The sequence below is a fragment of the Flavipsychrobacter sp. genome, from assembly GCA_041392855.1.
Classification (GTDB): domain Bacteria; phylum Bacteroidota; class Bacteroidia; order Chitinophagales; family Chitinophagaceae; genus UBA5543.
The window spans coordinates 2,092,474-2,323,159 of the sequence record JAWKLD010000001.1 but is presented as its reverse complement, the minus strand read 5'-3'; the positions used below and the strand labels follow the sequence as shown (position 1 = coordinate 2,323,159).

232 protein-coding genes, 2 tRNA genes and 1 other RNA gene (1 of these 235 cut by a window edge) are annotated in these 230,686 nt (G+C 37.2%); 151 read left to right on the top strand and 84 right to left on the bottom strand.

The genetic code is table 11. The annotated features are described in order from the left end of the window. The 32 genes from R2800_10820 to R2800_10665 form a co-directional block, all read left to right on the top strand. Window positions 1-476 carry the 3' portion of a UpxY family transcription antiterminator gene (locus tag R2800_10820; GenBank protein MEZ5017534.1) on the top strand. The gene continues 19 nt to the left of window position 1, outside the view, so 476 of the gene's 495 nt are visible here — the last part of the coding sequence; the start codon falls outside the window, past its left edge; its stop codon occupies window positions 474-476. Between the two features lie 12 nt (window positions 477-488). Then, window positions 489-1,478: an SDR family NAD(P)-dependent oxidoreductase gene (locus R2800_10815; GenBank protein ID MEZ5017533.1), complete on the top strand. Its 990-nt coding sequence runs from the start codon at window positions 489-491 to the stop codon at window positions 1,476-1,478. A 19-nt stretch (window positions 1,479-1,497) separates the two neighbouring features. Further along, on the top strand, window positions 1,498-2,643 hold the full coding sequence (locus R2800_10810; protein ID MEZ5017532.1) for a DegT/DnrJ/EryC1/StrS family aminotransferase: 1,146 nt from the start codon (window positions 1,498-1,500) through the stop codon (window positions 2,641-2,643). 6 nt (window positions 2,644-2,649) lie between these two features. Further along, window positions 2,650-4,542 (top strand): asparagine synthase (glutamine-hydrolyzing), encoded by a 1,893-nt coding sequence (gene asnB, locus R2800_10805; GenBank protein ID MEZ5017531.1) that lies wholly within the window; start codon window positions 2,650-2,652, stop codon window positions 4,540-4,542. Beyond that, a complete protein-coding gene (locus R2800_10800) occupies window positions 4,526-5,080 on the top strand; it encodes an acyltransferase (GenBank protein MEZ5017530.1) in 555 nt (184 codons plus the stop codon). Before asnB ends, R2800_10800 begins: the two co-directional genes overlap by 17 nt. Before the next feature lie 2 nt (window positions 5,081-5,082). Next, window positions 5,083-6,264 (top strand): N-acetyl sugar amidotransferase, encoded by a 1,182-nt coding sequence (locus R2800_10795; GenBank protein MEZ5017529.1) that lies wholly within the window; start codon window positions 5,083-5,085, stop codon window positions 6,262-6,264. Further along, a complete protein-coding gene (gene hisH, locus R2800_10790; GenBank protein MEZ5017528.1) occupies window positions 6,261-6,872 on the top strand; it encodes an imidazole glycerol phosphate synthase subunit HisH in 612 nt (203 codons plus the stop codon). The genes R2800_10795 and hisH overlap by 4 nt, the downstream gene beginning before the upstream one ends. Window positions 6,873-6,874: 2 nt before the next feature. Next, entirely contained in the window at window positions 6,875-7,636 is a 762-nt protein-coding gene (locus R2800_10785; GenBank protein MEZ5017527.1) for an AglZ/HisF2 family acetamidino modification protein, read from the top strand. Next, complete coding sequence (locus R2800_10780) at window positions 7,636-8,367, top strand: hypothetical protein (protein MEZ5017526.1); 732 nt, start codon at window positions 7,636-7,638, stop codon at window positions 8,365-8,367. Before R2800_10785 ends, R2800_10780 begins: the two co-directional genes overlap by 1 nt. Before the next feature lie 53 nt (window positions 8,368-8,420). Beyond that, a complete protein-coding gene (locus tag R2800_10775; GenBank protein ID MEZ5017525.1) occupies window positions 8,421-9,359 on the top strand; it encodes a DapH/DapD/GlmU-related protein in 939 nt (312 codons plus the stop codon). Between the two features lie 4 nt (window positions 9,360-9,363). After that, on the top strand, window positions 9,364-10,581 hold the full coding sequence (locus tag R2800_10770; GenBank protein MEZ5017524.1) for a glycosyltransferase: 1,218 nt from the start codon (window positions 9,364-9,366) through the stop codon (window positions 10,579-10,581). Between the two features lie 81 nt (window positions 10,582-10,662). Then, on the top strand, window positions 10,663-11,451 hold the full coding sequence (locus R2800_10765) for a polysaccharide biosynthesis/export family protein (protein ID MEZ5017523.1): 789 nt from the start codon (window positions 10,663-10,665) through the stop codon (window positions 11,449-11,451). 10 nt (window positions 11,452-11,461) lie between these two features. After that, the gene (locus tag R2800_10760) at window positions 11,462-13,894 is read left to right on the top strand and encodes a polysaccharide biosynthesis tyrosine autokinase (protein ID MEZ5017522.1); all 2,433 of its coding nucleotides are present in this window, start codon (window positions 11,462-11,464) and stop codon (window positions 13,892-13,894) included. A gap of 31 nt (window positions 13,895-13,925) precedes the next feature. Continuing rightward, window positions 13,926-15,218, top strand: a complete 1,293-nt coding sequence (locus R2800_10755) for a nucleotide sugar dehydrogenase (protein MEZ5017521.1) — start codon at window positions 13,926-13,928, stop codon at window positions 15,216-15,218. A 10-nt stretch (window positions 15,219-15,228) separates the two neighbouring features. Beyond that, complete coding sequence (locus tag R2800_10750; protein ID MEZ5017520.1) at window positions 15,229-15,804, top strand: DapH/DapD/GlmU-related protein; 576 nt, start codon at window positions 15,229-15,231, stop codon at window positions 15,802-15,804. A 66-nt stretch (window positions 15,805-15,870) separates the two neighbouring features. After that, window positions 15,871-17,358 carry an oligosaccharide flippase family protein gene (locus tag R2800_10745; protein ID MEZ5017519.1) on the top strand — a complete coding sequence of 496 codons (1,488 nt, stop codon included), beginning with the start codon at window positions 15,871-15,873 and terminating at the stop codon, window positions 17,356-17,358. Between the two features lie 101 nt (window positions 17,359-17,459). After that, window positions 17,460-18,284: an FkbM family methyltransferase gene (locus R2800_10740; protein ID MEZ5017518.1), complete on the top strand. Its 825-nt coding sequence runs from the start codon at window positions 17,460-17,462 to the stop codon at window positions 18,282-18,284. A 2-nt stretch (window positions 18,285-18,286) separates the two neighbouring features. After that, window positions 18,287-18,898: a hypothetical protein gene (locus tag R2800_10735; protein MEZ5017517.1), complete on the top strand. Its 612-nt coding sequence runs from the start codon at window positions 18,287-18,289 to the stop codon at window positions 18,896-18,898. Then, window positions 18,898-20,634 (top strand): hypothetical protein, encoded by a 1,737-nt coding sequence (locus R2800_10730; GenBank protein ID MEZ5017516.1) that lies wholly within the window; start codon window positions 18,898-18,900, stop codon window positions 20,632-20,634. Before R2800_10735 ends, R2800_10730 begins: the two co-directional genes overlap by 1 nt. 14 nt (window positions 20,635-20,648) lie before the next feature. Continuing rightward, window positions 20,649-21,848 (top strand): glycosyltransferase family 4 protein, encoded by a 1,200-nt coding sequence (locus R2800_10725; protein ID MEZ5017515.1) that lies wholly within the window; start codon window positions 20,649-20,651, stop codon window positions 21,846-21,848. Then, complete coding sequence (locus tag R2800_10720; GenBank protein MEZ5017514.1) at window positions 21,841-23,430, top strand: glycosyltransferase; 1,590 nt, start codon at window positions 21,841-21,843, stop codon at window positions 23,428-23,430. Before R2800_10725 ends, R2800_10720 begins: the two co-directional genes overlap by 8 nt. Beyond that, the gene (locus tag R2800_10715) at window positions 23,430-24,548 is read left to right on the top strand and encodes a glycosyltransferase family 4 protein (GenBank protein ID MEZ5017513.1); all 1,119 of its coding nucleotides are present in this window, start codon (window positions 23,430-23,432) and stop codon (window positions 24,546-24,548) included. Before R2800_10720 ends, R2800_10715 begins: the two co-directional genes overlap by 1 nt. Continuing rightward, entirely contained in the window at window positions 24,545-25,663 is a 1,119-nt protein-coding gene (locus R2800_10710) for a glycosyltransferase (protein ID MEZ5017512.1), read from the top strand. Before R2800_10715 ends, R2800_10710 begins: the two co-directional genes overlap by 4 nt. A gap of 5 nt (window positions 25,664-25,668) precedes the next feature. Then, the gene (locus tag R2800_10705; GenBank protein ID MEZ5017511.1) at window positions 25,669-27,081 is read left to right on the top strand and encodes an O-antigen ligase family protein; all 1,413 of its coding nucleotides are present in this window, start codon (window positions 25,669-25,671) and stop codon (window positions 27,079-27,081) included. Then, window positions 27,074-28,096, top strand: coding sequence for a glycosyltransferase family 4 protein (locus R2800_10700; protein MEZ5017510.1), 1,023 nt, complete (start codon window positions 27,074-27,076; stop codon window positions 28,094-28,096). The genes R2800_10705 and R2800_10700 overlap by 8 nt, the downstream gene beginning before the upstream one ends. Next, window positions 28,096-29,496, top strand: a complete 1,401-nt coding sequence (locus tag R2800_10695) for a hypothetical protein (GenBank protein MEZ5017509.1) — start codon at window positions 28,096-28,098, stop codon at window positions 29,494-29,496. Before R2800_10700 ends, R2800_10695 begins: the two co-directional genes overlap by 1 nt. After that, complete coding sequence (gene wecB / locus R2800_10690; protein ID MEZ5017508.1) at window positions 29,496-30,569, top strand: UDP-N-acetylglucosamine 2-epimerase (non-hydrolyzing); 1,074 nt, start codon at window positions 29,496-29,498, stop codon at window positions 30,567-30,569. The genes R2800_10695 and wecB overlap by 1 nt, the downstream gene beginning before the upstream one ends. Before the next feature lie 4 nt (window positions 30,570-30,573). After that, complete coding sequence (locus R2800_10685) at window positions 30,574-31,800, top strand: glycosyltransferase family 4 protein (GenBank protein ID MEZ5017507.1); 1,227 nt, start codon at window positions 30,574-30,576, stop codon at window positions 31,798-31,800. Next, window positions 31,800-32,507 (top strand): methyltransferase domain-containing protein, encoded by a 708-nt coding sequence (locus R2800_10680; GenBank protein MEZ5017506.1) that lies wholly within the window; start codon window positions 31,800-31,802, stop codon window positions 32,505-32,507. Before R2800_10685 ends, R2800_10680 begins: the two co-directional genes overlap by 1 nt. 22 nt (window positions 32,508-32,529) lie before the next feature. Continuing rightward, window positions 32,530-33,546 carry a Gfo/Idh/MocA family oxidoreductase gene (locus tag R2800_10675; GenBank protein MEZ5017505.1) on the top strand — a complete coding sequence of 339 codons (1,017 nt, stop codon included), beginning with the start codon at window positions 32,530-32,532 and terminating at the stop codon, window positions 33,544-33,546. Between the two features lie 4 nt (window positions 33,547-33,550). Beyond that, entirely contained in the window at window positions 33,551-34,765 is a 1,215-nt protein-coding gene (locus tag R2800_10670) for a DegT/DnrJ/EryC1/StrS family aminotransferase (protein ID MEZ5017504.1), read from the top strand. Beyond that, a complete protein-coding gene (locus tag R2800_10665; GenBank protein ID MEZ5017503.1) occupies window positions 34,762-35,355 on the top strand; it encodes a sugar transferase in 594 nt (197 codons plus the stop codon). The genes R2800_10670 and R2800_10665 overlap by 4 nt, the downstream gene beginning before the upstream one ends. 32 nt (window positions 35,356-35,387) lie before the next feature. Here the strand turns inward: R2800_10665 and R2800_10660 are convergent, their stop codons facing one another. Next, window positions 35,388-37,319: a nucleoside-diphosphate sugar epimerase/dehydratase gene (locus R2800_10660; GenBank protein ID MEZ5017502.1), complete on the bottom strand. Its 1,932-nt coding sequence runs from the start codon at window positions 37,317-37,319 to the stop codon at window positions 35,388-35,390. 268 nt (window positions 37,320-37,587) lie between these two features. Between R2800_10660 and R2800_10655 the strand changes: the two genes are divergently transcribed. Further along, window positions 37,588-38,001 (top strand): Hpt domain-containing protein, encoded by a 414-nt coding sequence (locus R2800_10655; GenBank protein MEZ5017501.1) that lies wholly within the window; start codon window positions 37,588-37,590, stop codon window positions 37,999-38,001. Window positions 38,002-38,044: 43 nt separating this feature from the next. On the opposite strand, the gene R2800_10650 is transcribed toward R2800_10655, so the two are convergent. The 3 genes from R2800_10650 to R2800_10640 are packed head-to-tail and all read right to left on the bottom strand — an operon-like array spanning window position 38,045 to window position 40,189. Then, on the bottom strand, window positions 38,045-38,866 hold the full coding sequence (locus tag R2800_10650) for a hypothetical protein (GenBank protein ID MEZ5017500.1): 822 nt from the start codon (window positions 38,864-38,866) through the stop codon (window positions 38,045-38,047). 13 nt (window positions 38,867-38,879) lie between these two features. Continuing rightward, the gene (locus R2800_10645) at window positions 38,880-39,704 is read right to left on the bottom strand and encodes a hypothetical protein (GenBank protein ID MEZ5017499.1); all 825 of its coding nucleotides are present in this window, start codon (window positions 39,702-39,704) and stop codon (window positions 38,880-38,882) included. Window positions 39,705-39,706: 2 nt separating this feature from the next. Next, window positions 39,707-40,189 (bottom strand): sigma-70 family RNA polymerase sigma factor, encoded by a 483-nt coding sequence (locus R2800_10640; GenBank protein MEZ5017498.1) that lies wholly within the window; start codon window positions 40,187-40,189, stop codon window positions 39,707-39,709. Window positions 40,190-40,298: 109 nt separating this feature from the next. On the opposite strand from R2800_10640, the gene R2800_10635 reads away from it, so the two are divergent. Both R2800_10635 and R2800_10630 read left to right on the top strand, forming a co-directional pair. Further along, entirely contained in the window at window positions 40,299-41,255 is a 957-nt protein-coding gene (locus R2800_10635; protein ID MEZ5017497.1) for a pseudouridine synthase, read from the top strand. Between the two features lie 2 nt (window positions 41,256-41,257). Further along, entirely contained in the window at window positions 41,258-42,403 is a 1,146-nt protein-coding gene (locus R2800_10630; protein ID MEZ5017496.1) for an amidohydrolase family protein, read from the top strand. Window positions 42,404-42,458: 55 nt separating this feature from the next. Here R2800_10630 and R2800_10625 read toward each other — a convergent pair whose 3' ends face one another. Then, a complete protein-coding gene (locus R2800_10625) occupies window positions 42,459-43,283 on the bottom strand; it encodes a hypothetical protein (GenBank protein ID MEZ5017495.1) in 825 nt (274 codons plus the stop codon). A 140-nt stretch (window positions 43,284-43,423) separates the two neighbouring features. Here R2800_10625 and R2800_10620 point away from each other — a divergent pair, with 140 nt between their 5' ends. The 5 genes from R2800_10620 to R2800_10600 are packed head-to-tail and all read left to right on the top strand — an operon-like array spanning window position 43,424 to window position 48,147. Further along, window positions 43,424-44,632 (top strand): DegT/DnrJ/EryC1/StrS family aminotransferase, encoded by a 1,209-nt coding sequence (locus tag R2800_10620; protein MEZ5017494.1) that lies wholly within the window; start codon window positions 43,424-43,426, stop codon window positions 44,630-44,632. 6 nt (window positions 44,633-44,638) lie between these two features. Beyond that, a complete protein-coding gene (locus tag R2800_10615; GenBank protein ID MEZ5017493.1) occupies window positions 44,639-45,508 on the top strand; it encodes a DUF58 domain-containing protein in 870 nt (289 codons plus the stop codon). A 6-nt stretch (window positions 45,509-45,514) separates the two neighbouring features. Next, the gene (locus tag R2800_10610; GenBank protein MEZ5017492.1) at window positions 45,515-46,456 is read left to right on the top strand and encodes a hypothetical protein; all 942 of its coding nucleotides are present in this window, start codon (window positions 45,515-45,517) and stop codon (window positions 46,454-46,456) included. 5 nt (window positions 46,457-46,461) lie between these two features. After that, complete coding sequence (locus tag R2800_10605; protein ID MEZ5017491.1) at window positions 46,462-47,460, top strand: VWA domain-containing protein; 999 nt, start codon at window positions 46,462-46,464, stop codon at window positions 47,458-47,460. A 27-nt stretch (window positions 47,461-47,487) separates the two neighbouring features. Then, complete coding sequence (locus R2800_10600; protein ID MEZ5017490.1) at window positions 47,488-48,147, top strand: NAD-dependent epimerase/dehydratase family protein; 660 nt, start codon at window positions 47,488-47,490, stop codon at window positions 48,145-48,147. 2 nt (window positions 48,148-48,149) lie between these two features. Here R2800_10600 and uvrB read toward each other — a convergent pair whose 3' ends face one another. Together uvrB and R2800_10590 are read right to left on the bottom strand one after the other, a co-directional pair. Further along, entirely contained in the window at window positions 48,150-50,177 is a 2,028-nt protein-coding gene (gene uvrB / locus R2800_10595) for an excinuclease ABC subunit UvrB (GenBank protein ID MEZ5017489.1), read from the bottom strand. A gap of 31 nt (window positions 50,178-50,208) precedes the next feature. Beyond that, window positions 50,209-52,734, bottom strand: coding sequence for a DUF5686 family protein (locus tag R2800_10590; protein MEZ5017488.1), 2,526 nt, complete (start codon window positions 52,732-52,734; stop codon window positions 50,209-50,211). Between the two features lie 237 nt (window positions 52,735-52,971). Between R2800_10590 and R2800_10585 the strand changes: the two genes are divergently transcribed. Beyond that, entirely contained in the window at window positions 52,972-53,379 is a 408-nt protein-coding gene (locus R2800_10585; GenBank protein ID MEZ5017487.1) for a TerB family tellurite resistance protein, read from the top strand. A 41-nt stretch (window positions 53,380-53,420) separates the two neighbouring features. Here the strand turns inward: R2800_10585 and R2800_10580 are convergent, their stop codons facing one another. The 6 genes from R2800_10580 to rplU form a co-directional block, all read right to left on the bottom strand. Continuing rightward, window positions 53,421-55,121, bottom strand: a complete 1,701-nt coding sequence (locus R2800_10580; GenBank protein MEZ5017486.1) for a tetratricopeptide repeat protein — start codon at window positions 55,119-55,121, stop codon at window positions 53,421-53,423. Window positions 55,122-55,172: 51 nt separating this feature from the next. Beyond that, window positions 55,173-56,078 (bottom strand): substrate-binding domain-containing protein, encoded by a 906-nt coding sequence (locus tag R2800_10575; GenBank protein ID MEZ5017485.1) that lies wholly within the window; start codon window positions 56,076-56,078, stop codon window positions 55,173-55,175. 110 nt (window positions 56,079-56,188) lie between these two features. Beyond that, window positions 56,189-56,422 carry a hypothetical protein gene (locus R2800_10570; GenBank protein ID MEZ5017484.1) on the bottom strand — a complete coding sequence of 78 codons (234 nt, stop codon included), beginning with the start codon at window positions 56,420-56,422 and terminating at the stop codon, window positions 56,189-56,191. Window positions 56,423-56,618: 196 nt separating this feature from the next. Further along, window positions 56,619-57,056: a hypothetical protein gene (locus tag R2800_10565; protein MEZ5017483.1), complete on the bottom strand. Its 438-nt coding sequence runs from the start codon at window positions 57,054-57,056 to the stop codon at window positions 56,619-56,621. Window positions 57,057-57,115: 59 nt separating this feature from the next. Continuing rightward, window positions 57,116-57,385, bottom strand: a complete 270-nt coding sequence (gene rpmA / locus R2800_10560) for a 50S ribosomal protein L27 (GenBank protein MEZ5017482.1) — start codon at window positions 57,383-57,385, stop codon at window positions 57,116-57,118. Window positions 57,386-57,422: 37 nt separating this feature from the next. Next, window positions 57,423-57,719 (bottom strand): 50S ribosomal protein L21, encoded by a 297-nt coding sequence (gene rplU, locus R2800_10555; protein ID MEZ5017481.1) that lies wholly within the window; start codon window positions 57,717-57,719, stop codon window positions 57,423-57,425. A gap of 562 nt (window positions 57,720-58,281) precedes the next feature. On the opposite strand from rplU, the gene R2800_10550 reads away from it, so the two are divergent. Further along, window positions 58,282-59,778, top strand: a complete 1,497-nt coding sequence (locus tag R2800_10550; GenBank protein MEZ5017480.1) for a GH3 auxin-responsive promoter family protein — start codon at window positions 58,282-58,284, stop codon at window positions 59,776-59,778. Window positions 59,779-59,780: 2 nt separating this feature from the next. Here R2800_10550 and R2800_10545 read toward each other — a convergent pair whose 3' ends face one another. Then, entirely contained in the window at window positions 59,781-61,466 is a 1,686-nt protein-coding gene (locus tag R2800_10545; protein MEZ5017479.1) for a S41 family peptidase, read from the bottom strand. 235 nt (window positions 61,467-61,701) lie between these two features. Here R2800_10545 and R2800_10540 point away from each other — a divergent pair, with 235 nt between their 5' ends. Both R2800_10540 and R2800_10535 read left to right on the top strand, forming a co-directional pair. After that, on the top strand, window positions 61,702-62,352 hold the full coding sequence (locus R2800_10540) for a hypothetical protein (GenBank protein ID MEZ5017478.1): 651 nt from the start codon (window positions 61,702-61,704) through the stop codon (window positions 62,350-62,352). A 30-nt stretch (window positions 62,353-62,382) separates the two neighbouring features. Next, a complete protein-coding gene (locus R2800_10535) occupies window positions 62,383-63,243 on the top strand; it encodes a leucine-rich repeat domain-containing protein (GenBank protein ID MEZ5017477.1) in 861 nt (286 codons plus the stop codon). 78 nt (window positions 63,244-63,321) lie between these two features. Here the strand turns inward: R2800_10535 and R2800_10530 are convergent, their stop codons facing one another. The 4 genes from R2800_10530 to radA form a co-directional block, all read right to left on the bottom strand. Then, window positions 63,322-64,629: an SGNH/GDSL hydrolase family protein gene (locus R2800_10530; GenBank protein ID MEZ5017476.1), complete on the bottom strand. Its 1,308-nt coding sequence runs from the start codon at window positions 64,627-64,629 to the stop codon at window positions 63,322-63,324. Window positions 64,630-64,640: 11 nt separating this feature from the next. Continuing rightward, window positions 64,641-65,873: an outer membrane protein transport protein gene (locus R2800_10525; protein ID MEZ5017475.1), complete on the bottom strand. Its 1,233-nt coding sequence runs from the start codon at window positions 65,871-65,873 to the stop codon at window positions 64,641-64,643. 120 nt (window positions 65,874-65,993) lie between these two features. After that, a complete protein-coding gene (locus R2800_10520; GenBank protein ID MEZ5017474.1) occupies window positions 65,994-66,695 on the bottom strand; it encodes a phosphoribosyltransferase family protein in 702 nt (233 codons plus the stop codon). Then, window positions 66,696-68,063, bottom strand: coding sequence for a DNA repair protein RadA (radA, locus tag R2800_10515; protein ID MEZ5017473.1), 1,368 nt, complete (start codon window positions 68,061-68,063; stop codon window positions 66,696-66,698). It abuts the gene before it with no gap. A gap of 390 nt (window positions 68,064-68,453) precedes the next feature. Between radA and R2800_10510 the strand changes: the two genes are divergently transcribed. Continuing rightward, window positions 68,454-70,190: a M3 family oligoendopeptidase gene (locus tag R2800_10510; protein MEZ5017472.1), complete on the top strand. Its 1,737-nt coding sequence runs from the start codon at window positions 68,454-68,456 to the stop codon at window positions 70,188-70,190. A gap of 46 nt (window positions 70,191-70,236) precedes the next feature. Here the strand turns inward: R2800_10510 and R2800_10505 are convergent, their stop codons facing one another. Next, on the bottom strand, window positions 70,237-71,007 hold the full coding sequence (locus tag R2800_10505) for a nucleotidyltransferase family protein (GenBank protein MEZ5017471.1): 771 nt from the start codon (window positions 71,005-71,007) through the stop codon (window positions 70,237-70,239). Between the two features lie 44 nt (window positions 71,008-71,051). Between R2800_10505 and R2800_10500 the strand changes: the two genes are divergently transcribed. Further along, a complete protein-coding gene (locus R2800_10500; GenBank protein MEZ5017470.1) occupies window positions 71,052-71,975 on the top strand; it encodes a PfkB family carbohydrate kinase in 924 nt (307 codons plus the stop codon). A 65-nt stretch (window positions 71,976-72,040) separates the two neighbouring features. On the opposite strand, the gene R2800_10495 is transcribed toward R2800_10500, so the two are convergent. The 3 genes from R2800_10495 to R2800_10485 all read right to left on the bottom strand — a co-directional run bounded on the left by R2800_10495 (window position 72,041) and on the right by R2800_10485 (window position 75,710). After that, a complete protein-coding gene (locus tag R2800_10495; GenBank protein MEZ5017469.1) occupies window positions 72,041-72,547 on the bottom strand; it encodes a hypothetical protein in 507 nt (168 codons plus the stop codon). Between the two features lie 81 nt (window positions 72,548-72,628). Continuing rightward, on the bottom strand, window positions 72,629-74,338 hold the full coding sequence (gene recJ, locus R2800_10490) for a single-stranded-DNA-specific exonuclease RecJ (GenBank protein ID MEZ5017468.1): 1,710 nt from the start codon (window positions 74,336-74,338) through the stop codon (window positions 72,629-72,631). Further along, complete coding sequence (locus tag R2800_10485) at window positions 74,328-75,710, bottom strand: NAD(P)/FAD-dependent oxidoreductase (protein MEZ5017467.1); 1,383 nt, start codon at window positions 75,708-75,710, stop codon at window positions 74,328-74,330. The genes recJ and R2800_10485 overlap by 11 nt, the downstream gene beginning before the upstream one ends. A gap of 168 nt (window positions 75,711-75,878) precedes the next feature. Between R2800_10485 and lepB the strand changes: the two genes are divergently transcribed. From lepB to R2800_10450, 7 genes are read left to right on the top strand one after another with little or no spacing between them, the layout of a single operon-like run. Then, window positions 75,879-77,069: a signal peptidase I gene (gene lepB, locus R2800_10480; protein MEZ5017466.1), complete on the top strand. Its 1,191-nt coding sequence runs from the start codon at window positions 75,879-75,881 to the stop codon at window positions 77,067-77,069. A gap of 3 nt (window positions 77,070-77,072) precedes the next feature. Beyond that, window positions 77,073-77,456 (top strand): cytochrome c, encoded by a 384-nt coding sequence (locus tag R2800_10475; protein ID MEZ5017465.1) that lies wholly within the window; start codon window positions 77,073-77,075, stop codon window positions 77,454-77,456. A 53-nt stretch (window positions 77,457-77,509) separates the two neighbouring features. Beyond that, window positions 77,510-78,601: a class I SAM-dependent methyltransferase gene (locus tag R2800_10470; protein ID MEZ5017464.1), complete on the top strand. Its 1,092-nt coding sequence runs from the start codon at window positions 77,510-77,512 to the stop codon at window positions 78,599-78,601. A 40-nt stretch (window positions 78,602-78,641) separates the two neighbouring features. Continuing rightward, entirely contained in the window at window positions 78,642-79,877 is a 1,236-nt protein-coding gene (locus R2800_10465) for an NAD(P)/FAD-dependent oxidoreductase (GenBank protein ID MEZ5017463.1), read from the top strand. Window positions 79,878-79,891: 14 nt separating this feature from the next. Further along, on the top strand, window positions 79,892-80,503 hold the full coding sequence (locus R2800_10460) for a hypothetical protein (GenBank protein ID MEZ5017462.1): 612 nt from the start codon (window positions 79,892-79,894) through the stop codon (window positions 80,501-80,503). Then, window positions 80,504-81,700 (top strand): beta-ketoacyl-[acyl-carrier-protein] synthase family protein, encoded by a 1,197-nt coding sequence (locus R2800_10455; GenBank protein MEZ5017461.1) that lies wholly within the window; start codon window positions 80,504-80,506, stop codon window positions 81,698-81,700. 2 nt (window positions 81,701-81,702) lie between these two features. Further along, window positions 81,703-82,716 (top strand): beta-ketoacyl synthase N-terminal-like domain-containing protein, encoded by a 1,014-nt coding sequence (locus R2800_10450; protein MEZ5017460.1) that lies wholly within the window; start codon window positions 81,703-81,705, stop codon window positions 82,714-82,716. On the opposite strand, the gene R2800_10445 is transcribed toward R2800_10450, so the two are convergent. Further along, window positions 82,705-83,421 (bottom strand): FAD-binding oxidoreductase, encoded by a 717-nt coding sequence (locus tag R2800_10445; protein MEZ5017459.1) that lies wholly within the window; start codon window positions 83,419-83,421, stop codon window positions 82,705-82,707. The two genes, R2800_10450 and R2800_10445, sit on opposite strands and share 12 nt — an antisense overlap. 30 nt (window positions 83,422-83,451) lie before the next feature. Continuing rightward, on the bottom strand, window positions 83,452-84,171 hold the full coding sequence (locus R2800_10440) for a carboxypeptidase-like regulatory domain-containing protein (protein ID MEZ5017458.1): 720 nt from the start codon (window positions 84,169-84,171) through the stop codon (window positions 83,452-83,454). Between the two features lie 158 nt (window positions 84,172-84,329). Here R2800_10440 and kbl point away from each other — a divergent pair, with 158 nt between their 5' ends. Beyond that, window positions 84,330-85,520, top strand: a complete 1,191-nt coding sequence (gene kbl, locus R2800_10435) for a glycine C-acetyltransferase (GenBank protein MEZ5017457.1) — start codon at window positions 84,330-84,332, stop codon at window positions 85,518-85,520. A 73-nt stretch (window positions 85,521-85,593) separates the two neighbouring features. On the opposite strand, the gene R2800_10430 is transcribed toward kbl, so the two are convergent. Continuing rightward, window positions 85,594-87,174: a choice-of-anchor V domain-containing protein gene (locus R2800_10430; protein ID MEZ5017456.1), complete on the bottom strand. Its 1,581-nt coding sequence runs from the start codon at window positions 87,172-87,174 to the stop codon at window positions 85,594-85,596. 237 nt (window positions 87,175-87,411) lie between these two features. On the opposite strand from R2800_10430, the gene mnmH reads away from it, so the two are divergent. Together mnmH and selD are read left to right on the top strand one after the other, a co-directional pair. Beyond that, window positions 87,412-88,458, top strand: a complete 1,047-nt coding sequence (gene mnmH / locus R2800_10425; protein MEZ5017455.1) for a tRNA 2-selenouridine(34) synthase MnmH — start codon at window positions 87,412-87,414, stop codon at window positions 88,456-88,458. After that, window positions 88,440-89,495, top strand: coding sequence for a selenide, water dikinase SelD (selD, locus tag R2800_10420; GenBank protein MEZ5017454.1), 1,056 nt, complete (start codon window positions 88,440-88,442; stop codon window positions 89,493-89,495). Before mnmH ends, selD begins: the two co-directional genes overlap by 19 nt. Before the next feature lie 57 nt (window positions 89,496-89,552). On the opposite strand, the gene R2800_10415 is transcribed toward selD, so the two are convergent. From R2800_10415 to R2800_10400, 4 genes are read right to left on the bottom strand one after another with little or no spacing between them, the layout of a single operon-like run. Further along, complete coding sequence (locus R2800_10415; GenBank protein MEZ5017453.1) at window positions 89,553-92,954, bottom strand: efflux RND transporter permease subunit; 3,402 nt, start codon at window positions 92,952-92,954, stop codon at window positions 89,553-89,555. A gap of 34 nt (window positions 92,955-92,988) precedes the next feature. Further along, window positions 92,989-94,095, bottom strand: a complete 1,107-nt coding sequence (locus R2800_10410; GenBank protein ID MEZ5017452.1) for an efflux RND transporter periplasmic adaptor subunit — start codon at window positions 94,093-94,095, stop codon at window positions 92,989-92,991. A 37-nt stretch (window positions 94,096-94,132) separates the two neighbouring features. Then, complete coding sequence (locus tag R2800_10405; GenBank protein MEZ5017451.1) at window positions 94,133-95,476, bottom strand: TolC family protein; 1,344 nt, start codon at window positions 95,474-95,476, stop codon at window positions 94,133-94,135. After that, window positions 95,473-96,099 carry a TetR/AcrR family transcriptional regulator gene (locus R2800_10400; GenBank protein MEZ5017450.1) on the bottom strand — a complete coding sequence of 209 codons (627 nt, stop codon included), beginning with the start codon at window positions 96,097-96,099 and terminating at the stop codon, window positions 95,473-95,475. The genes R2800_10405 and R2800_10400 overlap by 4 nt, the downstream gene beginning before the upstream one ends. A 184-nt stretch (window positions 96,100-96,283) precedes the next feature. On the opposite strand from R2800_10400, the gene mscL reads away from it, so the two are divergent. The 6 genes from mscL (at window position 96,284) to R2800_10370 (ending at window position 99,061) form a co-directional block, all read left to right on the top strand. Beyond that, the gene (gene mscL, locus R2800_10395; GenBank protein MEZ5017449.1) at window positions 96,284-96,715 is read left to right on the top strand and encodes a large conductance mechanosensitive channel protein MscL; all 432 of its coding nucleotides are present in this window, start codon (window positions 96,284-96,286) and stop codon (window positions 96,713-96,715) included. A gap of 75 nt (window positions 96,716-96,790) precedes the next feature. Continuing rightward, window positions 96,791-97,552 carry a geranylgeranylglyceryl/heptaprenylglyceryl phosphate synthase gene (locus R2800_10390; protein ID MEZ5017448.1) on the top strand — a complete coding sequence of 254 codons (762 nt, stop codon included), beginning with the start codon at window positions 96,791-96,793 and terminating at the stop codon, window positions 97,550-97,552. Window positions 97,553-97,638: 86 nt separating this feature from the next. Continuing rightward, window positions 97,639-97,794 (top strand): 50S ribosomal protein L34, encoded by a 156-nt coding sequence (gene rpmH / locus R2800_10385; protein ID MEZ5017447.1) that lies wholly within the window; start codon window positions 97,639-97,641, stop codon window positions 97,792-97,794. 11 nt (window positions 97,795-97,805) lie between these two features. Beyond that, window positions 97,806-98,207, top strand: coding sequence for a ribonuclease P protein component (locus R2800_10380; protein MEZ5017446.1), 402 nt, complete (start codon window positions 97,806-97,808; stop codon window positions 98,205-98,207). Next, a complete protein-coding gene (yidD, locus tag R2800_10375; GenBank protein ID MEZ5017445.1) occupies window positions 98,200-98,421 on the top strand; it encodes a membrane protein insertion efficiency factor YidD in 222 nt (73 codons plus the stop codon). The genes R2800_10380 and yidD overlap by 8 nt, the downstream gene beginning before the upstream one ends. A gap of 40 nt (window positions 98,422-98,461) precedes the next feature. Continuing rightward, a complete protein-coding gene (locus R2800_10370) occupies window positions 98,462-99,061 on the top strand; it encodes a transferase hexapeptide repeat family protein (GenBank protein ID MEZ5017444.1) in 600 nt (199 codons plus the stop codon). A 69-nt stretch (window positions 99,062-99,130) separates the two neighbouring features. On the opposite strand, the gene R2800_10365 is transcribed toward R2800_10370, so the two are convergent. Together R2800_10365 and tsaB are read right to left on the bottom strand one after the other, a co-directional pair. Continuing rightward, window positions 99,131-99,493 (bottom strand): metalloregulator ArsR/SmtB family transcription factor, encoded by a 363-nt coding sequence (locus R2800_10365; protein MEZ5017443.1) that lies wholly within the window; start codon window positions 99,491-99,493, stop codon window positions 99,131-99,133. Window positions 99,494-99,668: 175 nt separating this feature from the next. Further along, entirely contained in the window at window positions 99,669-100,373 is a 705-nt protein-coding gene (gene tsaB / locus R2800_10360; protein MEZ5017442.1) for a tRNA (adenosine(37)-N6)-threonylcarbamoyltransferase complex dimerization subunit type 1 TsaB, read from the bottom strand. A gap of 39 nt (window positions 100,374-100,412) precedes the next feature. On the opposite strand from tsaB, the gene R2800_10355 reads away from it, so the two are divergent. After that, window positions 100,413-100,793: a RidA family protein gene (locus tag R2800_10355; protein ID MEZ5017441.1), complete on the top strand. Its 381-nt coding sequence runs from the start codon at window positions 100,413-100,415 to the stop codon at window positions 100,791-100,793. 42 nt (window positions 100,794-100,835) lie between these two features. On the opposite strand, the gene R2800_10350 is transcribed toward R2800_10355, so the two are convergent. Continuing rightward, on the bottom strand, window positions 100,836-102,500 hold the full coding sequence (locus R2800_10350) for a glutamine--tRNA ligase/YqeY domain fusion protein (GenBank protein MEZ5017440.1): 1,665 nt from the start codon (window positions 102,498-102,500) through the stop codon (window positions 100,836-100,838). 38 nt (window positions 102,501-102,538) lie between these two features. Then, window positions 102,539-103,246, bottom strand: coding sequence for an outer membrane beta-barrel protein (locus R2800_10345; GenBank protein ID MEZ5017439.1), 708 nt, complete (start codon window positions 103,244-103,246; stop codon window positions 102,539-102,541). Window positions 103,247-103,350: 104 nt separating this feature from the next. On the opposite strand from R2800_10345, the gene R2800_10340 reads away from it, so the two are divergent. The 11 genes from R2800_10340 to paaD all read left to right on the top strand — a co-directional run bounded on the left by R2800_10340 (window position 103,351) and on the right by paaD (window position 119,561). Then, window positions 103,351-103,776, top strand: a complete 426-nt coding sequence (locus R2800_10340) for a cobalamin B12-binding domain-containing protein (protein ID MEZ5017438.1) — start codon at window positions 103,351-103,353, stop codon at window positions 103,774-103,776. A gap of 13 nt (window positions 103,777-103,789) precedes the next feature. After that, window positions 103,790-104,569: an enoyl-CoA hydratase-related protein gene (locus R2800_10335; GenBank protein ID MEZ5017437.1), complete on the top strand. Its 780-nt coding sequence runs from the start codon at window positions 103,790-103,792 to the stop codon at window positions 104,567-104,569. A 33-nt stretch (window positions 104,570-104,602) separates the two neighbouring features. Continuing rightward, window positions 104,603-105,565: an outer membrane beta-barrel protein gene (locus tag R2800_10330; GenBank protein MEZ5017436.1), complete on the top strand. Its 963-nt coding sequence runs from the start codon at window positions 104,603-104,605 to the stop codon at window positions 105,563-105,565. A 172-nt stretch (window positions 105,566-105,737) separates the two neighbouring features. Then, window positions 105,738-106,316: a Holliday junction branch migration protein RuvA gene (gene ruvA, locus R2800_10325; protein ID MEZ5017435.1), complete on the top strand. Its 579-nt coding sequence runs from the start codon at window positions 105,738-105,740 to the stop codon at window positions 106,314-106,316. A 15-nt stretch (window positions 106,317-106,331) separates the two neighbouring features. After that, window positions 106,332-113,780: a cell surface protein SprA gene (gene sprA / locus R2800_10320; GenBank protein ID MEZ5017434.1), complete on the top strand. Its 7,449-nt coding sequence runs from the start codon at window positions 106,332-106,334 to the stop codon at window positions 113,778-113,780. Between the two features lie 80 nt (window positions 113,781-113,860). Continuing rightward, window positions 113,861-114,820, top strand: a complete 960-nt coding sequence (gene paaA, locus R2800_10315; GenBank protein MEZ5017433.1) for a 1,2-phenylacetyl-CoA epoxidase subunit PaaA — start codon at window positions 113,861-113,863, stop codon at window positions 114,818-114,820. A 20-nt stretch (window positions 114,821-114,840) separates the two neighbouring features. Further along, window positions 114,841-115,137, top strand: a complete 297-nt coding sequence (gene paaB, locus R2800_10310) for a 1,2-phenylacetyl-CoA epoxidase subunit PaaB (protein MEZ5017432.1) — start codon at window positions 114,841-114,843, stop codon at window positions 115,135-115,137. 25 nt (window positions 115,138-115,162) lie between these two features. After that, entirely contained in the window at window positions 115,163-115,981 is an 819-nt protein-coding gene (gene paaC / locus R2800_10305) for a 1,2-phenylacetyl-CoA epoxidase subunit PaaC (GenBank protein ID MEZ5017431.1), read from the top strand. Window positions 115,982-116,039: 58 nt separating this feature from the next. Beyond that, window positions 116,040-116,735, top strand: coding sequence for a glycosyltransferase family 2 protein (locus tag R2800_10300; GenBank protein ID MEZ5017430.1), 696 nt, complete (start codon window positions 116,040-116,042; stop codon window positions 116,733-116,735). Between the two features lie 2 nt (window positions 116,736-116,737). Continuing rightward, on the top strand, window positions 116,738-119,062 hold the full coding sequence (locus R2800_10295) for a hypothetical protein (protein MEZ5017429.1): 2,325 nt from the start codon (window positions 116,738-116,740) through the stop codon (window positions 119,060-119,062). Between the two features lie 13 nt (window positions 119,063-119,075). After that, window positions 119,076-119,561, top strand: a complete 486-nt coding sequence (gene paaD / locus R2800_10290) for a 1,2-phenylacetyl-CoA epoxidase subunit PaaD (GenBank protein MEZ5017428.1) — start codon at window positions 119,076-119,078, stop codon at window positions 119,559-119,561. Here the strand turns inward: paaD and rnc are convergent. From rnc to R2800_10270, 4 genes are all read right to left on the bottom strand, one after another. Continuing rightward, window positions 119,548-120,150, bottom strand: coding sequence for a ribonuclease III (gene rnc / locus R2800_10285; GenBank protein ID MEZ5017427.1), 603 nt, complete (start codon window positions 120,148-120,150; stop codon window positions 119,548-119,550). The genes paaD and rnc overlap by 14 nt on opposite strands. Before the next feature lie 125 nt (window positions 120,151-120,275). After that, window positions 120,276-121,538: a beta-ketoacyl-ACP synthase II gene (gene fabF, locus R2800_10280; GenBank protein MEZ5017426.1), complete on the bottom strand. Its 1,263-nt coding sequence runs from the start codon at window positions 121,536-121,538 to the stop codon at window positions 120,276-120,278. 28 nt (window positions 121,539-121,566) lie between these two features. Next, window positions 121,567-121,803, bottom strand: a complete 237-nt coding sequence (locus tag R2800_10275) for an acyl carrier protein (GenBank protein ID MEZ5017425.1) — start codon at window positions 121,801-121,803, stop codon at window positions 121,567-121,569. A gap of 113 nt (window positions 121,804-121,916) precedes the next feature. Continuing rightward, the gene (locus R2800_10270; GenBank protein ID MEZ5017424.1) at window positions 121,917-122,588 is read right to left on the bottom strand and encodes an ABC transporter ATP-binding protein; all 672 of its coding nucleotides are present in this window, start codon (window positions 122,586-122,588) and stop codon (window positions 121,917-121,919) included. Window positions 122,589-122,749: 161 nt separating this feature from the next. Here R2800_10270 and R2800_10265 point away from each other — a divergent pair, with 161 nt between their 5' ends. The 4 genes from R2800_10265 (at window position 122,750) to R2800_10250 (ending at window position 128,133) form a co-directional block, all read left to right on the top strand. After that, complete coding sequence (locus tag R2800_10265; protein MEZ5017423.1) at window positions 122,750-122,971, top strand: DUF2795 domain-containing protein; 222 nt, start codon at window positions 122,750-122,752, stop codon at window positions 122,969-122,971. Between the two features lie 106 nt (window positions 122,972-123,077). Continuing rightward, window positions 123,078-124,706 (top strand): T9SS type A sorting domain-containing protein, encoded by a 1,629-nt coding sequence (locus R2800_10260; GenBank protein MEZ5017422.1) that lies wholly within the window; start codon window positions 123,078-123,080, stop codon window positions 124,704-124,706. A gap of 80 nt (window positions 124,707-124,786) precedes the next feature. Then, window positions 124,787-126,415: a T9SS type A sorting domain-containing protein gene (locus R2800_10255; protein ID MEZ5017421.1), complete on the top strand. Its 1,629-nt coding sequence runs from the start codon at window positions 124,787-124,789 to the stop codon at window positions 126,413-126,415. Window positions 126,416-126,495: 80 nt separating this feature from the next. Then, window positions 126,496-128,133 (top strand): T9SS type A sorting domain-containing protein, encoded by a 1,638-nt coding sequence (locus tag R2800_10250; GenBank protein MEZ5017420.1) that lies wholly within the window; start codon window positions 126,496-126,498, stop codon window positions 128,131-128,133. 38 nt (window positions 128,134-128,171) lie between these two features. Here R2800_10250 and truB read toward each other — a convergent pair whose 3' ends face one another. After that, complete coding sequence (truB, locus tag R2800_10245) at window positions 128,172-128,864, bottom strand: tRNA pseudouridine(55) synthase TruB (protein ID MEZ5017419.1); 693 nt, start codon at window positions 128,862-128,864, stop codon at window positions 128,172-128,174. 83 nt (window positions 128,865-128,947) lie between these two features. Here truB and R2800_10240 point away from each other — a divergent pair, with 83 nt between their 5' ends. Both R2800_10240 and R2800_10235 read left to right on the top strand, forming a co-directional pair. After that, window positions 128,948-130,027 (top strand): bifunctional 3-deoxy-7-phosphoheptulonate synthase/chorismate mutase type II, encoded by a 1,080-nt coding sequence (locus R2800_10240; GenBank protein ID MEZ5017418.1) that lies wholly within the window; start codon window positions 128,948-128,950, stop codon window positions 130,025-130,027. A 26-nt stretch (window positions 130,028-130,053) separates the two neighbouring features. Then, entirely contained in the window at window positions 130,054-130,842 is a 789-nt protein-coding gene (locus R2800_10235) for a class I SAM-dependent methyltransferase (protein ID MEZ5017417.1), read from the top strand. Here R2800_10235 and R2800_10230 read toward each other — a convergent pair. Together R2800_10230 and R2800_10225 are read right to left on the bottom strand one after the other, a co-directional pair. Then, complete coding sequence (locus tag R2800_10230; GenBank protein ID MEZ5017416.1) at window positions 130,839-131,579, bottom strand: shikimate dehydrogenase; 741 nt, start codon at window positions 131,577-131,579, stop codon at window positions 130,839-130,841. The genes R2800_10235 and R2800_10230 overlap by 4 nt on opposite strands. Window positions 131,580-131,582: 3 nt before the next feature. Next, window positions 131,583-132,344, bottom strand: a complete 762-nt coding sequence (locus R2800_10225; protein ID MEZ5017415.1) for a phosphosulfolactate synthase — start codon at window positions 132,342-132,344, stop codon at window positions 131,583-131,585. A 99-nt stretch (window positions 132,345-132,443) separates the two neighbouring features. On the opposite strand from R2800_10225, the gene R2800_10220 reads away from it, so the two are divergent. From R2800_10220 to R2800_10205, 4 genes are all read left to right on the top strand, one after another. Continuing rightward, window positions 132,444-132,737, top strand: coding sequence for a hypothetical protein (locus tag R2800_10220; GenBank protein ID MEZ5017414.1), 294 nt, complete (start codon window positions 132,444-132,446; stop codon window positions 132,735-132,737). A 15-nt stretch (window positions 132,738-132,752) separates the two neighbouring features. After that, the gene (gene lpxB, locus R2800_10215; GenBank protein MEZ5017413.1) at window positions 132,753-133,865 is read left to right on the top strand and encodes a lipid-A-disaccharide synthase; all 1,113 of its coding nucleotides are present in this window, start codon (window positions 132,753-132,755) and stop codon (window positions 133,863-133,865) included. Between the two features lie 48 nt (window positions 133,866-133,913). Beyond that, window positions 133,914-134,609 carry a methyltransferase domain-containing protein gene (locus R2800_10210; protein MEZ5017412.1) on the top strand — a complete coding sequence of 232 codons (696 nt, stop codon included), beginning with the start codon at window positions 133,914-133,916 and terminating at the stop codon, window positions 134,607-134,609. A gap of 12 nt (window positions 134,610-134,621) precedes the next feature. After that, window positions 134,622-134,695, top strand: a tRNA-Ala gene (locus R2800_10205). Between the two features lie 29 nt (window positions 134,696-134,724). Here the strand turns inward: R2800_10205 and R2800_10200 are convergent. Both R2800_10200 and R2800_10195 read right to left on the bottom strand, forming a co-directional pair. Continuing rightward, window positions 134,725-135,816: an acyltransferase gene (locus R2800_10200; GenBank protein ID MEZ5017411.1), complete on the bottom strand. Its 1,092-nt coding sequence runs from the start codon at window positions 135,814-135,816 to the stop codon at window positions 134,725-134,727. Then, window positions 135,816-137,237, bottom strand: a complete 1,422-nt coding sequence (locus R2800_10195) for a dicarboxylate/amino acid:cation symporter (GenBank protein ID MEZ5017410.1) — start codon at window positions 137,235-137,237, stop codon at window positions 135,816-135,818. Before R2800_10195 ends, R2800_10200 begins: the two co-directional genes overlap by 1 nt. Before the next feature lie 172 nt (window positions 137,238-137,409). On the opposite strand from R2800_10195, the gene R2800_10190 reads away from it, so the two are divergent. Next, the gene (locus tag R2800_10190; GenBank protein MEZ5017409.1) at window positions 137,410-140,046 is read left to right on the top strand and encodes a PAS domain S-box protein; all 2,637 of its coding nucleotides are present in this window, start codon (window positions 137,410-137,412) and stop codon (window positions 140,044-140,046) included. 36 nt (window positions 140,047-140,082) lie between these two features. Here the strand turns inward: R2800_10190 and R2800_10185 are convergent, their stop codons facing one another. Both R2800_10185 and R2800_10180 read right to left on the bottom strand, forming a co-directional pair. Beyond that, the gene (locus tag R2800_10185) at window positions 140,083-140,739 is read right to left on the bottom strand and encodes a PspC domain-containing protein (protein MEZ5017408.1); all 657 of its coding nucleotides are present in this window, start codon (window positions 140,737-140,739) and stop codon (window positions 140,083-140,085) included. Between the two features lie 10 nt (window positions 140,740-140,749). Continuing rightward, window positions 140,750-141,082, bottom strand: a complete 333-nt coding sequence (locus tag R2800_10180) for a PadR family transcriptional regulator (protein ID MEZ5017407.1) — start codon at window positions 141,080-141,082, stop codon at window positions 140,750-140,752. A 142-nt stretch (window positions 141,083-141,224) separates the two neighbouring features. Between R2800_10180 and R2800_10175 the strand changes: the two genes are divergently transcribed. The 6 genes from R2800_10175 to hpt all read left to right on the top strand — a co-directional run bounded on the left by R2800_10175 (window position 141,225) and on the right by hpt (window position 148,193). Continuing rightward, on the top strand, window positions 141,225-142,628 hold the full coding sequence (locus R2800_10175) for an FAD-linked oxidase C-terminal domain-containing protein (GenBank protein MEZ5017406.1): 1,404 nt from the start codon (window positions 141,225-141,227) through the stop codon (window positions 142,626-142,628). Window positions 142,629-142,684: 56 nt separating this feature from the next. Further along, the gene (locus R2800_10170; GenBank protein ID MEZ5017405.1) at window positions 142,685-143,356 is read left to right on the top strand and encodes a hypothetical protein; all 672 of its coding nucleotides are present in this window, start codon (window positions 142,685-142,687) and stop codon (window positions 143,354-143,356) included. 100 nt (window positions 143,357-143,456) lie between these two features. After that, window positions 143,457-144,929, top strand: coding sequence for a sodium:solute symporter (locus R2800_10165; protein ID MEZ5017404.1), 1,473 nt, complete (start codon window positions 143,457-143,459; stop codon window positions 144,927-144,929). Window positions 144,930-144,940: 11 nt separating this feature from the next. Continuing rightward, window positions 144,941-145,591, top strand: coding sequence for an O-methyltransferase (locus tag R2800_10160; protein MEZ5017403.1), 651 nt, complete (start codon window positions 144,941-144,943; stop codon window positions 145,589-145,591). 18 nt (window positions 145,592-145,609) lie between these two features. Beyond that, window positions 145,610-147,655 (top strand): glucosaminidase domain-containing protein, encoded by a 2,046-nt coding sequence (locus R2800_10155; GenBank protein MEZ5017402.1) that lies wholly within the window; start codon window positions 145,610-145,612, stop codon window positions 147,653-147,655. 1 nt (window position 147,656) lies between these two features. Then, window positions 147,657-148,193, top strand: a complete 537-nt coding sequence (gene hpt, locus R2800_10150; protein MEZ5017401.1) for a hypoxanthine phosphoribosyltransferase — start codon at window positions 147,657-147,659, stop codon at window positions 148,191-148,193. On the opposite strand, the gene R2800_10145 is transcribed toward hpt, so the two are convergent. The 5 genes from R2800_10145 to R2800_10125 form a co-directional block, all read right to left on the bottom strand. After that, window positions 148,190-149,017 carry a 1,4-dihydroxy-6-naphthoate synthase gene (locus R2800_10145; GenBank protein MEZ5017400.1) on the bottom strand — a complete coding sequence of 276 codons (828 nt, stop codon included), beginning with the start codon at window positions 149,015-149,017 and terminating at the stop codon, window positions 148,190-148,192. The genes hpt and R2800_10145 overlap by 4 nt on opposite strands. A gap of 32 nt (window positions 149,018-149,049) precedes the next feature. After that, complete coding sequence (ygiD, locus tag R2800_10140) at window positions 149,050-149,895, bottom strand: 4,5-DOPA dioxygenase extradiol (GenBank protein MEZ5017399.1); 846 nt, start codon at window positions 149,893-149,895, stop codon at window positions 149,050-149,052. 174 nt (window positions 149,896-150,069) lie between these two features. Beyond that, window positions 150,070-150,143, bottom strand: a tRNA-Pro gene (locus R2800_10135). Between the two features lie 10 nt (window positions 150,144-150,153). Then, complete coding sequence (gene folE, locus R2800_10130; protein ID MEZ5017398.1) at window positions 150,154-150,699, bottom strand: GTP cyclohydrolase I FolE; 546 nt, start codon at window positions 150,697-150,699, stop codon at window positions 150,154-150,156. An 81-nt stretch (window positions 150,700-150,780) separates the two neighbouring features. Continuing rightward, window positions 150,781-151,191, bottom strand: coding sequence for a 6-carboxytetrahydropterin synthase (locus R2800_10125; protein ID MEZ5017397.1), 411 nt, complete (start codon window positions 151,189-151,191; stop codon window positions 150,781-150,783). A gap of 67 nt (window positions 151,192-151,258) precedes the next feature. On the opposite strand from R2800_10125, the gene mqnB reads away from it, so the two are divergent. Beyond that, window positions 151,259-151,939, top strand: coding sequence for a futalosine hydrolase (gene mqnB, locus R2800_10120; protein MEZ5017396.1), 681 nt, complete (start codon window positions 151,259-151,261; stop codon window positions 151,937-151,939). Window positions 151,940-152,077: 138 nt separating this feature from the next. Next, a complete protein-coding gene (locus R2800_10115) occupies window positions 152,078-152,533 on the top strand; it encodes a DUF3276 family protein (protein ID MEZ5017395.1) in 456 nt (151 codons plus the stop codon). Between the two features lie 78 nt (window positions 152,534-152,611). Here the strand turns inward: R2800_10115 and R2800_10110 are convergent, their stop codons facing one another. Both R2800_10110 and R2800_10105 read right to left on the bottom strand, forming a co-directional pair. Next, a complete protein-coding gene (locus R2800_10110) occupies window positions 152,612-152,896 on the bottom strand; it encodes a DUF3098 domain-containing protein (GenBank protein MEZ5017394.1) in 285 nt (94 codons plus the stop codon). Window positions 152,897-152,922: 26 nt separating this feature from the next. Next, entirely contained in the window at window positions 152,923-153,780 is an 858-nt protein-coding gene (locus R2800_10105) for a permease-like cell division protein FtsX (GenBank protein MEZ5017393.1), read from the bottom strand. A gap of 180 nt (window positions 153,781-153,960) precedes the next feature. Here R2800_10105 and R2800_10100 point away from each other — a divergent pair, with 180 nt between their 5' ends. From R2800_10100 to rseP, 5 genes are all read left to right on the top strand, one after another. Continuing rightward, window positions 153,961-155,091: a formimidoylglutamase gene (locus R2800_10100; protein ID MEZ5017392.1), complete on the top strand. Its 1,131-nt coding sequence runs from the start codon at window positions 153,961-153,963 to the stop codon at window positions 155,089-155,091. Window positions 155,092-155,165: 74 nt separating this feature from the next. Continuing rightward, a complete protein-coding gene (gene hflX / locus R2800_10095; protein MEZ5017391.1) occupies window positions 155,166-156,353 on the top strand; it encodes a GTPase HflX in 1,188 nt (395 codons plus the stop codon). A 100-nt stretch (window positions 156,354-156,453) separates the two neighbouring features. Then, window positions 156,454-156,702 carry a hypothetical protein gene (locus tag R2800_10090; GenBank protein MEZ5017390.1) on the top strand — a complete coding sequence of 83 codons (249 nt, stop codon included), beginning with the start codon at window positions 156,454-156,456 and terminating at the stop codon, window positions 156,700-156,702. Window positions 156,703-156,910: 208 nt separating this feature from the next. Further along, window positions 156,911-158,077, top strand: coding sequence for a 1-deoxy-D-xylulose-5-phosphate reductoisomerase (locus R2800_10085; protein ID MEZ5017389.1), 1,167 nt, complete (start codon window positions 156,911-156,913; stop codon window positions 158,075-158,077). Window positions 158,078-158,093: 16 nt separating this feature from the next. Next, entirely contained in the window at window positions 158,094-159,479 is a 1,386-nt protein-coding gene (gene rseP / locus R2800_10080) for an RIP metalloprotease RseP (GenBank protein ID MEZ5017388.1), read from the top strand. A 23-nt stretch (window positions 159,480-159,502) separates the two neighbouring features. On the opposite strand, the gene R2800_10075 is transcribed toward rseP, so the two are convergent. Further along, a complete protein-coding gene (locus R2800_10075; GenBank protein ID MEZ5017387.1) occupies window positions 159,503-160,408 on the bottom strand; it encodes a histone deacetylase in 906 nt (301 codons plus the stop codon). A gap of 113 nt (window positions 160,409-160,521) precedes the next feature. Between R2800_10075 and ssrA the strand changes: the two genes are divergently transcribed. Continuing rightward, window positions 160,522-160,893: a transfer-messenger RNA gene (ssrA, locus tag R2800_10070) on the top strand. Here the strand turns inward: ssrA and R2800_10065 are convergent. From R2800_10065 to R2800_10045, 5 genes are all read right to left on the bottom strand, one after another. Continuing rightward, window positions 160,894-161,823 (bottom strand): alpha/beta hydrolase, encoded by a 930-nt coding sequence (locus R2800_10065; protein ID MEZ5017386.1) that lies wholly within the window; start codon window positions 161,821-161,823, stop codon window positions 160,894-160,896. A gap of 148 nt (window positions 161,824-161,971) precedes the next feature. Beyond that, a complete protein-coding gene (locus tag R2800_10060) occupies window positions 161,972-162,493 on the bottom strand; it encodes a hypothetical protein (GenBank protein ID MEZ5017385.1) in 522 nt (173 codons plus the stop codon). 80 nt (window positions 162,494-162,573) lie between these two features. After that, window positions 162,574-163,176, bottom strand: a complete 603-nt coding sequence (locus tag R2800_10055; protein ID MEZ5017384.1) for an SRPBCC family protein — start codon at window positions 163,174-163,176, stop codon at window positions 162,574-162,576. Between the two features lie 57 nt (window positions 163,177-163,233). Beyond that, on the bottom strand, window positions 163,234-163,839 hold the full coding sequence (locus tag R2800_10050) for a TetR/AcrR family transcriptional regulator (protein ID MEZ5017383.1): 606 nt from the start codon (window positions 163,837-163,839) through the stop codon (window positions 163,234-163,236). 639 nt (window positions 163,840-164,478) lie between these two features. Next, window positions 164,479-164,967 (bottom strand): hypothetical protein, encoded by a 489-nt coding sequence (locus R2800_10045; GenBank protein MEZ5017382.1) that lies wholly within the window; start codon window positions 164,965-164,967, stop codon window positions 164,479-164,481. Window positions 164,968-165,051: 84 nt separating this feature from the next. Here R2800_10045 and R2800_10040 point away from each other — a divergent pair, with 84 nt between their 5' ends. The 24 genes from R2800_10040 to R2800_09925 all read left to right on the top strand — a co-directional run bounded on the left by R2800_10040 (window position 165,052) and on the right by R2800_09925 (window position 176,345). Then, on the top strand, window positions 165,052-165,345 hold the full coding sequence (locus R2800_10040) for a hypothetical protein (GenBank protein MEZ5017381.1): 294 nt from the start codon (window positions 165,052-165,054) through the stop codon (window positions 165,343-165,345). A gap of 7 nt (window positions 165,346-165,352) precedes the next feature. Continuing rightward, complete coding sequence (locus tag R2800_10035; GenBank protein MEZ5017380.1) at window positions 165,353-165,532, top strand: hypothetical protein; 180 nt, start codon at window positions 165,353-165,355, stop codon at window positions 165,530-165,532. A 7-nt stretch (window positions 165,533-165,539) separates the two neighbouring features. Next, on the top strand, window positions 165,540-167,552 hold the full coding sequence (locus R2800_10030) for a Mu transposase C-terminal domain-containing protein (GenBank protein ID MEZ5017379.1): 2,013 nt from the start codon (window positions 165,540-165,542) through the stop codon (window positions 167,550-167,552). 18 nt (window positions 167,553-167,570) lie between these two features. Beyond that, a complete protein-coding gene (locus R2800_10025; GenBank protein MEZ5017378.1) occupies window positions 167,571-167,939 on the top strand; it encodes a hypothetical protein in 369 nt (122 codons plus the stop codon). A 62-nt stretch (window positions 167,940-168,001) separates the two neighbouring features. Beyond that, a complete protein-coding gene (locus tag R2800_10020) occupies window positions 168,002-168,859 on the top strand; it encodes an AAA family ATPase (GenBank protein ID MEZ5017377.1) in 858 nt (285 codons plus the stop codon). A gap of 11 nt (window positions 168,860-168,870) precedes the next feature. Further along, on the top strand, window positions 168,871-169,260 hold the full coding sequence (locus R2800_10015; protein ID MEZ5017376.1) for a hypothetical protein: 390 nt from the start codon (window positions 168,871-168,873) through the stop codon (window positions 169,258-169,260). Next, window positions 169,253-169,711, top strand: a complete 459-nt coding sequence (locus R2800_10010) for a hypothetical protein (GenBank protein MEZ5017375.1) — start codon at window positions 169,253-169,255, stop codon at window positions 169,709-169,711. Before R2800_10015 ends, R2800_10010 begins: the two co-directional genes overlap by 8 nt. Further along, window positions 169,692-170,069, top strand: a complete 378-nt coding sequence (locus R2800_10005) for a hypothetical protein (GenBank protein ID MEZ5017374.1) — start codon at window positions 169,692-169,694, stop codon at window positions 170,067-170,069. The genes R2800_10010 and R2800_10005 overlap by 20 nt, the downstream gene beginning before the upstream one ends. 24 nt (window positions 170,070-170,093) lie before the next feature. Further along, window positions 170,094-170,600 (top strand): host-nuclease inhibitor Gam family protein, encoded by a 507-nt coding sequence (locus R2800_10000; GenBank protein MEZ5017373.1) that lies wholly within the window; start codon window positions 170,094-170,096, stop codon window positions 170,598-170,600. A gap of 19 nt (window positions 170,601-170,619) precedes the next feature. Continuing rightward, window positions 170,620-170,895: a hypothetical protein gene (locus tag R2800_09995; GenBank protein MEZ5017372.1), complete on the top strand. Its 276-nt coding sequence runs from the start codon at window positions 170,620-170,622 to the stop codon at window positions 170,893-170,895. Between the two features lie 139 nt (window positions 170,896-171,034). Then, a complete protein-coding gene (locus R2800_09990) occupies window positions 171,035-171,325 on the top strand; it encodes a hypothetical protein (protein MEZ5017371.1) in 291 nt (96 codons plus the stop codon). A gap of 82 nt (window positions 171,326-171,407) precedes the next feature. Next, complete coding sequence (locus R2800_09985) at window positions 171,408-171,614, top strand: hypothetical protein (GenBank protein MEZ5017370.1); 207 nt, start codon at window positions 171,408-171,410, stop codon at window positions 171,612-171,614. Further along, complete coding sequence (locus R2800_09980) at window positions 171,614-171,775, top strand: hypothetical protein (GenBank protein ID MEZ5017369.1); 162 nt, start codon at window positions 171,614-171,616, stop codon at window positions 171,773-171,775. The genes R2800_09985 and R2800_09980 overlap by 1 nt, the downstream gene beginning before the upstream one ends. Before the next feature lie 17 nt (window positions 171,776-171,792). After that, window positions 171,793-171,942, top strand: a complete 150-nt coding sequence (locus R2800_09975; GenBank protein MEZ5017368.1) for a hypothetical protein — start codon at window positions 171,793-171,795, stop codon at window positions 171,940-171,942. A gap of 27 nt (window positions 171,943-171,969) precedes the next feature. Further along, window positions 171,970-172,326: a hypothetical protein gene (locus R2800_09970; protein MEZ5017367.1), complete on the top strand. Its 357-nt coding sequence runs from the start codon at window positions 171,970-171,972 to the stop codon at window positions 172,324-172,326. After that, entirely contained in the window at window positions 172,319-172,537 is a 219-nt protein-coding gene (locus R2800_09965) for a hypothetical protein (GenBank protein MEZ5017366.1), read from the top strand. The genes R2800_09970 and R2800_09965 overlap by 8 nt, the downstream gene beginning before the upstream one ends. Window positions 172,538-172,658: 121 nt before the next feature. Next, a complete protein-coding gene (locus R2800_09960; GenBank protein ID MEZ5017365.1) occupies window positions 172,659-173,060 on the top strand; it encodes a hypothetical protein in 402 nt (133 codons plus the stop codon). A 3-nt stretch (window positions 173,061-173,063) separates the two neighbouring features. Next, entirely contained in the window at window positions 173,064-173,390 is a 327-nt protein-coding gene (locus R2800_09955) for a hypothetical protein (protein ID MEZ5017364.1), read from the top strand. Beyond that, window positions 173,391-174,086 (top strand): hypothetical protein, encoded by a 696-nt coding sequence (locus R2800_09950; protein ID MEZ5017363.1) that lies wholly within the window; start codon window positions 173,391-173,393, stop codon window positions 174,084-174,086. 12 nt (window positions 174,087-174,098) lie between these two features. Further along, entirely contained in the window at window positions 174,099-174,533 is a 435-nt protein-coding gene (locus R2800_09945) for a hypothetical protein (protein MEZ5017362.1), read from the top strand. Window positions 174,534-174,560: 27 nt separating this feature from the next. After that, window positions 174,561-174,965 (top strand): hypothetical protein, encoded by a 405-nt coding sequence (locus R2800_09940; protein MEZ5017361.1) that lies wholly within the window; start codon window positions 174,561-174,563, stop codon window positions 174,963-174,965. Window positions 174,966-175,007: 42 nt separating this feature from the next. Next, on the top strand, window positions 175,008-175,676 hold the full coding sequence (locus R2800_09935) for a hypothetical protein (protein ID MEZ5017360.1): 669 nt from the start codon (window positions 175,008-175,010) through the stop codon (window positions 175,674-175,676). 10 nt (window positions 175,677-175,686) lie between these two features. Beyond that, window positions 175,687-176,043, top strand: coding sequence for a hypothetical protein (locus R2800_09930; GenBank protein ID MEZ5017359.1), 357 nt, complete (start codon window positions 175,687-175,689; stop codon window positions 176,041-176,043). A 119-nt stretch (window positions 176,044-176,162) separates the two neighbouring features. After that, window positions 176,163-176,345 carry a hypothetical protein gene (locus tag R2800_09925; GenBank protein ID MEZ5017358.1) on the top strand — a complete coding sequence of 61 codons (183 nt, stop codon included), beginning with the start codon at window positions 176,163-176,165 and terminating at the stop codon, window positions 176,343-176,345. Here the strand turns inward: R2800_09925 and R2800_09920 are convergent. The 9 genes from R2800_09920 to R2800_09880 form a co-directional block, all read right to left on the bottom strand. After that, window positions 176,342-176,926, bottom strand: coding sequence for a hypothetical protein (locus R2800_09920; GenBank protein ID MEZ5017357.1), 585 nt, complete (start codon window positions 176,924-176,926; stop codon window positions 176,342-176,344). The two genes, R2800_09925 and R2800_09920, sit on opposite strands and share 4 nt — an antisense overlap. Before the next feature lie 11 nt (window positions 176,927-176,937). Then, window positions 176,938-177,480: a phage virion morphogenesis protein gene (locus tag R2800_09915; protein ID MEZ5017356.1), complete on the bottom strand. Its 543-nt coding sequence runs from the start codon at window positions 177,478-177,480 to the stop codon at window positions 176,938-176,940. 4 nt (window positions 177,481-177,484) lie between these two features. Further along, window positions 177,485-179,395 (bottom strand): phage tail tape measure protein, encoded by a 1,911-nt coding sequence (locus tag R2800_09910; GenBank protein ID MEZ5017355.1) that lies wholly within the window; start codon window positions 179,393-179,395, stop codon window positions 177,485-177,487. Window positions 179,396-179,407: 12 nt separating this feature from the next. Continuing rightward, the gene (locus R2800_09905; protein ID MEZ5017354.1) at window positions 179,408-179,920 is read right to left on the bottom strand and encodes a M15 family metallopeptidase; all 513 of its coding nucleotides are present in this window, start codon (window positions 179,918-179,920) and stop codon (window positions 179,408-179,410) included. Window positions 179,921-180,061: 141 nt separating this feature from the next. Beyond that, window positions 180,062-181,336, bottom strand: coding sequence for a phage minor head protein (locus R2800_09900; GenBank protein ID MEZ5017353.1), 1,275 nt, complete (start codon window positions 181,334-181,336; stop codon window positions 180,062-180,064). Continuing rightward, window positions 181,320-182,660 (bottom strand): DUF935 family protein, encoded by a 1,341-nt coding sequence (locus R2800_09895; protein ID MEZ5017352.1) that lies wholly within the window; start codon window positions 182,658-182,660, stop codon window positions 181,320-181,322. The genes R2800_09900 and R2800_09895 overlap by 17 nt, the downstream gene beginning before the upstream one ends. Window positions 182,661-182,692: 32 nt before the next feature. Beyond that, window positions 182,693-183,112 carry a phage protein Gp36 family protein gene (locus tag R2800_09890; protein MEZ5017351.1) on the bottom strand — a complete coding sequence of 140 codons (420 nt, stop codon included), beginning with the start codon at window positions 183,110-183,112 and terminating at the stop codon, window positions 182,693-182,695. Window positions 183,113-183,135: 23 nt separating this feature from the next. Further along, window positions 183,136-184,680, bottom strand: a complete 1,545-nt coding sequence (locus tag R2800_09885) for a hypothetical protein (GenBank protein MEZ5017350.1) — start codon at window positions 184,678-184,680, stop codon at window positions 183,136-183,138. Between the two features lies 1 nt (window position 184,681). Continuing rightward, window positions 184,682-185,137: a hypothetical protein gene (locus R2800_09880; GenBank protein MEZ5017349.1), complete on the bottom strand. Its 456-nt coding sequence runs from the start codon at window positions 185,135-185,137 to the stop codon at window positions 184,682-184,684. Between the two features lie 170 nt (window positions 185,138-185,307). On the opposite strand from R2800_09880, the gene R2800_09875 reads away from it, so the two are divergent. The 21 genes from R2800_09875 to galE all read left to right on the top strand — a co-directional run bounded on the left by R2800_09875 (window position 185,308) and on the right by galE (window position 202,564). Next, window positions 185,308-186,411 (top strand): hypothetical protein, encoded by a 1,104-nt coding sequence (locus R2800_09875; protein ID MEZ5017348.1) that lies wholly within the window; start codon window positions 185,308-185,310, stop codon window positions 186,409-186,411. Window positions 186,412-186,441: 30 nt separating this feature from the next. Next, window positions 186,442-186,735 (top strand): hypothetical protein, encoded by a 294-nt coding sequence (locus R2800_09870; GenBank protein ID MEZ5017347.1) that lies wholly within the window; start codon window positions 186,442-186,444, stop codon window positions 186,733-186,735. A 59-nt stretch (window positions 186,736-186,794) separates the two neighbouring features. Then, window positions 186,795-187,856, top strand: a complete 1,062-nt coding sequence (locus R2800_09865) for a hypothetical protein (GenBank protein ID MEZ5017346.1) — start codon at window positions 186,795-186,797, stop codon at window positions 187,854-187,856. Between the two features lie 84 nt (window positions 187,857-187,940). After that, window positions 187,941-188,426 (top strand): hypothetical protein, encoded by a 486-nt coding sequence (locus tag R2800_09860; GenBank protein ID MEZ5017345.1) that lies wholly within the window; start codon window positions 187,941-187,943, stop codon window positions 188,424-188,426. A gap of 23 nt (window positions 188,427-188,449) precedes the next feature. After that, window positions 188,450-188,986, top strand: a complete 537-nt coding sequence (locus tag R2800_09855) for a hypothetical protein (protein ID MEZ5017344.1) — start codon at window positions 188,450-188,452, stop codon at window positions 188,984-188,986. After that, complete coding sequence (locus R2800_09850; GenBank protein MEZ5017343.1) at window positions 188,983-190,221, top strand: DUF2586 family protein; 1,239 nt, start codon at window positions 188,983-188,985, stop codon at window positions 190,219-190,221. Before R2800_09855 ends, R2800_09850 begins: the two co-directional genes overlap by 4 nt. Before the next feature lie 66 nt (window positions 190,222-190,287). Continuing rightward, entirely contained in the window at window positions 190,288-190,710 is a 423-nt protein-coding gene (locus R2800_09845) for a hypothetical protein (protein ID MEZ5017342.1), read from the top strand. A 68-nt stretch (window positions 190,711-190,778) separates the two neighbouring features. Then, window positions 190,779-191,198: a hypothetical protein gene (locus R2800_09840; GenBank protein ID MEZ5017341.1), complete on the top strand. Its 420-nt coding sequence runs from the start codon at window positions 190,779-190,781 to the stop codon at window positions 191,196-191,198. Between the two features lie 199 nt (window positions 191,199-191,397). Continuing rightward, window positions 191,398-192,033 carry a DUF6046 domain-containing protein gene (locus R2800_09835; protein MEZ5017340.1) on the top strand — a complete coding sequence of 212 codons (636 nt, stop codon included), beginning with the start codon at window positions 191,398-191,400 and terminating at the stop codon, window positions 192,031-192,033. Beyond that, the gene (locus R2800_09830; protein MEZ5017339.1) at window positions 192,033-192,278 is read left to right on the top strand and encodes a hypothetical protein; all 246 of its coding nucleotides are present in this window, start codon (window positions 192,033-192,035) and stop codon (window positions 192,276-192,278) included. The genes R2800_09835 and R2800_09830 overlap by 1 nt, the downstream gene beginning before the upstream one ends. After that, on the top strand, window positions 192,271-193,239 hold the full coding sequence (locus tag R2800_09825; GenBank protein MEZ5017338.1) for a hypothetical protein: 969 nt from the start codon (window positions 192,271-192,273) through the stop codon (window positions 193,237-193,239). The genes R2800_09830 and R2800_09825 overlap by 8 nt, the downstream gene beginning before the upstream one ends. A gap of 1 nt (window position 193,240) precedes the next feature. Beyond that, entirely contained in the window at window positions 193,241-193,801 is a 561-nt protein-coding gene (locus R2800_09820) for a hypothetical protein (GenBank protein ID MEZ5017337.1), read from the top strand. Further along, a complete protein-coding gene (locus R2800_09815; protein MEZ5017336.1) occupies window positions 193,794-194,102 on the top strand; it encodes a hypothetical protein in 309 nt (102 codons plus the stop codon). Before R2800_09820 ends, R2800_09815 begins: the two co-directional genes overlap by 8 nt. Before the next feature lie 2 nt (window positions 194,103-194,104). Further along, complete coding sequence (locus R2800_09810) at window positions 194,105-194,845, top strand: hypothetical protein (GenBank protein MEZ5017335.1); 741 nt, start codon at window positions 194,105-194,107, stop codon at window positions 194,843-194,845. Beyond that, window positions 194,845-195,345, top strand: a complete 501-nt coding sequence (locus R2800_09805; GenBank protein ID MEZ5017334.1) for a hypothetical protein — start codon at window positions 194,845-194,847, stop codon at window positions 195,343-195,345. The genes R2800_09810 and R2800_09805 overlap by 1 nt, the downstream gene beginning before the upstream one ends. Further along, complete coding sequence (locus R2800_09800; protein ID MEZ5017333.1) at window positions 195,345-196,223, top strand: hypothetical protein; 879 nt, start codon at window positions 195,345-195,347, stop codon at window positions 196,221-196,223. Before R2800_09805 ends, R2800_09800 begins: the two co-directional genes overlap by 1 nt. 11 nt (window positions 196,224-196,234) lie before the next feature. Then, window positions 196,235-197,581, top strand: a complete 1,347-nt coding sequence (locus R2800_09795; GenBank protein MEZ5017332.1) for a hypothetical protein — start codon at window positions 196,235-196,237, stop codon at window positions 197,579-197,581. Further along, a complete protein-coding gene (locus tag R2800_09790; protein MEZ5017331.1) occupies window positions 197,578-197,958 on the top strand; it encodes a hypothetical protein in 381 nt (126 codons plus the stop codon). The genes R2800_09795 and R2800_09790 overlap by 4 nt, the downstream gene beginning before the upstream one ends. 236 nt (window positions 197,959-198,194) lie before the next feature. Further along, window positions 198,195-199,685 carry a cysteine--tRNA ligase gene (gene cysS, locus R2800_09785; protein MEZ5017330.1) on the top strand — a complete coding sequence of 497 codons (1,491 nt, stop codon included), beginning with the start codon at window positions 198,195-198,197 and terminating at the stop codon, window positions 199,683-199,685. Between the two features lie 6 nt (window positions 199,686-199,691). Beyond that, the gene (locus R2800_09780; protein MEZ5017329.1) at window positions 199,692-201,494 is read left to right on the top strand and encodes an ABC transporter ATP-binding protein; all 1,803 of its coding nucleotides are present in this window, start codon (window positions 199,692-199,694) and stop codon (window positions 201,492-201,494) included. Window positions 201,495-201,523: 29 nt separating this feature from the next. After that, the gene (gene galE / locus R2800_09775; protein ID MEZ5017328.1) at window positions 201,524-202,564 is read left to right on the top strand and encodes a UDP-glucose 4-epimerase GalE; all 1,041 of its coding nucleotides are present in this window, start codon (window positions 201,524-201,526) and stop codon (window positions 202,562-202,564) included. 9 nt (window positions 202,565-202,573) lie between these two features. Here galE and R2800_09770 read toward each other — a convergent pair whose 3' ends face one another. From R2800_09770 to R2800_09760, 3 genes are all read right to left on the bottom strand, one after another. Beyond that, on the bottom strand, window positions 202,574-203,575 hold the full coding sequence (locus R2800_09770) for a sugar phosphate nucleotidyltransferase (GenBank protein ID MEZ5017327.1): 1,002 nt from the start codon (window positions 203,573-203,575) through the stop codon (window positions 202,574-202,576). Between the two features lie 129 nt (window positions 203,576-203,704). Further along, window positions 203,705-204,088, bottom strand: coding sequence for a hypothetical protein (locus tag R2800_09765; protein MEZ5017326.1), 384 nt, complete (start codon window positions 204,086-204,088; stop codon window positions 203,705-203,707). 42 nt (window positions 204,089-204,130) lie between these two features. Further along, window positions 204,131-206,041 carry a menaquinone biosynthesis decarboxylase gene (locus R2800_09760; protein MEZ5017325.1) on the bottom strand — a complete coding sequence of 637 codons (1,911 nt, stop codon included), beginning with the start codon at window positions 206,039-206,041 and terminating at the stop codon, window positions 204,131-204,133. A gap of 105 nt (window positions 206,042-206,146) precedes the next feature. Here R2800_09760 and R2800_09755 point away from each other — a divergent pair, with 105 nt between their 5' ends. From R2800_09755 to R2800_09745, 3 genes are all read left to right on the top strand, one after another. Continuing rightward, complete coding sequence (locus R2800_09755; GenBank protein MEZ5017324.1) at window positions 206,147-206,779, top strand: hypothetical protein; 633 nt, start codon at window positions 206,147-206,149, stop codon at window positions 206,777-206,779. A gap of 26 nt (window positions 206,780-206,805) precedes the next feature. Beyond that, the gene (locus R2800_09750; protein ID MEZ5017323.1) at window positions 206,806-207,222 is read left to right on the top strand and encodes a DUF4878 domain-containing protein; all 417 of its coding nucleotides are present in this window, start codon (window positions 206,806-206,808) and stop codon (window positions 207,220-207,222) included. 73 nt (window positions 207,223-207,295) lie between these two features. Next, a complete protein-coding gene (locus tag R2800_09745) occupies window positions 207,296-208,561 on the top strand; it encodes a nucleoside recognition domain-containing protein (protein ID MEZ5017322.1) in 1,266 nt (421 codons plus the stop codon). Here R2800_09745 and R2800_09740 read toward each other — a convergent pair. The 3 genes from R2800_09740 to acs form a co-directional block, all read right to left on the bottom strand. Further along, window positions 208,554-209,135, bottom strand: coding sequence for a TIGR00730 family Rossman fold protein (locus R2800_09740; GenBank protein ID MEZ5017321.1), 582 nt, complete (start codon window positions 209,133-209,135; stop codon window positions 208,554-208,556). The genes R2800_09745 and R2800_09740 overlap by 8 nt on opposite strands. Window positions 209,136-209,146: 11 nt before the next feature. After that, window positions 209,147-210,361: a diaminopimelate decarboxylase gene (gene lysA / locus R2800_09735; GenBank protein ID MEZ5017320.1), complete on the bottom strand. Its 1,215-nt coding sequence runs from the start codon at window positions 210,359-210,361 to the stop codon at window positions 209,147-209,149. An 86-nt stretch (window positions 210,362-210,447) separates the two neighbouring features. After that, window positions 210,448-212,361, bottom strand: coding sequence for an acetate--CoA ligase (gene acs / locus R2800_09730; GenBank protein MEZ5017319.1), 1,914 nt, complete (start codon window positions 212,359-212,361; stop codon window positions 210,448-210,450). A 142-nt stretch (window positions 212,362-212,503) separates the two neighbouring features. Here acs and R2800_09725 point away from each other — a divergent pair, with 142 nt between their 5' ends. Together R2800_09725 and R2800_09720 are read left to right on the top strand one after the other, a co-directional pair. Beyond that, the gene (locus tag R2800_09725) at window positions 212,504-217,075 is read left to right on the top strand and encodes a PKD domain-containing protein (GenBank protein MEZ5017318.1); all 4,572 of its coding nucleotides are present in this window, start codon (window positions 212,504-212,506) and stop codon (window positions 217,073-217,075) included. An 8-nt stretch (window positions 217,076-217,083) separates the two neighbouring features. Next, the gene (locus tag R2800_09720) at window positions 217,084-218,115 is read left to right on the top strand and encodes a PorP/SprF family type IX secretion system membrane protein (GenBank protein MEZ5017317.1); all 1,032 of its coding nucleotides are present in this window, start codon (window positions 217,084-217,086) and stop codon (window positions 218,113-218,115) included. A gap of 75 nt (window positions 218,116-218,190) precedes the next feature. Here R2800_09720 and groL read toward each other — a convergent pair whose 3' ends face one another. Together groL and R2800_09710 are read right to left on the bottom strand one after the other, a co-directional pair. Further along, window positions 218,191-219,837, bottom strand: coding sequence for a chaperonin GroEL (gene groL, locus R2800_09715; protein MEZ5017316.1), 1,647 nt, complete (start codon window positions 219,835-219,837; stop codon window positions 218,191-218,193). A 47-nt stretch (window positions 219,838-219,884) separates the two neighbouring features. Further along, window positions 219,885-220,166 (bottom strand): co-chaperone GroES, encoded by a 282-nt coding sequence (locus R2800_09710; protein ID MEZ5017315.1) that lies wholly within the window; start codon window positions 220,164-220,166, stop codon window positions 219,885-219,887. Window positions 220,167-220,467: 301 nt separating this feature from the next. On the opposite strand from R2800_09710, the gene R2800_09705 reads away from it, so the two are divergent. After that, window positions 220,468-221,451: a T9SS type A sorting domain-containing protein gene (locus R2800_09705; GenBank protein MEZ5017314.1), complete on the top strand. Its 984-nt coding sequence runs from the start codon at window positions 220,468-220,470 to the stop codon at window positions 221,449-221,451. A gap of 24 nt (window positions 221,452-221,475) precedes the next feature. Here R2800_09705 and R2800_09700 read toward each other — a convergent pair whose 3' ends face one another. The 9 genes from R2800_09700 to rpsF all read right to left on the bottom strand — a co-directional run bounded on the left by R2800_09700 (window position 221,476) and on the right by rpsF (window position 228,436). Beyond that, window positions 221,476-222,369 (bottom strand): exopolyphosphatase, encoded by an 894-nt coding sequence (locus tag R2800_09700; GenBank protein MEZ5017313.1) that lies wholly within the window; start codon window positions 222,367-222,369, stop codon window positions 221,476-221,478. 2 nt (window positions 222,370-222,371) lie between these two features. Further along, the gene (gene ppk1 / locus R2800_09695; protein MEZ5017312.1) at window positions 222,372-224,441 is read right to left on the bottom strand and encodes a polyphosphate kinase 1; all 2,070 of its coding nucleotides are present in this window, start codon (window positions 224,439-224,441) and stop codon (window positions 222,372-222,374) included. Window positions 224,442-224,524: 83 nt separating this feature from the next. After that, window positions 224,525-225,016 (bottom strand): D-glycero-beta-D-manno-heptose 1-phosphate adenylyltransferase, encoded by a 492-nt coding sequence (rfaE2, locus tag R2800_09690; protein MEZ5017311.1) that lies wholly within the window; start codon window positions 225,014-225,016, stop codon window positions 224,525-224,527. Further along, the gene (locus R2800_09685) at window positions 224,991-225,983 is read right to left on the bottom strand and encodes a lysylphosphatidylglycerol synthase transmembrane domain-containing protein (GenBank protein ID MEZ5017310.1); all 993 of its coding nucleotides are present in this window, start codon (window positions 225,981-225,983) and stop codon (window positions 224,991-224,993) included. The genes rfaE2 and R2800_09685 overlap by 26 nt, the downstream gene beginning before the upstream one ends. Before the next feature lie 19 nt (window positions 225,984-226,002). Continuing rightward, on the bottom strand, window positions 226,003-226,335 hold the full coding sequence (locus R2800_09680) for an aspartate 1-decarboxylase (protein ID MEZ5017309.1): 333 nt from the start codon (window positions 226,333-226,335) through the stop codon (window positions 226,003-226,005). An 82-nt stretch (window positions 226,336-226,417) separates the two neighbouring features. Further along, window positions 226,418-227,161, bottom strand: coding sequence for a TylF/MycF/NovP-related O-methyltransferase (locus tag R2800_09675; GenBank protein ID MEZ5017308.1), 744 nt, complete (start codon window positions 227,159-227,161; stop codon window positions 226,418-226,420). A 163-nt stretch (window positions 227,162-227,324) separates the two neighbouring features. Beyond that, window positions 227,325-227,771: a 50S ribosomal protein L9 gene (gene rplI, locus R2800_09670; GenBank protein ID MEZ5017307.1), complete on the bottom strand. Its 447-nt coding sequence runs from the start codon at window positions 227,769-227,771 to the stop codon at window positions 227,325-227,327. An 8-nt stretch (window positions 227,772-227,779) separates the two neighbouring features. Then, the gene (gene rpsR, locus R2800_09665; protein MEZ5017306.1) at window positions 227,780-228,046 is read right to left on the bottom strand and encodes a 30S ribosomal protein S18; all 267 of its coding nucleotides are present in this window, start codon (window positions 228,044-228,046) and stop codon (window positions 227,780-227,782) included. 36 nt (window positions 228,047-228,082) lie between these two features. Further along, entirely contained in the window at window positions 228,083-228,436 is a 354-nt protein-coding gene (gene rpsF / locus R2800_09660) for a 30S ribosomal protein S6 (GenBank protein ID MEZ5017305.1), read from the bottom strand. Between the two features lie 230 nt (window positions 228,437-228,666). On the opposite strand from rpsF, the gene R2800_09655 reads away from it, so the two are divergent. Then, window positions 228,667-230,094 (top strand): aminotransferase class V-fold PLP-dependent enzyme, encoded by a 1,428-nt coding sequence (locus tag R2800_09655; GenBank protein ID MEZ5017304.1) that lies wholly within the window; start codon window positions 228,667-228,669, stop codon window positions 230,092-230,094. A 2-nt stretch (window positions 230,095-230,096) separates the two neighbouring features. Here the strand turns inward: R2800_09655 and R2800_09650 are convergent, their stop codons facing one another. Next, window positions 230,097-230,609, bottom strand: a complete 513-nt coding sequence (locus R2800_09650) for a hypothetical protein (GenBank protein ID MEZ5017303.1) — start codon at window positions 230,607-230,609, stop codon at window positions 230,097-230,099. Window positions 230,610-230,686: the final 77 nt, after the last annotated feature.

Below are 230,686 nucleotides of genomic sequence, written 5' to 3'. Positions count from 1 at the left end.
ATACAAAACCTCGTAATGAAAAAAAGATGGCAACCTTGCTGGAAGAAGCAGGGGTTGAGGCATATTGTCCGGTAAGGGAAGAAGTAAAACAGTGGAGTGATAGGAAGAAAAAAGTAATTGTACCTGTTTTCACTTCGTACATATTCGTTAGACTGGCAGATTATGATGCGCAAAGCGCTGAAATTTTAGAAATGCATGGTGCCGTGCGTTTTTTGTGGTGGAATAAAAAACCAGGCGTAGTAAGAGATAGTGAAATTGAAGCTATAAAAAGCTTCTTAAATGAATATAGAGACGCCGATATAACTATAGACTTGATTGAAGGACAAGACGTCACAGTGATGGAAGGGCCACTAAGAGAAACAGAAGGTAAAGTGATAAGAGTAGAAGGTGGTAAAGCAGTATTACACCTCAAATCTATTGGGCTGAATTTAGTAGCCAAAATTCCAGTACAATCATTAAAAATAAATAACAAATAAATACTATAAATAATGGAACTTAAAGATTCTAGAGTATTAGTAATAGGTGGTGCCGGTTTTATCGGTGGTTTTGTAGTGAGAGAGATATTGAAGCATGATGTAAAAGAGGTAATCATTTATGATAACTTCACGCGTGGTAAGCAGGAGAATATTGAAGATTGTTTAAAGGATGAGCGTTGCACAGTTTACCCATTTGGTGGTGATCTAAGAGAGACAGATATACTTGATAAAGCATTCGAAGGTATAGATTACGTGTTCCACTTAGCAGCCATGTGGTTGTTGCATTGTAAAGATTTTCCTCGTACGGCATTTGATGTAAATATCGCTGGCACTTTTAATGTGCTTGAAGCTTGTGTAAAACATAAAGTGAAGAAGTTGATCTACTCTTCTTCTGCGTCTGTATATGGGGATGCAGTACAAGTACCAATGACTGAAGAGCATCCATTCAATAACCAGAACTTTTACGGAGCTACTAAAATTGCGGGAGAAGCTATGTGTACTGCATTCAACGACCGCTATGGCTTGAAGGTTGTTGGCTTACGCTATATGAATGTTTACGGTCCTGGTCAAGATCAGCATGCCGTTTACAGCGGTGTAGTACCAATAATGTTGAACAAGATCGATGCAAATGAGCAACCTGTTATTAATGGCGATGGCTCTCAAGCATACGACTTTATCTATGTAGAAGATGTAGCGAGATGCAATATACAAGCACTACTTTCTGATACTGATTATGGCTTTTATAATGTAGGTACTGAGGTGCAAACAACTATTAAACAGCTTTGCGATACAATACTTCAACTAAAAGAATCTAACCTTGAAGTTATATACAAGCCATACAGTGAAGATGATGCAAGAGCATTAGTAAAAAACCGTATCGGTTCTCGTCAGAAAGCTGAGCAAGAACTAGGGTTTAAATACAAATATTCTCTAGAACAAGGTTTGATGAAACTAATTGAGTGGCGTGAAGCAACTAAAGTAACTGAAGCTCTTTCTTCTTAAACAATCAAAAGAAAACAAAGTGGAAACAACAAAAAGAAATATACCGATATCATTGCCTATGACTGGGCAAGAGGAATGGGAAGCTTTAAAAGAGCCCCTTTTCAGTGGTTGGATAACTCAAGGACCCAAAGTAAAAGAGTTTGAAGACTTGTTTGCAAAACGTCATAATGTAAAGCATGCACTTGCAGTCACTAGTTGTACTACAGCACTACATTTAGCACTAGTAGCACTGGGCGTAAAAGAAGGTGATGAAGTAATTGTGCCAGCATTCACATGGGTATCTACTGCTAATGCAGTAATGTATTGTGGTGCTACACCTGTTTTCATTGATGTTGATCCTGTTACGTTCAATATAGATACGGAACAGCTAAAAGCTAAGTTGACAGATAAGACCAAAGCTATTATCCCTGTTCACTTGTTTGGATTGTGTGCTGATGTAGACAAGATAAAAGAAATAGCTCCGGGGTTGAAGATTGTAGAAGATGGTGCTTGTGCGGCGGGTTCGGCATTAGATGGTAACCCTGCAGGTAGCTTAGGGGATATTGGTTGTTTTTCTTTTCATCCTCGTAAGTCTGTTACTACTGGTGAAGGTGGTATGTTGACCACAAATGATGATGAGCTGGCTGACAAACTAAATAAGCTTCGTAATCATGGTGCTTCGATATCTGAAGAGCAAAGACATAAAGGACCTCGTCCTTATATATTACCGGAGTTTGATATGGTAGGATATAATTTTAGAATGACTGACCTACAAGGAGCTGTTGGTGTGGTGCAAATAAAGAAACTAGACACATTTATAGACGAGCGTTCAAAATGGGCTAAGTTTTATCACGAGCAATTTAAAGATATCGATTGGATAAGAACGCCTGAATATAGTGATAGATATAAGCACGGCTGGCAATCTTATGTATTGTTTATAGATGAAAGTAAAGCGCCAAAATCTCGTAACGAGATTATGGAATATCTGCAATCGGAAGGTGTGAGCACACGTCCTGGTACACATGCAGTACATATGTTGGGTTACTATGCTAATACTTTTGGTATTAAGCCTGAAGATTATCCTGGTGCATATGCTGCCAATGAATATTCTATGTCTATTCCGTTGCACAACAAAATGGTGGAAGAAGACTATCAATATGTAGCTAACCTTATAAAAGGTCTTTAATAAACTATGTGTGGTATAGCTGGTGTATATAATCTGAATAGAAAACCCGTTTCGCTAAAGCAGGTGCAAAAGATGGCAGATAAAATTGCTCATCGTGGACCTGATGGAGAAGGGTTTTATGTGCATGATGAAATTGGCTTAACACACCGTAGGTTAGCAATACTAGATACTTCTGCGCTTGGCGCTCAGCCCATGACATCGAAGAACGATGAGTGGGTAGTAGTATTTAATGGTTGTATCTACAATTTTCTTGAGTTGAAACAAGAGTTAAGATCTAAGGGTCACTCCTTTGTTTCTCGTACAGATACAGAAGTGATAGTAGAAGGCTTGGCAGCTTACGGTCCATCTTTCTTTGAAAGATTGAATGGCATGTTTGCCGTAGCTGCTTGGAATAAAAAGGATGAAGCATTGTATCTAAGTCGCGATAGGTTTGGTATAAAGCCGCTTTATTATTGGTTTAATGGTACTAGTATTGCTTTTGGTTCAGAGATAAAAGCGATTATCACTCATCCTGATTATAAGATAGATGTGGATCATGATGCCTTGAATCAGTATTTCACATTCCAAAACGTATTTACATACAATACCTTGTTTAAAGGGGTAACGATGTTGCCTCCCGCAAACACAGTTAAAATAACATCTGACTCTACGTATGTAAAACACTACTCTTGGTGGGACTATGACTTTACGAAGCCGGATGATAAAATGAGTTTTGAAGATGCTTTGGATTTAACCAAAAGTGGTTTTGAAAAAGCAGTCACCAGACAAATGATTTCAGATGTTCCGGTAGGTTCCTATTTGTCAGGAGGAATGGACTCTGGTTCTATTACAGCAGTAGCTTCGAAGCATGTAGATAGGTTAGCAACATTTACAGCGGGTTTTGACATGTCGGAAGTGACGGGTGTTGAAGCAAACTATGATGAGCGGAGAGATGCGGAGCTGATGGCTAACCACTTCAAAACAGAACACTACGAGCAAGTAATAAATGCGGGAGATTTAAGCTGGTCTTTACCAAGGCTCGTATGGCATTTAGAAGACTTGCGTGTGGGCATGAGTTACCCTAACTATTATATAAGTAGGCTGGCATCAAAGTTTGTAAAAGTGTGTTTGCAGGGTACGGGTGGTGATGAATTATACGGTGGTTACCCTTGGCGATATTATAGAGTGTTCCGCTCTATGGACCAACCAGAATTCTTTGAAAATTATTATGGGTTTTGGCAACGTTTAGTGTCAGATGAGGATAAGCCAAGGTTATTTACTGATAGCACTTACAGTAAAATAGATATAGCAAGACCAAGAGATGTTTTTGAACGTGTGTTTACTTTCAATGACAAATTAAAGTATGATACACCTGAACATCATATTGAGAATAGCTTATACTTTGAAATCAAAACATTCTTACCTGGTTTATTGTTAGTTGGCGATAAACTATCCATGGCAAATGGACTGGAAGAGCGTTTCCCATTCTTAGATAATGACTTAGTGAATCTGGCTCAGCAAATACCAGTGAAACATAAGCTGGGCAATTTGCAGAACATGAAGAAACTCGATGAGAATGATTACAGAGATAAGCGAAAAGTATATCAAGAATTTGATGATGGTAAGAATGTCTTAAGGAAAGCAATGGGCGGATTCTTGCCAGAAAAAATAATAAACAGAAAGAAACAAGGTTTTTCCGCCCCTGATGAAAGTTGGTATCGTGGAGAAAATGCACAATACATCAAAGAGCTTCTATTAGGAAAAAAAGCCGTGTCCGCAGATTATATCAATCCTGAATATATAGAGCATATTTACAAGGAACATACGGAAAAAGATATCAACCATCGTTTGTTGCTATGGTCGTTTATGAATTTTGAGTGGTGGTGTAAGATATTCTTAAACAATGAGCAAGTTGGTTAGTAAACTGCTGAAAAGATTTTTTTCAACTAAAAGACAAATACTGAAGTCTAAGTACAACCGTGTGCTACCGACTAACGAAGTATTTACTGATAGATGGGAAAAAGCTGCTTATTTAGGTTTTGGTAAAGGCAGCAGTGTATATGATAGTGCTTGCGTTTTTGGAGAGGTAAAAGTGGGGGAAAATACTTGGGTAGGTCCATATACTATACTCGACGGTTCAGGAGGTTTGATGATAGGGAATAATTGTTCTATATCTGCGGGAGTTCATATTTATAGCCACAGTACAGTGTTGTGGGCAGTAAGTGGCGGTAAAGAAGGCTACGAATATGGGGAAGTGAAAATTGGAAATAATTGTTTTATCGGACCACAATCAATGATTCAAAAAGGGGTAATTATAGGTAGCCAATGTATTGTTGCTGCCAATAGTTTTGTTAACAAAGATATACCTGATAATACAGTAGTAGGAGGTAATCCTGCAAAAGTATTAGGAAAGGTAAATTTCAATAACGGAAAGCCAGAAATACAATACAATAAATAATTATGAGCAAAGAATTAACAATATGTTCCCGTTGTATATACGATGAGCGTGTACCTAATATTGTTTTTGATGATAAAGGGGTGTGTAATTATTGTTTGATGATGGACACTTTGCAGGAAGAGTATAAGACAGGTACGGAAGAGGGCATAGCTGCTTTTAATGAAATATTGGAGCAGATAAAGAAAGAAGGGAAGGGTAAGAAGTATGATTGTGTTATTGGTGTGAGTGGAGGAACTGATTCATCTTTTATGTTGCACATGGCAGTAAAAGAATGGGGATTAAGACCACTGGCGGTACACTACGATAATACATGGAATACAGCTATTGCTACTGAAAATATAAGAAAAGTATTAGGCAAACTCAATGTAGATCTATATACGCATGTAGTAGACAATAAAGAGTCTGACGACATTTTTAAGTCATTCTTAAAGGCAGGTGTGCCTGAGCTTGATGGCCCTACTGATATAGCATTGGCAGAAGTATTGTACAGAGGTGCAAAAAAGTATGGTGTAAAATATATACTGGAAGGGCACTCTTACAAGTCAGAAGGGGTGTCGCCACTAGGTATTATGTACGTAGATGGTAAGTATATCTCCTACATACATAAGCTGTTTGGGAAAATAAAGATGAAGACTTTCCCTAACATGCCATTAATGTCTTTCCTGAAATGGATAATACTATTTAGAATAAAGAAAGTCAGACCGCTTTGGTATATACCATATTCTAAAGAAGAGGCAAGAGCAATACTTGAAAAAGAGTATGGATGGGAGTATTATGGTGGTCACCATTTAGAAAACAGAATGACTGCTTTCCATCATAGTGTATACCATCCGCAGCGCTTTAATTTAGATCAGAGAAATAATAGCTTGTCTGCGGCAGTAAGATCCGGAGTGATGAAGAGAGAGGACGCACTTGCAGAATATGCTACACCTCCAAAAGTAGAACCAGAGTTGGTAGCTTATTTTAAAAAGAGGTTAGGGCTTACTGATGAGGAGTACGATGCATTAATGAAAGCACCTAAGAAGTTCTTCTGGGATTATAAGACCTATAAGAAGACCTTTGAGAAGATGAGACCTATATTTTTTACATTATATAAATCTCATTTAGTACCCAAAAGCTTTTATTTGAAATATTGTTTCCCTCTTGATATGGAAAAGTTAAAGGCACAACAAAAAGAAGCATGATTACAATAGTTGATTACGGAATGGGGAATTTGGGTTCTGTACACAATATGTTTAAATACATAAAAGTAGAGAGTCAGATTTCAAGTGACCTTGAGGTGATTAGTAAAGCTGAAAAAATACTCTTGCCAGGAGTAGGAGCATTTGATGCCGCTATGAAGAAAATAGACGAAGCAGGTTTTGCAGAGGTGCTAAATAAAAAAGCGCAAGAAGATAAAGTGCCCATATTAGGTATATGCCTTGGCATGCAGTTATTAACCAAAAGTAGTGAGGAAGGTAAACTACCAGGGTTTGGTTGGATTCCAGCAAGTACAACGAGGTTTAAGTTTGAAGACAAAAAACTAAAGGTGCCACATATGGGTTGGAACTTAGTAAAGGAAGTGCAACCTCATCGATTAATTAGTGACTTGCCAGAAGAACCAAGATTCTACTTTGTACACTCCTATCATGTGAATGTAGAGAATGATAAATATTCACTGATGCGTACTAACTATGGTTATGAGTTTGATTCCGTAATAACTAACGGAGAAAATATATTTGGCGCTCAATTTCATCCTGAGAAAAGCCACAAGTTCGGTATGAAACTATTTGAAAACTTTGCAAGCTTGTAATCATGTTAAGAACTAGAGTAATACCATGTTTACAATTAATTGATGATAATCTAGTCAAAACTGTAAAGTTTGATAACCACTCTTACATAGGAGATCCAATTAATACTGTACGAATATTCAATGAGTTGGAAGTTGACGAGTTATGCTTTCTGGATATAAGAGCATCTGCACAGGGGCGTACCCCTAATTTAGAAGTGTTGCATCAAATAGCTAACGAGTGCTTTATGCCTTTGTCTTACGGTGGAGGTGTTAAAGATTTTGAGACGGCACAAAAGATATTATCAATTGGTTTTGAGAAGATAGTAATAAATACTGCAGCATATAATAACCCTCAATTGATTACCAAAGTAGCAGAACACTTTGGCAACCAAGCTGTAGTGGGGTCTATAGATGTGAAAAAGAATATGTGGGGCAAATACCAAGTTTATATTAATGACGGTAAAGAAAAAATAAAAAAAGACCCAATAGAATGGGCTGAAGAGTTAGAGCAATTAGGAGTTGGAGAGTTGTTGGTTACATCTATGGATAAGGATGGGACATGGTCAGGTTATGATCATTCCATTATCTTAAAGATCAATGAAGCAGTAAACGTACCTGTAATAGCTAACGGAGGTGCTGGTAGCGTTAATGATATTGAAGTGGTGGTAAAGGAATGTAATGTTTCTGCAGTTGCTTTAGGGAGTATGGTGGTTTACCAAAAGAAGGGTATGGGTGTATTGGTAAATTTCCCAGATAAAAAAACATTAGAAAAAATACTGAATTAATGAAACGTACTTTCCCTTTTACTTTTGAAGGTATAAAAAAACAATACCAAGCAGCCCTAGATGCGGGGTATAAATTTATCACTTGTGAAGAGTACTATCATTATAAAAAAGCTGGTGCTGTACCGTCAAAAATTGTTGTAAATAGAGTTGATGTAGACCTTTCGATGCAAAAGGCAGATAAGCTTGTCAATGCATTCAATGAACTAGGAGTAAAAGGTACATTCTTTATCAGATTACATGCACCAGAGTATAATCCTTTTTCTTTTTTTGCATACAATGTAGTACGCCATATTGTTAATACAGGTCATGAGATTGGCTATCATTCTGAGGTGATAGACCAAGCCACAATTTGGGATGAAGACCCTGAAGTATGTCTGAAAAGAGATATTGAACTATTTAACAAAATGTATGATGTGAACATTGTTGGAGTTGCTAGCCATGGCGGAATGACAGGGTTAAATAACCTCGATTTTTGGAAGGACAAGAAAGCTAGTGACTATGGGTTGCTATACGAAGCATATGACCACGAGCCTAATTTTAATCTTTTCCATGAGTCGTTTTATGTAAGCGATTCGGAGTGGGTAAGGTGGAAGTGTTATGATAAGGGCAAGCTAGTAAAAGGAGATAATAGAAGCTTTGAAGAACATCTAGCTGATAATAGACCTCTTATCCATTTGTTGATACATCCGGATACCTATTATGAAAGCCATATTTATGATAACGAAAAATAGTAGTGGTATGAAAACCTGCTGCCAGCATTTATTTATTTTTTAAAATCTATAATATGTATAGTATTGATGATTTATTAAAGTGTATTGGTGTTCCTTGTGAGGTGATAGGCAATAAGAAACTCACCTTCAAAGGGGTAGAGCCCATCTTTGAAGCTACAGACAACTCTTTGTCTTGGATAAGAGCTGGCAATAAGAATATACATGAGTTAGTAAGACTTTCTAAAGCCTCATATATAATATGTGAAGAGGGTTATGTGCCAGAAGAGGAGGTGTTAGAGCATAAGTGTATCGTAAAAACATCACGACCTGATATCGGCTTTCTTAGGTTGGTGAAAAACCTATACTCTAGAGCTAGTGGGGAAGTAATAATACATCCGACAGCTATAATACACCCTGATGCCGTACTTGGAAAAAATGTAAGTATAGGTCCTTTCTCAATAATCGGAAACTGTACAATAGGAGATAATAGCATTATTGAGTCGAACGTTGTCATAAAGGATAGAGTAGAGATGGGGGCTAATATATTAATAAGTGAATTTTGCAATATTGGAGGACAGGGTTTTGGACACATATTCAACGAGCAAAACAGATATGAGAATATGCCACATATAGGGAAGGTGGTTATTGAAGACAATGTAGATATTTTCCCGTATTGCAATATAGATAGAGCAACACTATCTGAAACTAGAATTGGTAGTGGAACAAAAATTGACCACTACTGTCATATTAGCCATAATACCACTACTGGTAGTAATACAATGATAACTGCTAAGGTAGTAATGTGTGGTGGAAGTAAAGTTGGTAATAATGTATTTATTGGCGTGGGTAGCCTAATAAGAGATAGTGTGAAAGTAGGTGATAATACCATGATAGGAATAGGCTCTGTAGTGACAAAAGATGTACCTAATGGGGAAACATGGGTAGGGGCACCGGCGGTACCTATAGAGGAGCATAAAGCATTGAGGGCTAAAATGAAAAATATCATTTCTTAATAGCATGGTTAAAAGAATAGCCTTAATAGGAAACTTAAACAATAACTTTTTTGCAATAACGAGGTTGTTGAGAGATAATGGCTATGATGCTCACTTGTTTTTTAGAAGTGGGCAAGACCATTTTCACCCAAAGGCTGACACGTATGACCTGAGCTATGTTAACTATTGTCATGAGGTTAATTGGCTAGATAAAGGGTTTCATAATGTAGATAAAGAGAACGTTTTGGAGGATGTAAAAGGTTTTGACTTTTACATAGGACAAGGTGATGAGGCAGCGACAGCATATTACGCAGGTATAAATATGGATGTGTATTACCCTTATGGGTCTGATGTTTTTAAATATGCACACCTAAAACAAGAGTATAGCTTTAGAGATAAGTTGTTGTCGCAAATAAGAATGGGTAAAAAGACCATTACTTATAAGCAAATGCAGCGGGGTACGTTAGCAAAATATACTAAGGGGGTAATTGTAAATTCGCGTGAAATATTTAGCAGCTACTGGGATGATATATGGGAAGAACGATTTGATGCACTTAATTGTGGCGATAAAAGAAGGTATGTCTCTATGCCTTTTTTATATGCTACTGAATATGAGCAATTACACGATACTCATTTTCAGGCAGATGCCCATTGGAAGAGCTATGTTGATACGTTGAGAAACAAGTATAAGTTTATAGTGCTTTATCATGGAAGACAAGAGTGGAACGCTAGTCCTGTAACAGCTAAAAAGTCTCATCATTTAATACTAGGGTTTGCCTCTTTTTTGAAAAATAATCCAAGCGCCAGTGCATGCTTGGTATTGATAGACTATGGGCAGGACGTTCAGCGATCGAGAGCACTGATCGCAGAAAAAGGTATAGAAGATCATGTAGTATGGCTGCCTAAGATGTATAGAAAGGATATAATGTATTTACTGAAAAATGTAGATATAGGTAGCGGAGAGTTTACACGTAGTTTTCTAACATTTGGCACTATCATTGAGGCTATGTTTATGAAAAAGCCTGTGCTTAATTACCGTGTTGATGAGCTGTACACTCAAGAGTATGACGAATTATACCCTACATATGCCGTAAAAGAACCAGAAGAAATAGAAGTAGCTCTGTCTGATGCTTATAGTAACCCTCAAAAGCTGAAAGCTATGGGGCTTGAATGTTATGAGTGGGTAAGAAAATATTTCATTGCAAAACCTATTGAAGAGCTAATAAAAGCTATAGAGCGTTAGATAATAACAGACTAGTAGTTTTATTTTTTAATAAGATTATTCGCCCACAACGTTTTTAATTACTTTTGAAAAAAATACACAATGCGTATTAAGTCAATGTATAGATTTTTTTTAATCCTGTTTGTAGGAGTGGGATTATTACTAACTAGCTGTAATACGGCTAAGAAGGTTCCATATTTTCACGATATATCAGACTCTGCAAATACTGTTAGAAGAGTTCCACATGGTAGCTTTGCAGAACCTAGAATAGCGCCAAATGATATATTACAGGTTCATATTCAGACCATTGATCCTAAGACTCACAATGTTTTTAGCCAAACTTCAACAACAGAAACTGTTGGCTTGCAGCAAACTACAGGTTATCTGGTAGATAAAGAGGGTTATATAGAACTACCTGTTGTGGGTAGACTACAGGTTGAGGGGTTGACAACAACAGAGGCTAAGAAGGTAATTAGAGAAAAGGCTGGTAGATATTATAAGGAGCCTGTAGTAAATGTGCGTTTTTCTAATTTCTATGTGACACTTTTAGGTGAAGTGGCTAATCCTGGTAGATATATAGTTACCAATGAAAAAGTAAGTGTAATTGATGCATTAGGAATGGCGGGTGATATGACAGTATATGGTAGAAGGGATAATATAATGCTTATAAGAGAAGAAAATGGTGAAAAAGTATTTGTAAGATATAATATGAATGATACTGAATTCCTTAATTCACCGTATTTCTATTTGAATTCAGGAGATGTATTATATATAGAACCCAATAAGGCTAAGTCCCGTACTGCCACCACAGATGTATCAAAAGATCGTTACTTCACTTTAGGAGCATCTGTATTATCATTAGCCGTTTCAATCATCCTAATTACTAGATAAAAAGCATTTTATGCAAGATAATCTTGAGCCAGTTTTTGCTGAAGAATCTAACTCAAATAGCTCAACTCTTAATATTGATAAGATATTAAGTAAAGTATTTGCTTATTGGCCAATTTTTGCCATAGGTGTAGTGGTCTCTTTAGTTATTGCTAATGTGTATCTGCGTTATACAACTCCGGTTTATAGTATACATGCAGAGATGCTAGTAAAAAATGAAAAACGAGGTGCAGCTGATGGTAACAATATTTTGCTGGAAGAAATGGGTTTCAGTAGTGGCATAGGTAGAATAGAGAATGAGATGGAGCTCTTGCAAAGTCGTACATTGATGAAAGGGGTAGTTAGAAAACTAAACTTGAACATCCAATACTTTGCACCAGGTAGAGTGAAAACTACAGAGATATATAATAAGAATGTTCCAATTACTCCGGACTTATTATTCAATATCGACTCATTAAATACATCTTACACCTATATTTTAAATCGAGAGGATAGTAATAAGTTAGTTATTAAAGAGAAAAAGGATAATGGAAGAGTATGGGAAGTAAAGTATGGAGAATTTGTAGAACTGCCAGTTGGTAATATTATTTTTTATAAAAATGATCTAGTACCAAAAGAGTTTAGAACTGTTCCTGAATATACGATGAACATAGGCCCAATAGAACCAATGGCAATGGCATTATCTAGTTCAGTGTTGGTAGAAAATACAATAAGAAGAGGATCGGTTATTAGACTTTCGACACTTGACATTATACCTCAAAGAGGTGAGGATATATTAAACACCTTAATAGAAGTATACCAACAAGACAATAAAGATGATAGGAATAGGACTGTAGATAGTACTATGAGCTTCATTGTCTCAAGGTTGCAAAGTGTACAGAATGAACTAGAAGGTGTTGAGAAGAAAATAGAGGACTTTAAAAAAGATAATGAGTTAACAGATTTGAGTGAGCAGTCAAAATTACTCATGGAAAATGCCAGTGACTATTCTAAACAGATTACACAGCAAGAAGTGCAGCTTAAAGTAGTTGAATCGTTACAAAGTTATTTGAAAGATAAAAGTAATGACAGTAGAGACGTGCCCGCTAGTACTCTAATACAAGATAATAATCTAACAAGTATTATAGAAAGTTACAATTCACTACAAGCAGAAAGAGAGAGGTTGTTGTTGACAAATACTGAAAATAGCCCATACATAGTCAATGTTGATAATCAGTTGAAGAAACTACGTAGTGACATGGCTAACTCCCTAGCGTCAGTTAAGAGAAGTATTGAAGTGACAATTAAAGAGTTAAAGACACGTGCTGGTGATCTAGAGGCAAAAGTTAGAAAGCTACCTTCAACAGAAAGGTTGTCGCTTGAGTTTGCAAGACAACAAAATATCAAACAAGAACTGTATCTGTTCTTGTTAAAGAAAAGAGAAGAAGCAGCAATATCAAAATCTGCTACTATTGAAAATGCAAGAGTAATTGATCCAGCCATCAATTCTGGAGGACCAGTGTCCCCTAATAAAAAGAGAATTAATTTGATGGCTTTTGTGATTGGCTTGGCCATACCTGGTTTGCTCGTTTTTATTAAGGAGTTCTTCAACTTGAGGGTAGTATCAAAAGATGATATTCAAAAATTAACCAACATGCAAATAGTTGGTGAGATAGGACATAGTGACAAGGGTGATAATATAGTAATAGATAAGAAAAGCAGAAGTGTTGTATCAGAGCAGTTTAGAGCATTACGTACCAATCTGCAATTTATATTTGGAGATACAGGTAACAAAGTAGCAATGGTAACTTCTAGTATGAGTGGTGAGGGTAAATCCTTTATTGCGATTAACCTGGCAGCATCGTTAGCTATATCTGGTAAGAAGGTAGTGTTATTAGAACTTGACTTACGTAAGCCAAAGATATCCAAGCACCTTGGAGTAGATAATAGTGTAGGGTTCTCTAATTATGCAATTGGACAAGCCAGCTTGAGTGATATTATTAAACCTGTTCAGGCAGCAGAAAATTTATTTGTTCTCCCTTCAGGCCCTATCCCTCCAAATCCAGCAGAGTTGATAATGTTGAAGAGGACCAAAGAGATGTTTGACCAAATAAGACAGGATTATGATTATATAGTAATTGATACTGCTCCGATTGGTCTTGTTACAGATGCGCAACTATTAAGCGCTTATACTGATACTGTTATGTATTTATGCCGTCAAGGGTATACTTATAAACAACAGTTAAGGTCAGCAAATGATTTATATGTTAGCAATAAGATGCCTAGAATGAATCTTATTGTCAATGATGTAAATGCCAAACGTAGCAGTTATGGTTACGGATATGGTTATGGATATGGTTACGGATATGGCTACGGTTCATATGGAGATGGAGGAGGATATTATGAAGACGAACAGCCTTCAAAACGTTTTAATCTATTTAAAAGAAAGAATAAGGGTAAAAACTAATAACCCTTCATCACTTTAGAAATACTTTTTCATGAGTACTAACAAGGAACGAATAGCAATAATTGGTTTAGGCTACGTAGGATTGCCTTTAGCTGTAGAATTTGCAAAACACGCACATGTAGTAGGATTTGATATTAATGAAAGCCGAATTAAAGAACTATCGTCAGGGAAAGATAGCACACTAGAAGTTGAAAATGACTACCTAAAGAGTGTGATAACCAATGATACAAACTCTGAAGTGGGTTTGTATTTCTCTAATCAACTTGCAGATATTAAGTCTTGTAATTATTATATAATAACAGTTCCTACTCCAGTAGATAAATATAACAAACCAGATCTGACCCCTTTATATAAAGCAAGTGAAACTGTTGGTCAAGTGTTGAGCAGCGGAGATATTGTTATTTATGAATCTACCGTATACCCTGGTGTTACAGAAGATGAGTGTGTGCCAGTACTGGAGAAAATATCCGGTTTAAAGTACAATACAGACTTTTACTGTGGCTATTCCCCTGAAAGAATAAACCCTGGTGATAAGAACCATACAGTAACCAAAATTAAAAAGGTTACATCCGGTTCAAATGATAAGGTAGCTACTATGGTGGATGAGTTGTATAGCAAAGTTATAGTTGCTGGTACTCATAAAGCCTCAAGTATAAAAGTAGCAGAGGCGGCAAAAGTAATTGAGAATGCACAGCGTGACATTAACATAGCCTTTGTGAATGAACTGGCAAAGATCTTCAATAAGATGGGTATTGATACTCATGAGGTTTTAGAAGCTGCTGGAACTAAGTGGAACTTCCTTCCGTTTAAACCAGGTTTGGTAGGTGGTCACTGTATTGGTGTTGATCCATACTATCTTGCGCAAAAAGCACAAGAAGTAGGTTACCATCCTGAAATAATATTAGCAGGAAGAAGATTAAATGATAGTATGGGTGGCTATATAGCCCAAGAGGTTGTGAAGGAGATGATAAAGAAGGATGCAGTTGTAAGAAATGCTAATATTCTACTCTTAGGTATTACGTTTAAAGAAAACTGTCCTGACGTTAGAAATACAAGAGTTGTAGATATATACGCTGAGTTTGATAGCTACGATATGAATGTTACGGTATATGATCCTTGGGCATCTCCTAGTGAAGTAAAGCATGAATATGGAATAGATACTGTCAGTGAACTTCCTGAAGGTGTTAAATACGATGCTGTTGTTCTAGCAGTAGCGCATAATGAATTTGTGAAGATGAATTGGAAACAGTATTTAAATGAAAATGGAATCATCTATGATGTAAAAGGTTGTCTTAATAAAGACGATGTTAATTCTAGATTATAAAATTAATACCGTGGAATATTTTGCTCACGAAACAGCAATTGTAGATGAAGGATGCACTATAGGTGCTGGCACTAAAATTTGGCACTTCTCACACATTATGCCAGACTGTGTACTTGGTGAAAAATGTAATATTGGTCAAAACGTAGTCATTTCACCTAATGTTGTTTTGGGTAGAAATGTAAAGATTCAAAACAATGTATCAGTATATACAGGTGTTACATGTGATGACGATGTATTTTTAGGACCATCATGTGTATTTACAAATGTAATAAACCCAAGAAGTGGGGTGAATAGAAGAGGAGAGTATGATAAAACTCATGTGGGTAAAGGGGCATCAATAGGAGCAAATGCTACTATTGTATGTGGTCATGATATTGGTGCCTATGCATTCATAGGAGCAGGGGCAGTAGTAACAAAAACAGTTCCGCCATATGCTCTTGTTGTGGGTAATCCTGCAAAGCAGATTGGCTGGATGAGTGAATATGGACATCGTCTTATATTTGATGAGAATGGGCTTGCCATTTGTGAAGAGAGTAAGGAAATATACCAATTACAAGATGGCGTTGTATTTAAAAAAGGCGTCTAATCACATCTTTTCTATAGCGAATATAATCTTCGCTTTTTTAATGAACAATAAGGTCTCTCATATTAAATGAGTGTAGGTAAGAGCGCAAGTCAAGGTTTTGTAAGCTTTTTCATTAGAAATATGCTTGACAAGATTTTGGGAATGGTAGCAATGGTTATTCTTGCTAGAAAGCTTACGCCATATGATTTTGGTCTTGTAAGTATTACCGAAGTTTTACTTTGGGTTATTACCGCTTTTGGTACTGCAGGAGTAGCAGAGTTTCTGCTTGCATACAGAAAGAAGGATACAAGAAAAATATTTAAAGCTGCATTCTGGTTCAATTTTGCTATTACGATAGCTATAATAGTTGTCTTTCTCGGTGCAGCACCCTTTTGGGCAGATTATCAAGGAGATGACCGGATCATTACGATAAGTTTTATTAGTGCTGCTATTTTCTTTTTTGCACAGTTGCAGGTTATACCTAAAACTCTATTAACTAAAAATCTTGAGTATCAAAAACAGGTTAAAATCCAAACTCCATTTATTATTCTGGTACAATTTAGTAAGATAGGAGCGGTATATGCAGGTTTAGGAGTTTATAGTCTTATTATACCGTCATTATTCTTTCAGCCGATACTAACATTTTTCTTGTATAGAGGTGCACGGCTTAATCCCGGATTAAAATTATATACTGAGCGTTGGAGAGAGATATTTGCTTTTACGAAACATTTGATAGGAGCCAATCTCTTAGCAAGAATTGCGGATGAAGGTGATAAGATAATACTAAGTACATTTTTAGGACTTGAAACACTAGGAGTGTATAACATAGCTATGCAACTAGCCAATTTATTTATTTCTCCTTTTGTAATGATATCAAACAATGTACTGGCTTCTGTATTACCAAGGTTTGTCGATGATAATAATAAGTTCTACCACAATTATATGAGCTTCCTAAAAGCATTCATATTTGTGGTTTTCCCTTTATTGGCCATGATGGTGGTTTCTGCTAAACCTATAATACTTACACTTTACGGCACTAAATGGTTAGCTGCTGTAATACCATTACAAATACTATTGATATATACAGCAACACGAACAGCTACTAGTTCTTTTGGAGTGTTGATGAGTACACTTCATCTTACTAGGAAAACATTTAATATGAACCTTATTTATACACCAATTCATATTGTAGGAGCTTTGATTGGAGGTAGTTTTGGGATGATAGGTATTGCAATTTCAATGGTAATAGTCAAAACACTATTCACAATAGTTCCTGTAAAATACATATCTACTGCTTTAGAAATACCATTTAGCAAATGGTTTAGAGATATAGCACCTTATTGGCTATCGGTTGTGTTTATAGCTGTAGGGTTTCTAATAGTAGGAAGTATAGTCCCTTTAGGATTTGATATACATCCGTTTGCTAATGTTTGTATATTAAGTGCTGCTTTTATAGGTCTTTATTATTTAGTAGTTCGTGTGTTTCTTGTTAAGGAGCTTTATATAATTTCTTCATTTTTAGGACACACTGTGCCTAAAGCTAGAAGGTACTTTAATGTACTATTTGGATTGTAACGGAGAGGTACTACCAGTCAGAAAACTATTCTATTAGTGACTAGGGTTCCATCGACTGTTTATTAATATTAAAAACTATTGGTTTTAAAAATCGATAAAAAATGAAGCTAAGAAAAGTATTATCAGTATATAAACACAGGTATTTCCCCTCAGTACCCAAAACGCATAAAGTACAGCTATTGGGTAAAGAGTTTGTTGTATTGCAAGGGACAATTCGTTCAGAGGATAAGGATGACGCATGGTATTTTGCATTGGTGAAAAATCATAATAGAATTTTTGATCTTGGTGCAAATATTGGCTATACGTCAATTTTAGCATCATTTTTCGATAGCGATAAAGTAGTTGTATTAGCGGACCCTAACCCTGATGCCTTAGCAATGGCGTCAGGTAATTTAATAAGAAATGGGTTGTCAATAAATAAACAGTTTGTTCCTGCTTTTGTATCGGATAAGTGCGGTGAGAAAGTAAAGTTTTATACTGTAGGCATAGGTGAAGCTGGTAGTATGTTTGCTAGTGCTGCAGAATCTGCAAGACTTACAAATTCATTTTATTTAGTAGATACGCTTACTGTTGATGAGATCGTAAAACGCACTTCTGTACAGCCAGACTTTATCAAAGTTGATGTAGAAGGAGCTGAGCACCTAGTGCTTAATGGTGCAGTAGAGCTAGCAAAAGAGAGACAGACAACATTTTTTGTAGAAATGCATGCTGTTCCTGAATTGACAATGGAGCAAAATGCTACGCATGTTTTAAATTGGTGTGCTGCCAATAATTATAAGGCATACTATTTAAAAGAACACCAGCATATAACAGAAGCAAAAACTATTGCCCATCGTGGCAAATGTCACCTATTACTTATACCAGATGAAAAGGCATACCCTGAATATTTAACAGAAATACAAGAAGGTGGCAAATTGACGCTATAATAATGAGTAAAATAAAAGTACTATTTACATTGCCTTCTTTTCATACAGAAGCAAATAACATGGAGGTCCTTGCCCTTGTTGAGGGGTTAGATAAGGCAATTTATGAGCCATGGTTGGCAGTTGAAAAAGGTGGGGGTGATTTTTTTGATAAGGTTATAAAAATGGGATACCCAATAATGGTAGAACCATTTACAATACGGAGCAATGGCTTGGTCGATGCTTACATTAAGTCAAAAAAGATGTCGTTAGAGTTTAAGAAACATGGGTTTGATATTTGGAATTCCTTTAGTGAGTCATCAGACTTTTCAGAAGCTTTGATAGCAAAAGCTGCAGGAGCAAAATATGTATATGTAAAGAAAAACATGAATTGGGGGCACAGGTCTTGGAGAATAAAGAGTTTTCTTTCAAAAGCAATTGTTGCTAGAAATAAAACAATGTTTGAAAATTATTTTGCTACGAAAAAGTTAAGGAAGAAAACTTTTTTAATAAAAGCACCACAAATCAATGAGATTAATGCTCTAAAAGAAGTGGATGTAGAGGAGAGTAATAAGCAAACACCCGAATTAGAAGTTGCAGCTTTTGCAGACTTGTACTCAAAAATGTTGAAGAGTTAATGAATGCTTTCAATGATATATGGTTTGGTGTAGGGAGTGAACATAAACCCAGATTTGTAAGAGGGGGTAATTCAGATTGGCATGAAAGGTCATTTGGTAAAATGACTTATTGGGAAAGTTATCCATTAGATTCTGAAAAAAATCCTTTTGTTTCTTCGTATGAAGATGATAACTATAGACTTATTTTACTTGGCCAGCTGTATGAAGACTTAACTGTTGGTAAACTTTTCAATAGGTGTATAAGGTACATAGAGGATAGTCAAAGATTTATCGACCCTGCAGGGCACTATATCATATTTGTTCTTGATAAGAAGAAGGGACAGTTGCATGTATTTACAAATCGTTTTGGGACTTATCAAGCATATTTTTTGTCTGAAGGAATGGGTAGTGCAATAGCAACCCCTTTTATAAGTTTGGCAAAGCAGTCAAAAGATAAAGCTTTGGATTGGGAGGGCGTGACCAGTTTTTTGGGTCAAGGTTTTTTCGCTAATAATAATACCTTTCTTAAAAAGATAAAAATCTTAGAACCCTCCTCGCATTATTTATTTGGTAACGATTTACAAAAAATTTCTCATAGAAGATATTGGCAGTGGGAGCATAATATAGTAGACCAGAGGTTAAACGACGCTGTTGAATCTGTTCATGAAAGTTTACTTAATTCTATTACAACAGCAACTCGAAACCAGAGGGTAGCATTGCCTATTTCAGGAGGGTTAGATTCAAGAACACTCTTGGGTGTGTTGACAGAAAAAGAACAAGAGTATAATTCACTATGGAGTTATTCTTATGGATATAGTAAAAGGTCTATTGAAACTAGAATTGCACAGAAATTGGCACGAGTAAAAAACATCTCATTTAATGGATATAAACTACCAAATTACCTATTTGATAGGATAGATGTAATCGCAGAGTCTGTTGATCTGTTTCAGTATATAGATGGTACGAGACAAGCGTCAATGATTGATATATTGAAGGAAAAATCAGATGTTGTAATCGGAGGACATTGGGGTGATGTATGGTTTGATAATATGGGTGTAGATAATGAGGAGGAATTGTTGCCATACTATCAAAAAAAAATTATAAAGAAAGGATCTCAGTGGCTACTAGAAAATATATGTAAAGACCATGTTCTTCAGCCTGAAGAATTATTGAAAGACAACTTCAATTCCTTTATGTCTAAATATGAACACATTAAGGACGTTGATTTTAGAATGAAAATTTTTAAGACCGATCAATGGTCATTTAGATGGACTTTGCCTAGTATAAGAATGTATCAAGCTGGTTCAATGCCAATATTGCCATTTTATGATAAGAATGTAGCATATACTCTTACTAGTGTGCCAACAAAACAATTAGCAGGTAGAAGTTTTCAAATAGAATATATAAAGGCAAAATACCCTGACTTAGCAAAAGTAAGATGGCAAGAGTATGGTACTAATTTATACTTGTATAAAAAGATAAATAACAGAAATCTTATTTATCGTGGGTTAAAGAAAGGGCAGAGAATGATTACTCCTGGCAAGCATATTATCAGAAACTGGGAGCTTTTCTATTTAAACTCAAATGGTAGAAAGGAATTAGAGAGTATATTTTTTGATGATAAATTTAAGGATGTGTTGCCCCATCATAAAATTAATAGGTTACTTAATGAATTTTATTTAACCCCAAACTCGTCTAATGGCTACACAATTTCAATGTTGCATACCTTTCTTCAGTTTTTAAAAAGAATTTTATAAAAAATATGAGGGTGTTGTCAGTTATAATATCTTTCCCAGAAAATATAATTGTAGTAGGCAGAATATATTCTTTTTTTAAAAAAAAGGAATATAGATATAAGGTGTTTTGTTGGAATTCAAAAGAGGAATCTTGGTTGTTTTGGGGTAAGGAGCTTAATAGAAGCTATAAAAAGAATGTTACTGTGTCAGCTCTTTCAAATGTTAAATCTATTAAGCTTTTAGGAGAGCTTGTTTCATTAATAAAGTTTGCTACTACTAATAGCAAACTATTTTTTAGGCATAAAACTTATTATAAAGGAAAAGGAATTAAGAAATATATTGTTGCTTTATTAGACGACTATAAACTAATGGCATTAAAGCCTGAAGTATTACATTTCGAATTTGGAACATTAGGAGTTAAAAAGATTTATTTAAAAGAAATACTAAACTGTAAAGTAATAGTAAGCTTCAGAGGATATGATTTAAATTACTACAAGCTATCTGATGATAGCATTTATAGTGAAGTTTGGAGTAAAGCTGATGGCTTTCATTTCTTAGGGGAAGATTTATATAAAAGAGCAAAAAAGAGAGGATTTGATAGCCAAAATAAAATAGTACATTTTATACCTCCAGCTGTTCGTCCAGAAGTATTTAGTAGAAGTGTTCCGTTAGAATTAGAAAAAAGAGTTAGACCTATATCAGTAATAAGTGTTGGTAGGTTAGTTTGGAAAAAGGGAATAGAATATGGACTACTGGCATTCAAAAAGTATCTTGATAAAGGAGGGGAGGGAACTTATCATATTGTAGGTATTGGTCCGGCTTATGAAGAAGTGGAATTTTTTATACATGAATTAGGTTTGGTTGATAAAGTGATAATGCATGGAAAATTAATGCCGGAAGAAACTAAGATATGTTTAGATAGTGCAGATGTGTTTTTTCATCCATCTATATCAGAAGGCTTTTGCAATGCAGTTATAGAAGCTCAATCCATGGAAATTCCTGTCGTAGCTACAGATGCTGATGGGCTAGCAGAAAATATTGAGAATAATGTTACGGGCTTTTTAGTAAAAAAGTGGGATACAGAAGATATGTCAGATAAATTATTAGAATTATATAGGAATCCTGAGTTGAGATACAAGTTTGGCAAGAGTGGTAGGCAAAGAGTATTAGAGAAGTTTACAGTTGAGAAACAAGTTCTTGCATTTGACAAACTATATAAAGAAGTATATGCCTAATAATATTGACTTAGCATATTTTTATAAGCCAGGTGATACTTTGCCTGATTGGACGCTTGGGCAAAAAAGGGCTATAAGTTTACCGTTAAAGCACACTAAGTTTACTATAGATTGTCTACTGGAATATACTGAGTCTGATTGGATCTTATTTTGGGATTATAGTTTGGGCGAACCAGATGTTGTTTTGTTAAAAGAACTGGCGGATAGTAATGTTGATGTTTGGCATGGAGGTTTGAAGTTGGGTACTGAAGGTAGCCCACAAATTCTAAACTATGTAATGCCTTCTTGGATATATACACTTGATGGAAGTGATAAAGTAACGCACACCAACTTTAGGTTGTCATTAAGGGCCTGCCTTATAAAGACTAAAACGCTCAAAGCATTAAAAGGTCTACCATCTATATACCAGTCTTTGGAGATGACAGGTATAGCTTTAGGTTATGAATTGTTGAGGAAAGGTGGGATGATACGTTATCATTCAGATTTGATAAAGACAAGTATTGATAGGTTTGAAAACATTAGTGATGTGGATCAATGGGTTTTTCTTAATAGATTTTTTCCTAGAAAGTGGCAGCTATGGACCATTATAAATAAGAAAGGGTTAATAAGCAATTGTAGAATTTGGTTAAAGACGAGAAAAATAAATCGACTTGTTTGTAAGCCGGAAATTCATAGTTCTTTAAAGAAAAAATCTATTGTAGAGAATAAGGGTGTATCCGTATTGGCTCCGACACTAGATAGATATAGCTATTTATTGAACGAATTAGAAGAACTAAGTATACAAACTATTTTACCTCTGGAGGTTTTAGTTACAGATCAAACAAGTGAAGAACAAAGAGTTCTAGTAGATGTTGAAAAATATACTGATATAAACGTAAAAATTTTTCCTCAGACAGAAAAGGGGCAATGTGTGGCATGGAATAAACTACTTGTTGAGGCTAAAGGGGAGTATGTTTTATTTCTTGGTGATGATGCAGATGGTATCAAGCCAGATTTTATTGAAAAATTATTGCAAACGGCACAGTATTTTAATTGTGATATGGTTGCTTCGAATGTATATGAGTGTGGGGCTGGTGAACCTAATGTAAATCATAACTATTACTTGACAGATACTTTCCCCATAACATTGATAAAAAGAAAGCTAGTTGTAGATGCTGGCAATATGGATATGTTCTTTAATAGAAATATCCGTGCTGATTTTGACTTGTCAATAAGGTGTCACCTAAAAGGGGCTTTTATGGTATTTGATCCGTCAGCTATGATTGGGCATCATAGAGCACCTATGGGAGGACTAAGAGCTCATAAAGCAAGGGTTGTAACTAACCATATGGCAAAAAACATGCTTACTAAAATTGCGGATCCAACATCCTCAGAGCTCTTTTTGATTAAAAAGTACTTCTCACCTCTACAGTTTAAAATGTATGTAAGAATGAAGTATTTCAATCAAATGATAATAAACGGGAATGTTATTAAGAAGTCACTTAGACTTATGGTCATGCTTTTAAAAAGCCCTGTTATTTACAAGACGTACAAATCAAGATTAAAAGAAGCATTGACTGAATTGAATAAAAGAAGCAATTAGTGTCTAAAAAATTTCTGATTATTAGTTCTGAATTTCCTCCTGGTCCTGGTGGTATAGGAAGACATGCGTATTCGTTAGCTAAATCATTGGTATATCATAATGTATCTGTACATGTGGTTTCTCACTTTGATCATGCAAGTGAGGAGGAAGTATCACATTTTATAAAGAATATAGACGAAGGTATTACGCTTCATCCCATAAGCAGGAAGGGTGCTAAAACTTATTTTGATAGAATCAGAAAAGTGTTGAACCTAACTAAGAAAATAGGTTTTGATAAAGTAATTATTACAGGTTCTTTCCCTATATGGCTAGGGTATATGTTGAAGAAAAAATTCGGAAATAATATAGTAGTTGAAGGGTTTGTGCATGGAACAGAGATAAATCCGGAAGAAAAAACTAAAAGATTACTTACTCATACAAGTTTAGCTGCATTAGATAAAATTTGGGCAGTGTCAACATTCACAAAAAGTCTGCTTCCACAAAAAGTATTGGATAATAATGATGTAGATGTAATGCCAAATGGGTTAGATCTATTGGATTGGAATTATGATGAAGAAAAGCTGAAGCCGTTTGATGACTGGAAAGGCTATCCTAAAATTTTGACTGTTGGAAGTATCACCCCAAGAAAAGGGCAGCATCAGGTAATAAAAGCATTGCCAAAATTAATAGAAAAATACCCTGACATACAATATCATATGGTAGGCGTTCCAGCCAATAAAGATGCGATTATTGAATTGGCAGAAAAACTAAACGTACTAGATCATATTACAATACATGGTAGAATGCAACATCATGAAGATCTAATTAGGTCTTATCTATCAGCGGATGTATTTATTATGTTAAGTGAGAAACAAGATAATGGAGATGTTGAAGGTTTTGGTATTGCAATACTTGAAGCTAATATAATGGGACTAGCAGCTATTGGTAGTAATGATTCTGGTATAGTAGATGCTATTGATGATGGTAAAAACGGCTTTTTAGTAGATGGGGCAAATGCCAATGAAATACTAACAGCAATAGACAAGGTGCTGAATTATGACAAAGCGATTTTGACGGCTAACTGTAAAGCGTGGGCATTAAAGCATGATTGGAATAAACTTTCCGAAGAGCTATTATGAGATTGCTAATAATATCACATACTAGTCACTTTTATGATGAAAATGGGCAGATTGTAGGTTGGGGTCCTACAATTAGAGAAATGGACTATTTAGCAGAGCGCTTTGGAGAAGTGGTGCATGTAGCTTGTTTACATAAAAATGTAAAAGCACCTGCAAGTTCAGTTCCTTATGGTAATAAAAATGTGAGGTATGTTCCTATCCCTTCATATGGGGGTGAGAATATTAAAGAAAAGATTAGTATAATAACCAATGCTTTTACAATACTAAAAACTATAGCAAAAGAGCTAAAACATGCAGATGTGTTCCAATTTAGAGCACCTACTGCAATGGGTATGTATGTAATCCCTTATTTGTCTATTTTCAGCAACAAAAAAGGTTGGTATAAATATGCAGGTAATTGGGTAAGGGAAGTTCAACCTTTTTCTTACACATTTCAGAGATCTTGGTTATTAAAAAGACAAAAAAGAAAAATTACTATAAATGGCTCATGGGAAAACCAGCCATCTAAATGCCTAAGTTTTGAAAATCCTTGTCTTGATAATGAGGATAGAAAATTGGGTAGTATTGTTGTACAATCAAAAGTGTATGCCAAGCCTTTAGTCTTATGTTTTGTAGGAAGGTTAGATAAAGAAAAAGGAGTATATAATATGCTAGATGCTATAAAAAGGCATCCAGACAAAAGTAGTTTTGTTCGTTTAGATATAGTAGGTGATAGTGCAGAAAAAGCTGAAATGGAAGAATATGCCAAAGATGTTGGTCTGCCAATAATATTTCATGGGGCTTTGCCAAGAGCAGAAGTTTTTGAGATATATAAACAATCTCATTTATTATTACTTCCTAGTCAGTCAGAAGGGTTTCCTAAAGTTGTGGCAGAGGCCGCAAACTTTGGATGTATACCTGTAGTGTCTGATGTGTCTAGTATAGGTCAATATGTGAAACAAGATAATGGCTTCTTATGGGAATCTAATAAGCAGTCTTTTGAGGATTTCTTCATTGCATTAGATTTTGATAATGAGGAAATATTAAAAGAGAAGGCGAAAAAAACACATGAAATGGCAGGACTCTTTACTTTTGAAAGGTACTTAGATAAGTTAGAAAAAGAAGTTATAGGATAGAAGTAATGGCAAAACTGAGTTTAAATAGCAAATACGCATATGGACTGAGCCTTCCACAAGGGCTAATACTGTTAGTAATAGGTCTTGTGTGTGCGTTGTTTCCTGTTTTAACTACACTAATAATCGTTGGCATACTATTGTTTACTGTATATGCGTTTTTAAAACAGCGTATAGATTGGATATGGTATGCTATAGCAGCATCTCCGTTTTTTGAGGTTTGGGGACGGATGTCGAGAGCCCCTGGTGTGCCTGACGAAATAGGAAAGTATTTTCTGCTGTTAGCTATGTTGCTTATCTTCTTACATAATAGCACAAAAGGAGCATACCAGCCGCTACATAAGGCTGGTATAGCTATAGTTTTAATGATTATTCCTAGTCTAATAGTTGCTACATCTGTATTCAACTTAGACCAGTGGATATTCAATGCATTAGGTATTCTTGAGTTAGGGCTGTTATTAATGTTAATATCAAAAGAAAGGTGGACAGTAGAAAGGTTTTGTAAAACATTGCAGTTTGGTATTCTTCCTATATTCTTTATACTGGTTTTTCTAACGTTTAAAACCCCAACTTATGACAATGTTGATTTCCAATTGGGAGCCAATTCTGCTGCTTCTGGGGGGTTTGGTAGTAATCAAGTTTCTACAATTTTAGGTTTAGGAATAGTATATGCGGTACTTCTTGTTATCCTGAAACGCCCTATATTTTCCGTAAAGTTGGTTAATTATTTTTTGATAGGTTTTCTCTTGTTTAGAGGATTGTTGACATTCTCAAGAGGTGGTATGGTAGGGGCTGCATTAGCTGTATTTATTGCACTGATACCGTCATTATTTGCTAGTTCTAAAGCCTTTTTTAGATACTCTTTGATGGCATTAGGTATTGGGGTATTAGGTACTGTTATTTTTATTCAGGCAAATAAAATATCCGGCAATATGTTATTGTTGAGGTATGAAGGGGAAACAAAAGAAACTTTATCAGGTGCTAAGGACAAGACATTAAATAAGATTACTTCGGGACGTTATAATGTGTTTATAGCGGATTGGAAAATATTTATGGACAACTTCTTGTTTGGAGTTGGCCCTGGTGTGGCCAAAGCAGAACGTGCTAAATATGCTGAAGTTCATGAAGCTACAGCTGCACATACTGAATATACAAGATTGTTGAGCGAACATGGTTTTGGAGGAGCAATAGTTTGCTTTATATTATCCTTGTTCCCGCTATACTGGGTGCCAAAGCAGAGAGTAAAAGTATGGCGAGGTATTAGTGCAGCGTTGTTTACTATTTCTGTGTTGACAAGTATGCATGCTGCAATGCGTACCAATACAACCACTGTTTGCTATGCCCTTGCTGCTATTCCTTTGTTTGTGAAAAGTAGCAACATTAAAAAGAAAACTACTGTAGAAATTCCAACCGTTGAGTAGAAAGAGAGTTTTAATAGTTGGGTTTTTCCCGGATCCTAATAAAAACCCTATAACGCAAGCAGGCGAATTAGCTAAAGTCTTAAAACAGAATGGCTACGAAGTCTGTACTGTTTCTAAGCACAGAAATAAGTATTTACGTATTGTAGATATTATTTTATACATGCTACTTAGAGCAAGCAGTTATGATGTAGCTGTTGTGCAATTTTATTCAGGTAATAGTTTTATATGGCAATATTTCGCGGGTAATATTGCAAAGTTTCTTGGTAAGAAATTAGTCTTTACAGTGCATGGAGGTAGTGTTCCTGATAGGATAAAGGCACTTCCTAAAAGATACCTGCCATTGTTAAAGAAAGCGGATGTTATTACTTGTCCATCACCATTTATTATTAGTAAGCTAAAGGAGTTTGGGATTGATGCACAACTTGTAGAAAATTCCATACCATTAGAGTATTACACTTTTACAAGTAAAACAATAATAAGACCTCATATTTTTTGGATGCGCTCTTTTGCTTCTATATATAATCCTGCAATGGCAGTAAGGGTGGTAAAAGAATTAAAGAAAGATTTCCCTGAGGTGAAATTATATATGGGCGGACCTGATCAGGGAAGTTTGGAGGAAATAAAAATACTTATAGAAAAAGAACAAGTAGCAGAAAATATAGAAATTCTAGGCTTTGTTGATATGAAGATGAAGCATAAGTATAGTGAAGAAGCAGATGTATATATATGCACCAATAAGGTTGATAATGCGCCAGTCACATTTTTAGAAATGTGGGCGATGGGACTGCCAATTATTAGTGCTAATGTGGGTGGTATACCTTATTTGGTAAAAGATGGAGAGGATGCAATACTGGTACCTGATGATGATCATATTGCAATGGCAGCAAATATAAGGGAGGTTATAAGCAATGAGGCTCTTTCTGGTGAACTTATCAGAAATGGAAGGGAAAGAGTGAAAAGATATAGCGAGCAGGAAGTGTACAATAAATGGGATAAACTATTGACGATACTTTAATGGGAATAAAAGAGAAAATATATCAGTTTGTTCCTGTTGGGATACAGCATGCTCTTGTGAGCTTGTATGGATGGCAATGGAAGAAGAGGAGGTTTGGTGGTATTTTTGAAGAAGAGCTAAAAGGGTATAAAGAGCGAGAATCGTTTTCTCGAATACAGTGGGAAGAATACAATGTGTTGCAGTTAAGAAAAATGCTGTTACACGCCTTTAATACTGTACCATTTTATAAAGAGAAATGGTCAAGCTTGGGAATTACTGCAAAACAATTGGCAGTAATGGAGCCTTCAACACTTAAACAGTTACCTTTTTTAGAAAAAGATGAGTTGAGGAAGTATGGTAAGACAACACTTTTGTCAAGTGAACGAGAGAAAGGCGGTAATTTTTTTGCTTCCAGCGGTAGTACAGGTACACCTACAAGCATTATGTTTTCACACCCCATGCATCAAAGGTGGAGTGCTGCATATGAAGCACGTGTTAGGCACTGGGCTGGTGTAGATAGATATATGTCTAGAGGTATGATAGGGGGGCGTAGAATACTGCCTGATAGCCAAGCCAAGCCACCATATTACAGGTACAACTACTTTGAAAAGCAGGCCTATTTTTCTGCATATCATATTGCTCCTGATACTGCCTCAGATTATTTGGAGGCAATAAAGAAGCGTAAAATAGACTATATGGTAGGCTATGCTATGAGTAACTTCTTTTTGGCAAGGTTTATAAAAGAACAAGGCCTAAAAGCCCCTCAATTGAAAGCCGTTATTACTTCAAGTGAAAAGCTAACACAAGAAATGAGAGATACCTTTGAAGAGGTATATGGGTGTAAAACCTTTGACGGGTATAGTGGTGTAGAAGCATGTGGTTTAATAACAGAATGTGAACATGGAGGCTTGCATATTAGCCCAGAGGTTGGATTGTTTGAAATAATTAATGAACATGGTAATGAAGTGGCGCCAGGAGAAATGGGAGAGGTAGTATGTACAGGATTCATTAATTATGATCAGCCTTTGATTCGATATAGGATAGGGGACTATGTAATTAAATCGGATAAAAAATGCACTTGTGGTAGAGAGATGCCTATGGTACAGGAAATAGTAGGCAGGTTTGAAGATGTAGTAATAGGTAAAGATGGTAGGGAAATGGTTCGCTTTCATGGTATTTTCATCGATATTGACAATATCATACAAGGGCAAGTAATACAAGAAGACTTAGGTCACATGACACTTAATGTAGCTGTATCAAACCCTTTAAGCATAGAAGATATAGCCTTGTTAGAGTCGCGAGTTTTTTCTCAGTTAGGCAATATAAATGTGGAGATAGTGGAGATGGATGAGATTCCCAAAGGTGCCAATGGCAAGTTCAGGGCAGTAATATCAAAAGTAAAAAGACAAAAAGCTCAATAATGAAAGTCTTAACAGTAGTAGGAGCAAGACCTCAATTTGTAAAAGCAGCAGCTGTATCAAGAGCAATACAAGCTTCAGGAAAAATAAAAGAGATCATAGTGCATACAGGGCAGCATTTTGATGCTAATATGTCTGATGTTTTTTTTGAGGAAATGGAAATCCCCAAGCCTGACTATAACTTAAATATTCATGGCCTATCTCATGGTGCCATGACCGGACAAATGTTGGAGAAGCTGGAAGAAGTGATGTTGAAAGAAAAACCTGATAAAGTAATGGTTTATGGCGATACAAATTCAACATTAGCGGGAGCAGTTGCCGCATCAAAGATCCACATCCCGGTAGCGCATGTAGAGGCAGGGCTAAGAAGCTTTAACATGAGGATGCCAGAAGAGGTGAATAGGATATTAACTGATCGTATTAGTAGCCAACTATTTTGTCCTACAGATACTGCTATAGAAAATTTGAAAAAAGAAGGGTTTGAAAACTATGATTGCGAGATCATAAGAACAGGAGATGTAATGAATGATGCCGCTCTTTTTTATGCAGAAAAAGCTAAAGAAAAGTCAACAGTTATTAGCGATTTAAAACTAAAGGATGAACAGTATCTTTTAGTAACAATACATCGTGCAGAGAATACCGATGATTTAAGTAGGTTAAAAGGTATTGTAGCTGCACTAAATGAGCTCTCGAAAGAATACAAAATTGTTGTGCCGGTACACCCGCGTACTAGAAAGATAATAGCGCAGAATGGTTTAGAGCTTAATTGTATTACAATAGATCCTGTAGGATATTTTGATATGATAGAGTTGATCCGTAATGCAAATATGATATTGACAGATAGTGGTGGATTACAAAAGGAGGCCTACTTTTTTGAGAAATATTGCATTACAATGAGGGATCAGACAGAGTGGACAGAATTAGTGACTAATGGTTTTAATACGATCGTAGGTGCGGACACGGAAAAGATTATTGCAGCCGTAATGGCAAATATCAATAAGCCATTTAAAACAGGTACATCTTTGTATGGTGGAGGTGATGCTTCGGAAATGATTTGTAAACATTTATTATCCTAAGGCAGTGGCTAGCATTCTTATTCTTACACAATACTACCCGCCCGAAACAGGTGCTCCTCAAAACAGATTGAGTAGCTTGGCTAAGCATTTAAAACAGCAGGGCATGAACGTGACCGTGCTTACGGCAATGCCGAACTACCCTAAAATGGAAGTATATCCTGAATATAAAGGTAGATGGTATGTAAAAGATGAGTTAGATGGTATTACAGTACATCGTTCTTGGATATATGTGAAGAAAAGCAAGAAGATAATGGCTAGGTTAATGAATTATTTTTCATTTGTCCTTAGTGCTATGATAGTTGGGCTTTTTAGAGTGAAGAAACATGATATCATTATTTGTGAGTCTCCGCCTCTTTTTCTTGGTAAAACTGCATTAGTTCTTAAATGGCTTAAAGGGTCTAAACTAGTGTTTAATGTTTCTGACTTATGGCCAGAGAGTGCGGAGAAACTAGGCATAATTAATAATAAGCAGCTGTTAAAGATATCTACTTGGTTAGAAGAATACTTGTATAAGAAGTCTGCGATGGTAAGTGGACAAACACAAGGGATTGTTAGTAATATAAAAGAACGCTTCCCTACTAAAAAGATGTTTTGGTTGCGTAATGGCGTAGACTTGGCACAGTTCAATGCAGAAAGGGTAACATATGACTGGAGGGCAAAGCACAATTTTAAACCTACTGACTTTATTGGTGTGTATGGTGGAGTGTTAGGTCACGCACAGAATTTAGAGGTGATATTAGAAGCAGCAAATATTACCAAAGAGCACAAAGATATATTTTATGTAATTGCAGGAGATGGTCCAGAAAGAGAGATGCTGCATAAAATGAAGGATGACTTGCAGCTAGATAATGTGCTCTTTTTAGGTAATCAACCTTCTACAGAGATGCCTAATATCGTTAGTGCTAGTAATGCAGCTATAGTGCCATTGAAGAATATAGAATTATTCAAAGGGGCAATACCTTCTAAGATATTTGAGTACCTGATATTTCAAAAGCCGTTATTATTAGGTGTGGATGGGGAGGCAAGGCAACTCTTTATAGATGAAGGTAAATGCGGGTTATTTTTTACTCCTGAGAATGCTCAAGAATTGGCTAAGAATGTAGTAAAATTGCACACTGATAGAAATATGTCTAAAGAGCTAGGTGAGAATGGAGAGTCGTACGTAAGAGCAAAATTTAATAGGTCGAAAATAGCCGAAGAGTTTAAAACAGCATTAGATAGTATACTTTAATGAATAAGCTAAATATACCTGTTGCCGAAATAATAGAATGGGATATACTCAACTGGTCTCAAATAATACCTGAGTGGACTCCTATAGTAGAAAAATTACCTAGAGATGGCAAAGTGCTGGCTGTGGGTGAACGTGATGGAGGGTTGAGTTTATGGTTAGCATTGTTGGGGTTTAATGTTACGTGTACTGATAGAATAGGGCCAACTGAAGATGCAGGAAAGCTACATAAAAAATATGGTGTGGCAGATAAGGTTACTTATGATGAGTTAGACATTGTGAATTGTGATTGGGAAGGGGAACAATATGATTTGATTGTAATTAAGTCTGTATTAGGTGGTGTGATGGCTGTCTATGGTGATCACGATAGTAGAAATTTTGATGTTCAAAAGAAAGCAGTTAATAATATGCATCATTTATTAAAACCTGGGGGCATACTATTATCTGTAGAAAATATGAAGGGCAATCTATTATTACACCAGTTAAGAAAAATGAAAGGAAAGGATAAGGGATGGCATCATTTTTCTTGGCAGGAGATACAAGAGCTTTATGGCTCTTACAGTGATGTGAAAACCAAATCTTTTGGGGTTTTACCTACTTTATTTGGGAATAATATAGTTAATAGAATTGCTTTCTTTTTAAATAAATACATACTTAATATACTGCCACCATCAACAAAGTATGTGGCAATAACAACCGCTAAAAAATAGTTCTGAATAATAATATACTAACATGGAGAATAAAGTAAAGTTTGCTGTTGTCGGCTGTGGCCATATCGGTAAAAGACATGCAGAAATGATTCGTGGTAACGAAGAGTGCGAATTAGTAGCACTTGTGGATACGAATACTGGTATAAAAGAAGCTATAGAAAAAGAATACAACAAGCCATTTTTTAGTTCTATAGAAGAGCTATTGGCATCAGATGTTGAATTTGATGTAGTAAATATTGCCACTCCTAATGGAGTACACGCAGAGCAGGCTTTAAAGTCCTTAGAGACAGGGCATCATATTGTTGTAGAGAAGCCAATGGGCTTGAGTAAGAAAAACTGTGAAGAGTTAATATATAAAGGGCTACATCATTCTAAACATATATTCTGTGTGATGCAGAACCGCTATTCTCCTCCATCTGAGTGGTTGAAAGAAGTAGTCACATCAGGTAAACTGGGTGATATTTATATGGTGCAGGTAAACTGTTATTGGAACCGTGATGACAGATACTATAAACCAGGTTCATGGCATGGAGATGGTAAATTGGATGGAGGTACCTTATTCACTCAGTTTAGTCACTTTATAGATTTGATGTATTGGGTGTTCGGAGATATAGAAGATATCCAAGCCACATTTGATAATCACAGTCATGGTGATACGATTGATTTTGAAGACTCTGGTTTTGTAAACTTCAGATTCACAAACGGAGGAATGGGATGTATGAACTATTCAACTTCGGTTTGGGATAAGAACCTAGAGAGTAGTATGACGGTTATAGGCTCTAAGGGTAGTATAAAAGTAGGCGGTCAGTATATGGATAAGGTAGAATATTGCCATATCAAGGATTATGAAATGCCTGAATTAAAGCAAACAAATCCTCCTAATGATTATGGTCCATATAAAGGTAGTGCTGCTAACCACCATTATGTGATTGAGAATGTTGTGAACGTGTTGAAGGGCAGGTCAAGTATAACCACTAATGCATTGGAAGGTCTTAAAGTAGTTGATATTATTGAGCGTATATATGCTCTTAAAAAATAAAAAAATGAACATCCCATTTTCACCGCCATTTATTGACGAAGATGTAATAAAAGAAGTAACGGAGTCTCTTAACTCAGGTTGGATAACAACAGGGCCAAAAGTAAAGGCCTTGGAAGAGTTGAGTGCAAAAGTATCAGGAGTGTCTCATGCAGCTTGCGTCAATTCTTGGACGTCGGGTGCTATCTTGGTTCTTAAATGGTTAGGTATAGGTGAGGGTGATGAAGTAATTGTACCAGCGTATACTTATTCTGCAACAGCATTGGCAGTTATGCACCGAGGAGCAAAGCCTGTAATGGTAGATGTTTTGGATGATTTTACAGTATCTCCTGAAGAAATACGCAAAGCAATAACACCTAAGACCAAAGCCATACTTGCTGTTGATATAGCAGGGTGGCCATGCGACTATGGTGCTATAAGTCAAGTATTAAGTAGTAATACTGTAAAAACTCAATTTGTAGCATCAAACGAGGTACAGGAAAAATTTGGCAGACCAGCTTTAATAGCGGATGCAGCTCACTCAATGGGAGCGACATATAATGGCCAGCCAGCTGCAAAAGCTTCTGATATTACTATATACTCCTTACATGCTGTGAAGAATGTTACTACTGCAGAAGGAGGTATTGTTTGTTTAGATTTACCCACCCCTTTTGATAATGGTGAGGTGTATAAATGGATGCGGCTAAACTCTCTGAACGGTCAAACAAAAGATGCTTTTACAAAATCTCAAGGTGGCAGTTGGAAGTATGATATAGTAACAGATGGTTTGAAAATCAATATGCCAGATGTATGTGCAGCTATAGGTTTAGCACAACTAAGAAAATATCAAGACTTATTATTACCAGAAAGAGAAAGAGTGTTTAATCATTACGCTGCCTTTTTTGGTAAACATGACTGGGCGGTAGTTCCACCGTCAGTTAGTGATAATAGAAAATCGTCTTTTCATTTATATCCACTAAGAATAAATGATATTAGTGAGGTAGAAAGAGATGAGATAATACAAAAACTGGCCGATGTTGGAGTGGCAGCCAATGTACATTTTGTGCCAATGCCACTATTAACTCTTTTTAAAGAAAAAGGCTATTCTATAGATAATTACCCGCAAGCATATAAAAACTATGCTTGTGAAATTTCACTTCCAATATATCCTCAGCTTACTAATGAGCAGCTTGAGTATATTGAAACTAAAGTTGCTGAAGCATATCGGGAAGTAAAATCATGACAAGACTATTTGATATAATATTGTCTCTTATAGGAATAATTATCCTCAGCCCTCTTTTTATAGTATTAGGTTTTTGGATAATTGTAGATTCTAAAGGACCTATTTTTTATAGGCAAGTTAGGATTGGTAGATATGGGAAAGAGTTTTTTCTTTTAAAATTCCGTTCAATGCATGTTGATGCGGATAAAAAGGGTTTGCTTACAGTTGGGGGAAGAGATCCTAGAATCACAAAGTCGGGTTATTACCTTCGTAAGTTCAAGCTTGATGAACTACCTCAATTGTTTAATGTGCTTTCAGGAGAAATGAGTGTAGTAGGCCCAAGACCTGAAGTGAAAAAATATGTGGACCTATATACCGATGAGCAGAGAAAAGTATTAAATGTACGTCCTGGAATAACTGATATAGCATCAATAGAATTCAGTAACGAGAACGAAATACTGGAGCAACAAGATAACCCTGAACAGTATTATATCGATCATATAATGCCTGAAAAACTCCGATTGAATCTTAGATATATCCTTTCTCCTACAATCGGAAACTACCTTCTAATAATATTCCTTACTGCAAAAAAAATAGTTACCTCTAAGTAGGAAGTAACTATTGATATTTTTGTAGGTATTCCTTATTTCTTTTTGGTATTAATTTTAGCGTCAGCATAAGTTTTATTAGTACTAGTATATTCTGGTACTAGGTCTTTTATCATTCCTACTGTTTCTAAAGTATAGTGCTGACGAGCGCTATTGATTAGTTTTTCAACTCTTTCTTTTACAATATTGAAATCATATTCTGCTACGTTTGCTATCATTATCTTGTCATGATAAGTTGGCATTACGTTTTCAGAATTGTTGAGTAATTCTTCGTATAGTTTTTCTCCTGGTCTTAGTCCTGTGTATACTATTTTGATGTCAATATCAGGTTCTTTACCTGCTAATCTTATGATCTTTTTAGCAAGGTCAACAATTTTCACAGGCTCTCCCATATCAAAAACAAATATCTCACTACCCTGTCCCATTACACCAGCCTCAATAACTAATTGACATGCTTCAGGGATTGTCATGAAATATCTAGTAATCTCAGGGTGAGTAACCGTTATAGGTCCTCCAGCATCTAGCTGCTTCTTAAATCGAGGTATAACAGAGCCATTAGATCCTAATACATTACCAAAGCGTGTGGTAACAAATTTTGTTGGAGGGTGGTTACCACTAAGACCTTTTTCATAATCCTTAACTTGCTCTTTATAATAGCTTTGAGTAAAAATCTCAGCAATTCTTTTAGAAGCCCCCATTATGTTTGTAGGGTTAACCGCTTTGTCCGTTGAAACCATTACAAATTTCTCTACTCCATTTGCCTGAGACAGCTCAACCAAATTTTTAGTACCACTTACATTGTTTAAAACGGCAATTGATGGATTGTCTTCCATTAAAGGAACGTGCTTATATGCTGCAGCGTGGAACACCACTTCTGGGTTATAAATTTCAAACAAGTGTTCCATCCTCACCCTATCACAGATGTCACCTATATACGCTTTAATAGTAGCATTTTTATGCGACTCTTTGATTTCAAGGTATAACTCATGCATCGGTGTTTCCGCCTTGTCACATAATATGATCAGTGAAGGTTTATATTTGATAAGTTGACGAACAAGTTCACTACCAATTGAACCTGCAGCACCAGTAACTAGTATTTTCTTATCCTTTAGCTCAAAGTGTATCTTATCATTGTCAATCTTAATTACTTCACGTTCTAGTAATTCTTCAATGTTGATGTCTTTAAGCTGTTCAGCAGCTAGCTTACCATTAAGCCACTGCTGCACTGGAGGTACTTGCTGTACTTTAATACTATACTTTAAGCAGGTCTCAACTAGGTATACTAGCTTGTCTTTTGGAATTTCTCTATTAGCGATTATTAATAACTCAACACCGTCATTTTTTAGCTTTTCAAAGCCACTTTCTTTGGTATTATAAATAGGTATACCTTCCATTAGCTTGTTGCTTTTACTCAACAAGTCGTCTAAGAAGGCAACTACCTGCAAGTCGCTATTAGGAAAGTCATTAATTACTTTCTTTGTTTGGAGGCCATTTTCGCCCGTATCATATACTGCAGCTTTTATTTTATCTTTTTCTACTTGCGCTAGTTGATAGAATTTGAAACTATATCGTACAAGAAGCCTATAAGTAATTAATACAAAATTAGTAATGAAGAAATTTATTACAACGACAGAAGTAGGAAAAAGATTAATGCCTTCTGAAGAATGGTTGACTATAAAATTTATCGAAAAATAGAATACTGCAGCAATAGAGTTAACTATTAATAGCCGAAAGGTATCTTCAATATTTGTGTATCTAATAATACCCGCATAGCTTTTCAGCATATAAAAAAGCAATGCATTCAATACTAATGTAATACCAAGTATTAGTGAGATATTATAATTAGAGACCTCTTGTAGGTTGAAATTAAATCGTAAGATGAAAGAAAAGAATATGCTTAACTCTATATAAAATAGGTCGAGTGTGAAAATAATCCAACGAGGTAATATTCTTATCTTATATTGCATAATACATATAGTAGCGCTTTATGTGTAATACCTTGAATATCTACAGTATTAAAGCGCAGTTTTATTATACCCCTTTCCTTACGACTACAAAAGTAATAAACACAACAGATTTTTTGCGATAAATTATTATTACTTATACTAAATAGCAGATTTTTCCATTATGTTATTGTTATTCATATATTTATAGATGTAGTATTTTAGTATAAAATATATTTATATGATATTGTATGCTATATAATATTTATCAATAAATAACCATCTTTGTAGTATGAGTGAGCAACCAATAGTTGATTTTGGCTTTTTAGAAGAGCTGTCAGGTGGAGATTCAATATACAAGTTTGAACTTCTAAGTATATTCTTAAGTACAACGCCGGATGGGGTTGTCAATTTAGAACAACTTGTAGAAAAGGGAAAAGACTATGAAGCAATATATAAGCAAGCTCATGCACTAAAATCTAGTGTTGGCGTGATTAAGATTAGAGATGTGCATCCTGGAATGGCTAAAATTGAAGCATTAGCTAGAGGAATACATGAAGGAAAGGATAAGGCGAACGATAAAGAAAATAAAGAGGAGATAGTAACTACATTAAACAGCCTTTTGGAGACATTTAATGCTGCGTTACCGCTGTTGGAGGCAGAAAGAGATAAAAATGAACCTAAGCTTGAAGAAGATGATGAATAATAAAAAAGGCGGACTTTAGTCCGCCTTTTTTATTACATATTACTTAGATACCACCTATTCTTATACCAATACTAAGAGGGTATTGTGTTAGTGCAGTTTCGTGAAGAGGAGTGATTTGATAAGACGTATATAGTCTAAAATAGCCGTCTAAGCCCACTTGTGCCGTAAGACAGGCATTAAAATCATTAAAGTTAAAAGGGTCTCTGTTTTTTTGCTTGCCTCTTTCAGGAGATATTTGCTTGGTCCACGACGCAATTCTATAACCACCGGTTGCCCCTATACCATATACTAACCATGTTTTTTTACCAGCTTTAGTTTTAAACGTCAAATTGAGCGGTACGCTTAAGAAGGTAAACCCAAGTTTATTTTTAGTAAGATGAGCCAAAGTGTCTAAATGTAAGCTAGGTACAGTTTCATTAGTATATGTTATCTGTTTATTGAAACGGAAGTTGTACATCTGCAGACCTACACCTGAACTTATGATAATCTTTTGTCGCTCATACTTTTTCAGCAAATTCCAACCAGCTTCTACAAGCCACACATTCACATTTATAGACTTGCCTGAGTTAAGGTCAAAGAGGTTCTCATTTCTTGAAGCTTGTGGAACGTTCAAAAAGCTTTGAGCTGCTGTACTATTATAGTTAGTTTGGTCTTGAAGAGATATGATGCCTATATCGACACCTCCAAACTTTACATTAAAAGCTTCTTCTTTTTTATCTTTTTTCTTGTCCTTACTTACCTCAATACCTCCACTGCCTATAGAAATGCTGGCACTATTATTTTCACCTTTTTCTTTTTGAGCATAAGCTGTATTGATAATAAATAAACAACAAGCTAGTAAGCTAGATATCCTTTTTATATACATGATCGATTAATTATTAAAGTTTTGCAATTAATATTTCTTTATTCCCAATTTTTATTTTTACATCAGAGCCTTTTAACTGTTTTGCAGTAGCTCTTACATCACTTATTTTATTAGTAACTACTTTGCTGAGTTCCGTAAGTCCTGATGCACTTTCATTAAGTGCAAATAATGGAGCTACATTGTCTGCAAAATAGCCTGGTGTTGCTTCAATTAATGTTGGTGTGTAGGATGGTGTAGCTGGTATTGGCTTTAGGTCTAAAGCCGCAATGTCAGTTTCTTCAACCCCTTTTATGCCGTGGGCAACCATGTTTAATCTACTAGGTACTTCGTCAATAGTAACTTCCTTTGCTGATGGTAAAGGGTGCACATTATTTAAATCCTCCTCTTGCTGATGTATTTGAGGTGTAGACTTGGTACGTGCAACTATTACTTTGGTAGTAGACTCTTTTTCTACTTCATTAAGGGTGTTTATAGGGCTGCTGAGCTTAGTTGTATTTAGTTTGGTGTTGTTTTGAGCTATAGTCTTAGTTTCAACAGTATTTTTATTTAAAAATAGAACGAATAATAATGCAAGGATACCCGCAGCCATGGCATAGTATATTTTGTAGCTACTAAGATTGATAATCCCTGTTTTAGGCTCTTCTTGTAGTAGTGCCTCTTTATTGGAGAAGCTGATATTATTATCAGGTATCAAGATAGTAGCGGTATAGGCTTGTAGTTCGGCCTTGAACTCAGGGTGCAATGCTACAAAGTCTAATAAAGCCTTCTCCTCAGCTTTAGTTAGTTCTTTGTCTACATACAGTAGCGCATACTCTTCAAAATTTTCTTTTGTTACCATATCTATATCACATTTTCTACACTTACTAAATATTGTTTTAGCTTCTTCCTTGCTCTATGCAGATATACTTTTACCTGCGCTTCTGATAATTCCGTTATTCGTGCTATTTCGTCATATTTATACCCTTCATAGTCTTTAAGTAAAACTAATGCTCTAGACTGCTCATCAAGTTGTGTCAATGCACGTTCTAGTATTCTTTTCAATTCCGTATTAGGCTGCTCTACTTGTCTATAATCTTCTATCTCGTCATTGTGTGTTATTCTGTTATATTTTCTATATAGATCTATAGACTGTCTGTAGGCAACCTGAAACAAAAAGGCTTTAGCTTTTTCAGGTAAAACGTCATCCTTTTTTTGCCATAAAACAGCGAAGCTATTTTGAATCACATCGCGAGCGTCTTCCTCATTGCCTGTACATTTTAAGGCAAATCGGAAAAGTGCATCAGCCCACTCTTTCACGCAAGCGTTGTAATCCTTTGGCTTCATTCAGTTATTAAATCGTGTGTTCAGAGAAAAAGTTACAAACTTTCCTATATTTTATTTTTTCATGATTGGTTTACAAAGGTTGTACCTTTACAGACTCATATATATTAGAATGAAAAAGAAACCATCTTTTACAAGTAGTCGCAGTGCTAAAAAGCAATTACCACCTTGGGAATCAAAGAAAGCAACAGGTAAAGAAGAATTTAGTGAGAAGAAAGGTAGTACTGCAAGACGAAGGTCAGGCACCTTTTCGCCTAAAGAGTTTAGTGAGCAAGATAAGGTTAGAAAAGAGAAACCGTCTTTTGAAAAAAGGGAGGTGACTAAAGATGTGTATAGAGGTAGAAGACCTGAAAAGAAGTTTGAGCCAATGCCGCTGAATAAGTACTTGGCCCATAGTGGTTTATCTAGCCGTAGAGAGGCAGCTGAAATCATTAAAGAGGGTAAAGTATTGGTGAATGGGAAGGTAATGAAAACTCCTGGATATAGAGTTTTGGAGGAAGACAAGGTAACAATGAGTGGAAAAGAACTAAAACCACAAAAAGATCTAGTATATATACTGCTGAATAAACCTAAAGACTATATAACAACTACTGACGACCCTAAAAACCGTAAAACGGTTATGGCACTAGTAATGGGAGTGGAACAGCGTGTATATCCTGTAGGGAGGCTAGATAGGCAAACAACAGGGTTGTTATTATTAACTAATGATGGAGATCTAGCACAGAAACTATCTCATCCTAAGTATAATATTAAAAAGATATATCAAGTTACTTTGGATAAGCAAGTCACTAAGGCTCATTTTGATGAAATAATGTCTGGTTTGGAGTTGGAGGATGGGCCAATACAAGTAGATGCTCTAGCCTATTTAGCCAACAAAAATGAGATAGGCTTGGAGATACATAGTGGGAGAAACAGGATCGTACGTAGGATATTTGAACATTTAGGATATAATGTGACAAAGCTGGATAGAGTGATGTATGCGGGGTTGACCAAGAAAAATATACCTCGAGGAAAATGGCGTCAGCTTAATGAGAAAGAGGTTATCAGGTTGAAACATTTTAAATCTTAGATATGCTCATTAGTGCAACACGTATACACGATGGACTAGGGTGGATGCCCAGGGGTACAGTATTGGAAGTAGCAGACGATGGAAGTATCGCTGCAATACATGATGATGTTCCTGAAGAAGAAGTGACCTATTATGATGGTATTATATGTCCAGGGTTTGTTAATGTGCACTGTCATTTGGAGTTATCACATATGAAAGGTGCCGTGCCTGAGAAAACAGGTTTGGTGCCCTTTTTAGAGCAAGTAAATAGTACAAGGAACAACTATACTGAGGAACAAAAAATAACTGCAAGACATAAGGCGTTTAAAGAGTTACAGGAAAAGGGTATTGTAGCTATAGGTGATATTACCAACACCTCCGATACACAGGACTTGCGTGTTCAAAACAAAATGCATTTCCACAGTTTTGTAGAGAGTATTGGGTTTACTGATAGTCCCCAGCGTCAGTTTGATTATGCAATGGCGGTGTATCATGCATTTTGTGCACAAAAGCAAGAGGGTAAGTTACTTAATCAGTCAATAGTGCCTCATGCTCCTTATTCGGTATCTGAACAGCTGTTTGCCTTAATAGATGGTTTTGAAAAAGATTCCTTGCTATCCATTCATAATCAAGAGTGCGCTGCTGAAGATGAGTATTACAAGGAAAAGAAGGGTGCTTTTCAGTCTATGTTACATGGTATGGGTATAGACGATAATTTTTTCAAACCGTCCAATAAAAGCTCATTGGCCACTTATAGCGGTTGGCTGTCAAACTCACACCCTGTTATACTAGTACATAATACTTATAGTACGGGTGAGGATATAAAGCAGACTGAACAAAAGTTTAATGAATTGTATTGGTGCTTGTGCCCTAACGCTAACATGTATATAGAAAATAGGTTGCCAGATATCTCTTTATTGAGAGATAGCACTATTTGTATTGGTACCGATAGTCTGGCATCTAATCATCAACTATCTATATTAGCTGAGCTCCAAACAATTAAGAAGAATTATTTGGCAGCAGATTGGGATGATTTGCTGAAATGGGCTACGTATAATGGTGCCAAAGCATTGCAAATGGATAATGAGATAGGTAGCATAGAAGTAAGTAAAAAGCCTGGATTGTTGCTAATAAAGGATTTAAGCAAAGATGAAGTTGTAGTCCTTTAGGCAAAAAAATAGCTGAACAGACCTGTCCAGCTATTTTAGGTATTTGAATGTTTTGTTATTCCGCTGGTAAAGGTTCTTCAGCAGCTAGAGTATATGCTCGAGTTACATTTGTCATAGCCCCCTCAATTTTATTGCCATCTTTGTCTACAAGTGTTAACTCTATAGTTTGCTCGCCTAGAGGCATGTTATTTAAGAAGTAAGACTTCCAGTTAGTTACTACTATAGTAGTGTCTACAGCATTCCCTTTTATATGCGCCATTACATGGTTACCATCCTCACTTATTTCAGTATTCCAAAGGAAAAAGTCAAATAAAAGATTGTCAGTATTATTTTGGCCTACATAGGTGCCCTTTGGTCTGCTGTAGAACAACATAGGTTCTGTAGGAGGGTCTAGTTCTTGTATTGTGCCATTTTCATCTACTTTGAAATGATAGACAAGGCTAGCACCTTTAGTCTTAATGCTTTCGTGGTATGAACGAGATAAAAAAGCTAACAAATAGTGCTCACTATTTTTAGCTAATGTCACTTGATGCTCTGGCTTATAAAGAGCGGCATATGGTTCGTTGTCTAGTATAAAGTGAATATGTTGCCCTTTTTCTGAGTTAGCACACATTTTGGCCTCAGCATCGTTGGTCTGGTTCATAAGCTCATAGTTTTTCACATCAAACTGAAAACTAACTATGGCATTATTGTCTCCTTCTGGGGTAGATGTAACCTTCCCTATTGCTATTTGTGCACCTTCAAATTCAGGAGAAGCACTAACTTGATTAATGGATATTGGTGCCGCTGTCATAACCGTTTCTTCTTCTTGTGTAGTATTGTCATTACAAGCGGTAAATAGTAATGATGACCCTACCATTACAGTAAGTAATTTCTTCATAATTGCGGATTTTTTTTGTGTATAATGCAAAACTAAGGTTTATATATTGGGGATGATAACCCAATTTTTCAGAAAATTTTAGTAATTCATTAAAGTATATAAAAATACTATCTGTTACTTTTGTTCACTAAACATTTTATATGCCTGGATTTGAACTATTTGGCGACGAAGAGCGCAAAGAAGTAAATGACGTTTTAGAGACTGGGATCTTAATGCGTTATGGCTTCGATGGTGCTCGTAATAATACTTGGAAAGCTAATGAGCTGGAGCAAGAAATATGTAACCGATTTGGCAGTAAACATGCACAGTTGGTAAGTAGTGGTACTGCTGCACTTAATCTTGCTATGGCAGCTTTGGGCATTGGTGCAGGTGATGAAGTGATCATGCCAACATTTACTTTTGTCGCTAGTTTTGAAGCAGTGATTTCTACAGGTGCCATACCTGTTTTAGTAGACATTGATGAGTCACTAACACTAGACCCTAAAGCGGTAGCAGCTGCTATAACACCAAAAACAAAAGCTATAATGCCGGTACATATGTGTGGTAGTATGGCAAAAATAGATGAACTAAAAACTATATGTACACAACATAATTTATTACTACTAGAAGATGCTTGCCAAGCCATTGGTGGTACTTATAAAGGAAAGCATCTAGGAACGATAGGTGATGCAGGAACCTTTTCTTTTGACTTCGTGAAAATAATGACTTGTGGTGAAGGGGGTGTTGTTCTTACCAACGATAAAGATGTTTATACAAAATGCGATCATATGAGCGACCATGGTCATGACCATGTGGGCAATGATAGAGGAGCAGAATCGCATCCTTATTTAGGATTTAACTACCGTATCTCTGAATTACATGCCGCGGTTGGTTTAGCTCAAATTCGTAAGGTTGATTCGGTTTTGGAGATACAAAGGAGAAATCATCGCATTATAAAAGAGCAACTTGTTGATGTACCAGGTATAACGTTTAGAGAAATACCTGATCCGGAAGGAGATACTTGTATGTTCTTATCCTTCTTTTTACCTACAGAGGCTGAAGCAAGAGAAGGAATTGCTGCATTAGCCAAAGCAGGCATAGGAGGTAATTTTTATTGGTACGATAATAACTGGCATTATATCCGTAAATGGCAGCATTTGCAGAATGGCAGCTTTATGCATCGCTTGCATGATGATCAAAAACAGCAAGTACTACATTACAGCAATCAGGCTTTTCCTATCAGCGATGCTATTATGGGACGTTGTATAACATCTCTTATAACCCTAAAGATGACAGAAGAAGAGGCTAAGGCTCGAGGTGAACAGATGGCAATAGTATTAAAACAAATAGTAAAAGAAACTACGGTTTAATAAACTATGCTGACGACCGCTGAAATACTAAAAAAGGTAAGAAGGATAGAAATAAAAACTAAAGGGCTTAGTAACCATATATTCGCAGGCGAATATCACTCTGCCTTTAAGGGAAGGGGAATGTCTTTTAGTGAAGTAAGAGAGTATCAGCATGGTGACGATGTGAAGAACATTGACTGGAATGTAACTGCCAGATTCTCAACTCCCTTTGTAAAAGTGTTTGAGGAAGAGCGGGAATTAATTCTCATGCTTTTGGTAGATGTAAGTAGCAGTTCTCTGTTTGGAACAAATGAAAGGCTAAAGAGAGAACTAATTACAGAGATAAGTGCTGTATTATCTTTTTCAGCTGCCACCAATAATGATAAAGTTGGTGTGATATTTTTCAGTGACAAAGTAGAGCAGTTTATACCACCTAAAAAGGGGCGTAGTCATATATTACGTATTATTAGAGAGCTTGTGGCTTTAGAGCCAAAAGAAGAAGGTGGAACGAATGTAAAAGCAGCATTAGAGCTATTGAACCAAGTGCAGAAAAAAAGAGCGATCACTTTTGTGTTAAGCGACTTTATAAGCGAGGATTATGAAAAAGCATTACAACTTGCTGCTCGTAGGCACGACCTAGTTGGTATTCAAGTGTACGATAAACACGACAGAGAGTTGCCACACGCAGGTTTGGTTCAGGTTATAGATTCTGAAACAAAAGAAACAGCTTGGCTAGATACAGAAAGTAAAGCTGTAAGAGTAAATTATGCACATAGATTTGATACTCATAAAAAGTATTGTACTCAGTCGTTTAGAAAAAGTGGCGCTCAGTTGATGACATTAAGGACTGATGAGGATTATGTAAAAGTGTTACAAGGCTTCTTCAAAGGTAGATAGGTAATTATGAAGATCAGGATACATATCATTCTTTTATTGGCAACACTATTAGCTCCTTTGGCTGTGGTAGCACAAACTACCGTGTCAACAAAAATAGACGCAAAGGAGATAACTATAGGAGACCAAGTAAGATACTTTATTGAAGTAAAGGGAGATAAAGAGGGAAAGTTGATTTGGGCAAATATTCCTGACACCTTTAATACTCTAGAAGTAATTGAAAAGGGCAAAATTGATACCGTTACAAAAGACGGTGGTATTACCTACAAGCAAAGACTTTTAATTACAGGTTTCGATTCTGGGGTGTACCAAATACCTGCATTTGAATTTGCTGCAGTAAAGGGTGGCAATTCAACAATATTTTATACAGACTCTTTTGATCTGTATGTGCAGACCATACCAGTTGATACTACAAAACCATTTAGAGATATAAAGGATATTAAAGAGGTAGAGTTAACTTGGTTAGATCATCTTACAACACTCTTCTGGATATGGCGTGGTTTGTTGTTATTAACACTAGTGGTTATGATAGCATATACACTACTAAAAAAGAAGAAAAAGCCATATATCCCACCACCTTCGGAAACGCTACATGAAAGAGCTACTAGAATGTTAGGTGAGTTAGAGAGGAAAGAGCTATGGCAAAAAGGAGAGGTCAAGCAGTATTATGTAGAACTTACTGATATTCTTCGTTACTATATTGGTGGTCGTTATGGTATTACCGTTTTGGGGCTAACTACAGATGAGTTGTTAGATAAAATGAAAACGCATAAAGAGTTGACAATGCATAGAGGGATAATAGAAAGTGCATTAAGAATAGCAGATATGGCAAAGTTTGCAAAAGCACAACCATTGCCGGAAGAGCATATTGATGCATTTAATAAAATTAGTCAGTTCGTTTCTATTACAGTGCCCATAGAAGAGACTAACCCAAAAGAGAAGAAAAAATAATGAATATGCCTTGGTCACATATCAGCTTTGCACACCCATGGTATTTTCTATTACTTCTGGTAATACCTTTTATGATATGGTGGCAGCTGCGTAAGAAAAAGAACCATCAGCCAGCGATGCGTTTAACAACTCTTAGTGGTATTTCTGAGGTGAAGCCTAGTTGGAGAGTACGTCTATTGCCATCAATGTTTTTACTAAGGGTGTTGGCTATAGCTTCTTTGATAGTTGCATTGGCAAGGCCACAAAGTAGTAATGTTACAGAAAATATTGATAGTGAGGGTATTGATATAGTAATGTCTATAGATGTGTCGGGAAGTATGTTGGCTGAGGATTTAAAACCTAACCGTATAGAGGCAGCAAAGGAAGTAGCGGCAAAGTTTGTAGAGAGTAGAAAAACGGATCGTGTAGGACTTGTTATATTTTCCGGTGAGAGTTTTACTCAAGTACCTATAACTATTGATCATCAGGTTTTAAAAGAGCAGTTAAGTAATATAAAGAGTGGCCTGTTAGCAGATGGTACTGCCATCGGTATGGGTTTGGCAACAGGTGTTGACCGTTTAAGAGCTTCAAAAGCAAAGAGTAAAGTACTTATTTTACTTACTGATGGGGTCAATAATTCTGGCCTTATTGATCCTAGTACTGCTCTTGAAATTGCCAAGTCTTATAAAGTGAGGGTCTATACTATTGGTGTAGGTAGTAAAGGGCAAGCTCCATATCCTGTACAAACGCCTTTAGGTACACAGAAACAGATGATGGCTGTACAAATAGATGAACCCCTATTGAAAAAAATAGCAAAGGAAACAGGCGGTAAATATTACCGTGCTACTAATAATACCTCTCTTAACGCCATATATAAGGAAATAGACCAGTTAGAAAAAACAAAAATAGAAGTGAGTAGCTACAAGCATTATGCTGAGCTTTTCTTCCCATTTGCATTAATCACAATTGTTCTTCTGTTATTAGAGCTCACCTTGAGGTATACTATTTTCAGGTCAATAACATAATGGCTAATATCACTTAACTTTAGAGGTATGAAGTTACGTGTGATTATTACGGGTACAACAGGTATGGTAGGAAAAGGTGTACTATACGAATGTCTTGATAGTAATAATATAGAAGAAGTGCTGATTATCAATAGGTCTACTGTTGGAATCAAACATCCAAAATTGACAGAGATAATCCACAAAGATTTTTTTGACTTGTCTTCTGTTAAAAAGCGCTTGCAAGGTTATGATGCTTGCTTTTTCTGTTTAGGTGTTTCTGCTGTAGGTATGAGTGAGGAACAGTATACCGGGCTTACATATGACTTGACCATTCATTTTGCTGAAACTGTTGTAAGTCCTAATATGACTTTCTTGTATGTTTCAGGTACTGGTACTGATAGTACAGAGAAGGGGCGAAGCATGTGGGCTAGAGTAAAAGGTAAGACTGAAAATAAATTATTGTCAATGCCTTTTAAGAAAGCTTATATGTTTAGGCCAGGTGTGATTCTACCTAAAAAAGGTATACAGTCTAAAACAAGGTGGTATAATACGATGTACAAAATTACGAGACCTCTATTCCCGCTATTAGAAAAACTACCTTCAGTGACAGATACCGCCAGAGTAGGTAAAGCCATGATAAATGTAGCCCTACATGGTAGTGATAAAATACACTTGGAAAATAGGGATATTAATAACATTGCAAGTTAGTGTTACTTCATAGCCTCTAACTCTTTCTCTAAAGCTAGCATCTTATCGCGCAATCTTGCTGCTTCCATAAAGTCTAGATCTTTAGCAGCTTGCTGCATGTGTTTTTTAGTCTGTTTGATAATTTTTTGTAACTGAGTTGCAGTTTTATAAGTTACTTCTTCTTCAGCCGCAATTGTAGTTATTTCATCGTGTACAGCATACTGATTATTCTCATCAAAACCTTTAATGTCAAGTACTGATGTTTGTTGAAAAACTTCATCGGTACTTTTCCTAATAGTCATCGGAGTTATATTATGTTCCGTATTGTATTTTATTTGTTTTTCTCTACGTCTATTTGTTTCGTCAATTGTGCGTTGCATGCTTTCCGTCATTCTATCAGCATAAAAGATAACCAAGCCCTCAGCATTACGAGCTGCACGTCCTGCCATTTGTGTTAGAGAACGTTCGTTACGTAAAAAACCTTCTTTGTCGGCATCAAGTATTGCCATTAATGAAACTTCCGGTAAATCTAAGCCCTCCCGCAATAAGTTTACGCCTACTAAAACATCAATTTTGCCTAATCGTAATTCACGTAGTATTTCAACTCTTTCCAGTGTGTCTACTTCGCTGTGTATATACTTGCTTTTGATATCTATACGTTTCAAGTACTTGTCCATCTCTTCTGCCATGCGTTTAGTAAGGGTGGTTACTAACACACGGTCATTTTTCTTAACACGTTTGTCTATTTCATCAAGCAAGTCATCTATTTGGTTGGTACTTGGACGAATCTCAATTGGGGGGTCTAAGAGCCCAGTAGGTCTCACAACTTGTTCGGTAACGACACCTTGTGTGCGATGCAATTCATAATCGCCTGGTGTAGCACTAACAAATACTACTTGATTTAATAAGCTTTCAAATTCTTGAAAATTAAGGGGTCTGTTATCCAATGCACTTGGTAGTCGAAATCCATAATCAACAAGATTTAGTTTCCTACTTCTATCTCCACCATACATGCCGCTTACTTGAGGTATGGTCACGTGGCTCTCGTCAATAACCATTAGAAAATCATCAGGGAAGTAATCTATTAAACAGAATGGCCTAGTTCCTGGTTCTCTTCTATCTAAAAAGCGTGAGTAGTTTTCTATACCATTACAAAAGCCTAGCTCTTGGATCATTTCCAGATCATAGCTTACACGTTCTTTAATGCGCTGCGCTTCCAGTGGTTTGCCAATACTAATGAAATACTCTTGCTGTGCATTCATCTCATCTTGTATCTCATGAATGATACTTGCCATCATGTCCTTAGGTGCAAGATAAAGGTTGGCAGGGAAAATGGCCGCATTATCCAACCGCGCAATACGTTTGCCTGTATCAGTTTCAAAACTTTCAATTTCCTCAACCTCATCTCCAAAAAATGTGATACGATAGCCATAATCTAAATAAGGGAGATTGATATCAACTGTATCACCTTTTACACGAAAAGTTCCTCTGGCAAACTCTCCTTGGCTACGCATATATTGAGCACTAACGAGGTGATGTAAGAATCCATTACGACCTACATTGTCTCCTGTCTTAAAACGAATGATACTATTAGTATATTCTGTTGGGTTACCCATACCATAAATACAGGAAACAGATGCCACCACAATAATATCTCTACGGCCACTTAGTAGGTTACTAGTAGCACGTAGACGAAGTTTGTCAAGTTCTTCATTTATTGACAAGTCTTTTTCTATATAAGTGTCACTAGTTGGTATATATGCTTCTGGTTGATAGTAATCATAATAGCTTACAAAATATTCTACTGCATTATCAGGAAAGAATTGTCGTAGTTCTCCATATAGTTGTGCTACAAGTGTTTTATTGTGAGTGATAACTAGAGTAGGCTTTTGAGTTTCTTGTATTACATTGGCCATGGTAAATGTTTTACCACTCCCAGTTACACCTAGTAATGTCTGAAACTGCTCTCCTGAATTTATACCATTAACCAATTCGGAGATGGCATGAGGTTGGTCTCCTGCAGGTTTGTAAGGGCTATGAATTTTGAACATACTCTGGCAAAGTTCGGGAAAATGTTTGGCTTTAAAGCTGTACTCTAAAACTGCCGAATATTCCAAAGTTTTGTTTGGTAGAATTGAGGTAGGGCTTGCTGGGAATATTATCTCCAGCTTTAGGGTTTAGTCTCCAAACCAAGTCTATTCTAAATACATTGAATATATTATCAAAGCCTGTACCTACTTCTGTATACATCCCGTTGTTTAACGATCGAATGTTATACTCCCCTAGGTCAGCTCTGTTTAGGTTTTTGTTAGTGAGATTAGCGTTGCCCCATAAGGTCTTTATGTTATAAAATTGACGGATACCAATTTTCCTAAATACAGAAATGTACTTTAAAACTTTCTGGCCTATGTTGTGCTCAAAATTCAAACCAGCATACTCATCACTAAAATATTCAAACCTATTCATAAGGTTGAAGGAGAACTTGTTGTAGTAAAAAGTTTCATTGCCTGGATGTACTTCTAGCATCATAAATGGTATGCCATCTCCAAACACTTTGCCAGCATATAACGTATATTTCACAATACCCCACCTAGGTATTAATATTTTCTGATAATAGCTCGCGTCAACTTTTTTGTATTCATATAATGTGTTGAATAGCGTAGGTAAGGATTGTGCATAATTTAAAGATAGAATCGGTAGCGTGCCTTTAGATAATCTAATATCCTTTCTAAACCCATCTATTATTTTTTCTCCCGGGGCATACCTTAAGCCTAGAGACAGCTCCACATTAGTTATCCTTTCGGTATTGAATATTTTATAGTCAAAAGGACCCTTTCTAGTTGGCCATAGTAAGGCATAATGTGTTTGAGAATAACCTGGTGTGATGGAAAAGCTGCTAGGGAAACGTTTTGTTATTCTCAATAAGCCTTGTTCTTGGTACAAGAATTTGCGCTTAATATTAGGGCGCCTAAGCATGCCACTAAACAGGTTGTCAATGCCTATGTCAGCATCAATATGTTTCTGTCTGCCATTATAGATATCGTTTTTGTAAGCAGCAAAAACATCAAGGTCATTTATAAATGAGTACCTAATGTCTGCACCCCCTTTAAATCGTTTGTCTTTATATCCATAGGCTATATAACTGTGTATACGAAAGTTCTTATTTAGCTTTTCGGTTGTAGAAATATCAAACCTATTTCTAAGTCCTTCAAGCCTATTGCCGCTTACCCATTTATACCAAGGGCCAATTTCAATTATGCCGAATTTCTTATAGCCACCTACAAAAAAGTTGAATCCATTCCTTATCTTTTTATATTCAGGCATTGCCTTTACAGAGTCCATTATCTCATACACTTGAAGTTCCTTTTGCGACAATGCTTCAGGGCGTAATTTAGTAACATCAATTTTTTTACATGTTACATCATTATAACTGTGTATGATTACGTTAGGGCCTTTACTGTTCTCTAGTTTTTTTCTAATAAACTTTTTGTCTGTTTTGATATTCTTTTGAAAGCTAGTTTTACTTGCTAAAACAGATAATGTGCTTTTTTTTAGAGGTGCTGCTTTTACTTTTAAGAAGTCTTTGTATATAACCCATTCGTCTTTCCCGATGAGTTGATAAGTCTGTTCGAGATATATGTCGTGGATGTAGTTGATATCTGCAGTTTCAGAAGCTGTAAGTGTTATTTTTTTTACTGCCCATGAGCTAGTGTCAACCCAACATTCCCCTTCAAAGACATTTTCACCATTTCGTAGTGGTTTGAATCGAAGTTGATAAAAAACACCATCGTCATTTATAATTGTATCACCACCGATATATTCATAGTTTTTATTACCACTATAATTTAGTGGACTAATAAACTCTTTGCCAAAAAGTGTAATGAAGTTGTCGTAAGCAGATGTTTTTTGATCTTGGTCTTCTAAGTATTCAAGTATAGATTCGTTATTGATCCCTGTACTTTTAAGCGCTTTTATCTCATTTCTTGTTTTATGTAATAGATTGCTACTATAAAAGTCAGAAACAGACTCTGTGAAAAATATAGGGAAGTATTTCTCACCATTTTTATTGCTATCTACAATTGTATTGATCTTATCCTTGAAAGGTTGCAGAAAGCGAAGGTTAGTATAATGGTCTATGTTGTTTATGTCTATCTCATACTTGTTATATAACTCGCAATAGAAGTAGTCATAGTCCTTAGGCTTATTATACTTCTTGTGGGATACAATTTCTCGCCACCAACGATAACCTTTTGTCATTTTTGAGCTTACAAAGACTTCGGATAAATGAGTAGGAATTAATAAGATTTTTAATACCTCCCTAGTCTCAATTTGTTTTCTGGCAATTTTGTAAGGTTTATAACCAACAAAGCTGATAATAAGGGTATCCTGTTTGTCTTTACTTAGAGGTATAGAAAAATGACCTAAAGTATCAGTTTGTGTGCCTATATGTGTTTTCATCCATATAGCTGTACCATATGCTACAGGTTCTAAAGTATTAGCATTACTTACAATGCCATTTATTTTACCTTGTTGGGCTACAGTACTATTTGTAGCCAATAGGCATATAATCAGCAGAAATGAGTAAATGAAAGCTGGTAGTTTGTGCATATAAGTACGCAAGTATTTATTGGCAACAGTTTATAGGACAATCAAACGACTATACACCCCTAATTATTAAAACATTAATAATACGATATATCTTTCAATACCTATAATTATAAGGCAAAATGTTGCATTTTGTATCCTGTTTTTTAATAAGATGATTCTCAAGAAAAGCAGGTTAGCAAATTTGTTGACTATATTAGTCATCTAAAAATTAATAGTACCTAAAGGAAATATCTTCGTATGTATTATAAAGAAGCAGTATTGTGTTTAATGTTTGCCATGGCAGAAGCAGATGGGGAAGTGGATAATAATGAACTAATTACAATTATCACTATGAAAAATATCTTTACAAACTATGATGAGGTTTCCATCATTGCTTTGTATAAAAGCTATCAGGTCAAATTTGCTGAAAGCTCTTTTGTTGAAATAGTAGGTGCAATGCTTAAGCAAATACCAGCAGAGTTACATATGGGAACTCTGTCCCTTTTAGCGGATGTAGCTGTATCGGATTTTGACGTTGATGGACAAGAAAGTGCTTCCTTTAGTATTATAGCTAATGCTATGAATGTATCTGATACTGCACTAAAAACAATACTACTTACATCTTTGTCAAAAAAGTTATTGATAGATATAGGTAAAAAACAATAAAGCCACCTATTTAGGTGGCTTTATTGTTTAAAGTAATCTATTTATTTTTTTCGTATTTCACGTATTTGCTCTGATAATTTGTTGTCAGGTTCTACCCACTCTACAAGAGTAAGGTACTTATCTGTATTAGGTTTGTCTTCTTTCTTAAAGTAATACAACAAAAGATACTGGTAAGCTTGCATTAGATCCTTGTCTTTAGGCCTTTCTGGATTGTTTTTATTTACATTTTTACTACCATCGTTAAATGTAGTTGTACTTTGAACATCTGTGGTTCTTGTAGCCCCGTTTGCGTCAGTAGTTGTTATTTTAGTATTGCTAGATAGTATAGTTGGTGCTCCGATGTCTTCTGCTTTAAGGTCAAGCCATTTTTCATAATGAGGAACTGCTAAACCTTGTTCTGCTTCATTGTCAATTGCTGCATTAGCTCTTCCTCTCCAGTATGGTGCAGATGGCTGATCCGGATAGTTTTTCTCCATCATAGCAAACAATGTATCAGCCTTACCATAACCTTGGCTATAGTAGTAATAAAGACCACCATAGAAGAAGTCTGTAGCTTTAGCATCGTTAGGAAATTCATTTACCAACTTCTCATACCAACGTGCTGTTTGCTCATATGCCTTTTGATTTTTAAAGGCTTGTGCAATATTTCTATAGCTATCAGATTTGTCTTTAGCTGTATCACTATTAGCATACTTAGTGAAGTAATGATCGGCCGAATCATTCATGCTGTTCATGAGCATGATACTACCATATTTTAAATAAGTAACACTACGTATCTTATCTTTAGGAGTTCCTGCTACATATTTTCTAATGTTTACAAGTGCATTTGTAGAGTCTTCTAATTCTAATTGACTAAAAGCTAGTATTCCGTAGAAACGTGGCTCTACTACACCAGCACTAATTAATTCCTTCGCTTTAGATATAGCACCTTTATAGTCTTCTGATAGAAATAGTATATCCATGTACTGTTCTTTATCAGAATTACTTTTATCAGAGTATTGCCAGTATTTTTCAACGTTCTCCTTAGCTAGCGCATATTTCCCTGTAAGGCGATAAGCGTTTGCTAAGTCGCGATAAGGTAATGGGTTAGTAGCATCAGCTTCTTGAGCTTTTTGCCAGTTCTCTAAAGCAAGATCATAACGTTTTGCGTCATACCATAATTTACCTATTCTAGATAAAGCCAAAGAGTTGTCAGGGTTATTAGTTACAACAGTTTCATAGTTGTTCATCGCTTTACCACCTCCACCTTGAACCTCTTGATAGGCGTCAGCAAGAGCAATTTGTACTTCAGGGAGTATTTGTTTTTCCAAGAATAGGTTATACCATTCTATTGCCTTTTGCTTGTCACCACCTTTGGTATAAGTTATAGCATCAGCAGCATAGCGGTAAGGTGTAGCATCTTTCTTTTTTGCTTTTTTAGCTAGATCTTCAGCTATTTCATTCCCTTTAGCAATATCTCCTGTTACAAAAGCTGCTCTAGCCATACCGGAGATGTTTGCATAATCATCAGGATATTTAGCAAAAATTGCTTTTGCAGCGTCAGTATTTCCAAGTTGTAATTCAGAAAGTCCTAAGTAATAATTGGCTACTGCATTACCTCCTGCTAAAGATGATAGTTGTTGTTTAGCGCTTTTGTAGCGCTCAAATCTATACATCTTTATTCCTTCTTCTAATGATTGAGCTTGTGCACTTATTGTAATTATAAGTGCTACCATCATTACTATAGATTGTTTAATCTTCATTAGTTGTATTTTTTATACAAATTGCTATTTATTGTTAGATATTATTGTTTGTTACTGGTTTACTTCAGCTCCTCTGAAGATAATATTAACCCTTGTCGGGAATAATCTACCGCTCTTAAAGATGAGCTGACCTCTATATTCACGTAGGAATCTAGCAAAACTATTAGCTAGCCCTTGATGTGTTTCTCTGTGTACATAATATAGATTTCGCACCAATGGGTATTTATTTGGGGCTATATATATTTGGTAAGGTTTGTAATACTGCCCTAATGAATCATTTAAAACAGATACTACACGAACATTGTTAATAAAAGCTAGCCCTTCGGGATCATTAAAGTCACTAATATGACTTACACCTACTACACCAATTGCGTTCTTGTGATTGGCTACATAAGCTATTACAGAATCATTACTGCTGGTAGCAAAAACATTTTTGCCTAATTGCTCTCCTGGTATAATGGAATCTAGCATATACCTAAGAGTGCTAGAACCCTGATTGTCAAATACTACAGTATAGTTATTTATATTTTCTCCTGTTAGCATCCCCTTCAATTCACTAATACTAACTGTACTATCTGGGTTATTATTGTTAACAATAATAGCTACTGCATCTTTAGCTATTGAAAGAGAGTGTGTTACAACTTTATTGTCAAGTAAATTTTGTTTTTCGACTTCTGATAAGTCTCTAGTAATAAGAATTAACCTCGCGCTATCACTTTTGAAGTCGTTAATACATTCAGTTTCAGACTTGTAGTGTACATTAATATGTGCGTCGGGAAAACTGCTATCGAAAACTTTTAATTGTTGTTCTACAATAGGCTTGTAAGATTCATCTACAGAAATATTAATTGTTCCTGAACTAGGAGTATCAGTATACTTACTGGCTTTTTTGTCATTACATGCAGTAAATAGGCCAGTAGTGAGGATAATCAATAATGTATTTCTTAGACGTTGCATTTCAGCGCAATTTTAGTCAATATTTTAAAAAAAAGCATAAGTCCTAGCTGTCTTGTAACATTAATTTAACAGCGAAAGAGTCTCTTTTACAACAGTGTTACAAAAGGGGGTTAATAGGACTTTTGTTTGTTATTTTGTATGTCTTTCCACCCTCTCCAAATTCTAAATGCCCCATAAGAGATCATCATAATCCCGATAAAGTAAGCTAGCCCGGGAGATAGTTCAAATTTACCGAATAGTTTAAGGTAAAGTACAGCACTGCCTATAGCTATATATAGTACTCCCATAACAATGTGCATTGTACTTCTGAAGTTGCTATATCTACTATTACTTTCGTTACTCATTGGTTTGTTTTTATCGTGCAAACTTAATTGTTTCTATTTACTCTACTAAATAGATGTATCAAAAAAGGTTTTCCATACATGAAATACGTTGTTTGGGTTTAGTTTAACAGTTACGGCATTTATGAATGGTAGTTGCACAAAAAAAGAGACTATATAGTTAGTATACAGTCTCTTATCATAAATGATTCTATAAGTCTTATTTCTTTCTCCTAGGAGCTGCTCTTCTTGCTGCTTTCTTAGGAGCTGCTTTTTTAGCTGCTTTCTTAGGAGCTGCTTTTTTAGCTGCTTTCTTAGGAGCTGCTTTTTTAGGAGCTGCTTTTTTAGCTGCTTTCTTAGGAGCTGCTTTTTTAGCTGCTTTCTTAGGAGCTGCTTTTTTAGCTGCTTTCTTAGGAGCCGCTTTTTTAGCTGCTTTCTTAGGAGCCGCTTTTTTAGCTGCTTTCTTAGGAGCCGCTTTTTTAGCTGCTTTCTTAGGAGCTGCTTTTTTAGCTGCTTTCTTAGGAGCTGCTTTTTTAGCTGCTTTCTTAGGAGCTGCTTTTTTAGCTGCTTTCTTAGGAGCTGCTTTTTTAGCTGCTTTCTTAGGAGCCGCCTTTTTTTTGGCTACAGCTTTTTTAGCTGCTTTTTTAGTTGTTGCCATAAACTTGTGAATTTAAGGGTTAAAAAAAAAGTCCTTATATGGCAAAATTGCCGAGCGGGTTAAGCTTCGGCAATTGCTGTATTTTCTTTAACAGAGATAAGTGTTTTGTTACGTGTTTTACGAAATTCAACTGTACCATCAATTAATGAAAATATTGTAAAATCTTTACCGATTCCAACATTCTCACCAGGGTGGTATACTGTACCTCTCTGACGTACAATAATGTTACCTGCAATTGCTTCCTGACCGCCATATATTTTAATTCCTAAGCGTTTGCTTCTGGAATCACGGCCGTTCTTTACACTACCTTCACCTTTTTTGTGTGCCATCTTCTTATTATACTATTTACGAATTTAATAAAAAAAATTAAGCAATGTCGCTAATCTTAATTTTTGTAAGATATTGGCGGTGTCCATTACTTTTCTGATAGCCCTTACGGCGCTTCTTTTTGAACACAATCACCTTGTCACCTTTTAGGTGATCAACGATTTCTGCTTTTACTTTTACTGAAGCTGACAAGTTGATGTTTTTATCATCACCAGTCATTAGAACTTCAGAAAATTCTACATTATCACCAGGGTTCCCACCTAGTCTATGTACAAACAGTTCGTCGTCTTTTCTAACCTTGAACTGTTGACCTGCTATATTTACTATTGCAAACATGACCTACCAAAATATTTCGCGCAAAGTTAATACAGTTTTTTGATATCAGGCAAATTATTTTTGCTATATGTACTGTATTTACTAGCTTATAGAGTTTTTTTGATATTGATGTGATCAAATATAATGCCTGTTTTAAAGACGTACATATATATATCACTAATCTTCTTCTTGTTATGTTTTTGATAAGGTTAAATCAGGCAAAAGTATTACTAATAAAGGCATAGAGGCGTTCCTGAACTATAAATAAATACTTCTGTTTGATATGAAAAAAAGTGTTTTAAGATGTTTGTCAATAATCCGGCAAACAAGGATAAAATAATATAGACAAGAAAAATATATTTTACCCAAATTGTTGATTTTTAGCCCTTTTTTGGTCTGTTTTAATAATTGTAGGAACATTTGCCATTATAAAGTCTAAAAACAAGCTCCAGATATTGAGCTATGATAAAAGTTGATATTATATTTCTTACCCGTGATAAGTTTAAGAGGTTTTATATGTATTTAAATACAATTCTATAATCGCACATAAAGTTTTAGCTTTACTTGAATACCTTTTTGGAATATGAAGTTTAAGTCATCCATTGCAAAGCCATACGCTTCAATTGTATCTAAACGCATCCGTAATGGGATGAATACTGCAGTATCTGATCAGCAAAATATACTTTCAAAGTTGTTACAAGTGGGAGGTAAAACCACTTTTGGGAATGATCATCATTTAGCTGAGGTAAAAAACCATCTACAATATAAACAAGCGGTACCAATAAGGGATTATGAAAAACTAAAACCTTACGTAGAGCAAATTATAGAAGGGAAGCAAAATATTTTATGGAAGGGCAAGCCTCTTTATTTTGCTAAAACATCAGGAACAACTAGTGGTGCTAAATATATACCTATAACCAAAGATTCTATGCCGAATCATATTAATTCGGCTAAAAATATGCTGTTATGCTATATAGCAGAAACCGGTAATGCCTCTTTTGTTGATGGGAATATGATATTTCTTTCTGGTTCTCCCGTTTTGGAAAGAACAGGTAGTGTACCAACGGGAAGACTGAGTGGTATCGTGAATCATTTTGTTCCTAACTATTTAAGAAGGAATCAGTTACCTAGTTATGAAACCAATTGTATAGAAGATTGGGAAACTAAACTGGAGAGAATAGTAGCCGAAACGCTAGGTAAAAATATGACACTGATAAGTGGCATACCTCCTTGGGTGCAGATGTATTTTGATTGGTTAATGGAAAAAAGTGATGGCAAGAAAATAATGGAGATATTTCCTAACCTTCAGCTATTAGTTCAAGGTGGGGTGAATTTTGAACCTTATAAAGAGAAACTATTACAAAGTGTAGGCAGAAAAATTGATATCCTCGAAACATTTCCTGCTTCGGAAGGATTCTTTGCATTCCAAGATACACTTGAGGCTGAGGGGATGTTATTAAACACAAATTCGGGGATATTCTTTGAATTTATACCAGTGGGAGAGGTGTTTGATGAAAATCCAACCCGTTTATCGCTAGAAGATGTAAAAGTGGGGGAGAACTATGCTTTGATCATTAACAGTAATGCAGGCTTATGGGGGTATAATATAGGAGATACGGTTAAGTTTGTAAGTACTGATCCCTACCGTGTTATAGTTTCGGGAAGGATAAAACATTTTATATCTGCATTTGGAGAACATGTAATAGGGGAAGAGGTGGAAAAGGCTATGCTACAGACCGCACAAAAGCATAATGCCAAAATAATAGAATTTACAGTAGCACCTATGGTACAAACGGATAATGAGCTTCCTTTTCATGAGTGGTTTGTTGAGTTTGAAAAGGAACCTAATGATATTGCTGAATTTTCAAGTGATTTAGATAATAATCTAAGGGCATTGAACACATACTATAATGATTTAGTGAAGGGTAGTATACTTCAACCGCTAATAATAAGGCAGATGCAACCTCATTCCTTTATAGAATATATGAAGTCCATAGGCAAGCTAGGTGGGCAAAATAAAGTGCCTAGGCTAACTAATGATAGAAAACTGGCAGACGAGTTGCAGCAATGGAAGCAGTAACTTTATGGCTTAAGTATTGCGCTATATTCAGTAGTAGCGTTTAAAGTAGTTACTGCACTGGCAATATACTTATCATCAGTAAGCCCGTGGCTTATTCTTCCTCTTAAGTAGTAGTACCTTGAGATGATTTCACTTTCTAAGAATGTACTAACCTCTTTTTTATAAGTATTTAGATCATCATTCTTATTATGGGCTAGCTTTTTCTCTAAGTCTTTGTATGTGGAGGCGAAATCGTCAAACCGATTCTCTCTTTTAGCAACACTTTTTAAGGAGTCTAATGCTACTTCGGTCTCGGTTTTATAACTATAATCTTTACCCTCAAGCCACTTAGCAAATGCAGTATATTCTGCATCGCTAAGTTTGAACTTAGCAGGGTCTGCAATAGAGCTGTTCTTTTTAGCATATTGTGTTGCATAGTCAAAAATGTAGCCTTTCATGTACAGAGTTACTGCTAATTGGCTAATGTCTTTGTTGTCTACATCAATATCAGGCTCTACACCTCCTCCGCTTAACACTTTACGGCCACTTTTTGTTTTGTATTCTTTCTTTAGTGAATCAGGTACATGGCCAACACTGCCATCCTCATTTCGATGAGAATAGTCTAATGCTTGTATGCATCTACCGCTAGGTGTATAATATTTTGCAGTTGTTAGTTTTAGCCTAGCGTTGTAACCTAAGGGCCTTGTAGTTTGTACTAAACCTTTTCCGTAAGAACGTTCACCTATAATAACCCCCCTGTCCAAATCTTGAATAGTGCCCGATACTATCTCAGAAGCGGATGCTGAAGAACGGTTTATTAGTACAGCCAAAGGCATTTTCGTATCCCAAGGTTTATCATTAGTATTAAAGTTCTGACCTATTTCTTTTCTTTTGCCTTTTGTGCTAACGATAAGCTGCCCTCTATCAACAAAAAGATTACATGTAGCTACAGCCTCATTTAATAAACCGCCGGGATTATTACGAAGATCTAATACAACTGCTGTCATATTAGGGTTTACTTTTTTCAAGGAGTCTAATGCAGAACGTACTTGTCTGCTACACGCTTGTGTGAATTGTGTTAAACGTACATATGCAATATCATTTTTATCACCAACAAAACCTGCATAAGGTACACTGGATACTTCTATTTCTCCTCGTACAATTATTTTGTCAATTACTTGACCTGTATAAATGTCTTTTATTTTGATGTTAAGTTGAGTGCCAGGAGCGCCTTTCAATAGAACACTAATATCGTTTAGAGATTTACCTACAACACTTTTATTATCAACAGAAATTAATCGATCACCAGGGTGTAAGCCTGCTTTATGGGCAGGCGAGTATTCATGAACTTCCCCAACTCTGATTGTATCCCCATTTTTACGCATGGTAGCCCCTATACCACCATACTTTCCTGTAGTCTGAAATTCAAATTCCTCAATATCAGATTCTGTAATGTAGTTAGTGTAGGGGTCAAGTTCATTAAGCATTGCATCTATACCAGTTTTGATTAATTCACCTGGTGCAATTGGGTCAACATAGTTGGTATTCAGTTCTTTAAATATATTGGTGAATATGTCTAGGTTTTTAGAAATTTCAAAGTAAGAGTCAGTAGTTCTTGCCTGCACAAAAATGACTAGGGTAAGTGTTAACAACACCCCAGATAAAAAAGGCTTTACTCTATTCCCAACTTTCTTTTTACCGTTATTCATTACAAGAACAATATTTGTATTGCTTAGCAAGCTACAAAAAAAACAGATGGAGCAATCAACTCGATATATAAGTTAACAAGGTGTTGTGTAAGACTAGTATTGTTTTTTAATATTACGGTGATATAGATTTGGTAGGGATTTTGAGCTATGTGTGTATTATTACACTTCAATGAAAAGGATTTGCTGTAAAATCGGTAAATTCATATCGTAAGAAAAGGTATTGAATATAGAACTAATGAAAAGGCTAGGCATACTGATATTATTGCTAATGATAAGCTATACCTATACTGTAGCCCAAGATAATCTTTTTACAGAAGGCATAGTGGTATATGATGTCACTTTAGACCCTCCTCAAAATGAGGAAGGGCTTACGCAGTATAAAGGAACATATACAATAATGGTGAAGGGAAACGCTATTAGAAAAGAACTTTTGCTTGAAAACGGTTTCAAGGATATAAGCCTTTATAATGGAGACAATAATACGGCATATGCATTACGGACTATGGGCGGAAAGTTTTATGCCATAGAGTTAGATATGAAGGAAATAGAGGAGGAGCTTAATAAAAGGCGAGGGTTTACAATGCTTGATGGGAATGGTCAAATGGATATTCTTAATAATAAAGCTCAAAAAGCAACCATTACATACAAAGACGGTAGTACATGCGATTTATACTATTCAGGAATTTGGAAACCATCGGAGTTAATGTTTAACTATTTCCCTAATATAGAGGTGATGCCGATGTCTTTTGTGCTTAGCAGCGCTAAGAACATGAACATGTATTTTAAGGCAAGTAGTATCAAAGTTAAAACGATAGAGACGGCGCAATTTAGAATACCTAAGGAGTATAAAATAGTCACTAAAGATGAATATAAGCAGATGAGATAGGCATTATGTAAACTTCAAAATAGCAGCACTATGATAAAATATATTTCTATAGCATTGTTATTAATGTTATTAGTAACAACCAATAGGGCTTTTGCAAAGCGTGTTTATCATAGTTGGGATGAGGCTTTAGAAAATAAAGCAGATGTTAAGGCTATAAAGATAACAGGGATGAGAATAATTGAGATCCCGGATATACTTGATCAGTTTCCAAATTTAGAAGAGCTTAACTTAAGTAACAATCTAATATCCTCACTGCCTCCATCTCTTTATAGATGTAACAAGCTTAAGGAATTGATACTTTTTCGAAACAATATTGATTCCATCTCTCCAAAGATTGGACAACTAATGCATTTGGAGTTGCTTTCTTTAAGTTTTAATGATCTAGAAACTATACCGAGAGAAATAGGAGCACTTACAAAGTTGAAGAGCTTAGCCATCTCCAAAAATAAGTTAAGTAAGCTTCCGCCATCTATTGGAAAATTAAGAAACTTGGAGTCGTTAAAGCTGGCATCGAACAAATTCTATACACTTCCGAACGAAATTACTAAGCTGAAGAAGCTACGTTTATTGGATTTGGGTTACAACTACCTTGTAGAGCTTCCTGAGAATATTGGAGATCTTGAAAATTTAGGTTTTCTATACTTAAACAATAATAGGCTTACTTTAATACCTGAATCAATATCAAAGTGTGAAAGGCTGCAAGAGCTAGATGTAGTTAGATGTGGTGTACTTAGACTTTCTGATGCATTTTCGGATATATGGTCTTTAGAGAATGTATATGTTGATGAACGAACTGTAATGTTCTATCAAAACCCTCGGTTTATAGGGAGACAACGTATAGTTGTAGTTACGCCTGCAGATATGTTATATAGACCAACACAAAACAACTAAGCTAATTATCAAAGTATAAACAAAAGCGCCTAACAAATAATGTTAGGCGCTTTTGTTGTAAAAGATCTTGTTCTCGCCTTATGGGAACTGGATACCGTTATATTCATTAGGATCTACGCTAGCAATAGATGATTTATAATAACTATTGATAGTCATTATCATATGATTAGCAGCAAGAGCATAGCCTTTACCTGTAAGGTGAATACCATCTAGAGAGAATGCACCGCCACTAACAAATTCAGGAGTATATGTAATACCGTTGTAGCTAATGCCTTTACTTAAAGATTTTAAGTAAGAGTTCATATCTACTACTGGTATAGAGTATTTAGCAGCTAAAGTAGATATGGTGCTATTAAACTGCGTTAAAGCTGTATTGATTTTTGCTATCTCGCTTTCTGTTAACACAAATTGTGCTGGGATAGGTTTTTGAGTACCCCATCCTGCACATTTCACTGAGTCAAGCGGTATTTCTAAACGAACTAGTTCACCTTTTTTCATTTGACGGAAACCTGTAGGGCTATTAGCATCTTGGATAACAAAATAATTCTTACCAGGGTTGAAGTGTACTTGTGTACCGTTGTAAGCGTTGTTAAGCAGGTTTGCTTGAGCCTTAGTTACCTCTGCAGAGTTGGCAGGTATAGCGGTAAAGTATGGTAATGAAGTAACGTCAGGAATATTCATAATAATTCCTTTAGCACCGTTAGCTGTTAATACTTGCAATACACTATCGTATGCAGCAGTAAAAATAGCTATGTTGGAAATCGTGCTTGTAGGCCCTGTTCCTTGATCTCCACCAGCTACTGCATAACCTAAAACGTCATTGTTGCCTAACCACAGAGAAAAGAATGTATGTTTTTGAAGTTTTAGTTCATCAAGAGGTCTGTTAGTTAATGGGCTAACAAATATTCGTGTAGCATATGGATTAATAGCTCCATAGCCTGGGAATAGATAGTCTATAGCACGTATACCAGGGATACCCATATTGTTAAATGGTCCTTTGAATGCTAAGTTTAAGCTACTACCTGCAGAGTCTAATGCTCCAGGAAAAGGTATTGGGCTTAGAGACGGTACAGTATCACAAAGACCTTGCTTCATAGCAAGGATTATTTTGCCATTAGGATACCCGTGTTCGCCAGGTAATAAAGGTTGCTCAAACTTCCCGTTACTTACTTGCTTGAATTGTGTAGCAAGCATTGCAGGGAAAGAGTTCATCTGCGCGCTTTTATACAAACTACCGTTTGTATAGCCAGCAGTTAACGAATTACCTACAGCTAAATAATAAGAGAAATCAGCATCTCCCTTTTGAGGAGTATTTGGCTCTAAGTTTGGTTTGCAAGAAGCAAGTGCCAAACATGCCAGAGTACTGTATATAAATAGTTTTTTCATGTTTCTGCTTTTTAAAAATTGTAAGAGACGCCTACGCCTGGATTAATCACATTGTTTTGGTAAGTACGGCTAAATCCGGCTTCATCAAGAGAAGAAGTACGGTTTGGTGTAATCACATATTCAAACACAGCCATGATAGTGAATCTCTCTCTAGGTTTGTATGTAAGACCTGCTGCAGTTATTATATGGTTATTATCCGGTAGCTCCGGAGATACATATCCGTTTTTAACAGGTGTAGGATCAAACGCAGCACCTAACATACCTGAAAACTTATCATTAAATTTATAGTTAGCACCTGCGCGAAGTGTTACTGTGTTTTTATAATGACGAGGAGAGCGTGTATCTGCTAAAGCTGCAGTATTGGTCTCATAATCAAATATTAAGCTATCATATGAGCTCCATCCAGTGAAGTTTGCATCGAGTGTCAAAATAAGTTTGTTGCTAGCTTTGAATCCAACCCCGAAAGTTGCTACTTGTGGAAGTGTTAAACTAGAAGAAAAAGCAGTGTATGGGAAGTTACTTGCCATACTGCTAGGAACTTTAAATGTAGCAAAGCCTCTTTTTACTTTCATCTTTACTTCAGAGCGGTAAGTAAGGCCAAACCATACTCTCTTGGTCGCTTTGATGTGTAGGCCAAGGTTAAAACCAACACCTTTGGCATCTCCTTTCAAGTTAGCTTGTCCATCCTGTCCATTAGTATTTACTAAAGGTACAGCACGATTAACTTCAATATTACCAGTACCATATACAAAGCCTGCACCAACTGATATTTGGTCGTTCACTTTATAGGCAACTGTTGGTTGTATGAAGATCGTTTGTAAGCTGATGTCTTGAATTACGTAGCGTCCTTTCCAGTTCTCATCCCATGCCAAGCCACTACCAAAAGGAGTATATACACCTAAACCTATGCTTACACGGCTTTTGTAACCTAAAGGTGAACCGATATAAAAATTGAATGGTGTGTAGACAGCATCTTTAGAGTCTGCCTTGTAGGTTCCCGTAGGGGCATCTACATATCTAAGTTTAGGCATTAATGCATGTACACTACCGTATGCTTGCAAGCCCCTGATACTGGTAAGACCGCCCGGGTTGTAAAATACTGTAGATACATCCCATGGAACAGCAGCACCTGTGCCTCCCATAGCTAGTTGTCTAATACCTTGTAAGTTCAACTGGAAACCTGCACCAAATGTAATGACAGATGATAGCAGAAGTGAACCCAGTAAAAGTGAACGTTTTTTCATAAAGTAAAAATTTGTATATGACCTTATACGGATTACTATTGTAAAATTGCCTTTAAATTAACTCTAATACCAGTAAAAAGCAATATTTGTAAACCTATTTCCGTGATAAACAAGCATATATTAGTTGGCTATGCCGACAGTCGCTATGCTAATTATCACGTCTTTGACTTTTAGCAGGGCTAAAGCACATGATTCTAACGTTGCACCAGTCGTTAATACATCGTCTATTAGTAAAATGTGTTTCCCCTCAATACGGGCTGTATTGCTTGCCAGAAAGGCGTCTTGCATGTTAGTTATGCGCTCTTCTCGTGTTTTTTGAGTTTGACTATCAGTAAAACGGTTTCTTTTTAGTACTTGCTCCTCTATTGGAATATGAAGTGCGGCGTTAAGACCACTTGCTATGAGTTGGCTTTGATTAAACCCTCTCAGGGCTTCTTTTTTTGGGTGGAGCGGTACAGGTACAATTAAGTCTATCCCTTTTTGCCAGTTAGTTTGTAACAGGTCGTAGCCTAATTGTTTACCTAGATAATATCCTATATATTTTTTGTCTTCATATTTGAGGTTGTGTAGAAGATGTTGTAGCAGTCCATTTGGGGTGAAATAGGCTAATGAAGTAGCTTTCTGGAAGGGAAAGCGACCTGCAAATCGCATTGCTGTTTCATTTTCGGCAATATGATGATAGGCTGTACGAGGAAGGTTGTAAATGTTGCAATTCAAGCATAGTACTTCTTCCTCTGCAAGTAATTGTTTGCTACAGCCCTCGCATAATTTGGGATATACCAAGTGAGACAAGCCTTCAGTTATATTTTTTAAAGAACTCATCTAAAACAACATTTTATACACGTCCTCCACCTTATTCACGGTTTTTATTTCGATCTTATAATTCTTCTTATCAAGCCCTTTTGCATTAGCTTTAGGGATAAGGATGGCGTCCATGCCCATTTTATCTGCTTCGGCTATACGTTGGTCTATACGGTTTACAGCACGTATTTCGCCAGATAGCCCAACCTCACCTACAAAACAAATATTAGAAGGTAGTGCAGTATCCTCAAAGGATGACAGTAAAGCGCACACTAGTGCCAACTCTATAGAGGGGTCTTCCACCTTTATACCTCCTGCTATGTTTACAAATACATCTTTAGTTCCAAAGTGAAAGCCACCCCTTTTTTCAAGAACGGCCAGCAATAGCTGTAGCCTCCTTAGATCCAAGCCGCTTACTGTACGCTGAGGTGTTCCATAGACAGCCTGTGTTACTAATGCTTGAACTTCAATCATTAATGGGCGTAAACCCTCCATACTAGAAGCAATTGCAACACCACTTAAAGGTTCTTCGTGTTGTGAAAGTAGGATCTCTGAAGGATTCCCTACTGGTCGCATACCAGAGGTGACCATCTCGTATATGCCAAGCTCTGATGTAGAGCCGAAACGATTTTTAATAGTACGCAGTATCCTATAGGCATAATGCCTGTCTCCTTCAAATTGTAGCACGGTATCTACCATATGCTCCAATACTTTAGGACCAGCTATAGAACCTTCTTTGGTAATATGCCCAATGATACATACAGGAATATTGCTTGCTTTAGCAAAGCGTTGCAACTCTGCAGCACATTCTCGCACTTGCGACACGCTACCTGCAGCAGATTCCACATAAGGAGACTCTAATGTTTGTATTGAATCTATTATAAGTAGCTGAGGTTGAACCTTTTTTACCTCTTGAAAAATTGATTTTGTATCGGTTGCTGTTAAAAGAAAGAGATTGTCGTTTTGTTTACCGACTCTTTCTGCGCGAAGTTTCACTTGCTGTCCACTTTCCTCTCCGGATACGTATAAAGTAGTAATAGTATTCCATTCCAATGCACATTGAAGAAATAAGGTAGACTTCCCTATCCCCGGTTCACCTCCAATCAGAATGACCGAGCCTGGTACCATACCTCCACCCAATACTCGATTGAGTTCAGGGTCGGGTGTTAGCATTCTAGAGTCGTTCTGAGGGGTAATACTGGAAAGCTTTTGAGCCTTTTTAGCATCTTTAGCTTGCTCCCAATTGATATCCTTTTTTGCCTTGTCCTCTTTATGGATCACTTCTTCAACAAAAGAGTTCCACGCACCACACGAGCTGCATTTACCAGTCCATTTAGGTGTTTCAAATCCGCATTGTTGACAGAAAAAAGCTGTTTTGGTTTTGGCCATAATAGTATAGCAAATATAGTAGAAATGAGAAGAGCCAGCGGAAGAATCCGTCGGCTCTTACTTACTAACCCATTAAATTCACAACTTGGCACAAATGTAGCAAACAGCCCGCTATGAAAAAAATCCTTTTGAGATATTTTGATAAGGATAGTTAATCATAGTTTTATAAATATTATTTTTTATGCATTTATTTATGTTTGTTATTCAAGTTTTTAAGTTTATTTATTGACAATGTCAGTTAATCCCATATATAAATTAAAAATTAAGTGATTAACATAGAAATATTATTAACATATAAAATAATCTTAATTAGATAAGGTTGAGTAGTCTAGTTTTAACAGGATAATTGCACTGTGAAATGTATTTTAGCATCCTGAAAAAAATATATAGATGAGCAAGCAATTTGAACCGATAAATACAGAAATAAATAGGCAGTTTTTACCTAACGATTTTAAGACATCAACATGGGAAGAATTAAAATCATATTTCGATAACTTGAAAGAAAGAGAATTAAATTCTCGAGAAGCTTTAGAGCAATGGTTGAAGGATGCAAGTGAGTTGGAAGCAGTAATTGGAGAAGATGCTGCTTGGCGTCAAATAAAAATGACGTTAGATACTACGAATAAAGAATATGAAGAGGCTTTTACCTATTTCGTTATGGAAATAGAGCCTAAGTTAAAGCCGTATTTATTCGACTTGAATAAAAAGTTGCTAGCATGCCCATTTACTCAGGAGTTGGATACAAAAGAGTTTTTCCCTTATCTACGTAGTGTACAAAATGCAGTAGAGTTATACAGAGAAGAGAATGTGCCTATACAAGCTGAGCTGAGTGTATTAGCGCAACAGTTTGGTGTTATTTCAGGGAAAATGACCATTGAACATGAGGGCATGGAATATACACTACAACAGGCGGCTAAATTTTTACAACAATCTGATAGAGCATTACGCGAAAGCATCTTTAGAAAAGTGGCTGAACGTAGACTGCAAGATGTAGATGAGTTGAATACCTTGTTTGATAAGCTTTTAGCTAAACGCCATCAGGTAGCTAAGAATGCAGGTTTTGACAATTTTCGCGATTATAAGTTTAAATCGTTAGGTCGTTTTGACTATACGGTTGAAGATTGTTTTGCTTTTCATGATGCGGTAAGAGAGCATATATTACCACTTAATAAGGTGCTAACTGAACATCGTCGTAAACGTTTAGGGCTGGACAAGATGCGACCTTGGGATGGTAGTGCAGAGCCAGAGGGTGTGGAGCCATTACAGCCATTTGAAACAGGTGAGGAGTTGGCACAAAAAACAACTGAAGTGTTTAGCAAGCTACGTCCGTATTTCAGCTATTGCTTAGAAACAATGCAAGATATGAAGCGGATGGATCTAGAGAGTCGCAAAGGCAAAGCGCCAGGCGGATATAATTGTCCGTTATCGGAAACAGGAGTGCCTTTTATATTTATGAATGCTGCAGGAACCATAGGAGATGTAATTACAATGATGCATGAAGGTGGTCATGCTATACATTCGTTTTTATCACATCCATTGAAACTATCTTCTTTCAAAGAATACCCAATGGAGATCGCAGAACTCGCAAGTATGAGTATGGAGCTATTCTCTATGGAGCATTGGGATGTGTTCTTTAAAAATGAAGAGGAGCTAAGCCGTGCAAAACTAGAAGAGCTGGAACGTGTGATAAGTGTATTGCCTTGGATTGCTACTATTGATAAGTTCCAGCATTGGTTGTACACCAACCCTGGACATACTGTGGAAGAAAGAACAAAGTCTTGGTTAAGTATATTGGATGAATTCAGCACTGGCGCTACAGACTGGACTGGCTTTGAAGAGTACCGTGCTAGCTTCTGGCAGAAACAACTGCATTTATTTGAAGTACCCTTCTATTACATAGAATATGGTATTGCACAATTAGGGGCTATCGCTATGTGGCGACAATATAGAGAGAATAAGGAGCAGGCTTTGGATAACTATATGCAAGCATTAAGTTTAGGTTATACCAAGACCTTGCCAGAGTTGTATGAAACAGCAGGTATTAAATTTGATTTCTCCTCAAACAACATATCAGTATTGGGGAACTTTATGAAAGAAAGATTGGCAGAGAGTGGTGTGAATCAATAATAAGTTATTAAGCTGAAAATGGGGGTGTATACAATGCCCCCATTTTTTATTTACTAAATAATTCTTCTGCTTTCTTTAAGCTTTCAGGTTTGCCAACATCTAGAAAAATATCTCCTGTATGATCATAACCTTGTAGGATATCTGTTTTTGCAAAATGAAGATATATGTCTATAATAGAGAATTTGCCTTCAAAAGGCATATCCAATATTTCAGGAGATAGTACGTGTACACCACTGAATGCAAACCCTTTTAGCTCGAGTTCATTATGTACTATTTTCTGTTCGCCTGTTTTATTATTTTGCCAGCCACATAACCTCATGTCCTTATTAAAGAGCAGATGACGAGAAGATTCACGTTGCATTACTGCCAATGTGGCTATGCTACTGCCTATATTATGAGCAGCTATCATCTTCGCTAAGTCAAGGTTGGTAAGTACATCTACATTCATAACTATAAATACATCTTCCCCAATGAAATGCGTTGCAGCTTTTTGTAAGCCGCCTCCAGTCTCTAATACTTCACCTCGCTCGTCGCTTACGGTAATATTGCTGCCCCAGCCATTATTATTGGCAATGGCCTTTTCTATTTGGTCAGCAAAGTGGTGTACATTAACAACCACATCTGTTATACCGTATTTCTGGAGATAACGAATATTATGTTCCAAAAGTGTTTTTCCATTAACCTCGGCCAAGGCTTTGGGATGCTTATCCGTAAAAGGTTTTAGTCTGGTGCCTAGCCCAGCCGCAAACAGCATTGCTTTCATGCCTCTAAAATAGCCAAAAGGCTTCACCCTAAGGTAAAACAAACACATTTTCATTTTTCGACATTAACCTTACCTTTGTCACGCTAAAAAATTATGATATGTCTTTAACGATAGTAGGCTCAATGGCCTTCGATGCATTAGAAACCCCATTTGGAAAGGTAGACCGCATAATAGGTGGATCTGCAACATACGCAGCTTGGGCAGCATCAAATTTTACTAAAAATATTAAGCAAGTGTCTATCATCGGCGGAGACTTTCCAAAGGAGGAAATCCAAAAGCTTGAAGATAGAGGCGTTCAATTTGAAGGAGTAGAAGTAGTAGAAGATGGCAAAAGCTTCTTCTGGAGTGGACGTTACCATATGGACATGAATACTCGTGATACATTAGTTACTGAGTTAAATGTATTAGAGCAGTTTAATCCGCAGATACCTGATAGTTATCAGGATAGTGAGTTCTTGTTTTTAGGAAACTTAACGCCTGATGTGCAAATGCAGGTGATAGATCAAATGAAAGAGCGTCCTAAGCTTGTAGTAATGGATACGATGAACTTTTGGATGGATATTGCACTTGATGGCCTTAAAGCTGTTTTGAAGAAAGTAGATGTATTGATGGTCAACGATAGTGAAGCTCGTCAACTTAGTGGAGAGTATTCACTAGTAAAAGCAGCTCAGAAGATTCATGAAATGGGTCCTAAGTTTGTTATCATAAAGAAAGGTGAGCACGGTGCATTATTATTCAATGATAAGAATGTATTCTTCGCGCCAGCACTACCACTAGAAGATGTTTTTGACCCAACTGGAGCAGGTGATACTTTTGCTGGAGGTTTTATGGGGCATATCGCAGCTACCAAAGATGTTTCCTTCGAAAATATGAAGACTGCTATTATTGTAGGTTCGGCATTAGCATCTTTCTGTGTAGAGAAATTTGGCCCTAATCGTTTGCAAGAGCTTAATAGCAGCGATATTCAAGCTCGTATAAATGAATTTGTAGACTTGGTGAACTTTGATATAGTTGTATCATAAGTTTAGCTTTAAATAATAAAAAAGCCCAGCATTAGCTGGGCTTTTTTATTTAGTCAGTTATTTAATTATTTAGGTACAGAAACTTTGTTAAACTCACCATTCTTTATTTCTACAGAGTTATTCTTATCGAATGTGCCATTGTTGTTATCATATTCATAAAGAGTACCAGAGAAAGTTCCAGATACTTTTCTGTTGGTAGCATCATAAGAGGAAATGTTGAGCAATCCCATTTCGGCCATGAACATCTTGCCAGAACTACCTGCAGGGAAGTAGTATAAGCGTCCATTGCCTACCTTACGTATATCTGTTACATTATAACTACCTGTGTTTTTACCAAAGATGTCTATAGAGAGTTGCTTATTCCCCTCTTCGTATTTTACAAATAGGAAAGTATCTGCTAGTTCGTAACCTCCTGCTTGTTTCGAAATATTTGCTCCATCAAGAGTAAAGCAGATATAGCCATCTACACAGCCTGTATTGTTGCTGTTATTGTTAGTAGGAGTTGTTTCTTTTTTTGTACAACTAGCAAGTGCAATGATAAATATTGCAATGATGGTAGTGATGTGTCTCATAATTACTAAAATTTTAATAAAAGTAACTGTGAAACCAAGATTTGAATATACCTTGTATTGGGTATATTGCTATAGGTAGTGCTACTGAGGATATCTAATGTCAACCACCCTCATTTGTAAATTCACACGACCATTAAATTCATTTTCATGTATCGTATAAACGATGTCAAAAAGCCCTGAAGATACGATGTCAAATTTTTCGGCCATGTTGAAGCCAATGCCATCCATTACAGTACCATCGTGTTGATGCACACAAAATTTAATATGTAGGTCCTTCACTACTTTTGAATAGCCTTTATAATCACTTACACAGCGCGTCATGAATACAGGACGCATATTTGTTGGCCCGAATGGTGCTATCTGTTTTAAAATATTATAGAAAGGCTGAGTTATGTCGCAGAGTTTTAACTCAGCATCAATTTCTATTTCAGGTACCAGCAGGTCTGGTGTGATGCTTTCTGAAACAACCTCTTCAAACCGTTTAATAAAGGCGTCTACATTTTCAGGTGGCATGGTCATGCCGGCTGCATAGAAGTGTCCTCCGTAATTCTCCAATAAGTCGCGGCATTCATGTATGGCATCGTATACATTAAAGCCCGCTACAGAGCGAGCAGAACCAGCTACTAGATCGTTTGATTTAGTCAGTATAATTGTTGGACGATAGTAATGATCAATAAGCCTTGATGCCACTATGCCAACTACTCCTTTGTGCCAATGCTCTTGATATAGAACAGTAGATTTTTTTAGAAGGCGATTAGGGTCATTGTTTAGCATTGCTAAAGCCTCTTCAGATGTGCTTTTGTCTATTTCTCTTCTGTCCTCATTGTCCGATTTCAAGGCCTCTGCATGCTCATAAGACTTTTCTATATCTTCTTCAATAAAGAGCTCTACTGCTTTTTTGGCATCGTCCATCCTGCCTGCTGCATTTACTCTAGGCCCTATTACAAAAACCAGATCTGATATGGTCATGGTTTTCTTAACGTCGGCTAATTCCATTAAGGTTTTGATACCGAGTGAAGGGTTTTCATTTACCCTTTTTAGTCCATAAAATGCTAGTATTCTATTTTCTCCGTCTATAGGTACTACGTCTGCCGCAATGCTTGTGGCTACAAGGTCTAAATACTGTAAATAGTTTTCCTCAGGGAGCTGCCAATGTTTTGCCAGTGCTTGAGCTAGTTTAAAACCGATGCCACAACCGCTTAGCTCTTTATAAGGGTAATCACAGTCTTGCTGTTTTGGGTTAAGAATAGCAACAGCGGGTGGTATATCTTTATCGGGAGTATGGTGGTCGCATACAATGACATCTATACCTATTGATTGTGCGTACTTTATTAGATCGTAAGATTTAATGCCGCAATCAAGAGTTATCATTAATGTATAGCCATGCTCTTTAGCATAGTCTATCCCCATTTTAGAAATACCATAACCTTCGCGGTAGCGATGTGGAATATAGTATCCTAATTCCCCTTCGTATTGAGCTTTAAGAAAAGAGTATACAAGAGATACAGAAGTTGTCCCGTCTACATCATAATCACCATAAACCAGTATGCGTTCGTGCCATTCTATAGCTTCTGAAATACGGGTTACAGCCTTCTGCATATCCTTCATTAAGAAGGGGTCGTGTAGTTGTGACAACTTCGGTCTAAAGAAAGCTTTTGCACTGTCAAAATTAGTTACTCCTCTTTGTGCTAGTATATTACATAGTTGAGGGTGTATTTTTAGTGCTTCTTGTATATTCTTGGCTACCTGTTCATCAACGGCTTTTAATGTCCATCTTTTATCAGGCATCATGTCCAAAATCCAATTGTTGCACAGACTGGTGATAGTCACTCACCCATTTGTTTAGTTGTGCTATATAATCACTGTTTTCTAAGCTGTCAAAAAAGTTGCCTTTAGCCATTATGTTTTGTAGGAGCTCATCTTGAGCATGAATACAGCTTATGGCTGTATGATATGGTATGTGGCTAAAGGATACCATTTCGTATACAGAAATAAATTGTTCAGGGTAGCGCCTTCCCAATTCTTTTTCTATTTTTTTGCGTAGAAGAAAACTTTCGTCTGCTACTTTATCACGCATCTCTACAAAATTAATAAGGGCTAGCTCAGCAACTGCGTTCCCATTGGGTTTGCGCATATTGTCATACTCTTCTAGAATAGTATTCCAGTCCTTGTCATACTTATCCATTAGGCCAGCCAAAATGGTACAGTCTTCAAAGCCGGCATTCATGCCTTGTCCATAAAAAGGTACAATAGCATGTGCAGCATCTCCAATAAGTGCATTTTTATCGCCAAAATGCCAAGGGTCTACGTGTGTAGTAATAAGAGAAGATGTAGGGTTATTAAAAAAATCTTCTATTAATGTTGGCATTAATGGAACAGCATCAGGGAAGTGTTCTTTAAAGAATGCCATTACCTCCTCCTCATTCGTTAACTTTTCAAAGGATATATCCCCCTCAAAAGGTAGAAATAAAGTGCATGTAAATGTCCCATCTGTATTAGGAAGGGCAATCATCATGAAGTTCTTACGAGGCCAAATATGCAAGGCTTCTTTTTGCATCTTCATACTTCCGTCCTCATTAGGTGGAATAGATAGCTCCTTGTAGCCATGCTTTAAGTAATGATGAGAAGCATCAACTCTATTGGTATGTGTATATGCATTTCTAAGAGCAGAGAAAGCGCCATCTGCACCAAAGATCAAGTCTGATTCTATTGTTTGTGTTTTATTAGTATTGATATCTTCAAGTGTAATAACATTTTTTTCAATATCAACATCGATACACTTTTGTTCAAAGTGTATGGTAGCACCTTCTTGTTCTGCTAGGGTCATTAGTCGTTTATTTAGCTCTCCACGACTTACAGAATAGATAGCCTCATTGTTCTTGCCATATTGTTGGAAGGCAGAGGCTCCATCCGCTTGGTGTAATGCTCTGCCATACATAGGTATAGCTAAATCTTCTATGTCTTTTCTTAACCCCGCAAGGTCTAATGCTTTCCAGCCACGCACACTCATTGCAAGGTTAATGGACTTCCCCGCTGACAGAGAGGCACTACGCATGTCGGGTCTTCGTTCGTATATAGTAACTTCGTGACCACGTTTTCTAAGTATAACTGCAAGTAAAGAACCTACTAGCCCTGCACCTAATATTGTAACTGAACGACTCATTTTATTCTATTTGCGCCCAAAATATAAAAGTATTTGCGAATAGCATTTAACAATCTCCTACAATTTCGTTAAGAAAGCTTATTGTTAAATGTATTTTAGCCATTAACTTCAAGCCATTGAAATGTAATGGAAGTTATTACTTTTGAACCTCAACTTATTTAAAACCTCATGCGACTAGCGTTCTGGAAAAAGAAAAAAGAAAAAGATGTAAAGAAATCATGGTGGAGAGAGTGGCTTGATGCTGGCCTTTTTGCCATTATAGCTGCTACATTGATCCGTATGTTTTTCATTGAAGCCTATACTATACCTACGGGGTCAATGGAGGGAAGTTTGTTAGTCAACGACTATTTGTTTGTAAGTAAGCTTGCATATGGAGCGCGTACACCCATGACTCCTTTGGCTGTACCTCTTGTTCATAACAAAATGCCATTGTCTGATGGGGAATCGTATTCTACTGCAGTACAATGGGGTTATCATAGGTTGCCGGGTTTCGGTAAGGTGAAACGTAATGATATAGTTGTGTTTAACTTCCCTAATGGAGATACGATCATTAAAGAGTTTGCTGAAAGTGACTATTACTCATTATGTAGGGAGTATGGAAGGAGTCAAGTGCTAGGACGCTATACCGCACTTGCACGTCCTGTTGACAAAACAGATAACTATATAAAAAGATGTGTAGCTGTAGCAGGGGATAAAATAGAGATCAAGAATGGTGTAGTGTATATTAATGGTAAGAAAGGGGAAGTCTTTCCTCATGCTCAAAGTACCTATAAGGTGACAACTAATGGAAATTCTGTTTCCTTGGACTTATTAGAGGAAGAAGGTATTGAAACTCCTGAATTTATAGGTGGAGGTATATATGTATTTAAATTGCAGAATAGGCATATCCCTATTCTTAAAGCCCTACCACAAGTAGTAAACATAGAACCAGTGAATGATATGGCAGGTGTTCCTCCTGCAAGACCAATTGATTGGGTGTTCCCTCACGATACGGTAAACTTTAAGTGGAATAAGGACCATTATGGCCCATTATTGATACCTAAAAAAGGTGCTACTGTACAATTAACGCCTCAAAATATTGCTATTTATAGAAGAATTATTGGTCATTATGAAGGCAATGACTTCAGAGAAGAGAATGGTAGATTTTTCGTAAACGGACAGGAAACCAATAGTTATACATTTAAGATGGACTATTACTGGATGATGGGTGACAACAGGCATAATTCTCTAGACTCTCGTTTTTGGGGTTTTGTTCCAGAAGATCATGTTGTGGGTAAGGCATCATTTGTGTGGTTCAGTCATGAGAATGGAATACGTTGGAGTAGATTATTAAGAAGTGTTAAAACCCTGAGCGAATAATATATGAGACAATTAATTGCTTGCGGCGCACTACTTCTAGTTTCATGTGGTAATGCTGAAAGTTCTAGCAATAGTACTAGCGAGGAGAAAAAAGCTGTTCCAGTATATGATTATGGTAAAGAATTATATACTCAAAACTGTACACAATGCCATATTGTAAACAAAGATATGATTGGACCTGCATTAAAAGGTGCTCTAGCTAGATGGGATAATGATACAGTTGCGCTAAGGTCGTTTGTGAAAAATTCAACAATGGCAATAACAAGTGGTAATCCTCGTGCGGTTGAAGTCTACAATAAATGGAATAAAGCCATGATGACACCAATGCCTCATCTTACAGATGAAGATATTGATGCTATATTAGACTATGTAGAAAGAGCAGAATAAACTTGAAGCATTTTTGATATAGTTGTTACATTTGTGTTTACAGAATTAATAATATGACAAAAAATGCTACCCCTAAAGCGGGTTTATTTGAAAAAGATAGCAAATCGGCTTTAGATGCCATTTCACAAGCACAGTTTATTGCATTCGCACCCTATATTTTCCAGGCATCTGTGCTGTTGAGAGATAGTAATATTTTAAAAATAGTAGAGGAGTCTCGATTAAATGGTATAACACTTGAAGATATTGTAGCTCAAGTAGATATGTCTCATTATGGTGCGCGTATATTGTTAGAGGCGGGTTTAGGTATAGGGCTTGTATATAGAAAAGAAGGGAAGTATTTTTTAGCTAAGACAGGTCACTTTTTTATCAACCAAGCAATGACAAGAGTCAATACAAACTTTATGAAAGATGTTTGTTATGACGGAGCGGCTGATTTAGAAAGTTCAATAAAAGATAGCAAGCCAAATGGGTTAAAGCATTTGGGAGACTGGTCAACTATTTATCAGGGTCTTTCACTTTTAAAAGAGCCTGCTAAAACGAGTTGGTTTGATTTTGACCATTTTTATTCTGATAATGTGTTCCCTGAAGCCCTTCCATTGGTATTCGAGCGTCAGCCTAAGCGAATTATGGATATAGGTGCTAATACAGGTAAGTTCACCTTAGCATGTTTAAATCATAATGCTAACGTTGAAGTAGGGTTGGTAGACCTACAAGTTCAACTAAATGTTGCTGAAGGTAATATTAAAGAAGCAGGCTTTGCAGACAGAGTGCAGTATCATGAGCGTAATGTTCTGGATAAGGATAGTGAGTTGCCTGAAGGTTATGATGTGATTTGGATGAGTCAATTCTTAGACTGTTTTGCAGATAATGAAATTGTGTTTATACTGGAAAAATGTCATCGAGCATTAGCTGAAGGAGGAAGTATATTTATTAATGAGACGTTCTGGGATAGGCAACAGTTTGAGGCTTCGGCATTGAGCTTACAAATGACATCGTTATACTTTACTACCATGGCCAACGGTAATAGCCAAATGTATGATAGTAAGGTGTTTTTGACATTGATAGACAAAGCTGGTTTTGAAATAGTGAGAGATATAGATAATGTCGGTCAAAGTCACACAATATTAGAGTTACGTAAGAAGTAATACTTTCTTAGATTATTATTTTTTTTGATAGTTTGCCCCTATGAGTATCCTAAATGAAGTAGATGTTTTAGTTATTGGCGCAGGGCCATCTGGCAGTATTGCAGCGTCTATTATGCATCAAAACGGGTTGTCTGTTCAGGTAGTTGAAAAGATGAAATTCCCTCGTTTTGTAATAGGTGAAAGTCTGCTACCCCGATGTATGGAGGCTCTTGAAGAGGCAAAGCTATTAGATGTAGTTAAACAGCAAGGGTTTCAACAAAAGGATGGTGCAAGATTTGTAAAAGGTGATAGGAAGTGTGACTTTAATTTTTCTCAGCAATTTACCCCGGGGTGGAAATGGACTTGGCAAGTGCCACGCGCAGATTTTGATACGGCTTTAGCTAGTGAGTGTGAGAAAATGGGGATTAATATTGCATATGAAACGGGAGTCACAGATATTAAGTTTCATAATGACCATTCAATAACTACGGTAGAGACAAAAGAAGGTTTTAAGGAGATAAAGGCGAAGTTTATAGTAGATGGTAGTGGATATGGAAGGGTAATCCCAAGAATGTTTGGGCTTGAGAGAGCGGCAAAGTTGCCACCAAAGAAAGCACTTTTCTGCCATATAACAGACCCTAAAAGGGCACAGGTACATGAACCCAATAGAATAATAGCAATAGTACATAATCCAAGTACTTGGATATGGGTAATCCCTTTCTCTAACGGCAATACTTCTGTAGGTTTTGTTGGAGATCCAGACTTTTTTGATCAATTTGAAGACACTCCAGAAGAACAATTGAGAGCACTAATAGCTACAGAACCAACAATAGCAGATAGATTTGTAGATGCTGATTTTGTATGGGAGCCTAGAGTGTTACAGAGCTGGAGCGTTACTACTGACTCCTTTTATGGAGATGGCTATGTGTTGACAGGAAATGTAACTGAGTTTTTAGATCCAATTTTTTCATCAGGAGTTACACTGGCAGCAGTGTCTGCTCAATTAGCTGCTCATTTAGTAATAAGAACATTAAAAGGGGAAAAGGTTGATTGGCAAAAAGAGTACATGGATAAGATGATGCAAGGTATTGATGTGTTCAGAACATATGTTGATTGTTGGTATGATGGAACTTTGCATGAGATATTCTTTACCCCTAATCCCAGAGAAGATATAAAGGGACAGATATGTTCGGTATTGGCAGGGTATGTTTGGGATGAGGATAACCCATTTGTGAAAAACCATGAGAAGAATGTGAAAGGTTTGGCAAAATATCTTGCTGCAACTGGGAATAATTAAAAAAGATTCATTAAGTGGAGTTGTCTATAATAAGTTCGGTACGTATTGATAACCATTCTTTTATTAAGGATGGGAAAGAGATGGTATTCGACGATGAAACTAAAGTTTTAGCAACACCGGAAGAATTCTATAGGTACAAGGAATACAATTACATGAAGTTCTTTAAAATGGACTTGTTATGTAAATGGGCGTGGTTGGGTACAGAGGTTTTGTTGGAGGAAAATGATTCGATCATATCCGAAATTGATAAGAGCAATATAGCTGTTGTATTAATGACCCATCATGGATGCATAGATGTAGATAAGAAATACTTAAAAACTACAGAGTCTATACCTAGTCCAGCTTTGTTTGTATACACACTGCCTAACATTATGCTTGGGGAAATATGTATTAGGCATGGCTTTAAAGGGGAACAAGCAAGTTTAGTAAGTTATAGATTTGACATAGAAGAGATCCATTATTATGTTTCAGACTTGTTGAATAATAGAGGTATGAAAGCTTGCCTTTTTGGCTGGGTAGATGCTTTTGACGATAGTAAGGATGTGGCGATGTATTGGGTTTCGAAAAGTGATATAGGCAACAGTTTTACAGTAGATAATATTAAAGAAATATATTCAAAAGACTAGATGGCTACAAAAGCTTATATAGTAAATACAGGTATCATTACTGCTATTGGTAATAACAGCGACGAATGCAAGCAAGCATTAATTGAAGGCAAGTCTGGTATAGGTTATGCAGACCATTTGGCTACGCATTGGCAAAAGGAGATACCTGTAGGTGAAGTAAAGAAGACGAATGAAGAGTTAGCAGAAATTGTAGGCGTTAGTAAGGAATGGCCTCGAACGGCCTTGTTAAGTGCTATTGCCGTTCAAGAGGCATGGGGGCCTTATCAAGAAAAATCAGATGGTTTGCGTGTAGGGTTTTATTCCGCTAATACAGTTGGTGGAATGGATTTGACTGAAGGAGTGTATGATGCTTTTAAGCAGGATGCCAATAGTGTGGATTGTAATAAGATCATAAATCATGAGTGTGGTGCGATAACAGAATTAGTTGCAACACATTTTAATATCAATGATTTTGTAACAACCATTAGTACGGCTTGTTCTTCTTCTGCAAATAGTATTATGATGGCTGCGCAAATGATAGAAGCAGGTATGTTAGATGTTGCAATTGCTGGCGGTGCAGATGGGTTGTCAAAATTTACTTTAAATGGTTTTAATACCCTTATGATATTAGATAGGGAAGAATGCCAACCATTTGATAACAATAGAAGAGGGCTGAATCTTGGGGAAGGTGCAGGATATGTTGTGTTAATGAGTGAGAAAGCGCTAAAGCATTTTGATGCCGAAGGGCAGTGTTTTGTAAGTGGCTTTGCAAATGCCAATGACGCATTTCACCAGACTGCTTCATCTCCTGATGGCATTGGGAATCAACTAGCAATGACCAATGCATTGAAAAGAGCAGGATTAAAACCGGAAGATATAGACTACATCAATCTGCACGGAACAGGAACAGCAAATAATGATAGCGCTGAGGGTATGGCAATAGAAAAAGTGTTTAAAGGGATGATACCTTTAGCCTCATCAACAAAAGCTTATACAGGGCATACCTTGGGTGCTGCGGGTGGAGTAGAGGCTGTGTTTTCTGTTATGAGTATAAAGGAAGGTATTGTATATCCAAACATGAGATGGAAAACTCAAATGGAAGATGTTACGTGGAAGCCAGTTACAGAGTTGATGACTGGTCAAAATATTAATAACGTTTTATCTAACTCTTTTGGTTTTGGAGGTAATTGTTCCTCTTTAATTTTATCAAAGTGCTAAGTATGGAATTGTATATAAACAGTGTAGGGTCAATAAGTGGAGACGGAGGTAAAGAGGGTAGTTATCCGACTAGTTGCTTATATGCAGCAGAACCGGACTATACTGCGTATATAAAACCAATGCAGCTACGTAGAATGAGCAAGGCTGTTAGAATGGGTATTGGTGCATCTACGATAGCATTAGAAAAAGTGGGCTTAGAAAAAGCGGATGCCCTTTCTGCAGGAACAGCAATGGGCTGCTTGGCAGATACAGAGGTTTTTTTGAAGAAATTGATAGATCAGGAAGAGCAGATGCTAACACCTACTGCTTTTATACAATCAACACATAATACTGTAGCAGGACAAATAGCATTACATACTAAATGTAATGGTCATAATATGACATATGTACACCGTGGTCATTCTTTTGAACATGCTATGATCAATACACAGTTGTATCTAAATGATAACCCTAGTGAATTTGTGTTAACAGGTGGTTTGGATGAATTAACCGATGGTAGTATTGCAGCATTGCAAAGAGGGCGGGTTTATACTTCTAATAACTTAGAGCAGCATGAGGTACTTGAGGGTATTAATACAGGTGCAGTAGCGGGAGAAGGAGCAACTTTTTTTGTTGTCTCAGGAAAGCCTTTAAAAGATAATGTTGCTTGTGTTAAAGATGTGTATTGCTTTTCAACAAAAGATACAAATGCCGCTATTGAAAAGGTTAGTGGCTTTGCCCAATGTCATGAACAAAACGTAGATTTAGTTTTATTGGGCGATAGTGGAGATAAATCTACTAGCGAATTTTACACACAGCTAAGAGAAAATATATTTAAGGATGTATGTCAAACGTCATTCAAGCACTTATGTGGGGAGTATGCGGTAAGTAGTGCTTACGCATTGTCATTGTTAGTTGATAGGGAATTGTCTGATTCTTTATTTAGGACTGACCGACCTGAAAAAATCAGAAAAGTGATTATTGTAAATCACTTCATGCATTATTACAACTGCTGGTATGTAGAGCTAGCCGTATAGTTCAAAGTGAATCTGCTTTTTATCGTATCCCATTTCCGCTAGTCTTTTTCTAGCATCGTCAACCATCATTTTCCAACCACATAACATGAATTGAGCTTCAGGTTTATTGGCGCATATTCTTTCGTATACATCATGCACATAACCTTCTTCTCCATCCCATTTTTCTCTAGATAATACAGGATGATAATGAAAGCCATCTAATTCTTTTTCAAGTTGCTTCATTTCATCAAAATAGAGCAAGTCTTTTTGGGTACGTGTGCCAAAAATTAGATGTAATTTTTTATGAGGTATATTATGTTCTTTGATGTAGTGTAACATGCTTCTGAATGGAGCAATACCAGTGCCTGTGCATATAAAGAAGAAGTCTGTATCAAGGTGGTCAGGCATCGTAAATACCCCTTGAGGGCCTCTTAGTATTACTTCTGCACCTTCGTCTATTTGGTTGAAAAGATAAGTTGTTCCAAGTCCTCCATCTAAATAAACGATTACTAGCTCTATTACATTTGAGCCGTCAGGCATAGATGCAATACTGTAACTACGCCAACGTTTATTTCTTTTTTCATGTATTGGTAAATCAGCTGTAACAAATTGTCCCGGCTTAAAGTCAAAGCATTCTACTTCAGGTAAGGTGATGAAATAACGACGTGTACCTGCTGTAGCTTGTTCAATTTTTGTTACAATACCTTTTTGCCATTGTGGTAACATGTAGTAAAGGTATTGAATTTATATAATAGCTTATTCGGGCTTTTCGATAGAAAGATTAAAAATAGAACTGTCAATGGGACTTCCTTTTTCCCGCCAAGTTCTATAATTATATCTGATCCACATTTTCAGTTCCAGTTCCGTAGCTGCTCTGGCAAAATCATACTCCATAGGGTGTATGCTCATAAAATACCCTAATGTATCTCCGCTAAGGTTGGTAAGCTGTTGTACTAAAGGTCTTGTATAGCGTGTGTCAATAAATCGGCTATTTTCCCATTGTGTCAGGCTTTTTTGAAATCGGAATATCTGCTTGCTTCTACCTGACAATCGTTCTGCTACGAATGAAACTGGGCTCATTACAGAGCTGTGTGTCCTTGATAGCGCAGGCGCGTAGATTCTTTGCTTTTCAATAGAATCGATCTGATAAGGAGTATACTTAGGCCTTAGTACAAATTCATTAAGTCTGTACGACAAAGGGTGCATATTTATTTTGATGTTTTGCGTAGGTGTGCCTGCCGAAACAATATACTCTGTTACGTCATAGCCAATAAATGAAAAAGTTACTTGTTGCCCATCTTTTACGGGTATTGAAAATAGACCATCTTTAGAGGTGATCGTTGTTTGTTGTGTGCTTACATTCACCACTGTAACAGGATATAATGGTGTATTTTTCTCATCTACAACACGACCAGTTAAAGTCTGCGCAACCATGCTCAATGGTAATAAAAGTAATATGATGAGTAGTCTTTTCAAATAGTCTAAATATACAGGTAAAGGTAGCAGAAGCTCAGTTTCTCTAATATATTTCTGCCTGTTTTTTACATTACTTTAAGAAAGAAAGTATAAGTTCTCCACAAGAAGCATTGATAAATAAGAGGATTACATTTACTTTGCTCTAAAATTAAATAAATATGTCAAGTCCATCTTTCTACAATAGATTACAAGAAGAGTTAAAAGAAATCCAAGATTCAGGTTTATATAAGAATGAAAGGTTTATAGAATCTGAACAAGGTGCAGAGATTACAGTTAATGGAAAGAAAGTGCTTAATTTTTGTGCTAATAACTATTTGGGTCTGTCTTCGCACTCTAAAGTTATAGAAGCGGCACACAAGACGATAGATAATCGTGGTTATGGGATGAGCTCTGTTCGTTTTATATGTGGTACGCAGGATATACATAAAGAGCTGGAGGAAAAGTTGTCAAAATTTGTTGGTGCGGAGGATACGATACTATACGTTGCTTGTTTTGATGCTAATGGTGGTGTTTTTGAGCCATTATTGAATAGTGAAGATGTTATTATTTCTGATACATTAAATCATGCGTCTATCATTGATGGTGTTCGTCTTTGTAAAGCACAAAGGGCGAGATACAAGCATAATGACATGGCTGACTTGGAAGAACAGCTAAAAGCACATGCCGGAGCTAGAACGAGGCTAATTGTTACAGACTCTGTTTTTTCAATGGATGGTACTATTGCACAATTAGATAAAATTTGTGACTTAGCGGATAAATATGATGCGTTAGTGATGATAGACGAAAGCCATTCTTCGGGTTTTATGGGTAAAAATGGTAGAGGTGTGCATGAGCTATGTGGTGTGATGGATAGAATAGATATAATTACAAGTACTTTGGGTAAAGCCTTGGGTGGTGCATCTGGTGGTTTTACTAGTGGTAAGAAAGAGATAATAGACATGCTACGTCAACGCAGCCGTCCATATTTATTCTCTAATACTGTTGCTCCATCAGTGGTAGGCGCCACTATAGCTGTATTGGACATGTTAAGTGAAACAACAGAACTAAGGGACAAGCTTGAAGAGAATACATTGTATTTTAGAGAGCAGATGACTGCGGTTGGTTTTGACATCAAGCCTGGCACACACCCTATTGTTCCAATAATGTTGTATGATGCTGTAGTAGCGCAAAAGATGGCTGCAAGCATGCTAGAAGAAGGCATCTATGTGATTGGTTTCTTTTATCCCGTAGTGCCAAAAGGGGAGGCTCGTATTCGTGTTCAAATATCTGCGGGGCACAATAAGGAACAATTAGATAAAGCAATAGCAGCATTTACTAAAGTTGGGAAGGATCTAGGAGTGATTAAATAAAAAATTGGATAACCGTATAATTAAAATGCCACCTGAAAAGGTGGCATTTTAATACATGAGTATATTATATATTCTAATGAATCACCTTTATTAAGTGGATGTAATAACTGCTCGTAGATTTTAAATGCACTAAGTATAGTCCTGAAGGGTAAGAGCGTGTATTAATTGTAAAAGATGAGTTCGGTAGAGCTCTCTTTTTGTAAACTAAAATACCTTCAATAGACATAATTAAAATATCATTGACAGTATCGTCATTTGAAATAGTGATAGTTGCACTTTTATCACAAGGGTTAGGGTATACTTTAATGGGTTCTTTAGAATCCTTTAGTGTATAAATATTTGTAGGCCAGTTTAGAATATTGCTCATGAATGTGTCACTACCACAATGATTTGAAATAATAAGCTTTGCAACAAAAGCACCTTTGCTAGTGTAGGTATGCGTAATAGTCGCATTTGAATTATTTAGTCCGTCTCCAAATATCCATTGTTGGTTATCTACATAACGTGGATTGTCCATAGAAAATTTGAAAGTATTTTCTGCAACCTTTTGAACAATCATTTGATCTATCATAGGTAGAGAGTCCACTTGTATATTGACAGTATCTGTAGCAATGCAGTTATTAGCATCTGTAACAGTTATTGAATATTTACCAGTATGGTTTACCATAGCTGGTGAAATAGCAGGTGTTTTACTATTAGATGTAAAGCTTAATGGTCCTAGCCAAGTATATGCAAGTGTACCGGTGCCCCCTGTTGCTGAGGCTGTTAATGGTATATTATCACCAATACAGAAAGCTGCATCAGAAGATTTGGTCAATGAAATTTTAGAAGCAGGTTGATTGATAATAGGGTATATAGTATCCTTGCAGCCTCCTGTAGCAGTAATTATAAGGCGATATTGTCCAGCTTTTACATAACTAATATTTTGGGCTGTAGATGAAAAAGAACTAGGGCCGGTCCAATCGAAACTGAAAGGTGAGCTGCCGCCAGAAGTAGTAATATTAATTGCACCTGTGTTATCACCAAAGCATTTAACATGAGTTATATTAGGCGTAGTTGTAGGTTTCGTACAGCCACTACCTGTAGAGGCAGATATAGTTAGAGATGAGGTTGCTACATTATCATTTGTTTGTTGAAAGTTTCCATCGGCAACTAAGCCTGCTGCATAAAAAGTGATATTTCCTGTACTAGTAACAGGAGATGTCCACGGTATATTAATAACACCACTTGTAAGCCTTGTACTATGGGAAGCATAAGTACGGCCACTTATAGTTACTGTTTTAGTGCCTGATGGCATAGTTCCCCAGCCACTAACGTTGCTATTATTGCTGGATTTGACACTAACTGCTTGAAATCCGTATTTGGTGTTAGAGTTAGTTCCTGAAGAACTAATAGTGATACGTAATGTATAGCTATGGTTTGCTGTATAGCTCGTTACAGCAGTCGACCCGTCAAAAAGTTGTAGTGTTGTAGTAGGGGAGAATGAACCAGAACTGCTATGACAACTTGTGCCGTTAGAGCAGGTTCCATTATCAAAAGATGCACCAGTTCGTCCGCCATTACTTGTGTAGGAGCCACTACTGTTAAACATTGACAAATAACCAATGATGCAAATAAGTATCATGGAAAGAGAGGTCTTGTTTATGAATTTCATAACTCACAGAATTTGATATGAGGATAATAGTAATGTTTTTGTTTTTCTTTTTACTGAATTAGTTAAGCTCTAAGTCTTTAATATTAACTAGCAGTTTATATGTGCATTTATTTTAATAAGTTTTTAAGTTTGTCGTATCAGCTGATTGTATAAATAGAATCATATATCATTGTTTTCTGAGTTCAAGAATTATAATAATTGACTAATTCCTTTTTCTAATTATATTGGCTATTTGATATGGCAATTAAGAAAATAAGCATACTAGAGTTTCTGGAATTAAGAAAGAGTTGCGTTGTGTTAGATGTACGCAGTCCTGGTGAGTTTGCTCATGCACATATTTTAGGAGCCATATCTATGCCTTTATTTACGGATGAAGAAAGAAAAGTTGTAGGAACTTCTTATAAACAAGAAAGTCGAGAGCGCGCAATAAAAATAGGGTTGGACTATTTTGGAGTAAAGATGCGGAAGATGGTAGAGGAGGTAGAGCATATAATACAGAAAAACTCATGTTCAAAAATTATTGTCCATTGTTGGAGAGGAGGTATGCGTAGTGCAGGTGTTGCTTGGTTGTTAGATTTGTATGGTTTTGATGTACATGTATTAACAGGAGGGTATAAGGCCTATAGGAAATGGATTCACCAGCAATTTAGTGTGGGGTATAAATTTTTAATATTGAGCGGATATACAGGTTCGGGCAAGACACTAGTATTGAAAAGTTTGAAAGATAAACAAGAAGCTGCAGTGGATTTAGAAGCTACTGCTATACACAGGGGGTCTTCTTTTGGAGGCATGAAAGAGCCTCAGCCTACACAAGAAATGTTTGAAAATAAGCTAGGGGAAGCGCTGGCTAATTTAAAGGTGCAATCTGAGGAATATATATGGATAGAAGACGAAAGTCAAAGGATAGGTAACTTAAATATACCCCCTCCTTTATGGCAAACTATGCGCAGGGGAAGTGTGTGCTTTTTAGACGTTCCCTTTGAAGAAAGATTAAAGCACATTGTTGAAGAATATGGTGTAGTAGATAAGCAGGATTTAATAGAGGCTACTTATCGAATCCAGAAAAGATTAGGTGGTTTAGAAACAAAAAAATGTATAGAGCATTTGGAGAATGAAAGAGTGACTGATGCATTTGAAGTCTTATTAAAGTATTATGATAAACAGTACTTAAAAGCGTTTAATAAAAGAGGACTGCATGAGCATGAAATTGAAACAATAATATGTAAGCATGTATCAGGTGAAGAAAATGCTGAAAAATTGATAGTATGGAAGAAAATGAAATAAAGTTAACTCAATATGCACATGGAGCAGGGTGCGGTTGTAAAATTGCTCCTACAGTATTAGCTGAAATACTTGAAGCCAATACTATTGCTCCAAATAATGATAAGTTGCTCATTGGCAATAGTTCTAAAGATGATGCTTGTGCTTACGATATAGGAAATGGAAATGCATTAATAACCACCACTGACTTTTTTACACCTATTGTTGATGACGCATTTGATTTTGGGAGAATAGCTTCTGCTAACGCGATTAGTGATGTTTATGCTATGGGTGGAACCCCTTTTTTGGCTATCGCAATTTTAGGTTGGCCAGTAGATAAGTTGCCTGCTAGCTTAGCCAATAAGGTTTTAGAAGGTAGTAGAGCAGTATGTGCAGAGGCTGGCATTTCTTTAGCAGGAGGTCATAGTATAGATGTTGCAGAACCTTTTTTCGGGCTAGCTGTAAATGGCATATGCGCTATTGAAAATTTAAAGAAAAACAACACAGCGAAAGAAGGAGATATGTTATTGCTAACAAAACCACTAGGTGTAGGAATACTTTCTACAGCACAAAAAAGAGGGTTGATAACTGATGAACAACAAAAGGAGATGATGTCTTATATGGCTTCACTTAACAAGGTTGGGGAGTTGTTGGCAAAAATTGAAGGAGTACATGCAATGACTGATGTAACAGGCTTCGGGATATTAGGACATTTAATTGAAATGGCAGAGGGTAGTGCTCTGTCTGCAGAGCTGTATTATGATAATTTGAAAATTGTAACAGGTGCTACTGAATATCTTAAGCAACGTGTTGTGCCCGATGCTACTTACAGAAATTGGAACGCATATAGCAATAAGACCTCGTTTGATTCAGGTGTAGATGTGATGGAAGCATTCAATTTATTGCCTGACCCTCAAACAAATGGGGGGCTCTTAGTTGCAGTGTCTGAAGATGCAGTAAGTGATATTGTAGAGGTTTTTAAGGATGTGGGACTAGGTGATTTTATTGATCCTATAGGTAGGATGGTAGCTCCTCAAGAAAAAGTGATTATAGTAAAATAAAACAGCCCTCTATTTGAGGGCTGCTGTTTTATGTGTGGGCAAAGGGAGAGAAAATTGTTAGTCGGCAAGAGATTCGCTCACCTTGCTGTTTATTTTCTTTAACCAATTTTTGAATCTGAAAACTAATAGTAACATTACTGGTACAAGAATTAATGTAAGGAATGTTGCAAACATCAATCCATATATCATAGACCACGCAAGAGGCCCCCAGAAAGCAACGTTATCACCACCTAAATATATGTGAGGATTTAACTCAGAGAATAAGGTTGCAAAGTCTAGGTTTAGCCCTATACCAAGAGGTATAAGTCCCAGTGTTGTAGACAATGCTGTTAATAGTACTGGAGTCATACGTGTTCTGCCAGCTTCTACTATTGCTTCATATTCTGTCATGCCTTCTTTTAGCATTAGATCCATAAACTCTACAAGTAGAATACCATTTCTAACAACAATACCCGCTAGAGCAACTACGCCTACACCAGTCATTACAATCGAAACATTATTCCCGAAAATAGCTAACCCTAATAGTACACCAAATACACTGAATAGGATCTCACTCATTATAATGGTTGTACGTCCAAATGAGTTGAACTGCATGATAAGGATTAAGAAGATAAGCATCATAGCTATTAGCATGGCATTGCCTAAAAAACTCATTGTTTCCATTTGCTCTTCCTGTTGTCCTCCCATAGTAATGGAAATTCCTGTAGGTGCTTTAAAATCCTTCAATTCGCTTTTAACTGATGTTAAAACTTGGTTCAAGTCATAGCCAACAAGCAGGTTTGAAGAAAGAGTAATTATACGTTTTTGATCTTTACGTTTTATGCCTCCATATGTTTTACCATACTTTATGTCAGCAAAAGCACTAATTGGTACTTCACGTATAACACCGCCCATACCCATGTCTCTGAATTGTAAAGGCATGTTACGAACCGCATCAATGTTTTCTCGCTGTTCTTTCTTTACTCTAAGAGTTATTGGATAATCGTCATTAGCATCTCTGAATCTAGATATTTCGATACCAAAAACAGCAGTTCTTAAAGCACCTATAACTTGTTGCGTAGAGATACCTTCATTATTCATGCGCTCTCTATTGATGTCAAATACTAATTCAGGTTTGTCCGCTTGGAAGTCGCTCAATAGTTTTTCAACACCTGCAATGCGTTTGTCGTCCAAATACTTTTTAAGTCTTTCAGAAGTTACAATTAATGAATCAAGATTGTCTCCTTTAATATCTATAACTACCGGTTTGGATACAGGAGGTCCTCCTCCTTCTTGGTCAACAACTACCTGAGCGCCAGGAACAGCCTGAACAGCTTCTCTTATCTTCTGTAGATATACCGTTGTAGATTGTCCGTCTCTTTCAGAGAAGTCAACAAAAGCAACTTCAATTCTACCTTTGTTCGGGAAATTACCAATTTCGTTAGCTGTAGGGTCAACTGCGCCTACCGTTACATTGGCAATTACTGACTTAACGATTGGGTTTGTTTTATTTGCTTTATAGTCAATTTCTAAAACGTTATTTACTTTCTTTTCAAGCTCTAATAACTTTTCATTAGTATATGCTTGGTCAGTACCTACAGGCATTGTAAGATATACATATACAAAGTTAGGTTCTGCTTTAGGGAAGAAGTCTACTTTAGGTTTGCGAATAGCAATACCTACAATTGATAAAATAATAAGTAAAGCAGCTAAACCCATTGTTGTCCAAGGTCTGTTTAGTGCGCGCTTTAGCCATCTTGTATAGAAGTCTTTAAATTTAGGCCAAGTTTTTGTTTGGAAAGTTTTAATGACTCTGTTTAAGAAGAAACGTTGTAATAATATTAATAGATAGATAAATACTACAAAGTTTGCTGGTCCCCACATTTGTGTTACATAGAAGATGGCTGCAATAGCTCCAAAAATAACAGCAGTTATCTTTTGACGTTTAGTCCATCCTTTTTGTGTTTTAGTATCATCGTTCTGTTCTGGCTTCATAAAGCTAACAGCAAAAACGGGGTTGATGATATAGGCAACAAATAAAGAGGCTAGCAATGTGATGATGAGTGTAAGAGGTAGATATACCATAAACTCACCTATCAAGCCATCCCAAAATGCCAACGGAATAAATGGCATTAGCGTTGTTGCAGTTCCAGATAGTACTGGTAAGAATACTTCTCCAGTAGCCATCTTGGCGGCTTTGGATATGGGGATTTTTCCATTGTCAAATATCCGGTGCGTATTTTCTATTACAACAATGGCATCATCTACTACAATACCTAGTGCTAATAAGAAAGAGAATAACACGACCATATTAAGTGATATCCCTAGTCCTGGCATTGCAAGGAAAGCTATTGCGCATGATAGAGGTACTGACATAGCAACAAAAAGTGCATTTGTAGTACCCATAAAGAACATTAAGATCAATGTTACAAGAATGAAACCAATAATAATTGTATTGATCAGGTCGTGTAAGGTAGTCCTTGTCTTTTCAGATAAATCTCCAGTAGTAACAATTTTTAGATCTTGAGGGAGAGTGCTCTCTCTCATTTCTTCTATTACTTTCTGGATGTTGTCAGAAGCCGCAATAAGGTTCTGTCCTTTTGCTTTTATTATTTGCAAGGTTATTACATTGTTGCCATTTAAACGTGCATAGCTTTCTTGTTCTTCATAACCATCTACTACATCAGCAATATCTTTTAGGTATAGTGCTTTACCGTGTTCATTTTTTACAATGATATTCCCAATAGCTTCTGCAGATTTAAATTCATTCTTTATCGTTAGTATCCTTTTTTTATTATTCATGGATACTTGACCAGGAGTTGATGATTTATTCTCATTAGCAACTGCATTCTGAATATTCATGAAAGAGAAACCAGCAGCAGCCATCTTATACATGTCCACATTTATCTGAATTTCACGTTCAAGAGCACCAACCATTTTTGCTTGCTTGATCTCTTTAAGCTCCTCAATTTTATCCTGAATTTCATCAGCATAGTTTTTAAGCCTATCTAAATCATAATTGCCTGAAATGTTGATATTCATAATCGGAATTTCCGAGAAGTCGATATCAGTTACTTCAGGCTCGTTAGGTAAGTTTTGCGGCAGGTCTTTTCTCGCTTTATCAACCGCATCTTTTACATCTCTCTTTGCAGTAGTAACATCTACATCGGTATTAAACTCAACAGTTACAATAGAAAAGTCTTGAAAGGAGTTACTGGTAATCTTTTTAACCCCAGTCAAATTTCTTACTTCTTTTTCGATTGGTTTTGTTACCAAATTCTCCATGTTTTCAGGAGAAGATCCTGGATAGAATGTCTGTACAATAATTTGTGCCATTTTTATCTCAGGAAACTGCTCTTTAGGTAAGTTGATATAACTTAACAAACCTGCAAGTGAGATCAGAACAGTGAATATATATATAGCAGTACGATTGTCAATCGACCAGCTTGATGGCTTAAATTCTTTAAACTTATCTTTCATCAGTTTAGTTTTTCTGATAGTTTTCTTAGTTATGTTATAGTATTTCTACATCCCTACCGTTATCTACTTCTGCGTAGCCTTCTGTAATAACTTTATCGCCAGCATTTAAGCCTTCTAGTATTTCAGCATTACCATTAGCTATTCTTCCTGTCTTTATATAAGTAGATTTTGCCTTGTTGTTTTCTACCGTAAATACCATGTCTCCTTTAGCCGTTTTCTGTATTGCCGCAACAGGTATAGTTAAGGCTTCTTTGTTTTGGTAGTTTAAAATTTTCATTTTACAAGACATGTTTGGTCGTATGTCTTTGTTGTTGCCTATCCAAACTTCAATGTTAAAAGCTCTTGATATAGGATCTACAGAACGAGAAACGTAGTTTAGTTTAGAATTTATAGTAGTTCCTGTTTCCGAAAATTCTAGTATAACAGGATCGTTAGTATTTACTTTACCAATGTAGTTCTCACCAAGGGTGGTTTTTACTTTAAGCTTGGAATTACTTACTACTCTTATGCCGGTAACTGGGGCAGCCGGAGAACCTACAACGTCACCTACTTTTACGTTTATGGCATCTACTACACCTGAAATAGGAGCAACTATGCGGTACATGTTTCTTTGAGCCAGTAGCGACTCATATTGTTTTTGAGTGCTTTCGTAGTTAGCTTTGGCGGTTAAAAGCTGTACTTCAGAACCTATATTTTGCTCCCATAGCTTAGCTTGCTTGTTGTATAGTTGCTTTACTAAGGTTAGTTGCGCTTCCATAGCTTTTATTTGTTGCTCTACAGCAGCAGCGTCTAGTGTTGCTAATACTTGCCCTTTGCTAACATGTTGACCAGTATTGACATGTATTTTATTTACAGTACCTGGTGCTTGAGACGTAGCTAGTACGTTCTCATCTCCACTTACTGCTGCTTGAACGTCAATATATGATTTGAAGTCAGTTGGTGTTAGATTAAGGACAGAAACAGGTACTGCTTCAGCAGGTTTGTCTTTAAGTACTTTCTCTTCTAATTCCGTGATTTTTTTGTCTAGTTCAATTCTTTCTTTTTTCAATTTAGCTAACTCTGCAGAAGAATCTTCTGAATTGCCACCGCCACAAGCTGCAAATGCTAGTGTAGCTGCTAATATGATAATGGAGCGTTTCATCTTTATAATGTTTATATCGTTCTGGTTAATTGTTTATTTAAAATTCGCCAAGTGCTTTTTTCAATTTTGCTTGTGCGTTTACAACTTCTAAAAGCGATTGGAAGTAGTTATTCTGTGCAGCAAGTTGGTTAGTTTGTGCAAGAGATACTTCAGTATTACTTCCCACACCTGCATCATATTTTGCTTTTGCCAGCCTTAAGACATTGTTTGCTAGATCAAGATTTCTCTTTTGATTATTCATGGTCAACAATGCGTTCTTTAGTGTAGTTTTTGAACTGTTTTTCTCAAAATCAATACCTAGCTTTAGATAGTCTATTTTATTCTGAGTTTGTTGTACAGATATTTTTGCTTGCTTTACTCTACTACGTCTTTGCCATCCATCAAATATTGGTACATTTAGCTGTAGGCCAACAAGGGAATAAAAGATATATTGTTGATTAAACACATTATTAAAACTATTAGTAGAGTAAGTATATGCTGCTGTACCGAATGCTGCTAATTGAGGTAGGGCAGATAATCTATGCCTTTTTAAGTCATATTTATTCAACTCTAGTTCCGTAATCAGTAAATTAAAATCTGTTCTGTCCATATAGTCTACCTCTCCTAATAACAGACTGGCAGCATCTGTAAATTGATCATTAAGAGAAGTGTCGGTTAATGCTATTTGTTGTTCGTTTGGCAGGCCCATTAAGTACTTTAGCATTTGCTCATTGACAACTAAGGCATTATGTAGTTTTAAACTGTCAGATGCTAAATTGTTTAGATTGACAGTAGTTCTGTCTAACTCTATCTTTTCAATGAATCCAGCCTTGTAAAGTTCTTTATTGTCATCTATCATTTTTCTTGCATAGCCAATTGTCTCTTTTAATATTTCATATTGCTTATTAGCTACAACTAAACTATTATAGGCTATATGCATGTTGTAACGAACCTCTTCGTTGGTAAGTTTTGAAGCTTGCTCGTAAAGTTTTAATAGTGCTTTTCTAGCTTGTAAGGCAACCATTACACTGCCATCAAATAATAGCTGTGAGCCCGAAACGGATGCAGTAGAAGAAAACTTTGGAGTAAATGGAACAGCCACAAACGTTCCCGAAGGACCTCCAATAAACTCAGCAGGGACAAAAGATTGAATTGGATTAATATAATCGTTAAACTCGCCCTTAGCACTAATATTAGGGTAAGCAATTCCTGTTACCTCATTATTAATAGCTCTTTGCTTTAGAATGTCTAGTCTAGCATTTTTGGATTGTACACTATTCTGTACTGCTAGTTTCATGGCGTCGTCTAGGCTTAGTTCTATTGCGCCGTTTTCATTTTGAGCTTTTGTTGTTGCCGGTAATAACAACGCGGTCAATAAAAAGCTGTTTAATAGCCGTCTCATATTTTAGATACTTGCTTTAGGTATTGTTCTTTATATTTCTGGTATAGTTTTTCTCCTTTATCGGTCATTATGCCATATAAAAAATGCTCACTTAACTCATGACCTACAAATGGTAGATCATGTCTGTCATTTACTAATAGGTTAGGATGAAGAATAAGTAAAGACATTTCCATACGGTAACGCGCCATAAAATCAGCATTGATCTCTGCTCTATATAGCCCTGAAGCTATGCCTTGTTCTATATTTTCTCTTATAGATACTATATCATCATTGAGCATCTTTCCTCTAAACTCCTGAAACGCTTCCGGATAAAAGCGTTCCAGTTCTAGCATTGCTATTGGATTTATTTGGCGGTGTACCTGGTCAAAATTGCCCATAATGCGTACCATTGCTTCTATGGCATTGTCTGATTCTGCCATTAAAGTTTTGCATTGATTATGTATTTTGGATTTGTACCATGTTACAGACTCTGTAACAACTTCTTGCTTGTTGGCGAAATGTTGATACAATGTCTTTTTGGAAATACCCGCTTTCCTTGCAATATCATCCATAGTTATTGTTTTGAACCCATATTGGCGAAACAATTCAGAGGACGCACTGAGTATTTTAGTTAATGTATCCATGTGGTGGGCAAAACTATGGAAACATTTTGAACGAAAATAGTTTCCTGTGTATAATTTTAATTTATAGTGCCAATTGTTTAAACAGATAATGGAGTTTTTTCTGCTTCAATGGAGTTATTTTCTGCCTCAACCTCTATAAATCAAATATTATACTTTTTATTATCTTGGGTGTAAAATTATATCTATGAGTCTATTAAAAGAGTTTAAAGCATTTGCTACAAAAGGTAATGTAGTTGATCTGGCAGTAGCAGTTGTCATCGGTGGTGCCTTTGGTGCAATTGTAAAGTCATTAGTAGCAGACCTAATAATGCCATTAGTAGGTATGATAACAGGTGGTAGCAAAATTAGTGCTAGGTTCCTTGTATTAGAAGCTGGTAAGGAAGGTGATGTTTATACGTCTTTAGCACAGGCTAAAGATGCAGGTGCAAATGTGCTTGCATACGGTAATTTTATCCAATCGGTAGTAGACTTTTTGTTGATAGCGTTTAGCATATTTATGGTAATAAGGGTATTTAACAAGTTGAAAAAGAAAGAAGAGGAGAAACCTGCTGCACCACCAGAACCATCTTCAACCGACAAATTATTGATGGAAATACGAGATTCCTTAAAAAAATAATGGTTTAACACCTCTTTTTTAGCTAAAAACCAATTATTTACGCATTTTTGTGTCGTAGGAACTCCTACTACGCTTATGGCTACAGGTAAAATATATAAGGACTTACGTTCTCGTAAACAATCGGGAAAAAGTGGTTTCGCAGTATTGGTAGATCCGGATAACGTATCTCCTGCTGAAATGCCGAGATTGGCAGAGTTATGTAATGAAGCAGCAGTTGATTATTTATTTGTTGGTGGTAGTTTGATCGTGAAGGACCAGCTAGATAAGTGTATTCAGCAATTTAAAGCAGAAAGTGATATCCCTGTTGTATTATTTCCGGGTAGTCATGCACAGGTAAGTCAGTATGCAGATGCGTTATTATACCTTTCTCTAATATCAGGCAGAAATCCTGATTTGTTAATAGGTCAGCACGTTGTTTCTGCTCCAGCTATTAAGTCTAGTGGCTTAGAAGTGATATCCACTGGTTATATTGTAGTAGATGGAGGCGTTCCTACTACAGTGTCTTATATGAGCCATTCTGCACCAATACCTGCTAATAAGCCTGATATAGCTATGTGCACTGCGTGGGCGGGTGAACTTCAAGGTAAGCATGTTATATATATGGATGCAGGTAGCGGAGCTAACAACCCGATATCTGAGGAGATGTTGAAAAAAGTGAGTAGTAGCATTGAAATACCATTAATTGTGGGCGGAGGAATAAAAACTCCGGAGAAAGTATATAATAATTGCATGGCGGGGTCCAATATAGTTGTAGTAGGCAATGCAATAGAAAAAGACCCTATGCTAATAAAAGACCTGGTACAAGCCACAAAACATGAAATTCCTTCTATTAAATAATTTGGAAGGTATATTATAATAATTTACCTTTGCACACCAAATTAAAATTATCCTTCGCTTTATAGCGATATTAAATATTAGTTTTTATGAAACGTACGTATCAACCAAGTCGTCGCAGCCGTAAGTCAGTTCATGGTTTCCGTAAGCGTATGGAGTCTGCAAATGGCCGTAAAGTGTTAACTTCTCGTCGTAAAAAAGGACGTAAGAAATTATCAGTATCAAGCGAGCGTCGTTTGAAGTAATTAAAATTATAGTGACAGCCGTTCGTTACACATTCAAAAAAAACGAAAGGCTTAAACGAGAACAACATATTGATTCGCTTTTCCGTAATGGAAAAGCGTTTTCTGTTTTCCCGATAAAGTTTATTTATCAACTAGTTCCTCGTCAAGCCGATAGTGCAATTATTCGCACTGGCTTTTCTGTACCTAAAAAGAAGTTTAAGAGTTCTGTTCAACGTCATGCAGTAAGACGAAAATTAATTGAAGCATGGCGGGTGCATAAGCATTTACTTCTTGAACATATACCTCCTGAAAAGGAGTTGCACATATTCCTTATATTCACAAGTAGGGAAAATGAAGAAATGAATATTCTTGTAAGCAAGGTTATGGAGGGTATTGATAAACTAAAGCAAATACTATCTCATATAGATGGGTAGATTTTTAGGCATATTATTTATTTGGCTAATTAAGTTTTATCAGGCATTTATATCTCCATTACTTGGTGCTAAATGCAGGTACACCCCTTCTTGCTCAGAATACGGAGTGGAAGCTATTAAAAAGTACGGACCGCTGAAAGGAGGGAAGTTGGCTATAAAAAGAATAGCCTCTTGTCACCCAAGGGGTGGAAGTGGATATGATCCTGTGCCATAAAGGCAATGCTTAGTTTGTAATTTACGTTTATTTTTAGGTCATGTTTTATTCATTCAAAGGTTTTATTCCTGTAGTTCATCCTACAGCTTTCGTCCATCCACAGGCTGTAGTTACAGGTAATGTAGTAATAGGTAAGGATGTTTATATAGGCCCTGGAGCAGCATTAAGAGGGGACTGGGGGGCTATTGTGATAGAGGATGGTTGTAATGTGCAAGAGAACTGCACGATACATATGTTTCCAGGTGTAACGGTTACCCTAAAAGAATCTGCACATATCGGTCATGGAGCTATAATACATGGTGCTACTATAGGGAAAAATGTGCTTGTAGGAATGAATGCTGTAGTAATGGATGATGTGGTGGTAGGAGATGAAAGTATAATTGGGGCATTGGCATTTGTTGCCGCAAAAACAGAGATACCTGCACGTTCATTAGTAGTGGGTAATCCCGCAAAAGTGATCAAGCAAGTAAGTGATGACATGATTGATTGGAAGACCAAGGGGACAAAGCTATACCAAATGTTGCCCAAAGATATGATGGATACTGCTGAACCCTGTGAGCCACTAAGAGAAGTGCCTGAGAATAGGCCGGAGCAAGAATCGCTCTACGATACTTGGAATAAAATAAAAGAAGGAAAATAATAATAGAAAAAGCCACGCTATTGCGTGGCTTTTATAATCTTAGGGTAATCGTTAATATAAAAACGAAGATTAACCTTCGTCAGAATTAACTAGTTCATTCACGAATTTAGCCACAGAAGCAATACGTGCATGATTTAGTGCATAGTGAATAAATTTACCATCACGCTCAGTGATAACGATGTTAGCGCGACGTAAAATAGCTAGGTGTTGAGAGGCAACTGATTGCTCTAAACGAAGCTTTACATAAATGTCAGTAACATTCATACGTCTGTTTTCCTCCAACAACTTAACGATTTGTTGACGTAGCTTGTGATTGATAGCTCTAAGAGTCATCGCTGCATTCTTCACCGCCATGTAATCAAGCTTAATCTGCTCGTTTGATCCTTCATCTTTACGAATCACCAAAGTGTTCGCCGACACAGTCGTTTCCATTAAAATTAAATATTTACAAAGGTTAATGAATAATAAATAATACTTATATAGTAGGTACTATAAATTAAGGAGTGCAAACATACACTAATCCTAAATATGAAACAAGATTATATTCATTGGTTCTGTTAAATAACTCCTAAATGGGATATGTGATTGTTGGTAGCCAATACTGTAACTATTTGCTAGACTTTGGCTTATGTGTGTAAACTTTTTTTAAGTAGTTAGGCTCGCTATTGGCTAAATTGACAAAACTTTTACTATTGTGTTGTTCGTAGGCATACAGAGCCCAACTCTCAGCATTAGCTTCTTTAGCTTTAAATGAGGTGTGAACTCCTGCCTTTTTTTGTTCGATAAAAGCGACAATTTTTTCGTCCATTTCACCAATAACTAGAGTGTTAGGACTAAGGTTTAGCAGCATTACTTCTTCTTCTAGTATATGGCAAGGTTCTATTGTCTCAATAAAGTCCTTATCATACCCTGAAATAAAATATTCACCCTCTCTTGCAGGTATTATGGAGTAAAATTGTGTGTATTTATTAGAGTGTTGAGAACGATTTAGATCATTCCAAACTTCATGAGCAATTAATAGTAGCTTGCTATGCATCATAAGAGGTTTGTCTATAGCGTAGCATATTCCTTTGGCGGTAGAAGTTCCAATTCTTAACCCTGTATAAGACCCTGGGCCTGAGCAAACAGCAATTGATGCAATGTCTTTTAGGCTTATGCCTGCTGTTTTTAAGACAGATTCTATGTCTTTATTAATAATGGAAGCATTGTTGCGTGCATCTGTATTTACTTTTTGAGCTACTAATTGGCCAGCCTTGCTAATGGCTGTAAGCCCGCTATCTGCAGATGTGTCAATATGTAGAATATATGCCATAAGGTTATGCAAATGTAATACGTGTATTACATTTGTACTATGGAAAAGAAAGTAATTCGTACAGATAATGCGCCTGCACCGATCGGGCCATATAATCAGGCCATACAATATGGAGATATGTTGTTTGTTTCAGGGCAAATAGCCATAGACCCTAAAACCGGCAATTTGGTAGAAGGAGATATACAAACGGAAACCAAGATGGTGATGGAGAATCTAAAAGCTGTTTTGGCCGAAGCCAATATGGATTTTTCAAATATCATCAAGTCAAGTATTTTCTTGATGGATATGGGGCAGTTTGGGCAAGTAAACGAGGTTTATGGCAGCTATTTTGGAGAAAACCCACCCGCTCGTGAAACAGTACAGGTGGCAGGATTACCTAAGGGTGTAAATGTTGAAATAAGTGTAATAGCTGGTAAATAAAAAAGCCCCATCAAGGGGCTTTTTTATTTAAGTATGGTGTTATTATTGCTTTTTCTGTTCCTTAGCCCATCCGTCTTTTAATGTAACTGTCCTGTTAAAAACTAATTTTTCTTCAGAGCTGTCTTTATCTACGCAGAAATAACCAGTGCGCATAAATTGATATTGCTGACCAACTTTAGCATCTGCTAGTGCCGGCTCTATATATGCATTGGGTATAACAGTTAATGACTCTGGATTGATGTGATCTTTAAAGTCACCTTCAGCGGTTGCGGGGTCTTCTACTCTGAATAGTCTATCATATAAACGAACTTCTGCCGTCTTGGCATGAGGTATGCTTATCCAGTGTATTACCCCTTTAGCTTTTAGTCCGCTTGTGTCTTGACCACTTTTGCTGTCAGGGAAGTAAGTGCAATACAAAGTAGTGATAGCGCCATCGGCATCTTTCTCAAAGCTATCACACTTAATAATATATGCACCTTTTAGACGAACCATTTTGTCTGGCCCTAGTCTAAAAAACTTTTTTGGAGGTTCTTCCATAAAGTCTTCACGCTCTATCCATAACTCTTTACTAAAGGGGACTTTTCTTGTGCCACTATTGTCGTCTTCAGGATTGTTGTCTATTTCTAATTCTTCGGTTTGGCCTTCAGGGTAGTTTGTAATAATAACCTTAATAGGGTCAAGCACAGCCATAACTCTATCTGTAGTCTTGTTTAGTTCTGTACGTACATTGAATTCTAGTAAACTAATGTCTACCATATTCTCACGCTTACCTATACCAATTGTGTCTGCAAAATTTCTGATGGCCATAGGAGGGTAGCCTCTACGGCGCATGCCACTTATCGTAGGCATACGTGGGTCGTCCCAGCCTGATACATGATTTTCGTTCACCAGCTGTAATAGCTTACGTTTACTCATTACAGTATAAGACATATTACGACGAGCAAATTCATACTGATGAGATGGATATATTCCCAATTGTTCAATAAACCAATCGTATAATGGGCGGTGATGAATGAACTCGAGCGTACAAACAGAGTGGGTGATTTCTTCTATACTATCACTTTGCCCATGTGCAAAATCGTACATAGGGTATAGGCACCATTTGTCGCCAGTGCGGTGGTGGTGTGCATGTTTTAACCTATAAATAACTGGGTCGCGCATTAACAGGTTGGGGTGGCTCATATCTATTTTGGCACGTAATACCTTTGCGCCATCTTGGTATTTGCCGTTGCGCATATCTTCAAAGAGTTGGAGATTTTCTTCAATGCCTCTTTCTCTATATGGGCTGTTAGTGCCAGCTTTATTAATATCACCTCTTTGTTGAGACATCTCTTCTGCAGTACTATCGTCTACATAGGCTAGTCCCTTTCTGATTAGAGTGACAGCATAATTATACAGGGTCTCAAAATAGTCGGAAGTATATAACTCCTTATCCCATTTAAATCCTAACCACTCAATATCTTTTTTTATGCTATCTACATACCTTGTTTCTTCGGTCGTAGGATTAGTGTCATCAAAACGTAGGTTGCAAGTGCCATTATATTTCTCTGCCAAGCCAAAGTTGAGACAGATAGAAGAAGCATGACCTATGTGTAAATAGCCATTAGGTTCAGGCGGGAAACGCGTATGAACTTCTTTGATTTTGCCACTTCTTAAATCGGCCTCTATTATCTCTTCAATAAAATTTAATGATTTTTCTTCACTCATTAGTGCTCTTGTTTGCAATCTGTAAAGGTAATGTTTGTCTAATTATAAAAGAGCGAAGGCATTCGGTTTTTACCTGACTTACTCCGGTCGGGTAATATCCATATAATACCCAAGTCTAAAAAGGCTATATGATTCTTTAATTCAGTATTCCCTGCTAATATTACATTGCTATTGCTCATGTCAGTTATCATATATTGGAAGGATGGGCCAAATATGAGTGCCGCATTTTGAGCAAATCGGTATTCAAAATGTAGTTTAGCATGTCCTAAAATACTACTAGGGTTAAACTGCTTTTTAAATGTGGTTTGGTCTAATCTCTTTTTTAATATAGAGCCATCAAGTAGTTTACTCACACTTCGAGAACCGTAATTAAAGGCATAGCTAGCACCTAGGTAGGGCACTATGGCTAATCTCTTATTATTTCTTAATACATAGCCCAGTTGCAATGTACCAGTAAGATGGTTGAAATAATAGCTGGTTTTATTAGCCCCCATGTTATAATTATAACCACTTCTCTGGTAGCCGGCACCCGCCTGTACTCTAAGTTTATTAAAGCTGTAACCAACACCAAGCTCTGCACCGTAAGTGTATACGGGGTTGGCTACGTGCTGTAAAGGTGTTAGGTTTACTTGGTCTGAAGAACTAATACCGTTTCTAAATACAGGGCTGAAATATAACCCCCTCTGTGCAATAGCCGAATGAACACCTATAATTATGATGCAGGCTATCAATATGCCACGTTTCATAAAAGTCTTAGTAGTTATATTTCCAATAAAGGTAAAACATATGGGAGAGAGATATAATTAACGACTGATAAATTATTACTTTTACAATCGCATTTTAACTTATTATGACAGACACGATGCAACGCCCAGTAAGGGTACTGGTAGCAAAAGTAGGTTTAGACGGTCATGACCGAGGAGCCAAAGTAATAGCCACAGCTTTGAGAGATGCAGGTATGGAAGTAATATACACAGGGTTGAGGCAAACTGCGGATATGGTTGTTAACGCTGCCTTACAGGAAGATGTTGATGCTATAGGCGTTAGCATTTTAAGTGGTGCGCATATGACAGTTTTCCCTAAACTAATTTCCTTAATGAAAGAAAAAGGTTTGGAAAATGTATTACTTACCGGTGGGGGTATTATACCTGAAGAAGATATGAAGGAGTTGAATGAAAAAGGAGTAGGAAAACTTTTTGCTCCTGGAGCGGCAACTTCTGAAATAGCAGATTATATAAATAACTGGGTAAAAGAAAACAGAGCAGAGCTATTCTAATTAAATAATTTATATGTATAAAACATTATTGACAGAGCTGAATGAAGGTATTCTAACTATTACTATCAATCGCCCTGACAAACTCAATGCATTAAATAAAGATGTAATTGAAGAATTAGGAACTGTTTTAGACGATGTATATAATAATGATGACATCAAAACAGCAATTATTACTGGTGCCGGTGAAAAAGCATTCATTGCAGGTGCGGATATATCAGAGTTTTCCGCATTAGATGGTAAGCAAGGTGCGGCCTTGGCTCAAAAGGGGCAAGACCTAGTATTTAGTAAGATTGAAAATAGCCCTAAGCCAATTATTGCGGCTGTTAATGGGTTTGCGCTAGGTGGTGGTTGCGAATTGGCTATGGCTTGTCATTTTAGACTAGCTAGCGAAAATGCCAAATTTGGGCAGCCAGAAGTAAACCTAGGTTTGATACCTGGGTATGGTGGTACTCAAAGACTTACGCAGCTTATAGGTAAAGGGAAGTCTATGGAATTATCTATGACTGGAGATATGATTGGGGCAGAAGAGGCAAAAATGCTGGGTTTAGTGAATTATGTAACTCCCCAAGCCGAATTATTGGACCAAACAAAGAAAATATTACAAAAAATTCAGTCAAAAGCTCCCTTAGCTATAACAAAAGTTATATATTGTGTGAACGAAGCAGCTAAGGCTGACCCTCAAGGGTTTGCCAATGAGATTGCTCGCTTTGGTGATTGTTTCGAAACGGAAGATATGCGTGAAGGAACAAGCGCTTTTCTAGAAAAGAGAAAAGCAACATTTAAAGGAAAATAATTATTTATCTTCAAACGCTAAAAAATCAGCGCTATGCGGAAAAATTTACTCCGTAGTATTTTAGTATTGTGCATCGGTGCTACAGCCTTATCGGCATATGCACAGCCTGCTATACCAAGAAAATATGTTGAGCATCCGGGTTTTTCTTTGGGTATCAATTTTGGTATGTCAGATTTATGGGGCGATGTAGGTACTCAAAACTTCGTAGACCATTACAATAATGATAAGTATTTTGATAAGCCAACATTTATGGGAGGTATTTTCTTCCGTTATGTAGCTCATCCATCTGTTGGAATGCGTCTAAATATTAACTACGGTACACTCTACGCTACAGACGAGTGGAATATTAATAAGGCTAAATCGGCAACATCTGTTGAAGATGACGCTTATCAACGTTACTTGCGTAATCAAGATGCTCGAGCTAATGTATGGGAAGCGACTTTTATGTTCGAATTAATGCCGCTTAGATGGAACTCTGAGAGCAAAGTTGCTCAAAAGGCAATGCAACCATACCTTACAGCAGGTGTTGGTGGTTTTTATTTCCGTCCTCAAACGTCATTGATAGACCCTCTTACTGGTCGTAAAAGATGGGTAGATACTAGAGACTTGCAACTGGAAGGAGATGGCGTTCCTAATTCTGGTGCAAGAGCTACAACTCCATTCCAAATTGCGGTACCTGTAGGTTTAGGTCTTCGTTGGGATATCGGTAATAATATGATGTTCGGTTTTGAATATCTATATCGCTTTACTACTACAGATAGATTAGATAATGTAAGTAGTGAATATGTGTCGAAAGCATATTTCGATAGACATTTATCAGAAGAATATGCTGAAACTGCAAAGCAAGTATATGATAAATCTTGGTATATAGAGCCAGGTTCTACAAACGCACCAGGAAGTACTAGAGGTAATAAAGAGATCCTTGACGGATATTCTACTTTTAGTATCCAGTTTATCTATAGATTAGAAACAAACAAAATACCTTGGTGGTACTAAGGAGATTTTTATAAATTGTGTTACGAAAAGGGCGATATGGAAAATATCGCCCTTTTTAATAATAATATAATGCCTGTGAAAGTTAGTAGTAATATTTCGGTATTATTTACTAAAATAATAAGGTATTTATAAGCAAATACACTAATTTTCAAGCCCTTAAGCGAAAGAAAATATGTATGCATATCTTGAAGGAGTTTTGTCTTACAAATCTCCATCATTGTTATATATGGATGTAGGTGGTGTAGGTTATGAAGTGCACATAACTCTACAGACATATAGTAAAATTCAAAATGACGATAAATGTAAACTGTTCACGCACTTACATATTAGAGAAGATGCATGGGTGGTATATGGTTTTGCTGACGAGCAAGAGCGCGCTACATTTAGAAGTTTGTTAAGTATAAACGGTGTAGGTGCTGCAACGGCACGAATTATTCTCTCCTCACTAACACCAGAAGAATTGGAAAGAGCAATAGCTACAGATAATACTGCAACCTTGCAAAAGGTAAAGGGTATTGGTGCTAAAAGTGCTCAACGTATAATTTTAGAGCTAAAAGGGAAGTTGAATATAGAAAGAGGAGAGGCTGAGCTGTCTAGTGTAAAACACAATACAATTGAAGAAGATGCGTTATTTGCTTTAGTAAACCTTGGTATTTCTAAGTCTATGGCTCAGGGTGCATTGAAGAAAGTAAATAATGCAGGTTCATTAACGGTTGAAGAGCTGATAAAAAAAGCACTTCAGATGCTATAAATAAAGTAAGTATAATTGAAGGGTAGTAAGCATTTTGGGTACAAGTTTTTGGCTATAATATCACTATTGGTAGTGATAGCTAATGCTGCTGCGCGAGATTTTGACGATCCATTTTATTTTGATGATCCCGATCCTATAGAAGACTCAACTAATAAAGATTCACTCAGGTTTCCGATATACGATAATACTAATAATCCTGTTGAGCGTCAACCTTCAAGTATCGATCTAAATAGACCATCTAATATAAAGCAGTCAGTTGAGTATGATCCTGATGATAATAGGTACTATTTCTCCGAAAAGTTGAGCGACCGCTATTTAGGTGCGCCTACCTTCATGACCTTTGATGAGTATATAAAATACCAAGCTGAAAAGGATGAACAAAACTATTGGAAAAGAAGACTGGATGCATTAACACTATTTAATCAAAAACCTAAGCTCCCTACAATGTACAAGGAGGGGATTTTTGATAGAATATTCGGGGGTAATACAATTTCTGTAAAGCCTCAGGGTAATGTAGATATAACCTTTGGGGGTAACTGGCAGAATATACAAAACCCTACACTGCCTCAGAGAGCACAGAAGTACGGCATATTTGATTTTGATATGCAAATGAATATCAACTTGCTAGCTACAGTAGGTGATAAGTTGAAACTTAATATAAGTAATAATACTCAAGCTACGTTTGATTTTCAAAATATCCAGAGACTAGAGTATACGGGTAAGGAAGATGAAATCATAAAGAAGATAGAAGCAGGTAATATTAGTTTCGATCTGAATAGTAATTTGATACAAGGAGTACAATCTCTATTTGGACTTAAAACAAGATTACAATTTGGTAAGCTTTGGGTTACAGCTGTATTGTCTCAACAACGATCGAAAAGACAGAGCTTGACAATACAAGGAGGGTCGCAAACACAGAACTTTGCGATAAAAGCAGACGACTATGAGGAAAATCGACACTTCCTTTTATCTCAGTATTTTAAGAATAACTATAACAGAGCACTAAGTAATTTCCCTATAATAAATTCTCAAGTAACCATTAATAAGATCGAGGTATGGATAACCAATAGCACCGGAGCAACAGAGGGTGTTCGTAATGTTGCTGCATTTATGGATCTGGGTGAGGTAGCTCCGCATAAAAATACGCTTATAGGACCTATTAACAATGTGCCATACGGGTTGCCAGACAACTACGTCAATCAATTATATGCAAACCTGCAGCAGAATCCTATCTTAAGAACAAGTGCAAGTGTAATTCCTGGTTTGGATAATGGTATCGATTTTGTGCCGCAGCAAGCTAGAAAACTAAACCCCTCTGAGTATTCTTTTAATCCACAACTGGGTTATATATCTCTTAATACACAAGTCCAACCAAATGATGTACTTGCAGTGGCCTTTAGATATACATACAATGGTAAAGTGTATCAAGTGGGTGAATTTGCAGAAGATTTACCTCCATCAAGAACGGCGCAACCGCAGCAAGGCCAGCAAACTACAGGTAATGCTGTAGCCGATCAAAGAGTTATATTCTTGAAAATGTTGAAAGGGACAGCACCTAACCCTAGATTACCTATTTGGGGGCTGATGATGAAGAATGTGTATGCACTAGGAGGACTTGGCGTTTCTAAAGATGAATTTAGGTTAAACATTTTATACCAAGATCCTGGAGGCGGTGAAAAAAGATATATACCAGAAGGGGATAATGCAGGAGTACCTTTAATAACATTGCTAAATTTAGACAGGCTTAATATTCAAAATGACCCTGCTCCCGATGGTATATTTGACTTTGTAGAAGGGATAACGATCAACACACAACAAGGTAAAATCATATTCCCCGTGCTAGAGCCTTTTGGCGAAGACTTGAAACCTTCACTAGGTACAAGTGCGCCATTGTTAGAAAAAAAGTATTTGTATCAAATACTATACGATTCTACTAAAACTGTAGCACGACAGTTTCAGCAAAATAACAGATACGTAATTAAGGGTTCTTATAAATCAGCTTCGTCTTCTGAAATATTCTTAGGAGGTTTTAATATTCCTCAAGGATCAGTTGCGGTAACTGCTGGTGGTCAAAGGTTAGTTGAAAATGTTGATTACCAAATTGATTATGGTTTAGGCAGGCTAAAAATATTGAATACAGGTATTTTAAATTCAGGTATACCAATTAACGTACAATATGAAGATAATGCCACATTTGGTTTTCAACAGCAAAACTTTATGGGGGCTAGGTTAGATTATTTCGTAAATGATAAATTGATAGTTGGGGGTACTTATATGAGGCTAACAGAGAGACCTTTTACCCAAAAAACAACTTTTGGCGATGACCCTATTAAAAATACAGTAATAGGGCTTGATGTGAACTATCAATCAGAGGTGCCAAGTTTAACTCGAGCGTTAGACAAGCTGCCTCTATTCGCAACAACAGCACCCTCTATAATAAATGTTACTGGGGAAGTGGCAGGGTTGTTGCCTAGCCATCCGAAACAAATTAATGCATTAGATCCAGAAGGGTCGGTTTATATAGACGATTTTGAAGGAACAAGAAGTTCTTATGATTTAAAATATCCACCAACTGCGTGGACACTGGCAAGTACGCCACAAGGAGCAACAGGGCCTAATGGAAATGAATTATTTAAAGAGTCAAAGTTGGTCAATGATTTAGATTATGGTAAAAATAGAGCCAAGTTAGCTTGGTATTTTCTTGAGCCTAATTTGGTTGACCCATCAACTGGCATACCTGATTATGTAAAGTTGGATAAAAGACAACACTATATAAGGCTTATACAACAACAAGATGTTTTTCCTGCAAAGAATACCAACTCTCTTCAAAATGCACTAACAACACTCGACTTAGCGTATTATCCTGATCAGAAAGGGCCATATAATTTTGATGTAGCCGGTGTGACACCTGATGGTAAACTTACAAACCCAAGAAGTAGATGGGGGGGGATAATGAGAGCTATTGATAATAGTGACTTTGAACAGTCAAATGTAGAGTTTATAGAGTTTTGGGTTATGGATCCGTTTATTAACGAGCCTAGCGCAAGAGGAGGGTCATTATACTTAAACCTTGGTAGTGTATCGGAAGATGTACTAAAAGATTCTAAGAAGTTTTTTGAAAACGGTATTGCTTATCCTAAAGATGCAGCAAAACTAGATAAAACAAAGTGGGGGTATGCACCAAAATTCCAGCAACAAATAACACGCTCTTTTGATAATGAGCCCGATGCTCGTACTGCACAAGATGTTGGTTATGATGGTTTAGACAATGATGAAGAGCGTCAATTTTTCTCTCAATATATAAATCAAATAGCAGGTGTTGTTTCTCCACAAGTATTGCAAGGGATACAAGCAGACCCTTCAAACGACGACTATGCCTATTTTAGAAATGCTGAATACGATAACCAAGGAACATTTGTCATAGAACGTTACAAGCGTTTTAATAATCCTCATGGTAATTCTCCAGTATCTGATGCAGGTGCTAATTTTTCTCAAGCAGGTACTAATATCCCAGAATCAGAGGATATAAATAGAGATAACACATTAAGCGAGTCGGAAGATTACTTTGAATACCGTATCGATATAAAACCCAACATGAATGTTGGTACGAACTATATCGTTAATAAGCAAGAATCAAATGTCAAATTACCCAACGGTCAGATAAGTAAAGAAACATGGTATCAGTTTAAAGTGCCTATCAGAGAGTATACGAATAGAGTAGGTAATATCGCAGATTTTCGCTCTATCAGATTTATGCGTTTATTCTTAAGTGATTTTGAGGATAGTCTTGTTATGCGTTTTGCTAGGTTAGATTTAGGGAGGAATAACTGGAGACGATATTTATTTTCTTTGCAAACACCTGGAGAAAATATTCCTGAAGACGATTTAAGAAATGTTGAATTTTCAGTAGCATCTGTAAGTGTAGAAGAAAACAGTGATAGAGAACCAGTTCCTTATGTAATACCACCAGGAGTAAATCGTCAGCAAGCGAATGTAGCTAACGGACAAAATATTCAATTAAATGAGCAGGCATTATCATTACAATTTTGTGGGTTGAAAGATGGTGATGCGAGAGCTGTATTTAAAGAAGTAAATGTAGACATGCGTCAGTTTAGTAACTTACGGATGTTCATTCACGCAGAATCAAGGGTAGGTGTTCCCCCAATACAAGATGGTGATGTTCGTGCTATAGTACGTATTGGTAGTGATTTTACTAATAACTACTATGAATATCAAGTGCCTTTAAAAGTAACCTTGCCAAGTTCTGTAGGCGCTGAAGCGGTGTGGCCGGATGCCAACAAGGTGGATCTGGTTTTAGACGAATTTGTAAGGGTTAAAAATGAACGTAATAATCAAGGGCTTCCATCGTTTGTGCCATTTCAGCAAATTGATGAAAAAGGTAACACTATAATAGTTGTTGGTAATCCTAATATAGGAGATGCTAAAACCATGATGTTGGGTATTGCTAATCCTAAAAAGACAAACGATAGGCTTCAAGATGACGGGTTGCCTAAATGTGGAGAGGTTTGGTTTAACGAATTGCGTATGACTGGGTTAAATGAAACTCCGGGTTATGCAGCATCAGGTAATTTGAGCGTACAACTAGCAGATTTGGGTAATGTAAATCTTGCCGGTAGTATGCATACAGAGGGCTATGGAAATATTGATCAGAAACTGAATCAAAGATTTAGAGATAATTTCTATCAATACAATGCCTCTACTAATCTGAATGTGGGTAAGTTGATGCCAAGAAAATGGGGGGTACAACTACCAGTTTATGTAGGTTATTCTGAAAATATAAGTAACCCTCAATATGATCCTTATGATCTTGATGTAAAATATAAGGATAAATTAAATGATGCTAGAGATGCTGCACATAGAGATTCTTTGCGAAAAGTGGCACAAGACTATACCTCAGTAACTAGTGTCAACTTTTCTAATGTTAGAATACTAGGTAATCCTGAAAAAGTATCTAGTAAAACTAAGCCATGGAGTGTTAAGAATTTTGACGTAAGCTATGCTTATAATCGTCAGTTTAAGAGGAATCCAATTATTGAAAAGGACGAGATAATAGATCAGAAATTAGGTTTAGGATATACATACACAATACAGTCAAAACCTGTTGAGCCATTTAAAAAGTCTATAAAATCTAAATCGCGTTGGCTATCTTTAATTAAGGATTTTAATTTCAATCCTTTACCCGCAAACTTTACTTTCCGTACCGATTTAAATAGAATATTTAACGAAACGCAAGTTCGAAATATTGGCGATGGCTTAATAAAAATTCAACCAACATACTATAAGAACTTTACTTGGGTTCGTAATTATACTACCAGATGGGAGCTGACAAAGTCTCTCTCATTTGATTATAGTGCCACCAACAACTCTCGTATAGATGAGCCATATGGTAAAATAGATACAAAGCAAAAAAGAGATACTCTTTGGAATAGGGTCTCTACATTTGGAAGGAATACTTACTATACACAGCAGTTTAATACTAGCTATAACTTACCATTCCAAAAGCTCCCCGCAACAGATTGGATGAACTTGAGATTGACTTATGGTGCTACTTATAACTGGACAGCTGCCTCTAGACTTACAGAATCTCAAGGTAACACAATAGGTAATACTCAGACGAAACAGATAAATGGAGAACTAAATTTTAGACAACTGTATAATAAGCAGAAATGGTTGAGAACAGTAAACCAGCCTAAACCAAGGAAGCAAAAAACAGGCAAAGATGAAGACGAAAAGGCAAATGGTCAGAAAAATGTAAAGGATTTAAGACCTTCAAAAAGTACAAGTAAAAAGCTAAAAGAAATAAAAGTTGATGGTATAGGCCCTGATGAAATAATATATAATGGTGATACTACAACTATTGATGAATTAGCGTCTCGTTTATCAAATACAGAGTTGGATTCAGTAAAGAAAATATTTAAAGCGCGAGAACTAGCACGCAAAAAAGCAGAGAAAGAAAAGAAAAAGCGTGAAAGAAAAAAGCGTAGAGAGGAGCGTAGAAGAAAACCTTTAGAGGTTAGCGATGCAGAGCGTGTAGGAGGAAGGTTAATAACAATGGTTAAGCGATCGACAATTAATTATACAGAGAATGCTGGCACTATTTTGCCAGGTTATATGGATAGTACAAGATTCTTAGGAATAAATGATCGTAGTAGTGGAGCGCCTGGTTTTAACTTTATATACGGTTATCAACCTGACAGGGCATGGCTGGAGACTCAGGCTTCGCAAAATAGATTGAGTAGAGATACATTGTTCAATGGTCAGTTTCAACAACAGTATTCTCAAAACTTAAGCATTGTTACCACAATAGAGCCTTTGCCAGATTTAAGAATTGACTTGAGTCTTACTAAAACATTTAGCAAAAGTTACAGTGAGCTCTTTAAGGATACAACATTGGCAAATGGTGAGTTTACGCATAATAATCCTTATGCTTCAGGCTCATTCACGGTTTCTTACATTGGTTTAAAAACATTGTTTAAATCATCAAGTGTTAATTCTTCTATCTATCAGCAGTTTTTGGATAATAGACCAATAGTATCAGCAAGGTTGGGACGAAATAACCCATATAATAATGGTGTGCCTGACCCGACCAACCCTATATATGCAAAAGGTTATACCGAATTTTCGCAAGATGTTTTAGTGCCTTCATTTATAGCAGCATATTCTGGGAAAAGTGCACAAGAGGTAGGCCTTATTGATTATAGTAATAGTACGGATACCAGAGCTAATCCATTTAGAAATTACCGGCCATCTCCAAACTGGAGAGCTACATATAATGGTTTAACTAAAATACCTGCTATAAACGATATTGTAAGTAATCTGGTAGTTAATCATGGCTATACAGGTACATTGTCTATGAACAGTTTTGTGTCTACTCTTTTCTATCAGGATATTTTTGATGTGGGCTTCCCTTCATTTATTGATTCTAACTCTGGAAACTTCGTGCCTTTTTATCAAGTGCCTAATATTACCATATCAGAGCAGTTAAATCCACTCATAGGGTTTGATGCATCGTTTAGAAACAATCTAACGGCTAGGTTTGAGTATAGGAAAACCAGAACTGTAAGCTTAAGCTTAATTGATTATCAAATTAGTGAGACTAACAGTACCGAGTACGTAGTAGGATTAGGATATCGTATAAGAGGTATTACACTACCTTTCGAGGTATTTGGCGTTAGAAAGCTAGATAATGACCTGAATGTAAAGGTTGATGTAGGATTAAGGGATGATAAGAGCAGTAATAATTACTTGGCGCAATCTTTAAATGTAGTTACAAGAGGGCAGAAAGTGATAACAATATCACCTTCAGTAGACTATATTGTTAGTGATAGACTTACTTTGAGGCTATTTTATGACAGGAGGCAGAGTATCCCATACGTGACTAGCTCCTACCCGATCACTACAACTAGAGCAGGGATAACCCTGAGGTTCATTTTTGCTCAATAAACTGATTAATATCATATAAGGTAATAAGACATCTTTATCGTTGATGTCTTATCTTTGTTTAGCAATAAAAAACTTAGTAAATGACGGTACATTCTTTTGAAGACGGATTTGAGGAAAAGTTGGCCAAAGAAATAAATATTGAGCCGCAAGATTGGATGCCTGATGACTATCGCAAAACACTAATTAGGCAGATATCTCAACATGCGCATAGTGAAATAGTAGGTATGTTGCCTGAAGGTAATTGGATAACACGTGCCCCAAGTTTGCGTAGAAAAGCTGTTTTATTGGCTAAGGTGCAAGACGAAGGTGGTCATGGTTTATATTTATATAGTGCTGCTGAAACCTTAGGGATAACACGAGATGAGATGCTGGAACAATTGCACACAGGCAAAGCTAAATATTCTTCCATTTTTAATTACCCATCATTAACATGGGCAGATATTGGAGCTATAGGTTGGCTAGTAGATGGTGCGGCTATTATGAACCAGGTGCCTCTATGTCGTACTTCTTATGGGCCTTATGCAAGGGCAATGGTGCGCGTTTGTAAAGAAGAAAGTTTCCACCAACGTCAAGGTTATGAAATATTATTAACCCTTAGCAAGGGTACTGAAGTGCAAAAGAAAATGGCGCAAGATGCCCTTAATAGATGGTGGTGGCCATCGTTAATGATGTTTGGACCTCCTGATGCAGATAGTCCTCACACCGCACAAAGTATGAAATGGCGCATAAAGCGTTTCACTAACGATGAATTACGTCAAAAATTTGTTGATGTTACAGTAGAACAAGCTAGACTAATTGGTTTGACAGTTCCGGATCCTGATTTGAAGTGGAATGAAGAAACAGGGCATTACGATTTTGGCAAAATAAATTGGGATGAGTTTTGGAATGTCGTGAAAGGTAATGGCCCTTGTAATAAAGAAAGATTAAATGCTAGAGTTAAAGCTTGGGAAGATGGCGCTTGGGTTAGAGATGCTGCAATGGCTTATTCTAAAAAACGTAAAGAAAGAGCTGCAAAAACTACTAAACAAAAAGCTGCTTAATATTCTAAAAGATTATCAATATGTCAGAAAAAAACAAAGCAGAATGGCCGTTATGGGAAGTGTTTATTAGAAGCAAGGCTGGGCTAGATCATAAACATGCGGGAAGTTTACATGCTGCAGATGCAGCTATGGCTATAGAAAATGCTAGAGATGTATATACACGTAGAATGGAAGGAGTGAGTATCTGGGTTGTAGAAAGTAATAATATTCACGCTTCAGATCCAGGCGAGGCTGGTGAACTATACGAACCGGCTAATGATAAGATATATCGTCACCCAACATTCTACAACTTGCCAGATGAGTTGAAACATATGTAGTTTTTAATTGAGAAAGATAGGTAAAATGGATAACAAGCTAATATATACACTTCAGTTAGCAGATAATGCTATGGTTATTGGTCATAGGTTAAGTGAGTGGTGTGGTCATGGACCAGTGTTAGAACAAGATATAGCACTTACTAATATTGCATTAGATCATTTAGGGCAAGCAAGAAGCCTATATCAATATGCGGCAAAACAGTATAATGCTTTAACAAAGGAGGAAAAACACAATGCATTTGCATCAGTAAGTATACAACAACTAGCTGCTGAAGGTAAAGATATTGATGAAGACGACCTGCCTTTTTTGAGAGATGCTTGGGACTTCAGAAACGTACTTCTTGTAGAACAACCTAATAATGACTGGGCATATACTATAGTGAGGTCATTTATATATGATACATATAACTACACTCTATACAGTCGACTAAAAAGCAGTAGTGATGAGGTTCTAGCTGCTATAGCAGAGAAATCCTTAAAAGAAGTGAGTTATCATCTGCGTTGGAGTAGTGAGTGGATGATTAGACTTGGTGATGGTACTGCTGAAAGTAAAGAGAGGATACAAAAAGCTTTGAAGGATTATTGGTCATTCTCTGGGGAATTAACAAAACAAAGTGATGCAGAAAAAGAGTTGTCAAAGGCTGGTATTATACCAAATGGAGAGCAAGTTAAAACAGACTTTGATGCAAGAATAAAAGAAATCATATCTGAGGCTACTTTAAGTATACCAGAAGAAGAATGGATGCAAGATGGAGGGAAGACAGGTACTCATACTGAACATATGGGCTTTATATTAGCAGAGCTTCAATACATGCAAAGGGCGTATCCTAACATGGAATGGTAATATCTTTTGTTGTGTTTGCTATTTTTTCATAGCTTACTCACTCAAATGTTAAGATAGTTTGTTAACCATTATTTTACCATGCTATAACCCACCAGAAGGGTGGGTAAACAATGTAGTGCAAAACTATAATAAAATAGTTGCCACTATTCCTGAAGATGTAGAGGTTATTGTTGTTAATGATGGAAGCACACAACCTATATCTGAAACAAGTATACAGAAGCTTTCTTCCGAAATTGTAAATTTTCAATTTATAGATAATAAGAGTAATAATGGCAAGGGCTATGCTATCAGGTGTGGTGTGCCATTTGCTAAAGGCGAGCTGATTATTTATACAGATATTGATTTTCCATACAATTTAGATAGTATTATTGCCGTATATCAAGAGTTACTTAATGGCAAATCTGATATTGTTGCAGGCGTAAAAAGTACAGAGTACTATAATAATGTTCCCTATACTCGTAAAGTTATATCGAAAAGCTTACGCTTTTTGACGAAGTCATTATTGTCATTGCCTATAAGTGATACCCAATGTGGCTTAAAAGGATTTAAAAAACCGGTAAAGCATGTCTTTTTACAGACAACAATTAATAGATATCTTTTTGATATTGAGTTTTTAAGAAACGCGTATAAAAAGAAATATAAAATTACACCAGTAGCTGTAGAACTAAATAGCAATGTAGTTTTTAGAAAAATGAATTATAAAATTCTATTCCCTGAGATGTTCAATTTTATAAAGTTACTGTTTAAAAAATAATCATGAAGCTTTCTTCTAAGCACTTATATTCCCTTACACTTGTAGTGATAGCTATTATCATTACCATATATACACTTTCTTATATGGTAACAAAGCCAAGTACTTCACTTGTCACAATGGGGGGAGATGGTATCAAGAACTATTACTCCTATTTGTATCATGCAGCAAATGGTTCTGGTTTGCATTTTGAAGGGATGAATTATCCTTATGGAGAACATATAGTTTATACAGATGCACAGCCGTTATTATCTGTTCCTTTGGGTTATATAAGCAAGTTGGTTCCGTTGAGCTATAATACTTTGCTTGCTATTTTACATTTATCTCTTGCCTTGTCTTTTTTTTTAGCAATCATTTTTACCTATAAAACACTTATATATTTTAAAATACATCCTATATATGCTATTATAACTAGTGCACTTATTGTGTTAATGTCTCCACAATTATTTAGAATCCATGGTCATTTTGGTTTAGGTTATCAGTCGATGGTTCCTATGCTTTTTTATTGGAATATAAAGTATCATGACACAAAAAAAATAGGCTACATCATACTTCTGCTTTTATTGGGAATAGGTTGCGCTCTATTACATCCATATTGTGCGGCTTTATTTTTTATATGGCTAATGTTGTACGTATTCGGGTACATGTTAATTTATAAACATGTAAGAATAAAAGACAGATTAAAGGATGTTTTGCCAATTAGTATTGCAGCAGTAAGTATTGTGGGTTTTGTGAAGTTGTTCATGTATTTAACAGATAGTAAGATTGGAAGAACAGAGTTTCCGTACGGGACATTGTCAGGCTGTACTGTGGGTAGAGATATATTTACATCTGGCAGCTCTCCAATTTGGCAGGGCCTGTTCGATCTTGGAATAGTAGAGAAAACAAGTAGAGGTGAAGGGCTAGCCTACTTAGGCATAGTAGGTATAACGGTAGTATTAATAGCTTTAATTACTACTATTATCAATACAATAAAGAAAAAGCAAACATTTGAAGTTTCTCGTCAGTTTGGATTTTCTCCTATTTGGTTATTTATTGCTTTGGGGACATTCCTATTAGCTCAAGGTGTCCCATTTGTTTGGAATATGGAATGGCTATTAGATTATATTTCCTCTTTCCGTCAATTTCGAACATTAGGTCGTTTTGCATTCTTGTTTTATTATATAGTATCAATATATGCTGTTGTGCTTTTATACAACCTTTTTATAGAGCTAAAGAAAAAGAACAAAAGACAACGGGCTTATATAATACTATTCTTCACTACTTTATTATGGGGTATAGAAGCTAATGGGTATATCGTGTCATCAAGAAAAGCCGTAGAAAACTCCATGTATAACTACATGTTTGTTTTTGAATATTATGATTGGAAGAAGTTGTATGGCTATCAATGGGTCAATTCTGATGATTTTCAAGGTGTCATCCTTTTGCCATATGTGCATGTTGGTTCAGAAAAAATATGGTTGAATGGTGAGAAGGCATGGGTGTTTACGTTAGGTATTAGTAATGCCTTACAATTAAAGTTGCCGATTGTTAATGTTCATATGTCAAGAACTGCATGGCCTGAAACATACGCCCAAGTTAAAACTATTGGTGGGCCTATTGTCAGTAAACCACTTCTTGATACTATAAAAACTGATAGGCCTTTCCTTGTATTGCATTTAGAAGCTGAAAAGCTAGATCCAGATAGTAAGTATCTCTTGGAGGTAGCTGATTATATTGATACATATGATCAAATCAGTGCTTATATATTATCACCCCAAAAGTTAAGAGTCAAGGATAGTAATTATAGAGATAGTCTGAAAAAAGTAGCCGAAGGCATAGACGCAAAAGATACCTGTTTAGAATGTGCAGATTACCCATACATAGTTGATCATCTTGATGAAGATACTGTTAATAGCTTTTATAGTTCAGGTGCTCGATCAAAAGAAAAACAACAAAGCTCCAATATAAAAACATACAATCTTAAACCACTAACAAAAGCTAAACTCTATGAATTTTCATTTTGGTCTTTAGTGAATAGTTATAACTACCAAACACCTACATTTGTAGTGGAAACATTAAATGACAATGGAGAGGTAACTAGCTTGAATAAAGTAAAGGCAGCATTTAGTGTAGATAATAAAGAGGGATGGCTAAGAGCTAATAGTTATTTTGTGCTACCTGAAAATACAGTGTCTTTAAAAGTAACTGTGCCAAAGGATTACTTTAATAGCTATACATTTCTTGATGAAATTGTGTTTAGGCCAGCTGAGGCTACTACGATTTCAAGGTTCAGTAAAAAGGACTCAACTGTTATAATGGTCAATAATCATATATTAGACACTAAATAGCTAACTTTATATTGTGCTAAGCAAAGAAAAAGTATATGAATGGCTAAGTGCAGTGACCGACCCAGAGGTGCCTGTATTAACTATCTTAGATTTAGGTATAGTAAGAGATGTTATTATAGGAGAAGATAAAGAAATAACTGTAGTAATAACTCCTACATATAGTGGTTGTCCTGCAATGGATATGATAAGTATGCAAATAAGGATGACTTTATTAAGTAGGGGAGTTAGCAAGGTTAATATACAGCAGCAATTAAGTCCTGCCTGGACTACAGACTGGATGAGTGAGGAAGGAAAGATGAAGCTTAAGGAATATGGAATAGCTCCCCCTATTAGAAAATCGAAGGAAGAAATCGGCTTGTTTGAAGAAGATGGTGTCCCTTGTCCGAAATGTGATTCAATAGACACAACTTTAGTCAGTGGTTTTGGACCAACTTCTTGTAAGTCCTTATATAAATGTAATAGTTGTAAGGAGCCTTTTGAACATTTTAAGTGTCACTGATCTTTAAGGCTTTTATTGCTTCCTGTGCAGCAACCTGACCAGCTTCTTTTTTATTAAAACCGTTACCGCTAGCTATTAATTCTCCATTTATCACAATACCAATTGTGAAGATCTTTCTAGAGCCATCATTTTTCTCCTCTAGTGTCTCAAAGCTAATATTATGGTTATTTTTCTGAGTCCAACTAAGTAACTTGTTTTTATAGTTGGTGTCCTTAGATTCTAACAATTCAATATCGATGTATGGTTTTATAATCTGGTTGATTATGAATTTTTTAGTTTTATTAAACCCTTGATCTAAGTAAACAGCGCCTATTAATGCCTCCAATGCATTGCCGAATATATGACTTCTTCCAAGCCCTTTATCATTTTGGTTAAATTGTACTAGCTTCTGCAACCCCATTCTTAAAGCAACATTGTTTAATGTCTCTCTCCTGACAATTTTTGAACGAAGCTCAGTAAGGTAACCTTCAGTTTGATATGGGTATTTTTTGAAAAGATAATCTGCTACTATAGATCCAAGTATGGCGTCGCCTAGAAACTCTAAACGTTCATTATTATGAGAAACCTCTTCAATTTTAGACCGATGCATTAATGCCAATTGATAATAAGGCAAATGCTTAGGTGTATATCCTAACAAGTGTTCTAGTTGGGATACCAATTGTTTATTGGAAGTGAAAAGATGTAGCAGTTTGGACGTAAAGCGTCTCAAAACGTTTAACCTTCAAATTTTTTGAATATAATAGAGGCATTGTGCCCTCCAAACCCAAAAGTATTACTTAAAGCCTTATTGACTATTCGTTCCTGAGCTTTATGGAATGTAAAATTCAATTTAGGATTAAATACAGGGTCTACTTCTGTGGTTAAGTTGATTGTAGGAGGAACTATGTTGTTTTTAACAGCAAGAACACTTGCAATGGCTTCAATGCCTCCTGCAGCCCCTAATAGGTGACCAGTCATAGATTTAGTAGAGCTGATATTTAAATTATATGCATGCTCCCCAAATACTTTCTCTATGGCGGTAATCTCGCTAATGTCTCCTAATGGGGTAGATGTACCATGTACATTGATATAATCAATGTCTTCAGGTTTTAAGCCAGCATCATCAAGAGCATTTTTCATAACGTTGTATGCACCAAGCCCCTCAGGATGTGGGGCAGTAAGGTGGTGAGCATCAGCACTCATTCCTCCACCAGCTACTTCCGCGTAGATAGTGGCACCCCTTTTTTGGGCATGTTCCAACTCTTCTAATATGAGAGAGCCAGCACCTTCACCCATAACAAAGCCGTCTCTTGTTACATCAAAAGGTCTACTAGCAGTTTTAGGGCTATCGTTACGCTCAGAAAGTGCTTTCATAGCATTAAAACCACCAATACCTGCTTGTGTAATAACAGCTTCAGAGCCTCCGGTTACTATAGCATCTGCTTTTCCTAGTCTAATGTAGGTTAAAGCATCAATTAGGCCATTGGTTGCCGAAGCACAAGCACTAACCGTTGCAAAGTTTGGCCCTCTAAAACTATATTTCATAGATATATGCCCTGAGGCTATATCTAGAATAAGTTTTGGAATGAAGAATGGATTGAAACGAGGAGTACCATCACCGGCATTGAAGTTTTGCATTTCTTCAATGAAAGTAATCATACCTCCAATACCAGAAGCCCATATAACACCTATTCGGTCTTTATCTAAGCTTTCGTCGTTTAATCCTGAGGATTCAACAGCCTCGGTAGCTGCTACTAGTGCTAGTTGGGAGAACCTGTCAAGCTTTCTTGCTTCTTTTCTGTCGAAAAAGTCAAGAGGGTCGTAACCCTTAACTTCACAGGCAAATTTTGTTTTAAACTTCTCTGCATCGAAATTCTTAATGAAATCAGCGCCAGACACACCACTAACTAACGCATTCCAGTAATCAGATGCATTGTTACCTATTGGTGTGATGGCGCCGATACCCGTAACGACAACTCGTTTGAACGGAAAATTCATTTAAAAATCTAATTTAGAGTAAGAATAATTACTTAACGTGTTCTTCCAAGTAAGATACAGCTTGGCCAACAGTAGTAATAGTTTCTGCTTGCTCGTCAGGAATAGATATGTTGAATTCTTTTTCGAATTCCATGATCAATTCTACTGTGTCAAGTGAGTCAGCACCCAAATCATTTGTGAAGCTTGCTTCAGGAGTAACCTCTGACTCATCAACACCTAATTTGTCTACTATAATTTTCTTAACGCGATTTGCAATTTCAGACATGATTTAATGCAATTTAATTTTATGGTGCAAAAATATACTTTTTACTAAAAGGTAAAAGCATAATCTTAATTTCTTTGGTAAAAGATACAATCTTTATCTCAATAAAGATACATTTATATCTTCGTATTTATCACTTCTTTTATACTTCCATCCTTCATTACTAGTATTTTATCAGTCATTTTGGCTAATTCATCATTATGTGTAACGATCACAAAAGTCTGGTCTAGTTTTTCTCTTAATTCTAAGAAAAGTTGGTGTATTGCATCGGCATTTGCACTATCTAAGTTACCTGTTGGCTCATCGGCAAATATTATTGCAGGCTTATTAACCAATGCTCTTGCAATTGCAACACGTTGTTGCTCTCCTCCTGATAGTGCAGAAGGCTTGTTATTTACTCTATTTTTTAGCCCTACAGTTGTTAATGCCTCTGTTGCTTGCTCTAAAGCTTCCTTTTTGTCAACGCCTGCTATCCATAAAGGCATAGCAACATTCTCAACAGCACTAAACTCTGGCAACAAATGATGGAATTGAAAAACAAAACCCATGTTACTGTTTCGAAAATTAGCCTGTTTCTTGGCTGGTAAAGAAAATACATCTGTCTCTTTAATATAGACTTCACCACTATCCGGAGTGTCAAGGGAACCTAAAATATGAAGCAAGCTGCTTTTGCCAGCACCTGACGGACCAACAACCGATATAATTTCTCCCTTATCTATTGCTAACGATACATTGTCAACTACAGTAAGGGTGGCATATTTTTTGGTTAAGTTTTTTGCAACTAGCATACTGTAAATATGTTTTAAAAAGGTTGGATTAACAAAAGTACGCTTAGGCTGAAAAAGCTGTTAACAAAAAAGTATTATTTATAAAAATATAAAAGTTTGTAAATCATAATCTAAAACTTACATTTGCTGGAAATAGATAATATAATAAAATAAATTATAATATGTTCTGGAGTTTAGAATTAGCATCACATTTAGAAGATGCACCATGGCCGGCAACTAAAGATGAACTAATAGATTATGCTATTCGTTCTGGGTCTCCACTAGAGGTAGTTGAGAATTTGCAGGAGCTGGATGATGAAGGGGAAATATACGAAGGGATAGAAGACATATGGCCTGATTATCCTACACAAGAAGACTTCTTCTTCAATGAAGATGAATACTAGTCTTTTGATAGCGTATTTAAATATTAAGCCTTGACAATTATAGTCAAGGCTTTTTTGTGTGTAATTGTTTTAAACTAACTTTATACAACATCACAACATTTATCTTATGAAACCTATTAATTCTACTTTAAGAATAAAGAACTCATTGCTGCTCATAGTATTTTCTCTTTTCTCAACAATGTTATCTGCACAAACAGCTCCACCTATACAATGGAAAAAATCGTTTGGTGGTACAAAAACTGATAATGCTTGGGCTGTTGATAATACCCTTGATGGTGGATATATAGTTGCTGGAGGTTCTTACTCATCTGATAATGATGTTGTAGGTAATCATATTCTAGCACCATATGTGCCACATGACGCTTGGGTTATAAGACTAGACAGTAATGGTTCTGTTGTATGGAAGAAATGCTATGGAGCTTATGGTAGCGAGGAGTTTAAAGATGTGATAGCAACTGCAGATGGAGGTTTCTTTTTTATTGGCGAAACCACATCTTATCAAAGTGGTGATGTTACTGGCATTTTTCCAGATACTTGTGCTACATGTTTTAATACTAATATTTGGATGGTGAAGACAAATGCTAGTGGTACAATATTGTGGGAGAAAAGTATTGGAGGTGCTGGACATGATTATGTTAGATCATTAGTGCAAACCCCTGATGGAGGTTTCGCCTTTATTGGTTATTCTAATTCCACTAATGGAGATTTAACTGGTTTAAAACCTGAAGAAAAAGTCTGGGTTGTAAAAATGAATGATACCGGAAAGATACTTTGGCAAAAGATATATGGAGGTAGTAAAATAGAAAGCCCGATAGATTTAAAAAATACATCTGATAGAGGGTTTGTTATTGCATCTATTGCAGATTCTGATGATGGAGATGTAAATGACAGGCAAGGCGGTAGAGATACTTGGGTACTGAAATTGGATAGCATAGGAGCCATGCAATGGAATAAAACCTATGGAGGTTCGAAGGTTGATCAAGGTGGAGGCAGTATAGTTGAATCTGTTGATGGTGGTTACTTGTTTGTAGCTCACCCGCAATCGTCAGATGGAGATATATCTGGGAATAAAGGTGGTTCGGATATTTGGATGGTTAGATTAGATGATACTGGTAAAATATTATGGGAAAAATCATTTGGAGGTTCAGGCTATGATGGATTCTCAAAGGTGATACAAACTCCTGATAGCGGTTTTGTTGTAGCAGGCTTTACTGCATCTAATGACGGAGATGTTACAGTAAATAATGGACCTTCTGACTGGTGGATAGTGAAAACTAATAAAAATGGTGTGAAAAACTGGCAACTAAGTATAGGGTCTACTTTTAATGAAAGACCTTATGATATTGTTCTAGCTAAAGATGGCTATTTTATTACAGGAGGTTCTTCTGGTAATACAGGTGATATGCTTAATACAGGTTTTAAGGGCGCTAGCGATTATTTCTTCGTAAAGCTCAAAGAGAACTTCAAACCCACAACAATTACTAAAGCCATAGGTGATAAAGCTATCAAAGTATACCCATCACCTACAAGCGGACTGGTAAACATCGAATTATCTCAAGGCTATGAAAATGCAGAATTGAAAGTATATGATATGATGGGTAAGTTATTGCAGGTGAATATTAAGCAACAAGGAGCAGTGAGAACTGTAGACCTGTCACAATTTGCATCAGGTACATATATGATACAGGTGATATACGGAGAACAAGCTTCAAGTTATAAAGTACTTAAGCAATAATTAACCTATTGCATGCATACTAAAAGCAGCTCAATATTGAACTGCCTTTTTTGTAACTTCATAATATAAACATATACGATATGAGACCTATTAATTCTATTCAATATGCTAAGAGCATAATTCTACTATTTGTTGTTTCTTTTTTCTCAACAATGTTATCTGCACAAACAGCGCCACCTATACAATGGAAAAAGTCGTTTGGCGGTACAAATCACGATGAAGCCAGAGCCGTAGTAAATACAAGTGATGGCGGTTTTATGATTGGTGGATTTACCACTTCTTCTGATATTGATATTACAGGCAGCAAGGGAGGCGGAGATGCTTGGGTAATAAAAGTAGATAGCAATGGTGCTATTCAGTGGAAAAAAATATACGGTAGTGCTTTAGGCGAATCGGGTTATGATCTAATTGCTACAAGAGATGGTAATTTTCTTTTAGCAGCTAATGCAACTGCTAATGGAGGAGATGTCAGTGGCTATCATCCTAATGGCGTACAACTGAACACCCCTGATGTATGGATAGTGAAATTTGATGATAATGGAAATATTATATGGCAAAACTGTTACGGTGGTGCAGGGAAGGAAAGGGTGTATGCTGTAGCGCAAACACATGATGGTGGATATGCTATTGTAGCGACTACTGATTCATCAGATGCTGATGTGTCAGGTTATCATAAAGGGCCTGATGTAAACGCGACAGATATATGGTTGATCAAGATAGATAGTTTGGGTGTTCTAAAATGGCAGCGTTGTTTAGGTGGTAGCGATCACGATAGGCCGTTAGACATCATCGCTACAAAAGATAAAGGTTTGGTTATTGCAGGTTTTGCTAAGTCAAACGATGGTGATGTGACTACAGCGAAGGGAAAAAATGATGCGTGGGTTATAAAAACAGATAGCTTGGGAACTACCACATGGCAAAAGAATTATGGAGGAACAGAGAATGATAATGCTGCTGCAATAGTAGAGTGTGTAGATGGTGGCTATATGCTGATGGCCGCTACATCATCTAATAATGGTGATGTGACAACGCTAAAGGGGAAAATTTGTACATGGGCTGTTAGGCTAAATGATACAGGTAAGGTGCTATGGGACAAATCGTATGGTGGATCAGAAAGTGAGTTGGCAAAAGGAGTGATACAAACACCTGATAGCGGTTTTGTTTTTATTTCGGAGACAAACTCTAATGATCAAGACGTGTCGGTTGGTAAGGGTAATTTTGATTGGTGGATCCACAAGACAGACCAGCAAGGAGTATTGAAATGGGAAAAATCTCTTGGTACTCTTTTGTCAGATAGAATTGAAGGAATAACACTGGCAAAAGATGGATATGTGTGTGTTGGCTATATGTATGATAATTCAGGTGATCTGCTTAATGAACATAAAGGTTTAGGAGATTGGGTTGTTGTTAAGCTGAAAGAGAACTTTAAAGGTGGTGGAGGAACCACAACCATCAGTAATAATGTATTGGTACCTAATATTAGAGTGTATCCATCACCTACAAGCGGACTGGTAAACATCGAATTATCTCAAGGCTATGAAAACGCAGAATTGAAAGTATATGATATGATGGGTAAGTTATTGCAGGTGAATATTAAGCAACAAGGAGCAGTGAGAACTGTAGACCTGTCACAATTTGCATCAGGTAGATATACGATACAGGTGATATACGGAGAACAAGCTTCAAGTTATAAAGTACTTAAGCAATAATTAACCTATTGCATGCATACTAAAAGCAGCTCAATATAGAGCTGCTTTTTTTGTAACTTCATAATATAAACATATACGATATGAGACCTATTAATTCTATTCAATATACTAAGAGCATAATTCTACTATTTGTTGTTTCTTTTTTCTCAACAATAATACTAGCACAGACAGCCCCTCCTATACAGTGGCAAAAAACATATGGTGGTACTAGCCCGGATTATGCTGAAGTTGTATTAAATACACCCGATGGAGGGTATGTGGTTGCAGGTACTGCAGGCTCTCATGATATAGATGTGGTAGGAAACCACGGCACTAATATCAATGCGCAAGATTTTTGGATCGTAAAGTTGGATAGCAATGGAAATATTCAATGGAAGAAGTGTTATGGTAGCCAATGGAGTGAGTTTGTTTATAGTATAGCACAGGCTAGAGACGGAGGCTATATTGTTACAGGTACTACAGGGGGTGTTGGTGGAGATGTGACAAAGTTTAGAACAAACCCCAACTATACTTCTGAGGATATTTGGGTAATAAAGATATCAGCAACCGGCACCCTAATCTGGGAAAAGAGCTATGGGGGCATCAATTCGGAAAATACAAAGAAGATAGTTCAAGTAAGTGATGGTGGTTATGTATTTATGGGTACAACTTATTCAAACGATGATGATGTTAGTGGTAAACATGGCCCTTCAACTTTGCCAGTAGTTACAGGAGATATTTGGGTAGTGAAAATTGACAGTTTGGGAACCATTAAATGGCAAAAATGCTTAGGTGGCAGTTCTGGAGAAATTGGATGGGATATGCTATTAACTAGTAATGATGGTCTGCTTGTATTGGGTAATGCCTTTTCAACTGATGGTGATGTAAATAAATTAAGGGACAGTAATGATGTGTGGGTGATACAGCTCGATAGTACCGGTAATATTTTGTGGAATAAAACATATGGAGGTAGCAGAAATGATATGGGGTATTCAGTAATAAAGAATATTAATGGTGGTGGCTATGTTATTGCTGGCGAAACTTGGTCAAACAATGGAGATGTTAGTACTGCTAGAAAAGGTGAGTCTGATGTCTGGGTTTTAGGGATAGACGATACAGGAAAAGTGCTTTGGGATAAAAGTTTTGGTGGGTCACGATTTGAGTATGCTGCCAGGATATTGCAAACACCTGACAGTGGTTTTGTTATAGGAGGCATCACTAATTCTAATGATAATGATATATCAGTTAGTAAAGGCAATAATGACTGGTGGATTCTTCGATTAGACAAAATGCATAACCTCAAATGGGAAAAGTCATTTGGTACTTTAGCGTCTGATAAGTTTAATGGAATGACATTAGCCAATGACGGGTATGTGTTGGTAGGCTATATGGCAGACAACTCTGGAGATCATCTCAATTATAAAGGGAAGCAAGACTGGATAATTATCAAACTGAAAGAGAACTTTAAAGGTGGTACTACAAGTATTAGCGCCAATGGGGTTGTTGCTGATATTAAGGTATATCCATCTCCTACTAATGGAATAGTGAACATAGACTTGCCCAAAGGATATGATAAGGTCCAGCTCAAATTATACGATATGCAGGGTAGATTAGTGAAAGAAGTGGAATCGGAAGGGCTGAAAAGAAGTGTTGATCTGTCTGGATTAAGTTATGGAACTTATATGATACAAGTTCAATACCAAGATCAATTAGAAAGTTTTAAAGTGCTGTATAACTAATCAATTATAAAGCCTCCTAAAAGGAGGCTTTATAATTATCATAATATTTTTTCATCTTTCCAAGTCGTAATGAGTTCTTCTATTGTCGCGGCTTCTATTACATCAAACTCTCCGATCTTAGTACGTCTTAACTCTTGTAAGTAGCCTCCGTACCCTAAGGCTGCACCAAAGTCGTTAGCTAAAGAACGGATATAAGTACCTGTACTACAAGCTACTCTAAAATGAACTTCTGGTAGTTCTATTTTCGTTATTTCAAATTCAGTGATGGTAATAGTTCTTGGGTCTAGTTTTACTTCTTTTCCTGCTCGAGCTAGCTCATACGCTCTTTTTCCGCCCTTTTTTATAGCAGAATGTGCCGGAGGCATTTGCTGAATTGTACCTGTAAATTGCTTTGTGGCAGCAAGTATTTTTTCGTTAGAAAGGCCATTCAAGGTTTTGAGGTTCTCAGGTTCACTTTCTAGATCGTAGGTGGGTGTTGTGGCGCCTAGGTGAATAATGCCGGTGTACTCTTTAGGTAGCTTTTGGTAGTCGGTTATCTTTTTGGTGAATTTACTGGTACAGCATATCAATAAGCCTGTAGCAAGTGGGTCTAGCGTACCACAGTGGCCAATTTTTACATGTAATTGTCTTCGTAATTTATTGATCACATCAAAAGATGTCCATTCATAAGGTTTATCTACAAGTATTACACCTCCCTCTTTTAATTCGGAAACACCGGGCAAAGTCTTCATGACGCAAAGATAGCAGTGTGTATTAAATATGGCTATAAAAATTAGACAACTACTAGTAAGTATTTGAGGCCTATATTTGTGGCATGTCCTTTTTTAATACGACAGCAAAACCATTTTTAATAGCAGGTCCTTGTAGTGCAGAGACTGAGGAGCAAGTAATGGGTATAGGTGAGCAATTAAGCAAAATGCCTATAAGCCTTTTTAGGGCAGGTGTATGGAAGCCAAGGACCAAGCCCGGTTCTTTTGAGGGGGTGGGAGAAGATGCTTTAAAATGGCTACAACAGCTTAAAAAGGAATACCGATTGCCAATTACCGTTGAGGTGGCTGAGGCAACACATGTTGAACTGGCGTTAAAATATGGTGTAGATGTGTTGTGGCTAGGTGCTCGCACAACTGTTAATCCATTTCAAGTGCAAAATATAGCAGAGGCTTTAAGAGGTGTGGATATTCCAGTTATGGTTAAAAACCCAGTAAATCCTGATGTGGATCTATGGGAAGGTGCTATAGAGCGCTTAGAGCGTGTAGGTATAAAAGATATTGCAGCAATACATAGGGGGTTTTCTACATATAACGCAGCGTCTATATATCGTAATCAGCCCAACTGGCCCATACCTATTGAGCTCATGAGAAGGCGACCTGAAATGACTATGATCTGCGACCCTAGCCACATAACAGGGAAAAGGGAAATGGTAGCAAATATTTCACAGAAGGCAATGGATATGGGGTACGCAGGTTTGATGATAGAAACACATCAACAGCCTGACGAGGCTTGGAGTGATGCAAGGCAGCAGGTTTCGCCAAGTAGCTTGCAGGAAATTTTAGATAATCTGATAGTAAGAGCAGCGCATGATCCTGCAATGAATGAACGTATGGGGCTAGAGCATTATAGAACTATAATGGACGGTATTGATGCTGAAATTATTGATCTGATTAGTAGAAGAATGGAATTAAGTGATAAGATAGGCTCAATAAAGAATGAGCATAATATGACCGTCTACCAACCTGAAAGATGGAGGGAAATTGTAGAAACACGTGGTGAACGAGCAAAAAACTTGCACCTTTCAACCGATTTCATAGTTGCTGTATATGAACTGATACATAACGAAAGCATAAAAAAGCAGTTACGTATACTGGATAATTTGCAAAAGGATATAAACGCTTAACTTTAATCCCTTTAAACAGTAAAGCATTGGCACTAAAGCAGCATACAGATAATAAGGTTAAGTACGAACAACAAGTAAATAACTCGCGCGAGTATGTATTGCCATTTATTGAAGTCACACACCAGATAAATAATAGTACAAGAGTATTTGAAATTGGATGTGGTGAAGCAGGCGTATTAATACCCTTTTTAGATAAAGGGTGTGAAGTAGTAGGTGTAGATTTAGACTGCCCGAGAATAGATGTAGCTAATGATTATCTGAAAAAGTATGTAGAAGAAGGTAGGGCTACATTTTTATGTAAGAATGTATACGACGAAGATTTTGTAGCCAAGTACAAAGGGTATTTTGACATTATTATACTGAAAGATGTTATTGAACATATCCCTGAGCAAGAAAAGTTTGTCCCTCACATTAAACAATTTTTGAGAGAAGGCGGGCAAATTTTCTTTGGCTTTCCGCCATGGTACATGCCTTTTGGCGGTCATCAACAAGTATGTCGGAACAAAATAGGTATGATGCCTTATTATCACATTTTACCTAAGCCTATTTATATGGGAATTCTGAAGATGATAGGCGAAGATGAACGTATACAAAGAGATTTGGAAGAAGTGTATGATACTCGCATTACGATAGAGCGATTTGAACGTATCATTAAAAGAAGTGGCTTGCAGATAAAGAATAGACAACACTATTTATTCAACCCAATATATAAGTATAAGTTTGGTGTCAATGCTAGAAAGCAATCAGCACTAATAAGTGCTATACCGTTTGTGAGAAACTTTTTAACTACCTGTGTTTATTATACAGTAGGTTAGTCAGCATGCCAAATATTCCAAGAAGCTTCGGCTTGTAATTCCAACATCTCAAGCCCATTCTTAATACTAGCTCCTTTTGTTATCCCATGAGTTAAAAAACGAGTAGTTGTTGGGTTATAGATAAGGTCATATAATAGGTGTTCTTTAGTGATATACTGATATGGTAATAGAGGCTCTGTGTCAATATAGGGGTGCATGCCTAAGGGGGTTGTGTTGATAATGAGTCTATGATTGTCAATAGTGTGTTTATCTAAGTCGCCATAGTTTATACCTTCATTATTTTTTTTTCTTCTTGATACAAATGTGTAGGGTATTTGCATTTTTTTTAATGCATAGGCTATAGCTTTAGATGCACCACCGGTACCTAGTATTAGGGCATTAGTATGTTGAGGTTGAAGTATGTTTTTCAAACTGTTTGTAAAACCTATAGCATCTGTATTAAATCCTACTAGTTTTTTGTTTGAAATTTTGATACAGTTGACAGCGCCTATCTCTAATGCAGCTTCTTCTACCTCGTCAAGAAAGGGAATGACAGCTTCTTTATATGGTATAGTAACGTTTAAACCTAATAGTCCAGGTTCTTCGTTTAGAACCTGAACTATTGAGGATATATCTTTTATAGGAAATAATTTATAGCAAGCATGTATGTTCAGTTGGATAAATTTTCGCTCAAAATATTGAGGAGAAAATGAGTGAGATAGGGGGTATCCAACAAGGCCATAAGTTGCTATTGTCATTATTTATTTGTTTAAGAATAGGTGGAAGGTGTCTCCACGCAAGCCGTTTCGGGTAGCTTCAAGAGGTAGTACTTCTGCAGGTGCAATATTGCCTAAATTTACATTAGCGCCCAGTAATTCTAAGAAGTATACTTGCTGTGCCTTTAGTGGTGCTTCCCATATTATTTTTTCATATGGTATTTTGGTGAGGATTTCTTGTACCAGACCTTCTCTTACTTCTCCAGAGCCTCTATAAACACCAACATTTCCAGACTCTCTAGCTTCTGCTATTACATATTTAGAACCAGCCTCTAGTTCGGCAGTCATTAGTTCTATCCATTTGTATGGAGGAATAATGTGCGTTGCATCTTTTGACCCTACTTCTGATAATACAGTTGTGTGTTTTGCTAGCTCTGAAATATACTTGCACTTGTCAACATGCGGTATCGTAATAGAACCATCAGATACTTCTACAAACTCTAATTGAAAATCTTTAATAACGTTTACATAATCTTCAAATTGATCACGTATTAAAAAAGCTTCAAATAATGTGCCGCCAAAATATACAGGGATACCATGTTGACGGTATATATCTATTTTTTCTCTCAAATTGTTTGTAACAAAAGCAGTACCAAACCCTAGTTTTACGATATCAACATATGGGGCAGCTACGGACATGAAGTTTTTCACATCATCAAGTCCCATGCCTTTGTCCATAACCATCGTTAACCCATGTTGACGAGGTTTTATAGTGCGCTCAGGAATGTTTTTAAGTTGAAAATTCATAACCTATATTATTCATGTTTGCTGGCAAAGTTAACTCTTTCCTCTTTGAGTATGCAATAATCTATATAACCTCGTATATTAGCATTATATTTAGCTATTATGAAACGTAATGTACCCATGCTGGGTTTTATTATTGGTTTAATAATGCCAATGTTTGGTTTATTAGTAATGTATCTCTTGAAGTTTCAAGGTCAGAGCTTCGATACATTTTTCCATGTATTGTTAAGAGAGCATGATGTAACAGCAAAAGTGCTCAGCCTTAGCATAATTGCCAATATTATCCCATTCATTTTCTACACCAATAAACGTTTGGACTTAACAGCGAGGGGTGTACTGATCGCAACTGTGTTATATGCAGTGCTGATTATATTACTGAAGTTTGTTTGGAACTAAACTCAACTCTTTTTAATGCGCTACTATATCATAGCAGGAGAGGCTAGTGGAGATCTGCATGGTAGCAATCTAATAAAGGCTATTCACAATATTGATGCCTCCGCAGCTATAAGATGTTGGGGCGGTGAAAAAATGCAAGAGGCAGGTGCGAATTTGGTGAAGCACTACAGGGATCTTGCGTTTATGGGGTTTGTTGAAGTGCTTTTGCATATTAGAACCATTTTTAAAAATATCAGTTTCTGTAAAGAAGATATAGCTGCTTTTGAGCCTGATGTTTTGGTGCTTATTGACTACCCTGGCTTTAACATGAGAATTGCCACTTGGGCAAGACAGCAAGGTATTAAAATAGTATATTATATTTCCCCACAAGTGTGGGCTTGGAAGGCTAATAGGGTAAAAAAACTTAAAAGAGATGTAGATGAAATGCTGGTAATACTGCCTTTTGAGGTAGATTACTACAAAGAAAAGTGGCAGTATGATGTAACTTATGTAGGGCACCCTTTGATAGAAGTAATAGAGCATGAAAAGTCCACACCAGCAACACCATTATCAAACAAGCCGATCATAGCACTTTTGCCAGGTAGCCGAAGTCAAGAAATAAAGATTAAGCTTCCAATCATGCTGTTGATGGTTGATAAGTTTCCTGACTACCAGTTTGCTATTGCACAAGCACCATCGCAAGACAGTGCCTTATATGAAGAAATAATAGGAGACAAGAATGTAATATTAGTACCCGATCAGACTTATAATTTGTTAAAGCAATCTAGTGCTGCTTTGGTAACTAGTGGAACAGCAACATTAGAGACAGCTCTATTTGGAGTCCCAGAAGTAGTATGTTATAAGGGTAATCCCATATCTTACTGGATAGCAACTAAGCTAGTGGATATAAAGTACATATCCTTAGTAAATCTGATAATGGATAAAGAGGTGATAAAAGAATTGATACAGGCAGATTTGAATGAGAAACTATTGTTTGAAAATCTGGATAAGTTGCTTAATAATAATGCCTACAAGGCAGAACTAATGCAGGATTACAGAGCGCTTTGGGATAAGCTTGGGAAAGAGAAAGCATCACTAAATGCTGCAAAAAAAGTTGTTAATATAGCAACAATGAATAATGATAATTAGTATTAACTTGCGTTGAAATCTATAAACTGGTAATAACATATCTCTACTATGGCTACTAAGCAAACAATTGATTTTTTTAAGCAATTTAGCGGTGAACTACAAGGACCATGCCTCGAAATAGGCTCCTTGGTGGATGCCTCTTATGTTCAGTATGCCCCAAAAGATATTCATGAAGGCAATATGCCTAAAGATTTTATTGGCATTGATATTTTTGAAGGAGAAGGTGTGGATTATGTTGTGAATCTTTGTGATGACGAAAGTATAGCAAAACTGCCGATACAAAAGTATAAGACCATACATTGCCACTATGTAATGGAGCATGTGACAGATATTTTTGGTATGGCAAAGAATATTGAAAAATTGCTAGATAAAGATGGGGTGTTGTTATTTAGCGTGCCATTTTCTTGGCGTTTACATAGAATACCAATTGACATGTGGCGATTTACCCCTCAGGGTATTGACTATCTATTCCCCAATATAGAATTTATAGATTCTAAGAGTGTTCAAACTCCTAGACGTGGTAATAAATTCTCTAGAGTAGAGGATGTTACGGAGTTTGACTTTGGTTCTGGCTTAAACAAATATCCTTGGTATATAAGTATGTACGTGAAAGCTTTAAGAAAGCTAGGCCTAGACAATGGTATCTTTAATCAAAGAGCTATGCTACACGAAACGAACTTAATGATGTATGGTATAAAAAGAGACAAGCCTACCTATACTTACATTGATCCTAAGTATATTTAATAATAAATAGGAGGGGGATTAGCTCAGCTGGCTAGAGCGCTTGCATGGCATGCAAGAGGTCACCGGTTCGACTCCGGTATTCTCCACAAGACAAAGCCGCCTATCGGCGGCTTTGTTATTTAAATTGCTGTTTATACCTCAGTACTTTTTGCTCCATTAATTCGTAAGAAAGTATGGCAGTGATAAAGGTGAGTATGATATTTATTGGAAACTGCTGAATAGTTAGTGTAGCTCCTTCTGGGCCAGTTCGTACAAATAATCCATGGTAAACATATAACCCATAGGATATGCGGCCGATATATCTTAACAGGGGTAGCTCAAGAATATTGCATATAGCATTGGTCTGGTTGAATAGAATCCACGTTAAAAATAAAGCAACACCTAATGACTGTGTAGGAGCAAAAAAGCCCGCTATTGATAGCGGCAAAAAAAGTGGAGATAAGAACAAGAGTAAAGCAATAGGAGTGATAAGCTTGTTTGTGGAGAAGAGTTTATTCGCTCGTTCTTGATTATAATGAATAAGCATTGATATAGAGCTGCCAATTAGAATTGGTCCTATTGCAGGTATTAACCAATGGCGAGTATTAAAGAACTTGCCTAAAATTATATTATAACCTTTTATTGAAATAGAGTGTGTGTCTATAATAGGTATGTGACCAATGTACTGCATATACAATATGCAAACGAAAATAAGTATTGCAGATAAGGCTAAAATAGTTTTATGTTTTTTGATAGCTAATAGGGCTATTGGCCAAAGAAAGTAATATTGTTCCTCAACCGATAAAGACCACATATGCCCGAGCTCGGGAGTCATGTCATGTAAAGGGGCATAGTTGAACGTGTAGGTGCTTGCCATAGCCAATCCTAGATAGCTTTCTTTTATTAATCCTGTTATCATTAAAGAAAAAAGTACCAATAGTAGAATGATAACTGGAGGGGTTAAACGCAATAATCGCCGTATGTAAAAATTGCGAAGATTGATAGTTCCGTATTCTCTTCTTTCATTAAGTAATATTCTTGTAATTAGGAACCCGCTGAGAACAAAAAAGATATTAACTCCTGTGCTTCCGGATATAAGATGCCAAACACCCTCCCTTAAAAAAGTGCTATTAGGTAGTAAATGAAAAGTGCCCAAATGAGCCTGCAAAACAAAAAGAATTGATATAGCTCTTAGCGCATCAAAGCCTTTTATGTATTTGATGCTCATTAGTTTTTTATTGGTGGGTAGGTTATTTTCTTTTCTGAACCAGCTACAATAGTTGATACCGTAGCGTCACCTGTTACATTAACAACAGTACGACACATGTCTAATATTCTGTCTACAGGAAATATCAAGGCAATCCAAGCAGGGTTTAACCCCACAGATTGTAGTACAATGATCAACATTATTAAACCTGCACTTGGTACAGCTGCAGTACCAATAGATGCTAATGTGGCGGTGACAATAATGGTAAGCTGCTGAGTAACTGTAAGGTCAACGCCATGTACTTGTGCAAGAAAAACTACAGCTACAGCTTGATAGAGACTAGTGCCATCCATGTTTACAGTAGCCCCAATAGGCAATACAAAACTGCTAACCTCTTCTTTTACGCCTAGGTTTTTATTTACACATTCCATAGTTACTGGTAGTGTAGCCGCAGAACTACTGGAAGAAAATGCTAAGAACTGTGCCGGGCTTATAGCTTTAAAGAATCCTTTATAACTAAGTTTTTTAACAACTCGGGTAACTATTAAGGGGTAAAGAATAAAAGCTAAAAATGCTAGCCCTGCCACAACGGCAATCATATAAGCAACTATCCCTCCCAGTAGGTCTACTATTTTGTCAGGGTTGTCTTTTGCCATTTCTGTTAGTTTACCAGCCATTAAGGCAAAAACAAAAACCGGAGCTCCTTGCATAATAATCTCTACCATCTTAATAAAGATGTTGTTGGCTCCACTAACAAAGGATATGACCGTTTCCACTTTAGCACGTGGTAATGATATTATAGTAATGCCAAAAAAGACAGCAAAGATTATTATCTGCAACATTTTACTATTAGTAAAAGCATCAAAGATATTGCCAGGTACCATGTCTACGATTACTTGTAGAGGTCCTTTGCCTTTTTGGTTTTTAGCAGTGCTTATTTTATCTTCTATTTTTTTATTTACTCCTTCTTCTACTAGTTTATTTGTTGCTTGTTGTGTATATGCGCTGTACCTCGGGTTGCCTGAATAATTTTTGTTGTCTAATATTTTTATTCCATTGTCTTTTGCCCACAACTCATAAGAGATCCTATTAATTATTTTTTGCTCTTCGTCTATTTTATTACCGGGTTTTATAGTGTTTACTAGTAATAATCCTATACTCACTGCCATAACTGTCGTGATCAGATATAGTGATAGGGTCTTTAATCCCAATCGACCAATACTTTTTGTGTCAGATAGTCCAGCAATACCATCAATGATAGAGAAAAGTACCAGTGGTACAGCAATGAGTTTAAGTAGTTTTATAAATATAGTACCTATTGGAGATATCCAGTTGATGGTAAACTCTGTTATACCTAGCCATCCCGCTAAAAAAGCCCATAATACACCTGCTATTAACCCAATTATAATCTTAATATGCAAAGGGAGTTTTTTTTCGCTCATACTAAATGTCTATTATGTGGTAGCGTAAAAGTATATAAATACAGTATCTACTTTTATAGTTTTATAGGGTAATATTACAATAAGAATATGTGTTTATTTCTGTATTTTACATAAACCATGATTAACTATTGTATTGTAAGTTAGTCAGAGCAGTTAATATAGCCTATTAAGCATGACAGATATACATAAGAAAATACTTGAAGATACTTTAGCAGGGTATTGGGATTGGAATATTGCAGAAGATAAAGAATATCTAAGTCCCACTTTCAAGTCTATGTTTGGTTATGAAGATGATGAACTTGAAAATAGCCCAGATACTTGGCAAAAATTAATTTTCCCTTCTGACTTAGAAATTGTACTAGACAATTTCAATCAGCACGTAAAATCGAAAGGAAAAGTTCCATATAATAATGAAGTAAGATATAAACACAAAAACGGTTCAACTGTTTGGGTGTTGTGTACAGGCAGTGTCATAGAGTGGGATGGAGACAGCCCTGTAAGAATGGTTGGATGTCATATAGACATAACAAAACAAAAAGAAGCCGAACTTGAATTGAAAAGTGCCCAAAAGCTGTTGAGGCAAACTAGTGAGATGGCTAGAGTTGGCGCTTGGGAAGTTGATTTGATTAAAAATACAAACACATGGAGTAAGGTTACTTATGAAATACATGAGGAAAGTTTTAGTCATGTGCCGAGAGTGGAAACTGGTATTTCTTATTATAAACAGGGAGAAAGTAGAAAGAAAATTGAGAAAGCCTTTTCACAATTAGTAGAAAAGGGAGAGCCTTTTGATCTAGAATTAGAAATTATTACAGCTAAAGGGAATGAGAAATGGGTAAGAGCTATTGGCGAAGCTGATTTTATTGATGGTAAGTGTGTTAAGGCCTATGGTACTTTTCAAGATATTGACAAACAAAAAAGAACTCAATTAGATCTAGAGTTAAGTGAGCGTCGTTTTAAAGACGCATTTGAGTATTCAGCAATTGGGATGGCGTTGGTATCACTTGAAGGGAAATGGCTAAAAGTGAACGAGCAAGTTTGTGATATTGTTGGCTATAGTCGTGATGAATTGTTTAAAAAAACTTTTCAAGATATTACACATCCTGAGGACTTGGATAAAGACTTGGATAATGTGCAAATGTTATTAGAGGGTAAGGAGAATAGCTACCAAATGGAAAAAAGGTACTACCATAAATATGGCCATATCGTATGGGTATTACTCAGTGTTTCTCTTGTACGTGATGCCAAAGGAGCCCCGGTTCATTTCATTTCTCAGTTAGAAGATATTACAGGAAGAAAACGAATTGAAAGAAAGCTAAGAAAGGCCAACCAAGAAGTAAAAGGGCTTTACGATGCAACGACAGGAGTGTCTGTTATAGCTACGGATTATAATGGTGTTATAACGCATTTTGGCGCTGGCGCAGAGAAGTTGCTGGGCTATACGGCAGAGGAGATGATCAATAAGCAAACCCCGTCCATATTACATGTTCTCGAAGAAGTTGAAAAAAGAGGGGAAGAGTTAAGCAAATTATATGGTAAGGATATCAAGGGATTTGATGTTTTTGTAGAGAATGCAAAAAGAGGCAAGCATGACTCTAGAGAATGGACCTATATAAGGAAAGATGGCAGTACTTTCCCGGTACAATTAGTTGTTACCGCCGTTAGAAATGAAAATGAAGAGATATCTGGTTTCTTGGGTGTAGCTACAGATATTTCAGTAATCACTGAAACCCAAAAGGCATTAGCAGCAGAAGAAAAAAAGTATAGAACTATATTCGAAAACGTCCAAGACGTATTTTATAGAACGGACTACGACGGGTTAATAACAGAAATAAGCCCTTCTATTGAAAAATATTCTGGAATGAAACGGGAAGAGCTGATAGGAAGACCTGTTTCTGACTTTTACCATAATATTGAAGATAGAGAGAAGTTGATGCAAACGCTAATACAAAATGGTAAGGTCAACGATTTTGAGATAAGACTTAATGATGTAGAAGGTAGATTAATACATACGTCTGTAAATGCTCATGCTTTGCTAGACGATAATGGTCGGCCGATCGGCGTAGAGGGGAGTATGCGAGATGTTTCTGATAGAAAAGAGAAGGAAATAGAACTCAATAAGACCCTAGATATTGTTAGTGAGCAGAATAAGAGGTTGTTTAATTTTGCTCACATTGTAACGCACAACTTAAGATCCTATTCTGGGAATTTTGAGCTTTTATTACAACTTTTAGAAAGTGCAAAAGACATAAACGAAAGAAAGGAGCTGGAAGAACATTTGAAAGGTGTCGCAAGTCAACTTAGCGAAACGATTGAGCATCTAAGTGAGGTGGTGTCTATTCAGACAGCAAATCTCAAACAAGATATAAAAGAGCTTGAACTGTTTAAATATGTAAATAAAACTATTGAAATATTATCGGGAGACATTAATATTCACAACGTTGCTATCGATATTGAAGTACCTAAAGGCCTAACTATAAATTATATTGAAGCCTATCTAGAAAGTATTTTATTAAACTTTATTTCTAATGCTATCAAGTATAGAAGCCCTAAAAGAGATCCGATAGTTAGTGTATATGCAAAGGAAGTTTCTGGAAGGGTAGAATTGACAATTAGTGATAATGGTCTTGGAATAGATTTAGAAAAATATGGGAATAAACTCTTTGGTATGTACAATACTTTTCATGGGAATACAGATGCCAATGGCATTGGGCTGTTTATTACTAAAAATCAAATTGAAGCCATGGGTGGTGTTGTAGTAGTTAGGAGTGTTGTTGATAAGGGAACTACTTTTAAAATAATATTCTAACAAAAAAAGTCCTTGCTATATAACAAGGACTTTTTTTTATTTCTTTTTATTAAAGAAGTCTTTTAATTCATTGCTCATTTCTTCTCCTTTTTTCTTTAGGTCTTGAAGCTCTTCCGTCATATTTTTCTTGAAAGTATCAAATGTCATGGGCTCTCCTGTCATTTGAGCAAAATCAGCTGGCGTTTTAGCTGCAGGTATGATGATCCATGCTAAGATGTATGCTACAAAGCCAATGCCTGCTAAGAAAAGCATTGCGAATACTAGTCTTACGATCACGGGGTCAATACCAAAGTAACTAGCCACGCCACTACAAACACCACCTAGCATTTTATCTCGTGTATTACGAAATAGCCTTCTGCTAGTGTATTGGTTATCGTAATTGCTGAAAGTGGAACTTGATGTAGTATAGTTCGTGTAAGAGGTACTGTCATCATTGTTTAAGTCGCTGGGCCTACCCAATATAGCAATCACTTTGTTTACATCTTCTCTGTCTATTGCCGCAGTGCCATTTTCAAGTCTTGTTGCAAAAAGCTCTGCTATGCGGTTTTCTATATCTTGTATTATTTCATCCTTACCTTCTTCGGATGAAAAGTTTCTTCCAAGAGCTCTCAAGTAGTCATAAAGACTTTTATAGGCATCTTCTTCAATAGGTATTACACGTCCACCAATGTTAATTTGTATTATTTTCTGCATAGTAGTTGTTTTATATAGTAGCTGTTAGGTTGTTTACTGATTTACTCAAGTCATTCCAGGTGCTCAGGAGTTTATTATAAGTTTCAATCCCAGATTCGGTTAAAGCATAGTATTTTCTAGGGGGACCGTTCTGAGACTCTTCCCATCTATAACTCAAGAGCCCCGCATTTTTAAGGCGTGTCAATAAAGGGTATAGAGTGCCTTCTAAAACCACAAGTTTTGATTCTTTCAGTCCTTCCAGTATATCACTTGGGTAAGCCTCTGTGCTTTTTTGTATAATACCTAGAATACAAAGCTCTAATAATCCCTTTCTCATCTGCGATTCTGTATTTTCTATATTCATATTCTATTATTTATAGGCAAATGTAGTGTATTTATAGTACTATGCAAAACATAGTACTAAATTTAACAATGTAGTATGTAAAAGAAGGTATTGGGCAAAGCATTTTGTTTACTTTTATCAGATATCTTAAGACCTTTGTAGTATGCCATATAAAAAGATAACAGAAGAGGATATAGAACATCTTAAACGTATTGATGGCGTTAAGCATGTTTTTGTCGATGAGGAGAGCCTTAATGATAATGCTCATGACCATACTGAGGATTTAAAGTATTTGCCAGAAGTAGTTGTAGAACCAATTACTGTCGGGGCAATTAGTGAATTGATGAAATATTGTAATGCCAATAATATCCCAGTTACACCGAGAGGTGCAGGTACGGGATTGAGTGGAGGAGCATTACCTGTTCATGGTGGAGTAGTATTGAATATGAAAAGGCTTAATAAAGTAATAGAACTAGATAAAAGAAACTTGCAAGTAACGGTTGAGCCTGGTATGATAACGCAAGAGTTGCAAGATATTGTTGCAGCAGAGGGGTTGTTCTATCCTCCTGATCCGGCTAGTAAAGGGTCTTGTTTTATAGGAGGTAATGTCTCTGAAAACTCGGGTGGTCCAAAAGCGGTAAAATATGGTGTAGTAAAAGACTATGTGCTTAATTTGGAGGTAGTGCTACCCAGTGGGGATGTAATATGGACAGGAGCTAATGTGCTAAAGAATGCTACTGGGTATAACCTTACGCAGCTATTGGTAGGTAGTGAAGGAACGCTTGGTATAGTTACCAAAATAGTACTTCGGTTAATACCTGCAGTAAAGCATAATATGCTTGTATTGGTTCCTTTTCGTTCTGCTATAGAAGCGTGTAAGGCGGTTAATGCCATATTCTTAGCAGGCTATACGCCTTCTTGTATGGAGTTTATGGAGAGGGACGCTTTAGAATGGTCAATAAAATTTACTGGTGAAACGGTTATCAAACTTCAGGAAGATATACAAGCACATTTGCTTATAGAAGTAGATGGTAATGAAGTAGAGTTGCTATACAAAGAAATAGAAGGTATAACGGAGATTTTAGAGGGTTTTGATATTGGGGAGGTGCTTTTTGCAGATAGTCACGAGCAAAAAGAAATGCTGTGGAGCCTGAGGAGGAAAGTAGGTGAGGCTGTGAAGAGTAATTCAATATATAAGGAGGAAGATACAGTAGTGCCAAGGGCAGAGCTACCCCAATTATTAGATATTGTAAAACGCTTGGGCAAGGAGTATGGGTTTAAGTCAGTATGCTATGGGCATGCTGGCGATGGTAATCTGCATATAAACATTATAAAAGGGAGCATGAGTGACGATGACTGGAATAATAAGTTAACAAATGGTATAGCGGCATTATTTAAAGAAGTTGTAAAGCTTGGTGGTACTATATCAGGAGAGCATGGTATAGGGCTTGTACAAAAAGGGTATATGCCAATTGCTTTTAATGGAACGCAATTGGGGCTTATGAAACAGATAAAACAGGTATTCGATCCCAATGGCATATTAAATCCCGGAAAGATTTTTGAATAGCATAACAATACTGGCAACTTTTTTACCTTAACTTCGTTATCTAACTAACTATGAGCATGAAATATATATATAGTACAATACTAGTGTGTTTGCTGGCCATAGCTACATCTGCTCAAGATGTTTATAACAGCAGTGGACGCCCAGTAAAAACCGATGCAAACGGTAATGTGAAGCGTGAAAAAGAAAAAGGCTTTAGCACTGACCGTTTAATATTTGGAGGATGGGGTGTGTTAGGTATTGGTTCAGGAGTTACTAATATTGGTGTTACTCCTGTAATTGGTTATAGGGTTTCCGATGCTTTTTCTGCGGGTATTAGTCTAGGTTATCAATACTTGAAAGTTAAGTATAGTGAAAGCTATAGATTTATAAACCCTGCTACAGGAGAGGCGGAATACTATCCATTTACCTCACACATATATTCTCCAAGTTTATGGGCAAGGTATATTATTTGGAATAATATATTTGCTCACGTAGAGTATGAACATAATATAATGTCATTAAATAGGTATACACCGGATGAAAGTAAAGCGTTCGGAAACTACCCCCCAATTGTTAAAGTGTCTGAAACTATACAAGTACCTGCATTGTTAGTAGGTGGAGGCTTGAGACAGCCAATATCTCCCAGGACGTCTTTTGTAGCTATGCTATTATATGATGTGCTTCAGGATAAGTATAGCCCATATAGAGGTACTATTGCTGTACGTCTTGGCATAAATGCTGGTTTCTAGAAAGAAATACAACATATTAATAAATAAAAGCCCTTTATTAAGAAGGGCTTTTGCGCACTTGATTACTCAATATTAGCTCGTTTCACTATTTTCACATGATATGAGTTCTTCTACCATTTTACTAATAATTGTAATTGCCTATTTCGCTCTTTTATTAGGTATTGCTTTTTACACGTCAAAGGGGTCTAATAATGAATCATTCTTTATAGGGAACCGTAGTAGTAAATGGTGGGTTGTGGCTTTTGGTATGATAGGCACTTCGCTTTCAGGGATGACCTTTATCTCTGTACCCGGTACAGTAGGCAGCTCAGGGTTCTATTATTTTCAAATTGTAATAGGTTTTTGGCTTGGATACTTTGCTGTAGCATTTATACTACTTCCTATATACTATAAAATGCAACTCACCTCTATCTATACTTATTTGGAAAAGAGATTAGGAGTAGCATCTTACAAGACAGGTGCATTATTCTTTATCCTTTCTCGTACGTTGGGGGCTACTTTACGTTTATACCTAGTTATCAAAGTTTTAGAGAAGTTTGTGTTGGAAGACTTTGGTATATCGTTTGAGTTTACTGCAATATTGATTCTAGCATTGATATTATTATATACATACAGAGGTGGTGTAAAAACAATAGTATGGACAGATACTTTGCAGACTACCTTCATGCTATTAGCATTGCTAGTATGTGTAGGTTACATCATGAGTGATTTGAATTTGGATTTAGCTGGCACATGGGAGGCGTTATCAAGTAAAGGGTATAATAGGATAATAAATACAGATGTAAGTGCAACAGGAAACTTTTGGAAAAATGTATTAGGTGGTGCATTTATTACCATTGGTATGACGGGGCTTGATCAAGAGATGATGCAAAAGAATATAAGTGTGAGTAACTTGAAAGACTCACAAAAGAATATGATCACTTTCTGCTTTATACTTTTAATTGCCAATTTTATATTCTTGCTTTTAGGCGGTTTGCTTTATTTATATGCAGATGCTCATGCTATTACAGCTGTAGGTGATGATATATTCCCAATGATAGCATTGAAAAGTGGCTTGCCATTTATAATAACAGTGTGTTTCATGATCGGGTTGATATCTGCGCTTTTTCCTAGTGCAGATGGTGCTTTAACCGCTCTTACTTCTTCTTATTGTATTGATATGTTGGGCATGAAAAACAAGAAGGATTGGGACGAAAAGAAGAAAAATAATGTTAGACTAATTGTACACAATAGCTTTGCGCTTATCTTCTTAGCTTGTATTTTCTTTTTTAGAGAAGTAGATAATGGCTCTTTGATAACAACCTTATTATCAGTAGCGGGATATACTTACGGCCCTTTATTAGCACTTTTTGCCTTTGGTATTTTTACAAAGAGAGCAGTGGTAAATCGTTTTGTTCCTCTTGTTTGTATCGCAGCACCTGTTATCTCTTATTTCTTAAAGATGAATGACAAGGCATGGTTAGGGGGCTATCAAATAGGCTTAGAACTATTAATAATAAATGCAGGAATAGCATTCTTGTTGCTGTTTTTGATCTCGAAAAAAGGAGAAGGACAAGTTATAAATAACGTATAAAAGACTAGTAAATGACACGCGTTTTATTACCGGAAGAAATAAATAAATATGCTGAAGATTATACAACGGATGAGTCCGATGTGTTGAAGCGTCTAAATAGAGAAACACACCTTAAGGTGGCATTGCCGGTTATGCTATCAGGGCATTTGCAAGGTGCTGTTTTGGAAATGATGAGTCATATGATAAAACCTAAAAGAGTCTTAGAGATAGGTACCTATACAGGTTATTCTGCTATATGTATGGCAAAAGGGATGCCTAAAGACGGCCATTTACACACTATAGATATTAACGAAGAATTGGAAGATATGTGTTTTCGTTATTTTTGTGAAGCTGGCGTTGAACATCAAATAACACAGCATATTGGTACCGCAGCTGATATATTACCGACAATCGATGAGGAGTTTGATATGGTTTTTATAGATGCAGATAAAGTAAACTATACGTTGTATTACGACATGGTTTTTGATAAGGTAAAAGTAGGAGGTTATATATTGGCAGATAATGTATTGTATGAAGGGCAGGTTGTGATGGATGAGAATGATCAAAGTAAAAATGCAAAAGCCTTACATGCGTTCAATACTAAGCTGCGTGATGATGAGCGAGTTGAGCAAGTACTTTTGCCAATAAGAGATGGCATAATGGTTGCACGTAAAATAAAGTAATACAAAACACAAACACTAATGGTAAAGTTGAGATTGAGATTTTTGGTTATTGCATTGATCGCATTTATAGCAGAAGTAAAAGCGCAAAAACCTGAATTAGTTGAGGAGTATATAAATACTTACAGAGAATTGGCCATGTCCGAACAAGTGCGAGTAGGGATTCCTGCAGCTGTAACACTTGCACAGGGAATACATGAAACTGGCGCTGGTACAAGCCGGTTGGCAACGTTAGGTAATAATCATTTTGGAATTAAATGTAAAAGGGACTGGAAGGGACAAACGATTAAGCACACAGATGATGCACCTAACGAGTGCTTTAGAAAGTATAATTACCCATTAGATTCTTATAAAGACCATTCGGATTATTTAAGCAATAACCCCCGTTATGCTTCTTTATTCAAATTGTCCATCACGGACTATGCTGCATGGTGTGTTGGTTTAAGGAGAGCAGGCTACGCAACAAACCCTCGCTATGCTCAAATGTTGATCAAGTTAATTGAAGATTATAAGCTACAGCAGTATACTTATGCTGCTATGGGTAATAACTCGTTAGGAGATACTTATGCTACAAAAAGAGAAAATGAGATAATACCTAATAATGATCCTGTTATAAAAGAGGAAGCTACTAATAAAGTAATACCTGTTCCTACACCAACTACGGTATCTACTACAGTTGCTACTGTGCCTGTTGTTACCAAGACGGTAAGCAATAGTGGAATGAAGGTGGCGGAACAAAGGACAGTTCCTGTACGGGAAGAACATGCACTAAACCATCCCCCATATGGACAACCTGTAAAGGTAAATGGTCTTAGAGCTGTTTATGCTAAAGAAGGTCAGGCACCGCTCGAATATGCTATAAAAAACAGCATTAGGTACAAACGTTTTTTAGAGCTAAACGATTTAAATGAAAAGATATTATCTCAGGATATGTATCTGTACTTAGAGAGGAAACATTTTAGAGGGGTAAGGCCTATGCATATGGTAAAGCCTGGAGAAAGCATGCATAGTATTTCTCAAAAAGAAGGAATACAATTAAAGTACTTAAGAGAGTTGAATTTTATGTTGCCGGGAGAGGAGCCTGTACCGGGTATAGTGTTAGAGCTTCAAAATAAGGCTAAAGAAAAACCTAGAGTATATGAAGTTCCAAAAGAAGAGGTAGTGAAAGAAAATAGCTCTACCCAATCGGCAGGATATGTAAAAACTAACAGGAGCCCAATACCCTCTAATCCAAGGTATGTTGCTCCGTCCGCTACAGTTAAGGAGAAGTCAGCTATAAAGGTTACAACCACCCCTCCTCAAACAAGTACGGCTACTTCACCTATTGCTAAAGAGCTAAAAGAAGAAAATACAATAGCTTATAAAACAGAAACATCCACACCCAAAGAGGAAGAAAGTATAGATGCTCTAAAGAAGAAGTTTGACGATGTTCTTTATAATAAGAAGGAGAATAAAGAGTCTAAAAAAGAGGAGACCACTACTAATCCTCGTTATGTGCCACAAAGTAACCGTGCTTCAACCATTACTAAAACAGTAAAAGTGCCAGTAGAAAAAACAGAGACACCTGTTCCTGTTGCCACTGAGCCAGTTATAACTAAGCCTTCTACAGATAAAAAAGTTGAGAAGGTTGTAGAGACACCTACTGATATAAAGGAAGATAAAACTGCAGAGAAAAAGATCACTATCCCTGTTATTGGTTTGCTTAAGAAGAAGCAAGAAGAAGATGAAACTAAGGAGGAAGTAGTTGCACAGGCAGAACCTGTAGTAAAAGAGGAACCAAAATCTGAGTTAGATAAGTTAAAAGCTCAGTTTGATGCAGTTGTCTACGATAGCCCTAAAGAAGAGGCTAAGGTAAAGACTATGCAGAAAGTGCCAACAAGTAAAACTACTGAAGTAGTAAAACAGAAAGAACAAGAAGATCCATCAAAATACTATGTTGTGAAAGACGGAGATACAGCCTTTAGCATAGCGAAGAAACATAAGATAAGCATGAGGCAGCTTATGGATTGGAATGATTTGGATTTTGATGCTATTAAGACAGGAATGAAACTCCAAGTTAAGAAGTAGTATGGGTAACATTAAGCTACATGATAAGGAATTTGAACTGTTTATAAGTGAAGTGACACTCACGAAGAGAATAGAAGAATTAGCAGAGCAAATAAATAAGGATTATAGAGATAACCCTCCATTAGTTATTGGTGTTATGAACGGTGTTTTTGTATTCGCTTCTGATCTGTACAGAGAGCTAGAAGGTGATGTGCAGATTACTTTTGTTAGGTTAATGTCTTATCAAGGGTTGAAGTCTACTGGTAACGTAGTAAGTGCTATTGGCCTTGAAGAAGATATTAAAGATAGGGATGTGTTGCTCTTGGAAGATATAATTGATACAGGCAGAACACTACACAGTTTCCTGCAGGAACTAGTAGCAAAGCAACCCAAGTCAATAAAAATAGCAACGCTTTTATTTAAGCCTTCAGCTTTACAATATGATCTACAACCTAATTATATTGGCTTTGAAATAGAGAATAAGTTTGTAGTTGGGTATGGGTTAGATTATAATGGCCTAGGAAGAAACCTCAAGTCTATATACCAACTTGCTAACTAGTAGAAGATATTTTCAGGCAGTGTTTTTATTAACCCCTTTTCTTTGGCTAAACTAAATAGCTGTTTCACTGCACTTGTGCCAACCGAACCTAAATTGGTTGTATAATCATTAACATACAAGTCGATATGTTGGCGCATAACATCTTCTTCCATTTCCTGAGCATGGTCACTTACATAGGTCGATAGATTGGGGTGGTTTTGCCAGGCATACTCAATACTTGCTTTTATGACCTCATCGACTTTTGCTGCAATCACTTTGCCAAGTGTACGTTTTATAACAATTCCTCCTAATGGTATCGCAGCATTAGTTTCTTGTTCCCACCAGTCTCCAAGGTCAATTAATTTGTTTAACCCTTTTTGAGCATAAGTGAACCTGCTTTCATGGATAATAAGCCCTGCGTCAAACTCTCCCTTTAAAACTGCTGATTCAATTTCACTAAATACTAGCTCATGCTTGTTAGTAGCCTTTGGAAAAGCTAGTGACAATAATAAGTTGGCGGTTGTGTTTTTCCCCGGGATAGCAATTTTATAATCAGCAATATTAACTAGATCAAGCTTTTGCTTAGCAACTAATAATGGCCCAACTCCATTACCTAAAGCGCTTCCTGCATGTAAGAGTGCATAGTTATTTACAGTATGTAAAAAGGCGTTGTAACTTAATTTAGTGATGTCGAGTTTGTTTAGTGTAGCATAATTATTCAAAGTCTCTACATCTTCTAACACAGGCTTAAAGGTTAACCCCTTTGTATCTATTTTGCCATTTATCATGGCATCGAAAATAAATGTGTCGTTGGGGCATGGGCTGAAACCTATTGTTAACTGCATGCTGCAAAAGTAGTTAAGATAAAGGAATGAGCTTACCCAAATTGTACACAGCGCATACTCAAGCTTCCATGTACCCAATCCATATATGGATGTGTTACTACATCATTCTCGCTACTAACACCAAGCGCATATAGCAGAGGTAAGAAGTGGCTAGGCTCTGGATGAGCTATATTCATAAGTCTGTTATTATTGATATTGATGACCTCTTTATGATTATGGTTGTCTAATAGTTTTTTAAGGGTCTCATCAAATTCCATAGCCCAGTCATTTGGTTGTGCTTTTTCGTCAGGATTTATAGCGCTTAGATTATGTGTCATATTACCACTTCCTATAATTAATACTCCTTTCTTTCTTAGTTCTTTTAGCTCTTGAGCAAGTTCATAGTGATAACTAAATGGCTTATTGTAATCAATGCTTAGTTCAAATGTGGGTATGTTAGCTTTTGGAAATAGGCTTTTTAATGCTATAAAACCTCCATGGTCAAACCCCCATTCGGTATCCCAGCCTACTTCTGTTTTCTTAATAAGCTGCTGTACTTCTCTAGCCAGTTCGGGGTTGCCTGGAGCAGGGTATTGAACTTCATAGTATTCTTTAGGAAAGCCGTAATAGTCATAGATCATTTTAGGTTGAGCAGCTCCATTTACATAAGTGCCTTTTGTAAGCCAGTGTGCCGATATTACTATAATGGCTTTAGGGACTTTAATGCTTGCTCCAACTTTACTTAGCGTTTCGGTGTATCTTGTACGCTCTACGGCATTTTTAGGATGTCCATGCCCTATAAAAAGTGAGGGGGTCATAAATTCTTCTTCATCCAAACTATGAAGTTCTTGCGCAAGTAGATTCGTGCTAATAACTCCTGAAGTTGATAATGTAGTCATACCTAAAATTTTAAGAAAGTCCATTCTTTTCATATAGTATATTTTTAAGGACTATTGTATGTACAAAGGTAGTTGTTTATTCGCACTAAAAATTGATTGGATTTAAATGACAGTATAAGGAAATAGTATAAAAAGGAACGACCTACTTATAAGGTAGGTCGTGTTGATAATATGTCGGGAAGACAAGATTCGAACTTGCGACCCCTTGAACCCCATCCAAGTACGCTACCGGACTGCGCCACTTCCCGAAAATATTTGCTAATATAGATCTGCAGTGATTAGTTTCAAAAACTCTGAGCGAGTTTCATTTTTTTCGAATTGACCACTAAAGGCAGAAGTAGTGGTGACACTATTCTGCTTAGATACGCCACGCATCATCATACATAAATGTTTCGCTTCTATTACTACTGCTACCCCTAATGGGTTCAGCGTTTCTTGAATCGCATCTAGTATTTGATGGGTCATACGCTCTTGTACTTGCAACCTACGTGCAAAACAATCCACTACACGTGCTAGTTTGCTTAGGCCTGTAATATAGCCATTGGGGATATAGGCTATATGAGCTTTGCCAAAGAAGGGCAACATATGGTGCTCGCACATTGAGTATAGTTCAATGTCTTTTACAATAACCATTTCACTATAAGACTCTTGAAACTTAGCCGAATTTAAAATAGCTTTAGCGTCTTTGCCATACCCTTGTGTGATGTATTGTAAAGCTTTAGCAATACGTTCGGGGGTCTTCTGTAAGCCTTCACGTTCTGGATCTTCTCCGATAGTCTCTAACGTAGCTCTGTAATGCTCCATTAGTTTAGCGGTAACATCTTCGTCGTACTTTTCTTCTCTGTTATATGCCACAGGTTGATATTATGTGTTTAATGTAAAAGGTTACCCGAAATATTCTACATAGATACGTGGTGTCTCTTGTAGTTTGATACAGTGTAGTTGAGCACCATTTTTCTCAATATAAGGTTTAAGTTCCTCCCAAATACTAATGGCAAAATGCTCAGCACTTGTAAACTTTCCTCTCATGAACTCAACGTCAATGTTAAGGTTCCTATGGTCTACTTTATCAACTATTACCTCATTAATAAGTTTTCCAAGCGTTTTAGCATTGAACACAAAGCCCGTATTTGGGTTGGGTTCCCCCTTTATAGTTACGAATAACTCATAGTTGTGCCCATGCCAGTTGGGGTTGGCACATTTACCAAAAACCTCCATATTTTTTTCAGGAGTCCAGTCGTCATTGTATAATTTGTGGGCAGCATTAAAATGCTCAGCACGTGTTAGGTAAACCATCTTCTTTTTATATTAATGCACAAAATTACCTTTACATTATGGTTTGTACAAAATTATCGTTTGTCATATGAGGAATATTTTGCTGATAGCAGCCACAGAGGCTGAAATAGCCCCATTGATAAAATTCATATCTACTTCATGGCAATGTGTTGAAGCTGGTATTTTTCAAATAAATGAGTTGAAACTTCATGTTCAAGTGTGTGGTATAGGTATGCTAGCTACTGCCTATCATTTGACAAAAAAGCTTAATGAAGGTAAATATGACTTAGTAGTACAGGCAGGGGTAGGTGGTTCCTATGATAGGAGCATAGATCTAGGGAGTATTGTTTGGGTAAAAAAAGAGCAATTAGGGGATTTGAGAGTAGAGGATAATGAAGACTACCTTGACGTTTTTGATATAGGATTGATTAAGAAAAATGAGTATCCATTCACTAACAAGATGCTTCCCAACCCCTATTCGAGTAAAGATTTAGGGGTAAAAGACTTAGAAGCTGTTGATGCTGTAACTGTAAATACTGTAACTGGTAAGCAAGCAACCATTGACTATATGAATGCAAAGTATAATGTTGCCACTGAGAGTATGGAAGGTGCAGCTTTGCATTATATATGCTTACAAGAAAAAGTGATGTTTTTGCAAATACGTGGTATATCTAACTATGTAGAACCTAGAAATAGAGACAGTTGGAAAATGGAGGATGCTATAGCTAATATGAATAAATATCTTATAAAATACTTTATTAATATTTAGGGTGATTTTACTGAAAATCCGTTCAAAACCCCTATAAATGGTGTTTTTTCAACCTGTTTTTACCCTAAATTAATTTGCATACTACATAATCTTAATTATTTTTGTTCCCAATCAATCGTTAATTAAAACAACAGAATTGTGTCGTACGAAAACAAAAATTTTGGTGAGAACCGTAACAACGAAGCTATTTTTAGTAAACGCATAAAAGCTGGTAAGAGAAGAACTTACTTTTTTGATGTAAGAACTACGCGTGGCAACGATTACTTTATCACAATTACAGAAAGCAAAAAGCGCTTTGATGACAATGGTTATGACAGACATAAAATGTTCTTGTACAAAGAAGATTTTAATAAGTTCATAGCAGCTCTTAATGATACAGTAGATCATGTAAAAACAGAGTTGATGCCAGATTTTGATTTTGATGCATTCAATCACGACCAAGATGAGGAATATCAGCCAGGTAGCACTACTTCTGCCGATGATTCAGTGTCTGAGTCATCAGTAAAAGAGCCGGCAACTGCTTCTGTAGAGCCTTCTGTAGTAGATGCTGCAACGCAAGATGATAATAGTAGTGTTGAAGATTGGAAAATCTAAGCTTACAACTAACTATACTATAAAGAAAAAGGGATGTATCATATGATACATCCCTTTTTGATAGTTAAAAGGTTTAAATTATTTCGTACTTGGTTTTTTCATAATGGCGTAAATCTCAATCGCAAAACCTATCAAAATAAGTAGTGGAGCTATAGTTACCCTTCTAGCGCTGTAGATCGCGTTGTAATCAAACTGGTTAGGGTCTTCACTTTTACCTCCAGACATAAGGATATAGCCTAATACAATAAGTATTACACCGCCAATCATCCACATGTAATTATTTTTATCAAAAAGGAAAGTTTGATTACCAAGGGGTTGTCCTTTTGTACTTCCTGTTGTTGATTTATTCTGCGTATTTGCCATAATAGTTACAATGTTACTAAAGAAAATTAATATAAATCGTCTACACGCATTTTTAGGTATTTAATAACAGACCTATGCGTGCTCAAAAATGATATCAGAATACCCATGATTATCATACCTACCATAAGGAAGATAAGGGATGTTGTATCATGAAGTAGTTTTAATGCAGGTAGTTGTTTCTCTGCAAAAGTGATTACCAAAGAGAGGAATACAACAGCAATAATTCCACTAATAAGACCATTGATTACGGCTCGTTTATCAAATGGTCTAGAAATAAAGTTGCGAGTGGCGCCTACCATTTGCATTGTTTTTATCAAGAAACGATTACTAAACATTGCTAAGCGTACCGTATTGTCAATAAGTACTACCACTATAAAAAATAACAGTAAAGAAATACTACCCAGTATTACACCTATTTTGCGGAAATTGCTATCCATTTTATCTACTATGGTATTGGGGTAAGCAACCTCTCGTACAATATTACTTTGAAGTATGAAAAGACGTATCTTATCTAAGCTGTCTTTATTTACATATTTTGAATGTAGTTGTAATACAATGGACGTATAAAGAGGATTAAAGTCTAATAGCTCAGTAAAATCCTCTCCTCCATCAGATAAGAACTTTGCCGCAGCTTCCTCTTTAGTGATGATCTCTGCTTTTTTTACAAAGTTTTGTTTCTGTAAAATACCGTGTAAGTTATCAGCCATTTCATCTCTGGTATTGTCGTGTAGAATCACTTCTACTTCGACACCTTCTTTAAAAACATGTGATAATGCACGACCATTTATCATAAACCATCCTAGAGTACCTAGTAAGAATAATACTGAGGATACACCTATAATAGCATAGATATAAGAATGTTTAGCTTTTTTGCTTGTAGCCATAATGATACTTGACACTCAAAAATAGAAAAATACAGTAATAAAGCTCATTGCTGTAAAGGTTATATGCCTTTATTAACAATTTTGATAGAGCTTGTCACCTTATGAAGATATTATTTCTATGTTTAAGGATTATTAGTCAATTGATCTATTGATTAACTTAGCCTCAAGGATAACTGTATAATGCAAGATTTAAGTTCATTTTTTTCAGACAAGCACTTCATAGAATCACAAGGTAACATCTACGGCCCTAGTCAATTAGGAGCTTATATATCTTGTCTCACACATGATGATTTTCATGTTGAAGATGCTGATATCGTTATTGTTGGGTGTGGAGAACAAAGAGGGAAAGGAAGGAAGTTAGGTTATAGTAATGCGCCCGATGCAATAAGGGCGGAGCTGTATCAACTACATTTTTGGCATAGCAATGTCAAAATAGTAGATATGGGAAATGTCTTGGAAGGTGCTACTGTAAATGATACCAAAGCTGCATTAAGAACTGTGTTGCACGAGCTACAGCAAGAGGGAAAGACAGTTGTGGTATTAGGAGGCTCACACGACTTGACGCTTGAGCAGTACGAGGCGTTTAAAAAATCGCAAAAGATGATAAATGCTACAGTGTCTGACATGTTAATAGACTTGGAAGAAACTGAGGGGGTTACAGATAGAAGTTTCCTAATGGATATGCTGACCGAGCAGCCCAACTTTGTAAAGCATTATAATCATATTGCCTTTCAAAGCTATTATGTAGAACCAAAGATATTGGAGACATTAGACAAGTTGCGTTTCGATTTCTATAGATTGGGTGTAGTGAAAGATAATGTAGAGCATATGGAGCCAGTGTTGCGTTCTAGCGATATATTTAGTTTTGATATTAATACAGTAAAGTATTGTGATGCTCCTACGAACGATAATGCTTCTCCAAACGGTTTAGCAGGGGATGAATCTTGTCAGTTGGCCAGATATGCAGGTATGAGCGATAAGCTTACTTCGTTTGGTATATATGGTTATGCTCCTGAAAAGGACATTCATAAGATGACAGCTAAGCTGATATCCCAAATGCTGTGGTATTTCATTGATGGATACCATGTAAGGCAAACAGAGGCTCCCTTTGTCGATAAGGATGAATACTTGTCCTTTTACCTCAGTTTCTCCGAAATAGATGCCGAGTTTCTTAAAAGCAAAAGAACAAATAGGTGGTGGATGAAACTCCCTAGCGGGGATTATGTACCGTGTACCTATGAAGATTATCAAACTGCAAGCAATGGCAATATCCCTGAAAGGTGGTTTCGCGAGCAAGAACGATTGGTTTGATATGAAACAAATAACTTATTTTTGACAAATAATAACCATCCTGAATAGAAATAGGATGGTTATTTGCTTATAATATGCTTGATAAGAAAGGAATAATACACGATGAAGACCTGGCAGTCTTGGTGGGTGTGATTCATAAGAATCAGTCTGAAGAGTTAGCGCTTGAATATTTGGATGAGTTGGCTTTTTTGGCAGAGACTGCTGGTGCAACTACTGCAAAGATGTTTTTTCAAAAGCTCCCGCATCCTGATAACAAAACCTATGTTGGTAAGGGTAAGCTGCAAGAAATAAAAGAATATATCCAGTCAAAAAATATAAAACTAGCCATATTTGATGACGAGTTGTCGGGCTCACAGATAAGTAATATCGAGAAGGTATTAGGGGTGAAAACAATAGATAGAAGTGACCTGATATTAGATATTTTTGCTAGTAGAGCTAAAACTGCACAAGCTAAGGTGCAGGTAGAACTGGCGCAATATCAATATATACTACCTAGACTAAGAGGTATGTGGACACACCTAGAGCGTCAAGGCGGTGGTATTGGCTCTCGAGGTCCTGGGGAGACAGAAATAGAAACAGATAGACGTATCGTTAAGGATAAGATAGCGCTGCTACGCAAAAGGTTAGCCTCTATAGATAAGCAGGCAGAGACACAGCGTAAAGAAAGAGGTACTTATATTAGATTGGCTTTGGTGGGGTATACCAACGTGGGTAAGAGTACATTAATGACATTACTGTCAAAAAGTAATGTATTTGCAGAGAATAAGCTTTTTGCAACCCTTGACACAACTACCCGTAAGGTCGTTTATGAGCAGACCCCATTTTTATTAAGTGATACAGTAGGGTTTATAAGAAAGCTTCCCCATCATTTAGTGGAAAGTTTTAAAAGTACACTCGATGAGGTAAGAGAGGCAGATATGTTATTGCATGTGGTCGATATATCTCATCAAAAGTATGAGGATCAGCTTGGTGTTGTAAATAAAACACTGCAAGAAATAAAAGCCTTTGATAAGCCCACTATAACCATATTCAATAAAATGGATCTGTATGAAGAGCATGTTTTTGATGAATGGTTGGAAGAAAGTGTTAAGGAAGACTTATTGAACCAGCTCAAGAGCCGCTGGGAGAGAGAAACCAATGGTAGATGTGTATTTATATCTGCTACCAAGAAAACCAATATAGAAGAACTGCGCAATACTATTTTAAAAGAAGTAAAAGCCTTATATGAAGAGCGTTATCCATACCTAACCAAGTTCTACTAATTCAGCCTCTTGCTAATATATATGTGATATTTTTCCTATTCTTTTTGGTGAAAAAAAACTGTATTTTACTTTAATATAGTTTCACTTTAAATGTTACCTTATGAAGCAATCAGCTAGAGAGTTGTTGGTGACGACGAAAGTAGCACAGAATTGGCAGGAAGATTTTGATAAGAATGTAGATGAGTTAATGGAAATTGTTGCTAGAGTTGATAATGATGATTATTTAAGTAATGCCACTGAGTTGTTAGACGTATATCATAATACGACTAAGGAGTCTCAAAATGCCGCTAAGAAAAAGAAAATGGTTCAAAACCACAGACCGTTTGAATTTCTTGTTTTTCGCAATTAAAAATTAGCGATTAGTCTAAATAGTATCCTGTATATCCCCTCTTCTTGATACTAAAGAATTCCACTCCATGTTAAGGTTTTGAGAAAACAAACCTAAGCAGGTCTTTTTATATAAGCTTAGCCATAGCTTTGGATATAAATACATTTATATCCTGCATGTGTTTTAATACCTTTGCAGCATACAGAATATTTTATAATCAATAGATAAAATGAAGCGTCTCGCTATTTTAGGCTCAACTGGGTCAATTGGAACACAGGCACTAGATGTTGTACAAGCACATCCTGAGCTTTTTGAGGTAGAGGTTTTGAGCGCACATAGCAATACACGCTTACTAGTAGAACAGGCTAAAAAGTTCAAGCCTAATGCAGTTGTAATAACTGATAGTGCAAAATATGAAGAGCTGAAAAATGCATTGGCATTATTCCCCATAAAAGTGTTTTGCGGACATGATGCTTTAAACGATGTTGTACAGTGGGATAGTGTAGATACTGTCTTGGCTGCAATAGTCGGTTTTGCCGGCTTATCCTCTACATTAGCAGCAATAGAAGCTGGCAAAAGAGTAGCGTTAGCAAACAAGGAGACATTAGTAGTGGCAGGTGAATTGGTAATGCAACGTGTGCTAGAAAAAGGAACAAGTATAATACCTGTAGATAGTGAACACTCTGCTATATTCCAATGTCTGGTAGGTGAGGACCTAAATACGATTGATAAGATTGTACTAACGGCATCAGGAGGCCCATTTGTAGGCAAGAAAACCAATTACTTACTTAATGTAAAAGCTTCTCATGCCTTGCAGCATCCAAACTGGACGATGGGTGCTAAGATCACTATAGATAGCGCTACCTTAATGAATAAGGGGCTGGAAATGATTGAAGCAAAATGGCTGTTTGGGCTAAAAAATGAACAAATAGATGTAATCGTACACCCTCAATCTATCATCCACTCATTAGTAGAGTTTAATGATGGTTCATTAAAAGCACAACTAGGTATTCCGGATATGAAATTGCCGATACAATACGCAATAGCATATCCTAAGCGTATTACCAATGACTTTAAAAGGTTCAATTTTAAAGATTATAATAAATTGACCTTTGAAGAGCCCGATTATAAAACTTTCCGTAATCTTGCGTTGGCTAAAGAAGCGATGATAAAAGGAGGTACAGCTCCTTGTGTGCTTAATGCGGCTAATGAGGTTGTAGTAGAGGCATTTTTGAAAAATAAAATTGGTTTTATTGAGATGAGTGATGTGATAGAAAAAACATTAGCGTATCTTTCGCATGTTGAGAAGCCATCTCTTGAAGACTATATACAAACAGATAAAGAGGCACGCATTCATGCTGCTGAACTGATTAAGAAAAGCCAAATGGCGTACTAACTGATTGATTATTAACATGCAATTGAATACAATATTACTCATGTCTGGAGGTTTAGTACAGGCAATACAGCTATTAGCATCCCTTTCACTACTAATAATTCTTCACGAATTCGGTCACTTTTTCTTTGCACGTTTATTTAAAACACGTGTAGAAAAATTCTATTTATTTTTTGATTTCCTGTTCCCTTTTCCTGGATTATTGAACTTCTCATTATTCAAGAAGAAAAAAGGAGATACGGAGTACGGTATAGGTTGGTTCCCGATGGGAGGCTATGTAAAAATAGCAGGAATGGTAGATGAAAGTATGGACAAAGAGGCGATGAATAGGCCTCCTGAACCGTGGGAATACCGTTCTAAAAAAGCATGGCAAAGACTCTTCATAATGCTTGGAGGTATTATAATGAACGTACTTACTGCTATGGTTATATATGCTGTTGTGTTTGGCGTATGGGGAGAAGAATACTTGCCTTTAGAAAATGTAAAAAATGGTATTAGCACGAGTGAGTTATCGAGAAGTGCAGGTTTGAAGGATGGAGATGAGATCGTAAGTGTAGGTGGTAAGAAGGTAGAAAGATTTACGAGAATAGCGTCTGAAATAGTATTTACAGAAGCTAAAACAATAGAAGTAATACGTGACGGAGAGCTTGTTACAATAAACATTCCAGAGGGAACTATAGGTAAATTGGCTAAATCTAAAAGATCTTCAGCTCCGTTTATAACGCCAAGGGTGCCTATCGTAATTGCAAAAGTGTCGGACGGGACGGCTGCAGATAAAATGGGATTGAAAAGCAAGGATAGCATTATAGCAGTAAATGGTGAAACAACTCTTTTCTATGATGAGTTTGATAATAAGAAAAGAAGTTTGGCAGGAGAAGCCATAGTTTTAACCGTAGTAAGAGATGGTAAAGAGTTGGTCCTAAATGGAGAAGTACCTGATAGCAAAATATTAGGTTTTCAGCCAGATATGACACTTAATCGTTATTTCGACGTAAAAACTATTAAGTATGGGCCTATACAAGCTGTAGGTAAAGGATTTCAGTACACCTTTCAGCAGATAGGTAGCTATGCCGCACAATTGAAACTTTTATTTACTTCTTCAGAGATAAAAACCTCTGAAAGTTTGGGTGGCTTTGTCACTTTTGGAAAACTGTTCTCGCCTGTTTTTGATTGGCAAGAGTTCCTTATGCTAACGGCTTTTATCTCTATTATTCTAGCTGTAATGAATTTGTTGCCAATACCTGGGCTTGATGGTGGTTATGTTATCTTCTTATTGTTTGAACTGATCACAGGTAGAAAAGTAAGCGATAAGGTGATGGAAAGAGCTACTACTGTTGGTTTGATCTTATTACTAGGTCTAATGCTTTATGCTAACGGTTTAGATATAATGAGGTTATTTAAGTAGTGAGATATAGAGGCTTGGTCTTTCTATAGTTCAAATATGTCTTTTGCTGCCTTATAGGTATTGCAGTGTGCATTAACTATATCTTTTACTTGAGGCGAATACCCTCCTCCCATAGCAACGGTAACAGGTATAGAATAATCCTTGCAAAGGTGAAATACCATTTCATCTCTTTGTTTACATTCATCTATGGTGATGTTTAGCTTGCCAAACTTGTCTGTAGATAATATATCTACGCCTGATAAGTAGAAAATATGCTCAGGCTGAACTTGCTTGATGAGTTTTGGTAATTCTTGGGCTAGTATGGCTAAATAATTTTCCCCATTTACCCCGTCTGGCAAGCCTATGTCTAGGTCGCTTTCTTCTTTTCTGAAAGGGTAATTATGAGCTCCGTGCATACTGAATGTGAAAACCTTTGACTCGTGTTTAAATATCGCAGCACTACCGTTTCCTTGATGCACATCTAGGTCTACTATTAATATTTGTTTTGCTAGCCTATTATTAATCAGATAATTAGCAGCAATAGCGAAATCGTTTAGTAAGCAAAAACCTTCTCCTCTATCAGCAAAAGAGTGATGAGTACCGCCAGCTATATTCAAGGATACGCCATATTTAATCGCGTACTGGGTGCAGTCTATTGTACCTTGGCATATTCTTCTTTCTCTTTCGATAAGCTCAGCAGATAGAGGGAAGCCGATAGCACGCATCTCCTTGGTAGTAAGAGCCAGATTTTTCATTCTATCCCAGTAGTCCATGCTATGAGTAAGTAGTATGGTGTCTTCGTCTAATATGGATGGCGAAAACAGGTTGGCCTCGCTAATAATACCCTCATGTATGAGTTGCTGTGGGATAAGCTCATACTTCTCCATAGGGAAACGATGTCCTTTGGGTAGTGGATGAGCATATATCTTATCGTAAGCTATTTTTAGCATTGCCAGCAAATTATCAAAGTAAATGTTTACAAACACTTAATCTTTAAAGTATTATCCGTTTAATCCGTACTTCTTTGTATTTTTGCATTTAGCTCTTTGATAAAGAACTACCTGGGGCCGCTTGGTTTTGACAGCATAAGGCAGGGTAAGTAAGCATGTCGTGCGTTGTGTAATTAGCACGTAAATCAGAATACTCAAACTTTTAAATGGCGAAAACAATTACGCCATGGCTGCCTAATCAGAGATTAGTGTAACCATTTTGGCCGCAGACCGGCTTTTGCCTGTTGACGCTACTGCCGCCTAACTCATCCTTCAACAGGATAGCAAACGTAAAGTCATGGTGCGGTTGTGAAACTTAAGTGACTAGGAGGCAAGTTGGTTCGTTCGGTTCCGGACTGCTTCTGAAATCTAATTCCGAAATACACATGTAGAAAGCTTATTGGGCATATGTTTGGACGCGGGTTCGACTCCCGCCGGCTCCACTCTTATTTTTTTAAATCGCTTAATATTTCTTCTAAGCGATTGCGTATAAGTGAAAAATGCGCTTCGTTTTCAATGATATATAAGGTAGATGAGGGCAATGTTTTGTAGTAATACTGTCCTCTTGATATTGGAGCCATTTTGTCTTTATCTCCATACCATAGTGTTACATGGGTAGTGATTTTTTCGAGGTCATAGCCCCAATCTCTAACATATAATTTCCATTCTTGTACGACACCGTCAATACCTTGTTTATAACTTTCCTTACTCCCATCAATGAAAGACCATCCATACTTGGGATTGCTTTTCATTAACTCTTTATCGGGTATGGGTAAATATTTTTGAAATTGTTTTATTCTTTTCTCTGGCTTATAAACCAAGCTTTCAGAGTCCTTTTTTATATACTTCCTAAGTGTTTTGTCATTTTTTTTGCTTGCGAAAAGGTGTAGCAGCTTTACAGGAAACCACATCCCTTTTAAAGAGCTTTTATAGTTATATGGAGTTGCACCCGATACGATAGATGCATTTATGATCCTTTCAGGGTTATTATATAAACATGATAAGACATGTGGCGCGCCACCAGAAAGACCAAATATTGAACATTGGCTAATTCCTAAACTGTCGAGTAATTCATTAACATCGCTTGACCAATCTAAAAATTTTCTTTCAGGTTGGTAAGTTGACAATCCTACTCCTGGTCTATCAGGTGCTATAATTCGGATGCCTAGCTTTTTAGCAACACTATCCATAAATATGGAAGATAGCCTGCTCTCTTGACCTCCATGGAAGTACAATATTGGAATTCCATTACTTGCTCCATATTCCGCATAACCTAAAATACGCCCATCTGATAGTTTTATTGTATTGTTTAATTCCATAGCATTAGAACAATTGCAGGTGAGAAGTATAAGAAGTAGCAGGAATATCCTATTCATAACTAAAGTTACTTATTGGGCTTAAATTATTACAGGTTAAAGATATTTAGGTTATAGGTCTTCTTTGATGTAATTATATAATTTTATAGCCATTTTTGATGCCCCTTTTTCATTTGGGTGTATCATGTCTTGTAACATAAGGCTTGGGTCATTTATAATATCCTCCATTATAAAATGGAAATATTTGTACTTGTTTTTCTTTGCCAATATCATCAAACGCTTTCCTGAAGTTGACATAATAAGGTGAATTTTTTAGAGGTAGGCCGCTGATTGCATGATGTTGAAACATGTCACATCTCATCACCCATATTTTCATGGTGGGCTGTTGCTCTTTTAAATAGTTTATTCCTTCTTTTAGATTGTTATAAATTTCAGTCGGTGGTGTTTGATATATAGCATCACTAAGACCTAATGTTATAACAAGATGGCTAATAGTATTTTTATTTACATTGGTTCTATTTAGTAGCTCTTTAAGGTCGGAAGTGGATGCGCCTGGGATGGATGCATTAATAACCATGTATTTTTGAGGGCGTTCGTTTTCTACTAATTGATAAAAAATATCAACAAAAGACTTTTGGTCAGCTAAACCATAGCCAGAACTTTCACTAGCCCCCATAAAAAGTATTACAGGTAAATTTTTCTGATTTTTTAATGAGTCGTTGGTCATCATTTTTACACAGTCTGTAAATAATAAAGAGTACAATCATATTGTACTCTTTATTATACGATACACATTAGTTGTCATGTGGTTTATAGGTAAAGTTGTTTGATTTTTTTAGCGTTTTTCGACGTTTGAGCATCCCCTGTTTCTAAATAATGTTTTATTGCATAGGAGTTTGTGGTCACATTATTTTTTATTTTCCCTTTCATTATTTTCCCTAATGGCATTTTGTATGCCATAGATAGAGTAAACTTTGTTTTCCCTTCGCCTAGGTCGGTTACTTCAAATTCGGCAAATAGTTTCTTTATCATCGGCATATCAATCTGATACACTTCTAAAATAAAATATGACATGTCTTCATATGCGACTATTGATTCTTCTACAGATCCTTTTCCTATATCACAGTGTCTTTTAGATGCGAGTCCGTTTTTTGAATCAGTTGTGCAATATGATTTGTCAAGCCCTGGGGTATAGATGTAAGCATCCCCCCAATTCGAAATGAGTTCCCAAACTTCATTTATAGGCTTATTGATAACAACAGTGTTACTAACAGCAGCCGATAGATTATGATCTGTTATGAATTTCGTCTGAGTTACATGATATACGTTTTGTGCCATAGTTGTAGATGTTAAGATGATTAATGAAAGTGCTGTGAAAATGATTTTTTGTCGCATAGCTGTTTTTTTAGACATAAGAATTCCTTTTAGCTATATAGTAGCTATTAGTTAATTGATTTTTAATTGTTTATGCTATTTTACCTTCTCGAAGTTTTCTTTTCCTTTAGTGGTCATAAAAGGAGTTATAAGGCCCCATATGTTATCGATGATATATTTTGATTTTACTGTTTCGAAATCATGAGGCAAGACCTTTTTTTGAGCTTGCCAAAAAGTTAGTTGAAACCATATGCTATGTGGTATTTTAGTTAGAATGTATTTTTCTTGAGAGGAATCTAAAAGGCCTAATGCTATATAATGTACTAGATATTTCCTATAAAAGCCTATTCGGTCTTGGTAGTTCTGATAATAGTTATCCTTTATTAACGGGCAAGTATTGAAGATGTCAATTAGATTAATGTAAAAAAATCTATACTTCTCCATAAATGATGTGATGTACTTAAATACGTCATTTAATGTTTTAAAATCGTCTGTTTCCTTTATTTTATCATCAATATGTACCTCATCGTACATATGATTATAAAAATATTCTATAACAGCTTCTTTGTTTTTAAAATGATATGCAAAGTTCCCCGAACTTATACCTGTAGCAGCAGCAATATCTCTTATTGTCGTTTCATTAAATCCCTTATTATTAAAGAGTTCAACAGAAGACTTAATGATTTTAGTTTTAGTAGACACAATGCAAAATTAGAACAAGCGTTCTAATTTTCAAAATTTATTTTGATGCCCTGAAAAAACAAGGCTATTGGATATAGACTGTCCATTTATGGAAAGGTATATATGCTTTCATCATAGATTAGAATATGGTTAAAACGCAAAAATATATTTAATAGAACTATATATATTGGAAAGCTTTTGTAAGGGGGGTAATACCATATGTTACAAACATCAAGAGACAAAAAAAGCGCAAAATTTGAGGCGAAAACAGCCATAGTAAAGCATTTTAGCGTTTTTTATGTGGATAACTATAAAAAAACGACTTGTAACAAAAGGTAAATATACGGTACATTCTCCACCAATTTCCTAAGCGTTTCTAAACGGTAAAGTATATCGAATGTAAATAACCGTAGTTTTCCAGGTAAATAGGCTATAATAAAGCAATACGGGTGCAAAAAGCTGCTTATTTATGCTGTAATATAACTACAGTATATGAGTAATTGCCTGCTTTGTCGAATTGCTGAAAAATCGTGTTTTTTTATTGTTTGGGGATGCGTTGGGGATGAGTTTGGGGATGTAAAACGGCGTTTTTGCTAGGGGGTTATGTGCATTTTGAGCCCTGTATATGTACAAAACACCTTGCTAGAACTATAGTTAAAGCTACTTTTTAGCACCCTTTTCTGCGTTTTCTACCTTCTTACTAAGTGTTATCATCTCTTCTTTTAGAGCATCCATGAGGTTGATTATTGTAGCTGTGCTCCCCTCTTTTTTTGTTGGTTTGGAGTGGTAATGTTCATTAGTATCACTTAGGCTCATGTACTCTTTATAGCTAATCCCCTCATTGTTGCTGTTGTATAACTGCTTGTTGGTGTTGATGTATTCTTTAAAGCTTTCTACAATTGGCTTAGTATTAAAGAATATAAAGAAAGGGCTAACATTATACACATCACAAATTTTCTGTATCATTTCAGACTGCACATACATCCTCCTGCCCAATATTTCTGTGAGGTTTTGAGGTTTTATATCTATACTAAGTGCAATATCACCCTTTTTTAGAGCACTATTATTGCTTAGAAGATATTCTATAGCTTCAATAAAACGCTCTCTTATAGCATCTTTCGCGGATATTTCTGTGTTTTCCTGTTTCATGTTTATAAAAAATCATAGAATTTCTTTGATAGAGTGTTGGTTTTTCACAGATATTCTGTAATATTGTATCAGCAAAGAGATACAATGGCAACGAAGATAACAAATAAAAAAACGACATGTAACAAAATAGCAATAAATAATGTTGCTCCTCAGAATGTTACAGATATAGAAATACATATCCCATCTAAAGTGTTGGCAAAGGTTGTAGGGTGCAGTGCCATATATGTAAGAAAAGTGAGAAGTGGTGAGCGAAATAAAAACACATCTACTGCACAAAAAATTGAAGTAGCTGAGCTCTTAATAAAAGAGGAAATAAATATGGGTATTGACAAAGTAAAAACGGCTTTGTCTACTGACTCAAAACCAACCTCAAAATAACAAGGCTATGCAAAAATTTATATACAAAGCTAAGAACTGTACAGATATATCTGACACGAATTACGCTAAGGATGAGCTTAGGAAAATGATAAGTCAGAGGGAGAAAGATGGCAAGCCTGTAAAGCAACTATACATAATGCTTGGTGCAGTAGTAAAAAAGCATAACCGTTTTATTCAAAATAACTAATCAGCAATTGGAATTTCAAGGGAACATATTATGCCTAACCTATAAGGAGATAGTGCCACATATAATGCCTGAGGGTACATATAAGAGCCTAAAGTCTAAAGGTAAAATATCATCATTCTCAAGAGGTGGCGGTAAGGGCAATGTTGCGTTGATAGGTTATGAGAGTTTACCAGTTGCTTATCAAAAAGCAGTCATTTCAAAATATGGAGACCCTTACACCTACAAAGCAAATGAGGCAATTGCTGATAGTGTGCAACATGATTTTGAAGCTGAGCAGTATTATATAAAATTTCGATTTGATGATGGAACTAGCCTACCACCTGAGCATATAGATAAATATACCACATCAGCCTCATGGTTAAAAATGTTGGATGAGCTCACAGCCGATAAAAAACAGATTAAGAATAAATACAGGCTGAGCATGGGTAAGTTTTGGAAAGTGTTGCAAATACTATTAGCAGCTAAAGATATTGACCTACCTAAAAACAGAATAAGACTACAACAAAAGATTGAGCAATATAGAACATGCAAAGAGAGTGATGTGGCTAATGAGCAATATGATTTTCTAATTGAAAAGTTTAGGTATGGTAATACTAACCGTAACAAAATAAAGGATGAGTTAAGTGAGGCATTGCTATTAGAAATGTTAGCACATCCTCATCAACATGAAGATGTAGTAATACAGGAGCAATACAATAAGTGGGCAAGAGATAACGGAAAGCCTTTGATAAAAAGTGCCAGTACTATAGGTAATTACAGGAGAGCTAATGCATGGAAGATAACCCAACAGAGAGAGGGTAATAAAGTAAACTATGAGAAATATGGAGAGTCTATTGGCAGGGTGCGCCCGTCTGCTCCATTGTTCTTAATAGAGTCGGATGATAATGACCTCGATTTGTATTACAAACACGTGTACTATTTAGATGGTAAAAAACAGACAAACTACTACAAGCGTTTTGTGATAATGGTAGTAAAGGATAGCTATAACGATTATATACTAGGCTATGCTATAGGTGAGTCACAAACAACCCAACTGGTAAGAGATGCCTATTTGGATGCCATGCACCACATTAAAGAATTGACAGGAAGTTTTTACCTGCCACATGAGTTAAAGAGTGACCGTTGGGGATTGGATGTGCAACTCAAAAATGAGCTATCCATGTTTTACAAGTCACTTGGAAAGTTTACACCTGCCAAAGCTAAAAACCCTCGCTCTAAATATATAGAGCAAAGTTTTGGTAAGGAGTGGCACAAAAACCTAAAGCATTTTGATAACTACGCAGGTCATAATATAACAGCTAAAGAAAATCTAAACCCTGATGCTGTTGCCATCAACAAAAAGTTTTATCCAAGTGCAGAGGATGCTGCTGAGCAGATACATCTATTTATTGAGATGATGCGCCAAAGTAAAAACAGGCAGCAAAAATGGTTGGATGCATTTACTAGGAATGAAGTAAGCCAACGTAAAAAGGTGAATGATGAGCAAATGTTGCTGCTGTTTGGCAGGCTATCCCATGAGCGTGGCAATACCCTAACTAATAAAGGCATAAACATAGAGATATCAGGTGCAAAATATAGATATGAAGTGCCTGAGCATCTATACCTGCAATATGTAGGTATTAAAATGAATGTGCTCTATGATCCGTATGACATGAGCAGAGTGTTGGTAGTGGGTAAGGATGATGATAAAGTACGCTTTGTAGCACAGGAGTATGTGAATGCTAAGAGTGCACTAATGGACTTTAGAACGGGGGATGGTAAGCTACTGGAGGATAAGTTGGCGAGGAAGGAAAGAACCATGCAGCGCATTGCTGATGAGAGGGCTAAGAGGCAAAATATATTGTCAATTGAGGGGGTAGATGCAAAAAGTGTGCTCCAGGCGGGGGTTATGGACAAAGCCATGAAACAGATAGCTACACATGGTTATTTACAACTACAAAACGGGCAAAAGCCTGAGCAGTATGACCATACAGAGGATGTGGATGATACTGATAGCGATGATATATATAACAATATGTAAACAATTAAAACCAATTATATGAAACTGAATGAAATAATTAAAGTACTACCTGACCATAACAGGCTTATAGCATCAGACTACATATCAATAAGGAATATATGGTTGCAGGAAGGTAGAAAGGCAAAATTTCCAATAGCTACTTTATGCTACTCGAAAGAAGATGTTAAAGACAGTCAAAGAAAACTTGCACACGCTCATGCATTAGCTATGGCATACAACAACACATTTGTGCAAAATATCAACCCTGAGAAGGTGCTTTCTATGAAAGAGCAATTGTTGGCTTTAAAGAATAAGGTGAGGGAGGTTGATGGTAATTATCGCATAGAGATGGATAAAGAGTGCTTTGATGAGCTTAAACACCTCCTAAACAGTATAAAAATAAAATAAGCACTGCCTCTGCGCTCAAACATCGGCAATGCTCATCGTTTCATTAAAAACTAACACAAAATATGCAACTAGAAAGAAAACATCAAATCAAAGAGGCTTTACTTGATTATGTAGGCAAGTATGATAGCCAAAACAAAGCAGCAAACTCTTTAAACAAAGTTAGCTCTGCCACTATTACTCAGGTGTTAAAGGGCAATTGGGATGAGATAAGTGATGAGATGTGGAGGCGCATTGCAAAGCAAATAGGTGTTGATGATGTATGGCAGTTTGTAGAGACTGCAAATACCTCTAAGAAGATAGCAAGTTATTTAGAGGATGCTCAACGCTATACCAATGTGCACGCTATTGTACATAGAGAGGGAGGCAGCAAGAGTGCAACAGTTAAGAACTACGCCAAAAGAAATGCTAATGCATGGTATATAGCCTGTAGTGAATATTTCAACCGTAAGACGTTCCTCTCAAAAATATTGCAAGCCATGTTGCGCGATAATAGCGGAACGGTAAGCGATATGATGCATAACATAGTGACCTATATAGAGGGTTGTGATAAGCCTGTATTGTTTATAGATGAGGCAGATAAACTGAGTGACCAGGTGTTAAGCTTCTTTATCACTTTCTCCAATGAGCTTGAGGATAAATGTGCCATTGTGCTCTTAGGTACAAACTTTTTAGAAAAGAGGATAGATAAGGGTGTAAAGCTAAACCGTAGAGGCTACAAAGAAATATACAGCCGTATAGGCAGGCGGTTTATTGAGATAGCTATAACCCCTGCTCAATTGAAAGAGGACATAAAAGCTATATGCATTGCCAATGGCATAAGCGATGCCCTTACCATTACGGAAATAACCAATAAATGCGATGGTGATTTTAGGAGGGTGAAAAAGTTGGTACACGCTAAGAAGCAAATGCAAAAATCTTAAAACAATATGCCATGAGTCAAATAAGAGAAATGCAAAACAAGCACAGGGCAATTGCGCAAAAGGTGATGATCCTAATGGAATGGACTGAGTTGGAGTATGGTGCGTATATGATGCAGGCAGGAATGGAGTACATGAGATATGTGCTTTATATGGATGATTGGGCAATTGCTTTTATGAGTCAAAGCAAACTGTTTTGGGGGTGGTTTCGTTCGCAATGGTATCAAAGAGAGGAGCATTTGTTTTTGCCTGAGGCAACAGGTATGGGGCATAATGACCGTATGTTGAAATATAAAACCATCCACTCTCCAATAGCACTCTCTAACCATCCACACGCACACATTATGGAGGAGACATACAGCAAAATGATTACTGAGTTTAATAAAAGCCTGGTATATGGATAATGTAGAACAAAAACGTAAAGACACGGTTGTGCATAAAGCTAGGCAGATCATCAGGAGGGCAGAGTTGGATTTGCAAACACTATTGGGGCATGAGGTAGAATGGGAGGTAAAAATTGGGGAAACAAAATTTATTCCACAGGATGTGATTGATGAGGTGGCAGCTTGTTCTAAAACATCAGTAAGATACATTACTCACAAGCCCAAAAATGCCTCCATACAGATTAATGCTATAAGGCAGGTGGCGGTGTGCTTGGTGGTAGCCTATTTTCCAATGTTGAAGCTGTACCGAGTGGCAAAAATGTTTAACACTTCCACCTCCTCCATCAACCACTCTCTGAAAGTAAAGGATGATTACATCTTTTCTAAAGATGATTATTTCTACCCTGTATATCTAAACGCAAAGGCAGCCATACAGGACAAATACCAACAAAATGAAACTACCAAAGCATAAGATAAAGTTCAAAACTGACAATGAGCTAGTAGCAGTATGCAGAGCTTATGAAAGCCTGATAGAAGAATATGAGGGCAAGGATATGCACAGCAACCTGCTAAGAGAACACGCTATAGAGCAGGCGTACACCTTCATACAGATGTGGATGAATGGTAAAAAGACGGTGAGCATCAGCGGTGTGTCTGCCCTTGCCTTTTGCCAACTATGGGGGGCTGCACTGGACTACATCGCCAAAGAGTCTCTAAGCTATGTGCAAGTCATGCGCATAAGAGATGAGATAATACAATCATCAGTATCTAAAAATAGGATAAGTGAGCGTGTACTCAAACACACGGCTCAATACTTTAATAACATCTAAACACTAATTAAACAATCGAAAATTATGGCTACAAAAAAAATCACAGAAGAGCAATTTGAAGAAGCGCAAAAGCAAGTAGTGCAATCGTTGCAAGAACTAGCAACGATTGATGCAAAAAAACAAAAAGATGTTTCAAGGATTGCTAAAAAGTACCAAGCAAAAATTGCTGAGGCAGAAAATGCACATATTGAAGCTAATGCAGTAATACAAGAGTACTGCCTGCAAAACGATAAGGTGTTGTTTACAGATGGCTCAAAGAGCAGTACTACACTACACGGAACTGTAAGCAAAAGGGCATTGCCTCCCTCCTTGGTGCTTGCTGATGGAGTTGCAAATTGGGATGCTGTCATTGCCAATATTGAAAAAGCAAAAAAGCATAAAGAATACTTAATCATTAAGAAGTCGGTAAACAAGACTGCGCTCATGTCTATCAGAGCCAATAAAGGCTCAGTAGCTCTATTTAAAAAACTAGGTGTAGGTGTGAGCTCAGGTATGTCAAAGTATAGCTTTAAAGCCTTAGAGGCAAAATAGACACTTAATAGTTGTTAGCATGAATTATAAAACGCCTAAAGAGCTTGTTGATGAGTTGGCAGCCAAGTACAAGTATGATTGTATTGATTTTCAGGAGAGCATTGGCATGGCTTCTTATTCTGATGGCGCAACAAGGGTAAATATATACCTAACAACTATGACCGTTTCAACAAGCTTAAAACATCCGAAAAAAGGTAAAACTCAACTGTTTAGAAAAAACGTAAGCACTAAGCAGTTAGAACAAATTTTTAACAACCCTAGACAGCATACTGGCAAAGGGTATTACAAAAAGTAGATATGAGAAACAAGGTAGCCAAAAGGCTTGCACGGGTTGCAGAAAGTCAAACCGTTGGGCAATCAGAGCAAATAACCCGTAAGCTGTACAGGGAGCTCAAAAGAAGATACAGCAATCGTAAACGTAAAGGCGTGGCGTTATGAGCAAGAAGAAAAAAGATAGAACACTGGAGGAGTTGGTAAAAAACTACCCATTAGAGGAAAATTTAAAAACCTACTATGTAAAATATCCTGTGTATAAAGATGGGCTTTGGTATGGGGCAAATGTATTACTGCCTACAGGTTATGATATACCGTTTAACGCTAGAGTGTTCACTACAAAAGATGATTGTAAGGCATCATGTGATATGCACAACAAATTTCATTGGTGGACTAAAAAGGAGGCATTAATGATTGTATCACATAGTATGAGTAATCAAGAAAAACACTAAAGACGTTTCATGTAAACGGGTTAAATAAAAAGAGTGAGCGTGTCTACGCTCGCTATTTCTTAAACACTAACAACAACTAACAATGAAATTTATAGACAAAATACTAATCGGTATTGGCGCACTCAGGAAAGATGATGCACACGTGTGGTGGCATCCTGCCATGTGGGTGTATGTTATCCTGTTCTTTGTGTACATGATACTATACTACTTGATACATGGGTTAATTGAGTTTGTACTGGAGGTAAAGAATACAAAATGGACGTGGAAAGCTCGCAAGAAAACACGGTAATGCCACAGTGCAAAGGCAAAGCGCACTGCAACTGGATAGGACGTTTTGCTGATGATATATGCCTCTCCTGTGGCGCATTTAGAGATAACGTTTTTGCAGGAGGTGATGTGGGTGATGCGTATGATGAGCCTCTAGTAACTGGTGATGATTTTGATAACTAACTAAAACAGTAATAGAAATGAAAAAGCTAATAGAAAAATACTACTGGATACCATCTATAATTATTGGTGGAATTATGGGGGTTTTAATGGGTGTAGGATTTGACCAACTAGAGGAGCAAGAAAGAAAAAAGAACAAATGCCACTGTGAGTGTAGCATTACACAATGATTTTATAACCAACAAAAATAACTACAGATGACTGAGATTAAACAAGGGCACAAAACAGGCATTGACTTGATAGATGCCGAAAGAGCCAAACAGATAACAAAACACAAATACACTGTTGAGCATGATGTAAAAACACATCCTAATGGAGAGTTAGCAGAGGCAGCTGGTATGTTGCTTTTCCAATTTGATAAAGAGTATGATGAGCTCCCTGAAAAAGCAAAAAAGATGTTGATTTATTCCCAACCTAGAACATTTGCAAGAGCCTACTGGATTACATTATTAGAAAAACCTTACAAAGAGCGTGTAGTTATAGCTGCTTCTTTCTTAGCTGCTGAGCGTGACAGGTTGGATTATTTGGAGCAACAAAAGGATGGCGATGAGTAGAGAGGAGAAGTTGGTAAAAGTTGCTTATGCTTTACAAAAAAGATATGGTATGTCATGCAGAATTGATGGGTATTCAATTTACGCAACAAAGAACTATTTAAACATAACAAAGGGAGGTGCTAAAACATTCTTTGATTTGATTGATGGCTTTGATGTGCTTTTTGAAAGAAGTGGCTCAAATTTCAAGATGACATTGACGAATTATGATTAACCACATTGCGCCCCTGCTTGTTTCATTTTTCAAACTAATTATTCTTAATCAAAGTTGTAAATGATGTTTTTTCTCAAGAGTGTACAGGGGCGCATATTTTCTCACTAATAAAAATCTAAACATGATAATCGGATTTAAGGAACAGTTTAAGCCTAAGATATTAGCAGGCACTAAAATTCATACTATGAGAGAGGATGTGCATAATAGATGGCACAAAGGGTTAAAGATGCACATGGCTACAGGCGTGAGAACAGCAAATTATAATTGTTTCCATGTTGGTGAGTGTACTGGAGTGCAAAGGGTTTTTATGTCTTATGATTGGATGCTGCATATTTCTATTACGGGTGGTAGCGGTGCATTTGGCTATGCTGAGTTGTACTATCCTGAAAAAATGGAACTTGCCTTAAATGATGGATTTGACAGTGTAGATGAGATGGAAGATTGGTTCATCCCGATTTTAGAAAAAGAACCACAACAATGCAAATATTTCAGGTTAATACATTGGACTGATTTTAAATACTAAGAGATGCCCTGTGATTATTCAACATATCATCCAAAGTGGAAACTCATCAGCAGACTCATCAGGTTTGTAAGAGCAGGCAACAAATGTGAGTGGTGTGGAGCTACAAACTATGAGCCTCACCCCATCACAGGCAGCAAGGTGGTATTAACGGTTGCGCATATTGACCATAACAAAAACAACAACCGATTTAATAACCTTGCTGCTCTTTGCCAACGCTGCCACTTGAGGCATGATATTAAACAGCACGTTGATAACAGGAGGTACGGTAGGAACTGGAAAGGAGACCAACAATTGAAAATTGACTTTACTAACAACACAACAGACAATTAAATGCAAACAATAGGCGTAAAGCAACTATTACAAAAAAAGTTTAAAGAGCTACAGTTTGAGGGTAGATGGCAAGCCTCTTTTGGCAACCCTGAGGTGAATTTCAAATGCCTTATTCATGGAGAGAGTGGCAACGGTAAAACACGCTTTTGCGTGATGTATGCTAAGTACCTCACACAGTTTAAAAAGGTGCTCTATGTAAGTGAAGAGGAGGGTATCAGTAAAACCATACAGCAGGCATTTAGAGATGAGGATATGCACGAAGTTTCAAAGCGGTTGATACTTGCAGAGAAAACAACTTTTACAGAGTTGGTGGATTACCTCAGTAAAAGGAATAGACCCGATATAATATTCATTGACAGCTTGGATTATCTACGCCTCACAACTGAGCAGTTTAAACAACTCGTTAAGCTATTTCCTAAAAAGTCATTTGTAATAGTAGCATGGGGCAAGGGTGATTTCCCAAAAAGCCAATATGCAAAGGATGTGGAGTTTATGTGTGATATAAAAATAAGAGTCAATAAGTATGTGGCTTATCCACGTTCTCGCTTTGGGGGCAACCTGCCATTTATTATTTGGGAGGAGCGTGTAAGTGAGTTGCTCTTTGACGACCCTACAGCCTACCCTAAAGAGGTAGCACGAGTATTGGAGCACAAAGATGTGCAGATGGACAACCAAGATATTTATGAAGAGGAGTAAACAGCTACAGCAATGAATAAGTACATACTAACACATAAAGACTTTGAGGGCTGCATTGAGTTGGCATATGATGCTGATGATATAGTGAGCACATTGATAAGCAGCATTACCATGCAGCCTCATCAACTGGAGTGGGTGTTGCGCCACGTACCAGTACTAGAGCAGCCGTTGGTGCAGTGGGCAAAAAGAGCAGGCTTTGAGGTAGATAAGGTAAAAGCAGACCTAAGTTTTGAGGCGTTTTGGGCGGTGTGGTGTGAGCAGAAAATCAACAAAAAAGAGGCTGAGGCAGTATGGAATAAAATGACCATAGAGCAAAAGGTGCGCGTGTTTAAAATAATGCCTGCCTATAGACGTTGGTGTGCTCGCAATCCTTACAAAAATTCCAAAGCGCCTGATGCTTGGCTAAGGCAACAACGATATATGAACGACTACGATAAAATGAAATAATTAATCACTACTAAAAATAATAAGACAATGAACCACGAAAAAAGAAAAGAACTATTTGGCGTATTGAGCTCGCTAGGATTGGCAGGTGATGAGGAGCGCCGTGAGCTTATATCTCAGTTTACAGACGGGCGCACCAATAGCGTTAAAGACTTGAGCGACTATGATGCTGATGAGCTCATTGCCAAACTGGAGAGCCCTGAATACCAATCAGCCGATAAAATGCGTAAGAAGATTATAAGCATGGCATATGATATGGGTTGGGGCAACTCCTTTAGTTTCTCAGGAAAGGTAGAAACGCTAAGACGTGTTAATGAATGGTGTGAGTTTTATGGCAGGTACAATAAGCCACTTAACGACCATACGCCATTAGAATTGCCCCACCTAGTCACACAGTTTGGAGAGATGCACAAAAAGCATATGGATAGTATTTAAACACTGTTTAAACAGTATATTTGTTAATAGTAAATAAAGGTTATGGATGTAAAAGTTAAAATACCATTTGATGATATAGTGCAGAGATGTGTTGGCGGTATGGAACTGGAAAGGGCTTTGTATTATACACCTGAGAAGATTAAAGAGATTATTGACTTTGTCAATGAACACGTTTTTATTCTAAATAAAAAAGGCATGCGCAATATATGTGTGTTTTTGCCTGCTGAATTGGAGGTAATGTTTTCTTGCCTGTGTTATAATGGGTATTTTGATGTTGAGTTTTTAGAAACAACCATGCACGCATCTGTTGTGTTTAATTCAATTGGTGATTTTGTCCTAGTTGCAGACGGGAATGAAGATGGGTATATATTTAACTTGTTTACAGTTCCTAAAAAAGTAGATTTAACAGCAATAGCTATACAAACTCCATCAGATAGGTTTACTCAAAATAAAATGAGAGCAGCTATTGTTTTTGTTGAGGGAATAATTGAAAAGTGGTGTGATAATGGATTTAAAAAAAGTGACATGGTTGTACTGATGCCTGTTTATTATAAAGAAGTTTACTTTTCATTGCCTGAGTCTCATAGGTTCTTAGATAGCATATTTAGCAATTGCGTTTGGTTTTTGTCGCCATATGATAAGGTGATTGTATTTTATCATGATGCGTTAAATAGAGGATATGCTGATTATGTTGTTGAAAAGAAGTTTTAAATTTGTTTCTATGAGAAAACTACTATGTATTATCACCTTGGGGCTGTTCTGCTCTTGTGCTACTGAGCCACCATTGCCACAACACACTATTGCTTACAATAATGTGTATGATGTGCCTGTAAAAACACAGCTTGAGCAGCGTGTGGTAGTGCCTGCGTGTATTAGCAATGAGGATTTGACCAGGCTGCTGAATGGCTTATATGAGGCAGCTAAAAAAACAGATGGCTATAAATATTCCACACATCCCACACACGTGTATATCTACGTGCATGAGGCAGGTGTTGACTGGAGGGCTGATGGTTATGATTGGTTGGGGATGGTCTCCATGATAGACAATGAGGAGCAGGGTGTGCAATTGAAAAGGTAGCACAGTTTGTTAACACAACAGTAAAGGAGCTCCATGAGCTCCTTTTTTTATACCTGTGTAAATTTTACATACATAGGTTGTTGGCTAAAAAAACTAGAAATCAATATATTTTTGTTGCAATGCGCGATGCTACACTCAAACAAAAAAGGGATAAACGTATAGTAAAACGTTATAGAGAGTTGTGCGCGCTCAAAAAATATCGGGTTGACTATATCATGAAACACTATTTAGAACCTGAGTTTTTCCTCAAACCTAAAACGCTTTACGGCATCATCAGCAACTATGAAGATATAGAGGATTAAGTCTCTACCTCATACCCTAAGCTGTCTCCTGGCACAGTATCGGGAGCTTTCCCTTTTTCTGTTTTTATACTATTTATGTTGGCATCAGTGTATTTGTTGAGGTGTATAAATTCGCCACTATTCTCATCAGGCTCATCTATCATGGTTGCCCTGTATGCCACACCGTCATTGAGCAGGCTGTCGTGGTCGTAGTCGGTCTCTATGTTGGCTCTCGATACATCTTTAAGGAAAGTTGTTTTTATGCCCTGTGTGGCTAGGTGTATCTCTTGTAGTACATCCCAACGTTCATCAGCATCAGCCTGAGATGGAGACTCTGCCTCATCGGTAGACCAACTCTCGCTCACCTTCTCCTGCTCAACATGGTATATGATAAAGCCATCCTCACCAACTTGTACAACACCCTTGTTTTTGTCTATAAAGTTGAAGCCTATAAACTCTATAAACACAGCAGGTGTGGGGTAAGCATCCTCCTTTGGTCTGTTGGCTGTTTGGTTATTCCAAACGTCAATGTATTTGATAGACGGGCAATGCTGCTTGATGTTATTTTTTAGATAGTGGTATGACTTTTTTAAGATGTACATAATAATGCTTGTTAATCGTTAAATATATGCCTCAGGTGGCGTGTTATTAGTTTGTGTATGCGCTTGTTAAAAAACTTGCTCTTACCAATAAACTGTCGTTGCTCCTGTGTGAGGTTCATTTTTCTACTGTGTGCCTTTACGGTTGTTTTCTTTCTTGTTCTGCTTTTTCTTGCTGTCCTGGTACTACCTGCTGCACTACGCCTGGTATGCTCTCGCACCCTTACCTCTTTGCGTACTGTGCCCCCTTCATTATGTATTTGTGCATAGGGTACATTAGTGCCTACCTCTACATAGTTTCTGCCTTTCTTAGTTATCCTTATGCTCCTCCTTAGTCTGCCACTCTTCACTAGTATCTTTCTGCCTCTGCTGCTTTTGCTCTTATCTTTCCTGTCCTTCCATCTTCTATAGTGCTCATCAATAAAGCCCTGGCGTTTAAAGCTCTGTTTAAAAAAGTTCACTGCCTCATTGCCTACTATGGTAGGGAGTTGCCGTTGCAGTCTTTTAAACTCTTTTCGTTGTTGGGCAATGCTCTTGCCTCTTTTTTTTATGGGCATAACATTACCTTATTGATAGTGATACATCGCGCTCTATACGGGTGAGCATCTCCTCAAATATTCGTCTTATCTCTGCCACGTCTCTCACGCTATTCATTACTATTTGCTCTATACTCACACCTTTGTCTATACGCACCGTTATGTTTTGTGTTTGGTTGCCTCCTTTGGCTATGGTCTGCATTTCGCTCTCAGCAGATGGTGCAGATGGTACAACGGGTGTGGTGGTATTGCTGTTGTTAGTTGGCGTTTGAGATATGTATTGCGCCATCTTATCAGGTGCGTTACCTGGTAAGAAGTTGCTGTATTGTTTAGGCTCTGCCACATCAAACACCTTATGCTCCTCTTTGGCAAAGTTGGTGATGTCTTTTTTGAGTTCCCCAAAATCATCTTTTAGATTGCCAAAGTTGAAGGTGAAAATATCCCCCAATATATCATACACATCTCCTGCCACTTCAAAGAGGCTTTTGGTGACACGTAGTAGAAAGTTTAAAGCTTTGCTACCAAGGTTGGCACCTCCCTCTATTTTAATGCCTAGCTTATCAGCAGCCATGCCAATAAGTTCAAACTGCTTGAGCATAAAACGTAAGGGTGCAGTCGCAATTTTGATTGTATAGCCTAGTACTTTTCCCAATGTTTCAATGGCTGCACTAAATACACCGGTGTGCTCCTCAGCCTCATCTATCCAGTCTATGATGCGGATTATTTTATCCGCTACCTTATCAAAAATCGGTGTTACCTTTTCGCCTAGTGCAATGATTTTACTGTTGAGCTTGTTTTGTATCACGTCCCATTTGTTGAGACCGTTTGCAGCATTGTTATATGCCGTTTCTAGTGCGCCAACACCCTCAGAGCTCGTTTGTATCTCTTTGTTGATGTTTTCAAATAACTCTGCGTTTTTGATATATATGGAGAAAGCAGATGCAGCCTCACTGTCGAGCCCTAACTTGCCTAGCTTCTCAATTCTTGCTTTATCGCTCAGCCCTTCAAACTTGGCATCCATATCCTCCACAATATCCACCATGCTCCTCATCTTGCCAGTGTCATCAAACACTTTAACAAGCTTCTCTATCTGTTGCCTTTTCTTTTGGTCGGCTAAAGACTTATAGGCGTTTTGTAATAGTGTAGTACTATATTCAGCACTTTGTCCTGTTTTAGTAAATAAAGCAAAGCCTGCGGCCGTCTCTTTGAAGGAGAGCCCCAACTGGTTAGAGTAAGGGATGATTTTAGGCAGGTATTGCGCTATATCTCTAAACTCAGTCTTACCTATTCTTAGCGTAGCAAAGAGCGTGTCAAAGGTCTCTTTGGCATCTACATCGCCCACACTGTTCATTACATTTACTGCTGCCTCAGCCGTCAATTTCACATCCGTAAAACCAGCCTGCGAGGCTTTTAGTGACTTATCCAAAATGTCTAATGATTTGGGTACTTCACCAATGCCTGAGATGATTTGATTGAAAGCGTCAGGCACTTCAATAAGGGAGGTGATATAATCGTCACCTATATCTCTAATCTTGGTGCTAAGCCTGGTAAGCTCTATCCTAGAGAGTTGTGCCGTGACGTTTATTTTTGCCATCATGCGCTCCCATCCCTGAGCCTCTTTGCCTGCTTTGAATAGTGCAGCCCCCAATGCTGCAACGGCTAATGCTGCTGCTGTATATGGGTTGACCAATGCGCCTGCTGCCTCTCCTAAGAAAGGAATACGAGTAGCTAAGCCGTCTACTAATTGCATTTGCCTACCTCCTATGTTGTTGAAGTTGTCAATATGCTTATTGGTTCTTAGCTGTGTACGGTTGAGCTTATCCAAGTGGCGGTCTGCACTCACTAGGTTGTCATCAAATCGCTCCAGTATTCTGTCTATCTTATCAAGCTTATCAAATCCTTTCTCCTCAAAGCTGTATTTTACGGATGTGTTCATTGTTTGTTGTTACTAAAGGTTTACATATGTAGTACCTGGTATGAAGTCCTTAGCCTGGTATTTTGCTAAGAGTGTGCTATAATGTTTATGCCCAAACGTTTTTTGAAAGTGAGGCAAGTCATACCGTTTGCCTTTCCTGTTTATGAGCCCCCATTGCCATCCATGTTTTTCAAATATGGCAACCACTTCCATCCAGTCTGCTTTGCCATCTCCATCAAAGTCCACATTGGTCTCCCAACTAGCAGTCTCATATGTGCCATTGCCGTCTGTGTCTTTTAGTAGCACTATGTCAATAGCACAACCATAGTTGTGAAAGCTTTGACCACCTCTAGCGTTGGTCACTTTCGGGCGTTTAGCAAATAGAGCATCCTGCTCTTTGAATGTTCTAAGTGTGTGCGAAAATCTGCACATGGCTCGCCCTTGTAAAGCCTGGCATATTTCAGCATAAATTTTCTTTGCCTCCTCTCTTAGAGCAGGGTGTAACAGCTCAATCCTTTTGAGTGTTATTGCATCTTGTTTCATCATTAGAGTGTTTGATGGTTAAAAAATCATTACACCCTTGTTTTTGACTCATTTATTTTATTCCCTATATTTGCAATGTGTAAGGGAGTCGGCTAGACCCCTTTGCACTATGCAGGATGACAGCCTTTGGCTGTCTTTCTTGTTTTATGGTTCTCTTAGCTTCTTTACAAAGCTCCAGTTGGCTATCTCCTTTCGGTCAAGCTCTACCACTTCAAAATCTTTATATATCAGCATCACCTTTTTAATCGTCTTATTCCATGTAGGGTTGTGCAGTGATGCGTATAGTCCCTTTTTGATATTGTTGATGGTTAAGTCCTCATGTGTTAGGTATAGCCAAACACTATCAGCTTTCTGTTTTGCAGCCGATTTAATATGCGATTGTAAGGCGTTGGAGCTACCTGATGCCTTAGTCTCTTTAAAGTCTCCAGTTAGCCCCTTATGCTCAATCTCAGGGTTTTTAACACCCTCTAGCGTTGAGTGTGGTCTTATGCGCATTTTGCGCCCCTTCCTGGCTATTTCTGTGCTCAGGTCTATGTTGTATTCCAAATCACTCTTATCAGCCAAAGAGTGTACCTCTACACGCCCCCCGTTCTTGAATGATTGCAGGTGATGATATGCCTGTGTGTTCTTATTGAGGAGCTCAGCAGCTTTTTGGTTGATGCGTATTTTATCCACCACATCAGGGAGCTCATGGTAAGGGTGCTCTTTAGGGTATACAATGCCCTTTTTGCCAACATTGTCTTTAAACACATCAGGGAGCTCAGGGGTGCGCACTTTATCATCGGGCGTGATATTGCCCTCTGCAACCTGGTCAACATCACATCTGCAATTCCAACTAAGTGGCGGGTAATAAGTATCCCAAAAAGGGTCATCAACAGGTTTGGTGATACCTTCCAACATAGCGTGCTCAGGTCTCACTCTTTTGTCGCCTACGGTATTAAACCTGAGCAGGGGCAATATTTCCTTATCCTCTTGTATTCTCACCCACTTGCCTGCCATTTGAGAGGAGGCAATGGCTTGGTTGTATTCTGTTTGCAGATACCTCACATTATACCTGTCATGTATAGCTGCTGCTGCTTGTTTGAAATCTACAAAAGAGCGTATTGCGCCACTATCATCTACAAGTGCCAAATTGAGCTCCACCAATTCATTGTATGTTTTAGCAGAGCTAAACCAATACACATCTTGCTCCAATCGCGCCATCATCTCTGCATCGGGCGTGTTGTAGTCTACCTCAGCAAATCCTTTACCGTAGCCCTCAGTTACACCATTCATCAAGTGTGTTGCCACAAAGTTGTTGAGCTCCTCATCTAGTTGCTCACCATCCAGTTTGCCCTCATACACCTCTTTGGCAATACGGTCAAATAGTTTGTCAGCTTTAGTAAGTGCTATAATATGTCTGTTAACAGCAATTGCCATTTTGGTATAGTTTGTCTGTTTTAAGGTGCAGTTGTTTGATGCGGGTTAGGGCTTCTTTTACCTGCTCGTTTTTTGGTGTTGTAGAGGTGGTAAATTCTCTAAGCCCTTTTATCTTCACCCCGTACTTTTTCTCAAAATATTCTAGGTCGGTGAGCTCAAAGTTTTGTACCAAAAACTCATCCATGACTATATCCGTTGTGGTTATCTCATCCACTACAGCCCATTTAAAACGCTGCCCCTCTTTTATGGGGTAGCCATTAGCTCTCATCATCGGCAGTATTTTGTCATTCACTAAAAACTCAATCTTGAGTTTTAATGCCCACATTCTACTCTTACCTACACGCTCATGCACCTCAGCTTGTGATTTGGAGCTCCCGTTGTCAGTGGTCATGGTTTGCCCTAAGAATATTTTACTAATGGCGCGGTCTGCTCTTGCTAGGAATTGGTCAAACACCATATAAGCATCTCCTTTGCTAGTTTCTACTAGCTCTACAGAATCATCAATGTCAGTAACGGCATAAGCACTGCGCCCCATGTTTTTCAAAAACTCCTCCATGCGGTCAAGGTCTTCCTTGTTGCCACTAGATACTTTACCAATTCTGAAAGGAGAACCAAATATCTCTCCATGTTGAGACCATGCTGCCTCCATATTTTTTTTGTAGAGTGCAGGCTTAGATGCTTTGAGTAGCTTGCCTAAGTCTTTAGGCTTGCCTATCTCCAGTACCGATTTAGCAAATAATGGGTCTCTGTAGTTGATACCCTCATCTCCACTGATGTCAGGCATAAAGAGCCCCCACTCAGGGATGATGTGGTCTCTGTCTATATCCTCAAACTCCCCAAACTCATAAAAGCCGTTGATGTTGATAAAAGATGTGAGCTGCAACACCTGATGCCCCCAACCCTCAGTTTTCAATGCCTCCTCTAGTACATAGTAGAACCATGAGCGCTCTAAGTAGTCACTTGCTTTATCGTCCTTTTCTGTGTTGTTTGCTTTGGTGATGTAATACTCCTCACTCATTACATCTGCAATGAGGTTGCTCATCACAGTCTCCACCTGGTCATCTAGCTCTGCATCTCTGTATATAGAGTATAATGGTCTCCTGTTTGGGCGCTGCGGATTGAGGGCTGCACGGTGTGAATTTCTCCAAGTACCTATGTCTTGTTTCGCCATGCTCTTCATGCGTTGCTCCATTTTTATCAGGAGGTTGTATATATCATCCAGACCTTTGCGCTCGTTGGTTTTGCCTTGCTTGTTTAAAGCCATTACTTGCCTTGTGGTAGGCTTATGTATTCGTGTAGTATGCAGTAGTTTTGGAGCTTTCATTATCAATTGTTTAAACGTTGCTTAAATAGTGTTTAATAGCCGTGTGTTGTTGGTGTATGGCTACCTGTGCGCAAAGGGTTTATCTCCTCGTTATCCTCATTTTTTCTAATGGGCAAATCCTCCTCAATTGTGCCATCGCTCATACGTGTGAGCATCTTAGTAGCATAGTCATACCTATCCAGTCTCAACTCAGGAATGTTGCGCGGTGTTCTACTGCTGTATATGTGATAGATAACCATATCGGTCAGCAGCATTACAATGTTGTAGTTGCGCTCTGTACCTACTTTGTTGAATATCTGCGCCACATCGTAACGCTTTCTTAGGTAGGTGCTCATCTCTGCCTGTGCTTTGAGCTCTGCATCTGTTTGTGTGGCTGCATCGCCCTCTAGTATTAGGGCTTTGAAATCCTGTTTAAGAACGGTCTTATAATCTTGCTCTGTTAAAAATGCCATGTTCAGTATGGTTTTAAAAATTATTAGTATTGTGACGGGCTTTGTCTTTTGCCCACTCTGCGTTTAGTTTTGCTTTGTTTGGTTCTACGGTTTAGCAGCCACCATGCTCCCTCATCGGCATCAGGTGCATCATCATGTGTATCACTACCAGGTTGTATAGCTAGTAGCTGCTCTAGCCCTGTTTGTGTATCGGGGTCGTTCTTTAATCGTTCATCCCATATAGACCTGCCACGCTCATACACGGGTGTCATATTTTCAATACGGGCAAACTTATCAGGCTTCGCACGTTTGTCTCCTCTTACTGGTAGTTGCCAACCTTCTATCTCGCCCTGGTTCTCAAACTCATCCAATAGCATATCCTGCATAAAGTTTGCCTCCATGTAGAAAGGCACAACAGCCTCTCTGCCCTCGCTGTCTGTGATATTGTCACTATACCAACCATACACCCAACGGCAAGCCTCCATGATGGTGCATTGCCTTACAAACGATGCTATGAGATAGAAGTACTTACCCTTTTTGCCCCATATGCGTATTGCTTTGTAGTCGTTCTTTTTGGTAGATTTAAAAGAGGGGTCAAAGTAGGCAACAACACTTTCCATATCGTATAGAGATGGTATCTTGCCCCATTTTATCCACTCGTTTTTGAACACCTTGCCCTCAATAATTGGGTTGTTGAATAACTCCTTTTGAGCCATCCTATAACCCATCTCGTTGATACGGTCAAGTATGTCCTGTAAGGTGTAACGCTGCCACCAACTAGGCTGCCCATTTTCATCCAGTGCATTAACCTTGCTGTGATACCATCCTTTTCTTTTAGGGTCTCCTGGCTCTATATCGCCTGCTAGTTTTGCAAGGATGCTCTTTTTGTGTATTCTGTTGTTGGCAACTACTAGCCTACCTCCTTTGATAGATAATGCGCCTAAGAACGCGCCCAATATCCAATCCAACACATCATCCACGCGCCTCTCATTTCTTACAATTACATCATCATCTATATCATCAATCACTCCATAGTTAGGGCGCTTCTCTCTGTTTCTTTTACCTCTTGGGCTTTCGCCTCTACCTATTGCCCTAAAGAAAGTGCCATCCTCACATATGAACTTACCATCAGCCCAACTGCCATGCTTTGCCTGCTTTCCAAAGTCGTTGATATATTTTTCATTGCTTACTAGCTCAGCCTGCACATCGCTTAATAGTTCACACGCTGCATCTTTGTTTACACTAGCCAACAGCATACCTGTAAGCTCGCCACAGGCTTTCAGCCACATGGGTATAAATACAGTTACGTGTACCGATTTAGCGTGTTCCCTTGCCCACTCAGCAATGCCTTTAAACTTCTTGTTGGCTTTACAAGCATTAGCAAACTTCACATGAAAATCAGCACTGTCTGCATCGGCATAGTGTGGAAAGTAATAATTGACAAATGCTCTATAGTCTTTGAGCAATCGTTTTATCCTTTTCTCTTTTACCTCTTTAGCTTCAACGGCTATCTCTCCAGTTGCTGCTTTTATTTCGGCACATTTCAAGTGCCACAACTCCATTGCTTGTTTGTCGTGTCTGCTGAGCATATTACTGGTTGTTTGTGTCTGCTGAAATGGCTAGTAAAAAATCATTAGCGTGAGGGTTGAGCGCTTTGGCTGTTGCTAAGTCGTGACGTTGGAGATAGTCCATGAGCTTCACTATTACCTGTACGTATTGAGGTAGTGCCACCTCTCTCACCATGCCCTTTATAGAGGATATTATTTTGTTCCTGGCATCAGCTTCTTTGCTGTCTGCATAACGCTTGCCCTCCTCTTTGTTTTTGATAAAGCTGTTTATCTCATCAAGCTCTTTGTATAGGTCGTTGATGATACGCTCAGGCGTTTGCTGTTGCATTTTTTTTATGGTCTCCCATTCGCCATCACTCACCCATTGCGACATTGTTTTGGTGTTCACGTCTACTATCTCAGCAATCTCTTTTTGTGTTTTGTTGGTGTAGAGAAACAGCTCACGTGCTAGATTTTTCTCTTTGTCTTTTTTAGCCATTTCGGTATCTGTTTCCTACAAATTTGCTCTTATATATAGAGTTTTTAAAAAGAGCAATCGTACATCAGAATTTATTTTCTCATAAAGCGAAACCCTTTACTGATGTGCGTTTCATGATTTTTTACAATCAACAACACGTTACATTTTTGCATTAACAACTAATTGCAATAATGGCAAAAGCAACTAAAAAAAGTATCTCGTTTGTGATGAGTGATGAGTCTGTAAACTTCTACGGATTTAGAGTGCTCACAGCAGGTATTGACTACTCAGATTTTTTAAACAACCCTGTTGGTTTTTGGAATCATAGAAATGAGGACGAATACAAAGAGGAGGCATTGCTGCCATTGTTTAGATGGGAAAATATAAGAGTTGAAAACAGTAAGCTGATTGGCGACTTAGTGCCCGATGAGGACGATGAGGAGAGCATGAAAGTGTACGGTAAAATTGAGAGAGGCTTTGTCAATGCTTGCAGTGTTACAATAGAGCCCATTGAAATTAGTGAAGCTCCTGAGGATATGCTGCCAGGGCAAACACTACCAACATTTACAAAAAGCAGATTGTCAGAATGTAGCCCATGTGGTCTGCCAGGCAATTACAACGCACTAAAGCTGAAAGCACAGGGCAAATACATCAGCTTGAATAACCAAACGAAACAGGAGGAGGTGCAACAATTCTTATCTCCTATTAACAATAACCAAAATAAAAATGTAATGGATAACAAACTAGTCCTAACACTCTCTGCTCTTTTAGGTTGTGGAGCTACAGAGGCAGAAGTGACTCAAGCAGTCAACACCCTAAAAGCAAAACTGTCTGCTGCTGAACAAGCAAAAACAGCAATTGAGGGCACACTAAAAGAGGTGCGTGAGCTACACGCTAAACCTTTAATTGATAAGGCTATTGAGCTAGGCAACTCTACTGAGGAGGAGCGTGAGGGCTTGGTGGAACTATCAGCAACTAGCCCCAAGCTATTTAGCTCTATGATGCTGAAATTGACCGCTACAGGTAATGCTCCTGATGGTGAAGAGGGTAAAGGTGGCGCACCTAGTATTAACAACGTTAACAATGTTGTGCAAAAGCTAAATGCTAATCAGCAATTGCCTAAAGAAGATGCAACACCCGCCAATAATGGAGAGTGTGAGTTTGACATCCTGAGCAAAACAAACCCTCTCGAGCTAAAGCGTATAAAGCAAGAAGAGCCTGAGCGTTTCCAAAAGCTATATGCTGAAAAGAGAAACAGGTTAAACCCAAAAGCAAGAGCAGGGGCAAACGCCTAACCTCTGATTGTAAACCATAAAACGGGTAGGATGTCAGAAACGGCTTTGCACACATTTTCACAGTATGGGTTGGGGGTATTGGTGTTAACGGTAGTTGCCTGGCAACTGTGGTTGTACTTCAAAAAAGGGCAGGAAAGGCAGCAGAAAGATATTGAGGAGCTCAGGGATATAGTACAGCAATTGCAAAATGATAAGGATAGCCTGCAACAAGAGTTTAGGAATGAGTTATTGCAAATGCAGGAGAAGCTCATCACATCACTCAACCATAATACAGAGGTGATAAAGGATGTAAAGGTCTTTATGGAACGATACACCTCAAAATAATATAACAGGCAAACAAGGGCATTTAAACACTACTTAAACAACATTTTAAAACAGTAAGAATGAAAACGATAAACAGTTTTTTAGGCGCGTTACTTATTAACGCATTATTTGCTGCGCTAATTGCATCAGTTACACCAATACCTGTGCAAGCAGTCTTTGCCACTACTATGGCGCTATCTTTTTTGGTAGGTCTTATAGGTGTAGGCAAGCAGCGTGCACAAAACATGGCTTTTGACGGCTTGTTTACAGATATATGGCTCGACCAATTGCTTGAGGGGTTTTGGGATGATGACTCTTTTTTGGAAGACGGTGAAAATTGGGATGACGATGTGGATAATGATACTATCAATCTAGCAGAGATAGGTGTTGACCCTAATGTTATTAAAGATAATGCTGTTTATCCTGTTCCGTTTGCTGAGCGCGCAGACACCCCTTTGGCAATCCCTTTGAGTACCTATGATACTGAGGGTACAGTAACAAGAAGGTTGCAAGACAAGGCGTTGTTCTACAATAAAAGAGAAAGTATAATCAAGCAACATAGGAAAGCTTTGAGAAATTTCATTGCTAATGATGGCTTGTACAATATTGCGCCTGCTGCTGAAACTGCTAATGCTCCAATTATTATGACTAGTGGAGCGGTTGACCCTGTTCTTAATGTTAAGATACCGACCGCCAGTGACTTTATGCAATTGGCAATTGCTTACGATAACAACAAGTGGGATGCTGACCGTAGAATGGTAATGCCTCCATCAGTGTTTTGGCTGTTTGTAAACAGCGACCCTGTTTTGAAAGCTCAAGCAGAGCGTAATGGCATAGGTGGTACTGGTACAGGAAAGTTTGTGGAGTATTATGACTTTAAAATACGCCCACGAAAAACTGTAGCTCGCTATAGTGCTGCAAAAGTAAAAGAGGCTAAAGGTTCTCTAAACGGTACAGAGGCAGCAGTTTCTTATCTCGGTAGTGGTCAATCTTTTGGTAAAGGTCTTGGTACGCCTGAGATGTTTGCACGAGAGAGAGACCCTGAGCAAAAAGGAGATATAGTAAACTTTGGTTTACGTGCAGTGATACTCCCAAAAAGAGCAAAAACGCTTGGTGCTTTAGTTCTAGCTCCAAACGCATAAAATAACCCTTGTTTGACTCAGTTGGGGGCTGTGTAAGCAGTCCTCAACATTCAAACAGATTGTTAACTACAAAATTTTTACAAAGTGAAAAATATAGCAAAAGCATTAGGCGTAAAGCAAACCTCTACAGAGGAGGAGTTGGTACAAGCCATTGAAGGGTTGCTTGGTAAATCTGCCAATCAAGAGCAGCAAATAAGTGAGCAGCATTTACTATTGGCTGATAAGGATAAGGAAATAGCTGAGCAAGAGCAAGCTCTTGAAAAGTCTGCTGCTGATTTGAAAGAAGCAAAAGAGGCTACCGATGAGAAAGGTGTGGCGCTCGTTGCTGCTAATGCAAAGATAGAGGAGCTGAGTGCAGAGGTGCAACGCTTGAGTGAGCTGTCAGGCAAAAAGAAGATTGATAAACTGCCACAAAGTGAATTGAAAAAAGTGGCTAATCACATTATGAGCACCCACAAAATAAAAGAGGTGTTTGTTGTATGTGATGGTACACCATTCTCTAATAAAAATGATGCTGCACATTATGCCACTAACAACAAGCTGCTAGTGCATGATTTCAAGGCATCGTAACAACTAGCAACTAACAACAATCAATGAAACAACTATCCTACATATGGCTACTGTGCAGCTTGCTAATAATGGGTTCTTGCAACATATTCAGGAATACCACTAAGGACAAAACGCGCGATAGCTATAAAGATAAAACTGAGACCAGTTTAAAGGATAAGTCTGTCATTGAGTTGGAAACAGAAATTGATACTACGCTGCGTATTGCCCCTAACCAGTCCACGCTTATAACAAGCATCGAGCAGCTACTACTAAAACCCATGCAGTATGTAGAGCAAAACGGGCTAGGCGTTAGGCTGCAATATGACAGTGCATCAGGTTCACTAAAGGCTGAGGCGTTCCAAAAGGAGCGTCTCATCCCAGTGAAGCAAAAACTAAAAATTCGTAAGGCAAACGATATTGAAGCCACTGAGGAGCGAAATATCAAAGCTGTGCATAAAGATGCTAACACAGAACATGAGAGCACAGTGGATGGTGATAAGGTGATACTGGTATCTGTGTTTATTGTTTGCGCTTTCATTTTCATATACAAATTTCTTAACCGTAAAAAACAACAATCGTGAACGAATTGAACGGTGTTACAGTTACCAAACAAGAGGGCGGTCTTAACAGGCTACAAAAGAACACGGACAATGTACGTGGTCTTGTGGTTAGTGGAGTTGCTGCTACTGGTTTGGCTCTTGACGTGTCTACTCCTTTGAATAGTATTGATGCTGCTAAAGCATTAGGTATTACCAAACAATACGACACAGATAATGCAGTGTTGGTGTATCATCACATACTGCGCTTTTTTCAAAAAAACCCATTCGGAAAGTTGTGGCTGCGTTTGGTGGCACAAACTGTCTCATTGGAGGATATGGTGGATAAAGATTTTGTTGGCTTATGTGCTGTTGAGAAACTAATGATTGACTCAGGTGGAGAAATCAAGCGTTTTGGCATAGTACGCAATCCTGCATCGGGCTATACGCCTACTATTACAGATGGGTTGGATAGTGATGTGTTGGCAGCCGTGCCAAAGGCAGAGGCGTTAACAGCAAAGCTGTTTGGCGACCATTATCCTACTGGTGTAATAATAGAGGGGCGTTCCTTCTCAGGCAATGCAGCCTCAGCAAAAGATTTGCGTACAATGCAAAGTCCTGGAGCATCTGTTTGCATAGGGGCTGATTTGGATGTGGCAGAGGATGCTGCCAACCCTCAAGCTGCTTATGCAGACATAGGCACGTTATTGGGCGTGAGCTCTGCTGCAAGAGTGCATGAGAATGTAGGTTGGGTTGAAAAGTTCAACATTCAGAGTGCAGCCGATGGTGCTTTTGTTCGTCCTGGTTATTCAGGCGGTTTGGCGTTATCTGCTATATCTGCTGCTGACCAAAAGACACTTAATGATAAGGGGTACATATTCCTAAGAACATTTGTTGGTTATCCTGGTGTATACTTTAACGATAGCCATACCTGTACTGACATAAGCAGTGATTATGCTTATACAGAGGATGTGGATGTATTACATAAGGCAGTACGTTCCGTATATGCTGCCTTAGTTCCCAAAACAAACAGCCCTGTAAAGGTAGATAGTGACGGAAAGCTGCATCCTTCTTTTATAGCCAATTTTACAGCCATTGCAGAGAATGCGCTTAACCAAATGCTAGTAAGTGAGGAGATAAGCGGTGTTGAGGTGTGGATTGACCCCGACCAAGACATCAACGCTACTGGCATTTTATTGGTGAGAATAAGGGTGCTTAAAAACGGTACTGCCCGTTGGATTGGGGTTAATATAGGGTTCACTGCTAAGATAGCAGCCTAAGCCTTAATAAGCCTTTAAATGGCTGCTAAACAACAATAATACTTTAACTATTAAAAACATTTTATCATGCTGATAAACGGAATGGAATACGATTGGAGCACTGTTAACGTCATGTTGCTAAACAGGATAGTTGAGGGTATCTCTGCTGTTGACTATGATGACAATGTAGATAAAGTCACGCATAAAGGCAGAGGGAAGTTTGGGGTCAGTCGTGGGCGTGGCAACTATGAGGCAAGTGGTTCAATTACACTTTCTATGAAAGAAGTTGTTGCAATACAAAGGGCTCTACCCAAAGGAAGGCGTATGCAAGATATTGCCCCCTTTCCAATTATTATTTCCTATTTGCCTGATGATGGCAGCAATGTCATTGTGACTGACCGAATGAATGATTGTGAGTTTACTAATGTGTCTCGAAAAACAAAAGTTGGAGATACTCAATTTGAATCAGAGTTTGTTTTGGAGGTTGGCTCAATTGATTGGGATATATAAGCCCCTATTGCCCCTAACTATAACTATTCATTAATTACTATTTAATAACTATTAAAAAAATACAAACAATGGCACAACAAAAGAAAACGCCACAAGAAAATAATGGAGATGAGGGTGCAAGCACTCCTACACCTACACCTACGCCTACGCCTACGCCAAGATTGCGTACTGGCGAATTGTCAAAAGATGAAGAGGCGCAACTGAAAGCACAACACCCTGGCAAAAAAATACATCGTGTATTTGCAAAGGTTACTGATGCCGATACAGCATTGGTGTATTGTGTAGAGCCAGACCGAAACACGCAATCACTAGCCCTGAGCCGTAGGGCTGCAAAGCTACCATTGGAAGCGGGTGAGGCTATTTTGGATAACTGCATGGTGGCAGGTGATATGGTACGTGCTAAAACGGTTGACAAAGTGCGCGTTGCCCTTTCCTTAGAGGCGGTTAATATCCTTGATTTTTTGGAGACAGGAACAGAGGAGGTGTAATACCTATCTCTCAAAGAGATGGCGTTGACAACCTTAGGAAATGGAACGCTTTACTAAGCTACTATTTCAAAATACCATACCCTGAGGACTTAGACGATGAGACTTATTGGGAGAAGGTGGAGCAGCTAAAATGGGTACGTGCGTTTGAAAAAGAACAAACTGACCCTAAACGTAAACGATTTAAAAAAAATAGAAAATAATGCCTGAGTATGTATTTGACATCAATCAAGCCATTGAGGATGCCTTTGGCATAGCAGGTATTAGAACTTTCAACCCGCCGTCTCCTCTGTTCGGCGGGTTTGTTTATCAGGTTACAGGTGTTCCCGTACATCTTGATAGTAAATCGAGCGCACAAAGTTTACTTAATACTCCTATAGTGATGCCTGTAGCGTTTGAGGAGACTAAGTGGGATAGCTTGGATAGAGATGGTAAGCGTGTGACTAATATAGTGCCCGAAATGGTTATGCCTCCTGCTACTATCATAGACTTTAGGCAAGCCAATATCATACAAAGAGACCACCCCTCAGGCATGAATGGTAGGCTAAAGCAATTTTTAGGTGAGGATGATTGGGATATTAAAATAAGAGGGGTAATGGTCAATGAAGCAGACCCATACAACCCTCCTGAGCAATTCATCAGGCAGCTAAGGGCATTAAAGGCATCACGGGCTAGTATAAGAATTATAAACGAGATGTGCAGATGGTTGGAGATATACGACATTGCTATACATGATGTGGAGTTTCCAGGCATTGAAGGTTTTCCAGGTGTGCAGCCATTTGTAATAGATTGTTGGAGTGAGCCAACATATGAAGTGAAGTATAAAAACGGTTTTTAATGGAGTTCTACACTATAACATCTGAGGAGGGGCAAACCATATACGACATAGCTATGCAAGAGTATGCAGACTATGTAGGTGTATATGTGTTAATGAAAGATAATGCCGTGATAACAGACCTCAACCACAACCTGGCACCAGGCACTAAGCTTTTGATAAGACAGTCGCCTGATGTGAATGATAAGGAGCTTATGGAGCACTTTAGAGCAAACAAAATAAAAGTAAACTCACGCGCTGATGCTTAACCCTTGTTGCGATATAAGAATACAAAATAATGCAGGTAAGATACTGTACTTTGACGTGGTGCAAGATTTGGAAATAATCCGCACCTGGAGAGAGCTTACTAGTACTGCCTCGTTTTTTCTGCCTCGCAACATCAAAGGCTTAAAAGGTGAGCGAATTGATGAGCTCATACAGCCTGGCAATAAAGTGGTTATTAAGTTAGGTTTTAACTTAGAGTTTGCTGAGGAGTTTACTGGTGAGATAGTGAATATAGGCAGTACTAACCCTGCCTTTGTTTATTGTGAGGATGGTATGCGACAACTAAAGCGTGGACAAAAAACAGTTGCCTACAGCAATGCAAAGCTGTCTAAGCTGATAAAAGATATTGTGCCCCCTGGCATTCCTACTGATGTTATTGATGCCTCTATTGGTGATGTGCGTTTTAGCAAAAAAACACCTGCCATGATATTGCATGAGCTCAGAACTAAGTACGGTATATATAGCTATTTCAGAGGTAGTATGTTGTGTGTTGGTTTTGCTTACCCTCTAGCATGGGCAGGAGATAAAAACTACCTGGCTAAGTTCCACTTTCAAAAAAGCATACTAGACAACAACTTGGAGTTTAAAAGTGTAGATGAGGTAAATGTAAAAATTCGTGTGTCTAGCTTGTTGGCTGATAATAAAGTGGTGTTTGTAGAGGTTGGAGACCCTGATGGAGAGCAACGCAATTTGCACTTCTACAACATATCTGATAAGGCAGAGCTCAGGAGGCGCGGAGAGGCAGAGTTGGCAAGGTTGAAATATGCAGGCTATAGGGGCGCTTTTAAGTCTTTAGGTTTTCCGTATGTAGAGCATGGCTATACTGTACAGTTAGAAGATTATGAATACCCTGAGCGCACAGGAAAATACTTTGCTGATAAAGTAACGGTGCTTTATGGTAACGGCTATTATAGAATTACAGAACTAGGAGCAAAAGCAGATTGATATGGGGGCAGGAGATACAATAATGAGAATGGCAGATATGCTGCGTGATGTGCAAACAACAGTTTGCAAAGTGACTAGAGTGGATAGTAAAAAGCTTACGTGTGATTGTGAGCCCTTAAACGGTGATGCCCCATTCATGGGTGTACGTTTAAGAGCTGCGATAACTGGCAGTACAAAAGGAGCTATTCACATTCCTAAAAAGGATAGCGAGGTAATTGTGGGCATGATAGGAGACAATGCTGCTGCTGCGTATGTATGCTCTTATAGCGATATAGAGGAGGTGTGGTTGGAGATAGATAAGGGTAAGTATATAAAGATGAAAGGCAGTGCTATAGAGATAAATGGCGATAAATACAGCTTGATAAAAGATGATGAGCTCAAAGCAGAGTTGAAAAAGTATACCAGTATCATCCAAGCAATAATGATGACAATAAACGGTATGCCTATCACTCAGCCTGCCAATGCTCCCTCAGCACTACAGGCTGCACTAAAGTTGGCAATAGCAGGCAAGCAGTTACCAACATTTCAAAACATACTAAACGAGGAGGTAAAGCATGGCTAAAGACTTAGAGTTGAAAGATGGCACGCTGACTGTTCGCAACGGTGATTTTGTGGTCTCTGATAGTGAACTGGTACATATTGAGCATATACTAAAAAGCAGCAAAGGTGATTGGAAAAATGCCCCTCTTTTGGGTGTGGGCATTAGTAGATGGGTGAATGGAAACAATCAAGGGCTGTCTTTAGAAAAACTTGCAACAGAGATAGAGTTGCAATTGATATTAGACGGCTATAAGCCATTGCAAGTGCAGGTGAATAGCCTTAGCGATATACGAATAAATGCAGAAAGAATAAACCAACAATAATCATGGCAAGAGAGCTTGTAGATATAGAGCAGGAAATGCTCAACGAGAAGGCAACACACTCAGAGTTGGATGTATTAGACACACCTAGTGGTACAGGTATTTGGAGAAAGTTGATAAGTGTGGTTGCAAAAGGTATTCGTAGCATGGAGGAGCTATGGGATGCCTTTAAGGCTGACCTAATAGAAATAGGTGAGCAGCAAAAGTACGGAACAGTGCCCTACTATAGAGGTAAGGCACTAGCATATGGTGGCGGTGCAATAGTGAGTAGAGTATCAGTAAGAGAAGGGCGAAAGGTAGTAATTGTAAAGACGGCTAAAAATGGAGGCAGTGGTACAATTGTGCACTTAACAGATGCAGAGTTGGAAGGGTTGCGCAACGAGTTCAAAACAGATAGCAAAGTGGCAGGTACTGACTTAATAGTGCTGAGCCAAACGGCTGACCTGTGCGACTTTAAAATATCAGTGCGCTTTACTGGAGACCAAGCAACAGTAGAGACGGCTGTGCAAACAGCACTTAAAGACTATTTAAGCACTCTTTACGATGTAGAACTATCTAAAACATTAGTGGAGCAGGAACTGCTAAAGGTAGACGGTGTGGAGGATGTGTTTATCACAGAGCTTAAAGTAAATAGAGGGTTAGGCTATGTACTTATTACTAACAATAGTGTAGATGCAGATGCAGGATATTTTGCTGTAGGGCAAAGCGGTGGCAATGATTTAATCACCTTATCAATGTACCAATAATGAATTATACACAAATAGATATAGAGAAGAAAATAAGACGGGTATTGCCTGCTGTGTTGCGCATACCTTTTATTATAAAATTCCTGATAACGTTGCTAAAGCCTGTAAGTACGTTGTGGGGTTCTTTTCTCACATTTCGCACCAACTTATTGTCTACTCTTGATGTAAATATTACAGTTGGCAGTATACAGGCAAAGCTAAGAACTTTATACCCTGAGGTTGGCGGTTTTAAAGTCTACATCAAAACTACCTATGATGACAAAGAGAGAACATTTGACACTAATTTATCAGAGCATCACCTGTCTGAGTATGAATATTTTTTAGATGAAACTGCGCCTAAAACTTACGATTACTTTTTGAATGAGTTTGAGCAAGAGTATGACTATATCGCATATGTTCCTGAGGCGTACACTGCTAAAGAGCAGGATATAAGAAGTTTCTTAAACAGGTATAGAGCAGCAGGTATGCTATTTAATATTGTATTTAAAAACCTTACATAATGCACAAAATAAATCTATTTACAGGAGGCAAACAGAGGAGTGTAAACGACTTTGATTATTTACAAAAACAGGCTGTTGATATTGCCACAGCTTTGGGGCTGAGCTATTCGGATGACCCAACAACTAACACTCATTTTGTGTTGAGTGGTGTGGAGTTCTCTGTTTCAGGCTCTATAGTTAATTGGACTGAGGGTTGGCTCTTCACAGGTGATGAGGTGTGCCATGTTGCAGCAGGCGGTGCAGATGGTGATGATTTTATTGCAGGTGTTTATGCTCGAATAGTTGAGACAGCCCATGCGGATAATCCTGTATCACATGGAGACGGCAACAGCCATGATGTTCATGTAAACAGAACGATATACCTTTTTACGCTTAATACAATCAGTTCCAATTTACCAGTTGGAACAGTACAAGCTGGAGATTTTGCATTTGATGGTGTAAACCTAAAACGAGCAGAGGAGCTGTACATGAACAAGCTATCAGCAGCAAGTGTAACTAATGAGGAGACTATTGCTATTAGTCATTCTAGATTTACGGGCAATTTGTACCTGGTCAAAAACTTGCTCACCAATATGGTGCATATGAGAGGCACGTTGACAGTAAACGGTGCAACGTCTTTAACAGAGCCCGCAATAGTATTACAGGTGGCAAGCTCATTAGGGGCAAGCGGAGCATATACGCCTGCACGTAGACACTCTTTTAATTGTTTGCTACGTTACCATGCGGGTTATGTAGCACCATTTAACAATGCAATGGGGCTGCTAAAAAACATTTATGCAGAGGTGGATGCCTCAGGCAGCTTTAACATTGCACCTATTAAAACAGCCTCAGCAACTAGCTACAACATTGAGATTAGCACCTCTTATTATTTAGGATAAACCATTTTGTGATGAGTATTGTAGGACTACCTCCATATATAACCAAAAAGCCCGATGCCTCAAATTATGAGCGTTTTTTGGCAAATGTTGCCAATGATGGAGGTATTGTGGAAACAGCATTGGCAATGTATCACCAATTGCCTGATGATGTGTTGGACGCTAATATATTGCTTGTGCCTGGTGCGTACAAATCTGATACATTGTATTGTTTCCAAAAGTTTTCGCCGTACTACAAAGCCACGTTATCCAGACCAGGTACAGCAACACGTGTTAATGCTTTGGGGCAAGTAGTATTGACACAGCCCAACGTGCCACGTATAGAGTATGACCTAGCCAACAATAAGTCTTATTTGTTGCTCGAGCGACAGTCTACCAATTTAGTTGAGAATACTGTTGCCTTTGATAATTTAAACATTGGGCAAGCTAATAGAGAGGTGGTAGCTACCTCTGCTCCATATGCTGATGCTACTGTGCTAAAATTCACACGCTCTTTTGGAGGCGCTGCTTATGCCTACATTAGAGACACCGGGCATGGTGTTGGCTATCGTACCATATCTCTCATGGTTAAAAAAATAGATGGAGATAGTAACAAGGTAGGTCTCTATGCCATTGTGCTAGGCACTAGGCAATCAGATAGTGCTAATGTATTTATTGGCATTGATTTGAATTTCAATTTTGATACTAAAGAGATAACAGCAGTATATGGTGGCGGTCAGTTTGATGTGCTACGCAATGAGGAGGTAGGCTATCAGGAGTTGACAGATGGTTGGTATAGGCTGCATCTTACGTTTGAAATTTACAATATGTCTTATATCGGACAGATATATGCAGGCACTGGCTCTTACTCTACTAATCAGCCTGTTGGTACATCTGTCTTGGTAAGTTGTTTCCAGTTTGAAATTGGCAGACTTACGAGCTACAAGCCTACATATGGTATCCAAGTCACACAGCCTGCTGATGAGCTCCTATTTACAGCCTTGCAGGCACAGGGGGCGTTTGCTGACAATAAGGGCACTTTGTTTATGAGTGCTGTATTGTCTCCCGATTACGATGTGCATTTGGATGATGGCAATGATGATATATTTCGCATATCAAAAGCAGGTATGTCTATAGTGGGTATGTTTGAGGAGATATTACCAGTGGCTACCAATGATAAGGCAGGTTATAAGTGGGAATATAACGAGAAAGGTGTGGTTGTGACAGCAGGAGCAGTAACGGAGGAGCTTAGTGAGAATACTGCACCAATGGTAGTAGAGCGCCTTAGAATACTACCTACTAATGACCGTGTTTGTGTGTTTCATATAGCACTGTATAACAGATTGGTAAAAAACAGTATACTACAAACGTTAACCACATGAAACTAGATTACTACATATGCACCGAGAGCATCGAGGCTCTGATTGCAGACCTAGCATTGGCAGGCTTTAACGTGGCTGACTATAAAGGGGGCTACTATCATGCTAATGGTATCATCATTGATGAGGTGGGTAAGCTCCCTAATGAGGTTAGGCTTATTGAGGCAAAAGATGAGGAGGAGCTCAGCACTAAGCTCCAGGCATTGACTGCTGAGAATAAGCCAATAAGCTATGATGCTAAGGGCAACATGGTAGAGGTGCTCAGCTATACTGAGGGAGTGCATTATAATATCAGGGCACTAGCAAAGCCTATAAATGGCGCACTGTTCCATAAAACAACTATATTGAGTCCTAACACCCCTAAGCGGGTGATAATGTAAGGACGGGCTTTAAATAGCCCTCAAACACTAATTAAGCACTGTTTAGGCAAGAGAAGTAAAAAGAGAGGGAGCAACAACAAGGGGCACAAAAAATCTATATTTTTGTTACATTTCGTCTTAAAAAGTTGTTACAAGTCGTTTTGCCGATTATACATTGTCAGACCATAACCCTATTATTGCTAATTTTAAAATTCTTGAACAGTCTAAAGGTTAAGCCGAAGACTAATTTTATAAATATGTCAGACTTATTTTTATACAACTCTTATACGAGACAAAAGGAGAAATTCGAATCCATAACACCAAACCATGTTGGTTTGTATGTTTGTGGTCCTACAGTTTCGGGGGAGTCTCATTTAGGTCATGCTCGTCCATATATCACTTTTGATGTAGTGTATCGATATCTTACCCATTTAGGTTATAAAGTAAGGTATGTAAGAAATATTACAGATGCTGGTCATTTTGAAGAAGAAGGTAGAGAAGCTGTAGATAAGGTTGCTCAGAAAGCACAAATTGAAAAAATGGAACCAATGGAGTTAGTGCATAAATACACTAATTTATTCCATTATGGTATGCGTCTGTTCAATAATATAGACCCCAATATAGAGCCAACAGCTACAGGTCATGTTATTGAACAAATAAACATGATAGAAGATATAATTCGTAAAGGGTATGCTTACGAGCAAAATGGTTCAGTGTATTTTGACGTAAAGAAATATGCTGAAGCGTATCCGTATGGCAAGTTGTCAGGAAGAAAAATTGACGAGTTGTTAGAAAATACTCGAGAGTTGGATGGGCAAGAAGAGAAGAGAAACAGCGTAGATTTTGCTTTGTGGAAAAAAGCACCACAAGAGCATATTATGAGATGGAAGAGTCCTTGGGGTGAAGGCTTCCCAGGTTGGCATATTGAGTGTTCTGCAATGAGTAGTAAATATCTTGGCGAAACATTTGATATACATGGTGGCGGTATGGATCTGCAGTTCCCTCATCATGAAAGTGAAATCGCACAATCTACCATAGCTCATGGGTGTGCTCCTGTTAAGTATTGGATGCATAATAACATGATCACCATAAATGGGAAGAAGATGGGGAAGAGTTATAATAATTTTATAACCTTATCTCAGATGTTTTCAGGAGACCATGAAGTGTTAGATCAGCCATATCACCCAATGGTTATTCGCTTTAATATTTTGCAAACACATTATCGTAGTACGCTTGATTTTTCCAATAGCGCATTACAAGCATCAGAAAAGGCATTGCGCCGTTTATGGGATGCTTATGAAGTATTGCAAAAACTAGAAGCTAATAAAGGTGATGCAACAGATAAAGAGCTCAATGAAAAAGTAGTCAATTGGTGTAATGAATGTGAAGACTTCATGAATGACGACTTTAATACTGCTAAAGTGCTTGCAAACTTGTTTGAGATGGCTCCCGTAATAAACGGTATAAAAGGAGGACAAGTAAAGAAAGATGCTTTGAGTAGTAGCACTTACACGCTATTGCTCGGAACGTTTAAGACGTATTTAGTAGATATACTAGGCTTACAACCGTTACAAAAGGAACAAAGCGACAAGCTGGATAAGGTGATGTCTTTATTGGTAGAGATAAGGGCAGATGCACGTAAGAGAAAAGATTTTGCGACATCTGATTTGATACGTGATAAGCTTGCAGAAAGTGGAGTTTTACTAAAGGATGAGAAGGATGGCAGTGTGTCCTATACAATTGAATAGTATCTTATGAAAAAAGTTTCTAGAATACTCCGTTACTTAAAAGGTTATAAGTCTCATATAACAGCATATTTTATTACCAGTTTATTAGCGGTATTATTCTCTTTAGCATCGTTTACGATGCTTGCACCAATATTGCAAGTGATATTTGGAGGCGATGAAAAAATAGTAAAAGGTGATGGCGGAATAAAAGGTTTTATAAACGACATCATGAGCGGCATTCTGGAGTCGGATGGTAAAATGGCAGCGCTGGCTTATGTATGTATCGCTGCAGTTGTTTTTACTCTATTGAAGAATGTATTCTTCTATCTATCTATGTACATCCTTAACCCATTGCGTAATTCTATTATTAGGCGTTTGAGGAATGATATGTTTACCAAAACATTGTCTTTGCCAATAGGCTTTTTTACTGAAGAGCGTAAAGGAGACTTGGTTTCAAGAATGACCAATGATATTAATGAGGTGGAATACTCTGTAGTAAGTGTGCTAGAGGTATTTATTAGAGAACCATTGACTATCATTTTCTTCTTGACAACTATGATAATGATCAGCCCTCAGTTAACTGTCTTCTTGTTTATTTTTCTGCCAATTGCAGGGCTTATTATAGGACGTATTAGTAAATCGTTAAAGAAGTCATCCACCCTTGCGCAAGAGCAGGTTAGTGAAATGGTAGGTGTTATTGACGAGACTGTTGCAGGTATGCGTGTTGTAAAAGCTTTCAATGCTGAGAAGCATCAGCTAAGTCGTTTTGCTAAGTTGAATAACCTATTGTTTCGTACACGTAATAAAATTGCAGCGCGTAGGGAATTAGCGTCTCCAATGTCTGAAACGATGGGGGTATTAGTGGTTTGTATTATTTTATGGTATGGCGGGCGATTAGTATTAAGTAATACATCTGGTTTTGAAGGGGAGTGGTTTTTAAACTATATAGCATTGTTTACCCAAATAATAAACCCTTTTAAAAACCTTTCTTCAGCATTCTACAATGTGCGTAAAGGTACAGCTGCTATTGAACGTATAGAACATTTATTAGACGCAGAAAATAGCATTAAAGAAATTGGTAGCCCTAAGTCTGTTACTGAATTTAAAGAGGCAATAGAGTTTAAAAATGTTGACTTCTCTTACGGCGATAAGAAAATTCTGAGTGATATAAATTTCAAAGTAGGTAAAGGTAAAATGCTTGCGTTGGTGGGTGCTTCAGGTGCAGGTAAGTCTACTATTGCAGATCTAGTGCCTCGTTTTCATGATGTTCAAAAAGGTGCAGTTTTAATTGATGGTATAGATATAAAAGATTGCAAGTTGTTCGAGCTTCGCAAACTTATGGGTATTGTGGGGCAAGATCCTATATTGTTTAACGATACCATTTATAATAACATTACACTTGGTGCTGGACAAGTTACACAGGAGCAAGTTGAGGAAGCCGCTAGAATTGCAAATGCGCATAAGTTTATCATTCAAAAGGAGGATGGGTATAATACAATAGTAGGAGATAGAGGAGCTAAGCTTAGTGGAGGAGAACGTCAACGTATTACAATTGCACGTGCTGTTTTGAAGAACCCTCCTGTACTAATTTTGGATGAGGCTACTTCTTCATTAGATACCGAAAGTGAGCGTATAGTTCAAGAAGCAATCAATAGCTTAATGAAAAATAGAACAAGCATTGTTATAGCTCATAGATTGTCAACTGTTCAAAATGCAGATGAAATAATTGTGCTTGAAAAAGGTGAAATAAAAGAAAGAGGAACACATAGTGAATTATTAGCAAAAGAGGGTGTTTATAAAAAGTTGGTGGATATCCAACAGGTGAAATAGTTAAGGTATATTTGTAGCAAATAAGTTTTATGAAGAAAATTCTTGTAACTGGCGGTTGTGGTTATATAGGAGGTCACACTATTGTAGACCTTATAGAGAATGGGTTTGAGGTAATATCCGTTGACGACTTGTCTCGAGGAGATATAAGAATGAATAAGGGTATAGAGCAGATTGTTGGCAAGCCAGTAAAGAATTATAAAGTAAACCTTTGTAATATGGAAGATACAGAGGCCATATTTATAGAAAATCCTGATATAGTTGGTATTATTCATTTTGCAGCATTTAAATCTGTGCCTGAATCGGTAGAACATCCATTACGTTATTTTAGAAATAATATAAATTCTCTGGTAAACGTTTTGCATTGTGCACACACTTACGATGTGAATCATTTTGTGTTTTCCTCTTCATGTTCTGTATATGGTAATCCTGATAAGCTGCCAGTAGATGAAAAAGCTAACCTAATAGAGCCAGAATCCCCGTATGCGAGAACAAAGCAAATGGGAGAGGCTATCTGTAGAGATTTTGCCAGGATAAAACTAGATTTTAACGTAACGCTTTTACGTTATTTTAACCCAGTTGGTGCTCACCCTTCAGGATTAATAGGGGAACTTCAGGAAAAACCCGAGAACCTTGTACCTGTGATTACACAAACGGCAATAGGTAAAAGACCTGAAATGCATGTGTTTGGTTCAGATTATGATACGCGAGATGGTTCTTGTGTAAGGGATTATATACATGTGATGGATATAGCTAATGCACATACCAAAGCATTACAATATACATTAGAAGAAAAAAATGAAAATCGTTGCGAGGTCTTTAATCTTGGTTCTGGAAACGGTGTGACGGTCTTAGAGCTCATTAATGCTTTTGAAAAAGTTTCAGGTGAAAAGCTTAACTATGAAATGGGACCACGAAGGGAAGGTGATGTAGTAGCTGTATATGCTGATAATTGTAAGGCGAGAGCTTTACTAGATTGGGAAATTAAGTACAGCCTAGAGCAAATGATGGAGACTGCTTGGAACTGGGAACAGAAATTGAAAAAAGAAGCGACAAAAGCTAAATTAAACTAGTAAAATCTACTATCCCAGATCTATTTCAGTATTATCTCCAATATTAAGGCTCTGGCTCAGTCCGCGTATATAGGCATCACTACCTATTATTGAAGAGTGAAGAACTACTTCGTCTAGCTCGGCATATGATCCAATAATTGTGTTTTTAATTATTGAAGACTTGATAGTGGTGTTGTCGCCAATTGAAACATTCGGCCCAATTATAGAATGAGTAATATTGCACCCGTCAGCAATGCTAACAGGAGGGATTATTACATTTGTATCACGAGTATAAGAGGTCTGAGCTTCTTGTTTTTCTTCGCTAAGTTCTTTGAGTAGAATGGCGTTAGTTGATAGTAAAGTTTCTTTCTTTCCACAATCAAACCAATTGTTTACTCTAAAGGCCTTAAGTGTTACGCCATTATCGATCATTTTTTGCAAAGCGTTAGTAAGGTGATATTCTCCTTCTTCGTCAGCTCTGCTACTAAGGTGTGCGCTAATAGCTTCGTAGAGTTCTTTAGTTTCTTTTATGAAGTATATCCCAACCATAGCCATGTTCGACTTAGGTATTAAGGGCTTTTCAACCACTTTTAAAACCTTGTTGTCATCGTCCAGTTCAGCTACGCCAAAGCTTCTCGGATCATCAACTTTTCGTACTCCTATTTGAGATGTATTACTATTGATGACCTCTTTAACAGAATAATCACAGATAGTATCGCCTAAAACAATAATTACTTCATCATTGTTAACAGCTTCTTTTGTAAGCCATATTGCATGCCCTGTTCCTAATCTATCTGTTTGATTAACAAAAGTGTGTTTTAAATCAGGATAGTTTTTTGCAATATAACGTTGTATTTTTTCTCCTAGGTAGCCAATTACAAATATAAATTCGTCAACACCTGCATTTTGAAGTTGGTCAATTATTACACCAAGTATTGTTTTCCCTGCTATTGGTATCAATGCTTTGGGTTGTGTATACGTTAGTGGTCTTAATTTAGTTCCTGCTCCTGCTACTGGTATAATGGCTTTCACAATAAATGTCTTTTATGTTTGAGCGTATAAAGTATAATATGACTTTACGCTTTTCAAAGCGAATGTACTATAAAAGGACTATTCTGAATAGTCAATATTATGTTATCAATAATAGCTTATATGTGGCTATTAATAAAGGGTTTGTAAAAAGCTTTGAAGCTTTGTGTTAATGGTGCTGCTGTTTTGTAACGGGTTAGCAGTATATAAACTATTAATATTGGCGTAAAGAAGTTGTTGTTGTTTTAGTTTTTGTTGTAGTTGTGTTTTTTGAGGCTCGACGGCATTATTCAATTTCAGTTGTGTTTCATTCATAAACTCTTCTAATAATACCTTTATGTCATTATAAGAATTACTCACCGCTCTAAGGCTATTTCTAGATGCATGTGCAGCAAACTCATCAGTTTTTGAGCGTAATAATACTTTTGGATCAAGTCTGTTATTACCATTAGATTGAGCAAGGCTCAATGTAGGGGCAAGCAGACAAATGCAAATAGATAAAAATAAGGCTCTCATTATACACAGTTTTTATAAAAATACTAAAATCATATAAGAAAACTATTCATATTCAGACACCTCAGCTTCTGTACCGTACATCTGGGATTGATATTTTAAAGACGGTGACTTAATAAGAGTACCTAGACCTAGGGTCTCCCATTTCTCATCAACAGAAGTTATCGTTGCAGGGTCTGCAGCGATAATATTAGGCCATGGTCTATCAAAATTGTCATGTTTTTTAGTCTTTATAGTACCATCGAGCCCTAAGATATTGTTCTTTAAGCCCCCATAAAAATGGTCTCTTCTTGGGTCAAGGTTATTGCAGAATCTCCACAAAAAGTCTGCTATGTCATCTGTATCGACAGTATGTTCTACGTAAAGTAGCATTTTGAAGTTTTGTAACTCTTCTTTCTGAGTGAGTGCACTATGGAGAGCTTGAATATGACCAACTCTATCCTTTTTGACAGATATAAAAAGGACAGGTAAGTTCAGTGTTCTGGCTAAGTGGTCATTAATGCCATATATCTCTTTATACTCGTCTTTTAGCTTTTCGACAGAAAGGTCTTTATTTATTGTAAAATCTTTTTGCGGCTCTGTTATTTCTTCTTCCCACTTCTTAGTTCCATCAATACACATCTTTCCTCCAAATCCTAATTTGCTACAGCTATGGTCAAGGACATCCATAGGGCCTTGACTGAAGTATACATCTGTAGCTGCATTCAAGTTTTTGAATATATATTGTGTTAAGTCCCTGTAGTTATTAATGTCAATATCCCCATCAGCAAGTACTAATATTTTATTGAACATCATTTGCCCTGCTCCCCACATAGCATTCATCACTTTCTGTCCTTGCCCAGCATATTCTTTGTCAATGGATGTTATCACAAGATTATGAAATACGCCTTCTACAGGCATATTCATATCTTTTATTTCGGGTACCATTGTCATTTTTATAGGTGCCAGAAATATTCGTTCTGTAGCTTTGCCTAGCCATGCATCCTCTTGAGGCGGTATCCCTACTATTGTCGCTGGGTACACCGCATTTTTTTTATGTGTGATTGCTGTGACGTGAAAGCGAGGATACCAGTCTGGTAATGAGTAATACCCTGTGTGGTCTCCAAAAGGCCCTTCCCATATTAGTTCTTCTTCAGGGTCTACATAACCTTCAATAATAAAATCAGCATCAGCGGGCACTTCAATTTCAGGTTGTGTGATGCATTTTACTAATTCTACTTTTTTCTTTCTTAAGAAACCCGCCAGCATATACTCATCCACATTTTCAGGTAGAGGTGCTGTTGCGGAATAGGTATATGCAGGATCCCCTCCAATAGCTACAGCAACCGGCATTCGTTCGCCTCTTTTTTTGTACTCATTAAAATGTTTGGCAGATACTTTGTGTTTATGCCAGTGTAAAGCTGTCATATCTTTTTCAAAGATCTGCATGCGATACATACCTATGTTTCTGATGTTAGTATTAGGGTCTTTAGTATGTATTGCAGGTAGGGTTACAAAGCGACCTCCATCTTTTGGCCAACATTTAAGTATAGGTATCTTCGACAGGTCGGGTTCGTCCATTATTACCTCTTGACAAGCGCCGCGCCCTTTAATCACTTTTGGCATCCAAGAAGCAAACTTACCAAGTTGAGGTAGCATAGCCAGCTTTTCCAGTAATCCGTTTTTAGGAGCAGAAAGCTGTTTGAATAATTCTTCAATATCATTGGCTACATCATCCAAGCTGTCTACACCCAGTGCTATACACATTCTTTTATAACTTCCCATGGAGTTGATCAACAAAGGGAAATCAGTACCTGTATTTTCAAAAAGTAAGGCTTTATTTCGGTCTGGAGTCTTTGATACCCGATCTGTTATTTCTGCTATTTCAAGAACAGGGTCAACAAAGGTCTTGATTCTTATTAATTCTCCTGCCGCATCTAATTGTTCAATAAATGAGCTTAAAGATTTATATGCCATAGCTGATTGTTATTTGTAGTTATCTTGTAGTTTGCACTACAGTTGCTGTAAAATTACAACTGCTTTAGAAATTTGCGATATATTATATTTTTAACTGGGTATAGGTTGAGACGCATATTTATTGGCCAAATGTGTTTGGTCGTTTTCATGGTTGCTTCCATGTCATGTAATAATAAAGGAGTAGCTGACAAAGAAAAGCAGATGTTGGATTTAGTAGATTCCTCACTTAGGTATTTGAAAAGTGGAGATGTTATGTTAAGGTCAGGAAACAGTTTTACAAGCATGTTGTTAGCAAATTTCAATACCAAGAATAAAACCTATTCTCATACGGGGATATTGATAATAGAAGAAGGGACTCCTTATGTTTATCATGCAATTGGAGGTGAAGATAATCCTGATGCCATATTGAGGAAGGAGCATCTGTATTTCTGGTGCAATCCATCGTTTAATAGTGGGTTTGCCGCAGTTAGGTATGACTTAGATAGTAATGAGGTTAGAGGTGTTATCTCCAAAGTAAGGTCGTACTACTATAATAAAGTGAAGTTTGATATGGATTTTGATCTAGAAACTGACAATAGCCTTTACTGTACAGAAATGATATACAAAGCTATAGGGGAGGCGACGGGCAATGTAAACTGGCTGATTCCCTCTAAAGCAGCTAATAAAAGCTATATTGCTGTAGATGACCTATTCCTTCATCCAGCAGCTAAGTTCATTTGTAAGGTTAGCTTTAAATAATAACTTTGTTACAAGTTTAAAACGACATGAAAAACGCCATACTAAAATCATTATTGGTAATAACCACTTTCATTTTTTCTTCATGCAACAAAGGGGAGCCTCAAGTGGTAGCAGAGAAGTTTCTGACTAATTTTTATCAGATGAATTATGCTGAGGCAAAAACTGTTGCTACTGATAAAGCCAAGGATATATTGGTTATTGTGGAGAAAATATCAAATAATTTGCAAGACTCTACTGATGTAGACTATAAAAATATAAAGGTAGATATCGTTAAAGTAGAAGAAGAAAAGGATAAAGCAGTTGTAACGTACACCTTGTCTAATGACCCAACAGAAAGACATTTAAATATGGTAAAAGAAAATGGTGAGTGGTTGGCGAATTTGACTAAAGAGGATAACATGCAGGAAATTCAGGAAGAAATTGACGGTCCTATAGAAGAATAGTGAATGCATGATCATTAATATTATTGTTTAAAAAGGCTGCTAGTATAGTAGCCTTTCTTTATTATTTTTAAGTATGGCACTCAATTATATCTGGATTGCATTTTTTTTAGTAGGGTTTATAGTTGCAATAGTCAAGTCGCTCTTTTTGGGTGAGAGTGGTTTGATGAATGATATGATGAATGGTATGTTTGATAGCGCAAAGACAGGTTTTGAAATATCTATCGGACTTACAGGTATAATGACTTTATGGCTAGGTCTGATGAAGGTAGGGGAGAAGGCAGGTGTTATCAGTATTTTTTCAAAAGGAGTAACACCTTTCTTTAAAACATTGTTCCCGGGAGTACCCAAAGGGCATAAAGCACAGGGAAGTATAATGATGAACTTTTCAGCCAATATGCTTGGGCTTGATAATGCTGCTACTCCATTAGGTTTAAAAGCAATGGAAAACTTACAGGAGTTGAATTCTGAAAAAGAAAAAGCTAGCAATGCACAGATCATGTTTTTGGTGCTTAATACGGCAGGGGTAACACTAATACCTACATCCGTTATAGCGATAAGGCAAGCTGTAGCGTTGGAGCAAGGAGTTGCTAATTTTAATGCTGCAGATATATTTTTACCTACGCTTATTGTAACATTTATATCCTTTGTGGCGGGTATGATAGCTGTAGCTATAGTGCAAAAAATAAACTTGTTCAAGCTGCCTGTATTGCTATTTGTTGGAGGTTTTGGAGGGATAATAGCTTTGTTGTATTATACTTTGTCAAAGATGCCACCTGAACAGATGAGCTCAACAATTGGCTTGATAGGCAGTAGCGTTATTATGCTCATTGTAGTGTTGTTTATAGTTGCAGGTGCGCTAAAAAAGCAGAATGTATATGATAACTTTATTGATGGGGCAAAGGAAGGCTTCACGGTTGCTATTCGTATCATCCCTTATTTGATAGCCATGTTGATCGCTATTAGTGTGTTTCGAACTTCTGGTTGTATGCAGTATATGGTAGATGCTATAGGAGCTACTGTTGCTTTTTGCGGTTTGCCAACACATTTTGTAGCAGACTTGCCCATGGCATTAATGAAGCCTTTAAGTGGTAGCGGCGCTCGTGGTATGATGGTTGATGTAATGAATACTTATGGTGTTGCTTCTTTTCAGGGCAAACTAGCCGCTATATTACAAGGGTCTACAGAAACAACATTTTATGTATTAGCTGTCTATTTTGGTAGTGTAGGAGTTAAAAACCCCCGTTATGCTTTGGTCTGTGGTTTAATCGCAGATTTGGTGAGTGTTATTGTTGCAATAATAGTTGCCTATGCTTTTTTTGCTGCAGATATACCTAGTTAGATATGTTATCTATAAATTGCTCTCTTTCGGGAGCATTGTAGTCATCCATCATCTGTAATAACTCGTCTATAGATTCACTTACCATCAACATTTTTCTTACCCATTCATTCAAGAAGCCCTCATGTACCATCATCATCATTAATACTTTTAGGCTATCATAGTATCCGTTAATGTTAAGTACGCCCATGGGTTTGTTATGCATGCCTAACTGTCCCCAAGTCAAAGTCTCAAAAAGCTCCTCCATTGTTCCCCAACCACCAGGTAAGGTCATCATGGCATCGCAATTCTCATACATCTTTAGTTTGCGCTGATGCATGGTGTCAACTGTAATAAGCTCTGTTAGTCCTTCGTGTACTACTTCTTTAGTTTTTAAGAAATGAGGTATTACGCCTATTACCTTACCGCCAGCATTTAATACACCATCAGCAACAGCTCCCATGACCCCTATTTTGGCACCGCCATATACAAGCTGTATTTCGCGCTCTGCAAGTATGCCACCAAGTCTATACGCTTCGTCACGATAAACATCAATATACCCGTCTTTAGAACCGCAAAATACAGCTATGCTTTTCATTAGTATTTATTTTATAGTACTTCTATTTGTTTGTGCATTAGGTCTTCAAACTCATCTCGCTCTCTTATTAGGTGAGCCTTCCCGTCTTTTATGAGCACTTCAGCAGGTTTCATTCGAGAGTTGAAGTTGCTACTCATCTGATAACAATAAGCACCTGCATTATGGAAGATCAGGTAATCCCCTTCACGCACTTCGCTCATTACTCTATCCCAAGCAAATGTATCAGTTTCACAAATGTTGCCGACTATAGTATAGATGCGTTTAGTGCCGTTAGGGTTAGAGATATTGGTTATTTTATGATAAGCTTCATAAAACATTGGCCTTATTAAGTGGTTGAAGCCCGAGTTGATGCCAACAAAAACAGTAGCAGGTGTTTGTTTGATCACATTAGCTTTTGTGATAAAACTACCACTTTCGCTAACTAAATATTTCCCCGGTTCAAACCATACTTCCAAAGGTCTGCCGTATTCTTTCTCAAATGCGCTAACAGCTTCTGTAAGTTGAGCACCTAGCTCTTCAATATTTGTTTCAATCTCATCATCTCTATAAGGTACTTTGAAGCCACTACCCATATCTAGATATTCTAAAGCGTCAAAATGTTTAGCCATTTCAAACATTACTTCTAGCCCGCGTAAGAATATACTGGTATCCTTTATTTCGCTACCAGTGTGCATGTGAAGACCTTTTACATGCAGGTTGGTTGTTTTTACTACGCGTTCAATATGTCTCATTTGGTGAATGGAAATACCAAACTTACTATCCACATGCCCAGTAGATATTTTATAGTTACCTCCTGCTTCGATATGAGGGTTAATTCGGATGCAAATAGGGTAGCTGTTACCATACTTGTTGCCAAACTGCTCTAGTATGGAGATATTATCAATATTGATATTTACACCAAGAGCAACGCCTTCTTCGATTTCACTAATATCTACACAGTTAGGTGTAAAGAGAATGTCGTTACAGTCAAACCCTGCTTTAAGTGCCAGTTGAACCTCATAGATACTTACACAGTCGATACAAGACCCCAAGCTCTTTAAGTACTTAAGTATATTGATATTAGTTAGCGCTTTGCAAGCATAGAAGAACTTTGTAGGGTGCCCTTTAAAAGCATTTTGTAATTTCTCGTATTGATTAGCAATCTTCTCAGCATGGTACACATAAGTAGGTGTGCCAAATTCTTCTGCAACAGCAATTAGCTGTTCATTTGTTATCGGTTCAAACATGATTGTTTCTTATAAAGTCTGCAAAAATAGAAAAAGAGCAAGTAATAAACGTTACTTGCTCTTTTAAATATGAAAATAAGAGCAAACTATTGTTTGCCTTTTATTATTTCTTCAACTACTGTTGGGTCTAGGAGGGTGGTTGTATCTCCAAGGTTTTCTGTCTGATTTTCAGCTATTTTCCTCAATATTCGTCTCATTATCTTACCACTACGTGTTTTGGGTAACCCGCTAACAAACTGTATTTTATCAGGTTTAGCTATAGGGCCTATAATTCGGGAAACAGTTTCTCTAATATCAGCACTTGTATGCTTCTCGTCCACGTGGTGATGGTCATATATTACATATGCATAGATGCCTATTCCTTTTACATCGTGTGGATAGCCCACAACGGCACTCTCAATAACACCTTGGTGCATATTAATAGCATTTTCTACTTCGGCCGTGCCTATTCTGTGTCCACTTACATTCAGCACATCGTCTACACGACCTGTTATACGGTAATTGCCATCAGTATCTCTAAGGCAGCCATCTCCTGTAAAGTACATATTTTCGTATGCGGAGAAGTAAACATCCTTACATCTTTTAAGATCACCCCAAGTGGTGCGTATCATAGATGGCCAAGGGTGTTTAATGCATAGGTTGCCGCTCACATTATTGCCTGTTACTTCTTTGCCATTTTCATCCATCAATACAGGCTGTATGCCTGGTAAAGGTAGCGTTGCATGAGCAGGTTTAGCTGGCGTAACGCCTGATAAGTTGGATATCATTATGCCACCAGTCTCTGTTTGCCACCAAGTATCTACTATTGGTGCGTTTCCTTTCCCTATTTTTTCATCAAACCAATGCCAAGCTTCTTCGTTAATGGGCTCACCCACACTGCCTAGTGTTTTAATGCTTGTTAAGTTTTTATTTTCCAAGTGTTCCGTTCCGCAAGCCATAAGACTACGAATAGCTGTTGGGGCAGTATACAGCTGATTAACTTTATACTTGTCTACAATGTCCCAAAAGCGTCCTGCATCAGGCCATGTGGGCACCCCTTCAAACATAAGTGTTGTAGCTCCTGCGCTTAAAGGACCATATACGATATAGCTATGCCCTGTTATCCAGCCAATATCGGCAGTACAAAAGAAGACGTCCCCGGGTGTGTATTGAAAAACATTGACAAAAGAATAAGTGGTATATACCATATAGCCACCGCAGGTATGCACTACACCTTTAGGCTTACCAGTAGAGCCAGAAGTATATAAAATAAACAAAGGGTCTTCTGCATCCATTTCTACAGCAGGAAAGTCTGGATTGCCGGCTTTTTCTACTTTTTCTATCTCATCTTCCCACCATACATCTCGGCCTTCTATCATACTTACAGAAGCATCTGTTCTGGTTAATACGATCACTTTTTTTACAAAATCGCATTGAGTCAACGCATCATCTACTACTGATTTCAGAGGAATTTGTTTTGCGCCTCTATAGGCGCCATCACAGGTTATAATATATTCTGCATGGGCATCAATAACCCTGTCGGCTATACTTTTAGCACTAAAGCCACCGAAAATCACAGAGTGTATAGCTCCAATACGGGCACAAGCTAATACAGCTACAGCCAGTTCTGGTACCATCCCCATGTAAATACAAATCCTATCTCCTTTTTTTACCCCATTGTTCTTTAAAACATGTGCAAATTGACATACTTTATGATGAAGTTCATTATATGATATGGTTTGATGACCACCTTCTGGATCATTGGCTTCCCAAATAATTGCTGGGGTATCTCCATTTTTTTCTAAGTGTCTATCAATACAGTTTTCAGTGATGTTTAACTTGCCATTAATAAACCATTGAATATCTGGTTCGTTGAAGTCCCATTTTAATACCGAGTCCCATTTCTTTTTCCAAACAAAATTTTCGGCTATAGACCCCCAAAAAGCTTCAGGGTCTTCAGTACTCAAATTATAGGCTTGGTTATATTCATTAATAGTTTTTAACTGGTATGGATATGACATATTTTATTAAAATATTTTAATGATTGAAACTAAGAAAAAAGCTAACCTTCTGCAATATTCTTGCGTCTTACTAATCAAGAGTTAATCTTATTAAATAAGTAACTTTAGGAATATTATTACTTTATTTTGATTTTAAGCGCCAATGCTACCTAATACCAGAAAATACGCTCTAGTTGTTTTTTTGTTGTTGTGTTCTGTAATATCTGCTACAGCACAAGTTAGTGCAGGCTTTGCAGCTAATAAATTGTCAGGTTGTGCCCCATTGTTGGTTTCTTTTACAGATCAGTCCACTGGGTCAAATATTACAACAAGAAATTGGGTATTCAATAATGGATCGACCTCAAATACCAACAATACAAATCCAAGTACTATCTATACCGTACCTGGCACTTACACCGTAAGCTTAACAGTTTCTAACGGAACATCAACCGATGTGGAAACAAAAACGGCTTATATAACTGTCCATCCTGCCCCAACAGTTAACTTCTCGGCAACACCTTTAGTAGGCTGTCCTCCATTGACAGTTAATTTTACTAATAGTACAAACAACAATGCCCCCGGGGCGGCCACATATACATGGTATACAGGTGTAGGAACTACAAATTTGCAAAACCCTACTCAAGTCTATACGACACCAGGTACAAAAACAATAACACTTACTGTAAAAAACAGCAACGGGTGTTCTTCAAGCCTCACAAAGAATAACTACATTTTAGTTCACGATAAACCTTCTCCAAACTTCACGGCTAATAACACAGTGTTCTGTAGCTCTCCTGCAACGGTAAACTTTACGTCAACTACTACAGGAGGTACTACCCCATATACTTATTTGTGGAACTCGGGTAACGTATCTCCAAGCACCTCCACTATTGCTAATCCTACTTTTTCCTATACAGGAACGCCTCCCATAACGTATGATGTTAAATTAGTGGTTACTGACAATAATGGTTGCAAGGATAGTATTACAAAAATAGACTACATAAAAATGCCTAAGCCGGTAGCAAACTTTACAGCGCCTACTCAAGCTTGTGTTAAGGCAACAGTTAACTTTACAAATACTTCTACACCAACACCTACAGGTGCATTGTGGTTCTTTGGAGATGCTGGTAATAATACTTCAACACAAATATCATCGGCGTTTAATTATAACACGGCAGGTACGTACACTGTAAAATTAGTTACCTACGCAGGTGGATGTACTGATACTACGACAAAGACGATAACTATTAATCCTGCTCCCGTATTTGACTTTTACAAAGTGCCTGATACACTTTGCCCAGCTCCTCAAACTGTTAAGTTTTTTCCTACAAGTACTACAAGTGTACTTACAGGCTATTGGTGGAGTTTTGGGGATGGTATTGGGACAAGTACAAATGCTTCTCCTAGTTATACCTATACACAAAATGGCCAATATACTGTAAGGCTTGCAGCGACTGATAATAAAGGTTGTTTTGATACTTTAACTAAGACCTCGTTTGTTGAATTATTCGATTTGAAGGCAAGGATTTCACCTCCGGTAGATAGCGGATGCGCTCCTTTTCAAGTTAGTTTTAAGTCGTTTGCAGAAGTAGACAGCGGCGTAAATTATCCTTACCCTATAGGTTCTTATAATTGGGATTTTGGAGATGGTAATTCTTCAACAGTCAAAAATCCTAACCATACTTATGTAGATACCGGCATTTTCAGGGCTGTATTAAAAGTGACGACATTAAAAGGGTGTATAGCTTATGATACCACTTACATCTATGTAGGTAAGAAACCTGTAGTAAGTTTTACGGCAACACCTACTATAGCCTGCCCAAGAGAACAGATAGTATTTACCAATACGACAACAGGTACAGTTACAAAATGGGAATGGGATTTTGGAGACGGTACAAATACTACCGCTAAAAGCCCTGGTAAGGAATATACTAAAGCAGATACTTTTGATGTGACATTAAAGGCTTATCATAATGGTTGTTTGTCTCGTTTAGAAAAGAAAGACTACATTATCATTAAGCCTTCTGTTGCAGAATTTATTACTAAAGTGAATTGTGATACTCCTCTTAAAGTGTCGTTTGAGAATACTACTAAAGATGAAACATCACATACTTTTTACTTTGGTGATGGTAATACGTCAATATTAGATAAACCAATACACACATATGCTGCCAATGGTACTTATAATGCTAAGATAGTAGTGCACAATAGTAATACAGGTTGTTGGGATTCTGTTCAGCAGACACTTACTTTACTAGATATGGGTGTGGATTTTTCTGCTGATGATACAGCAGTTTGTTTAGGAGATACTGTAACATTTACACCATCAATTACAGGAGGAACACCTAAAGAATACTTATGGTATGTAGACGGATCGCTTAAGCAGATCATAATACCAACATTCAAATACAAATTTACAGATACTGGTTATCACGAAATAAAACTTGTAGTTGCTGACATCAATGGTTGTACTCATGAAAGGGTGAAGAGTAATTATATATTAGTGGCACAACCTGTAGCTAATTTTGGAGCTACTCCATTGTTAGGTTGTGTGCCTCATGATGTACTTTTTCAAGATTCAAGTATAACCACACAAGGGGCAAATATATTGAGTAGAAAATGGACAGTGAATACAACAACCTCAATTACTTCAACGGATGATACTTTAAGGTATACTTATAACAATAGAGGGGCGTATGATATAAAAATTGTTGTTACAGACAATGTAGGCTGTAAGGATTCTTTTACTAGAATAGAATATATTCATCCTCATAAGCCTGTTGCATTTTTCAATAGCACTAATAAGATTTGTCAAGGCGATACAGTTTCATTCTTTAACTTTTCTATTAATAGCAGATCTGCATTTTGGGATTTTGGAGATGGTGATACCATAACCAATGCGCAGCCTAAGCATATATATTCACAAAAGGGTACATTTACACCTACTTTGATAGTTTCCGATAGTTTGGGTTGTAAAGATACTTTAGTGGGTAATCCTATCAGGGTGCAAAAACCTACAGCTAGTTTTACAATTAGTGATTCTATAGCTGTTTGTCCTCCTCTTTTAGCCAAGTTTACTAATACTTCTACAGGTGTAATAAATACATTGTGGGATTTAGGCAATGGTACTACAACCAGTAGCTTTACACCTAGCGAAATATATACAGCACAAGGAAATTATCCAATAAGATTAATCGTTACGGATACCTTGGGTTGTAAGGATACCGCATATAGATCTGTTAAGGTATTGGGTTATGCAGGCGCATTTACTTACACACCTTTAATTGGGTGTAAGCCTATGACGATACAGTTCTCCAGCACTACAACTTCAAGCGTGCCTACTGTTGTTTGGGATTTTGGAGATGGTAATACCGTAACAAATTCAGTAAGCAGCTTGTCGCATACATATACAGCTGCTGGCAAGTATTTGCCTAAGGTTATTTTTGGTAACAGCTCTGGATGTCAAAGTTTTAGTAATGGTATAGATACAATTACTGTTGATGAAATAATTGCTGATTTTGAAATAGAAGCCCCATGTGAAAATTCTATTGTTAAGTTTGATGATAAGTCTGTTTCACCTTATTCAAATGTCGCATCATGGTCGTGGAAGTTTGATAATGGACAAACGAGTGCCAAGTCTAGCACGACCAATTATTACGGTCCTAAAGGCAGCTATCCGGTAACGCTGTATGTTTCTAATGCCAATGGTTGTAAAGATTCAATTACTAAGAATGTAACAATATATGGGAATCCGACTGTGACAGCTGGAGACGATACTTTAATTTGTGTAAAAGACTCTATAATGTTACAACCTACAGGCGCTACTACATATGTATGGTCGCCAGCAATATATTTGAGTTGTGTCAATTGTACTAACCCATATGCCTCACCACCTTCAAAAATATTCTACACAGTAATAGGGACTGATGTTAATGGTTGTAAGGATACAAGTAAGGTAGCAATAGATACAAAGACTGATGTAAAGAGTGAAGTAGGCAAGGGTGGTGAAATATGTGAAGGTGAAAGAATATTACTCAGCGTTACAGGCGCAAGAACGTATAAATGGACACCGGGAGGAGTATTAGATAATGACGCTATAGGAAACCCAGAAGCGTTCCCTACTCAGACGACAAAGTTTATGGTGATAGCATATGAAGGCTCTTGCATCCCTGATACGAACTTTGTGGATGTGGTAGTAAGACCTAAACCTGACCCAATAGTTACTGGTGAACAAACAATAGTTGCAGGAACCTCAGCAGACTTATCCGTAACAGGTAACGACATTAATAGAGTAATATGGTCGCCAAGTGAAAGTTTAAGTTGTGCTAACTGCCCATCTACTATAGCGACTCCGTTAAAGACAACTACCTATATACTTACGGCGTATTCTAGATATAATTGTGTAGATAGTGCATCTGTGACGATAAAGGTTTTGTGTGATAAGAGTCAAGTATTTATTCCTAATACTTTTACGCCTAACGGAGATGGGCAAAATGATGTGTTTTATCCGAGAGGAACAGGTATAGAGCGTATAAACAGTTTCAGAATATATAACAGATGGGGTGAGGTAGTTTTTAAAAGAGATGGATTTGCTACTAACGATAAAGCAAGTGCATGGGACGGTACTTACAATGGTAAGGTGTTACCTCCTGATGTGTATGTGTATATTGTTGAAGCTACTTGTGATGAAGGAGAAGTTTTGCAATGGAAAGGTGATGTTACAATAATTCGTTAAAAGAAGAAATGAGAAAGTCAGTTATCATATTATCAACAATAGTGACATTGTTTTTAGGAGTATCTTCTAACGCACAGGATATTCACTTTTCTCAATTTTATGAGTTGTCAATTTTAAGAAATCCATCATTGACAGGCTTGTTTACTGATGATTACAAGGTAGGAGTAGTTTATCGTAATCAATGGAGTAGCATCAGTAGACCATTTACTACAGCTGTTGCTAATGTGGAATCGCATCTTCCAATAGGCAAGGATTTCGCTAGTTTTGGATTGTTGGCATATTATGATAAAGCAGGCAGTATTGATTTGCAGACATTGGGTATATACCCTGCTATTAACTATAATAAGTACTTAGAAGATGATAATAACTCTTACTTATCTGTAGGTTTTACAGGAGGATATTTACAACGAAGTTTTAATCCTTCCAAAGCTACCTTTGATAATCAATATCAAAATGGGTATTATAGCCCGGATAATCCCAATGGAGAAACGTTACCTAATCCTAAATTAAGTCAATGGGATTTGGGTGCAGGTGTGAGTTTTAGTAGCACCGTAGGAGAAGAGGATAATATTAATTATATAGTAGGAGTTGCAGCTTATCATATTACTCAACCCAATAGCTCTTTTTATAAAGACCCTAATATTAAGACTGATACAAGATGGAATGCCAGTGCAAGCATGAGCGTGAAGGCTAGTGAATCTTTTAATTATCAAGTTCATATAAATTATATGAGGCAGGGTAACTATAACGAAGCGATAGCAGGTGGGCTTTTAGGTTGGAATTTAAAAAACTATAATGGAGATCTAGTATTTGGTATTTATGCTGGAGCTTTTTATAGAGTTTTAGATGCTGTAGTACCTGTAGTAAAATTAAAGTACAAGAGTTATAACATAGGTATGAGTTACGATATGAACTTGTCCTCTCTACAGGCAGCTAGCAATTTACAAGGAGGATATGAAATTACATTAGTAAAAACTGGGTTGCTAAATAATCCTAATCTGCAAAGAAGTAGAACAATATGCCCTCATAATTTTTGGTAAAAAGATAGATCATAAACAAAAAGAAAGCCGTTATGTATTTAGCATAACGGCTTTCTTAATATTGAAAAGGAGTGATTACATTCCCATTCCCATTCCACCCATACCTCCAGGAGGCATATCGTGGCTATGGCCATCTCCTGCTGGCTCTGGTTTGTCAGCAATCACGCACTCTGTAGTTAATAACATGCTAGCTATAGAAGCTGCATTTTCAAGAGCTACACGGCTTACTTTAGTTGGGTCGATAACACCTGCAGCAAGTAGGTTCTCATATACTTCAGTACGGGCATTGAAACCGAAGTCTGCTTTCCCCTCTTTTACTTTTTGTACAATGATAGATCCTTCAATACCAGCATTAGCAACTATTTGACGTAATGGCTCTTCAAGAGAACGGCGAATAATAGCGATACCTGTAGTCTCGTCATTATTATCACCTTCTAATGTAGCTAAAGACTCAATAGCACGGATGAAAGCAGTACCTCCACCAGGCACGATACCTTCCTCAACAGCTGCACGTGTAGCGTGTAGCGCATCGTCTACTCTGTCTTTTTTCTCTTTCATCTCCACTTCTGTAGAAGCACCAACATATAGTACAGCAACTCCTCCACTTAACTTAGCTAAACGCTCTTGTAATTTTTCTTTATCATAGTCGCTAGTAGAAGTTTCCATTTGCGCTTTGATTTGATTTACACGAGCATCAATGTTAGCTTTTTCACCTCTACCATTTACGATAGTAGTATTGTCTTTATCAATTGTTACGCTTTCAGCCTGTCCTAAATGTTCAACAGTTGCATTCTCTAGTTTATGGCCTTGCTCTTCACTAATAACAGTACCTCCAGTAAGAATAGCTAAGTCTTGTAGCATTTCTTTTCTACGGTCGCCAAAACCAGGTGCTTTTACAGCTGCGATCTTAAGGGAACCACGTAGTTTATTTACAACAAGTGTAGCTAATGCTTCACCATCAACATCTTCTGCAATGATCAATAACGGACGACCACTTTGTACAGCACTTTCCAATAAAGGAAGGATATCTTTCATTGTGCTGATTTTCTTATCATAGATAAGTATCAATGGGTTGTCCAGTTCAGTTTGCATTTTCTCTGTATTAGTAACAAAGTATGGGCTTAAGTAACCACGGTCAAACTGCATACCTTCAACTACATCTACAGTAGTTTCAGTGCCTTTTGCTTCTTCTACAGTGATAACTCCTTCGTTACCTACTTTCTCCATTGCTTGAGCGATCAACTTGCCAATTTCATTGTCGTTGTTTGCGGAGATAGTAGCTACTTGCTCAATTTTCTTATTGTCGTTACCAACTTTTTCAGACTGAGCTTTAAGGTTTTCAAAAACTACACCAACAGCTTTGTCAATACCACGTTTCAAATCCATTGGGTTAGCACCTGCTGCAACGTTTTTAAGTCCTTCGCTAATGATAGCTTGAGCAAGAACTGTAGCGGTAGTAGTACCATCACCTGCAACATCTGCAGTTTTTGAAGCTACTTCCTTCACCATCTGAGCACCCATATTTTCAATAGGGTTTTCAAGCTCTATTTCCTTCGCTACTGAAACACCGTCTTTAGTGATCGCGGGTGCTCCAAATTTCTTTTCTATTACAACGTTACGACCTTTAGGTCCTAATGTTACTTTTACTGCGTTAGCCAATGCATCTACACCAGCCTTCATTTTATTACGTGCTTCTATATTAAAGAATAGTTGCTTAGACATAATTTTTACTTTTTACTTGTTTTAGTAATCAAATTGCTAGATAAATGTTAGACAATAGCTAGAATATCGCTTTCGCGCATGATAAGATAGTCGCGTCCTTCCAATGATATCTCTGTACCTGCATATTTACCATACAATACAGTATCTCCAACTTTTACAGTCATTGGCTCATCTTTTTTGCCAGGACCAGCTGCTATAACAGTACCTTTTTGTGGTTTTTCTTTTGCAGTATCAGGAATGATGATACCGCTTGCAGTAGTTTCTTCAGCTGCAGCTGCTTCAACTATCACTCTGTCATGTAGTGGAGTAATTTTAACGTTGTTTGCCATAATCACTAACTATTTTACGATTTATTAATTTTTACGATTGTACCTCCTTTATAACATGTATTATGCCATTGCAATAGTACCGTCATTTTTGCAGAGATATTGCAAATATACTGTTGGGGCTATCTTTTAGTACGGTCAATTTTGCATATTTTGCTTGTAACCTCTCATTTTGACAGTTAGACAGCTTGTTTTATTCTATTAGGGAGATTTTACACGGATATGTAGCTACAGCGCATTTTTGGGTAAAAAATACGATAGATTTGTATTCTAGTATTTGTATAACAGAAAACCATATGTGATTATGAAAAAAGTTTTACTATCGATCACCATCTTAATAAGTATGCTGTCAGCTACTGCACAAACATTTTCGGGCGCAGGGATGGAGAGTTGGCGTTCTCTTTCTGTTGGTTTCCCAAGCACACAGGTTACGTTGCCTGATCATTGGTTTGGTACTGATTCTTTAATATATACAGTAGCTCCTTTTCTAACCATTCCAACGTCTAGCCTTACCAAGCAAATGGTAAAATCTAGTAGCGCGCACTCTGGCTCTTTTGCGGCAGAGGTAACCAGTAAGAATCAGGGCACGACACTAGGAGTAATACCAGGTATATTAACCAATGCAAGACCAGGAATAGACATTGCTAAATTTGACCCCAATAACCCAATATCCAGCATAAACTATGTAGGGGGAACATCAATAAGCTCAAGAATAGGTTATGTTAGCGCCTGGCTTAAATATGCACCTCAAGGAGGAGATAAAGCACAGATAATCATAACAGCTGTGCTGGCAGGGCAAGGATTAGGAGGGGCAGACTCGATAGTAGGAAGTGCAGATACGATCATTGCTAGTCAAGTATCTGCTTATACGAAATACGAAGTAAAGATTAATTACATAGACCCAAACGTTGTTCCGGATAAACTGTTAGTGCTGTTTTTAAGTAGTACTAGTGTTACGGCTACAGTACCTGTGGACGGTAGCAAGCTAACTGTTGATGATGTAGAAGCAGGTATTCATTCTTCGGGAATACACTTCCCTTTATTGAATAATGAAGTTGTAAGCTGTTATCCTAACCCTGCTACAGAAGTGGTGAATATCAATACCACAATAAATCAACCGTTGATATGGGAGCTTTATAATATGAGTGGTCAGAAAGTGAAGCAGGTAAATTTTACGAAAAATACTACGGTTAATGTGAAAGAATTACCATCAGGCATGTATTTCTACAGTATTACGTCAAACGATGGTGCTCTAGTTTATACAGGTAAATTGTCAGTTGATAAATAACATATATGCAAGAAGGGGAGCAATTTATTTTTGCTCCCCTTCTAAGTACTCTTGGTACATCATTTTAATTAATCCATCAGCTAGCCCTATTTTGGGTACAAATATTCTATCAGCACCTGCCCATCTCATTATTGAGATATAAATGTTCAAAGCAGGCACTATAACATCTGCTCTGTCTGCCCTAAGGTTGTATACATGTTTCCTTTCCTCAAGGCTATACATGCTTAGTTCTTTATAGTAGTCTTTTAATAACTGTATAGATAATGCACGGCCTTCCTTGGTTTTAGATATAGAGAAGGTCTTATTTATATTGCCACCACTACCAATTGCTTTAAGTGGTCGATAGTTTTTGGTTTCTTTTTTTATGAACTGCTTTACATGATTCCATTGCTCCTCGGTAACCGCGTCGTTGATCAGTCTAATGGTACCAATGTTGAATGATTCTTTAAAAATGGTTTGGTTCTTAGAGAAGAGTGTTACCTCTGTACTACCTCCTCCAACATCTATATACAAGTAGGAAGAATCCTCGTTTAAGTTTTCGGCAATATGTGTTTCATAAATGATATCAGCTTCCTCATGCCCTGTGATGAGCTTTATGTCAATGCCGGTTTCTTTTTTTATTTCTTTTATAATATCGAATCCGTTGGAGGCATCGCGCATGGCCGAAGTAGCGCAGGCTCTATAGTCTTCTACTTCATATACATCCATCAATAGTTTGTAGATCTTAATAGTGTCTATTAATTTTTGTTTTTTCTTTTTAGCTATAACGCCGTTTTTAAAAACATCAAAACCTAAACGTAAAGGGATACGTAAAAGAGTAAGTTTGGTAAAATCCGCTTTCCCATCTTCGTAGACAGTAACATCATTTATTAGTAGTCTTACAGCATTAGAACCTATGTCTATAGCAGCTAATATCAATATTAGTAAGTTTTGTTTTCCAAATAGTTGCTTATGGCAACTTGTGATCTAATTATTTCGTCTTCAACAGCTCTTTTTACATAACCATTGCTCTGCTCGTTATCCAAGATACGAGCTTTTACATTGCCCGACAATTGAATTGCTAACATGTCTATCAATTCTTGTTTTATCGACGGGTCAAGTATTGGGCAGGCTGTTTCTACTCTATGGTCGAGGTTTCTTATCATCCAGTCGGCAGAAGATATATATACTTTAGGGTCTCCCGCATTATAGAAAACAAAAACGCGAGCATGCTCCAGATATTCATCAACTATGCTAATGGCTCTTATAGGCTTTTTAAAGGCTTTTTGTTGTGTATAGGCACAGCAGATACCTCTTATGATAAGATTTACCTCTACACCAACGCGTGCCGCCTCATATAGTTTTGCAATAAAGTCATGGTCAACAAGACTGTTTAATTTTATAGTAACTCCCGACTTTTGTCCTTTTTTTGCAGCGTCTATCTCTTTGTCAATTAAGTCAATAAAATAGCTCCTCATGTTTATAGGAGACGTAGGTAGCGTTTTACATTTTTTTAAGGTCTCCAGGTTGGGCTTTTCAGATTCTAAGAATAAAAATGTTCTGTTGATATCTGATATGATAGCACGGTTGGTAGTGAGTAAACAATGATCTCCATAAAGTCTAGCGGTGTTCTCGTTAAAGTTGCCCGTAGACACAAAAGCATAATGCTTTATTTTGCTAAACTCTTTTTTCTTGATGACACATATTTTAGTATGCACCTTCATGTTAGGTATGCCTAACACCACTTTTACGCCTTCTTCCTCTAAGCGTTCCTTCCACATTAAATTGGCCTCTTCATCAAACCGAGCTCTTAACTCTAGAGCTACAGTTACCGTTTTGCCATTTCTTACGGCATTCACTATGGCGTTTACTAATTTTGACTCTTTTGCTAGTCTATAGCAGGTGATTTTTATGCTTTGCACAAAAGGGTCAATCGCGGCCTCTCGAAGCAGGTCTATAACAGAGTCGAAAGAGTGATAAGGGAAATGAAGCATTACATCTCTCTTTTCTATTATTTCCATAATACGACAAGGCTGTTTGAGCAGTGGATGCACCAGTGATCTTGACCGTGGTTTCAGGTCTTCAAAAACTTGTGGCGGGAAATCCATGAACTCCTTGAAGTTATGAATTCGTCCACCGGGTATTAGGTGGTCTTTTTTATTAAGATTTAGCCTCTTAATAAGGTATTCTAATAAGTTTTTATCAATATTCCTGTCGTAAACAAAACGTGTGGCTCTACCTTTTTTTCTATTCTTTAACCCCTTTTCCAGCTCATCTATTAGATTGGTATTGATATCGTTATCAATATCTAATTCAGCATCACGTGTCACTTTTATTATGTATCCTAAAAAACGATTAAACCCGAATGGTGCAAATAAGTTAGGGAGGCTAAAGCGAATTACGTCTTCTAATAAGATGATATCATGCCTGCCTTTTTCTGAAGGTAAGATCAGAAAACGAGGTAAAACCTTTGTAGGTATTTCTATAAGTGAATAGCGCTGCAGCATGGGGTTGTTTGTATTGCCAAGTACGCAGGCTAGGTATACCGACTTGTCTCTTAAATAAGGCATGTCTAATATACTCTCGATCATTAAAGGAACCGTCTGAGTCCTTACCTTATCGTTGAAGTAGTTGAGTACAAATTCTTTTTGCTCTTTATTGAGCTGGTTCTCATTTTTTATATAGATGTTTTTCTTGCGTAACGCTCTTATTATTTCATTGTATGTATTGTCAAAGGTTGCCTGTTGCGTCATGACAATCTCTTGTATCCTAGAAAGTATTTTACTCGGGTTTTCTTCCAGATGCACCTTTGCAGCTTTTCCAAGCCTTACCATTCTTGCCAGTGTAGCTACTCTTACTCTAAAAAATTCATCGAGGTTATTAGAGAATATTCCCAAGAATCTAAGTCGGTCGTACAGGTGATTCGAATTGTCTTTAGCTTCTTGCAATACTCTTGCATTGAAGGACAACCAACTAATATCACGTACTATGGTTTGTTTAGAAGATTTCAATTTGAGACGATTGTTTTGTCAACTAGCAAAGCTAAGCACTACAGATTGTAGTACACTTTACATGAATATACAAAAAGGATTATTTACAATTTCTTAATACGCTCAATTGTAGCGCTAGTGGAGTAGCCGGATACAAAAGGAACTATTTCTACTCGTCCTCCATTTTCAATAATATGACTGGCACCAACAATAGTGTCAATGGTATAGTCGCCTCCTTTAACCAAAACGTCGGGATTAATAGTTTTGATAAGAGCTTCCGGAGTATCTTCAGAGAAAAAACAAACGGCATCTACAGGTAAAAGAGCTGCAAGTTGGAAAGCTCTGTCTTGCTCATGATTGATGGGTCTTTCTTCTCCCTTCAGCCTTTTTACAGAATTGTCACTGTTTAAACCAACAATAAGCACATCTCCAAAATCAGCAGCTTTGGCTAGTAAATCGATATGACCATGATGCAGAATATCAAAACAGCCATTAGTAAAAACTATTTTTTTTCCAGATTTGTGCCACTCTTTACAGTGCTCCTGCAAAAGGGTATTATCAAGTATTTTACTAGTTATCTGCTTTAACTTGTGCATTGCGTCTTTTTCTATTCATGATGAATAATATAGAAGCTAGACCTAATATAAGGATAATTCCTGTTTGTACTGCCCATGATACCCAGCCAAATGCCTGACCATATGCTTTATCTATACCATAGGTATTAAGTATATCTGCAACAAGGTAAGTATAAGCGCCTATTCCTCCTTGGGTAGCAATCATGCCAATGCTGCCAAAAATGAGTGTAATAAGAGCTGTGAGCCCCGAAAGATGTTCTAATGCAGGCATGCTCCAGAAGCCAAATACAACTTGTATCCAATAAGTAAACCATAGCAGGACTGTATATAGCAGAAATAGTCCACGCTTTTTTAGTTTAAAGATAGATTTTACACCATCGCCCAATCCTTTGATGAATTGCCCTATTTTGGTATCTCCCATACGTCTATACAAAACCACCAATACTATTATAAGTAGTATTAAAGCTCCGATAGCAATAAATATGGTGTTACTTTTTGCCGATATGGCAGAAAGAAGATTGGTAGCATAGCTGCCAATAATATCTGCTTGCAATAAGAAAGCAATAGTTGTAACAGTAACAAGAGATAAAACATCAAAAGCCCTTTCTGCTACAATTGTGCCTATCATTTTGTCTGCAGGTACATTCTCATATCTAGCAAGAACAGTACATTTTGCTACCTCTCCAGCTCTAGGAATAAACAGGTTTGCTATATAACCAATTAGTACAGCAGCAGTAGTGTTTAGTGTAGTTGGCCTTATATTTAAAGGTTCCATCAATAATTTCCATCGTAGTGCCCTAAATAAATGAGAAAGAAAACCTGCAATAAATATAGGGACTAGCCAGCCAATACGTACGCCCTTTATTGCATTGACCATCTCTGTTTTCTCCTCATCAGATAGTTGAGAAGACATGTAGTAGATAATGCCCACGCCTAGCCCAAGAAAGACAATGTATTGGATGATCTTTAAGAGCGTTTTTTTACTCATCTAGGCTAAAGGTAATTATTTATAGTGTATTGTCTTTATTAGGGAATATTACTGTTGGTTGGAAAGTTTTTGCTTCTTCTAGATCCATACTCGCGTAAGAAACAATGATGACCGTATCGCCAACGGATACTTTTCTCGAAGCAGGGCCATTCATACATATCATGCCAGAACCTCGTTTCCCTTTGATTACATAAGTTTCAAGTCGTTCGCCATTTTCTACATCAAGCACTTGCACCTTTTCATTTTCTATAAGATTAGCAGCATCCATTAGGTTTTCATCAATTGTAATGCTGCCTATATAGTTAAGGTTGGCTTCTGTCACCGTTACACGGTGCAGCTTCGATTTCATCATTTCTATCTGCATAGCGGCGCAAAGGTACGAAACCTATAGAATGTTATATACTAACTGCATAAATATTGTTAGTGTATAAGGGCTATAAATTTGTGTTATAATTCTTTATTCTAACAGCTATTTGATAATAATTATTGACACCACCAAGTACTTCGTAGTCTAAATAAAAGCTTTTGGTAAAAGTGTCCCAAGCAGCAAATTCGTGATTGGGTACGTTGAATTCGTCGAAAAGTAAGATGTCACCATCTCTTAAATAAGGTGCAAAACTGGTGAGGATGAATAAAGTAGAGCTGTATAGATCAGCGTCCAAATGTATTACCTTCTTAGTTGTGGTACTAGGTTGATTTTTTTTAATAAAGCTAAAAAAGGTGTCTTGGAAAAGCCCTTTAATAAAACCTCCTCTAGGGTCGTTTAAGTCAGGAGTATTGAAGCTCATATCTCCTTTTTTATAAAAATGCCAATCTTCAGGTAGCCCCTCAAATGTATCGAACCCCCAAAACTTAGACTGATCATTATTATTTTCATTTAGCCACCATTTGAAAGAGGTGCCTCCTGCAACGCCAAACTCGTAATATTCAATTTTTTCTTCTTTGAGATTGAACTTTTCAGACACATAAGCATAAAGCTTATTTCTATCGGTATAAACTTTATTAACCTTATAGAAGTCAGTAAAAGGGATGGTTTTATGGTGTTTTTGTATCCATGAAGCTAGGTTTGCAAAGTTGCTGGAGAACTTAAAAAAATGACTGAAGGGTTTTAATAGTAGCCCTATTCTCGAAAAAAGTAAAAATCCTTTTAAAAAGGAGTTGAGTTTACGTAAAAACATTAGTCAATTTAGTTCTTTAGGTCATAGATATCTTATACAAGGTATCCTTTTGAATGTTGCAATATACTTTAGTCTTCTAAATATTAGGTAGTAAACATGTAATAAAATAGAAAGGGATTGCTTGCTGCAACCCCTTTCTATTTATATCAAGTAAGAATATTAATTATTCTCCTACAACTTCAAACTCCATATCAACGATGTTGTCTTTACCAAAGTCGATTTGTGCTTTGAAAGTACCAGCTTCTTTGATCTCGTCTAGTATGTTAATACGGCGACGATCGATCTCATATCCTTTTTGCTCGCGTATAGCGCGACCAAGTTGTATAGAAGTTACAGAACCAAAGATTTTTCCAGTAGTACCCAACTTAGCACCAATTTTTACTGGGCTTTCAGATAGTACTGCTCTTACTTTCGCTATTTCAGCTAATAGAGCCGCTTCACGCTTTTCCATTTGCTTTTTACGCTCACCTAATATCTTTAAATTAGATTGGCTTGCTTCGATAGCATATTTCTGTGGTATCAAGAAGTTGCGAGCATAACCAGGCTTTACTTCTACCAATTCGTGGGCGCCGCCCAAATTATCTACGTCTTTTATTAGAATTACTTGCATGGCTTATTTTACTTTAAAAGGTCAGTTACATAAGGCAAGATAGCCATTTGGCGTGCCTTTTTTATTGCTTGTGCTACCTTACGCTGATACTTTAGAGAGTTACCAGTAATACGACGAGGAAGCATTTTACCTTGATCATTCAAGAATTTCTTAAGGAATTCGCCATCCTTATAATCAATATACTTGATACCCATTTTCTTGAAACGACAATATTTCTTTTGACGCTTCTCAACACGGGTAGAAGTAAGGAATTTTATTTCGTTATTTCTTGCCATTGTTTAATTTTTTAATTGAGTGGTGGAAGGTTTTAATTAAGCGTTTTCCGCTAATTTGTTACGACGCTTTTCATTGTAAGCAACTGCATACTTATCCAAACGAGTGATCATATGACGCATAACGTTTTCGTCACGGTTCATTTGAATCTCCATTTTTGCATTTAGGTCTGCTGGTGCACTGTATTCAATTACCCAGTACAAACCTGTAGTCTTTTTATTGATTGGATAAGCAAGTGAGCGAAGCCCCCAAGCGTTTTGGTGTGTTACCTCTCCACCGTTTTCTTTAATGAAATCAGCAAGGTTTTGTTGAGCAGCTTTGTACTCATCTTCAGCTAATACAGGCGTGAAGATGATCATAAGCTCATAGCTCTGTAGATTTTCTGTTGCCATTGATGTCTTTAAATAGTTAAAAAATATCCCTCATACTTGGCAGCAACTATGGGTACCCTTTCGGGCAGCCAAGTATTTTTGGGATGGCAAAGGTAAGGCTATTTATTATAAAATAGGTGGATTAAAGTATGTTTTTTTTAATGTTTGAAAACGTACGAACTTATACGTTGCATTATATTTATATATTTTAGACTTTTGAACCGAATTAGGCCATAAACCAAATAATAAGTATGCAAGAGGTAAAAGAAATACAAACTGTTGATTATGAGCGTGTATTGAGCGATTTTCTCAAAAAACATCCGCAGTACAGCGAGTCTGGTTTTTTAGATGAATTGAGAAAGAAGGATTTTTCGCGCATTGAAGCTAAAGATCATGTTTACCTAGATTTTGTAGGTGGAAATTTATATCCTGCATCGTTAATACAAGATCATCAAGACTTTTTACTTGCAGATGTATATGGAAATCCTCACTCTGAGAATCCGACTTCTAAATTGGCAACCGAGTGTAATGAAAAAGCCAGGGCTTATGTGAAGGAGTATTTCAATGACAAGGAAGACGAATATTGTGTGGTATTTACCCTTAATGCTAGTGGTGCACTTAAGTTGATAGGGGAGGCATATCCGTTTACTGATAAGAGTCATTATGCCTTGTTAGTAGATAATCATAATTCTGTAAATGGCATTAGAGAGTTTGCCAGATGCAAGCAGTCAAAATTTACTTACGTGCCTGTTTTGGAAGATAGTCTAACTATTGATGAGAAAAAGCTTGACACTGTATTAAACGACGATAAGGGGTATGATAATAAGTTGTTTGCATATCCAGCCCAGTCTAATTTCTCTGGAGTAAAACATGACTTGAAATGGATAGGAGAAGCGCAGGAAAGAGGATGGGATGTATTGCTAGACGCTGCAGCATATGCTCCTAGTAATGAACTAGACCTGTCTAAATATAAACCTGAGTTTGTTAGTATATCATTTTATAAAATATTCGGATATCCAACAGGGATTGGTGCGCTACTTATTAGAAAGTCGGTACTGCACAAAATGAAAAGACCATGGTTTGCGGGAGGTACTATTGAGTTAGCATCTGTTAGAGGTGACGGTCATTTTTTTGCTGATAATGAGGTTGGTTTTGAAGATGGTACTATAAATTACTTGAATATCCCAGCAGTAGAGATGGGACTAAAGTATATTAAGAATATAGGTATTGAGAATATTCAAAAAAGAATTACATCATTAGCTCAATGGACACTAGATGAGCTTTTGCCACTGAAACATGATAATGGCACATCCTTAATAGAATTATATGGAACAAGTGATTTGAGTAAAAGAGGTGCTACTATAACTTTTAATGTCAAGTCGTCTGATGGTAAGGTGATTTTTTATGAAGAAATAGAGAGTAACGCTAATAAGCTAGGGATATCACTAAGAGCCGGTTGTTTTTGTAACCCAGGTTTGAGCGAGATTGTAGGGCAGTTTACTCCAGAAATGCTGCGCCCAGTATTTGAATGTGAGGAAAAAACGAGCTATAAAAAATTCGTACATGCCAAGAAAGAAGAGTTTGTTGTAGGAGCTATTAGAGCATCTTTTGGTTATGTTTCTAATTTTAAAGATGCTTATACTCTGGTAAATTATATCAAGAGCTATCTGAATAAATAAGATTATCGCCGCTTTAATATTTTCTTTGCCCTGCTTGTAAAGCCTGCACTTGCACCACGTTGTAATTCTTCTTCAATTATAGCGTGTAGCTCTTGTTTTATTTCAGGGTATTGTTTTGAAAGATTGTCTAAAACAGTCATTGAAAAAACTCGTACAGCAATAGGCTCTTGTACATTTGCTAAGCTATCAAAGCATAGATTCATGATGTCTCCATGCAAATGTTCCGGTATCTGCCTGTCTTGTAATATTCTTAATACATTTCTTTTTACAGCAACATGTAGATTTGGCTCTTTCATTCTTGCCACCATACTATCAAGATGAGGTGTCAGCAGGTCGTGATGTTTATCCGCCACCCTACTTATTACAAAAGCCGCCCATTGTACTACCCGGTATTCATCATATAGAAATATATCTATAAGTTTTTTAAGGCGGGACTTATCTGTACCTATCCAGTCTGCAATAGCTTCTGCATTTTCTTTTGAGTGTTCGGTTAATATTTGCTCTCTGATGTTCATACGCAAATTTGTGGAAAGATTTTCTTTTTGTATTTCGAGTACTCATTATACATTCGCCATCTGCTAAGAAATAAGTA

Bases quoted from the DNA above. Each gene is read 5' to 3' on its own strand.
- R2800_10815 (MEZ5017533.1), top strand. From the start codon at position 489: ATGGAACTTAAAGATTCTAGAGTATTAGTAATAGGTGGTGCCGGTTTT.
- asnB (MEZ5017531.1), top strand. From the start codon at position 2,650: ATGTGTGGTATAGCTGGTGTATATAATCTGAATAGAAAACCCGTTTCG.
- R2800_10800 (MEZ5017530.1), top strand. From the start codon at position 4,526: ATGAGCAAGTTGGTTAGTAAACTGCTGAAAAGATTTTTTTCAACTAAA.
- R2800_10795 (MEZ5017529.1), top strand. From the start codon at position 5,083: ATGAGCAAAGAATTAACAATATGTTCCCGTTGTATATACGATGAGCGT.
- hisH (MEZ5017528.1), top strand. From the start codon at position 6,261: ATGATTACAATAGTTGATTACGGAATGGGGAATTTGGGTTCTGTACAC.
- R2800_10785 (MEZ5017527.1), top strand. From the start codon at position 6,875: ATGTTAAGAACTAGAGTAATACCATGTTTACAATTAATTGATGATAAT.
- R2800_10780 (MEZ5017526.1), top strand. From the start codon at position 7,636: ATGAAACGTACTTTCCCTTTTACTTTTGAAGGTATAAAAAAACAATAC.
- R2800_10775 (MEZ5017525.1), top strand. From the start codon at position 8,421: ATGTATAGTATTGATGATTTATTAAAGTGTATTGGTGTTCCTTGTGAG.
- R2800_10770 (MEZ5017524.1), top strand. From the start codon at position 9,364: ATGGTTAAAAGAATAGCCTTAATAGGAAACTTAAACAATAACTTTTTT.
- R2800_10765 (MEZ5017523.1), top strand. From the start codon at position 10,663: ATGCGTATTAAGTCAATGTATAGATTTTTTTTAATCCTGTTTGTAGGA.
- R2800_10760 (MEZ5017522.1), top strand. From the start codon at position 11,462: ATGCAAGATAATCTTGAGCCAGTTTTTGCTGAAGAATCTAACTCAAAT.
- R2800_10755 (MEZ5017521.1), top strand. From the start codon at position 13,926: ATGAGTACTAACAAGGAACGAATAGCAATAATTGGTTTAGGCTACGTA.
- R2800_10745 (MEZ5017519.1), top strand. From the start codon at position 15,871: ATGAGTGTAGGTAAGAGCGCAAGTCAAGGTTTTGTAAGCTTTTTCATT.
- R2800_10740 (MEZ5017518.1), top strand. From the start codon at position 17,460: ATGAAGCTAAGAAAAGTATTATCAGTATATAAACACAGGTATTTCCCC.
- R2800_10735 (MEZ5017517.1), top strand. From the start codon at position 18,287: ATGAGTAAAATAAAAGTACTATTTACATTGCCTTCTTTTCATACAGAA.
- R2800_10730 (MEZ5017516.1), top strand. From the start codon at position 18,898: ATGAATGCTTTCAATGATATATGGTTTGGTGTAGGGAGTGAACATAAA.
- R2800_10720 (MEZ5017514.1), top strand. From the start codon at position 21,841: ATGCCTAATAATATTGACTTAGCATATTTTTATAAGCCAGGTGATACT.
- R2800_10710 (MEZ5017512.1), top strand. From the start codon at position 24,545: ATGAGATTGCTAATAATATCACATACTAGTCACTTTTATGATGAAAAT.
- R2800_10705 (MEZ5017511.1), top strand. From the start codon at position 25,669: ATGGCAAAACTGAGTTTAAATAGCAAATACGCATATGGACTGAGCCTT.
- R2800_10695 (MEZ5017509.1), top strand. From the start codon at position 28,096: ATGGGAATAAAAGAGAAAATATATCAGTTTGTTCCTGTTGGGATACAG.
- wecB (MEZ5017508.1), top strand. From the start codon at position 29,496: ATGAAAGTCTTAACAGTAGTAGGAGCAAGACCTCAATTTGTAAAAGCA.
- R2800_10680 (MEZ5017506.1), top strand. From the start codon at position 31,800: ATGAATAAGCTAAATATACCTGTTGCCGAAATAATAGAATGGGATATA.
- R2800_10675 (MEZ5017505.1), top strand. From the start codon at position 32,530: ATGGAGAATAAAGTAAAGTTTGCTGTTGTCGGCTGTGGCCATATCGGT.
- R2800_10670 (MEZ5017504.1), top strand. From the start codon at position 33,551: ATGAACATCCCATTTTCACCGCCATTTATTGACGAAGATGTAATAAAA.
- R2800_10665 (MEZ5017503.1), top strand. From the start codon at position 34,762: ATGACAAGACTATTTGATATAATATTGTCTCTTATAGGAATAATTATC.
- R2800_10660 (MEZ5017502.1), bottom strand. From the start codon at position 37,319: ATGCAATATAAGATAAGAATATTACCTCGTTGGATTATTTTCACACTC.
- R2800_10655 (MEZ5017501.1), top strand. From the start codon at position 37,588: ATGAGTGAGCAACCAATAGTTGATTTTGGCTTTTTAGAAGAGCTGTCA.
- R2800_10650 (MEZ5017500.1), bottom strand. From the start codon at position 38,866: ATGTATATAAAAAGGATATCTAGCTTACTAGCTTGTTGTTTATTTATT.
- R2800_10645 (MEZ5017499.1), bottom strand. From the start codon at position 39,704: ATGGTAACAAAAGAAAATTTTGAAGAGTATGCGCTACTGTATGTAGAC.
- R2800_10640 (MEZ5017498.1), bottom strand. From the start codon at position 40,189: ATGAAGCCAAAGGATTACAACGCTTGCGTGAAAGAGTGGGCTGATGCA.
- R2800_10635 (MEZ5017497.1), top strand. From the start codon at position 40,299: ATGAAAAAGAAACCATCTTTTACAAGTAGTCGCAGTGCTAAAAAGCAA.
- R2800_10630 (MEZ5017496.1), top strand. From the start codon at position 41,258: ATGCTCATTAGTGCAACACGTATACACGATGGACTAGGGTGGATGCCC.
- R2800_10625 (MEZ5017495.1), bottom strand. From the start codon at position 43,283: ATGAAGAAATTACTTACTGTAATGGTAGGGTCATCATTACTATTTACC.
- R2800_10620 (MEZ5017494.1), top strand. From the start codon at position 43,424: ATGCCTGGATTTGAACTATTTGGCGACGAAGAGCGCAAAGAAGTAAAT.
- R2800_10615 (MEZ5017493.1), top strand. From the start codon at position 44,639: ATGCTGACGACCGCTGAAATACTAAAAAAGGTAAGAAGGATAGAAATA.
- R2800_10610 (MEZ5017492.1), top strand. From the start codon at position 45,515: ATGAAGATCAGGATACATATCATTCTTTTATTGGCAACACTATTAGCT.
- R2800_10605 (MEZ5017491.1), top strand. From the start codon at position 46,462: ATGCCTTGGTCACATATCAGCTTTGCACACCCATGGTATTTTCTATTA.
- R2800_10600 (MEZ5017490.1), top strand. From the start codon at position 47,488: ATGAAGTTACGTGTGATTATTACGGGTACAACAGGTATGGTAGGAAAA.
- uvrB (MEZ5017489.1), bottom strand. From the start codon at position 50,177: ATGTTCAAAATTCATAGCCCTTACAAACCTGCAGGAGACCAACCTCAT.
- R2800_10590 (MEZ5017488.1), bottom strand. From the start codon at position 52,734: ATGCACAAACTACCAGCTTTCATTTACTCATTTCTGCTGATTATATGC.
- R2800_10585 (MEZ5017487.1), top strand. From the start codon at position 52,972: ATGTATTATAAAGAAGCAGTATTGTGTTTAATGTTTGCCATGGCAGAA.
- R2800_10580 (MEZ5017486.1), bottom strand. From the start codon at position 55,121: ATGAAGATTAAACAATCTATAGTAATGATGGTAGCACTTATAATTACA.
- R2800_10575 (MEZ5017485.1), bottom strand. From the start codon at position 56,078: ATGCAACGTCTAAGAAATACATTATTGATTATCCTCACTACTGGCCTA.
- R2800_10570 (MEZ5017484.1), bottom strand. From the start codon at position 56,422: ATGAGTAACGAAAGTAATAGTAGATATAGCAACTTCAGAAGTACAATG.
- R2800_10565 (MEZ5017483.1), bottom strand. From the start codon at position 57,056: ATGGCAACAACTAAAAAAGCAGCTAAAAAAGCTGTAGCCAAAAAAAAG.
- rpmA (MEZ5017482.1), bottom strand. From the start codon at position 57,385: ATGGCACACAAAAAAGGTGAAGGTAGTGTAAAGAACGGCCGTGATTCC.
- rplU (MEZ5017481.1), bottom strand. From the start codon at position 57,719: ATGTTTGCAATAGTAAATATAGCAGGTCAACAGTTCAAGGTTAGAAAA.
- R2800_10550 (MEZ5017480.1), top strand. From the start codon at position 58,282: ATGAAGTTTAAGTCATCCATTGCAAAGCCATACGCTTCAATTGTATCT.
- R2800_10545 (MEZ5017479.1), bottom strand. From the start codon at position 61,466: ATGAATAACGGTAAAAAGAAAGTTGGGAATAGAGTAAAGCCTTTTTTA.
- R2800_10540 (MEZ5017478.1), top strand. From the start codon at position 61,702: ATGAAAAGGCTAGGCATACTGATATTATTGCTAATGATAAGCTATACC.
- R2800_10535 (MEZ5017477.1), top strand. From the start codon at position 62,383: ATGATAAAATATATTTCTATAGCATTGTTATTAATGTTATTAGTAACA.
- R2800_10530 (MEZ5017476.1), bottom strand. From the start codon at position 64,629: ATGAAAAAACTATTTATATACAGTACTCTGGCATGTTTGGCACTTGCT.
- R2800_10525 (MEZ5017475.1), bottom strand. From the start codon at position 65,873: ATGAAAAAACGTTCACTTTTACTGGGTTCACTTCTGCTATCATCTGTC.
- R2800_10520 (MEZ5017474.1), bottom strand. From the start codon at position 66,695: ATGAGTTCTTTAAAAAATATAACTGAAGGCTTGTCTCACTTGGTATAT.
- radA (MEZ5017473.1), bottom strand. From the start codon at position 68,063: ATGGCCAAAACCAAAACAGCTTTTTTCTGTCAACAATGCGGATTTGAA.
- R2800_10510 (MEZ5017472.1), top strand. From the start codon at position 68,454: ATGAGCAAGCAATTTGAACCGATAAATACAGAAATAAATAGGCAGTTT.
- R2800_10505 (MEZ5017471.1), bottom strand. From the start codon at position 71,007: ATGAAAATGTGTTTGTTTTACCTTAGGGTGAAGCCTTTTGGCTATTTT.
- R2800_10500 (MEZ5017470.1), top strand. From the start codon at position 71,052: ATGTCTTTAACGATAGTAGGCTCAATGGCCTTCGATGCATTAGAAACC.
- R2800_10495 (MEZ5017469.1), bottom strand. From the start codon at position 72,547: ATGAGACACATCACTACCATCATTGCAATATTTATCATTGCACTTGCT.
- recJ (MEZ5017468.1), bottom strand. From the start codon at position 74,338: ATGATGCCTGATAAAAGATGGACATTAAAAGCCGTTGATGAACAGGTA.
- R2800_10485 (MEZ5017467.1), bottom strand. From the start codon at position 75,710: ATGAGTCGTTCAGTTACAATATTAGGTGCAGGGCTAGTAGGTTCTTTA.
- lepB (MEZ5017466.1), top strand. From the start codon at position 75,879: ATGCGACTAGCGTTCTGGAAAAAGAAAAAAGAAAAAGATGTAAAGAAA.
- R2800_10475 (MEZ5017465.1), top strand. From the start codon at position 77,073: ATGAGACAATTAATTGCTTGCGGCGCACTACTTCTAGTTTCATGTGGT.
- R2800_10470 (MEZ5017464.1), top strand. From the start codon at position 77,510: ATGACAAAAAATGCTACCCCTAAAGCGGGTTTATTTGAAAAAGATAGC.
- R2800_10465 (MEZ5017463.1), top strand. From the start codon at position 78,642: ATGAGTATCCTAAATGAAGTAGATGTTTTAGTTATTGGCGCAGGGCCA.
- R2800_10455 (MEZ5017461.1), top strand. From the start codon at position 80,504: ATGGCTACAAAAGCTTATATAGTAAATACAGGTATCATTACTGCTATT.
- R2800_10450 (MEZ5017460.1), top strand. From the start codon at position 81,703: ATGGAATTGTATATAAACAGTGTAGGGTCAATAAGTGGAGACGGAGGT.
- R2800_10445 (MEZ5017459.1), bottom strand. From the start codon at position 83,421: ATGTTACCACAATGGCAAAAAGGTATTGTAACAAAAATTGAACAAGCT.
- kbl (MEZ5017457.1), top strand. From the start codon at position 84,330: ATGTCAAGTCCATCTTTCTACAATAGATTACAAGAAGAGTTAAAAGAA.
- R2800_10430 (MEZ5017456.1), bottom strand. From the start codon at position 87,174: ATGAAATTCATAAACAAGACCTCTCTTTCCATGATACTTATTTGCATC.
- mnmH (MEZ5017455.1), top strand. From the start codon at position 87,412: ATGGCAATTAAGAAAATAAGCATACTAGAGTTTCTGGAATTAAGAAAG.
- selD (MEZ5017454.1), top strand. From the start codon at position 88,440: ATGGAAGAAAATGAAATAAAGTTAACTCAATATGCACATGGAGCAGGG.
- R2800_10415 (MEZ5017453.1), bottom strand. From the start codon at position 92,954: ATGAAAGATAAGTTTAAAGAATTTAAGCCATCAAGCTGGTCGATTGAC.
- R2800_10410 (MEZ5017452.1), bottom strand. From the start codon at position 94,095: ATGAAACGCTCCATTATCATATTAGCAGCTACACTAGCATTTGCAGCT.
- R2800_10405 (MEZ5017451.1), bottom strand. From the start codon at position 95,476: ATGAGACGGCTATTAAACAGCTTTTTATTGACCGCGTTGTTATTACCG.
- R2800_10400 (MEZ5017450.1), bottom strand. From the start codon at position 96,099: ATGGATACATTAACTAAAATACTCAGTGCGTCCTCTGAATTGTTTCGC.
- mscL (MEZ5017449.1), top strand. From the start codon at position 96,284: ATGAGTCTATTAAAAGAGTTTAAAGCATTTGCTACAAAAGGTAATGTA.
- R2800_10390 (MEZ5017448.1), top strand. From the start codon at position 96,791: ATGGCTACAGGTAAAATATATAAGGACTTACGTTCTCGTAAACAATCG.
- rpmH (MEZ5017447.1), top strand. From the start codon at position 97,639: ATGAAACGTACGTATCAACCAAGTCGTCGCAGCCGTAAGTCAGTTCAT.
- yidD (MEZ5017445.1), top strand. From the start codon at position 98,200: ATGGGTAGATTTTTAGGCATATTATTTATTTGGCTAATTAAGTTTTAT.
- R2800_10370 (MEZ5017444.1), top strand. From the start codon at position 98,462: ATGTTTTATTCATTCAAAGGTTTTATTCCTGTAGTTCATCCTACAGCT.
- R2800_10365 (MEZ5017443.1), bottom strand. From the start codon at position 99,493: ATGGAAACGACTGTGTCGGCGAACACTTTGGTGATTCGTAAAGATGAA.
- tsaB (MEZ5017442.1), bottom strand. From the start codon at position 100,373: ATGGCATATATTCTACATATTGACACATCTGCAGATAGCGGGCTTACA.
- R2800_10355 (MEZ5017441.1), top strand. From the start codon at position 100,413: ATGGAAAAGAAAGTAATTCGTACAGATAATGCGCCTGCACCGATCGGG.
- R2800_10350 (MEZ5017440.1), bottom strand. From the start codon at position 102,500: ATGAGTGAAGAAAAATCATTAAATTTTATTGAAGAGATAATAGAGGCC.
- R2800_10345 (MEZ5017439.1), bottom strand. From the start codon at position 103,246: ATGAAACGTGGCATATTGATAGCCTGCATCATAATTATAGGTGTTCAT.
- R2800_10340 (MEZ5017438.1), top strand. From the start codon at position 103,351: ATGACAGACACGATGCAACGCCCAGTAAGGGTACTGGTAGCAAAAGTA.
- R2800_10335 (MEZ5017437.1), top strand. From the start codon at position 103,790: ATGTATAAAACATTATTGACAGAGCTGAATGAAGGTATTCTAACTATT.
- R2800_10330 (MEZ5017436.1), top strand. From the start codon at position 104,603: ATGCGGAAAAATTTACTCCGTAGTATTTTAGTATTGTGCATCGGTGCT.
- ruvA (MEZ5017435.1), top strand. From the start codon at position 105,738: ATGTATGCATATCTTGAAGGAGTTTTGTCTTACAAATCTCCATCATTG.
- paaA (MEZ5017433.1), top strand. From the start codon at position 113,861: ATGACGGTACATTCTTTTGAAGACGGATTTGAGGAAAAGTTGGCCAAA.
- paaB (MEZ5017432.1), top strand. From the start codon at position 114,841: ATGTCAGAAAAAAACAAAGCAGAATGGCCGTTATGGGAAGTGTTTATT.
- paaC (MEZ5017431.1), top strand. From the start codon at position 115,163: ATGGATAACAAGCTAATATATACACTTCAGTTAGCAGATAATGCTATG.
- R2800_10295 (MEZ5017429.1), top strand. From the start codon at position 116,738: ATGAAGCTTTCTTCTAAGCACTTATATTCCCTTACACTTGTAGTGATA.
- rnc (MEZ5017427.1), bottom strand. From the start codon at position 120,150: ATGCATCGGTCTAAAATTGAAGAGGTTTCTCATAATAATGAACGTTTA.
- fabF (MEZ5017426.1), bottom strand. From the start codon at position 121,538: ATGAATTTTCCGTTCAAACGAGTTGTCGTTACGGGTATCGGCGCCATC.
- R2800_10275 (MEZ5017425.1), bottom strand. From the start codon at position 121,803: ATGTCTGAAATTGCAAATCGCGTTAAGAAAATTATAGTAGACAAATTA.
- R2800_10270 (MEZ5017424.1), bottom strand. From the start codon at position 122,588: ATGCTAGTTGCAAAAAACTTAACCAAAAAATATGCCACCCTTACTGTA.
- R2800_10265 (MEZ5017423.1), top strand. From the start codon at position 122,750: ATGTTCTGGAGTTTAGAATTAGCATCACATTTAGAAGATGCACCATGG.
- R2800_10260 (MEZ5017422.1), top strand. From the start codon at position 123,078: ATGAAACCTATTAATTCTACTTTAAGAATAAAGAACTCATTGCTGCTC.
- R2800_10255 (MEZ5017421.1), top strand. From the start codon at position 124,787: ATGAGACCTATTAATTCTATTCAATATGCTAAGAGCATAATTCTACTA.
- R2800_10250 (MEZ5017420.1), top strand. From the start codon at position 126,496: ATGAGACCTATTAATTCTATTCAATATACTAAGAGCATAATTCTACTA.
- truB (MEZ5017419.1), bottom strand. From the start codon at position 128,864: ATGAAGACTTTGCCCGGTGTTTCCGAATTAAAAGAGGGAGGTGTAATA.
- R2800_10240 (MEZ5017418.1), top strand. From the start codon at position 128,948: ATGTCCTTTTTTAATACGACAGCAAAACCATTTTTAATAGCAGGTCCT.
- R2800_10230 (MEZ5017416.1), bottom strand. From the start codon at position 131,579: ATGACAATAGCAACTTATGGCCTTGTTGGATACCCCCTATCTCACTCA.
- R2800_10225 (MEZ5017415.1), bottom strand. From the start codon at position 132,344: ATGAATTTTCAACTTAAAAACATTCCTGAGCGCACTATAAAACCTCGT.
- R2800_10220 (MEZ5017414.1), top strand. From the start codon at position 132,444: ATGAAACGTAATGTACCCATGCTGGGTTTTATTATTGGTTTAATAATG.
- lpxB (MEZ5017413.1), top strand. From the start codon at position 132,753: ATGCGCTACTATATCATAGCAGGAGAGGCTAGTGGAGATCTGCATGGT.
- R2800_10210 (MEZ5017412.1), top strand. From the start codon at position 133,914: ATGGCTACTAAGCAAACAATTGATTTTTTTAAGCAATTTAGCGGTGAA.
- R2800_10200 (MEZ5017411.1), bottom strand. From the start codon at position 135,816: ATGAGCATCAAATACATAAAAGGCTTTGATGCGCTAAGAGCTATATCA.
- R2800_10195 (MEZ5017410.1), bottom strand. From the start codon at position 137,237: ATGAGCGAAAAAAAACTCCCTTTGCATATTAAGATTATAATTGGGTTA.
- R2800_10190 (MEZ5017409.1), top strand. From the start codon at position 137,410: ATGACAGATATACATAAGAAAATACTTGAAGATACTTTAGCAGGGTAT.
- R2800_10185 (MEZ5017408.1), bottom strand. From the start codon at position 140,739: ATGCAGAAAATAATACAAATTAACATTGGTGGACGTGTAATACCTATT.
- R2800_10180 (MEZ5017407.1), bottom strand. From the start codon at position 141,082: ATGAATATAGAAAATACAGAATCGCAGATGAGAAAGGGATTATTAGAG.
- R2800_10175 (MEZ5017406.1), top strand. From the start codon at position 141,225: ATGCCATATAAAAAGATAACAGAAGAGGATATAGAACATCTTAAACGT.
- R2800_10170 (MEZ5017405.1), top strand. From the start codon at position 142,685: ATGAAATATATATATAGTACAATACTAGTGTGTTTGCTGGCCATAGCT.
- R2800_10165 (MEZ5017404.1), top strand. From the start codon at position 143,457: ATGAGTTCTTCTACCATTTTACTAATAATTGTAATTGCCTATTTCGCT.
- R2800_10160 (MEZ5017403.1), top strand. From the start codon at position 144,941: ATGACACGCGTTTTATTACCGGAAGAAATAAATAAATATGCTGAAGAT.
- R2800_10155 (MEZ5017402.1), top strand. From the start codon at position 145,610: ATGGTAAAGTTGAGATTGAGATTTTTGGTTATTGCATTGATCGCATTT.
- hpt (MEZ5017401.1), top strand. From the start codon at position 147,657: ATGGGTAACATTAAGCTACATGATAAGGAATTTGAACTGTTTATAAGT.
- R2800_10145 (MEZ5017400.1), bottom strand. From the start codon at position 149,017: ATGCAGTTAACAATAGGTTTCAGCCCATGCCCCAACGACACATTTATT.
- ygiD (MEZ5017399.1), bottom strand. From the start codon at position 149,895: ATGACTACATTATCAACTTCAGGAGTTATTAGCACGAATCTACTTGCG.
- folE (MEZ5017398.1), bottom strand. From the start codon at position 150,699: ATGGAGCATTACAGAGCTACGTTAGAGACTATCGGAGAAGATCCAGAA.
- R2800_10125 (MEZ5017397.1), bottom strand. From the start codon at position 151,191: ATGGTTTACCTAACACGTGCTGAGCATTTTAATGCTGCCCACAAATTA.
- mqnB (MEZ5017396.1), top strand. From the start codon at position 151,259: ATGAGGAATATTTTGCTGATAGCAGCCACAGAGGCTGAAATAGCCCCA.
- R2800_10110 (MEZ5017394.1), bottom strand. From the start codon at position 152,896: ATGGCAAATACGCAGAATAAATCAACAACAGGAAGTACAAAAGGACAA.
- R2800_10105 (MEZ5017393.1), bottom strand. From the start codon at position 153,780: ATGGCTACAAGCAAAAAAGCTAAACATTCTTATATCTATGCTATTATA.
- R2800_10100 (MEZ5017392.1), top strand. From the start codon at position 153,961: ATGCAAGATTTAAGTTCATTTTTTTCAGACAAGCACTTCATAGAATCA.
- hflX (MEZ5017391.1), top strand. From the start codon at position 155,166: ATGCTTGATAAGAAAGGAATAATACACGATGAAGACCTGGCAGTCTTG.
- R2800_10090 (MEZ5017390.1), top strand. From the start codon at position 156,454: ATGAAGCAATCAGCTAGAGAGTTGTTGGTGACGACGAAAGTAGCACAG.
- R2800_10085 (MEZ5017389.1), top strand. From the start codon at position 156,911: ATGAAGCGTCTCGCTATTTTAGGCTCAACTGGGTCAATTGGAACACAG.
- rseP (MEZ5017388.1), top strand. From the start codon at position 158,094: ATGCAATTGAATACAATATTACTCATGTCTGGAGGTTTAGTACAGGCA.
- R2800_10075 (MEZ5017387.1), bottom strand. From the start codon at position 160,408: ATGCTAAAAATAGCTTACGATAAGATATATGCTCATCCACTACCCAAA.
- R2800_10065 (MEZ5017386.1), bottom strand. From the start codon at position 161,823: ATGAATAGGATATTCCTGCTACTTCTTATACTTCTCACCTGCAATTGT.
- R2800_10060 (MEZ5017385.1), bottom strand. From the start codon at position 162,493: ATGATGACCAACGACTCATTAAAAAATCAGAAAAATTTACCTGTAATA.
- R2800_10055 (MEZ5017384.1), bottom strand. From the start codon at position 163,176: ATGTCTAAAAAAACAGCTATGCGACAAAAAATCATTTTCACAGCACTT.
- R2800_10045 (MEZ5017382.1), bottom strand. From the start codon at position 164,967: ATGAAACAGGAAAACACAGAAATATCCGCGAAAGATGCTATAAGAGAG.
- R2800_10040 (MEZ5017381.1), top strand. From the start codon at position 165,052: ATGGCAACGAAGATAACAAATAAAAAAACGACATGTAACAAAATAGCA.
- R2800_10035 (MEZ5017380.1), top strand. From the start codon at position 165,353: ATGCAAAAATTTATATACAAAGCTAAGAACTGTACAGATATATCTGAC.
- R2800_10025 (MEZ5017378.1), top strand. From the start codon at position 167,571: ATGAAACTGAATGAAATAATTAAAGTACTACCTGACCATAACAGGCTT.
- R2800_10020 (MEZ5017377.1), top strand. From the start codon at position 168,002: ATGCAACTAGAAAGAAAACATCAAATCAAAGAGGCTTTACTTGATTAT.
- R2800_10015 (MEZ5017376.1), top strand. From the start codon at position 168,871: ATGAGTCAAATAAGAGAAATGCAAAACAAGCACAGGGCAATTGCGCAA.
- R2800_10010 (MEZ5017375.1), top strand. From the start codon at position 169,253: ATGGATAATGTAGAACAAAAACGTAAAGACACGGTTGTGCATAAAGCT.
- R2800_10005 (MEZ5017374.1), top strand. From the start codon at position 169,692: ATGAAACTACCAAAGCATAAGATAAAGTTCAAAACTGACAATGAGCTA.
- R2800_10000 (MEZ5017373.1), top strand. From the start codon at position 170,094: ATGGCTACAAAAAAAATCACAGAAGAGCAATTTGAAGAAGCGCAAAAG.
- R2800_09995 (MEZ5017372.1), top strand. From the start codon at position 170,620: ATGAATTATAAAACGCCTAAAGAGCTTGTTGATGAGTTGGCAGCCAAG.
- R2800_09990 (MEZ5017371.1), top strand. From the start codon at position 171,035: ATGAGCAAGAAGAAAAAAGATAGAACACTGGAGGAGTTGGTAAAAAAC.
- R2800_09985 (MEZ5017370.1), top strand. From the start codon at position 171,408: ATGAAATTTATAGACAAAATACTAATCGGTATTGGCGCACTCAGGAAA.
- R2800_09980 (MEZ5017369.1), top strand. From the start codon at position 171,614: ATGCCACAGTGCAAAGGCAAAGCGCACTGCAACTGGATAGGACGTTTT.
- R2800_09975 (MEZ5017368.1), top strand. From the start codon at position 171,793: ATGAAAAAGCTAATAGAAAAATACTACTGGATACCATCTATAATTATT.
- R2800_09970 (MEZ5017367.1), top strand. From the start codon at position 171,970: ATGACTGAGATTAAACAAGGGCACAAAACAGGCATTGACTTGATAGAT.
- R2800_09965 (MEZ5017366.1), top strand. From the start codon at position 172,319: ATGAGTAGAGAGGAGAAGTTGGTAAAAGTTGCTTATGCTTTACAAAAA.
- R2800_09960 (MEZ5017365.1), top strand. From the start codon at position 172,659: ATGATAATCGGATTTAAGGAACAGTTTAAGCCTAAGATATTAGCAGGC.
- R2800_09955 (MEZ5017364.1), top strand. From the start codon at position 173,064: ATGCCCTGTGATTATTCAACATATCATCCAAAGTGGAAACTCATCAGC.
- R2800_09950 (MEZ5017363.1), top strand. From the start codon at position 173,391: ATGCAAACAATAGGCGTAAAGCAACTATTACAAAAAAAGTTTAAAGAG.
- R2800_09945 (MEZ5017362.1), top strand. From the start codon at position 174,099: ATGAATAAGTACATACTAACACATAAAGACTTTGAGGGCTGCATTGAG.
- R2800_09940 (MEZ5017361.1), top strand. From the start codon at position 174,561: ATGAACCACGAAAAAAGAAAAGAACTATTTGGCGTATTGAGCTCGCTA.
- R2800_09935 (MEZ5017360.1), top strand. From the start codon at position 175,008: ATGGATGTAAAAGTTAAAATACCATTTGATGATATAGTGCAGAGATGT.
- R2800_09930 (MEZ5017359.1), top strand. From the start codon at position 175,687: ATGAGAAAACTACTATGTATTATCACCTTGGGGCTGTTCTGCTCTTGT.
- R2800_09925 (MEZ5017358.1), top strand. From the start codon at position 176,163: ATGCGCGATGCTACACTCAAACAAAAAAGGGATAAACGTATAGTAAAA.
- R2800_09920 (MEZ5017357.1), bottom strand. From the start codon at position 176,926: ATGTACATCTTAAAAAAGTCATACCACTATCTAAAAAATAACATCAAG.
- R2800_09915 (MEZ5017356.1), bottom strand. From the start codon at position 177,480: ATGCCCATAAAAAAAAGAGGCAAGAGCATTGCCCAACAACGAAAAGAG.
- R2800_09910 (MEZ5017355.1), bottom strand. From the start codon at position 179,395: ATGAACACATCCGTAAAATACAGCTTTGAGGAGAAAGGATTTGATAAG.
- R2800_09905 (MEZ5017354.1), bottom strand. From the start codon at position 179,920: ATGATGAAACAAGATGCAATAACACTCAAAAGGATTGAGCTGTTACAC.
- R2800_09900 (MEZ5017353.1), bottom strand. From the start codon at position 181,336: ATGGCAATTGCTGTTAACAGACATATTATAGCACTTACTAAAGCTGAC.
- R2800_09895 (MEZ5017352.1), bottom strand. From the start codon at position 182,660: ATGAAAGCTCCAAAACTACTGCATACTACACGAATACATAAGCCTACC.
- R2800_09890 (MEZ5017351.1), bottom strand. From the start codon at position 183,112: ATGGCATTTTTAACAGAGCAAGATTATAAGACCGTTCTTAAACAGGAT.
- R2800_09885 (MEZ5017350.1), bottom strand. From the start codon at position 184,680: ATGCTCAGCAGACACGACAAACAAGCAATGGAGTTGTGGCACTTGAAA.
- R2800_09880 (MEZ5017349.1), bottom strand. From the start codon at position 185,137: ATGGCTAAAAAAGACAAAGAGAAAAATCTAGCACGTGAGCTGTTTCTC.
- R2800_09875 (MEZ5017348.1), top strand. From the start codon at position 185,308: ATGGCAAAAGCAACTAAAAAAAGTATCTCGTTTGTGATGAGTGATGAG.
- R2800_09870 (MEZ5017347.1), top strand. From the start codon at position 186,442: ATGTCAGAAACGGCTTTGCACACATTTTCACAGTATGGGTTGGGGGTA.
- R2800_09865 (MEZ5017346.1), top strand. From the start codon at position 186,795: ATGAAAACGATAAACAGTTTTTTAGGCGCGTTACTTATTAACGCATTA.
- R2800_09855 (MEZ5017344.1), top strand. From the start codon at position 188,450: ATGAAACAACTATCCTACATATGGCTACTGTGCAGCTTGCTAATAATG.
- R2800_09845 (MEZ5017342.1), top strand. From the start codon at position 190,288: ATGCTGATAAACGGAATGGAATACGATTGGAGCACTGTTAACGTCATG.
- R2800_09840 (MEZ5017341.1), top strand. From the start codon at position 190,779: ATGGCACAACAAAAGAAAACGCCACAAGAAAATAATGGAGATGAGGGT.
- R2800_09835 (MEZ5017340.1), top strand. From the start codon at position 191,398: ATGCCTGAGTATGTATTTGACATCAATCAAGCCATTGAGGATGCCTTT.
- R2800_09830 (MEZ5017339.1), top strand. From the start codon at position 192,033: ATGGAGTTCTACACTATAACATCTGAGGAGGGGCAAACCATATACGAC.
- R2800_09825 (MEZ5017338.1), top strand. From the start codon at position 192,271: ATGCTTAACCCTTGTTGCGATATAAGAATACAAAATAATGCAGGTAAG.
- R2800_09820 (MEZ5017337.1), top strand. From the start codon at position 193,241: ATGGGGGCAGGAGATACAATAATGAGAATGGCAGATATGCTGCGTGAT.
- R2800_09815 (MEZ5017336.1), top strand. From the start codon at position 193,794: ATGGCTAAAGACTTAGAGTTGAAAGATGGCACGCTGACTGTTCGCAAC.
- R2800_09810 (MEZ5017335.1), top strand. From the start codon at position 194,105: ATGGCAAGAGAGCTTGTAGATATAGAGCAGGAAATGCTCAACGAGAAG.
- R2800_09805 (MEZ5017334.1), top strand. From the start codon at position 194,845: ATGAATTATACACAAATAGATATAGAGAAGAAAATAAGACGGGTATTG.
- R2800_09800 (MEZ5017333.1), top strand. From the start codon at position 195,345: ATGCACAAAATAAATCTATTTACAGGAGGCAAACAGAGGAGTGTAAAC.
- R2800_09795 (MEZ5017332.1), top strand. From the start codon at position 196,235: ATGAGTATTGTAGGACTACCTCCATATATAACCAAAAAGCCCGATGCC.
- R2800_09790 (MEZ5017331.1), top strand. From the start codon at position 197,578: ATGAAACTAGATTACTACATATGCACCGAGAGCATCGAGGCTCTGATT.
- cysS (MEZ5017330.1), top strand. From the start codon at position 198,195: ATGTCAGACTTATTTTTATACAACTCTTATACGAGACAAAAGGAGAAA.
- R2800_09780 (MEZ5017329.1), top strand. From the start codon at position 199,692: ATGAAAAAAGTTTCTAGAATACTCCGTTACTTAAAAGGTTATAAGTCT.
- galE (MEZ5017328.1), top strand. From the start codon at position 201,524: ATGAAGAAAATTCTTGTAACTGGCGGTTGTGGTTATATAGGAGGTCAC.
- R2800_09765 (MEZ5017326.1), bottom strand. From the start codon at position 204,088: ATGAGAGCCTTATTTTTATCTATTTGCATTTGTCTGCTTGCCCCTACA.
- R2800_09760 (MEZ5017325.1), bottom strand. From the start codon at position 206,041: ATGGCATATAAATCTTTAAGCTCATTTATTGAACAATTAGATGCGGCA.
- R2800_09750 (MEZ5017323.1), top strand. From the start codon at position 206,806: ATGAAAAACGCCATACTAAAATCATTATTGGTAATAACCACTTTCATT.
- R2800_09745 (MEZ5017322.1), top strand. From the start codon at position 207,296: ATGGCACTCAATTATATCTGGATTGCATTTTTTTTAGTAGGGTTTATA.
- R2800_09740 (MEZ5017321.1), bottom strand. From the start codon at position 209,135: ATGAAAAGCATAGCTGTATTTTGCGGTTCTAAAGACGGGTATATTGAT.
- lysA (MEZ5017320.1), bottom strand. From the start codon at position 210,361: ATGTTTGAACCGATAACAAATGAACAGCTAATTGCTGTTGCAGAAGAA.
- acs (MEZ5017319.1), bottom strand. From the start codon at position 212,361: ATGTCATATCCATACCAGTTAAAAACTATTAATGAATATAACCAAGCC.
- R2800_09725 (MEZ5017318.1), top strand. From the start codon at position 212,504: ATGCTACCTAATACCAGAAAATACGCTCTAGTTGTTTTTTTGTTGTTG.
- R2800_09720 (MEZ5017317.1), top strand. From the start codon at position 217,084: ATGAGAAAGTCAGTTATCATATTATCAACAATAGTGACATTGTTTTTA.
- groL (MEZ5017316.1), bottom strand. From the start codon at position 219,837: ATGTCTAAGCAACTATTCTTTAATATAGAAGCACGTAATAAAATGAAG.
- R2800_09710 (MEZ5017315.1), bottom strand. From the start codon at position 220,166: ATGGCAAACAACGTTAAAATTACTCCACTACATGACAGAGTGATAGTT.
- R2800_09705 (MEZ5017314.1), top strand. From the start codon at position 220,468: ATGAAAAAAGTTTTACTATCGATCACCATCTTAATAAGTATGCTGTCA.
- rfaE2 (MEZ5017311.1), bottom strand. From the start codon at position 225,016: ATGCACAAGTTAAAGCAGATAACTAGTAAAATACTTGATAATACCCTT.
- R2800_09685 (MEZ5017310.1), bottom strand. From the start codon at position 225,983: ATGAGTAAAAAAACGCTCTTAAAGATCATCCAATACATTGTCTTTCTT.
- R2800_09680 (MEZ5017309.1), bottom strand. From the start codon at position 226,335: ATGATGAAATCGAAGCTGCACCGTGTAACGGTGACAGAAGCCAACCTT.
- R2800_09675 (MEZ5017308.1), bottom strand. From the start codon at position 227,161: ATGTTTTTACGTAAACTCAACTCCTTTTTAAAAGGATTTTTACTTTTT.
- rplI (MEZ5017307.1), bottom strand. From the start codon at position 227,771: ATGCAAGTAATTCTAATAAAAGACGTAGATAATTTGGGCGGCGCCCAC.
- rpsR (MEZ5017306.1), bottom strand. From the start codon at position 228,046: ATGGCAAGAAATAACGAAATAAAATTCCTTACTTCTACCCGTGTTGAG.
- rpsF (MEZ5017305.1), bottom strand. From the start codon at position 228,436: ATGGCAACAGAAAATCTACAGAGCTATGAGCTTATGATCATCTTCACG.
- R2800_09655 (MEZ5017304.1), top strand. From the start codon at position 228,667: ATGCAAGAGGTAAAAGAAATACAAACTGTTGATTATGAGCGTGTATTG.
- R2800_09650 (MEZ5017303.1), bottom strand. From the start codon at position 230,609: ATGAACATCAGAGAGCAAATATTAACCGAACACTCAAAAGAAAATGCA.